Source organism: Spirosoma fluminis (genome assembly GCF_054778895.1).
Genome location: NZ_BAAGZD010000041.1, coordinates 286,932 through 517,617, shown reverse-complemented (window position 1 = coordinate 517,617; position 230,686 = coordinate 286,932). Strand labels below are relative to the sequence as shown.

Annotated in this window: 178 protein-coding genes and 1 pseudogene (1 of these 179 running past the window's edge); 58 read left to right on the top strand and 121 right to left on the bottom strand. The window is 51.9% G+C overall.

Features of this window, described 5'->3' with window-relative positions; genetic code table 11:
- On the bottom strand, positions 1 to 448 hold the 5' portion of the coding sequence (locus tag ACYVBJ_RS24050) for a Crp/Fnr family transcriptional regulator (protein ID WP_460984837.1). 143 nt of this gene lie to the left of the window's left edge; 448 of the gene's 591 nt are visible here — the first part of the coding sequence; it begins with the start codon at positions 446 to 448; its stop codon lies off the left edge, out of view.
- A 139-nt stretch (positions 449 to 587) separates the two neighbouring features.
- On the opposite strand from ACYVBJ_RS24050, the gene ACYVBJ_RS24045 reads away from it, so the two are divergent.
- Positions 588 to 1,472, top strand: a complete 885-nt coding sequence (locus ACYVBJ_RS24045) for an SDR family oxidoreductase (RefSeq protein WP_460984836.1) — start codon at positions 588 to 590, stop codon at positions 1,470 to 1,472.
- 164 nt (positions 1,473 to 1,636) lie between these two features.
- Here ACYVBJ_RS24045 and ACYVBJ_RS24040 read toward each other — a convergent pair whose 3' ends face one another.
- Entirely contained in the window at positions 1,637 to 1,975 is a 339-nt protein-coding gene (locus ACYVBJ_RS24040) for a winged helix-turn-helix transcriptional regulator (protein WP_460984835.1), read from the bottom strand.
- 125 nt (positions 1,976 to 2,100) lie between these two features.
- On the opposite strand from ACYVBJ_RS24040, the gene ACYVBJ_RS24035 reads away from it, so the two are divergent.
- The 3 genes from ACYVBJ_RS24035 to ACYVBJ_RS24025 all read left to right on the top strand — a co-directional run bounded on the left by ACYVBJ_RS24035 (position 2,101) and on the right by ACYVBJ_RS24025 (position 4,416).
- Entirely contained in the window at positions 2,101 to 2,517 is a 417-nt protein-coding gene (locus tag ACYVBJ_RS24035) for a DoxX family protein (protein WP_460984834.1), read from the top strand.
- A gap of 5 nt (positions 2,518 to 2,522) precedes the next feature.
- Complete coding sequence (locus tag ACYVBJ_RS24030) at positions 2,523 to 3,437, top strand: helix-turn-helix domain-containing protein (RefSeq protein WP_460984833.1); 915 nt, start codon at positions 2,523 to 2,525, stop codon at positions 3,435 to 3,437.
- 94 nt (positions 3,438 to 3,531) lie between these two features.
- The gene (locus tag ACYVBJ_RS24025) at positions 3,532 to 4,416 is read left to right on the top strand and encodes an NAD(P)H-binding protein (protein WP_460984832.1); all 885 of its coding nucleotides are present in this window, start codon (positions 3,532 to 3,534) and stop codon (positions 4,414 to 4,416) included.
- 70 nt (positions 4,417 to 4,486) lie between these two features.
- On the opposite strand, the gene ACYVBJ_RS24020 is transcribed toward ACYVBJ_RS24025, so the two are convergent.
- Positions 4,487 to 5,731 carry a hypothetical protein gene (locus tag ACYVBJ_RS24020; protein ID WP_460984831.1) on the bottom strand — a complete coding sequence of 415 codons (1,245 nt, stop codon included), beginning with the start codon at positions 5,729 to 5,731 and terminating at the stop codon, positions 4,487 to 4,489.
- Positions 5,732 to 6,301: 570 nt separating this feature from the next.
- On the opposite strand from ACYVBJ_RS24020, the gene ACYVBJ_RS24015 reads away from it, so the two are divergent.
- A complete protein-coding gene (locus ACYVBJ_RS24015) occupies positions 6,302 to 7,309 on the top strand; it encodes a glycoside hydrolase family 43 protein (RefSeq protein WP_460984830.1) in 1,008 nt (335 codons plus the stop codon).
- Positions 7,310 to 7,684: 375 nt separating this feature from the next.
- Here ACYVBJ_RS24015 and ACYVBJ_RS24010 read toward each other — a convergent pair whose 3' ends face one another.
- Positions 7,685 to 8,173, bottom strand: coding sequence for an SRPBCC family protein (locus ACYVBJ_RS24010; protein ID WP_460984829.1), 489 nt, complete (start codon positions 8,171 to 8,173; stop codon positions 7,685 to 7,687).
- Between the two features lie 2 nt (positions 8,174 to 8,175).
- On the bottom strand, positions 8,176 to 8,490 hold the full coding sequence (locus ACYVBJ_RS24005) for an ArsR/SmtB family transcription factor (protein ID WP_460985274.1): 315 nt from the start codon (positions 8,488 to 8,490) through the stop codon (positions 8,176 to 8,178).
- A gap of 415 nt (positions 8,491 to 8,905) precedes the next feature.
- Here ACYVBJ_RS24005 and ACYVBJ_RS24000 point away from each other — a divergent pair, with 415 nt between their 5' ends.
- Together ACYVBJ_RS24000 and ACYVBJ_RS23995 are read left to right on the top strand one after the other, a co-directional pair.
- Positions 8,906 to 9,229: a DUF6660 family protein gene (locus tag ACYVBJ_RS24000; protein ID WP_460984828.1), complete on the top strand. Its 324-nt coding sequence runs from the start codon at positions 8,906 to 8,908 to the stop codon at positions 9,227 to 9,229.
- Positions 9,230 to 9,312: 83 nt separating this feature from the next.
- Positions 9,313 to 11,481 (top strand): TonB-dependent receptor, encoded by a 2,169-nt coding sequence (locus ACYVBJ_RS23995; RefSeq protein ID WP_460984827.1) that lies wholly within the window; start codon positions 9,313 to 9,315, stop codon positions 11,479 to 11,481.
- Between the two features lie 1,377 nt (positions 11,482 to 12,858).
- Here the strand turns inward: ACYVBJ_RS23995 and ACYVBJ_RS23990 are convergent.
- A complete protein-coding gene (locus ACYVBJ_RS23990) occupies positions 12,859 to 13,143 on the bottom strand; it encodes a hypothetical protein (protein ID WP_460984826.1) in 285 nt (94 codons plus the stop codon).
- Positions 13,144 to 13,381: 238 nt separating this feature from the next.
- On the opposite strand from ACYVBJ_RS23990, the gene ACYVBJ_RS23985 reads away from it, so the two are divergent.
- The gene (locus tag ACYVBJ_RS23985; protein ID WP_460984825.1) at positions 13,382 to 15,871 is read left to right on the top strand and encodes a TonB-dependent receptor; all 2,490 of its coding nucleotides are present in this window, start codon (positions 13,382 to 13,384) and stop codon (positions 15,869 to 15,871) included.
- A gap of 19 nt (positions 15,872 to 15,890) precedes the next feature.
- On the opposite strand, the gene ACYVBJ_RS23980 is transcribed toward ACYVBJ_RS23985, so the two are convergent.
- From ACYVBJ_RS23980 to kdpB, 6 genes are all read right to left on the bottom strand, one after another.
- Positions 15,891 to 16,247 carry a FixH family protein gene (locus ACYVBJ_RS23980; RefSeq protein ID WP_460984824.1) on the bottom strand — a complete coding sequence of 119 codons (357 nt, stop codon included), beginning with the start codon at positions 16,245 to 16,247 and terminating at the stop codon, positions 15,891 to 15,893.
- A 98-nt stretch (positions 16,248 to 16,345) separates the two neighbouring features.
- Positions 16,346 to 18,100, bottom strand: coding sequence for a sensor histidine kinase (locus ACYVBJ_RS23975; RefSeq protein WP_460984823.1), 1,755 nt, complete (start codon positions 18,098 to 18,100; stop codon positions 16,346 to 16,348).
- An 85-nt stretch (positions 18,101 to 18,185) separates the two neighbouring features.
- Positions 18,186 to 19,328, bottom strand: a complete 1,143-nt coding sequence (locus tag ACYVBJ_RS23970; protein WP_460984822.1) for a sensor protein KdpD — start codon at positions 19,326 to 19,328, stop codon at positions 18,186 to 18,188.
- 13 nt (positions 19,329 to 19,341) lie between these two features.
- Positions 19,342 to 20,493 carry a porin gene (locus ACYVBJ_RS23965; protein ID WP_460984821.1) on the bottom strand — a complete coding sequence of 384 codons (1,152 nt, stop codon included), beginning with the start codon at positions 20,491 to 20,493 and terminating at the stop codon, positions 19,342 to 19,344.
- Positions 20,494 to 20,585: 92 nt separating this feature from the next.
- A complete protein-coding gene (locus tag ACYVBJ_RS23960; RefSeq protein WP_460984820.1) occupies positions 20,586 to 21,149 on the bottom strand; it encodes a K(+)-transporting ATPase subunit C in 564 nt (187 codons plus the stop codon).
- Between the two features lie 116 nt (positions 21,150 to 21,265).
- Positions 21,266 to 23,404, bottom strand: a complete 2,139-nt coding sequence (kdpB, locus tag ACYVBJ_RS23955; RefSeq protein WP_460984819.1) for a potassium-transporting ATPase subunit KdpB — start codon at positions 23,402 to 23,404, stop codon at positions 21,266 to 21,268.
- Positions 23,405 to 23,433: 29 nt separating this feature from the next.
- On the opposite strand from kdpB, the gene ACYVBJ_RS23950 reads away from it, so the two are divergent.
- Both ACYVBJ_RS23950 and ACYVBJ_RS23945 read left to right on the top strand, forming a co-directional pair.
- Entirely contained in the window at positions 23,434 to 23,706 is a 273-nt protein-coding gene (locus ACYVBJ_RS23950; protein WP_460984818.1) for a hypothetical protein, read from the top strand.
- Between the two features lie 21 nt (positions 23,707 to 23,727).
- Positions 23,728 to 24,093 (top strand): toxin-antitoxin system TumE family protein, encoded by a 366-nt coding sequence (locus tag ACYVBJ_RS23945; protein ID WP_460984817.1) that lies wholly within the window; start codon positions 23,728 to 23,730, stop codon positions 24,091 to 24,093.
- Here the strand turns inward: ACYVBJ_RS23945 and kdpA are convergent.
- Positions 24,080 to 25,795 (bottom strand): potassium-transporting ATPase subunit KdpA, encoded by a 1,716-nt coding sequence (kdpA, locus tag ACYVBJ_RS23940; protein ID WP_460984816.1) that lies wholly within the window; start codon positions 25,793 to 25,795, stop codon positions 24,080 to 24,082. The genes ACYVBJ_RS23945 and kdpA overlap by 14 nt on opposite strands.
- 12 nt (positions 25,796 to 25,807) lie before the next feature.
- Positions 25,808 to 25,888 (bottom strand): potassium-transporting ATPase subunit F, encoded by an 81-nt coding sequence (locus ACYVBJ_RS23935; protein ID WP_460985273.1) that lies wholly within the window; start codon positions 25,886 to 25,888, stop codon positions 25,808 to 25,810.
- Between the two features lie 410 nt (positions 25,889 to 26,298).
- Here ACYVBJ_RS23935 and ACYVBJ_RS23930 point away from each other — a divergent pair, with 410 nt between their 5' ends.
- Complete coding sequence (locus ACYVBJ_RS23930) at positions 26,299 to 26,463, top strand: KUP/HAK/KT family potassium transporter (RefSeq protein ID WP_460984815.1); 165 nt, start codon at positions 26,299 to 26,301, stop codon at positions 26,461 to 26,463.
- Complete coding sequence (locus ACYVBJ_RS23925; protein WP_460984814.1) at positions 26,453 to 26,752, top strand: hypothetical protein; 300 nt, start codon at positions 26,453 to 26,455, stop codon at positions 26,750 to 26,752. The genes ACYVBJ_RS23930 and ACYVBJ_RS23925 overlap by 11 nt, the downstream gene beginning before the upstream one ends.
- Positions 26,753 to 26,758: 6 nt before the next feature.
- Here the strand turns inward: ACYVBJ_RS23925 and ACYVBJ_RS23920 are convergent, their stop codons facing one another.
- The gene (locus tag ACYVBJ_RS23920; RefSeq protein ID WP_460984813.1) at positions 26,759 to 28,099 is read right to left on the bottom strand and encodes a sigma-54-dependent transcriptional regulator; all 1,341 of its coding nucleotides are present in this window, start codon (positions 28,097 to 28,099) and stop codon (positions 26,759 to 26,761) included.
- Between the two features lie 252 nt (positions 28,100 to 28,351).
- Between ACYVBJ_RS23920 and ACYVBJ_RS23915 the strand changes: the two genes are divergently transcribed.
- The 3 genes from ACYVBJ_RS23915 (at position 28,352) to ACYVBJ_RS23905 (ending at position 31,292) form a co-directional block, all read left to right on the top strand.
- A complete protein-coding gene (locus tag ACYVBJ_RS23915; RefSeq protein ID WP_460984812.1) occupies positions 28,352 to 29,986 on the top strand; it encodes an NADP-dependent glyceraldehyde-3-phosphate dehydrogenase in 1,635 nt (544 codons plus the stop codon).
- Between the two features lie 63 nt (positions 29,987 to 30,049).
- Positions 30,050 to 31,054 carry an ABC transporter ATP-binding protein gene (locus ACYVBJ_RS23910; protein WP_460984811.1) on the top strand — a complete coding sequence of 335 codons (1,005 nt, stop codon included), beginning with the start codon at positions 30,050 to 30,052 and terminating at the stop codon, positions 31,052 to 31,054.
- 58 nt (positions 31,055 to 31,112) lie between these two features.
- On the top strand, positions 31,113 to 31,292 hold the full coding sequence (locus tag ACYVBJ_RS23905) for a hypothetical protein (protein ID WP_460984810.1): 180 nt from the start codon (positions 31,113 to 31,115) through the stop codon (positions 31,290 to 31,292).
- Positions 31,293 to 31,387: 95 nt separating this feature from the next.
- On the opposite strand, the gene ACYVBJ_RS23900 is transcribed toward ACYVBJ_RS23905, so the two are convergent.
- The 7 genes from ACYVBJ_RS23900 to ACYVBJ_RS23870 form a co-directional block, all read right to left on the bottom strand.
- Positions 31,388 to 32,350: an AAA family ATPase gene (locus ACYVBJ_RS23900; RefSeq protein ID WP_460984809.1), complete on the bottom strand. Its 963-nt coding sequence runs from the start codon at positions 32,348 to 32,350 to the stop codon at positions 31,388 to 31,390.
- A gap of 126 nt (positions 32,351 to 32,476) precedes the next feature.
- Positions 32,477 to 33,862: a peptidylprolyl isomerase gene (locus ACYVBJ_RS23895; protein WP_460984808.1), complete on the bottom strand. Its 1,386-nt coding sequence runs from the start codon at positions 33,860 to 33,862 to the stop codon at positions 32,477 to 32,479.
- 112 nt (positions 33,863 to 33,974) lie between these two features.
- Positions 33,975 to 36,335, bottom strand: a complete 2,361-nt coding sequence (locus ACYVBJ_RS23890; RefSeq protein ID WP_460984807.1) for a peptidylprolyl isomerase — start codon at positions 36,333 to 36,335, stop codon at positions 33,975 to 33,977.
- Between the two features lie 133 nt (positions 36,336 to 36,468).
- Positions 36,469 to 37,161, bottom strand: coding sequence for a hypothetical protein (locus ACYVBJ_RS23885; protein WP_460984806.1), 693 nt, complete (start codon positions 37,159 to 37,161; stop codon positions 36,469 to 36,471).
- 6 nt (positions 37,162 to 37,167) lie between these two features.
- Positions 37,168 to 37,512: a n-acetylglutamate synthase gene (locus ACYVBJ_RS23880; RefSeq protein WP_460984805.1), complete on the bottom strand. Its 345-nt coding sequence runs from the start codon at positions 37,510 to 37,512 to the stop codon at positions 37,168 to 37,170.
- A gap of 199 nt (positions 37,513 to 37,711) precedes the next feature.
- Positions 37,712 to 38,773 carry an agmatine deiminase family protein gene (locus tag ACYVBJ_RS23875; protein WP_460984804.1) on the bottom strand — a complete coding sequence of 354 codons (1,062 nt, stop codon included), beginning with the start codon at positions 38,771 to 38,773 and terminating at the stop codon, positions 37,712 to 37,714.
- A gap of 76 nt (positions 38,774 to 38,849) precedes the next feature.
- Positions 38,850 to 39,539 carry an HAD family hydrolase gene (locus tag ACYVBJ_RS23870; RefSeq protein WP_460984803.1) on the bottom strand — a complete coding sequence of 230 codons (690 nt, stop codon included), beginning with the start codon at positions 39,537 to 39,539 and terminating at the stop codon, positions 38,850 to 38,852.
- A 113-nt stretch (positions 39,540 to 39,652) separates the two neighbouring features.
- Here ACYVBJ_RS23870 and ACYVBJ_RS23865 point away from each other — a divergent pair, with 113 nt between their 5' ends.
- Positions 39,653 to 40,189, top strand: coding sequence for a GAF domain-containing protein (locus ACYVBJ_RS23865; RefSeq protein WP_460984802.1), 537 nt, complete (start codon positions 39,653 to 39,655; stop codon positions 40,187 to 40,189).
- Here ACYVBJ_RS23865 and ACYVBJ_RS23860 read toward each other — a convergent pair.
- From ACYVBJ_RS23860 to ACYVBJ_RS23830, 7 genes are all read right to left on the bottom strand, one after another.
- The gene (locus ACYVBJ_RS23860) at positions 40,165 to 40,431 is read right to left on the bottom strand and encodes a hypothetical protein (RefSeq protein WP_460984801.1); all 267 of its coding nucleotides are present in this window, start codon (positions 40,429 to 40,431) and stop codon (positions 40,165 to 40,167) included. The two genes, ACYVBJ_RS23865 and ACYVBJ_RS23860, sit on opposite strands and share 25 nt — an antisense overlap.
- Before the next feature lie 43 nt (positions 40,432 to 40,474).
- On the bottom strand, positions 40,475 to 41,167 hold the full coding sequence (locus ACYVBJ_RS23855; protein WP_460984800.1) for a 3-keto-disaccharide hydrolase: 693 nt from the start codon (positions 41,165 to 41,167) through the stop codon (positions 40,475 to 40,477).
- 122 nt (positions 41,168 to 41,289) lie between these two features.
- Positions 41,290 to 41,667: a pirin-like C-terminal cupin domain-containing protein gene (locus ACYVBJ_RS23850; RefSeq protein WP_460985272.1), complete on the bottom strand. Its 378-nt coding sequence runs from the start codon at positions 41,665 to 41,667 to the stop codon at positions 41,290 to 41,292.
- Positions 41,607 to 41,807 (bottom strand): hypothetical protein, encoded by a 201-nt coding sequence (locus tag ACYVBJ_RS23845; protein ID WP_460984799.1) that lies wholly within the window; start codon positions 41,805 to 41,807, stop codon positions 41,607 to 41,609. The genes ACYVBJ_RS23850 and ACYVBJ_RS23845 overlap by 61 nt, the downstream gene beginning before the upstream one ends.
- Positions 41,776 to 42,207, bottom strand: a complete 432-nt coding sequence (locus ACYVBJ_RS23840) for a pirin family protein (RefSeq protein ID WP_460984798.1) — start codon at positions 42,205 to 42,207, stop codon at positions 41,776 to 41,778. Before ACYVBJ_RS23840 ends, ACYVBJ_RS23845 begins: the two co-directional genes overlap by 32 nt.
- Before the next feature lie 157 nt (positions 42,208 to 42,364).
- A complete protein-coding gene (locus tag ACYVBJ_RS23835; RefSeq protein WP_460984797.1) occupies positions 42,365 to 43,126 on the bottom strand; it encodes a LytR/AlgR family response regulator transcription factor in 762 nt (253 codons plus the stop codon).
- Positions 43,123 to 44,190, bottom strand: coding sequence for a sensor histidine kinase (locus ACYVBJ_RS23830; RefSeq protein ID WP_460984796.1), 1,068 nt, complete (start codon positions 44,188 to 44,190; stop codon positions 43,123 to 43,125). The genes ACYVBJ_RS23835 and ACYVBJ_RS23830 overlap by 4 nt, the downstream gene beginning before the upstream one ends.
- A gap of 253 nt (positions 44,191 to 44,443) precedes the next feature.
- On the opposite strand from ACYVBJ_RS23830, the gene ACYVBJ_RS23825 reads away from it, so the two are divergent.
- Positions 44,444 to 47,074 (top strand): TonB-dependent receptor, encoded by a 2,631-nt coding sequence (locus tag ACYVBJ_RS23825; RefSeq protein ID WP_460984795.1) that lies wholly within the window; start codon positions 44,444 to 44,446, stop codon positions 47,072 to 47,074.
- 132 nt (positions 47,075 to 47,206) lie between these two features.
- On the opposite strand, the gene mnmA is transcribed toward ACYVBJ_RS23825, so the two are convergent.
- From mnmA to ACYVBJ_RS23785, 8 genes are all read right to left on the bottom strand, one after another.
- The gene (gene mnmA / locus ACYVBJ_RS23820; protein WP_460984794.1) at positions 47,207 to 48,346 is read right to left on the bottom strand and encodes a tRNA 2-thiouridine(34) synthase MnmA; all 1,140 of its coding nucleotides are present in this window, start codon (positions 48,344 to 48,346) and stop codon (positions 47,207 to 47,209) included.
- Positions 48,347 to 48,553: 207 nt separating this feature from the next.
- Complete coding sequence (locus tag ACYVBJ_RS23815) at positions 48,554 to 49,432, bottom strand: MBL fold metallo-hydrolase (RefSeq protein ID WP_460984793.1); 879 nt, start codon at positions 49,430 to 49,432, stop codon at positions 48,554 to 48,556.
- Between the two features lie 191 nt (positions 49,433 to 49,623).
- Positions 49,624 to 51,642 (bottom strand): T9SS type A sorting domain-containing protein, encoded by a 2,019-nt coding sequence (locus ACYVBJ_RS23810; RefSeq protein ID WP_460984792.1) that lies wholly within the window; start codon positions 51,640 to 51,642, stop codon positions 49,624 to 49,626.
- 195 nt (positions 51,643 to 51,837) lie between these two features.
- A complete protein-coding gene (locus tag ACYVBJ_RS23805) occupies positions 51,838 to 55,158 on the bottom strand; it encodes a T9SS type A sorting domain-containing protein (RefSeq protein ID WP_460984791.1) in 3,321 nt (1,106 codons plus the stop codon).
- Positions 55,159 to 55,682: 524 nt separating this feature from the next.
- Positions 55,683 to 58,295: an ABC transporter permease gene (locus tag ACYVBJ_RS23800; protein ID WP_460984790.1), complete on the bottom strand. Its 2,613-nt coding sequence runs from the start codon at positions 58,293 to 58,295 to the stop codon at positions 55,683 to 55,685.
- Positions 58,295 to 60,967, bottom strand: coding sequence for an ABC transporter permease (locus ACYVBJ_RS23795; RefSeq protein WP_460984789.1), 2,673 nt, complete (start codon positions 60,965 to 60,967; stop codon positions 58,295 to 58,297). Before ACYVBJ_RS23795 ends, ACYVBJ_RS23800 begins: the two co-directional genes overlap by 1 nt.
- On the bottom strand, positions 60,967 to 63,651 hold the full coding sequence (locus tag ACYVBJ_RS23790) for an ABC transporter permease (RefSeq protein WP_460984788.1): 2,685 nt from the start codon (positions 63,649 to 63,651) through the stop codon (positions 60,967 to 60,969). Before ACYVBJ_RS23790 ends, ACYVBJ_RS23795 begins: the two co-directional genes overlap by 1 nt.
- An 11-nt stretch (positions 63,652 to 63,662) precedes the next feature.
- Entirely contained in the window at positions 63,663 to 64,001 is a 339-nt protein-coding gene (locus ACYVBJ_RS23785) for a PadR family transcriptional regulator (RefSeq protein WP_460984787.1), read from the bottom strand.
- A gap of 173 nt (positions 64,002 to 64,174) precedes the next feature.
- Here ACYVBJ_RS23785 and ACYVBJ_RS23780 point away from each other — a divergent pair, with 173 nt between their 5' ends.
- Both ACYVBJ_RS23780 and ACYVBJ_RS23775 read left to right on the top strand, forming a co-directional pair.
- A complete protein-coding gene (locus tag ACYVBJ_RS23780) occupies positions 64,175 to 64,972 on the top strand; it encodes a helix-turn-helix domain-containing protein (protein ID WP_460984786.1) in 798 nt (265 codons plus the stop codon).
- Between the two features lie 67 nt (positions 64,973 to 65,039).
- Positions 65,040 to 65,561 (top strand): dihydrofolate reductase family protein, encoded by a 522-nt coding sequence (locus ACYVBJ_RS23775; RefSeq protein ID WP_460984785.1) that lies wholly within the window; start codon positions 65,040 to 65,042, stop codon positions 65,559 to 65,561.
- Positions 65,562 to 65,785: 224 nt separating this feature from the next.
- Here ACYVBJ_RS23775 and ACYVBJ_RS23770 read toward each other — a convergent pair whose 3' ends face one another.
- Genes ACYVBJ_RS23770 through ACYVBJ_RS23760 form a run of 3 tightly spaced genes read right to left on the bottom strand, consistent with a single transcriptional unit; the run spans position 65,786 to position 67,667 of the window.
- Positions 65,786 to 66,706 (bottom strand): winged helix-turn-helix domain-containing protein, encoded by a 921-nt coding sequence (locus ACYVBJ_RS23770; RefSeq protein ID WP_460984784.1) that lies wholly within the window; start codon positions 66,704 to 66,706, stop codon positions 65,786 to 65,788.
- Positions 66,707 to 66,742: 36 nt separating this feature from the next.
- On the bottom strand, positions 66,743 to 67,228 hold the full coding sequence (locus ACYVBJ_RS23765) for a hypothetical protein (protein ID WP_460984783.1): 486 nt from the start codon (positions 67,226 to 67,228) through the stop codon (positions 66,743 to 66,745).
- A gap of 34 nt (positions 67,229 to 67,262) precedes the next feature.
- A complete protein-coding gene (locus ACYVBJ_RS23760; RefSeq protein WP_460984782.1) occupies positions 67,263 to 67,667 on the bottom strand; it encodes a hypothetical protein in 405 nt (134 codons plus the stop codon).
- Positions 67,668 to 67,951: 284 nt separating this feature from the next.
- On the opposite strand from ACYVBJ_RS23760, the gene ACYVBJ_RS23755 reads away from it, so the two are divergent.
- Positions 67,952 to 68,356: a hypothetical protein gene (locus ACYVBJ_RS23755; RefSeq protein ID WP_460984781.1), complete on the top strand. Its 405-nt coding sequence runs from the start codon at positions 67,952 to 67,954 to the stop codon at positions 68,354 to 68,356.
- Between the two features lie 37 nt (positions 68,357 to 68,393).
- Here the strand turns inward: ACYVBJ_RS23755 and ACYVBJ_RS23750 are convergent, their stop codons facing one another.
- The 10 genes from ACYVBJ_RS23750 to ACYVBJ_RS23705 all read right to left on the bottom strand — a co-directional run bounded on the left by ACYVBJ_RS23750 (position 68,394) and on the right by ACYVBJ_RS23705 (position 83,741).
- Positions 68,394 to 70,793 (bottom strand): FtsX-like permease family protein, encoded by a 2,400-nt coding sequence (locus ACYVBJ_RS23750; protein WP_460984780.1) that lies wholly within the window; start codon positions 70,791 to 70,793, stop codon positions 68,394 to 68,396.
- 179 nt (positions 70,794 to 70,972) lie between these two features.
- Positions 70,973 to 73,387 carry an ABC transporter permease gene (locus ACYVBJ_RS23745; RefSeq protein WP_460984779.1) on the bottom strand — a complete coding sequence of 805 codons (2,415 nt, stop codon included), beginning with the start codon at positions 73,385 to 73,387 and terminating at the stop codon, positions 70,973 to 70,975.
- A 97-nt stretch (positions 73,388 to 73,484) separates the two neighbouring features.
- The gene (locus ACYVBJ_RS23740; RefSeq protein WP_460984778.1) at positions 73,485 to 75,848 is read right to left on the bottom strand and encodes an ABC transporter permease; all 2,364 of its coding nucleotides are present in this window, start codon (positions 75,846 to 75,848) and stop codon (positions 73,485 to 73,487) included.
- A gap of 93 nt (positions 75,849 to 75,941) precedes the next feature.
- Positions 75,942 to 77,177, bottom strand: a complete 1,236-nt coding sequence (locus ACYVBJ_RS23735; protein WP_460984777.1) for an alkaline phosphatase family protein — start codon at positions 77,175 to 77,177, stop codon at positions 75,942 to 75,944.
- Positions 77,178 to 77,286: 109 nt separating this feature from the next.
- On the bottom strand, positions 77,287 to 78,546 hold the full coding sequence (locus ACYVBJ_RS23730) for an exo-beta-N-acetylmuramidase NamZ family protein (protein WP_460984776.1): 1,260 nt from the start codon (positions 78,544 to 78,546) through the stop codon (positions 77,287 to 77,289).
- A 160-nt stretch (positions 78,547 to 78,706) separates the two neighbouring features.
- Complete coding sequence (locus tag ACYVBJ_RS23725) at positions 78,707 to 78,913, bottom strand: hypothetical protein (protein ID WP_460984775.1); 207 nt, start codon at positions 78,911 to 78,913, stop codon at positions 78,707 to 78,709.
- Between the two features lie 200 nt (positions 78,914 to 79,113).
- Positions 79,114 to 81,777, bottom strand: a complete 2,664-nt coding sequence (locus ACYVBJ_RS23720; protein ID WP_460984774.1) for an ABC transporter permease — start codon at positions 81,775 to 81,777, stop codon at positions 79,114 to 79,116.
- Positions 81,778 to 81,789: 12 nt separating this feature from the next.
- Entirely contained in the window at positions 81,790 to 82,125 is a 336-nt protein-coding gene (locus tag ACYVBJ_RS23715) for a PadR family transcriptional regulator (protein ID WP_460975302.1), read from the bottom strand.
- Positions 82,126 to 82,343: 218 nt separating this feature from the next.
- Positions 82,344 to 83,003 carry a hypothetical protein gene (locus ACYVBJ_RS23710; protein WP_460984773.1) on the bottom strand — a complete coding sequence of 220 codons (660 nt, stop codon included), beginning with the start codon at positions 83,001 to 83,003 and terminating at the stop codon, positions 82,344 to 82,346.
- Positions 83,004 to 83,063: 60 nt separating this feature from the next.
- Entirely contained in the window at positions 83,064 to 83,741 is a 678-nt protein-coding gene (locus ACYVBJ_RS23705; RefSeq protein WP_460984772.1) for a hypothetical protein, read from the bottom strand.
- Between the two features lie 142 nt (positions 83,742 to 83,883).
- On the opposite strand from ACYVBJ_RS23705, the gene ACYVBJ_RS23700 reads away from it, so the two are divergent.
- Positions 83,884 to 85,191 carry a hypothetical protein gene (locus tag ACYVBJ_RS23700; RefSeq protein WP_460984771.1) on the top strand — a complete coding sequence of 436 codons (1,308 nt, stop codon included), beginning with the start codon at positions 83,884 to 83,886 and terminating at the stop codon, positions 85,189 to 85,191.
- Positions 85,192 to 85,222: 31 nt separating this feature from the next.
- On the opposite strand, the gene ACYVBJ_RS23695 is transcribed toward ACYVBJ_RS23700, so the two are convergent.
- From ACYVBJ_RS23695 to ACYVBJ_RS23680, 4 genes are read right to left on the bottom strand one after another with little or no spacing between them, the layout of a single operon-like run.
- Positions 85,223 to 87,850 carry an ABC transporter permease gene (locus ACYVBJ_RS23695; protein WP_460984770.1) on the bottom strand — a complete coding sequence of 876 codons (2,628 nt, stop codon included), beginning with the start codon at positions 87,848 to 87,850 and terminating at the stop codon, positions 85,223 to 85,225.
- A gap of 4 nt (positions 87,851 to 87,854) precedes the next feature.
- Positions 87,855 to 90,509, bottom strand: a complete 2,655-nt coding sequence (locus tag ACYVBJ_RS23690) for an ABC transporter permease (protein ID WP_460984769.1) — start codon at positions 90,507 to 90,509, stop codon at positions 87,855 to 87,857.
- Between the two features lie 4 nt (positions 90,510 to 90,513).
- Entirely contained in the window at positions 90,514 to 93,171 is a 2,658-nt protein-coding gene (locus ACYVBJ_RS23685; RefSeq protein ID WP_460984768.1) for an ABC transporter permease, read from the bottom strand.
- Entirely contained in the window at positions 93,168 to 93,494 is a 327-nt protein-coding gene (locus ACYVBJ_RS23680; RefSeq protein WP_460984767.1) for a PadR family transcriptional regulator, read from the bottom strand. Before ACYVBJ_RS23680 ends, ACYVBJ_RS23685 begins: the two co-directional genes overlap by 4 nt.
- A 231-nt stretch (positions 93,495 to 93,725) precedes the next feature.
- Between ACYVBJ_RS23680 and ACYVBJ_RS23675 the strand changes: the two genes are divergently transcribed.
- Complete coding sequence (locus ACYVBJ_RS23675) at positions 93,726 to 93,923, top strand: hypothetical protein (protein ID WP_460984766.1); 198 nt, start codon at positions 93,726 to 93,728, stop codon at positions 93,921 to 93,923.
- Between the two features lie 89 nt (positions 93,924 to 94,012).
- Here ACYVBJ_RS23675 and ACYVBJ_RS23670 read toward each other — a convergent pair whose 3' ends face one another.
- From ACYVBJ_RS23670 to ACYVBJ_RS23620, 11 genes are all read right to left on the bottom strand, one after another.
- Positions 94,013 to 96,622: an ABC transporter permease gene (locus tag ACYVBJ_RS23670; RefSeq protein WP_460984765.1), complete on the bottom strand. Its 2,610-nt coding sequence runs from the start codon at positions 96,620 to 96,622 to the stop codon at positions 94,013 to 94,015.
- Positions 96,623 to 96,642: 20 nt separating this feature from the next.
- Positions 96,643 to 99,294 (bottom strand): ABC transporter permease, encoded by a 2,652-nt coding sequence (locus tag ACYVBJ_RS23665; protein WP_460984764.1) that lies wholly within the window; start codon positions 99,292 to 99,294, stop codon positions 96,643 to 96,645.
- 12 nt (positions 99,295 to 99,306) lie between these two features.
- On the bottom strand, positions 99,307 to 99,642 hold the full coding sequence (locus tag ACYVBJ_RS23660; RefSeq protein ID WP_460984763.1) for a PadR family transcriptional regulator: 336 nt from the start codon (positions 99,640 to 99,642) through the stop codon (positions 99,307 to 99,309).
- A gap of 196 nt (positions 99,643 to 99,838) precedes the next feature.
- The gene (locus ACYVBJ_RS23655) at positions 99,839 to 101,602 is read right to left on the bottom strand and encodes an ABC transporter ATP-binding protein (RefSeq protein WP_460984762.1); all 1,764 of its coding nucleotides are present in this window, start codon (positions 101,600 to 101,602) and stop codon (positions 99,839 to 99,841) included.
- Complete coding sequence (locus ACYVBJ_RS23650; protein ID WP_460984761.1) at positions 101,586 to 103,340, bottom strand: ABC transporter ATP-binding protein; 1,755 nt, start codon at positions 103,338 to 103,340, stop codon at positions 101,586 to 101,588. Before ACYVBJ_RS23650 ends, ACYVBJ_RS23655 begins: the two co-directional genes overlap by 17 nt.
- 178 nt (positions 103,341 to 103,518) lie before the next feature.
- A complete protein-coding gene (locus ACYVBJ_RS23645; RefSeq protein ID WP_460984760.1) occupies positions 103,519 to 106,215 on the bottom strand; it encodes an ABC transporter permease in 2,697 nt (898 codons plus the stop codon).
- Between the two features lie 3 nt (positions 106,216 to 106,218).
- Positions 106,219 to 106,548 (bottom strand): PadR family transcriptional regulator, encoded by a 330-nt coding sequence (locus ACYVBJ_RS23640; RefSeq protein ID WP_460984759.1) that lies wholly within the window; start codon positions 106,546 to 106,548, stop codon positions 106,219 to 106,221.
- A gap of 301 nt (positions 106,549 to 106,849) precedes the next feature.
- Positions 106,850 to 109,483: an ABC transporter permease gene (locus ACYVBJ_RS23635; protein WP_460985271.1), complete on the bottom strand. Its 2,634-nt coding sequence runs from the start codon at positions 109,481 to 109,483 to the stop codon at positions 106,850 to 106,852.
- Between the two features lie 76 nt (positions 109,484 to 109,559).
- The gene (locus ACYVBJ_RS23630; protein WP_460984758.1) at positions 109,560 to 112,172 is read right to left on the bottom strand and encodes a permease prefix domain 2-containing transporter; all 2,613 of its coding nucleotides are present in this window, start codon (positions 112,170 to 112,172) and stop codon (positions 109,560 to 109,562) included.
- An 80-nt stretch (positions 112,173 to 112,252) separates the two neighbouring features.
- Positions 112,253 to 114,901 carry an ABC transporter permease gene (locus ACYVBJ_RS23625; RefSeq protein ID WP_460984757.1) on the bottom strand — a complete coding sequence of 883 codons (2,649 nt, stop codon included), beginning with the start codon at positions 114,899 to 114,901 and terminating at the stop codon, positions 112,253 to 112,255.
- Positions 114,898 to 115,236 (bottom strand): PadR family transcriptional regulator, encoded by a 339-nt coding sequence (locus ACYVBJ_RS23620; RefSeq protein WP_460975332.1) that lies wholly within the window; start codon positions 115,234 to 115,236, stop codon positions 114,898 to 114,900. The genes ACYVBJ_RS23625 and ACYVBJ_RS23620 overlap by 4 nt, the downstream gene beginning before the upstream one ends.
- A 200-nt stretch (positions 115,237 to 115,436) precedes the next feature.
- Here ACYVBJ_RS23620 and ACYVBJ_RS23615 point away from each other — a divergent pair, with 200 nt between their 5' ends.
- Positions 115,437 to 116,507 (top strand): PA0069 family radical SAM protein, encoded by a 1,071-nt coding sequence (locus ACYVBJ_RS23615; RefSeq protein WP_460984756.1) that lies wholly within the window; start codon positions 115,437 to 115,439, stop codon positions 116,505 to 116,507.
- 94 nt (positions 116,508 to 116,601) lie between these two features.
- Positions 116,602 to 117,456 carry a sugar phosphate isomerase/epimerase family protein gene (locus ACYVBJ_RS23610; RefSeq protein WP_460984755.1) on the top strand — a complete coding sequence of 285 codons (855 nt, stop codon included), beginning with the start codon at positions 116,602 to 116,604 and terminating at the stop codon, positions 117,454 to 117,456.
- A gap of 63 nt (positions 117,457 to 117,519) precedes the next feature.
- Here ACYVBJ_RS23610 and ACYVBJ_RS23605 read toward each other — a convergent pair whose 3' ends face one another.
- From ACYVBJ_RS23605 to ACYVBJ_RS23595, 3 genes are read right to left on the bottom strand one after another with little or no spacing between them, the layout of a single operon-like run.
- Positions 117,520 to 120,213, bottom strand: a complete 2,694-nt coding sequence (locus ACYVBJ_RS23605) for a permease prefix domain 2-containing transporter (protein WP_460984754.1) — start codon at positions 120,211 to 120,213, stop codon at positions 117,520 to 117,522.
- 12 nt (positions 120,214 to 120,225) lie between these two features.
- A complete protein-coding gene (locus ACYVBJ_RS23600; RefSeq protein WP_460985270.1) occupies positions 120,226 to 122,886 on the bottom strand; it encodes an ABC transporter permease in 2,661 nt (886 codons plus the stop codon).
- A complete protein-coding gene (locus ACYVBJ_RS23595; protein ID WP_460984753.1) occupies positions 122,883 to 123,221 on the bottom strand; it encodes a PadR family transcriptional regulator in 339 nt (112 codons plus the stop codon). The genes ACYVBJ_RS23600 and ACYVBJ_RS23595 overlap by 4 nt, the downstream gene beginning before the upstream one ends.
- Positions 123,222 to 123,435: 214 nt before the next feature.
- On the opposite strand from ACYVBJ_RS23595, the gene trpF reads away from it, so the two are divergent.
- The 4 genes from trpF (at position 123,436) to ACYVBJ_RS23575 (ending at position 128,701) form a co-directional block, all read left to right on the top strand.
- Entirely contained in the window at positions 123,436 to 124,056 is a 621-nt protein-coding gene (gene trpF, locus ACYVBJ_RS23590) for a phosphoribosylanthranilate isomerase (protein WP_460984752.1), read from the top strand.
- A gap of 174 nt (positions 124,057 to 124,230) precedes the next feature.
- Entirely contained in the window at positions 124,231 to 124,698 is a 468-nt protein-coding gene (locus ACYVBJ_RS23585) for a PspC domain-containing protein (protein ID WP_460984751.1), read from the top strand.
- A gap of 71 nt (positions 124,699 to 124,769) precedes the next feature.
- Positions 124,770 to 125,783: a LiaI-LiaF-like domain-containing protein gene (locus ACYVBJ_RS23580; protein WP_460984750.1), complete on the top strand. Its 1,014-nt coding sequence runs from the start codon at positions 124,770 to 124,772 to the stop codon at positions 125,781 to 125,783.
- A 101-nt stretch (positions 125,784 to 125,884) separates the two neighbouring features.
- On the top strand, positions 125,885 to 128,701 hold the full coding sequence (locus ACYVBJ_RS23575) for a M14 family metallopeptidase (RefSeq protein ID WP_460984749.1): 2,817 nt from the start codon (positions 125,885 to 125,887) through the stop codon (positions 128,699 to 128,701).
- 67 nt (positions 128,702 to 128,768) lie between these two features.
- Here the strand turns inward: ACYVBJ_RS23575 and ACYVBJ_RS23570 are convergent, their stop codons facing one another.
- From ACYVBJ_RS23570 to ACYVBJ_RS23525, 10 genes are all read right to left on the bottom strand, one after another.
- The gene (locus ACYVBJ_RS23570) at positions 128,769 to 129,203 is read right to left on the bottom strand and encodes a hypothetical protein (RefSeq protein ID WP_460984748.1); all 435 of its coding nucleotides are present in this window, start codon (positions 129,201 to 129,203) and stop codon (positions 128,769 to 128,771) included.
- 26 nt (positions 129,204 to 129,229) lie between these two features.
- Positions 129,230 to 129,694: a hypothetical protein gene (locus tag ACYVBJ_RS23565; protein ID WP_460984747.1), complete on the bottom strand. Its 465-nt coding sequence runs from the start codon at positions 129,692 to 129,694 to the stop codon at positions 129,230 to 129,232.
- A gap of 70 nt (positions 129,695 to 129,764) precedes the next feature.
- Positions 129,765 to 130,337, bottom strand: coding sequence for an RNA polymerase sigma factor (locus ACYVBJ_RS23560; RefSeq protein WP_460984746.1), 573 nt, complete (start codon positions 130,335 to 130,337; stop codon positions 129,765 to 129,767).
- Positions 130,338 to 130,435: 98 nt separating this feature from the next.
- Positions 130,436 to 131,389 (bottom strand): transketolase family protein, encoded by a 954-nt coding sequence (locus ACYVBJ_RS23555; RefSeq protein ID WP_460984745.1) that lies wholly within the window; start codon positions 131,387 to 131,389, stop codon positions 130,436 to 130,438.
- 203 nt (positions 131,390 to 131,592) lie between these two features.
- Positions 131,593 to 131,961 carry a hypothetical protein gene (locus tag ACYVBJ_RS23550; protein ID WP_460984744.1) on the bottom strand — a complete coding sequence of 123 codons (369 nt, stop codon included), beginning with the start codon at positions 131,959 to 131,961 and terminating at the stop codon, positions 131,593 to 131,595.
- Complete coding sequence (locus ACYVBJ_RS23545) at positions 131,955 to 132,941, bottom strand: AAA family ATPase (RefSeq protein ID WP_460984743.1); 987 nt, start codon at positions 132,939 to 132,941, stop codon at positions 131,955 to 131,957. The genes ACYVBJ_RS23550 and ACYVBJ_RS23545 overlap by 7 nt, the downstream gene beginning before the upstream one ends.
- Before the next feature lie 47 nt (positions 132,942 to 132,988).
- Positions 132,989 to 133,846 (bottom strand): transketolase, encoded by an 858-nt coding sequence (locus ACYVBJ_RS23540; RefSeq protein WP_460984742.1) that lies wholly within the window; start codon positions 133,844 to 133,846, stop codon positions 132,989 to 132,991.
- Positions 133,847 to 133,943: 97 nt separating this feature from the next.
- On the bottom strand, positions 133,944 to 134,393 hold the full coding sequence (bcp, locus tag ACYVBJ_RS23535; protein WP_460984741.1) for a thioredoxin-dependent thiol peroxidase: 450 nt from the start codon (positions 134,391 to 134,393) through the stop codon (positions 133,944 to 133,946).
- 54 nt (positions 134,394 to 134,447) lie between these two features.
- Entirely contained in the window at positions 134,448 to 136,433 is a 1,986-nt protein-coding gene (locus tag ACYVBJ_RS23530; RefSeq protein WP_460985269.1) for a M23 family metallopeptidase, read from the bottom strand.
- An 86-nt stretch (positions 136,434 to 136,519) separates the two neighbouring features.
- On the bottom strand, positions 136,520 to 137,131 hold the full coding sequence (locus ACYVBJ_RS23525) for a fumarylacetoacetate hydrolase family protein (protein WP_460984740.1): 612 nt from the start codon (positions 137,129 to 137,131) through the stop codon (positions 136,520 to 136,522).
- A 231-nt stretch (positions 137,132 to 137,362) separates the two neighbouring features.
- On the opposite strand from ACYVBJ_RS23525, the gene ACYVBJ_RS23520 reads away from it, so the two are divergent.
- Entirely contained in the window at positions 137,363 to 138,187 is an 825-nt protein-coding gene (locus ACYVBJ_RS23520; RefSeq protein ID WP_460984739.1) for a M48 family metallopeptidase, read from the top strand.
- A gap of 67 nt (positions 138,188 to 138,254) precedes the next feature.
- On the opposite strand, the gene sucC is transcribed toward ACYVBJ_RS23520, so the two are convergent.
- The gene (sucC, locus tag ACYVBJ_RS23515) at positions 138,255 to 139,475 is read right to left on the bottom strand and encodes an ADP-forming succinate--CoA ligase subunit beta (protein WP_460984738.1); all 1,221 of its coding nucleotides are present in this window, start codon (positions 139,473 to 139,475) and stop codon (positions 138,255 to 138,257) included.
- A gap of 152 nt (positions 139,476 to 139,627) precedes the next feature.
- Between sucC and ACYVBJ_RS23510 the strand changes: the two genes are divergently transcribed.
- Positions 139,628 to 140,287, top strand: a complete 660-nt coding sequence (locus ACYVBJ_RS23510; protein ID WP_460984737.1) for an ABC transporter ATP-binding protein — start codon at positions 139,628 to 139,630, stop codon at positions 140,285 to 140,287.
- A 757-nt stretch (positions 140,288 to 141,044) separates the two neighbouring features.
- Here the strand turns inward: ACYVBJ_RS23510 and groL are convergent.
- Both groL and ACYVBJ_RS23500 read right to left on the bottom strand, forming a co-directional pair.
- On the bottom strand, positions 141,045 to 142,685 hold the full coding sequence (gene groL / locus ACYVBJ_RS23505; protein ID WP_460984736.1) for a chaperonin GroEL: 1,641 nt from the start codon (positions 142,683 to 142,685) through the stop codon (positions 141,045 to 141,047).
- 61 nt (positions 142,686 to 142,746) lie between these two features.
- Positions 142,747 to 143,043 (bottom strand): co-chaperone GroES, encoded by a 297-nt coding sequence (locus ACYVBJ_RS23500; protein WP_460975352.1) that lies wholly within the window; start codon positions 143,041 to 143,043, stop codon positions 142,747 to 142,749.
- Between the two features lie 250 nt (positions 143,044 to 143,293).
- Here ACYVBJ_RS23500 and ACYVBJ_RS23495 point away from each other — a divergent pair, with 250 nt between their 5' ends.
- A complete protein-coding gene (locus ACYVBJ_RS23495) occupies positions 143,294 to 144,001 on the top strand; it encodes a hypothetical protein (protein ID WP_460984735.1) in 708 nt (235 codons plus the stop codon).
- A gap of 69 nt (positions 144,002 to 144,070) precedes the next feature.
- Here the strand turns inward: ACYVBJ_RS23495 and secG are convergent, their stop codons facing one another.
- The 6 genes from secG to tamL all read right to left on the bottom strand — a co-directional run bounded on the left by secG (position 144,071) and on the right by tamL (position 151,620).
- Positions 144,071 to 144,475, bottom strand: a complete 405-nt coding sequence (secG, locus tag ACYVBJ_RS23490) for a preprotein translocase subunit SecG (RefSeq protein ID WP_460984734.1) — start codon at positions 144,473 to 144,475, stop codon at positions 144,071 to 144,073.
- A gap of 54 nt (positions 144,476 to 144,529) precedes the next feature.
- Positions 144,530 to 145,360 (bottom strand): hypothetical protein, encoded by an 831-nt coding sequence (locus ACYVBJ_RS23485; RefSeq protein ID WP_460984733.1) that lies wholly within the window; start codon positions 145,358 to 145,360, stop codon positions 144,530 to 144,532.
- Between the two features lie 122 nt (positions 145,361 to 145,482).
- Positions 145,483 to 146,034 carry an LPS assembly lipoprotein LptE gene (lptE, locus tag ACYVBJ_RS23480; RefSeq protein ID WP_460984732.1) on the bottom strand — a complete coding sequence of 184 codons (552 nt, stop codon included), beginning with the start codon at positions 146,032 to 146,034 and terminating at the stop codon, positions 145,483 to 145,485.
- Entirely contained in the window at positions 146,015 to 147,364 is a 1,350-nt protein-coding gene (locus ACYVBJ_RS23475) for a sigma-54 interaction domain-containing protein (protein WP_460985268.1), read from the bottom strand. Before ACYVBJ_RS23475 ends, lptE begins: the two co-directional genes overlap by 20 nt.
- Before the next feature lie 67 nt (positions 147,365 to 147,431).
- Entirely contained in the window at positions 147,432 to 148,853 is a 1,422-nt protein-coding gene (gene miaB, locus ACYVBJ_RS23470) for a tRNA (N6-isopentenyl adenosine(37)-C2)-methylthiotransferase MiaB (RefSeq protein ID WP_460984731.1), read from the bottom strand.
- 163 nt (positions 148,854 to 149,016) lie between these two features.
- Entirely contained in the window at positions 149,017 to 151,620 is a 2,604-nt protein-coding gene (gene tamL / locus ACYVBJ_RS23465; protein WP_460984730.1) for a translocation and assembly module lipoprotein TamL, read from the bottom strand.
- Between the two features lie 76 nt (positions 151,621 to 151,696).
- Here tamL and ACYVBJ_RS23460 point away from each other — a divergent pair, with 76 nt between their 5' ends.
- Positions 151,697 to 152,449, top strand: coding sequence for a TrmH family RNA methyltransferase (locus ACYVBJ_RS23460; RefSeq protein ID WP_460984729.1), 753 nt, complete (start codon positions 151,697 to 151,699; stop codon positions 152,447 to 152,449).
- 55 nt (positions 152,450 to 152,504) lie between these two features.
- Here ACYVBJ_RS23460 and ACYVBJ_RS23455 read toward each other — a convergent pair whose 3' ends face one another.
- Together ACYVBJ_RS23455 and ACYVBJ_RS23450 are read right to left on the bottom strand one after the other, a co-directional pair.
- Positions 152,505 to 153,296 (bottom strand): queuosine precursor transporter, encoded by a 792-nt coding sequence (locus ACYVBJ_RS23455; RefSeq protein WP_460984728.1) that lies wholly within the window; start codon positions 153,294 to 153,296, stop codon positions 152,505 to 152,507.
- A 57-nt stretch (positions 153,297 to 153,353) separates the two neighbouring features.
- The gene (locus ACYVBJ_RS23450) at positions 153,354 to 154,763 is read right to left on the bottom strand and encodes a hypothetical protein (RefSeq protein WP_460984727.1); all 1,410 of its coding nucleotides are present in this window, start codon (positions 154,761 to 154,763) and stop codon (positions 153,354 to 153,356) included.
- Positions 154,764 to 155,021: 258 nt separating this feature from the next.
- Between ACYVBJ_RS23450 and rbfA the strand changes: the two genes are divergently transcribed.
- Together rbfA and ACYVBJ_RS23440 are read left to right on the top strand one after the other, a co-directional pair.
- The gene (gene rbfA, locus ACYVBJ_RS23445) at positions 155,022 to 155,402 is read left to right on the top strand and encodes a 30S ribosome-binding factor RbfA (RefSeq protein WP_460984726.1); all 381 of its coding nucleotides are present in this window, start codon (positions 155,022 to 155,024) and stop codon (positions 155,400 to 155,402) included.
- A 90-nt stretch (positions 155,403 to 155,492) separates the two neighbouring features.
- Positions 155,493 to 156,704 (top strand): ABC transporter permease, encoded by a 1,212-nt coding sequence (locus tag ACYVBJ_RS23440; RefSeq protein WP_460984725.1) that lies wholly within the window; start codon positions 155,493 to 155,495, stop codon positions 156,702 to 156,704.
- On the opposite strand, the gene ACYVBJ_RS23435 is transcribed toward ACYVBJ_RS23440, so the two are convergent.
- The 5 genes and pseudogenes from ACYVBJ_RS23435 to ACYVBJ_RS23415 form a co-directional block, all read right to left on the bottom strand.
- Positions 156,697 to 157,776, bottom strand: coding sequence for a GHMP family kinase ATP-binding protein (locus ACYVBJ_RS23435; RefSeq protein WP_460984724.1), 1,080 nt, complete (start codon positions 157,774 to 157,776; stop codon positions 156,697 to 156,699). The genes ACYVBJ_RS23440 and ACYVBJ_RS23435 overlap by 8 nt on opposite strands.
- A gap of 142 nt (positions 157,777 to 157,918) precedes the next feature.
- A pseudogene (locus tag ACYVBJ_RS23430) lies at positions 157,919 to 157,963 on the bottom strand (hypothetical protein); the annotation flags it as partial.
- A 353-nt stretch (positions 157,964 to 158,316) separates the two neighbouring features.
- The gene (locus ACYVBJ_RS23425) at positions 158,317 to 159,543 is read right to left on the bottom strand and encodes a sugar MFS transporter (RefSeq protein ID WP_460984723.1); all 1,227 of its coding nucleotides are present in this window, start codon (positions 159,541 to 159,543) and stop codon (positions 158,317 to 158,319) included.
- A gap of 113 nt (positions 159,544 to 159,656) precedes the next feature.
- Positions 159,657 to 161,030, bottom strand: a complete 1,374-nt coding sequence (locus ACYVBJ_RS23420; protein ID WP_460984722.1) for a Gfo/Idh/MocA family protein — start codon at positions 161,028 to 161,030, stop codon at positions 159,657 to 159,659.
- 34 nt (positions 161,031 to 161,064) lie between these two features.
- Positions 161,065 to 162,153 (bottom strand): MBL fold metallo-hydrolase, encoded by a 1,089-nt coding sequence (locus ACYVBJ_RS23415; RefSeq protein WP_460984721.1) that lies wholly within the window; start codon positions 162,151 to 162,153, stop codon positions 161,065 to 161,067.
- A 289-nt stretch (positions 162,154 to 162,442) separates the two neighbouring features.
- On the opposite strand from ACYVBJ_RS23415, the gene ACYVBJ_RS23410 reads away from it, so the two are divergent.
- The 3 genes from ACYVBJ_RS23410 to ACYVBJ_RS23400 all read left to right on the top strand — a co-directional run bounded on the left by ACYVBJ_RS23410 (position 162,443) and on the right by ACYVBJ_RS23400 (position 164,356).
- Positions 162,443 to 162,874, top strand: coding sequence for a 6-pyruvoyl trahydropterin synthase family protein (locus tag ACYVBJ_RS23410; RefSeq protein WP_460984720.1), 432 nt, complete (start codon positions 162,443 to 162,445; stop codon positions 162,872 to 162,874).
- Positions 162,837 to 163,580, top strand: coding sequence for a GTP cyclohydrolase I FolE (folE, locus tag ACYVBJ_RS23405; RefSeq protein WP_460984719.1), 744 nt, complete (start codon positions 162,837 to 162,839; stop codon positions 163,578 to 163,580). The genes ACYVBJ_RS23410 and folE overlap by 38 nt, the downstream gene beginning before the upstream one ends.
- A 74-nt stretch (positions 163,581 to 163,654) precedes the next feature.
- Positions 163,655 to 164,356, top strand: a complete 702-nt coding sequence (locus ACYVBJ_RS23400) for an SDR family NAD(P)-dependent oxidoreductase (RefSeq protein WP_460984718.1) — start codon at positions 163,655 to 163,657, stop codon at positions 164,354 to 164,356.
- A gap of 49 nt (positions 164,357 to 164,405) precedes the next feature.
- Here ACYVBJ_RS23400 and ACYVBJ_RS23395 read toward each other — a convergent pair whose 3' ends face one another.
- Both ACYVBJ_RS23395 and ACYVBJ_RS23390 read right to left on the bottom strand, forming a co-directional pair.
- Positions 164,406 to 166,007, bottom strand: a complete 1,602-nt coding sequence (locus ACYVBJ_RS23395) for an aldehyde dehydrogenase (NADP(+)) (RefSeq protein ID WP_460984717.1) — start codon at positions 166,005 to 166,007, stop codon at positions 164,406 to 164,408.
- 83 nt (positions 166,008 to 166,090) lie between these two features.
- Positions 166,091 to 167,014, bottom strand: a complete 924-nt coding sequence (locus ACYVBJ_RS23390; protein WP_460984716.1) for a sugar phosphate isomerase/epimerase family protein — start codon at positions 167,012 to 167,014, stop codon at positions 166,091 to 166,093.
- Between the two features lie 131 nt (positions 167,015 to 167,145).
- On the opposite strand from ACYVBJ_RS23390, the gene ACYVBJ_RS23385 reads away from it, so the two are divergent.
- The 6 genes from ACYVBJ_RS23385 to ACYVBJ_RS23360 all read left to right on the top strand — a co-directional run bounded on the left by ACYVBJ_RS23385 (position 167,146) and on the right by ACYVBJ_RS23360 (position 171,955).
- A complete protein-coding gene (locus tag ACYVBJ_RS23385; RefSeq protein WP_460984715.1) occupies positions 167,146 to 168,090 on the top strand; it encodes a threonine ammonia-lyase in 945 nt (314 codons plus the stop codon).
- Between the two features lie 120 nt (positions 168,091 to 168,210).
- Complete coding sequence (locus ACYVBJ_RS23380) at positions 168,211 to 168,729, top strand: DinB family protein (RefSeq protein ID WP_460984714.1); 519 nt, start codon at positions 168,211 to 168,213, stop codon at positions 168,727 to 168,729.
- Positions 168,730 to 168,964: 235 nt separating this feature from the next.
- Entirely contained in the window at positions 168,965 to 169,855 is an 891-nt protein-coding gene (locus ACYVBJ_RS23375; protein ID WP_460984713.1) for an SDR family NAD(P)-dependent oxidoreductase, read from the top strand.
- Between the two features lie 81 nt (positions 169,856 to 169,936).
- A complete protein-coding gene (locus ACYVBJ_RS23370) occupies positions 169,937 to 170,857 on the top strand; it encodes a helix-turn-helix domain-containing protein (protein ID WP_460985267.1) in 921 nt (306 codons plus the stop codon).
- A gap of 300 nt (positions 170,858 to 171,157) precedes the next feature.
- The gene (locus tag ACYVBJ_RS23365) at positions 171,158 to 171,565 is read left to right on the top strand and encodes a GNAT family N-acetyltransferase (RefSeq protein WP_460984712.1); all 408 of its coding nucleotides are present in this window, start codon (positions 171,158 to 171,160) and stop codon (positions 171,563 to 171,565) included.
- A 27-nt stretch (positions 171,566 to 171,592) separates the two neighbouring features.
- Complete coding sequence (locus tag ACYVBJ_RS23360) at positions 171,593 to 171,955, top strand: DUF3471 domain-containing protein (protein ID WP_460984711.1); 363 nt, start codon at positions 171,593 to 171,595, stop codon at positions 171,953 to 171,955.
- Between the two features lie 67 nt (positions 171,956 to 172,022).
- Here ACYVBJ_RS23360 and ACYVBJ_RS23355 read toward each other — a convergent pair whose 3' ends face one another.
- The gene (locus tag ACYVBJ_RS23355; protein ID WP_460984710.1) at positions 172,023 to 173,636 is read right to left on the bottom strand and encodes a hypothetical protein; all 1,614 of its coding nucleotides are present in this window, start codon (positions 173,634 to 173,636) and stop codon (positions 172,023 to 172,025) included.
- The gene (locus tag ACYVBJ_RS23350; RefSeq protein WP_460984709.1) at positions 173,626 to 174,234 is read right to left on the bottom strand and encodes an RNA polymerase sigma factor; all 609 of its coding nucleotides are present in this window, start codon (positions 174,232 to 174,234) and stop codon (positions 173,626 to 173,628) included. The genes ACYVBJ_RS23355 and ACYVBJ_RS23350 overlap by 11 nt, the downstream gene beginning before the upstream one ends.
- Before the next feature lie 173 nt (positions 174,235 to 174,407).
- On the opposite strand from ACYVBJ_RS23350, the gene ACYVBJ_RS23345 reads away from it, so the two are divergent.
- Entirely contained in the window at positions 174,408 to 175,133 is a 726-nt protein-coding gene (locus ACYVBJ_RS23345; RefSeq protein WP_460984708.1) for an SGNH/GDSL hydrolase family protein, read from the top strand.
- Positions 175,134 to 175,193: 60 nt separating this feature from the next.
- Positions 175,194 to 176,015 (top strand): PepSY-like domain-containing protein, encoded by an 822-nt coding sequence (locus ACYVBJ_RS23340; RefSeq protein WP_460984707.1) that lies wholly within the window; start codon positions 175,194 to 175,196, stop codon positions 176,013 to 176,015.
- A gap of 72 nt (positions 176,016 to 176,087) precedes the next feature.
- On the opposite strand, the gene ACYVBJ_RS23335 is transcribed toward ACYVBJ_RS23340, so the two are convergent.
- From ACYVBJ_RS23335 to ACYVBJ_RS23325, 3 genes are all read right to left on the bottom strand, one after another.
- A complete protein-coding gene (locus tag ACYVBJ_RS23335) occupies positions 176,088 to 179,219 on the bottom strand; it encodes an efflux RND transporter permease subunit (RefSeq protein ID WP_460984706.1) in 3,132 nt (1,043 codons plus the stop codon).
- A 112-nt stretch (positions 179,220 to 179,331) separates the two neighbouring features.
- Positions 179,332 to 180,480 carry an efflux RND transporter periplasmic adaptor subunit gene (locus ACYVBJ_RS23330; protein ID WP_460984705.1) on the bottom strand — a complete coding sequence of 383 codons (1,149 nt, stop codon included), beginning with the start codon at positions 180,478 to 180,480 and terminating at the stop codon, positions 179,332 to 179,334.
- Between the two features lie 331 nt (positions 180,481 to 180,811).
- The gene (locus ACYVBJ_RS23325) at positions 180,812 to 181,498 is read right to left on the bottom strand and encodes a TetR/AcrR family transcriptional regulator (RefSeq protein WP_460984704.1); all 687 of its coding nucleotides are present in this window, start codon (positions 181,496 to 181,498) and stop codon (positions 180,812 to 180,814) included.
- Positions 181,499 to 181,701: 203 nt separating this feature from the next.
- Between ACYVBJ_RS23325 and ACYVBJ_RS23320 the strand changes: the two genes are divergently transcribed.
- From ACYVBJ_RS23320 to ACYVBJ_RS23310, 3 genes are all read left to right on the top strand, one after another.
- Positions 181,702 to 182,694: an ATP-binding cassette domain-containing protein gene (locus tag ACYVBJ_RS23320; protein WP_460984703.1), complete on the top strand. Its 993-nt coding sequence runs from the start codon at positions 181,702 to 181,704 to the stop codon at positions 182,692 to 182,694.
- Between the two features lie 67 nt (positions 182,695 to 182,761).
- Positions 182,762 to 184,120 (top strand): HlyD family secretion protein, encoded by a 1,359-nt coding sequence (locus ACYVBJ_RS23315; RefSeq protein ID WP_460984702.1) that lies wholly within the window; start codon positions 182,762 to 182,764, stop codon positions 184,118 to 184,120.
- Positions 184,121 to 184,179: 59 nt separating this feature from the next.
- The gene (locus tag ACYVBJ_RS23310) at positions 184,180 to 185,604 is read left to right on the top strand and encodes a TolC family protein (RefSeq protein WP_460984701.1); all 1,425 of its coding nucleotides are present in this window, start codon (positions 184,180 to 184,182) and stop codon (positions 185,602 to 185,604) included.
- Here ACYVBJ_RS23310 and ACYVBJ_RS23305 read toward each other — a convergent pair whose 3' ends face one another.
- From ACYVBJ_RS23305 to ACYVBJ_RS23295, 3 genes are all read right to left on the bottom strand, one after another.
- Entirely contained in the window at positions 185,605 to 186,234 is a 630-nt protein-coding gene (locus tag ACYVBJ_RS23305) for an NUDIX hydrolase (protein ID WP_460984700.1), read from the bottom strand.
- Between the two features lie 241 nt (positions 186,235 to 186,475).
- Positions 186,476 to 188,065, bottom strand: a complete 1,590-nt coding sequence (locus tag ACYVBJ_RS23300) for an NAD(P)/FAD-dependent oxidoreductase (protein WP_460984699.1) — start codon at positions 188,063 to 188,065, stop codon at positions 186,476 to 186,478.
- Positions 188,066 to 188,267: 202 nt separating this feature from the next.
- Positions 188,268 to 189,521 carry a bZIP transcription factor gene (locus ACYVBJ_RS23295; RefSeq protein WP_460984698.1) on the bottom strand — a complete coding sequence of 418 codons (1,254 nt, stop codon included), beginning with the start codon at positions 189,519 to 189,521 and terminating at the stop codon, positions 188,268 to 188,270.
- Between the two features lie 320 nt (positions 189,522 to 189,841).
- Between ACYVBJ_RS23295 and ACYVBJ_RS23290 the strand changes: the two genes are divergently transcribed.
- From ACYVBJ_RS23290 to ACYVBJ_RS23280, 3 genes are read left to right on the top strand one after another with little or no spacing between them, the layout of a single operon-like run.
- Positions 189,842 to 190,372 carry a gluconate 2-dehydrogenase subunit 3 family protein gene (locus ACYVBJ_RS23290; protein WP_460984697.1) on the top strand — a complete coding sequence of 177 codons (531 nt, stop codon included), beginning with the start codon at positions 189,842 to 189,844 and terminating at the stop codon, positions 190,370 to 190,372.
- An 11-nt stretch (positions 190,373 to 190,383) separates the two neighbouring features.
- Entirely contained in the window at positions 190,384 to 192,090 is a 1,707-nt protein-coding gene (locus ACYVBJ_RS23285; RefSeq protein ID WP_460984696.1) for a GMC oxidoreductase, read from the top strand.
- 7 nt (positions 192,091 to 192,097) lie between these two features.
- The gene (locus ACYVBJ_RS23280) at positions 192,098 to 192,961 is read left to right on the top strand and encodes a sugar phosphate isomerase/epimerase family protein (protein WP_460984695.1); all 864 of its coding nucleotides are present in this window, start codon (positions 192,098 to 192,100) and stop codon (positions 192,959 to 192,961) included.
- A gap of 96 nt (positions 192,962 to 193,057) precedes the next feature.
- On the opposite strand, the gene ACYVBJ_RS23275 is transcribed toward ACYVBJ_RS23280, so the two are convergent.
- The 10 genes from ACYVBJ_RS23275 to ACYVBJ_RS23230 all read right to left on the bottom strand — a co-directional run bounded on the left by ACYVBJ_RS23275 (position 193,058) and on the right by ACYVBJ_RS23230 (position 214,070).
- Positions 193,058 to 195,337 (bottom strand): FAD-dependent oxidoreductase, encoded by a 2,280-nt coding sequence (locus ACYVBJ_RS23275; RefSeq protein ID WP_460984694.1) that lies wholly within the window; start codon positions 195,335 to 195,337, stop codon positions 193,058 to 193,060.
- Positions 195,312 to 198,206: a sugar-binding domain-containing protein gene (locus ACYVBJ_RS23270; protein WP_460984693.1), complete on the bottom strand. Its 2,895-nt coding sequence runs from the start codon at positions 198,204 to 198,206 to the stop codon at positions 195,312 to 195,314. The genes ACYVBJ_RS23275 and ACYVBJ_RS23270 overlap by 26 nt, the downstream gene beginning before the upstream one ends.
- A gap of 12 nt (positions 198,207 to 198,218) precedes the next feature.
- Positions 198,219 to 199,940 (bottom strand): sodium:solute symporter family protein, encoded by a 1,722-nt coding sequence (locus tag ACYVBJ_RS23265; protein ID WP_460984692.1) that lies wholly within the window; start codon positions 199,938 to 199,940, stop codon positions 198,219 to 198,221.
- Between the two features lie 3 nt (positions 199,941 to 199,943).
- Positions 199,944 to 202,805 carry a hypothetical protein gene (locus ACYVBJ_RS23260; RefSeq protein WP_460984691.1) on the bottom strand — a complete coding sequence of 954 codons (2,862 nt, stop codon included), beginning with the start codon at positions 202,803 to 202,805 and terminating at the stop codon, positions 199,944 to 199,946.
- A gap of 36 nt (positions 202,806 to 202,841) precedes the next feature.
- Entirely contained in the window at positions 202,842 to 205,409 is a 2,568-nt protein-coding gene (locus ACYVBJ_RS23255) for a glycerophosphoryl diester phosphodiesterase (RefSeq protein WP_460984690.1), read from the bottom strand.
- Positions 205,406 to 206,419: an FAD:protein FMN transferase gene (locus ACYVBJ_RS23250; protein WP_460984689.1), complete on the bottom strand. Its 1,014-nt coding sequence runs from the start codon at positions 206,417 to 206,419 to the stop codon at positions 205,406 to 205,408. Before ACYVBJ_RS23250 ends, ACYVBJ_RS23255 begins: the two co-directional genes overlap by 4 nt.
- Positions 206,394 to 208,196: an FAD-dependent oxidoreductase gene (locus ACYVBJ_RS23245; protein WP_460984688.1), complete on the bottom strand. Its 1,803-nt coding sequence runs from the start codon at positions 208,194 to 208,196 to the stop codon at positions 206,394 to 206,396. The genes ACYVBJ_RS23250 and ACYVBJ_RS23245 overlap by 26 nt, the downstream gene beginning before the upstream one ends.
- A gap of 1 nt (position 208,197) precedes the next feature.
- Complete coding sequence (locus tag ACYVBJ_RS23240; protein WP_460984687.1) at positions 208,198 to 209,316, bottom strand: hypothetical protein; 1,119 nt, start codon at positions 209,314 to 209,316, stop codon at positions 208,198 to 208,200.
- 108 nt (positions 209,317 to 209,424) lie between these two features.
- Entirely contained in the window at positions 209,425 to 210,900 is a 1,476-nt protein-coding gene (locus ACYVBJ_RS23235) for a RagB/SusD family nutrient uptake outer membrane protein (RefSeq protein ID WP_460984686.1), read from the bottom strand.
- A 107-nt stretch (positions 210,901 to 211,007) separates the two neighbouring features.
- A complete protein-coding gene (locus tag ACYVBJ_RS23230) occupies positions 211,008 to 214,070 on the bottom strand; it encodes a SusC/RagA family TonB-linked outer membrane protein (protein WP_460984685.1) in 3,063 nt (1,020 codons plus the stop codon).
- 274 nt (positions 214,071 to 214,344) lie between these two features.
- On the opposite strand from ACYVBJ_RS23230, the gene ACYVBJ_RS23225 reads away from it, so the two are divergent.
- Positions 214,345 to 215,364 (top strand): LacI family DNA-binding transcriptional regulator, encoded by a 1,020-nt coding sequence (locus ACYVBJ_RS23225; protein ID WP_460984684.1) that lies wholly within the window; start codon positions 214,345 to 214,347, stop codon positions 215,362 to 215,364.
- A 38-nt stretch (positions 215,365 to 215,402) separates the two neighbouring features.
- On the opposite strand, the gene ACYVBJ_RS23220 is transcribed toward ACYVBJ_RS23225, so the two are convergent.
- On the bottom strand, positions 215,403 to 216,176 hold the full coding sequence (locus ACYVBJ_RS23220) for an NUDIX hydrolase (RefSeq protein WP_460984683.1): 774 nt from the start codon (positions 216,174 to 216,176) through the stop codon (positions 215,403 to 215,405).
- Between the two features lie 456 nt (positions 216,177 to 216,632).
- Between ACYVBJ_RS23220 and ACYVBJ_RS23215 the strand changes: the two genes are divergently transcribed.
- The 3 genes from ACYVBJ_RS23215 (at position 216,633) to ACYVBJ_RS23205 (ending at position 219,754) form a co-directional block, all read left to right on the top strand.
- Positions 216,633 to 217,514: a formylglycine-generating enzyme family protein gene (locus ACYVBJ_RS23215; RefSeq protein WP_460985266.1), complete on the top strand. Its 882-nt coding sequence runs from the start codon at positions 216,633 to 216,635 to the stop codon at positions 217,512 to 217,514.
- Positions 217,515 to 217,576: 62 nt separating this feature from the next.
- Positions 217,577 to 219,262, top strand: a complete 1,686-nt coding sequence (locus ACYVBJ_RS23210; RefSeq protein WP_460984682.1) for a sulfatase family protein — start codon at positions 217,577 to 217,579, stop codon at positions 219,260 to 219,262.
- A gap of 294 nt (positions 219,263 to 219,556) precedes the next feature.
- Positions 219,557 to 219,754 carry a hypothetical protein gene (locus ACYVBJ_RS23205; protein WP_460984681.1) on the top strand — a complete coding sequence of 66 codons (198 nt, stop codon included), beginning with the start codon at positions 219,557 to 219,559 and terminating at the stop codon, positions 219,752 to 219,754.
- 86 nt (positions 219,755 to 219,840) lie between these two features.
- Here the strand turns inward: ACYVBJ_RS23205 and ACYVBJ_RS23200 are convergent, their stop codons facing one another.
- The 4 genes from ACYVBJ_RS23200 to ACYVBJ_RS23185 all read right to left on the bottom strand — a co-directional run bounded on the left by ACYVBJ_RS23200 (position 219,841) and on the right by ACYVBJ_RS23185 (position 222,021).
- Positions 219,841 to 220,104 (bottom strand): barstar family protein, encoded by a 264-nt coding sequence (locus ACYVBJ_RS23200; RefSeq protein ID WP_460984680.1) that lies wholly within the window; start codon positions 220,102 to 220,104, stop codon positions 219,841 to 219,843.
- A gap of 88 nt (positions 220,105 to 220,192) precedes the next feature.
- Positions 220,193 to 220,435: a hypothetical protein gene (locus ACYVBJ_RS23195; protein WP_460984679.1), complete on the bottom strand. Its 243-nt coding sequence runs from the start codon at positions 220,433 to 220,435 to the stop codon at positions 220,193 to 220,195.
- Between the two features lie 334 nt (positions 220,436 to 220,769).
- On the bottom strand, positions 220,770 to 221,534 hold the full coding sequence (locus ACYVBJ_RS23190; RefSeq protein WP_460984678.1) for an SDR family NAD(P)-dependent oxidoreductase: 765 nt from the start codon (positions 221,532 to 221,534) through the stop codon (positions 220,770 to 220,772).
- Positions 221,535 to 221,604: 70 nt separating this feature from the next.
- Positions 221,605 to 222,021, bottom strand: a complete 417-nt coding sequence (locus tag ACYVBJ_RS23185; protein WP_460984677.1) for a helix-turn-helix domain-containing protein — start codon at positions 222,019 to 222,021, stop codon at positions 221,605 to 221,607.
- 464 nt (positions 222,022 to 222,485) lie between these two features.
- Here ACYVBJ_RS23185 and fumC point away from each other — a divergent pair, with 464 nt between their 5' ends.
- The 3 genes from fumC to ACYVBJ_RS23170 all read left to right on the top strand — a co-directional run bounded on the left by fumC (position 222,486) and on the right by ACYVBJ_RS23170 (position 226,037).
- A complete protein-coding gene (fumC, locus tag ACYVBJ_RS23180; protein WP_460984676.1) occupies positions 222,486 to 223,886 on the top strand; it encodes a class II fumarate hydratase in 1,401 nt (466 codons plus the stop codon).
- Positions 223,887 to 223,961: 75 nt separating this feature from the next.
- Positions 223,962 to 224,882 (top strand): restriction endonuclease, encoded by a 921-nt coding sequence (locus tag ACYVBJ_RS23175; protein WP_460984675.1) that lies wholly within the window; start codon positions 223,962 to 223,964, stop codon positions 224,880 to 224,882.
- Between the two features lie 105 nt (positions 224,883 to 224,987).
- Positions 224,988 to 226,037, top strand: a complete 1,050-nt coding sequence (locus ACYVBJ_RS23170) for a TolB-like translocation protein (protein WP_460984674.1) — start codon at positions 224,988 to 224,990, stop codon at positions 226,035 to 226,037.
- A gap of 100 nt (positions 226,038 to 226,137) precedes the next feature.
- Here ACYVBJ_RS23170 and ACYVBJ_RS23165 read toward each other — a convergent pair whose 3' ends face one another.
- Together ACYVBJ_RS23165 and ACYVBJ_RS23160 are read right to left on the bottom strand one after the other, a co-directional pair.
- Positions 226,138 to 229,434: a S41 family peptidase gene (locus ACYVBJ_RS23165; protein ID WP_460984673.1), complete on the bottom strand. Its 3,297-nt coding sequence runs from the start codon at positions 229,432 to 229,434 to the stop codon at positions 226,138 to 226,140.
- 273 nt (positions 229,435 to 229,707) lie between these two features.
- Positions 229,708 to 230,250, bottom strand: a complete 543-nt coding sequence (locus tag ACYVBJ_RS23160) for an RNA polymerase sigma factor (RefSeq protein WP_460984672.1) — start codon at positions 230,248 to 230,250, stop codon at positions 229,708 to 229,710.
- Between the last annotated feature and the right edge of the window lie 436 nt (positions 230,251 to 230,686).

The following is a 230,686-nucleotide window of genomic DNA, read 5'->3' as shown; positions in this document are numbered from 1 at the left end:
CTGGCGTCGAACTGATGTTCAGCAGGATTCGCTTCTGAGCGTCGATGCTGCTGCGGGAAATCATCTGTTCGGCAAATGCATTGAGTTCCGGAATGGCGGCCCGTAAACCCTCAAAATCGTCGTGGTGCCACACCAGTACGTTACTCGGCTCCAGCGCATCGATGCAGAACCTAGACGGTGTCTGATGCGTGTAACTTTCCGGATCCGTGAGAAACCCTTCCTCGGTCGTAAACTTCATAACGTATTCGTGCCCATCTTCGGTAACGTGATACGTCCTCAGTAAGCCCCGGATTACAAATAGCTTATACTGGCACACCTCACCTGCCTCCAACAAACGTTGCTTACGGCGCACTTTCCGCTCCATAGTGACCGGTCGGATCAACTCAATCTGCTCCGCAGCCATCATTGGCAACTGCTGTTGGAGGTAACGTATAAAGTCTTCAAACATGGCCAAACGAAGGCTGCGAAGAACAGCTAGTGGTAAAGTTAGCGAAAAAGATCCGCCAAAAATTGCGTCAAATGACCTCGGTCAGCCGCACAGCTCCCCCCTAGCTTTGCAGGGCATTTTCACAAAACCAGATAAAATTATGCGTGTATTTGTCACAGGGGCCTCCGGGTTTGTCGGCTCCGCTGTTGTTCAGGAATTACTGGCGGCCGGGCATCAGGTAGTAGGACTCGCCCGTTCCGATGCGTCGGCGCAGGTGCTCATAAAGGCTGGTGCCGAGGTACTGCGGGGCAGTCTGGAAGACCTCGATAGCTTAAAACAAGGTGCCGCTGATGCCGACGGGGTTATCCATACGGCGTTTATCCACGATTTTTCTCAATATGAAGCCGCAAGTATCACCGATAAGGCCGCCATTGAAGCTATGGGCTCCGTACTGGCTGGTTCTGACCGTCCGCTTGTTGTGACGGCAGGCACGTCGGGGCTGAAATGCGCTGACGGGCTGATTACCGAAGACGGTCCAGCCCCGGTGGGACCACGGGTATCTGAATTAATCGGTCTTTCAATGGCCGGACTGGGCGTGCGGGCGTCGGTTATTCGACTTTCGCCCTCGGTGCACGATCGGGGTGACCACGGCTTTGTGCCTACGCTCATCAGCATTGCCCGCGACAAAGGCGTATCGGCCTACGTAGGCGATGGCAGCAACCGCTGGCCTGCCGTACACCGGCTCGATGCGGCCCGTCTGTTCCGGCTGGCGCTGGAGCAGGGCGTGGCCGGTGCCCGCTACCACGGGGTAGCCGACGAAGGCATCCCGGTTCGCCAGATCGCCGAAGTCATTGGCCAACACCTGAAGCTGCCGGTTGTGTCAGTAGCCCCCGATGAAGCGGCTAATCATTTCGGCTGGATGGGCCGCTTTATTGTCATCAACAGTCCGGCATCGAGCGCCAAAACAAGGCAGCAGCTGGGCTGGCAGCCCACGCACCCCGGCCTGATTGAGGATTTAGAAACTGGGCACTACTTCGAAAACTGATCTCACACCAATTTTCATTGCCACACGATCTGGATACCTGAAATCTCATTAAAAAGCGCATGTTTTTCCGGTTGTGGATGCCAATCATCTGCAGCCGGAGAATCGTTTATCCCGCAGGCATACATCAACGTTTTCACGGCTACATACCGCCAGGCTTTACCCGGTCACTTTCCGATGATTAGCTGGCGATGTGATAATCCCCAGTAATGGAGCTCGTTGATTACTTTCTCAAGTGACTTCCCGTGTGGTGTAATCGCGTACTCCACGGTAGGCGGAAAGGTGTCGTAAACCGCCCTTGTTATCAGTCGGTTCGCTTCCAGGCTTTTCAGTTCTTTGGATAGCGTTTTGTCAGTTATGCCATTGACCTCTTTGGCCAGTTGCTTAAAGCGTTTGGGACCTGAAGACAAGGCAAACAAAATCAGCAACTTCCATTTTCCCTCCACGGCCTCCAGCGCATCTTTAATGGAAAGAATCGTTTTCGGGCAACCTTCTCCTGTCAGCATATTTTCGTCTGTATCACGATTTCTCCATTACTATCTTCCTGGCTAGTACTTCCCAAAACGGATAGCGCTTTCTGCGAGAAAGCAACGCAGAATACTTTTGTTTCATTCATAAAAAATCCGCAAAAATGATTGATCAGCAACCGTATTCACGGACAATCCATAACATGCTATGGGTAGCACAGGTTAGTTTAGCGGCCAGTCTTGTTTGGGCAGCCGGCATGAAACTGGTTCAGCCCGTCGACAAATTATCGGCTATGTGGCCCTGGGTGGGTCAGGTTCCGGCGGCACTGGTTAAATTCACGGGACTGGTCGATCTATTGGGGGCGATTGGGTTGATACTCCCTTCTTTAGTACGTATCAAACCAAAGCTTACACCCATAGCGGCCATCGGCATCATTGTACTTATGCTCTGTGCCAGTATCTTCCATATTGGAAGAGGAGAAGCCTCCGGTATTGGGGTGAACATTGTTTTTGCCATTATTGCGGCTTTCGTAGCCTGGGGCAGACTCAGAAAAGTGCCGATAGCAGCAAAACAGACGTAGCAGCCATGAAAAGCAGCCAGCTTCAGCGGATCAACACCATAACAGAATACCACCAGCTGATGGGACTTCCCAAGCCGCAGCACCCCTTGATCAGCGTAGTACGTTTCGACGCACTTAAACGGCTGCCCGCTGAACATCCCAACAGCATTATGTATACGTTTTACTCCATAGTGCTTAAACGGAATTTTATGGGTAAGATGAAATACGGTCAGCAGGCGTATGACTTTGACCAGGGGGTCATGCTTTTTCTCGCGCCTGGGCAGGTATTTTCCATTGAGTCCGATGAAACCGTAGACCATTCGGGTTGGTTGCTGTTTGTTCACCCCGATTTTTTATGGAATACGCCGTTGGCCAAAGTCATCAGGCAGTACGCGTATTTCAGCTATTCAGTTAGCGAAGCTCTATACCTTTCGGAGCGAGAGGAAGCCATGGTTACAGGCATTATAGAAACCATTGAGCAGGAGTATCATTCAGCCATTGATGCGTTCAGCCCGCGCGTGATTATTGCTCAGCTTGAGTTACTACTGATCTACGCCGACCGGTTTTACAACCGTCAGTTCCTAACCCGCACCATTACGAACCACAAGATTCTCGATCGGCTGGAAGCGATTCTTGCCGATTATTTCAACAGCGATGCGTTGGTCGAGAATGGGTTGCCCACGGTTCAGTCCATTGCCGAAACGCTGAACGTATCGCCCAATTATTTAAGCAGCCTGCTTAAGGTGTCGACCGGCCAAAGCACGCAGCAGCATATTCATGACAAACTGATCGAAAAGGCAAAAGAAAAATTATCGACTACCGATTTATCGATCAGCGAGATTGCCTACGCATTAGGCTTCGAGCATTCGCAGTCGTTCAGCAAATTGTTCAAGAGCAAAACGGCCATTTCACCGGTCGACTTCCGTCGTTCGTTTACCTGATCGGCTGAGAAACGGCTACAACAATCGGAGATTCAGCTACAGGAATCGAGCCCGGCGTTTCGACTTTTGCCTGACAAACAAACGCCAAATCATTATGAAGGTTATAATAACTGGTTCGTTAGGCCATGTCGGCAGACCGCTGACAACGGACTTAGTCCAGAAAGGCCATGCCGTTACGGTAATCAGCAGCAATACAGAAAAGCAAAAAGACATTGAAGCACTGGGGGCTACGGCAGCCATCGGCACCCTGGAAGATATTGATTTTCTGACCACTACGTTTGCCAATGCTGAGGCCGTGTTTACAATGGTGCCTCCCAACTTTGCCGAGGCCGATCAGATCGCCTATTACCGCCGATTGAGCACGAACTACGTGCAGGCGATTACTCAATCGGGCGTCGGGCGAGTGGTTCATCTGAGCAGTTATGGCGCCCATTTATCCAAGGATACCGGGTTTATTCTGGGCGCTTATCATGCCGAATCGATTCTGAATGAGCTGTCCGACGTAGCCGTTACGTACCTACGGGCTGGCTATTTCTATTATAACCTGTTTCGCTTTATTCCCATGATTAAAGGAGCGGGCTTTATAGGGGCTAACTACGGTGGTGATGACCGGATCGCGCTGGTTTCGCCACTCGATATTGCCGCTGTCGCTGCCGAAGAGCTGGGCCGGCCTTCGACCGGAACAACAGTACGGTACGTCGCCAGCGATGAGCATACCGCTACCGAAATCGCCCAGATCGTAGGCGCTGCAATCGGTAAGCCGGATTTGACGTGGAGAGTTCTGACCGATGAGCAGATGAAAGACGGGATGGAAAAGAGCGGGATGCCCGCGCACGTGATTGCTAACTTTGTGGAGATGGGTGCCAGCCTGCACAGTGGCGCACTGCTGGGTGATTATGAACAGCACAAGCCCGAATTAGGTCATGTCAAGCTGGACGATTTTGCCCCAGATTTTGCCGCCCTGTTTCATAAAGCCTAAAAAATCCGTCCCCAACATCTGCATGTTGGGGACGGAAGCTAAATGTCAGCAACAACGTACTGGATTTCGATTACTTGAACCCGAAAACCACCGGGAAGAAGAAAGTGACCAGGATTGCCCATACACTATAAACGGGCAGAAAAGAGGCTATGCTTAGTTCAACGGCCTCGATTGTACTACGGCCGTTCATCGTCCTGATCAATCGGTACGTTACCAGCAGCAGGTTACTCAAAATAAGAATATTGCCTCCCAGAACCGCCAGTCTGTTCGGCGTAATCCCCCATTCCGAAATTCGAAACAGAATCGCCGAAAGCGCAATGCTGTTGACCAGTATAGTCACGATTGACAATCCGGCCAGCATGAACGTAACGAATCGGCTTCCTGAGTTTTTAGCCGTCCCGGCAATTGAAAACACGATAAGTGCCATCACGCCAATTAGCAGCAGATTAAACACAATCAGCGACTCCCGGTCATTATAAGGGTCTTTACCGGTATAGAGTATGGCGATCAGATAAATGACCAGGGTAACAAAGACCAGAGGTGTAAACACCTTGGCAACGACGGGTGAAACCTTCCCGACCAGTTGTGGATTTGCCTGAACCAGGTAAGTACCTACAATGGGAGCGGCCGCCAGGCCCCAAATGGCAACGTGTTTAAAGTAAAACTCACCGATTTTAAGGCCAATAAGTTCGAAAAGTCCTAACGTAATGACGGTCAGGCCGCCCCCGGCAATCAGTATGATGGTAGTCATAACAACCAGATCGCCGTTGTAGGTCAGAAAATTCAGTCGTCCCTGCAAATTTTTCAGATGGCCTCCCGAATACGTCAGGCCCAGAATAGACCATAAGAATAAGGGCAGGTGCCCGCAGGCCAGAATGAACGTATCACTTTTCGAGTTGTCAGGTAATGCATTTATATAGAACAGCGAGGCAATGAAGACTAGGGAGAAGGGAATGATTTTTCCCAGCGGCCAGGCATGTTTCCAGGCGAAATAAGCCGTCAGGAATGGGAACACGATGAACGCCAGGTTTCGGGGATAAAAGTACTCTGGGTTGATAGTGAAAAAGTCAGGAACCTGAGCAATCAGTCCCGCCAGGAGCGATGCCAGAAGCACAAAATTCATGTCTCCGCCCGAACCCCAGGAAATGTCATCGGCTTCAAAATTTAGTCGTTCATGCCAGATCTGGGCCGAAACCCGTTCCCGAATATCCGGATAGATCAGGTTAAATTCCCGTTTGAACGACATCTTGTTGCGCCGGTACAATTGTTCGAGCTGTACGGGGTTGTCCAGATTGCTTTTGATCTCCGTTTCCATACTGTGCATTGGTATTAAGTGTATAAAGAGTTGTCAATACGTTCAATGTTTTTCCTTCCTGGTTTCAGAAGGGGGCTAATTAGTCTAGGGCTGACTATCAATACGTTATAAGCGCAATCTTCGGCATTGTTAATATCGCTGCTGTAGCGGTGCGTCTAACATCACCCTGTAGTCTGTTGGCTAGTACGTAGCACCATAGACTGACATAGCCTGCAGCTTTATCTACAAAATCAAAAGTACTTTGTAAAACAAAGTAAGACAACAAAAATCACATAACCAACTTAATTTTACTAACTATCCAGACTTTTTTGAACGAAACCAACAGACAATGCCCTATCTCACTCCTAAAGTAACGTGAGTTATGTAAAAGGCTGACGCATAGCCCCGCCACGGCGTACACGCCAGCAATGCGCTCTTCGTAAGGCAACTTAGGAGCGACTGGTAATTCATGGTAGAGTGGACGCGTTCGTCTTTGCCACAACAGGTTGAGGTATAATCGCTGTCAGGCATCCTTTCAAAAGAAGCCCTGGCCCTTTGGGGCGCAAGACAAGCGTAACCCCATGACGATTTATGACCTATACCTGGTTGACATTGATAAGCTGCCTGCTGGCTTCGTTTACTTTGAAGGGGCAGGAAAGCAGAGTACGGGAGGTCCGAAAAAACGTTCCGCTGGATTCGATTGTTCTGAGTGATCCGTTTATTCTGGCAGATCGCCCAACCAATACGTACTACATGACCGGAACCGGGGGCCTGCTTTGGAAGAGCAAAGACCTCAGGCATTGGGATGGACCCTATAAAGTTACCCAGACCGACCCAAACTCCTGGATGGGCCCTAACCCAATGATCTGGGCGGCTGAAATCCACCCTTACAGGAACAAGTACTATTATTTCGCCACCTTCACCAACCGCGCCGTCAGGATTGATACCGTTCAGGGAAGGGCAATTGAACGACGAGCCTGTCACGTACTGGTCAGCGACAAACCCGATGGCCCGTACGTTCCCATGCAGGATTCTACGTATCTGCCTGCTAACATGCCCACGCTGGATGGAACCTTATGGGTCGACAAAAATGGCAAGCCGTACATGGTTTACTGCTACGAGTGGTTGCAGAACCTGAACGGCACCATCGAAAAGATCGAGTTGAAACCCGACCTAAGCGGCTCGATAGGCAAAGGCTCGGTGTTGTTCCGTGCCAGCGATTCGCCCTGGAGCCGCGAGAAAGACGAAACCGGTAACGATCGTCCGAATAAGGTCACCGATGGGCCGTATCTGTTCTACACCAAAACCGGGCGATTGGGTATGATCTGGACCAGTTGGATCTATGATGTGTATACGCAGGGCGTTGCGTATTCGAAAAGTGGTACATTGGATGGCCCCTGGCTACAGGAGAAAGATCCCATTTCGCCACTCAATTACGGGCATGGTATGTTATTTCATACCTTCGATGGCAAGCTGTTGATGTCCATTCACAGCCACAAAAGCGTAAACGGCCGTTACGTCCGCGTTCCCCATTTGTTCGAAGCCGATTTATCCGGCGATAAACTGGTGATCGGCAAACCGTACGCGCCAGCCAACTAATGTTGGGGATGAGAATGACATTAAGAACAGGGGAAACAAAGCAATAGCGATTTCACAAGATTGCTTTTCCGGGCACGACCTGTTACGTCGACTGAACGACTTCCGGCTGTTCGAGTCCGGTGCGTTCGGTTTATACAACTGCCTGCGTTGGGCCGCAAACCTGCCTGCGAGGGCGAGTATCCTGTCGCAGAAACAACCCCAGGCGGCACTTACCGGTTATTTATATTCGCAATCAACGGTTTACGGCTTAGCGATAGTGGGATGTCTGAAAGGTATCCGCTGAACAAATGTATTGCTGCCGATTTAACGACTAACATTGAATAGAGAACGTTCAGTCCCACTTCGCCAAGCCGATGTTAACTGGAATCTACTGCTTTACTTTTGTTGCGATAAAGTTGCCAATAACTCTTCCAGATTTTTCAATGTCATAGCCGTTCCTTCCTTGAAGCCCATTTCAAGCATCTTCTCTAAGCGAACAAGCGATTCATTATAAATACTGATACGTACGGTTGTCTTCCCGTTTTGTTCGCTGAACGTTAAATCCCAGTCAGAGCCAGGCAATTCCGGGTTTTCATCTTTGTCGGCAAACGCATTCAACAATTTGAAATTGGTTTTCGGGCTGATGGACGTGTATTTTTGAATTGACCAATGTTCTTGTCCTTCAGGGCTCACCATCGCATAAAACCGTCGGCCGCCAACCTCAAAATTCATAAATTTTGTTTTTGAGGTCCAGGGTTTGGGGGCCCACCATTGATCAAGAATTTCCGGCGTCGTGTACGCATCCCATACCAACGAAAGGTCGGCATTAAATTCTCTGGAGAAGGTTACTGTCTTTGTTGTTTTGTCAACGGTGAAATCGTTCATTTCTATTGTTTTTTGAGTGTTGATAATACGTCGTCAAGTTGATCGAAGCGAGTTTCCCAACTTTTCCTGAACTGGTTTACCCACTGATCAACCTCTTTTATTTTTTCAACTTCAAGTGAGTAGTAGATCTCTCTGCCTTGCTGTTCCTGTTTCACCAGTTCGCATTCGGTGAGTATACGCAGGTGTTTGGAAACAGCTTGTCGGGTTGTGTTGAAGTTCTCAGCAATGGCGTTGGGTGTCATTGCCTGCCAGGCAATCAGGGTGATAATTGCCCGCCTTGTGGGGTCGGCTATTGCCTGAAAAATATCTCGTCTCATATTGATAAAGTTTTGGAAACCGAATGGTTGCAAATATACGCGCAACCATTCGGTTTCCAAAACTTTTTGGAAAGAAAATCAATTGGAATCACAGTTCATCTATAGTGACATGTCTTCCCAGAAAGGATTTTCTGCCGTTCGCAAACTGGTACTCCTAGCCATTAAGTTCTAGAGCAACAAGACACACACTGCCAGCCGGACCGGGTTGCCCTTCCTCAATCTGGATGACATTAAGAATTTTCGAGTTTTAAAGAAAGAGGTGTAAAACTTGGCTCTTCTTCGGCCTGATCGTTGTCTGACTAACTCCGGCGCGAGTTATGCCACTTGTATAACTTGCCTATTTTATGCTCTTTTCCATGGTTAACGCCATTTTCCAATCATCACCAAACCATCAGATTTTTCTACCTTTGTGGCAATGAAGTGGCTAACAGTCATCCTGTCGGTTTGGGTCCTGATACTTTCGGCGGTGCCTTGCTGTGAAGTCTGGCATCAGGACGAGCGTACCAATCAAACCACCGTGCAGCCGGAAAAGGGTTGCCCGGATGATTGCTCAACTAAGCGTGATAGCCCTTGCTCACCCTTTTGTAGTTGTCAGACCTGCCCCGGTTTTACCGTGCCGATGCCGGTAGGTCTGCCGGTGGCGGCCAGTCGATTACTGCCCCTGCTTCGGGCTGAGTTCCGGCCCCTGTTGCCAGTGTCGGTGGCCTTACCAATCTGGCAACCACCCCAACTAGTATAGCCTGTTTCTTTTTGTCGCGTTGCTTTCCTGCCCGATTGGTGAGTGGCTACGCTATTCTGCTATACTAAATCAAATTTCCATTGATGAAATCTTTTTTAGGGCCGCTGCTGTGCGCGTGGCTCTCTTTTACTCTTGCCTGGGGGCAAACACCCTTTCAGGCTGTTATTACCGATGCCCAAACCAAACAGCCCCTTGCCGGGGCTTCGGTGGCGATAGCGGGTACATCGCTGGGAGCGGTGGCCGACTCTGTAGGGCGCATTATCTTACCGGCTGTGGCCGATGGTCGGCGGGTGCTGGTCTTCTCTTATGTGGGCTACCAGACCCGGCGCGATACGATAAACTTCCCCTTTTCGTCGGCTGACCCCCTGACCGTTCAACTCTCACCCGAAGGAGAAGAACTGGAAGAAGTTATCATTAGCTCAACCCGGAATAATCGTACCATCGACGATAATCCGACCCGGATTGAAGCCATTACGGGCGAAGAATTGGAAGAGAAAGCCAATATGCGACCCGGTGATATTCGGATGCAGCTAAACGAGAGTACGGGCATTCAGGTCCAGCAAACGTCGCCTGTTTCAGCAAACGCGAATATTCGGATTCAGGGGCTGGACGGTCGTTATACCCAAATTTTACAAGATGGTTTACCCCTGTACGCTGGATTCTCGGCGGGGTTGAGTATTCTACAGATTCCTCCGTTGAACCTACGCCAGATCGAAGTTATTAAAGGGTCTGCGTCAACGCTTTACGGTGGGGGAGCCATTGCCGGGCTGGTCAATCTGATAACCCGGCAACCAACCGGCGAACGACAGTTAAATTTTATGGCCAACGGCACCACAGCCGGGGGGCTTGACCTAAGCGGCTTCTACGCTCAGAAGGGGGACAAGGTAGGCGTAACAGTGTTTGCGGCCCGAAATAGCCAGGCGGCTTACGATCCGGGCAATACAGGGTTTGCGGCTCTGCCTCGTTACGAGCGGTACACGATTAACCCTAAATTATTTGTGTACGTCAACCCAACCGCTACGCTTAGCGTGGGCCTGAACGCCAACACAGAAAACCGGATTGGCGGGGCTATGGCGGTTCTCCGGGACGAATCAACCGGCTATTTTGAGCGTAACCGCTCCGAGCGGATTTCTTCTCAACTGCGGTATGATAAACGCTATGAACGGGATAACCTGACTATAAAAAACAGCGTCAACTACTTTAACCGGACGATTACCCAACCGGGCTATCAATTTGGTGGTCAACAGTGGGCCAGCTTTACCGAAGTAAGCTATAGCCTGAACCGAAAGGCTACCGAATGGATTGGGGGGCTGAACCTGTGGACAGACCATTTTACTGAAAACGGCGTACTGCCGTCGGCCCGTCGTAACTATCAGTACAGCACGGTAGGGGCGTTTGTACAAAACACCTGGCGAACATCTGATAAAGTACAGGTAGAAACAGGGTTACGACTTGACGGGCATAACCGCTTTGGTCTATTTGTACTGCCCCGGCTGTCGGTGCTGTTCAAACCAACCGACAAACTAACGTCCCGAATTGGGGGTGGGCTGGGTTACCAGGCCCCCACTATTTTTACGGAAGACGCCGAAAGCATAGGCTTTCGCAACGTGCGCCCGATTGACCCGGCTACGGCACAGGCTGAAACATCAGCGGGGGCAAACTGGGACGTGAATTATCGTACTGAACTGGCCGAAGGGCTTACCCTGTCGGTTAATCAGTTATTCTTTTACACCCGGCTTAACCGGGCATTAGTGTTACTGCCCGGCTCTGGAACGGCAAACAGTTACCAGTTTGTTAATGCAGATGGGCCGGTAGATAGTCGCGGTTTAGAAACAAACGTGCGGCTTGGGTATGAAGATTTTGCCCTTTACGCCGGGTACAGCCTGGTAGATACCAAACGACAGTACAACGGGTTAAACAGTCCTATCCCGCTAACGGCTAAACACCGGGTTAACCTGGTCGCGGTGTACGAATTGGAAGGCAAATTCCGGGTCGGTCTGGAAGCCTATTACATTGGGCGTAAACCGTTGACTGATGGGAACGTTTCGCGTTCTTACTGGCTTATGGGCGTGATGGCGGAACGGCGCTGGAAGGCGTTCAGCATCTTTATCAACTTTGAGAACATTCTAAATATCCGCCAAACCCGTTACGAGTCGGTGGTTTTGCCACCGTACTCAAATCCGACCTTTCGGGATGTGTGGGCGCCCCTGGAAGGGTTTGTAGGCAATGGCGGAATTAAATTAAATCTGTAACATGATAACTATAAGCGGGCAGAATCTATCGTAAACAGTCGGCTTCCTTAAGCTGGTTTACCGCCGTTTACAACCTTGTTGAAGGGCTGATTTCGACTTACTTCGGCGTAACAGATGATACGTTAGCCCTATTTGGTTTTGGGGCGGATAGCTTGTTGAAGTGGTTTCGGGGTTAGGCGCGTTGCAGATGGTAACCCGTATCACAAATCAGCCTGCCAGTACCCGCACTGAGCGGGAGCGTAGGGCCTTGCGGATTACGGGTATTTGCTTTTACATCCTGCCGGCAAGTCTGGCGCAATTCACTTGATGACGAATAGCCAAATCGGGCAGTTGCGGGGCCGCTCGTGCGGACGGGTTGTTTAGCACCAACAGACAGCGACGACTTTCCCACGAGGGGCTACTGGCAGCCAGGTAAAGATAAGCTCAAACGGCGGCCTTCGGTTTTCATGCGTTCTTCTGGGTTCGTTTGCGAGCGAACACGGTGGCGGTTGGGCTGCAAACTTTCCTATGGGACGTGCTTCCTGTCGCCCGGCAGGGTGACAGGGCGGAGCCGACAACAACGCAACTTCTGTTTTCATGAACAACATCCATCAAGTTGCGGGGTTTGTCACAATCAACTCTTGTAATTCCTTACCTGAATATTGTCTTGATTTCCTTTTCCCATTGATGCTAATGTGAAATTTGTACACTCCATCTTTATAGTGCCAAAAGTAAGAGTCAATCAGTCCGCTCACATTAGGTCTTTCAATTTCGGAGACAGGAGTATCAATTTCAAATTTAGGCTTGGAAGGTTTATCGATCTTACGTTTCAAAAAGTCAAATATTCCCATCTTTTGGGTCAAATTAAAAATGGTCTAATGAGCCTATTCAATTCAAACGTTTTCGATATCAGTCGAACTTTACTCGTCAGTTTGACCTACCCAACTGTGGTGTTTCCTTTGTCACAGATAACTTGGAAATAGAAGCCCGAAGCCTGCCTGCCGAGCCGTGACTCCTGTCGCAAGTAACTTGCCTTATAAACACATTCTGGCCGGTTCACCCAACATAGTATTGTGCGCGATTTTGCGGAACTATTAATTCGTAAATGCTTGACTATTAATTATTTTTAGTTCTGCGTTTGTTAAGCCGCCATCCGATGTCTTGCGCTGGTTTAGTACGAATTAATGGGAACCGTTTATGGCAGCCAAATCAAATGGCTAAACGGTGTTTAGTCATGCAGGACACGCGAGTTTAGACTCACTCGTTGTAGACAGCCCGGAGGAGATTTTTTGAATCGATCGTCTTAGTCAAACTATAGATTGAAATAAAAGTGCTTTTACAGGAAGTGCTGATGGTTTGATCCCGGTTCATCGCATCGCCAGCTGGTTGCGCGTCGGCTTAGGGCTGCTGGTTGGTGCTGTAGAGAATGTGTTCCCATTCGCCCTGTAAACGTTCGATGGGTTCTTTTATCGGCTGACCGTCGAAGGCTTCTGACGGTAAAATTATCCAGTTGGCTGCCCCCTGGGTCGTGTATCTGTACTGAATCTGGAGTAGCTGCCAGCCTTCATTGATCAGTGACGTAATGGCCTCAAAACCAGACTGAAGGTCTTCGACGGGGGTGCCATACATACATTCCTGGTATTTCGACTCGGGGTCAAGGCAGGAGAACTGGAGGACAATCATAAACCGGTTCAGTTAGTTACAGGAGAGGTAAGTAACGCACAAGTTGCTTGTTTACAAAGCGTTACGCTAAATAACGTACTGTGTGGTCGGGAAATTAATTATTCGGTAGAAACGGCTTCCGTATGCGTCGTACTAATGGGGTGATCGGATTTCTAACCGAAGAGCTACGCAGCCTCTGGCCGTGCGTTTTCCCTGATTTTCGCTTAAACTTGTCACCAGCTTTTTCTGCATGCCCATAATGGTTACGATTTTCGCTTCGTTACGGCCCCGTTTGACAATTCTGTTTTTTGCTGGGTTCCTTATCCTCTCTACGGTGGTTAGCGCCCAGATCAGCCAGACGCTGCGCGGACGGGTCGTTGACAAAGAGTCTAAATTTCCTCTGGTTGGCGCTACTGTGAAGGTTCCTGATGCCGCAAAAGGGACGCTGACCGATACGGCGGGCGTGTTTCGTCTGACGGGTATTCCGGTGGGGCGGCATGCGCTCAACGTAACGCTGGTCGGCTACAAAGCCGTATTGCTGAACGACATTGTTGTGGACGCGGGTCGGGAAAAAATTATAGACCTTGAACTCGAAGAAGACATTCAGCAACTCGCTGCGGTGTCGGTGCAGGCGCAACGTACCGGCGAAGCACGGAATGAGATGGCCGTAGTTTCAGCCCGTCAGTTTTCCGTCGATGAAACCAATCGGTACGCGGGCAGTCGGGGCGAGCCAGCCCGAATGGCGTCGAATTTTGCGGGCGTACAGGGTGCCGACGATTCCCGCAACGATATTGTGATTCGGGGCAATTCGCCCCAGGGGGTTCTGTGGCGGGTCGATGGCGTGAGTATTCCAAATCCGAATCACTTTGCCATTGCCGGTACGTCGGGCGGACCGGTCAGTATCATCAACAACCGCTACCTGGCCAACTCCGATTTCTTTACGGGGGCGTTTCCGGCTGAGTTCGGCAACACCGTTGCGGGCGTTTTTGATCTGAAGTTGCGGAACGGCAACAACGAGCGCCACGAAAAGATGCTGCAATTCGGCTTTCTGGGTACCGAAGCTATGGTCGAAGGGCCGCTCTCCAAACAGTCGAAATCATCGTACCTGGCTACGTATCGGTACGCCAATCTGGGGCTATTTAACAAACTGGGCATTGACATTGGTACGCAGGCCGTACCGACGTATCAGGATGGCTTCGTTCGCTTCAACTTTCCGCTGAAAAGCCGTAACGGCGAGCCGGGCGGTAATCTGTCGCTATGGGCATTTGGCGGAACCAGCACCGTGAATATCCTCATCAGCCAGCAGGAAGTTAAGGATCGAAACATATTTGGGCAGAACGACCGCGACCAGTATTACACCTCCCGCATGGGCGTGGCGGGCCTGACCTACGCAAAACCGTTGACCAAACAAACGTTCTGGCAGGCCACACTGGCCGTTTCGGGCAATGCTCAGGTCGCCAACCATGATTACCTGTTCATGCGGAAAGATGGCAGCAACAACCCGATTGTTCTGAACAACCGCTACGTAGTTGATTCGCTGCGGCCGGTGCTGGACTATCGGTTTTCGGAGATTAAGACTTCATTGTCCACGTTTGTTAACCACAAGATCAGCGGTCGGGCTACGATCAAAGCCGGACTTAATTTCGATGTGTATCATTACCGGGCGTTCGACAGCGTACGGACGTTTACGGACCTCCGTTCAACTCAGTTTACGCCCTGGCGCATGCGCTGGAACACCAGCGAAGTCTATGCGCTGGCTCAGCCCTACGTCAGCTACCGCAACCGCCTGACGGAAAATCTGACGCTGACGGCCGGGCTGAATGCGCTGTGGTTTACCCTGAACAGCAAGAGCGTATCGCCCCTTGAGCCGCGCCTTGGCCTAAGCTGGGACTTGCCCAATCGCCAGAAAATAAGCCTGGCTACGGGGCTGCACAGTCAGATCCAACCTATCTATACGTATTTCTATGGGGATGATTTGCGGGGCCAAAACCGCGTCGATCAGCAGGTGAACCGCAACATGGGGCTAACCAAAAGCTGGCATTACGTAGCGGGGTATCAGCGGCTGCTCAGAACGAACCTGCGGTTGCTGCTGGAAGCGTATTATCAGCGGTTGTTTAACGTACCGGTCGAGGGGCAGCGGTCGTCGTTTTCGATGCTGAACAGCGGAGCGGCTTTCGTCCGCATTTTTCCCGGATCGGTTACCAACACCGGAACCGGCCGGAATTATGGGCTGGAGTTAACCCTCGAAAAGTTTTTCAGCAATCACTACTATTTCCTGATTACCGGTTCGCTCTTCGATGCCAAGTACAAAGGTTCGGATGGGGTTCTGCGTAATACCGATTTTAACGGACGATACGCTTTTAACACCCTGGTGGCCCGTGAGTTTGTCTTTCGCCGGTCGTCGTTGAATCTGGGCGCGAAGTTCACCACTACGGGCGGGCGCTGGTATGGTCCGGTCGATGAACAGGCGTCGCGACTAAATCAGGAAATCATCTTCCAGAGTGAGGGACGTAACACGCTTCAGTTCGATGCCTATAAACGGTTTGACATCAAGATCGACTACAAAATTAATCGGGGTACGGCTGACCGGCGGGGGCTAACTCACACCATATCCGTCGATTTTGTGAATGTGTTGGGCGTGAAAAACATGCTGTCGCTGAGTTACGCTCCCCAGCCCGACGGCAGCTTTATCAAGCAGGAATATCAACTGGGCTTTTTGCCGGTCTTTTTGTACCGTGTCGACTTCTAGTCCGGTCTGAGTGTGCTTGTCAAACAAAAATGTCCTGCTCGTCGTGGTACTGCTGCTGCCCCGTCGACCAGTTGAGTCGTGCCCGCCAGTGACCTTTTGCCAGCCGGGCCGTTGACACAACGTAGCGTGACGTCTGGCCCGGCGTAATGGAGACGCGAATATCATCGAGCGAATCGGGGGTACGGGTAAAGGTTAATTCGGCCTTTAAGAACGTGGGCGGTAATACGAAGGCCACAGATTGGGTAGCAGGTTCGAACATCATGGCGTAACGAGGGATGATATAACCGGCGCCATTCAACACTGAATGACTTGACAAAAATGCTACGGGCGGGTCGGCAAAGCCATGACCATTGTTAGGCGGACGGGTGATCGACATCAGCGAACCGATTTTTGAACTCAACCGAAAAGCCGCCTGTGAAACCCCGTGGTCCGAAAACTGGCCGTGGCGCAGGGGAGAAGGTGGTTGGCGATACGTCAGGCGAAGGGGAGACGGAACGAGAAGGCTGCCCCGTCGGTGACGCTTGGGTCGAGGCCGATGGTGCCGTTCATACTTTGAATAAACTCGCTCGAAATAGCTAAGCCTAGTCCTGTGCCAGTCGTCTGTCCATTACGCCCCGGCGCTTTAAAGTACCGATCGAATACACGGTCCAAATGTTCCGGACGGATACCGGTTCCGTAATCCCGAACGCGAAACTCAACCATGTTGCGATCGGCCACAGTCGACACCGATACGTCGATACGACTGTCTTCGGGGCTATGTCGAACCGCGTTGGAGAGGAAGTTGATCAAGACCCAGGAGGCTTTGTCGGGGTCGGCTTTCACGGCGGGCAAATCCGCCGGTACAGATACCGCAAACTGAACATGCTTTTGCTCGGCCGCTGTCCGCAGGGCGTTTGTTGCCACCGCGACAATATCGGCGGGCGCTACGGACTGAAACTGCAACTGAATCTGTCCCGATTCGACTTGTGCCATGTTAAGAAGCTCGCCCGTAATGTTCAGGAGCCGGTCGGCATCGTTGCGGACATGGCTGACCAACTGCTTCTGCTCGTCGTTCAATCCACCGATTCGCTGATCGTCGAGCAGTTTCAGGCTCATCTTGATACCGGAGATTGGCGTTTTTAGCTCGTGGGAAACCGTCGCGATAAAGTTGGTTTTGGCGAGATCGCGTTCCTGATACGGCGTGATGTTTTTCAGGACAATCACGTACCCCGCCAGCTGCGATTCTTCCTCGCCGGTTCGGGTAACGTCTACGGTGTGAATCTGCTTGTTGAAGTAATTTTCTTTTCCCTTCCCCTCCGCGTCAACATCATATATTTTCAGCAGCCGCCCTTCTTTAGTTAAGGGTTCATCCGTCATTAGCTCCTGAATAAGGGTTCGCATCAGATCGTTGATAGACGCTACGTCAGGAGCATATTTACCCAACAGTTGCGCTTCGTTGAGGCCCAGTAATCGGCAGGCGACCGGATTGGCAAACAAGATTCGGCGTTTTTCGTCCAAACCGATGATGCCGTCACTCATGATCTGAATGAGGGTGTCAATCCGTTTTTTCTCAAACAGGACGCGCGCTAAGTTGCTGTGCTCATATTCATCCAGCTTTTGGGCCATGGAGTTAAATGAGCGGGCCAGCTCACCAAACTCGTCGCTGGACTGGAAATGCAGCCGTTCTTCAAAATTGCGGCTGGCTACCTGCTTAATGCCCCGCGTCAGCTCCCGCAGTGGATTGGCAATGTAGCCGGGAAAGTTGATGATGAATGAAAAAACAACCAGAAAACACAGGGTGCCGACAAACGCCAGCCAAACCAGGGCGTCGTTCGCAGTTTGTTCGGCGGTGCTGTTCTTGCGGAACATGGTCTGCCGATTTAAGGCATCGAGCTGTAACAGGTTGTTCTGGAGTCGGTTAATCGTCAACGAGTCAGAAGCGCCTGCTTTGAGCCGGTTAAAATCGCGTCGAACGGCCTGGGTTAGTTCTTCTTCACCGGCTTCTGTTACGTTACGTTCCTGTTTCCGAAGGTTTTGCTCAAAAACCTGAATGGCGCTCGGGTTCGTTTTGTAATCCAGTAATGCTTTCTGCATCTCACTGGTAAATTCCAGCGAGATGTAGTTGTCTTTCAGGATAGCGCGGGCGTCGCTGGAAAGCTGGTTGAGGTAGTACGCCCCTAATCCGCCCAACGCCAGAATGATGGCGAACATAAAGGCCAGACCCAGCGATATTTTGGCTTTAATGGTCATTTTATGAAGGACAAGAGGGAGGAGCGGGAAGAGGGAAATGGCTGTACCTGCATTCCGTGCTTCATGTTTCCGTTTCTTCTGCTTTTCATGATAAAATAATTAAATCTGTGTCAGATTGCGACAGCTTGTTCAGCATCTGGTTAAACAGATTCGTCCGCAAAATGATCCGGATCAGATTGATGTGCGGTTTGCCAATGCAAATGGTCGTGATCTTCCGTTCTTCGGCCGTTTCAACAATACAGCGCGGAATATTCGTTCCTTTCACCTGAATCACTTCAGCTCCCAGTTCGGTAGCGAGCTTTAAGTTATTGATTAAATGCCGCTGCACATCCAGCTTAATCCGGTCGGGGTCTTCAGCAGGTGTCTGAACGTACAGGACAAACCACCGCGACCGGTAATACGACGCCAGACGGCCCGTTTTGCGGATGATCATGCGGGCGGTCTGATGGTTGGTGCTGATGCAGGCCATGAACCGCTCCGGCTTAACCTGGATGGCGGGCGGCAGGGTCGTTTCGATTTTTCGCTCGACTTGCCCGGCCACTTCCTTGAGCGCCAGCTCGCGAAGTTGTAAGATTTTTTCGGGCTGGAAAAAGTTACGTAGCGCCGTTTCGATCTTCGTCCTGTCGTAAATCTTTCCTTCTTTAAGCCGGGTAATTAACTCATCCGCAGGTAAGTCGATGTTTACGACTTCATCGGCCATGTGCAGTACTTTGTCCGGTACGCGTTCTGTTACGTCAATGCCGGTGATCTGGTGCACTTCCTCGTACAGACTTTCAATATGCTGGATATTAACCGCACTGATGACGTTAATACCTGCGTCCAGAATCTCGATGACGTCCTGCCAGCGCTTTTCGTTTTTGGAACCGGGAATATTGGTATGCGCCAGTTCGTCGACAATGACGAGTTCGGGGTGCGCATTCAAAATGGTCTGCACGTCCATTTCCTCCAGTTCGCGCCCCCGATAGAACAGCTTGCGCCGGGCAATGATCGGCAGACCATCCACCAGCGCCAGGGTTTCGGCCCGGTTGTGTGGTTCAATGAAGCCAATCTGAACATCAATTCCGTTACGTAGTAAGGCATGCGCTTCCTGCAACATCCGGTATGATTTCCCAACCCCCGCACTCATGCCAATGTAAATTTTGAATTTTCCCCGGCGGGACTGTTGAATCAGCCGGAGGAACTGCTCAGCAGATTGATCGCGGTCGTTGTTCATTGCCTTCGCTGGCATTACTGGTCAATGACTAGAAATTAACGGCTAAACTGGTTGTCAGTGCCGTGTTCGTGGGGCTGCTACCCTTGTCAGTCTGGAAGATGGCGTCCTGGCTGCTGAACGTACGCGCTTCGATCCGAAACAACGCCTGCCGGGTAATTGCATAATCAACATTCACGGAGTAACCCCAGGTTTGAAAGCCATTGGGCTGGTCCGGCGTTCCAGTGGCGATAATAACCCCGCTATTGTCGTCATAGTACTCAACCCGTCCGGCTATCCGAATCTTATCGCTAGGACTGTAGCGCACAATGGCAACGGGCGTGTACCAGACGGAACGTCCGGTCCCGACTCGGCTCCCTCTTACGATCGGTTTCCGATCCGAACCGATGTCGAATCCTAGTGTCAGCCCTACTTTGCCTGGTTGAAGGATGGCATACAGGTTGTGATACATCCGGCTCTGTTTCAACGAATCGGGTCGATCGGACCCAAAGAAGGTGCTCCAGTTCAACGTCACCTTATTGGAAGGACGGTATTGTATCTGTGTACTGACCGACGGGCCAGAATAACCATCCAGCCGCCGGATACGCTGCCAGCCGTTGAGAACCGAGCCAAGCAGCGTCCATTTACCGTTCTGAGTGCTATACGTCAATTTAACTCCTGACAGATAGTAGGGTGAGTTTTCAGCAACCATACTCCGCGTCAGCGTCCAGTTGTCTTTGCCAATCGCGCTTTCAAAACCAATGTGCGATGAGAATATCCCTGCGTCCAGCCACAGGTCGCGGCTCATGCTCAGCTTCACTCCGGCGTTCGCTTCGAAGATATTCCGCACCAGTTCCTGCTCAGCCGCATAGTTGTACTGCGGATACGTACCGACCTGAACGGCCAGGTTCGCCCGCACGCGGTCATCTGTATAAGCTCCCTTCAGAACCGCTAAGTTTACGTTTACCTCGCGATTCCGCCGAAAATTGTACAGGAAATTTGGCCGCTCCTGGCCGGTTTTCGGGGTTGTAAGATCGTGCGAATAATAAGCTTCCACATAACCCGTAAACGTCAATCCGCTTTCTGGAGCTACCGTCGTTGCCGCCTGGGTTGGCGCCCAAGCGGTAGACGTATCTGTAACTTGAGCAAAAGCGTTGACTAACGGGACGACGACCAAGGCCGAAATCTTAAAAAAACAATTCATTTCACAAGCCGCCGTAGCGGTGATTTTGTTGTGTCTTGTGTCACAGAACTGGGTAGTGACCAGCCATCGCCCAGTTCTGTGCTACTACGTAGCTACTTTAGCGTATCTAAGGCGACGTTCAATTCCAGTACGTTTACGGTCGGGGGGCCAAAGAGGCCCAGCAACGGTCCTTTTGTGTGATTGTCGACGAGTTGATTCAGCCGATCAGCGCTAATGCCGCGTACTTTGGCAAGGCGGGCGATCTGAATTTTGGCCCCGGCCGGAGATAGGTCGGGATCAAGACCACTACCCGAAGCGGTTACCAGTTCAGCCGGAATGTCTTCCTGGCGAACCCCAGGATTATGCACCAGAAACGTATTGATACGTGCCTGGACGGTTTTCAGATAGTCAGGGTTGCTGGGTCCTTTGTTCGACCCCGCTGACCCCGCAGCATTGTAGTCGACGGCCGACGGACGGCTGCTGAAGTATCGATCTTCGGCGAAGGCCTGTCCAATGCGTTTATAACCAACGACTTTACCATGTACAGAGACGGTTTCGCCTTTGCCACCACCGGGGGCCAGAGTAGCAATACCGGCAACGACGAGTGGATAAATAACGGAAAGCAACACCAGCATGACAATCGTTAGTCGAATAGCCGGTCCAATGTGAGTTTTCATACTTGTAAAGAGTGAAAGAGCGAAAGGGTGAATGAGCGAAAGATTATTAGCAAGTGAATGGTCAGACGGAAATTTGTATCTGAATCACTCTTTCGCTTATTCACTCTTTCACTCATTTAGAAAAATATTCCTACGACTAAGTCAATGAGTTTGATGCCAATGAACGGCGCGACAATGCCGCCTACGCCGTAGATCAGTAAGTTCCGGCGTAGCAGTGCCGATGCACCGATTGGTTTGTATTCTACCCCACGTAACGCCAGCGGAATCAGCATCGGAATGATGATGGCATTGAATATGACCGCCGACATAATGGCTGATTCAGGACTGTGCAGGCGCATGAGGTTCAAGGCTTGCAGCGCCGGAATCGAGCTGATGAACAAGGCTGGGACAATGGCGAAATACTTCGCTACGTCGTTGGCAATGGAGAAGGTCGTCAGTGTACCCCGTGTGATCAACAACTGCTTACCAATCTCAACAACTTCAATCAGTTTGGTAGGGTCGTTGTCGAGGTCGACCATGTTACCGGCTTCTTTGGCCGCCTGCGTACCGCTGTTCATGGCTACGCCTACGTCGGCCTGTGCCAGCGCCGGGGCATCGTTTGTGCCATCGCCCATCATCGCCACCAGTTTACCGCCGGTTTGCTCATGACGGATGTAGTTCATTTTGTCCTCCGGCTTAGCCTCGGCAATGAAGTCGTCAACCCCCGCTTTCTCGGCAATGAATTTGGCGGTCAGGGGGTTGTCGCCCGTCACCATTACCGTTTTGACACCCATCCGACGCAGCCGCTGGAAACGCTCCTGAATGCCGGGTTTGATAATGTCCTGCAATTCGACAACGCCTTTCACGATCTCGTTTTCGGCGACAACCAGGGGTGTACCTCCATTAGCCGCAATTTCTTTTGCTTTCGCATCGGTCTCGGCCGGGAAAGGATTACCCGCCCGTTGAACGATTGTCCGGATGGAATCAACCGCTCCTTTGCGGATGCGGATGACCTCGGCTGCCTGTTCGCTGATGACGGGGCTGCTACCGAATTGCCCGTTTGTTTCCCGGCTCTGTGTGCCACGAATCGGCAAGTCAATACCACTAGATCGGGTTTCGGCAGTGAACTTTATCAGCGTTGCACCTTCGATTGACAGCGATCGCGTTACGTCAGTCCCCCAGTCTCCACTGCGGGCCAGCTCAACGATTGACTTCCCTTCCGGCGTTTCGTCGGCGAGCGAACTGAGCGCACTAGCCCGCACCATATCGGTCTGGCTCACGCCCGGTGCGGGGTAAAAGCTGGTTGCCTTCCGGTTGCCGATGGTAATCGTACCTGTTTTGTCGAGGAGGAGCGTATCAACATCCCCGGCGGTTTCGACCGCCCGCCCTGATTTGGCAATGACGTTGGCTCGCAGGGCCCGGTCCATGCCCGCGATGCCAATGGCCGACAGTAACCCACCGATTGTGGTTGGAATCAGACAGACAAACAGCGAAATCAGGGCCGCGATAGTAATCGGGGTATTCGCGTAATCAGCGAAGGGCTTCAGCGCTATACAGACGATGATGAAAATTAACGTAAAGCCCGCCAGCAGAATCGTCAGCGCAATTTCGTTCGGCGTTTTCTGACGGCTCGCTCCTTCGACCAGGGCAATCATTTTGTCCAGAAACGATTCGCCGGGTTGGGTTGTCACCAGCACTTTAATGCGGTCAGAAAGCACTTTTGTACCGCCTGTTACGGAGGAACGGTCACCACCCGCTTCGCGAATAACCGGGGCCGATTCACCCGTGATCGCCGACTCATCGATGGTTGCCAACCCTTCAACGATTTCGCCGTCAGAGGGGATGATGTCGCCGGTTTCGCAGAGGAACACATCGCCTTTTTTCAACCGTGAGGATGGGATGACTTCGACCTCATCCAACGTTAATTGACCGACAGGGCGAATGACCTTAGCCGGCGTTTCTTCCCGCGTTTTGCGCAGCGATTCGGCCTGGGCCTTGCCCCGTGCTTCGGCAATGGCCTCCGCGAAATTGGCGAAGAGAACCGTTGCCAGCAGAATAGCCGTAATAGCGATGTTGTATCCCAGCGTTCCCTGGGTTGTGTCGCCCGTAAGCGCGATGTAGATCGTTACCAGCAACATAATCAGCGTACCGATTTCGACGGTAAACATGACCGGGTTTTTGACCAGGACCGCTGGATTTAGTTTCGTAAACGACTCCCGTATGGCCGTTCCAACCAGGTCGCGCTGGAACAGGGTGGGGGATGATTGCTTTGCCATTTTTGTTAGTTTTGAAAAAAGATTGATGTATGACTGTCGAGCAAGCGTCTATCGAGCAGGTTTTTCATAAAGCGGGCTATTCATCGAGCACCGCCTATGCCATCAAAAAGATGCAGGAAGAATTATTGCGTGAACTCAAAATATGTAGTGAACGCATTGATGGTTTTGAGCATAAGTATGGCATGGCTTATGAAGAATTCTACCGTCGTTTTAGTGAACTTACTCAGTTTGGCTTGTTCGAGCGGGAAGATGACATTATGGACTGGCGGGCTGAACTTATCGTATTACGGGGGGGGGGCTAAACGCTTGGCGCAGTTAGTGAAATGAGTCAAGTCCTAGCCGCCTTTAGTTATAACATTACAGCCTCGACCTCGCTGGAGCCCATTGAGCGTCCTGATGTCACACAGATACATGGTCGGATCACGTTTTTAGATGAGTCGGTTCTGCACATTCGGGAAAACTACGTAGTTGACCCGGAATGGACGGATTACGCTTATCATTGGCAAACCGCCGACAATCGATTCATTCATCGCTGGGACAACGCACACCCCGTTTCTTTCGACACTTCGCCCCACCACCAGCATGTCGGTTCGGAGGAGAACGTTCAGCCTTCAGAACCGATGACATTAGAGAAGGTGCTAACCATCATTGCACACCGTATCGGCGAATCGCAACTTACTTCAGACTAAAATACTCCGCCAGTGGTCCAAGGGCTAGTGCCGGGAAGAATGATAAAGCGGTAATAATGAAGATGACCGCGAAAATCATCAACCCAAACGTCGGTGTATCTACCGGCAGCGTTCCCGAGGACTCCGGTACGTACTTCTTCCGCGCTAACAATCCGGCAATCGCCACCGGACCGATGATGGGTATGTAACGGCCCATAATCAGCACGATGCCTGTTGCGAAATTCCAGAAGAAGTTGTTGTCCGCGAGTCCTTCGAAGCCCGAGCCGTTGTTGGCGTTAGACGACGTGAACTCATACAGTATTTCCGAAAAGCCGTGGAAACCAGGGTTGTTCAGCCAGGCCGATGGTTTCACCGCCCACGACGCATCTCCATAGTTGATGAAAAGCCAGGCCGCCAGGGCGGTGCCGCCTTTTACCAGTAAGGCACTTAACAGCGCTACCAGCGAGGCAATCTTGATCTCCCGTGCCTCTACCTTACGCCCGAATAGCTCCGGCGTTCGTCCGACCATCAGACCTGCCACAAAGACAGCGATAATCAGAAAGTAATAGAAGTTGAGCAGCCCCGCGCCGACCCCGCCGTAAAAGGCGTTCACCATCATGCCCAGTAGTTCCATCGTACCCGACATAGCCATTGAAGAATCGTGCATGGAGTTGACCGAACCCGTTGAAATAATGGTGGTCATGATGTTCCAGTACGCCGATGCCAGCGGTCCGAAACGTACTTCTTTGCCTTCCATCGCCCCCGTTGGCTGGGCTACGCCCAGGTGTGCGATAGCCGGATTGCCACCCAGTTCGCTAACAAGGGTAGGAACTAACAGCGCTAGCATCCCGATGGTCATGACGCCATAAATGACCCAGGCAAAGCGTTTGCGATTGATGAAAAAGCCCAGGGCGAAAATCATTGCAATCGGGATGAGTGTCTGCGCAATCATCTCGACCATGTTCGTCAGGTAATCAGGGCTTTCGAGCGGGTGCGCTGAGTTCGTGCCAAACCAACCCCCGCCGTTCGTGCCGAGGTGTTTGATGGCAATGAAACCAGCAGCGGGTCCGCGCGAAACGCCAATCGTATCACCCTGCATCGTGACGACAGAATCTTTCCCGTCGAAGCTGGCGGGCGTTCCATTAAATACCAGAATGAGGGCAACGATCAACGAGCCCGGCAACAACAGCCGGGTGATGGACTTGACAAAAAAGACGTAGAAGTTGCCGACCGTCTCCACGGTTTTGGGCATGAACGACCGGAACAGCAGCACGGCTGCCGCAATACCCGTAGCTGCCGACACAAATTGCAGGAACATCAGCACACCAAGCTGCGTCAGGTACGTAGCGCCCGATTCGCCCGAATAGTGCTGTAGGTTACAGTTAATCAGAAAGCTGATCGCTGTGTTGAACGCCAGATCGGGCGTTTGCGACGGGTTGCCGTCCGGGTTCAGAGGCAGGCTTCCCTGGGTTACCAGCATCACGAACGCATACACCAGCCAGACCGCATTGATGGTCAGCAGGGCAGCCAGGTTCTGTTTCCAGGTCATCTCCTGGCTGGGATTGATCCCGCCCAGGCGATAAATAAACCGCTCCAGCGGTTTCAAAAAGTCGAACAATGATGGTTCGTCTTTGAATACATTAGCAAGATACTTGCCCAGCGGAATCGCCAGCAGGACCGTTAGTCCATACATCACAACTACGCCCATCCATTCAGTAAACATATGCGTTAGGAGTTAAAACTTTTCCGGTTTAATCAAGACGTACAGCATGTACGCGAAAACCAGCAGTGCAGCAATGAAAACGAGTATGATCATGTCGATAATGGATTAGATTTTCTCGAACCACTCGATGCAGCTATAGAAGAAAGCAAAGCACAGTAGTGCCGAGAGCAGTAAAAGCAGGAGAGTCCCCATTTTAGAGAATACGTTTGGTTTGTATTCACTACGTTGCCAACCCAGTGCCAAACCGTAAATTCTATTTTCTCTGAATGGTAATTTACTGATTATGAAGGCGTAGTGAATTGTTAAAACGAACGAGCGGTTTTGAGGGAGGTATAGTTTTCTCAAAATGAAAAGCGGATATTCTCAATTTGAGAATGGGGGAGCCCTAAAACACGGAATAGAGCATTGAAAAGCTGTTCACCTTTAAAGCCAGTATGGCAGCAACAGAATCAGCTCACAACTAGAACCTGGATCAGCTCACCGCTGGTGGTCTGTTAGACGCCGTGGGTATCGTTTTTGGTGATATGGGTACGTCGCCTTTGTATACGTATCGGGCCGTTATCGAAGATCATGTTGTCGACGAGACGCTCGCGCCTGGCGGGTCCTCGGTGATCTTCTGGATGATTCAGGGTTCGATCGGACTGAGTGGATGCGACTGTGCAGCTTAATCCCAACGCAGCTTTGTACATCGGCTGGCGCATAGTAAGCCAGGAACAGTACGGTTTTTTTGCCGGTATCGGCTCGTCGACTATCAATAGCACAGTTACCCGGGGGCTCGTTACCGACGAGTACAAAGGGGTGATTGCTGATGCTGGATTTGCTGTCATTTACGATGCCAACATCGTTAACGTTGGCCTGGCAGCTGGCCTGGATCACCTGTCTGATCGTAACCAAAACTCCTGGAACTACCATCGACGGCCCTGGTTTGGGGTTCTGTTCGGGATGAATCTGAATTAATCAAACTTATTTTTTCAGGCCATACTCATCCAGCTTTCGGTAGAGTGTCGCCAGAGAAATGCCCAGTACACGAGCCGCTTCCACTTTCTGATTACTGGTCAGTTGCAAAATACGCCCGATATGCTGCCGTTCCAACGTATCCAGCGTCAAATCATGGCTGCCAGTATATGCATTTCCGTCGCGGATGTCTACCGGTAGATCGCCCGGTTTCAAATAGGGGCCATCGGCCAGAATAACGGCTCGTTCGATGACGTTTTTCAGCTCCCGGATATTTCCCTTCCACGGGTGTTGCTGCAACTTCTGGATAAACTCCGGGCTGAGCTGCAGGTCGCGTTTGCCAATTTTGATTGCGTCGCGCCGGGCGAAAAATGTGGCCAGCTCCGGAATATCGTCACGGCGGTCGCGGAGGGCAGGAAGTTCAATCGAAAACACCGACAGTCGATAGTACAGATCCAGGCGAAAATGACCAGCATGGGCTTCCTGTTCCAGGCTTCGGTTGGTAGCGGCCACTACACGCACATCTACCTTGGTGGGTCTGGTATCGCCGACGCGCATAAACTCGTGCGTTTCGAGCACCCGCAAGAGTTTAGCCTGTAAGTCGAGGGGCATCTCCCCAATCTCATCCAGAAAAAGGGTACCTTTGTCGGCTTCCGAGAACAAGCCCTTCTGGTCGCGGCTGGCCCCGGTGAAGGCACCCGCCCGATGTCCAAACAGCTCGCTTTCCAGAATTTCTTTGCTCAGGGCACCGCAATTGATTGCAACAAATGGGCCTTTTCGGCGAAGACTGGCGTAGTGAATGGCCTGGGCAAACACCTCTTTGCCGGTGCCCGTTTCACCCGTTAGAAGTACGGTTGTATCGGTTATGGCTACTTTGCGGGCCAGATCGATAGCCTGTTGCACGGCCCGCGACCGACCGATGATGCTGTCGAACCCGTACCGCTTACTCACCTGTTGCTCTAACTGCCGGATGCGAAACTGCAATTCCGCCTTCTCGATGGCCCGACTCACCAGGGGTATAATCCTGTCGTTATCGTCGCCCTTCGTGATGTAATCAAAAGCCCCGTTTTTAATAGCGGCCACGCCATCGGCGATGGTGCCGTAAGCCGTCAGTACAATGACTTCGGTAGCAGGATAAGCCTGTTTAATCAGTGTGGTTAACTCAATGCCGTTTTTATCGGGAAGCTTTACGTCGCTGATGACAAGCTGTATTTCCTCGCGTTCGAGGGTTTTCAGACCACTTCGCGCATCGGCGGCTTCCAGAACAGTATAGCCTTCCAGACTGAGGATGCGTGCCAGGAGTTGACGAAGCCGGTCTTCGTCGTCAATTAAAAGGATGGTTGCCGCCAAAACACAATACGTTAGAACAGGTCAATTTGCTAACCCGAGCAAAAGTAAAACTTCGTGGCTAATCTGGATAGACATTAACCGATAACTCGTAAAATGCGGTATAGCCACGGTTGCCGACGGCCGGGGACTGCCGGTGAACTGAACGACACGGATAATATAGGCAGCTTGCTTAACTTTGGGCATCTCAACGTATGATCCCAGTTATTGATCATCAGCGAGGTAATTAGTTTCCAATGCAACCTTCTGTATAACATGACCACTACCCAATCACCTGAATTGGCGTCTCTTTTCCCCAAAGACGCTGCTCAAATCCCCGCCGATTATCAAATTGAGCCCATTCACCAACGCGAATACTTACTCAACGGAGCGATGCGCCCGTGGAATGGGCCTGTTTCCGAGGTTTATTCACCTATTTGCATTCCGGATGCCGACGGAACGTTAAAACGGCAACTCGTCGGAAGTTTTCCCGTTACTACGCCCAAGGAAGCGCTGGAAGCGCTTGATGCGGCCGTAGCCGCCTATGATAATGGTCGGGGTGAATGGCCGCAAATGTCGGTAGCTGGCCGAATCGAATGCATGGAAACGTTCGTCGGCAAAATGCTGGAGCAGCGGAAACTGGTCATCAACCTGATCATGTGGGAGATCGGTAAGAACCTGGCCGACGCCACCAAAGAGTTCGATCGCACGGTAAAATACATTTACGATACCATCGACACGCTCAAGAATATGGACCGCAATTCGTCGCGGTTTCGGATCGAAGAGGGAATCATTGGGCAGATCCGACGTTCACCGCTTGGCGTCGTGCTGGCGATGGGGCCGTTTAACTACCCACTCAACGAAACCTATACGACGTTGATTCCGGCTATCCTGATGGGCAACACGATCCTGTTCAAAACGCCTAAGCACGGTTCGTTGCTGCATTACCCGCTGCTCGAAGCCTTCCGGACCAGTTTCCCGAAGGGCGTAGTGAACTCGCTGTACGGCCGTGGTGCCGACGTAGTGCCGCCTGTGATGCAGTCGGGTAAGGTGAACGTACTGACGCTCATTGGCTCGAGTCGGGTGGCCGATCAGTTGCAACGTCAGCACCCCAAACTGAACCGCCTTCGGTCGGTGATGAGCCTGGATGCGAAGAATGCGGCTATCATTCTGCCCGATGCCGATCTGGATGTGGCCGTGAAGGAGTGTTTGCTCGGTTCTCTGTCATTCAATGGACAGCGGTGTACAGCCATCAAGATCATCTGGGCGCACCGCTCCGTTGTCGATGAATTTTTGAAGCGTTTCAGTCCCGAAGTAAGCAAACAGAAATTAGGCATGCCCTGGAACGACGGCGCGCAAATCACCCCACTGCCTGAGCCACATAAGACCGAATACCTGGCCGACATCATCGCGGATGCGAAAGCGGGGGGCGCGTCGATTGTCAACGACGGTGGGGGAGAAGTGACAGCTTCGTTGTTCAAACCGGCGGTTGTCTATCCGGTTAAAGAAGGCATGCGATTGTACCGCGAGGAGCAGTTCGGCCCGGTAATTCCGGTGGTGCCCTACGACGACGAGGAAGAGTTTATTGACTATCTGATTACGGACGATCACGGTATGCAGGCCAGTATTTTTGGTACTGATCCTAATGCCATCGCTCAACTTATCGATCCGTTGGTAAACCTGGTGAGTCGCGTTAACATTAATGCCCAGTGCCAGCGCGGCCCCGACACCTTTCCGTTTACAGGGCGTAAAGATTCGGCCGAAGGAACGTTGTCGGTGGAAGATGCGCTGCGCTCGTTCTCGATCCGTTCGGCGGTGGCTACCAAAGACACCGGAGCAAACAAGCAGATCCTGAACGACATTGTCGGACATCACAAATCCGAGTTCTTGAGTACGAATTTTATATTCTAATGCCGGGTTCAGTAGGTTGCCGGCCTATTGACAAACGAGCCAGCAACCTATTGCCAAAACTGAATGCTGACAGCCACCAAACTTTCAAAATCGTTTACTGAGCTTACTAACGATACCGTACAGGCCGTTCGGAACGTATCATTTACGCTCGAAACGGGCCAGGTTATGGCGCTGGTAGGAGCCAGTGGTTCGGGTAAGAGTACATTACTGAATGTATTAGCCGGATTAGCCGACGCTGATACGGGAGAGGTTCGGCTGAACAACGAGCGAGTGCCGGGACCGTCGGAGGTGTTAGTGCCCGGCCATGCGGGCATTCGGTTGGTGCACCAGGAGTATCAACTCATGCCGAACGTATCGGTACGCGACAACATCGCCTATGCCTTGCGTTACTTCGAGAAAAGCTACCGCGATTACCGGGTTGACCAGCTTCTCAAATTGTGCCGGTTAACCGAGGTACAGATGCGATTGCCCCGTAACGTATCGGGGGGCGAAAAGCAGCGAACGGCTATTGCCCGCGCCGTTGCTGACAAGCCGACTATACTACTGTTAGATGAGCCGTTTAGTCACCTCGATCTGCCAAACCGGCTCATCGTGCGTGACCTGCTGTTCGATCTGGTCCGTCATGATGATACGTCCTGCCTGTTTGTGACGCACGACGCCACCGATGCGTTGTCTATCGCCGATAAGCTGGGAATCCTGCGCGATGGCCGCTTGATTCAACTGGATGCGCCAACATCCGTATATCACCAGCCCCTAACGACCTATGCCGCCCAAATGACGGGTGTGGCCAATATTATCAAAGCCAAGTACCTGCCGCTATTGGGACTGCCTGAAGCCGACAAAGCGGATGCGTTGTTGTGCCTGCGGCCGGAGCAGATACGGCTCAATGAGGCCGGTAGCCCGGGTACGATACGTGCCGTTTATTTTAAAGGCAGCCACTACGAGCTTGAAGTCGAGCTGAGCCGTTACGTTTGCCTGCGTACGCTAACTACACGAACGGATTTACGAGTTGGTCGGCAGGTCGGTATCTCCGTTGACCCGGATGCGGTTTGGTGGCTCCAGCGCTAGCTTCCCGTAACCATTCCGGCGTAGCGCAGTTTTGATCTAAACAAGCTGACAAAACGGTATGGAATCGAACGAAGGAAAAGGCTACCACGGCAAAGAGGAATCGCAGGGGAACAACGGTTTTCTGGTTCACGAAGAAACCGAGAATGTGAAGCCAACGGGTGTAGACGATGAGTCGAACGGCATGACAAACGACGATTATCTCGGAAAGAGCAACAAAGAGAACCGGGATGAGGACTAGACAAGTCAAATAGAGCTAAATAAAAGACACAAGCTGTGAGCGTTGCGGTCCTGCATGCTCACAGCTTGTGTCTTTCTTCTATACTCTAAATTTGCCTACATCAATCGCTTGATGAGCTGTTCTACCGAGATGCCTTCCGCTTCGGCTTTGAAGTTACGCACCACGCGGTGACGAAGAATGGGTAAGGCTACAGCTCGCACATCTTCAATATCCGGCGAGTATTTGCCATTTAGCAAGGCATTGCACTTTGCCGCCAGAATCAGGGCCTGCGAAGCCCGTGGGCCCGCTCCCCACTCTAAATACTGATTCGCATCCGTGGCCGCCATTTCTGTATTCGGCCGGGTTTTGTGCACCAGCTTAACCGCGTATTCCACTACGTTGTCGACAACCGGTACGCGACGAACCAGATGCTGGAAATCGCGGATTTCTTCGCCGGTGATCACGCGCTGCACGTCATAACGCTGGTCCGACGTGGTGTTTTTCACAATGTCCAGTTCCGACTGATACGAAGGGTAGTCGAGGTAAATGTTGAACATGAAGCGGTCGAGCTGCGCTTCGGGGAGGGGGTACGTACCTTCCTGCTCGATGGGGTTCTGGGTGGCCAACACGAAGAACGGCCGACCTAAGCTGTATTTCTGACCGGCTATGGTAACCGCGTACTCCTGCATCGCTTCGAGCAGAGCCGACTGCGTTTTAGGGGGCGTCCGGTTAATCTCATCGGCGAGGATGATGTTGGCAAAAACGGGTCCTTTGATGAACTTGAAATTACGCTCCTGGTCAAGGGTTTCCGAACCCAGAATGTCGGAAGGCATCAAGTCCGGTGTAAACTGAATGCGATTGAAATCCAGGTCAAGCGCTCCGGCGATGGTCTGGATTAACAGCGTTTTTGCTAATCCTGGTACCCCGACCAGCAGACAGTGCCCCTGACAGAAGATCGCCGTCAGCAGCAGCCGCACGGTTTCGTCCTGACCAATGACAACTTTAGAGATTTCGGTTTTTAATTTCTGGTAGGAATTGGAAAGGGCTTCCGCAGCCGCGACATCGGATGAATAAGGCATTTGTTAACGGATAATTGAGTAAGGAAAAACAGAAACTGAATAATGAGGAAAGCCCCAGAACAAATGACCAGCAAATTAGCATTATTGCTGCTTTGCTGGTCATTTATTTCGGCAAACATTATTCAATCATTCATTGCCGCTACTTCCACCCAAACTGGCGGCACTTCCCTGCGTGGTACCAAAAATTCGGCACCCCTGAAATTCGGGATCAACGGTGATATACACATCCGCAACTGACTTCCGGAACCAACTGTCGATGGCCGTATTCTTTTTGTTAGTCAGCACGATATTCTGAAGTTTTTCAAAGTCTAATTTGAAGTCGGCGGTATGCGGAGCCACTTTGCTCTTGAAATACAGCAGCCGAACAGCACTCTTGCCATCTTCGGTCCGGTACGGAAGGGCCGCCGAAACGCTGCCCACTTTCATGGTATCCAGCATCTGGAAAAGAGCGTATTCCATAGAACCATCCATCGCCAAGCGGCTGCTGCCCGATTGGGGATCACGTAGCAGGCCACCTGCATCGGCGGTCGCTTTATCTTCCGAGAAGTCGTGAGCGGCTTTGTCAAACTTCAACGAGTCAATCTGGATCAGCGTACGCAGACTGTCCAGGTAACGAGTTGGGCCAGTCAGGTCTAACCGGTTGTAATCGGGACGTAACAGAATGTGCCGGGCGTGGTATTCGGCCCCCCGGGTTTCCAGCAGCTGAATCAGGTGCAGACCAAACTCCGATTCAACAATATCCGACAGTTCATTGGGCTTAAGTTTCAGGGCCGCGCCTTCGAAGGGGGCTACCATCATGCCCCGCTTGGCAAAGCCTAAGTCGCCCCCGTTTTGTGCGGAGCCAACGTCTTCCGAAGTTTCTTTGGCTAGTTTGGCAAAATCTTCACCGGCTTCAACGCGCTTTTTAATATCAATCAGTCGCTGACGCAATGCCTCTTTCTGTTCTTTCGTCGGTTTGGCAAAGCGAACGATCTGGCCGACTTCTACTTCGGCGGGCATATACGGCAAACTATCTTTGGGAATTGCATCGAAGAATTTACGAACCTCGCGGGGAGTCACCTTAACGTCCGTTGTGATTTTCTGCTGCATCTTCTGAACGATCTTCTGGTCTCTTACCTGCTGGCGTAATTCGCTTTTGAGCATCTCCAGGCTTTTGCCGTAGGCTTCGACAATGTTCTTCTCCGAGCCGAACTGCTGCGCCATGTACTGCATCCGCGAGTCAAGCTCACTGTCAACCAGTTTTTCTTCGACGACAACCGAGTCAATTTCGGCTTTGGCGAGCATCATCTTATTGATAACCAGGCTCTCCAGAAGCTGACACTTCTGCGGAGGAGTCTGGTTCTGGCCAACGTACGACTGGTAGGCTTCTTCCAGATCGGACCGTAATACGTAGTAATTGTCGACCTTGGCAATGATCTTGTTCAGGCTGATTCCCTGACCCTGCCCAAACACGGGAGCCGTCAGACACCAGCCAACCAATAGAACGAACGCACTGCTAATTACTTTTTTCATGTCTAAATATACGAACAGAACGTGTAGCGCCCTGACTTTTAAGGTTTTTTAAGTTTACAAACAACGCGCGCAGCTTTCCTGGCCCGTCGTGACCGGGACTCGGCTGGTAGGGTTATTTAGTGAGTTTACGAATCTCATCTTCGTTGACTTTTACCGGATATTTCTGCCGAAGCTGAGCGATCCACTGCCGTTCGAGCACCGACTGGTAGTCATTGATAACGGTTCCCCGGGCTTCGGCAAACGTTTTGGCCCGCGCTGGTTCAATGCGGTCGATGATGACCGAAATCGCTTTGTTATCGCGCTGCAGGGTCGTTGTCCCCACTTTCCATTGACTAATACTATCCAGATACGGGTTAGCGCCCTGGGCAAAGGCTCCTTCCAGAATGGTCACGGCGGGCGAATCGGAGGCCGACTGCGGTTTGCTGCTGAGCACTTTCGCTACGTCGGTTTTGGCCGTAGAAAAATACTGGAACGTTACCCGCCGATGCACTTTCGGGTCGGCTGCCGTAGTCAGGCCGGGCCGTGCACCCTGGTAATCTTTCTCCATGATGCGGCTCAGCGCAACGCCGTTCTGTTGCAGGTAATTTACCACGGCCCGGATGCGACTGGTCGACACTGAATCGGATTCGGACGGGTCGTGGGAGCCGGTCACTTCCACAATATACTCGGGATTACGGGTCATGGCGACCAGTACGTCGAACAAGGTTTCGCGCAGGGATGGCGTCAGCACCGTTTGATTTTTGTCGTAGGCCAGATCGGGTGCCGACCGGCGAAGCTGATACGGTGGCTTGCCGTTGAGCATATCGGTGGCCTGCTTCAACAGGGCCTCGTTTTGCGCAACAATAACTGTGGCTACGGCACGTTCCGGGAAACGGTACTTCTCTTTGTTCTGGTCGTAATACTGTAGCTGGCCCGTTGAGTCCGTCATGGAACGCTCCCAGACGTTGCGTTCCATCACCTGCGATAACAGCACCCCGTCGCGGATTTCGCTGAGCAGTGACCGAAACTCCGGTGACTTCTTGTCCAGATTAGCTTCTTCGGTCGCAATCAACTGGTCGCCGATAAACCGGTCGAGCAGTCGGCGCATGGCCGTAGCGGGCGAGCCCAGAGGGAGCGTTGCCTGAACGGCCGCGGCTGGTAAGGCTGGGTTGCGCTGCGGTTGCTGGCGCTGGCGAACATAAGCGAAAAACTCATTGGCCGTGTAAGGCTTGTCGGCGATCGTTACAATCGCTTTGTTTTGCAGACCCGGCTCCAATGGCTCAGTGTATTTCCATTGCCCACGTAGTAAACTGCTGTCGGCTTTGGTAAGAGCCGTAGTCACCACCGCTTTGTCTTCGTTCACTGAATACTCTTTCCGTAACCGCTGAACCGTGGCCTGCCGTAATACGTCGGCGCGGGTGTCGGTCGTCACCCGCTGGCGCAGAGCGGGAGCCAGTTCGGTATATGGTTCGAGACCTATCCGGCTGATGAGTTTGATGATGTGCCAGCCGTAGTTGGTACGTACCGGTTGTGAGTAATCGCCGGGATTCCTGAGGGCAAAGGCGGCTTCTTCAAAGGCGGGCACGTGCCGACCCGTCGTGAAAGTGGGTAATACGCCCCCGTTGTTGCGGGACGTAACGTCGTCGGATACTTCGCGGCAAACCGTCTCGAACGACTCACCTTTCTGCAGACGGGCATAAGCCGCATCGATGCGCCGTTGAGCCGCTGCCTGTCCGGCTTCATCGGCGCTTGGGCTCATCCGAACCAGAATGTGAGCGGCATTGATTCGACCCCGACTCGGCCGGCGGTCATTGACCTTGATCAGGTGGTAGCCAAAACGAGTACGAACCGGGGCCGAAATTCGTCCGGCAGGCGTAGCGTAAGCCGCATTTTCCAGGGGATAAATTGCCGAAAACGCCGTGATGTAGCCCAGGTCACCCCCTTTAGAAGCGGTAATCGCATCTTTCGACTGCTCGCGGGCCAGTTTGGCAAAGTCTTCCCCTGCCAGCGCCTGTTTATGAATCGCCTGAATGGTTTGGTACGCTGCCAGGGTATCGGCCGGGGCGGCATCTTCAACGACCGGAATCAGAATGTGGGCGATGTTAAGTTCTTCCTGCATCCGCTGATACGCTTCGGCCGCCAGGGATTCGACCAGCACTTTATCGGTCAGATACGACTGCGCCAGCTGCTTCCGATAGGTATTCATCTCTTCGCGGAAGGCCTCGGTCGTGTCTCGACCTTCGGTTTCGGCCGCGAGCACTTTCAGCTTCAGGTTGGTATACAGATCAAAGTAATCCTTTACGTCCGTCCGCTGAGCGGAGTCCGACGAAAGCTGGTTCTTCGTGAACGACTGAAAGAAATCGTCGGTAGAAAAGTCTTTGTTCCCCAGCGTCAGAATAACCGGTTGTGGGGGTGTTTGCTGAACGACGGGTGCGGTTGTTTTACAGGCTGTAACGAAAAAAGCCAGCAAAAGACCGCCGGTGAGGTGGCGCATAGCGTCGAAAAAATGTGATGTCAGGATATTAAACGAACAGATTTGAAGAGAAAAACATTCGCTCAAATCGGTATAGGATTGAGATAGCTGACGGTGCGAACCAGGTTTTACGTAGTAACGACAAAGTTGCCGGTTAGCGTACAGGGCGAATCGTTACAGTCTTCAGGGTAATGTCATAGTCAAGCCGGTACTCGAACGTATCGCGCAGATTTCGACCCGTAAATACGGCCGGAACGCGCACGAATCGCTGCTTTTTCTGCCGAAACTTGGCTTCTGCTATTTCCATACTGCTTTGGCCCAGTAAGTCATCATTGTCGAGTTGATCCACCAGCTTGAGACCAACGCCCGAAGCAGCTAAGCCGGCCGCTACGTATTTCAGCGGGGTTAGCACTTCGGTTGCCGTAATCAGAAACGCGGCTGGTCCACTCACCAGATTATGCACTTTCCGGACCTGCTCCAGCAACTGCTTCGCGCGGTTGTAATCGTCTACTTCAATCAATACGAGTGAGGCTACGATTTTGCCGTTACGGGGTAGTTCGAGCTGAATCGGCTGAGCCTGGCGTGGACCGGATGCCTGTAGATCAAGCAACTGGTTTTTCTGAACCGGCTCCACGCCCCAGCCCCCGTTCACTACGGCAACCGGTTTGTTAGCGGCATCGTAGCTGGTTAACGAATACGCCATCATCAGCTCGTCGCGTCGACTCACGGTTTCTTCCAGATTCACTGCTTTCAGGGATCGGGGAGCTAGCTCGGCAGTGAGCGCTGGCTGACGGGCGCAGCCCATGAACGCCAGCATCGTAATTAAGCAGAGTAAGCAGATTCGCATGATGAGTTAAACCAAAGCATGAACTTCTTCAACAATAGACTGACCCGATGAGCCGTCGCCACTGGTCCATTGCCAGCGCTCGTGCAGCCGAATCCGGCCGTCGGGTAAAAGTTCTGGCGTAGACTGACAGCGACCGGTCATCAATTCGCCCTGGGTATTGACGTGCTGATAGCGCATATCGAGGCTGTTGTCGGGCTGAACGGTAGCAATCAAAAATCCTTTCGCAATCGACCCTCCTTTGTAGTCAGCCCATACAACCTGGCCTTCCTGATGGTAGTGAAACAACGTATCGCCACTCACTTCGCCATTGGCGGTGTTCGTAACGGAGCGAAATAGCTTATTGTCGTACATAGTTCGTCTGAACCGCACGGGCGGCCCCGCCGGACTGAGAGGATTAGAAGGATTTACAGGACTTTGTTTTTGCAAGTGCACTGGGGCATAATTCTGTAAATCCTTCTACTCCAGGCAACGTCGGCAATTTTCTTAAATAAGTAACAAAATCCTGTACCTCCATTTAACCGGATAAATCCCGCGGGGTCGCCCAGGCGGTTCAGACAGTAGGCTCCTGCTGACTGAGGCAGTGGAAACTACCCAGGCCCCACACAATATCTGTCGAATCAATACCGACGATTTTGCGATCCGGAAAACACTGCCCGATTATGTCCAGCGCCGGTTGGTCCTTATCGCAGCGGAACGTAGGAACGATGACCGAGCCGTTGGTGATCAGGAAATTGGCGTATGAAGCGGGTAACCGCAGGCCATCGCTCACGACCGGATCGGGCATGGGCAACTCGACAATGTTGAGTTGTTTGCCGTTCAGCAGCCGCATCTGGCGCAGTTCGTGGTGAATCTCCTGCAAAAACGGATAATTATCGTCGTTCGGATCAGGCTCATAGGCGGCTAACACCGTGTCTTCGTTCACAAACCGGACCGTGTCATCGATGTGCCCGTCGGTATCGTCGCCAACGATGCCTTCTTCAACCCAGAGCACCTGCTGAACCCCGTAATAGTCGCACAGGTACCGCTCAATATCGGCCTGCGTCAGGTGACTGTTGCGGTTCTGGTTCAGTAGGCACGCCCGGCTGGTCAGCACGGTACCAGCCCCGTTGAATTCCACCGAGCCGCCTTCCATGATAATCCCCGGTGTTACGTAGTCCAGGCCCCGATAATGGGCAATCTCAACCGGAATGAGGTCGTCGCGATCGTACGGCGGATACTTACCTCCCCAGGCATTGTAGCCCCAGTTCACGATCATGCGTTGCTTTTTCTCGGGGTTTATCAAAAATGCCGGACCATGATCGCGGCACCAGGAATCGTTGGTGGGGTGAGACAGGAGTGTAATCCGGCTCATGTCGGCACCAGCCGCCAGCAGCCGTAGTTTGGCCGCCTGAATAACAATATTGTTATGGGCGTTGATACAGACCTCTTCGCTCTCAGAAATGGCTTTGATAAAGTCGATGTAAGCCGGAAACATAAGCTCCTGCCGCTCTTTTGTCCAGGACGCTTCGGTATGCGGCCAGCTCAGCCAGGTGGCTACGTGCGGATGCCATTCGGCCGGGAAAAAGAAGCCTTCCCGAGTTGGGGTCGGCGTAAGTTCAGATGATGTATTCAAGGATATGCTGTTGGTACGGGTACAAACTAGGCCGCAAAGGTACAAAATTAGCCTGGGTCAGTCAGTAGATTCGCAGTTAAACCGTTGTGGCTAAGCGGCTGATCGCATCTACGGTTAACCCTTCAAAATTGTCGATAACCAGGCTGGCACCGCTGTCTGCCAGTTCTTCACGGGTGTGGGTGGTTGCCAGCGCCACTACGTTCATCCCCGCCCTAAGCCCTGCCTCAATACCCGCAAAAGCGTCTTCAAAGACAACGCATCGGGCTGGCTCGAGGCTTAGACGTTCAGCGGCTTTCAGGTAGATTTCGGGATCGGGTTTGCCGCGCTCCACCATGCTGGCATCTACTACGGTGTCGAAGTACGGGCGCAGCTGAAGACCGTCGAGGGTAAACTGAACGTTGCTCATGGGTGCCGACGTACCGACCGCCAGTTTAACGCCCTGGGCTTTGAGGGCACTCAGAAAGCTCCGTAAACCCGGCGCGGGTTGCAGATGTAACCGGTATAACTCGCGGTAAATAGCCTCTTTTTCTTCGGTCAGAACAATGAGTTCGCCGTCGGCAATGGGCCGCTCAAATACGTACGTCATGGCATCCGCCGATACGTGTCCGTTGATGTGTTCGAGGTACTGGTCTTTGGTTAACGGGCGGTTGTAATGATGGGCAAATTGAAGCCAGGCGTTGACGTGAAAGTCGATGTTGTCGATCAGCACGCCGTCCATGTCGAAGAGGGCACCCCAGGAATGGGGTGCAAACGTAGCGTTGGGCATAGAACGAAGTTTTAGGCGCAAAGAAAGGGCATTGTACCCGGTTCGGTTCTGGCGGCTGACTAATTTATTCGTGGGCGGCCAGAACCGAACCGGCCAATCCGAGTTAAGCTTGAATGGCTACGTATCACTCGATTCCTGATCAGATCAATCTCTTGCTGGCGCAAAATCAGTCGCCCGAAGCAACCTTACAGCAACTCGTCCAAACCGTCGGTACAGCCCTGGCGGCTGATCGCTGTTTTCTTTACGTTCGGCAGCCGGATCAGCAGCACGGGCGGATTGCCTTTTGCTGGTGCAGGGACGACACCATTCCGAATGTTATCCAGCCCGACTGGCAACCGGATACCATTGATCTGCCCAACGAAGATCCGCTGTTCAGAGCGGCCAATACGATGCGTCCATCGGTCTACGTAGACGATGTTGAAACGGCGGGGCCGGACGTATTGAATCGTGATTTCGAGCACAAGACTTTTGGTCACCGTGCGCTGATCCACGCCCACATCCAGCAGGACGGCCAGTTGTGGGGAATACTCCAGCCGTGTATGTTTGGGAAGCCCAGACACTGGACAGGTGAAGAAAAAGCCCAGCTTGAGACTGCTTTGCCTTGTTTGCAACCGGTTATCGCTGATTACGTAGGGTCACTGGCTACGTAGCCGGGTAAGTCGGGCGTGGAGAGAACATCGCCTGCCAGCACGGCTGCTTCGTGCAACAGCTCCGTCGCGACCAGTTCGTCAGAAACCTCCTCAATCCGTTCGTCAAAGGTGTCAATATCGTCTTCCGTTGTTTCCGAAGTGGACTGCATACCGACCAGCAACCGACCCACGTAGAGCAGACTAAGCGAAAAACGTAACTCGGGTAAGATGCGGCTGTGGCGGGTTGAGGGTTCTGCATTCATATACGGTAGTAACAAAAGCACGGCCCGCTTGGGTTCGTCCCGGCTAGAGTTCCTTGATTTTCATGTTCCGGAAATAGATGGGTGCTCCGGCATGTTTGCCCTGCAAGCCAATGTACCCGCGCAGGGGGAGTTCGGCGGCTGGTTTATTCAGCCAGGCGGGTACTTCGGAGCCGTCGGGATTTTTCTTGGCATCCGTAAACTGGCTCAGATCAATGGTGTTGACCAGCTGGTTGTTCAGTACTACGTAAATCAGCTTACCCTGGCAGGTGATTGTGTAGCGGTTCCATTCGCCGGGCTTTTTCACGGCACTCTTCACGGCCGCCTGGTGGCCGAAGAAAGCACCGGAACGCCAGTTGGCGGGCGATTCGGCCCATTGCCTGGCAAAGTCGTCGGCAATCTGAATTTCCACGGAGTTGGGTATCCAGTTGGTGGTATCGCTGGCATGAACCACGACGCCACTGTTGGTGCCGTCGGCAGTCTTGAACTGCAAGTCGAGTATGAAGTCAGTATAAAGTTGCTTGGTCCAGATGGCTTTATCCGCCGTGGCCGTAAGCTCTCCTTCCTCCATCTTCCAGACGCCTTTCGGATAATTGGCATCCGATAAATCGGTTTCGAACAGGTATTTCCAGCCCGCTCCGACCGGATTGGGGTGGCCTTTGGGGGGCGTCTGCGCGAACGTTGAGCAGGCTAAGCTGAAGAGGGTTACAGTAATCGCCAGGGATAAGACTTTTGTCATGGCTTGTTAGGCAGGGGATGTATTGATTACAAAAAAACGGAAAGTTAGCCACAAGCCCGCAAACAGCTTCCATCTTTCATTTGGGCGTTACTTAACTACGTACTAAAATGGACTTGGGTTGCTTAGGATAAGGCTTGAGGTGGGGGTGAGCCCGCCGGTTTCGTCCGGTCCTGCGGTAACGGCACAAATTCTGCATTGTCGTTAGGGGGTAGAGGAATACGACCCGCTTCCCAGTCAGCTTTTGCCTGTTTGATCCGTTCTTTTTGAGAAGATACGAAGTTCCACCGCACCGGCGGCCCGGCAGATGAACCGTTCGCCCAGTGGCTCGCCCCCCAACAACAGGTTTCATTAGCGATGAGCACTGGATCGATGCCTGGTGTAAAGATCAGCAACTGACCTACCCCGAAGCGCTGTCCATTCACTTCCACGCTGCCTTTCGCTACGTAAGCGCCCCGCTCAGCATGATCTTGGGGTAAGCCGAAGCGAGTACCGGGTTGCAGAACGATATGGGCGTAGAACAGTGGTGAGTGTTAACCCCATTCTGCAACCCGAACGCCTGCCCGGCGATCAAGCGCATCCAGACACTCTTATCCGTGAAAACAGGGAGTTCATCCGGCTGGTAATTGTCGAAGGTTGGCACGTTTTCTTCGATAGCTTCGGGCAGGGCAACCCAGGTTTGGATCATTTCCAACGTACCACCGGCCAGCACGGCCGGGTCTTCGAAGCGTTCGGAGTGGGCAATGCCCCGACCGGGCCGTCATCCAGTTTACTTCGCCGGGCCGAATTACCTGCTGAACTCCCAGGCTGTCGCGGTGGGTAACCTGACCATCGAAGAGATAGCTGACGGTCGACAGGCCGATGTGGGGATGGGGTAATACGTCCAGGTTCGAGATCGGTGCCGGGTCAATACTGACTGGTCCGCCATGATCCATGAAAATAAAGGGGCCCAGCATCCGGCGCAGTCGATACGGAAGAATACGACGAACAGTAAAGCCATTGCCTAACGACGCAGGGCGAGCGTCAATGATCAGATCAAGCATGAGTACCGGGCAGAGGTTAGCGTGTGACGATGGGTTAATGGTACGCACTTTTCGGCAATCCGTCTAACGCGCTTTACGAGTATGACGCAAGTTGTAGCTTGCTGACTTAGGTCGTTGCTGCTACGTAACCTCTGTAAATCAAATCAACACAGTAGAGCTAAAACCACCGGCTCATGTACTGGCCGAAGGTGTCTTTGTATTGGTCACTCACTGGAATGACGGCCGAACCAATCTGAACCGAGTTGCGGGTGACGGCGCTGATTCGGTCGAGGGCGATGATAAACGAGCGATGCACGCGCATGAACTGGCGGGTAGGCAGTTTTTCTTCGAGTGCTTTCAGACTCGTCAGCGACAGGAGTGGCTTCACCGGGTCGCTCTGGCGGTATACCTTTACGTAGTCTTTTAGGCCTTCTATGTACAGAATGTCGCTAAAGTCGACCCGCACAAGCTGATATTCAACCTTTAGAAACAGGTAATCGTCACCGGCTTCGACCGGGGCGGCTGGCAAAACGGGGGCAGAAGCCGGAGTTTGTGCGCGTTGTCGCAGTTCGAAGTACTGACGGGCTTTACTGGCCGCCCGCAAAAACTCTTCGTAATTAAACGGTTTCAAGAGGTAGTCCAGCGCATCGACCCGGTAGCCGTCCAGGGCGTATTGATCGAAGGCGGTCGTGAAGATAATGCGGGTGGGGTGCCCGACGGTGCTCCGTTCCAGGACACGCGCCAGTTCCAGACCCGTCAGGTCGGGCATCTGAATATCGAGAAAGATTATATCGATGGGTTGTTGCAACAGGCCCTGAAGGGCTTCCACGGCGCTGCTGTACCGACCCGCCAGCTTGAGAAACGGGGTCTTTTCGATGAACGCGCAGACCAGACCGAGCGCCAGCGGTTCGTCATCTACGGCGATGCAGTTCAGCGTCATGCCAGGTCGAGGGTTAATTGAACGTGGTATTCACCCGCGGGGGTTTGTTCGTCAATGTGTAAGTTATACCGGTCGGGATACAGCAAATCGAGCCGCCGACGGGTATTCACCAGGCCAATGCCGTTACTGACGTCGAGCGACGGTTTTTTATCAACGAACCGGGTGTTCCGGACATCAATCTGAAGCTGCCGCTGCCGCTGCTGAATACCAATATAGATCGAGCTTGGATGCAAGGCACTGATGCCATGCTTGAACGCATTTTCGACAAAGGGCAGCAGAATCATGGGCGCGATGGGCATATCGTGGAGCGGAACCGGCGGCTCTACCGTTATGGTAACCTTATCAGTCAGGCGGAGTTGCATCAGCTGGATATAGTCGTTCACAAAATCCAGTTCCTTGCTGAGCATAGTCGTGCCCGTATGCGTGTCATATAGTACGTAACGCATCATGCGGGAGAGCCGGTGGATGGCTTGCCGGGCAGTTTCGCTGTCAATGAGCGTCAGCGCGTAGATGTTGTTCAGCGTATTAAAGAAAAAGTGCGGATTGATCTGCGCTTTCAGGTAAGATAATTCCGAGGTGGCTCTGGCCTGCTCCAGCGCCTGCCGCAATTCGGCATCGGCCTGCCATTTTTGTAGGACGGCTACGCTGGTACTAATTCCCAACACCAGGACAATCGTGAACAGGGTCGGTTGAATCCACCCGTAACGGCGGATGACGCCCCGCCCATCCGGATGAAAGGCGCGGAACATCAATTCGGGCAGATTGAACCAGTTCTCAAACGCGCCTAAAATTAGCAATATGCCAATAATGATGCCGGCCAGCGCAAGGACGTAACGACTTGTTTGCTGACGCAGCAACAGGCGCGGCACCATCCACCGGCTATTGAAATAAAAGGTACCGATCATCAAGGTTTGAAACAGGGCCTGCCTGACCCAGAACAAGCTGGGAAGCTTGATGCCCGAATTTATGGGTTGGTAGAAGAAGAAGGCAAAGCTTAGCAGGAGCCAGCCCAGCACATGAATCAGTACCGAAACGTATCGTCGGGAAAACAACGCAGCTGCCATAGTGGTCGGGAAAAGAGCTAATTTATAGAAAAGCCTCCGTCTGGTAGTGAGCAATCGCTTGCTGGCCCGATTTTGCCGACCGCTTCGCTGATTGAACCGACTAACGGATGAATCCGGTGGTTCGTCGGGTGGAAAGCCGATCCATCGACTCAGAACACCAATTGGCCGACGTTTGTAGCCGCCTTGTCTATTGTATTTTTTAAATATGCAGCGCAGAGGTTGTTTTGGTGTACAATTCGCAATTCACCCAATCATGTCGCATTTCTATCGGCTCCTGCTGCTCACTCTCTGTGGTCTTTCCCTTACGTATCAGCCCGCTTCGGCTCAGTTTGGCCCTCCGGGTGGTGGCCCTCCCAGCTTTGGCGGACAGGATAATCGACGTAACAAAGAGTTTACGGGCGTGGCCGACGATACGCCAAAAGGAAACGGTAAGGTGACCGGTGTGCTTGTTGATTCTACCTCCGGTAAACCCGTTGAGTTTGCGACCGTAGCCTTGATCAGCATGAAGACCAACAAGCCGATCGACGGGACGACCTCCGACGATAAAGGTAACTTTACGCTGAACAAACTGGCAGCAGGCGAATATCGGCTGCAATACTCGTTTATCGGCTACAAAAACCGCGATTCGAAACCGTTCACCATTGCCAAAGGTACCGAACTGAATATGGGTGCCGTGCCGATGCCTGCCGATGTGCGCACGCTGAGCGAAGTCGTGGTAACCGGCCAGGCGGCTCTGATTGAAGAAAAAGTAGACCGGCTCGTTTTCAACGCCGACAAAGACCTGACCGCTAAAGGGGGCGATGCCTCGGATGTGCTGAAGCGGGTGCCGATGCTGTCGGTCGATCTGGATGGCAACGTGAGCCTGCGCGGCAGCCAGAATATCCGGGTGCTGATCAACAACAAACCGTCGACGATTGTGGCGGCTAACGTAGCGGATGCCTTGAAGCAACTGCCCGCCGATATGATTAAATCGGTAGAGGTCATTACGTCTCCTTCGGCTAAATACGATGCCGAAGGCGCGGCTGGGATCATCAATATCATTACCAAGAAGAATACCCTGCACGGGTTGACGCTGAACGTCGATGCCGGAGTGGGCTTGCGGGCGTCAAATCTGGGGCTGAACGGTTCGTACCGACAAGGTAAACTTGGTCTTACGTTAGGAGGCTTTGGCCGTACCATGTATAACCGCCAGGCTTCGAGCCTGGAGCAGACCACACTGGTTGGAGCCCAGCCGCAACGGACCAGCCAGCAAGGTACCGCTTTCGATAAACCTCTGTTCGGTCAGTATACACTCGGTATTGATTACGATCTGGCGAAGAATCAATCGTTATCGGCCAACGTCCGGTTTGGTACCCGTAATTTCATTCAGGAGCAGAATCAGCTAACCAGTACGTTTGTTGGCGGCTCGCCCCTGAACGTAACCAACCGCGATGTAGACCGTAGAGATATCTCGAACTCAGTCGATATGAACCTGGATTACATCCGCACGTTCAAACCGCAGCAGGAGTGGACGATCTCGACGCAGTACAGCCGGACGGGGCTAACCAATAATTTCTTCGCTGACATCCTGAACAATGGCGGTAGCTTAACAGCCCGTCAGCAGAACATCAATAACAACACCAACCAGGAGTTCACGATTCAGAGCGATTACCAGACGCCGATCAAAAAGAACCAACTGCTGGAGTTTGGGGGTAAAGCGATCATGCGCACCGTCGATAGCCGCTATCGGTACCTGGTTGGTTCGGGCGAAAGCGAGTTACGCATTGACCCAACCAACCCGTCGGGGTCGCTGGCCTACGATCAGAACATTGGCGCAGGTTACGTTTCGTATACCTACATCACGCCCAGCAAATACACGTTCAAGGTGGGTACCCGGTATGAGTACACGAGTATCTCGGCGAAGCAGTCCATCAACGAAAGCGCCCGTACAGAACTCAATATTCCCAATTATAGCAATCTGGTGCCCAGCATCAACGTATCGAAAAGTTTAAAGGCGGGAACCACGCTGAAAGCGGCTTATAACCGTCGAATCCAGCGCCCTGGCTTACAGCAGTTGAATCCGAATCCGAATGCGGCTAATCCCCAGATGATTATGGTGGGAAACCCAACGCTGAAGCCTGAATTAACCGATAACGTTGAGTTAAGCCTAAGTACAACGATCAGGAAAACGTACCTGAACGCAGCCGTATTTGGCCGGTTGACCAACAATGCCATTACGCAGGTGCGTATCCCCTCCGATACGTTGCCCGGTGGCATCATTACTACGTTCCAGAACATCGGTGTGCAGCGGACTATGGGCGCAAACGTCTTTTTTAATACGAGCATTACGTCGAAATGGAGCGTTAACGGTGGTCTGGATGGGTATTACGTATACATGCAGGGAACCACGCCGGGCGTTGACGGCCGCACGCTCACGATCAGCAATACGGGCGTGAGCATCGGCGGGCGGCTGATGAGCCAACTGCAACTGGATAAAGGCTGGAGTGCGCAGGTGTTCAGCTTCTGGCGGGGACCGCAGCCGCAGTTGCAGGGAACGATGGGCAGCTTCTACATGTACTCGCTGGGCGTTCGGAAAGACCTGGCCAACAAGCGGGGCAGTATCGGGCTGGCTGCTGAGAACTTCATCACCAACGGGGTAACCATGCGCACAACGCTGAATTCGCCCTTGCTGTCGCAGGTGAGCGTAACGAATCTGTACAACTCGAACGTGAAAGTGACCTTCGCCTATCGTATTGGCAAAATGAGCTTCGACGCTCCTCGTCGCAAAGCCCGTTCGGTAAACAACGACGACGTGAAGGGAGACGGCGGAGATGGGGGCGGTGCCCAGCCGCAGCAGGCCGCACCAGCCGGAGGTGGCCAACCCGGAGGAGGTCGCCCCAGATAAGATTACCATTTCATGAACGTATAAAGGCGCTCACAGTAGGTTGTGAGCGCCTTTATTTTAAAGTGAGCCGCTGACCGAAGCTGGCGAATAGCCCACGTTAACACAAATTACAGACATGCCGGCTTAAAAGGCCTAGGCATGCGTGACGGCCAATTGGGCAGCCTTATCGCTTTGGCGGTAGCTCTTCATAATCCAGCCGCCCCCAATTACATCGTCGCCTTCGTAGAAGACAGCTGCCTGACCGGGAGCAATGGCCGACACGCCCTCGTGGAAGCAGACGTCGATGGTATCGTCCGTTTGTGAAATCGTTGCGGGCGTACCGTCGTGTTTATAGCGCACCTTTGTCAGCGTTTCGATCGGCTGGTCAATCGACGCGTATTTTTGCAGGTTCAGTTTGCTGACGATCATGCCATCGCGGTACAGATCTTTGTCGACACCCAGCACCACCTCGTTCGTTTCTTTCCGAATTTCGGTCACGAACATCGGCTGACCGAATGCCATGCCCAACCCTTTCCGCTGGCCGATAGTATAGAACGGATAACCCTGGTGCTTGCCCAGAATTTTGCCGGTTCCTTCCATCACAAAGTTGCCGCCCGCGACTTCGGCCTCCAGACCGGGCACACGTCGTTTCAGGAATCCCCGGTAGTCGTTGTCGGGTACGAAGCAGATTTCGTAGGATTCAGACTTGGTCACGAGTTCAATGAACCCCCGATCTTTGGCCATTTCGCGAATCTCGGATTTGCGTAGATGACCCAACGGCAGTTTTGTCCGGCTCAGGCTCTCCTGCGACACGCCCCACAATACGTACGACTGATCTTTCAGAGTATCGACACCTTTCGAGATCACGTACCGGTCGTTTTCGCTGCGGATATTGGCGTAGTGACCGGTGGCAATAAATTCGCAGTCGAGCCGGTCGGCCCGGCGGAGCAGCGCATCCCATTTGATGTGCGTATTGCAAAGCACACAGGGATTAGGCGTCCGTCCTTCAATGTATTCACCCGTAAAGTGGTCGATCACGTAATCGCCGAACTCGTTGCGGATGTCCAGGATATAGTGCGGAAAGCCGAGGCTGACGGCAATGTTACGGGCGTCGTTGATGCTGTCGAGGCTGCAGCAGCCGGTTTCTTTTTTGGTACCACCTGAAGAAGCGTAATCCCAGGTTTTCATGGTCATACCAATGACCTCGTAGCCTTCATCGTGCAGCATAACCGCTGCCAGCGAAGAGTCGATGCCGCCACTCATGGCGACCAGAATGCGTCCGTGTTTACTCATGGATCTGCGAGGGTTCAAAGCCCTCCGATTTTAATAGTTTCGGTAAAATTAATCGGTACAGAGCCAACAACCGAATAATCAGGTTTAGTTTCCGTTTCCAGACGATGGGCACGTAACCGGCTAGCCCGCTTAGTTCACTAGTTTTCGCAGAAGCACAACCAGCTTACGCCCTGCGTAGTTAGGAAACTGGCCGTATGAGAGAACGGCTCAGTTGATTGGATCACTACGAAGAATATCCCACTGCGTTTGGCCGGGCAGCAGGCGATACACCGGAATCCTGATCTGAAAGTGCCGACAAAATCGCTTGATGGCCGCGTCAATCTCCTCGGACGAATACCGCGAAGAAAAATGCCCCAGAATCAAGGTGTCTATGCGAAGATCGGCTACGGCCCGTAATACTGCTTCCAGTGTGCTATGGCGGTTGCGATTGGCATCTAACGTAGCGAATTCCTCGTCCGTCAGGAATGTGGCTTCGTGAATAAGAATCTGGGTATTGTCCCACAGCGCAAGCTGATCGGTGGGCGTATCGCCGGAATAAACCAACAGATTTGTTCGGACGTCTTCGGTCAGTGTTTCCCGTCCAGTGTCGTGCGCCAACTGAATAATCTGACCCTGGGACAGACCTAGTAAATCTTGTTTCAGTTTGTGCTTTACCTGATAAACCTGATAGCTCAGGCTTTTTGTCTCGTGCGGTTGAGCGCTGACGACGTGGTTGTTACGTATCGCCTGAACAAATAGATCTTTTTGAATCGTGACCCGTTCGTTGTGAACTAAACCCTGCCAGATGGTCTGGTTGACTCGGCTGTCGAACTGTTTGGAAAACACCTCCAGCGCACCAATCGAGCGGGTGTCGGCCGGAAAAAACAGTTTAGGGAAACCCTCCCGCGCATTCAGCTCGTTGAAGCGCAGCAAGCCTGTAATGTGGTCCCGATCGGCATGAGAGAGGAAGATGTGCTCAATCTTGCGGGACTTTTGCAGCAGATTAGCGGCTACGCCATCGCCGGCATCGAAGAGTAGCCTTACTTCTTCAATGAAGTACCAGGTAGAGAATAGGGCGGTCGAATAGCCCGTGATGGTTAGATTCATTTGCTCGCCAAATTCCCCACTAAGCGGAGAACCTACAACCTAACTCCAGAATGAGCCGGTAGTTTAGCGACTTCCCGAAAAGCAGAAAAGGCCTCTTCGTTCTAAGCCGATTAGTTATAGCCTCAGGTCGCTGCTATGCATAATCGGCTTAAAACGAGGAGGCCCGTCGAGTTACTGTGTGCTCAGGTTACTCAGGGCTTGATGACCTTCAGACTCTGTCGCTGAGCCGGGGTATTGGTCGTGGCTCCGCTGACCACCTGCAACAGATACAGGCCTGAACTTTGCCCCTGCATGTCCCAGTCAATACGTTGCTCAGAGTCGACTTGCGGCCATCGCTGCTGACGTACCGGTTTGCCGCTCAGATCAACCAGCTCTACCTGTAGCGGACGACCTTCAGCCCCACGTACTACGGCCCGTAGTCGGTCCTGCTGGATGGGGTTAGGAGCCAACTCGATACGTAACGGAACCTCTAACGAGGCTACTTCCCGAGCCCGGCAGTTGCCATCGACCGTTAACCGGTAGGGACCGTAAACTCTGACAGTGCCTGAGCGGTCGGCCACTTTGAGGAAGAAGTTGCCCTGGGTATTGGTCTGGGCGTTGATCAGGGTCAGACTCGACGTAGCGGTACCCCGGAAGAGCTGGGGTGTTTCCATGAGCTTGGGGGTAGTGAGGCTGTTCTTGTACCACTCGTACTTCACCGCATCACCCTCTACCACTACGTTGATCACAGCTGTGCCGCCCCGGCAGACGGTAGGGTTGTTGCCTCCTGAAACAGTAGTAGACGCCGTTGCGGTACAGCCATTAGCGGTTGTAATTGTTACCGAGTAGATACCAGGCGTAGTGACTCGGGCGGTATTGCTACTGCCCTGCCGGGTAGCTCCTGCACTAAAGTGATAAGAGTAGGTGGCGGGGGGGCTGGCCGAGGCCATCAGCAGCACGCTGGTGTTAGTAAACGACAGAGGTCCCGAGTTACTCAAGCTTACGTCCTGGGGAAAAGGGTTGACCGTCAGGTTGAAGGCAGTGGCCGTCAGGCTACTGTAGGCGTTAACCGCCACCAGACGGTAGGCTCCACTGGCCGAAGGATCGACGTTGGTCAAGGAGAGAATAGGCGAGGTTTGCCCGGCCAGGAGTGCGTCGTCTTTGTACCACTGGTAAGTCTTTACGTTGCCCGTGGTGCCCACGGTGGTTGTCAGGCTGGCACCGGCGCACACCGTTGAGCTGACCGGTTCGGGGGCAGTAAGGCTAATAGGTGGGCACCTGCTTTGCACTTCCTCTTTCGATGCGCAGCCAGACGCGTTGCCCTGAATTGTAATGGCCTGAGGTGGATTCGCTAAGGCGGCACATAGGGCAGCAATGGCGCAGTTCGTTAAACTTGAGTTATCAACGATTTTAATTTCTCCACCAATTGAGGCCAATCCACTCAAGTCTGCCAGGCTGGTCAGTACCGGATTGTCGCTGATCTCCAGGTCCCTCGACACTATAGTCAAATTATTCAGCCCTGCCAAGCTGGTTAATTCTCTATTACGTTCGATTAGTACATCACCACTGAGTACACAGGTGAGACTGTTCAGACCCGTCAGATTGGTCATTCTATCGTTGCTTATTAGTACTAAATTAGCTCCTATCGACCTAAGATTATCCAGCCCGCTTAGCGTAGTTAATACCGGATTAGACGTAATATATAAGCCACCTACCGTGCGGGAAAGGCCATTCAGCCCCTGTAGGCTGGTTAAGCTATAATTACTGGTGATATATGTATAATTTACCAGAGTCAGACTACTTAATCCGGTTAGATTGGTAAGCAATAAGTTACCATCAATTTCTATTTCACTTTGCACATCAGTCAGGCTGCTCAATCCGTTAAGGCTGGTCAGGCTTGAGTTGCCCGAAATCGATATGTCGGAAGCAAGCTTGAGTTGGTTCAACCCCTCCAGGTTGGCTAGCTTGGTGCCCTTAATCTCTAAGTTACCAACCTGGGTTAAGTTTCTTAATCCATTTAGATTGGTAATGTCTAATCCCGAGACGATTAAGTCACGGGATGTAGTTGTACACCCCGACTGAGCGAAGTCATCAACCTGTTGCTGCGAGCTCAATGTTATATCACTACACTGGGACCTGGCTGGGAAGGCCAGTACCAGTAGAGCGAACAAACTCAGCAGTTGAGTTAAGCTCTTTCGAATGTGAGCGAGTTGTAGAAGTTGCTTGTTCATAGTTAATCTTAGGGAGGAATGAATACTGAGCTTGTATCAGGGCTGCTAGAGCGAGAGAACTTTATTTTTCAGTAAATAAGCTTGCTGACGGAAACTGACTTGGTTGATTTGTCTGCCCCGTAGAGGAACACGAGCCAGTCTGTTGAGAAGCCTGACCTTTGATTGATCAGGCTCCTCAACAGACCACGGTACGTATCAGGGCTTAACAACCTTTATGCTTTGCCGCTGAGCCGGTACACCGTTACCCGCTTCACTGACGACCTGCAACAGATACACACCACTGGCCTGACTGCTCATGTCCCAGTCAATGCGGTGCTCAGAGTCGGCCTGGGGCCAGTGCTGCTGACGTACCGGTTTGCCGCTCAGATCAACCAGCTCTACCTGTAGCGGACGACCTTCACTACCACGTACCACCGCCCGCAGCCGCTCCTGCTGGATGGGGTTAGGAACCAACTCGATACGTAACGGAATCTCTACCGAGGCTACTTCCCGAGCCCGGCAGTTGCCGTCGACCGTTAACCGGTAAGGGCCGTAAACTTTGACAGTACCTGAGCGGTCAGTGACTTTGAGAAAGAAGTTGCCCTGGGTGTTGGTCTGGGCGTTGATTAAGGTTAAGCTGCTTGTCGCTGTACCGCGGAAGAGCTGGGGTGTCTCCATGAGCTTGGGGCTGGTCAGGCTGTTCTTGTACCATTCATATTTAACTGGGTCACCCTCGACGATTACGTTGATCACCGCTGTTCCGCCCCGGCAGACGGTGGGGTTGTTGCCTCCTGCTACGGTGGTAGAAGCTACCGCTGTACAGCCGTTGTCCTGACGGGTTACGGTCACCGAGTAAACACCAGCGGTAGTAACCTGAGCCATGTTGCTGCTGCCCTGTTGAGTAGCGCCTTGGCTGAAGGAATAGCTGTAAACGTTTCCGGGGCTGGCAGTGACAGTTAGCGTAACGGTGGTATTGGTGAACGACAAGGGACCAGTGTTGGTCAGGCTTGGATCAGGAGCAGTCGTGTTACTAGTAACAGTGGTGGATGCGCTAGCTGAACAGCCATTGTCGTTGGTCGCAGTAACCGAGTAAATCCCCCCAGTACTAACCCTGGCTATATTGCTCTCGTTTGGCGGAGTATCTCCTTCACTAAACACGAAGGTGAGGCCAGTGGTAGGACTAGGTGTCAGCGTAACGCTCGGCTTGGCGCAGGTCAGGGGACCATTGTTATATAAGTTGACCGTAGGTATAGCCTTAATTTCCACTAGCTGGCTGGTGGAACCGGTGCATCCGTTCTGAGTGAGGCTGTAGCGGACCGTATGACTACCCACGCTAAGGCTGACCGGGGTAAACTCAGTAGCGGATTGATTGTCAATGGTGAAAGTGCCCCCTGTGGGGTTACCCGCCAGTGGAATGGCCTGAGCGTTCTGGCAGTAGGCTGCATCCAGACCGGTGATGGTGGGCGTAGGCAGGGGGTTGATGACCACATTCTGCTGGCTGGTATTGGTGCAACCATTGACGGTGACCGAATATGTGATGGTTCCGCCGTTGGCTGCCTTGGCGGGAGTGAAGGTGTTGCCCGATAGGCCTGGTCCGGTGAAGAAGCCTCCTGGCGTGGTGGGTGAAAGGCTAACCGGGGCTGCATCAGCACAGTAGGGGCTGGCCAGCCCTGAGAAGCTAGCGTTGGGTAAGGCCTTAATTTCAACCGTCTGACTGGTGGAACTGGTGCATCCGTTCTGAGTGAGGCTATAGCGGACGGTATGGCTACCCACGGTGAGACTGGCTGGGGCAAACTCAGTGGTTGGCTGGTTATCAATCGTAAAGCTGCCCCCCTGAGGATCGCCCGCTAACGTAACGGCCTGGGCGTTTTTGCAATAAGCCGCATCCAGGCCGGGTAGCGTGGGTGTTGGAGGAACGGGATTGACTGTCACGTTCTGTTGGCTGCTGCTGGTGCAACCATTGACCATGACCAAATAAGTGATGATGCCGCCGTTACCTGCTTTGGCGGGGGTGAAGGTATTGTCTGATACGCCCAGTCCGGTGAAGGTGCCCCCCGGAGTGGTCGGCGTAAGAGTAACTGGGGCCGCATCAGCACAGTACGAACCCGCCAACCCCGAGTAACTCGCATCAGGTACGGCCTTAATTTCAACTATCTGACTAGCGGAGCCTGTGCAACCATTCTGAGTGAGGCTGTAGCGGACTGTATGACTACCCACGCTAAGGCTGACCGGGGTAAACTCAGTAGCGGGTTGATTGTCAATGGTGAAAGTGCCCCCTGTGGGGTTACCCGCCAGTGGAATGGCCTGAGCGTTCTGGCAGTAGGCTGCATCCAGACCAGTGATAGTGGGGGTGAGCGGAGTGGGATCTCTTTCGACGGTGGTTTGAACCACTGTGCCGGAACAGCCATTAGTCCCCGTAACAACGAGCGAGTACGTTCCCACCGCTGTCACACTGGCTGTGGGGCTGCTCCCAGTCTGGCTAAAGTTGTTGGGACCAGTAAAGGCATACGTATCTCCAGCCGAACCATCGGTGGCCGCAATGCTAACCACCGCTTTAGAACAACTCAGCGGGCCATCATTGCCCAGGGTAACGTTCGGCGGAGTCTTGTTTTCGGTCAGGGTAAGCGATAGTGGACAGTTTTCCGTTTCGTTTGCTGTTGCTGAGTTGAAGGGGTAAACGAAGTACTCTCCGGGCTTAGAGGCCGTAACTTTATTGTTAGTTGTCGGCCCCAAAGGAATGTCGGGGCCGACAAACAAAAAGTTTGTATAGTTGCTGCCAGCAGGTACATTATAGGTCAGAGTCGATGAGTTAGGGGTCGCACAGGTCAGTTGGTTGGAAGCGGTAAAGGCAGAGAAGTTAAGACCGCATGTCGAATAGCCAAAATCCCCGATGTAAAGCGTACCTCCCGATATTTCTACATCGACCTTTTCTATTTCATAGATTGGACTATCAACCTGGAAGCCAAAGTATTGGGGCTCCAGATAGGAAACCGTTTTTGTAAACTTTGCTTCACGTCTTTCGAGCCTGGTCCCTCCGCCACCTACCGGTACATAGATATAGCTATACGCCGTAACGGTTATATCATAAGTGCCTACTAAAGGCTTGGCATAAAGATAGAACGCCTTTGTACCCGAGGGTAAGGTTAGTACAGACGTTCCAGTCCGAAGATTGCCGTATGCCTTTCCCGAATATCCCTCACGCCAAGGAAAACCAGGCCCCACCCCGATAACCGTCAATGTGTTGCCATAGTAGTATTCTTCGGTGATGAAATTGTATTCTTTGCCAAACTCTAGCTTCTTGCCATCCCGCACGGGCACCACGCCCGTTAATGTCCCAAAGTCATTCGTGTTGTCGGTCACCTGGGTCATGAAGTAAGGACCTATTCTAAATGGAGGGGTGCCTGTGTCGGTAAAGTTGTTGAACGTGATCTGTGCCTGAACGATCAGGCTCGTGATGAGCATTGCTGCGGTCAACATGATGAGTCGGACAGCGACTCGCTGCTGTAATAGCCTGGATAAAGGATAAAATAAATTCATAACAGTATGGGTTTTACATTGATCGAAGCGAACTTCTTTGTTGGCATTGGGACTGAACACACACGAGTTGCCGCCAGAGCACCTGGCAGACAGTAAGGCCGATTAATGGTCTGGACGTAGCACCAGATCCGCTGCCCTTATCCAGGGTGGAGCCGTTAGTGAAGAATTTATTTGGGGAACGTAAAAAAGAAAACATAGGCTGACTGAAACGATGAATATTGAGCTGTAAAGTTCCGACTGCGCCCCCCACAAAGTCTATCACACATGTTCCAATTTTTGTACTATTGTTCCATTTTAGGTCAGCCAACTGCTTTTTTTAAGAAAAATCCGTTGACGACACGTTGAAGTAAAACTTTAAGGAAGGCCACTTTGGCTGGGAACTTAGCAGGCTGAAATAGGCCTCAACCGGACTGCGAAACCAGGGTAAACTGGTACGTTGGAGCCAACAAAAAAGCCCGGTCACTTCAGTGCCGGGCTTTTTCAAAATTACCAGGTGCCTGTTAGAAGAACAGGCTTAAAAAAGGTTAGTCGCTCCGTAAACTTCTGACCGGATTCATCAGCGCGGCTTTGAGACTCTGGAAGCTCACCGTCAGTAACGTAACGAGTAAGGCTGCCACGCCCGAAGCGATAAACACCCACTCAGCTATGTCGGTACGGTACTCGTATTGCTGAAGCCATGTATGAAGCGCGTAATAGGCTATGGGCGTAGCAATGGCAAACGCAATGACGACCAGCGTTATAAATTCCTTCGACAGTAAGGTCCAAACGTTCAGTACGGATGCGCCCAGCACTTTCCGCACACCAATCTCTTTGGTACGCTGCTCGGCCACGAACGAAGCGAGTCCAAACAGGCCGAGGCAGGAGATGAAAATGGCCAGAACTGCGAATGTAGTGGCCAGGTTGCCGATACGCTCTTCATCAGAAAACTTGCGGGCGTATTCGTCGTCGACAAAGTTGAATTCGAAGGGACTGCCGGGGTTATATGTCTTGAAAACCGGCTCGATTCTGGCCAGTGCGTCACGTACCGGCAGGCTGGGTTTAAGACGTAACGTAATAAAATTGCCCCATTTGTAATCAAGCACGAACAGGCAAGGCTGAATGGGCTGGTAGGGCGATTCCATAACCAGATCGTTTACCACGCCAATGACCGAATGCGGTTTCCCGCCCCACCGAACGATCTGGCCAATGGCCGACTGCCTGAAGCCCATTAGCCTGGCCGCCGTTTCGTTCAGAATCAAGGCGTTTGAATCGGTCGGGAACTGCCTCGAGAAATCACGTCCGGCCTTAATTGTCCAGCCCATCGTGTTGCCGTAGTCGTGACTAACCCCAACCGTCTGAATCAGGGCTGAGGAACCCGGGACCTTTCCGTTCCAGTCGAAGTCGGCGTTACCCGTCGGGGCTTCGGTGGACTGGGCGGACGAGTACGCCATATCATCGACGACACCCGTTCGTAACAAATCATTTCGAATAGCCTGGTACGATACCTGAAACAGCTCAGGCGTATTTTTCTGGACCGTAATCAGCCCGTTTCGGGCGTAGCCTACTGGCCGATTTTTGGCGTGTTGAATCTGCTGAAATACAATCACGGTGCCGATAATCAGCGTAATCGATACTGTAAACTGAACCACGACCAGTACCTGTCGGGGAACCGAGGCCCATCGCCCCACGCGATAGTTACCTTTCAACACCTTCACCGACTCGAAACCCGATAAATAGAAAGCAGGATAGCTACCGGCAATGAGTCCGGTCAGTAGGGTGAAAGCCAGCACCGATAACCAAAGCGTCGGGTTCGACCATGAAATCGAAATGGTTTTATCGGCGAGTTGGTTGAAAGCCGGAAGCGTGACCACCACCAGGCCAACCGTCAGCACAAAGGCGAGAAAAGCAACCAGCAGCGATTCGCTCAGGAACTGACCAATCAGCTGACTACGTACCGACCCGACCGCTTTGCGAATGCCGACTTCTTTGGCTCGCTTTTCGGAGCGGGCCGTACTCAGGTTCATGAAATTGATGCAGGCCAGCAGCAGCACAAAGCCGCCGATGATGCCGAACAGCCAGATGAACTGAATCCGGCCGCCAACCGACTGCCCATTCTGGAACTCGCCGTATAGGTGCCAGCGGGCCATTGGATGCAGTAGAATTTCGGACTTGCTTTTCGGCCGGTACGTATTCTCAATGTTTTTAATTCGGTCATTCAGCCTGTTGAGGTCAACCCGGTCGTTCAACTCCACGAACAGCTGCCAGTGCTGTAAATTCCACTGGGTTTCGGCTTCTTTCACCCAGCTCAGGTCGTTAACGACCTTGTTCCAGGACAGAAATAGCTTGGTGTCGTGGAAGGTCGTGTTCCGGGGCAGGTCGTTGAATACACCCGCTACGTTCACATAGGTGCGGTTGTCCAATTTCAGGGTCTTGCCAATTGGGTTGGTGTTGCCAAACAAGGCTTCGGCCAGCGACTGAGCGAGTAAGGCCGAAGATGGATCGTTAAGGGCATCCCGGCGTCCCTGTCGCATATCCAGCGTAAGCATTTCGGGCAGGTCGGGCTGAGCCCATACGCCCGGCTGCGCGATCTTTTTGTCGCCATTGGCCAGAATGTGCGTGAAGCTCGGAAACACCAGCGCCATCCGCTTGAAATCACTGCCGTATTGAGTACGTAAAGCGTTGGCGAGCGGAATCGCAACGGCTCCGCTGGTGTGAGTTTCGCCATTGAAGGTTTGCGTGTCCATCACCTGCGCCAGCCGGTCGTAGCGCTGATGATACGTATCAAACGAAAATTCGTCCCAGATCCATAAGCCAATGAGCAGGGCTACGGCCATGCCAACGGCCAGTCCGCCAACATTGATGAAGGAAGAGATCTTGTTCCGAAGCAGATTTCTACCGGCTATTTTCAGATAATTGCGAATCATGGAGGAACTCAGAAAAGAAGGGGATGCGTACGGTTGTGGTGTTGCAGACCTGGCCAGCGGCCGAAGTAATTTTAACGCGCTTAAACTGTAGCGCCAGTCGGCCCGGCGTTTGCCTGCCGTTCTCACCCAATAAGTGTACAGCTCCAGCAGGTCGCCCTGCACGTCTTCCCGCGTGTCGGGATGGCCGAACGCGTTGAGGAGACAGGTGGACCAGCGGGGTGGCTTCGTTTTCATTATTCAGATCGTAGTGACTTCACCGGATTCGTAAGGGCGGCTTTGATACTTTGATAGCTGATCGTTAGTAACGCTACGGCTGTTGTTAGTAGGCCGGCTAGCGCAAATACCCACCAGGCAATGTCAATTTTATAAGCAAAATCCTGCAGCCAGCGATGCATGGCGTACCACGCAATCGGAGAGGCAATCAGCATAGCTACGAGAACTGGTTTTAGAAAATCACTCGACAATAGCCCAATGATACTGGTAACGGATGCGCCCAGCACTTTGCGAACGCCAATCTCCTTGGTGCGTTGCTGCGCCGTGAACATCGCTAACCCAAACAGACCCAGGCATGCAATGAAAACGGTCAGGCTAGCGAAGATGCTGAACAACTGGCCGATACGTTGCTCAGACTGATACATTGTGTTGAACCGTTCGTTCAGGAATGAGTAAGCAAATGGATTGTTTGTTTGCGCTTTCCATTTCTGCTCTACCAAACGTAATAAGTCGGGTACATTCTTTGTGCTGATGCGCAGGGCCATTTGGTAGTTGTCGGCACCGTAAATCATGACCAGCGGTGCAATGTTCTGGTGCATCGACTCAAAATGAAAGTCTTTCACAACGCCAACGACAGTATACGTACGCCGACTTTCGAGACTGCCGTTGCCGACTGTCGAGATTCGGTGGCCAACGGGACTTTTCCAGCCAAACTGCCGGGCGGCTGCTTCGTTGATCAGGACCGCTGAACTGTCAGACGGAAAGGCTTTAGAGAAGTTTCGCCCCTGAGCCACACGAATGCCTAATGTGGGCAGGTAGCTCTCGTCAACGTAGTACGATTTGTTGCGGTACGTAACAGACTCGCCAGCCCCCTTGTCGATCTTGAATCCCTCGACTCCGTTGCTGGAGGCTCCGGCAGGCAGATACCCTGCCATCGAAACCTCCCGTACCTGCGATAGTTCCGCTAGTTCTGTTTTAAGCGTATTGGCCTTATCGCCAAGCGCGTAGGTGTCGTGCAGAATCAGCACCTGATCTTTATCATACCCCACTTTCTTGCTCTGAATGAAATGAAGTTGCTGGTATACGATCAGGGTACTGATGATCATGCCGATCGACACCACAAACTGAACCGTTACCAGCGTATTCCGTAACCAACCGCTCCGGGCACCGCCTTGAACGCGTGACGCTAAGGCAGAGCTACTGCCCTTCAAGACGCTTATGGGCTTGAAAGCGGATAGGAAAAAGGCCGGATAGCTGCCTGCCAGCAGACCAATCAGCAGGCAGGCCAGGCCAATGCCGGGCAGCATCCAGCCGCGAACGATCGTGCTTAAGCTAAACTGCTTGTCTGCTAGCTGGTTGAAGCCTGGCAAAACGGCTATGACAATACCCAGGGCAATCAGTAAGGCCAGGAATGTAATCAGGACCGACTCGCTCAGGAACTGACTGATCAACTGCTGCTGAACGGAGCCAAGCACCTTGCGAATGCCAACCTCCTTAGCCCGGCCTGCTGATCCGGCGGTTGACAGGTTCATGAAATTGATGCAGGCCAGCAGCAGAATAAACAGGGCGATGGCCGAAAATATATACACGTATTTAATGTCGCCATTGGGCTCAATTTCACCTTCCAGTTCAGACCGAAGATGAATAGCGGTAACCGGCTGGAACTGGAAGCCCAATCGGTCGCCTTTACGGGTAAATTCAGCCAGGCTTATACCTAATAGTTGCTGAAGCTCTGAGCCAATGTATTTATGGACTAAAGCAGGCATCTGCGCCTGAAGTTTATCAATCGAGTACCCAGGCCGTAGAATAACGTATGTCTGGACACCACTCGATAACCACGTATTCCGCAGCTGAACCGAACTGATTGACGCAAACATCGTATAATGAAAATGGGTATTCGAGGGCACATCCTGGCATACACCTGTCACCCGGAAAAGGCCACGGGTACCCAGAGTCAGGGTTTTTCCGACGGGATTTTGCGCACCGAAGTATTTCCTGGCGATGGTCTCCGTAATGACTATTGTATTCGGATCCGTGAGTACGGTACGTTTATCGCCCTTCAGGAGGGGGATCGAAAAGAAGTTGAAGAAGTTCGAGTCGGGAAAAATGACGTGTTCCTCCTTAAAGCGTTCGGTGCCATGCTTAACAATAAACGTTCCTTCTCCATAGAGCCGGACCGAGGCTTCAACGCCTGGGTAATCGTGAACCAGTGCCGGACCTGCCGGAACGCCAGAAAAAGCTGTTTTAAGTTCTTTGCCACCTAGCTGACCGAGCATGATCATGCGGTACATCCGGTCGGCTTTGGCATGGTACCGATCATAACTCAGTTCGTGTAATACGAATACGGTGATTAGTAAACAGGTCGCTAATCCCACTGCCAGCCCAACAATATTGATGGCCGAAAAGGCTTTTTTGCGCCACAGATTTCTGAAGGCGATTAAGATGTAGTTCCGTATCATATCGGGGCTCAGCAGAAAAGGTTGAGGGTATTCAGATACTTGTTTGGGTTTGGCCAATGGACGTAACAATTTCAGCACACTCAGGCCATAGCGCCAGTCGGCCCGGCGTTTACCGACGGTGCTAACCCAATAAGCGTACAGTTCCAGCAGGTCGCCTTGTAGTTCTTCACGCGTGTCGGGATGGCCGAACGCGTTGAGGAGTTGCTCGGCCCAGCGGGGTGGCTTCGTTTCCATTATTCGGACCGCAGTGATTTAACCGGGTTCATCAGGGCCGCTTTGATACTTTGATAGCTGACTGTCAAGAGAGCGATGAGTATCGCTGCCATGCCCGCCAGAGCGAACATCCACCATTCCATGTTGATTCGGTACGCGAAATCCTGGAGCCAACGGCTCATGGCATACCAGGCTATAGGTGAGGCAATAACAATCGCGATCAACACGGGCTTCAGGAAGTCGGCGGAGAGCAGGCCAATAAGGCTGGATACCGACGCACCCAGTACTTTCCGAACGCCAATTTCTTTGGTCCGTTGTTCCGCCATAAAGGTCGCCAGACCGAACAGACCCAGGCAGGCTACGAAGATGGTTAACCCGGCGAACAGGCCAAGAATACGACCTGTTTTTTGCTCAGCCTGATACGTAGCGTTGAAGTTCTGGTCCAGAAATGAGTACTCAAGTGGCGCTTCTGCCGCAAACCTGGCCCATTGTTTTTCAACGGATGCCAGTAACCCCATTACGTCCTTCGTTTGTACCCGCGCAATCACAAGGCCGGAATTTTGGCCCAGCGTCATCATTAAGGGGGCAATGCGTTCGTGCAACGACCGGAAATGAAAGTCTTTCACGATACCGATGACCCGGTAAGTGGCTTTGCGCCCTTCGTTGTCAGGTCGCGTGATGGTGTGACCAAGCGCCTTTGTCCCCCAGCCAAACGCTTTGGCGGCTGTTTCGTTCAGAATGATGCCTGTTGAGTCGGTGCCAAAATCTTTCGAAAAGTTACGTCCCGCGATCATCTTCATGCCCAGGGTAGGAATGTAATTTTCGTCAACCTGATACTGAAGCGCCTTTAAAAACTGGGACGTATTATCGTCGGGGTACACCATAAAATTGTTGTTGCCGGAAGGGCCAGCCGGCAGATAACCCGACACCGTTGCGTTCGCTACCCGAGCGTCGTGCAGGAGTTGATCCCGAAGAACGCTTTCGTTTTTACCCAACCGCCACGTTTCCTGTACCACCAGCACTTGATCTTTATCATACCCCAGTTTGGTGTTCTGGATGTAGCTCAGTTGCTGGTAAACAACGGTCGTGCCCACCATCAGGATAAACGAAATAGAGAACTGGACAACGACCAGCGTACTGCGTAAGCTTAGACCTCTACGGCCTCCGCCAGGCTTGCTCTGTAGCGCTGAACCAGCGCCTTTCAACACCGTAACGGGGGTAAACGACGAAAGGATAAAGGCTGGATAACTACCCGCCAGTATCCCCACAACAAAGCCGAGGAAGAGCAGACTCGGCAACAGCCAGGGAGCAGCCAGAAAGTTCAGGCTTAGTGCTTTTCCGGATAGGTCGTTAAACAGCGGCAGCGCTACGTATACTAAACCAATCGCCAGGCCAAGCGCGAGCATCGTGAGCAGCACCGATTCGGTCAGGAATTGATTGACCAGGGCACTCTTTACAGAACCCATCACCTTCCGGATACCTACCTCTTTCCTTCGTTTCGACGCGCCTGCCGTCGACAGGTTCATGAAGTTGATGCAGGCGATGAGCAGCATGAACAACGCAATAGCGCCGAACATATACACGTAACGAATGTCACCCGCGGGACTCAGATCATACGCAAAGTTTGAGTGCAAGTGAATATCGGTCAAGGGTTGTAAGAAAAAACCTACATCATTCCCTTTCTGCCGGAATTGAGCCAGGCTCATGCCGAATGACTGCTGTAGCTGCGGCCCCATGTACGTCTCGATTACGTGCGGCAGCTTGGCTTCGAGCTGCTTATAATTATAGCCTTCGGGAAGTACCAGATACGTAAAATATTCGGAGGTCATCCAGGAAGGCGTTTTCGCATCGGGGACACTCGCCATCGACGCGAAAAAATCGAAGTGGAAGTGCGAGTTTGCCGGAATCGGCTCAATCACGCCGGTTACCTTACAGGTTACTTCGCCGGTTTTGATCGTTAGTATTTTGCCGATGGGGTCATCATTCCCAAAGTATTTCTGCGCCACTGCCTGAGTAATCACTATCGTGTTGGGTTGACTCAATGCCGTTTTGGGGTCACCTTTCACGAAGGGCAACGTGAAGACTTCAAAGAAATTAGAGTCGGCGAAAACTACCGCGGTTTCTTTGAAAGTTTGATTCCCATACGCAATGATCGGAGCGCCGGCTTTTCTGAGCCGCGTGGCTTCCCGTACTTCCGGATAATTGGCTTTGAGCGTCTGAGCAACGGGTGGCATTACGTGTGCTTCGTGAATTTTACCGCCACTCATCGAGCCCTCGAAATAGACTCGTACAATACGGTCTGCCTTTTCGTTAAAGCGGTCGTAACTCAGCTCGTCAAGCACGAACAGGCTGATGAGGATACACGTAGCCAGCCCAATTGACAAGCCTGCAATATTGATGGCTGAGAAGGCCCGGTTTCGGTTGAGGTTTCGCCAGGCGATGGTTAAATAGTTGCGGATCATAGCGGGATGTAAAAAGAAGGGTTGCGTGTAGTGCGTGGATCGGTCAGGTTTGGCAAAGGGTTGTAATAACTTTACGGCATTCAGGCTATAACGCCAGTCGGCCCGGCGCTTGCCGACGGTGCTGACCCAATAGGCGTACAGCTCTAGCAGGTCGCCTTGTACGTCTTCCTGCGTGTCGGGGTGAGCCCACCAACTGAGGAACTTCTGGGCCCAACGGGGTGGGGTAGGATTCTGAGTGCTCATACGCCATCGGATTAGTTACCCATCAGTTGCAGTGTCTGCGGAGGCAGCGAACTCCACAACTCTTCGCGAACTTGTTTAACCTCCTGCAACGCCTTTCGGCCAGCCGCCGTCACCGTAAAAAAGCGCTTCCGGCGCCCACCCCGCTCGGCGGTGGCTCCACCCATGCGCGACGACAAAAAGCCTTTCTCTTCCAATCGTTGCAGGGTCGTGTGAACCGTGCTGAAGCCAACGGACCGCCCCGTTTTCTGCTCAATCTCCTGCGTTACGGTAACGCCGTAGGCTTCTTCGTCGAGGATAGCAACGGTCAGCATGACCACTTCTTCAAACTCTCCCAGAAAGACGCGTTTCATGGTATCAGTATTTATTCCGATAATGTCGATCAAATGCGGTGCCAATCACGAGAAACGCCTTTTAACGCTCAATAAGGGTTGTTTTAAGAAACGATGGATAGGTCGCCTGTCCGATTTTGGACATCAACTGTCCGTAAACCGGACGCAGAAAGCTAAATGTGTATCTTTGGATAATGCAAGTCAGATGCTACTATATTGCCCCGCTGCTGAGGCCTTTTGTCAGGGAAATTTGCACGGTAGAAAGTGATAAACCCGCCGTTACGTCTGATCTTATCCGGGTGCTGCCCGATACGTGCCTTGAGCTTTTCGTGAATATCGGCGAGCCACAATCCATCGCTTCGTCAGTCGGTAAGATCGCGCATGTCAGCCGGAGTTTCGTTACGTCCCGAATGAATCAGTTTATGGACGTTCGGACGTTCAGCAGCGTGTCTTACGTGTCGGTTTGTTTTTGGAGCGGTAGCGCTTATCCGTTCTTTCCCGTACCGATGCAGGCTGTTACCAATCAGGTGGTTGACTTACAGGATTTGTGGGGACGTAGTGCCGACGAGATGCAGCAGTCCGTTGATGAGGCACCAACCATGACGCAACGGGTGCAGTGTATTCAGCAGCATCTGATTCGGCAGTTGGCAAAAGCTAGCCAATATGAGATGGGTGTTGCCAGATGCATTGATCAGATCAGCCAGGTGCACGGTCAACTCTCGCTGGAAGAATTAGCCAATCGAATTGGCATCAGCAACCGCCAGTTGATCCGTCGATTTAACCAATGTGTTGGACTGGCACCCAAAGAATTTGCCCGAATCACGGCATTTAAACACGCCCTGGCGCAACTCAGAATTTCTCCTGGTTATAATCTGACTCAGATCGCCTATGCAAGCGGCTACTATGATCAGTCGCATTTCATCCACGCGTGCCGGGAGTATTCCGGCTTAAGCCCGCGTCAACTGCTCCAGGCGAACTACATCTTATGCTAATGTCTGATTTTTACAAGTACGCCGGTCTGTTCGTTCGCAACTTTGCCAAAACCAATCGAACAACTCTATGCGTAAGGTAATTTTAGGGCTGGCCGTCAGTCTGGATGGCTACATCGAAGGGCCCAACGGCGAATACGACTGGTGCTTCACCGATCAGGATTATGGTATGAGTGCCTTTCTGGAGCGTATCGATTCGATCTTTATCGGGCGAAAAAGCTATGAGTTGATGACCAATCCTGCCGAAGAAGCAAGTAATTATCAGTTTTCGGAATTCAAAAAATACGTTTTCTCAAATACGCTGACCGCAGTGGGCGAGGGGGCCGAGTTGATGCGTGGGGATCTGAAAGCGCAGGTCAACGCCCTTAAACATCAGCCTGGTAAAGACATCTGGCTGTTCGGTGGGGCTGATTTAACCAGTGCCTTCATGAATGCCGCACTGGTTGACGAAGTCTTTCTGGCTGTTCATCCGATCTTGCTGGGTGCGGGTAAACCTTTGTTTATCAATCTCAAGGACCGTGTCCACCTAACGCTTATCGACTCAAAAACGTACTCAACCGGCCTGGTCGCGCTCTATTATCAGCTAACGTGATACGTTCGGGTAATGCCGATTGCCAGATTCAGCACCGTTTGAGATACGTTTTGCGCTTAATTACCCCTCCCAACCTCCCCTCGAAGGGGAGGAGCAAAGCTGCCGGTTAAAACTCCTCCCCTACAAGGGGAGGCCGGGAGGGGTATGATACGGCAGGAGTACAATAGAGGTAACGTTTGGGAAAGGGAGCACAGGAAAAGTATCATTAAAACCGGTAAATGCCACTACTCAGGCTGACGAACCTCGAAACGATACCCTACGCCATGGACGGCGACGATACGTACGGCAGGGTCATCTTGGAGTAGTTTACGCAGACGGGAAACAAACACATCAACGCTACGTCCGACAATAATGCCTTCGTCTTCCCAAACTGATTTCAAGATGAAGTCACGTTCCAGAAGCTGGTTGAGGTGCCGGACGAACAGGTGAAGGAGCTTGGCTTCGCGATAGGTCAATTCGTGTCGGGCAGCACCCAGGGTGAGCGTTTGGTTGGCCAGGTCGAAGCTGGAATTGCCGAACCGAATCGGTTGGTGCTCCGGCTTACTGGGTGTTGGTGAATTAACTACGTGTACTTGTGGCGTTGGCGTGGTTCGGCGCCAGGCGGTAAACAAAAGGCCAGCCAGCAGGAAACCAAAGGCGAAGAGACCCCAGGTTGCAACGGGCTGGGTCGGCGCTTCTGTCTTAAGCAGGGTAAGCTGAACGGTATAGCAGGTACTTGTTTGTTGGCGACCGACACAGGGCACTGGCTCGTCTGTCGTTAGGTCGCGGAAGTTATAGCCCAACAGCAAGTTACCTTTCTGGCAGTCCAGTACCGCTACGTCATAATTGCCTTTGATCCCATGAAGCTTCAGCGATTGATCCAGCAAAACCGGTAGTCGGTTGTAAGTAAACGTGCGCCCTAGCTGAATGAGAAATGTGCCCGGCTTCGGTTGCTGAACGGGCGGAATCTGAGACGTCCTGTCGCCCGCTTCGGTAAGCAGGTGGTGAGCAGTACGTCGGAGCGCCAGGTTTACCTTTTCAGCTGAATAGGAATTTTCACCGATGGAAGGTGTGAGTTGAGCGAAAAGAGCAAAGAGAAAGCCAGCGACGAGAACAGCCATGAGCGCAACAAAGGGGCGAGGGATAGACGTAGCGGATGCGTTCATGGCTGTTCCTGATTTATCTCAAAGATACGCAATTGACTAACACCCGCGCCCGTTTGCGCTGAAGAGCCAGTTCATGGGTAACGGCCAGTTCGTTTTTACGTGAATGCTACGTTTCATCAGCGCATTCGATTGCCGGGAAGGCTCAATAATCAGTTCGTCGCCGGGAACAGCAAAGGCCAGCACTTGCGACACGTCGGCAGTATACACATCACGGGTCGGGTCCGACTGGCCATGATGGATAATTGAACCGGCTCGTCTGAGGTAAATACGAAACGGAATGCGTTCCGCTCCGTACGAAACGGGATCTCCCGCAACGACAACCAGCGTCCCTCGGCTTTGCATGGAAAAATTGCTCTCATCCAGCAGTTGACCGTTTAACAGCACTGAATTCCAGTAAAAGCCGGTAGTGTTCCTGGTAAAAGCGGCTGCTGTCAGTTCAACCGATGTCAGCAAGGGTTGCGCGACGCTCATGGCTATTGCCAGCAGGCAGAATAGCCGGACGGGTGTTATGAATTTAGTCATAGAATTAAGGAGATACTGGTTGATTATCAGTAGACTATTGTACGAACAGCTCATTATGCGGCAGAGCGTATTGATCGTCGAGGGTGAGCAGGACAATGTGATCCCCTTTTTTGCACTTCGCCAGGACCTTCTGTACGTCGACCTGCTTCACCTCTTTTTTCGAATACATAAGCAGTGTATGCGTTGTGTTGTCGCGGATGGCAACCCGGAACGGAATCTTGTCGAGCGCTTTCGCCTGCTTGGTCGACAGCTCGACGGTGTTTACGGTTAACTCCCCAGTGGCGGTAGATGAGACAACGCACGTACCGGCTGGCGTGTACTCGTTAACGATCATGCGGTTGCCCAAGAAGGCCGCCGAGCACTGTTTAAATAAATCCTGCCCGAAGGTAGTGCCGACAATAGAAGCACAAAGCAGGGTAAGCCAATAGGTTCGTTTCATATCTTACGTGTTTTGCGTGAGTAATGAAACAAATGTATTGACCGCCCTAAATCGACTGCGTTAAGGACTGTAAAAGGTTGTAAAGGAATTGTAAAACCTCTGTATCGTGCTGTTTTTAAATACTTTGGCAGTAGCTGACAACAGCCTTTTGCTTAGGAATTAGGCTCTGCTAATTGTTTTCTGCGATTATCTTTATCCTTTGATCTAACGTTAGATTATAAAACGGGAAAATTGATCTTTACTAGTTTCACCCGTATGAACTCGTCAAAAAAATGAAGTATTCGATGCGTGCTCTTTTAGTTATTGTGGGCTTAATCAGCTCCACAACGTTATTTGCCCAAGTCAAGGTAACTACGGAAATAAGTGGCGACGCCACTACTGGCAAGCAACTCATTCAGGCTACAGTGACCGGCGGATCTGGTCATTACAGTTACGCCTGGGGCCTCAATACGCCAGGTGCTGTTCCGTCAAACAATGCATCGGAAATTTTGCTGGTTCCTGCTCAAGATGCGGAATACATCGTCTTTGTTCGAGACAAGCAGACGGGAGCTAGTGCTTATTCGACTATAGCCGTGAAAGCACCCGTTGTCAGCGAAAAGCACCTGATCAGAATGCCTGGTGAAGATTATAAAACGAAGTTTCGATACATGGCCACAGGAGCGCTGCCGATTAATCCGGCTAAAAAGTAATTAGAATAGCTACAGCCTTAGCGGCATGTTGAATGGGTCATTCGCTTCGTAAGCTGTTGACCGGATTGGCTAAAGCCGCTTTTATGCTCTGGAGACTAACGGTGAGTAAGGCAACGCTTACGGCCAACAGCCCTGCCAGGGCAAACACCCACCACGCAATATTGATCCGATACGTAAAGTCCTGTAGCCAGCCATTCATCACGTACCAGGCGATGGGTGAAGCTATGACAATGGCGATCAGTACCAGTCTTAGGAAGTCTTTCGATAGTAGCGCCACTATGCTGGTAACGCTGGCACCTAACACTTTTCGAATACCGATCTCTTTCGTGCGCTGCACCATCACCTGCGAGACAAGTCCGTACAGTCCCAGGCAGCAGATCAGGATGGCTAGTCCCGTGAATACGTTAACCAGTCGGGTGATTAAGGTTTCGGTCTTATACAGTTGCGCGATATGCTCGTCCAGGAACTGGTATTCAAACACCTCGTTCGGATACAGTTGCTGCCAGGTCTGGCGAATGCGTTCGAGGGTTTGGGTTGGGTGCTGTCCCGAAATCCGAATGCCGGCGTGACGGTATCGCTCGGATCGGCTGGCAACCACACAAGGGCCGATTTCCTCACGTAACGATTTCAGATGGAAGTCGCGTACGACCCCCACAATGGGGAGCATAACGGGCGACAAATAATGTTGAAGCCGTTTGCCCAGGACTTGCTCCGGTTTTTGAAAGCCGAGTTTGTGCAGCATCGTCTCGTTGATCAGATACTCGCGGATCGTATCGCTTGGCACAATGTTACGACCAGCCAGCAGCGTCAACCCATAGGTCTTGACAAAATCAGCGTCGGCCAGCCGTTCGCGGCTGGGCCAGGGCTCCCAGTCGGGGCGGTTCTCGAATTTAACAGAGCCACCGTAGAGCCGGTCACTGGAGGGTGGTAGATGGCCCAGGCTAATAGCGTGGATGTCGGCGTATTGGGTTAACGTCTGTTTGAACGCGTCCTGCAACGGTTGGGTGTTGTCAGGTAGTGGCACCAGCACAACGTTGTTCGGGCGAAAGCCCAGATCGGCCTGTTGCATGTACCGAACTTGCCGGGCCACCACGAGTGTACCTACGATGAGCGCCTGACAAACGATGAACTGCGTAATGACCAGTACTCGCCGAACCGATAGCCCGCCAAACGACGACGTAGTCAGTTTGCCACGTAGAGCTAGGTCAGGCGAAAATCCGGATAGGACGGCTGCCGGATACCCACCCGCCAGCAGCACGACGCCGAAAAAAAGCAAAGCAATGAACACAAGCGTGAGCCCATCGAGCCGGAAGGTCAGATTGAGCTGCACCCAGTTGTTGAATAAGGGCAGGGATACGTAAGTCAGCAGCAGGGTCAGGCCAGTAGCCGCCAGCGTAACGAGGGCCGTTTCGAGCAGGAACTGACGACTCAGCTGGCTGCGTGAGCTGCCCAGTGTTTTCCGGATGCCGACTTCTTTGCTGCGTCGAAGCGCCTGTGCCGTGGCCAGGTTGATAAAGTTGATGCAGGCGGCCAGAATAAGCAACACGCCCACGATACCCAGCGACCACAGCAACGATGACCGAATCGTTCCGGCAGGATCACGCGCTACGTCGAAGTGCAGCTCGCGCATGGGCTGCACGTGAAACCGGAATACGTTGGCATTAGCCCCGTAGTGTTTTTTGGCCAGCGCGGGCATCGCCTGCTGTAGACTGGGTGCGGCTTCCTCACCCTGTAACGTAGCGTATAATCGGTTGCTGCTGTTCAGCCATCCCCAATCCGTTACGTTATAATCGGGGTCGAGTTGCCGCATGGTGGGCATGGACACAAACAGGCCGAGGTACGTGTCCGTTGTGGTGGGTGGTTCGGCGAGTACGCCCGTGACCGTAACGACGGCCTTGTTGTTCAGGGTTAGCGTTTGCCCGATCGGATCGGTGTCACCAAAGTATTTTCTGGCCCATGACTCGATCAGCACGACGCGGTTTGGCCCGCGAAGCGCCGTTTTAGCATCGCCCCGCAGCCACGTGTAGCTTAATACGTCGAACCACTCCGGCTCTACCAAACCCGTGCCTTTGTGTTCGAGGAACCGTATGGGCTGGCGTTTGTTCTGGCGCTTAACGCTCACCGTCATATCGCGGAACATGCTTAAAAAAGCTGCCTGCTCCACTTGTGGATACTGCGTGCGAAGTACCTGCGCCATCGGTAAGGGGCCCTCTGCATTGTACTCAACCGAACTGTCAGCGAGGTACAGGTCGGTATCGATTCGATAGATACGGTCGAATTTGGCGTGATGCCGATCCGTACTGAGGTGATGGCGTAGAAACAGGAAAATGAGCAACCCGCCCGCCATGCCAATCGACAGGCCGAATGTATTCAGCAAGGCATAGCTGCGTTGCGCTTTCAGGTTCCGCCAGGCGATTTTGACGTAATTAGATAGCATAGGAGGAGAGGGAGTAAGGGGAGTAAGGGGAGAAGGGGAGTAAGGGGAGGAGTGGGAGTAAGGGGACGAAGGGGAGTAAAGGGAGGAGAGGGAGTAAGGGGAGGAGTGGGATGAGGGGTAGTGGGAGCTGAGAAGATGAGACCGTTCCCTTTCGTCCCTTTACTCCCTCTCCTCCTTTTTTATTCCGTTCGAATACTCTTCACCGGGTTCAATAAAGCGGCTTTAAACACCTGTGCGCTAATAACTACGCTGGTGAGAATGGCTAACAGGCCACCTACTAGGACGAATGGTGACCAGGTAATTTGCGTGTGATAAGCGTAATCGGCTAACCAATTCGAGATCAGCCAGTAGGCGAGGGGCCAGGCCATCGCGTTGGCAATGACCATTACCCAGACGTATTCTTTCAGGAATAAACCGACGATGTCAGGCACCGAGGCCCCCAGTACTTTTCGGATGCCCACTTCTTTGGTCCGGCGGGCCACGCTTAAGGAAACCAGACCAATGACGCCCAATAGCACAATCAGCAGGGCTAAGCCGGTGGCGACGTAAGCCGCTTTCTCCAGTTGAAGCTCCGTACGGTACAGTTTTTCGAGCGTCTGGTCGATAAACGCGTAGTCGAATGGCGCATCGGGAAACAGTTCGTGCCATTTTTGTTCGATGCCCGCCATGGTTTGTTTGGTCGTGCCGGGCGCTAGCCGGAACGAGAAGAAGCGGTATATTGGTAACGCCTGTATCTGTCCGATAGCAATGGGCTGAATCGATTTGTGCATGGTGCCAACGTGGAAATCCTGCACCACACCCCGCACCCGGTAGGTAAGCGGAAAATTCTGGAAACGTATCAACTGCCCAACGGCGGCTTCGGCGGTTGTGTAACCAAGTGCTTTGACCGCCGATTCATTCAGGACAACGCTTGTTGAGTCATACCCGCCCTGGCCATAATGAAAGTATCGCCCCCCTTTTAAGGGAATCCCGTACGTTTCCGCGTAGTGTTCATCGGTGGTCATCAGGTCGACACTAACGGCCTGCGTTGAATCGCGGCCCTGCGGATACAGGTTAGCGCTGTTGCCCACATTGCCATTCGGTATCTCGTACGAAAGACTGGCCGAAGTGACACCCGGCAGGCGAGCGAACTGATCACGAGCGGCTTCCATGCGGATAACGCCTTCCTTCGACCAGTTACGGGGCAATGACGATACGGTCAGGACAGCTTCTTTCTTAAAGCCAAGATCGGTGTTGAAGAAGTACGCAACTTGCCGGGAAACAATAGTGGCTCCGACAAACACAAAGACGGCAATGGCGAACTGCACCGTAACCAGACTGCGCCGGAACAGGATGCCTTCGCGGGCCGACTTCTCTTTGCCTTTCAACGAATCGACGGACGAGTAGGCCGACAGATACAGCGCCGGATACCCACCCGCCAGTCCGCCGACGATCAGCACTAGTACAACCAACAGCCAACTGTGCTGCCAGGGTAAGTGCGTTAGCGTCGGAAGTGCTTTGCCAACGACATCATTGAACAGGGGACGAAACAGGACGTACAAACCCACTGAGAGCACCGTAGCAATGGCTGTCAGCACAAACGCTTCCATGAGAAACTGGACCGTGAGTTGCCGCCGGAGTCCACCCAGCGCTTTGCGAACACCGATCTCCCGCAAACGCGATGAGGAGTTACCCATTGCGATATTGACGAAATTAACGACTGCCATCAGGAGAATGAACAAGGCCACTGCCGTTAGGGTAATGATCAGTTTGCGGATCAGCCCGTTGTTGCTTTGCAGATAAAAATCAGTTAATGGCGTTACGTAGGCGGTCAGGTTTTTCTGGATTTCGGTCGGCGTATTCGTCGCAATTACGTGCGCCAGCGGCTTCTCCAGGTCTTTCGGCGTTACGCCCGGCTGCAACTCAACGTAGGTAACGATGTACTGATTAAGCCAGGTTTGCATACTGGCTTCTCCCCCGAAATAGCGTACACTGCTCACGGGCATGAACATTTCGTTTGATTCTGCCAGCAGGTGCGATACCGAATTGTCGGGTAGCGGCTGTAGTACGCCCGTAATCAAAAACTCCTGCTTCCCCGCGCCGGTCGTCTCCACCGTTAGCGACTGATTCAGGACATCGGTCCGACCAAAGTATTTAAGGGCTTTTTCAGCGGTGATGACAATGGAGTTCGGGTCAGCCAGGGCTGTGCGCGGATTACCCTGCAACAGCTTGAAATCATACATCGTCAGCAGGGTAGAATCGCCGATCTGGATGGATTCCCGGAAGTGATTGCTGCCCTTGGAGACCGTAGCGCTGATGCCGTAAAACCGGTAAAAATTTGCGACAAGGTTAGGATAAATGGCTTTGAGTGCCGGACCAAGTGGGGCCAGGGTTGTGATGTCCATGCCCATATTTTCCTGCTTCCAGCGGCTCTGGACGAGGCACTGTTGACCGGCGTTACGTAGCTGTCGATTAATTTGGAATTCACCCCAGACGTAGCTGCCGATCAGCAAGGTAAACGTAATGCCGACGGCTAAACCGATGATGTTAAGGATCGAGTAAAACTTGCGCCGGAGCAGATTCCGCCAGGCAATTTTGAGATAGGATCGAAGCATAAGAAGGGGAATAAAAGGAGGAGAGGGGTAAGGAGGAGAGGGTGAGAAGAGGAAATAGAGAGATTTTATTACTTTACTCTCTTTCTTCTTACTCCCTCTACTCCGTTTTTAAACTTTTTGCCGGATTCATCAGGGCCGATTTGATGCTTTGAAAACTGACTGTCAACAGCGCGATGCCGATGGCCAGTAAACTTGCCCAGACAAACGCCCGCCAATCGATGTCAATCCTATAGGCGAAGCGTTGCAGCCACCGACTCATGACGTACCAGGTAGGCGGGATGGCGGCCACAATGGCGATGAGCACCAGTTTTATAAAGTCTTTGGAAAGCAGGCTTACCAGTTGAGCCACCGAAGCGCCCAGCACTTTCCGGATTCCGATTTCCTTGATACGTTGCTCAGCGGAGAAGGCAACCAGACCGAACAGGCCAAGACAAGCAATAAGAATGGTTAAGAAAGAAAACCAGCTGAGCAGGGTCGTGCCTTTCTTCTCCTGCTCGTATTGCTTATCGAAACTCGTGTCCAGAAACGAAGCTTCAAACGGATAATCCGGAATAAGGGCTGTCCAGGCCGACCGAACCAGTGCTACGTCCGAAGGCTTCAGCCGAACCAGTACATTGAACGGATTGTCGGTTTGATAATACAAAAGGAGGGGCTCGATCTGGTTATGAAGCGATGCGAAATGATAGTCGCTCACAACACCGATCACCCGCTGGTTCAGTGAATCATGCGCGGCCGTCTTTACAATCTTGCCAACGGCCTGATCCATCGGCCAGCCCATCCAGTGGACAAAACGTTCGTTGACAATAACGGCGTGTTTTTTGTCACCGGGCCGATTGGGATTGAACGTACGGCCGGCTCTGAGCTTGATTTGCAGCAGGTTCAGATAGTCTTCGTCGATGTGGGCGGAAAAGACCAGCTGCTCGGTTCGCTGGCCCCCCGTTTCTTTGATGACACTCGCTTTAGCTTCGTTTGTGATGGGGTTTAATCCCAGCGATACGGCGTCGATGCGGCTGTTTTGCGCTAGTGTCGCTTTCAGCACCGCCATCTTTTTGCGGATCGTTTCGTCGGCCGGGACGTTCACAACCAAAACCTGCTCCTTCGTGAACCCCGGATCTTTACTGCGGAGGTAATGCGTTTGCTGTCGGACCACCAGCGTGCTGCCGATCAGCATTACCGACATGGCGAATTGCAGGACAACCAGCGATTTCCGGGCCAACTGACGCCCTGCCCCCTGCGATTGCCCTCTCAACAGGCTCACCGGCTGAGCTGACGACAGAAATAGGGCTGGGTACAGTCCAGTCAAGGCACTCACTACGATCAGCAGGCATACGCCACCGGCTATGAGCGACCAGTCAGGCAGGCCCACGGGAATGGCCGTGAGCTGCTCAACTAAAGGCCGAACGCTGAGCATTACGCCCAGCGATACAATCAGGCTGAAGCCCATGACCAACAACGCTTCGCCCAGAAACTGGCCCAGTAACTGCCGTCTGGCGGCTCCTGCTACTTTCCGAATGCCGATCTCTTTCTGGCGTTTAGTGGCCTGAACCACGTACAGATTCATGTAGTTGATACAGGCTACGAGCAGAATAAATACGGCTACGACGGCGGAAATGGCCAGATACCCTCGATTACCTTTAGGCGTATCGTCAAACAGACCGTCGACGAAGTGTAGCTCGGTCAGCGGTTGCAGCTGATGATCAATCCTGATGTCGTTGCCCAGTCCTAGTGCTTTAATGCGGGGTGCTACCTGAATCCGGTCGAATTGCGTCAGCTTTTTACGAAAGCTTTCGGCGGGCGTTTGATCGGCGAGAACTACGTACGTAAAACAGGACGTATCGAACACCTCTTCGGCGCTGGCTGGCGTATCCTGCCAGGACAGTAAAATGGTAAACGTTAAGTCTGTGTTTGCAGGAAAATCTTCTAATACGCCGGTGATTGTATACGGTTGCTTGTTCAACTGCAGGACTTTTCCAGTCGGATCGGCCGCACCAAAGTATTTTTTCGCTACTTGCCGGGTCACTACCGCGCTGTTGGGCCGATCTAAAGCGGTTTTGCTGCCGGAGAGCAAGCGGTACGAAAACACCTCAAACAGACTTTTGTCGACCTGGTACACATCGCCTTCATTAATCAGTTGACTGCCATGACGGATCGTTGCCACAGGAACCGACTTGAACCGAACCATCTTCAATACGTCCGGGTAGGTTTGCTGCAGGCGGGGACCCAAGTCAGCACTTGATACGGCGAGACCATCATCCGAGCCGGTCATTTTGAATCGGGTGATCACGCGGTAGATCGAATCGGCCCGCTCGTGAAACCGGTCGAAGGTAAGTTCGTTCCAGACGTACAGGCTGATCAGCCAGCAGGCGGCCATGCTGATCGATAGTCCCGCGATGTTAATAGCGGTATAAAGCCGGTTCTTAACCAGAGTGCGCCAGGCAATTTTGAGGTAGTTCGTAAGCATAAAGTCCGTACCTGATTCGGAGGCCAAGGTACGGACATTGCTTACAGACAGGCTGTTAAAAAACGTTAAGCCTTGTAAACGGCTTAAGTCGTTCTATTTTAACACCACCCACGTATTGACGGAGTTGGCTGGACCTTCGAGCCAGATTTTATAAAAGGACGATGGCCTGTCGGCGATTGATACGCTGAATTGCTGCTGGCTAAGGGGCGCTTTGCCAACCAGTTGATACGTGTCTTTCCCGCCCGTTTCAAATTGATTAGTCGTGGATAGCCAGACATTGACCGTACCGGACGAAGCCAACGCTTTCCAGCTAACTTGCAGCGCATTGTTGCTGAGAGTAGCCTGTGGGCCTGCCAGTGAAACAGGACCGATAAGTGGCACGCCATCCACTTCCTGCGCTACGTCTTTGGGCATCCGGATGCGCATGAAGCGGGCAATGGTAGGCATCAGGTCCACAATGCCCGGCTCAACCTGCTGGCCGTACGCGTTGAGTCCAGGCTGGTTCGAGACCACCCAGGTAGTACGTTCGCGATCCGACTGCCCACCGTGGTTGAGTCCCGTTTTGGCATCGCGGCCGTGGTCGGTGGTAATGACGAGCAGCCAATCTTCCGCAACCTGTTGCTGACGCTGCTGTAGTACGCGGCTCAGCCGACCAATCTGCGCGTCCATTTTCTCAACGGCAGTGTGCATTTGTGGGCTGTCGCCGTACTTGTGCCCGATGTCGTCGGTGTACTCGAGATACACCCACGACAGATCGGGTGCCTGTTTGCTTAAGCAGGCAACGGCCTCGTCGATGACCCGGTTATCAATTCGGTTCATGAACGACCGTTCCTTATCGTGCCGAAAATTAACCGTGTCCAGTTCGTAGCCGTCGGCATAGTAATCGATTTTTAGCTTGTTGGTCTGCGCCAGACCATCACCAACGAGTTTTGTCCGATTGTCGAGCCAACTGCTGAACACGGCTGTTTTCTTATTCGGAAACTGATTCTTAAGCAGGCGAAAAAGGGTAGGGTAGTGGTAGTTGGGTGCTTTGATCGCGTTGTCCCAGACATTGTGTTTGTTAACCCAGGTACCCGTCAGCAGGCTGTTGTAACCCACCGCCGATATGGTTGGCGTTTGGGAATACGTTCCTTTCTGACCACCTACGTACGCCCGTTTATAGAAGCCAACCTTAGCCAGGCTATCCAGATGGGGCGTTGGCACCTTTTCGACCACATCCGCCGGAATACCGTCGACAATAACAAAGACAGCTTTAGGCGTCCGGTTTTGAGCCAGCAGCGGTAGCTGAATAACAGCCGTCAGTAAGGCGAGGGCAAAGCGAGGGTTCACGATAGTAGGCAAGTGAATGAAGACGTCTGGCCGCAAAAGTAACGGATCGCGCTCACCTTGTTGAAACGGATGCGTTAAGCATTCGTTTCAACAAGGTGTACTGTTCAGACTACGGATACAGCAAATACTTTTTTCGCATTGTCTTATAGGCTGACAAACCCGGCTCCCAGCTTTGGCGAATCTCTTTTTCAGATTTTCCCGCAATGATCTGCTTTTTGAGGTTTTCGGTGCCCGCCAGCTTGTCGAAGTTATTAATCTCCTTGCTCTGGCTCATATCGAAGAACCGCGCTTTATCAGGGTAGGCTTTGTACAGTTCCATGAGCCATTGCAGGTTGAGCTGCCGGGTTTTGCGCAGGATACTGGTGTCGTACTTCCGCAGGTCAAGTCCATAGCAATCTGTGTCCTGATGCAGGGGCGCTTCTTTCATGCCTTTGATGCTGATGGGCCGGAATGAGAAGGCGTATTTACCTTTCAGAGCCGGTGCTCCCAACACGGTAAACGGCATATACGTACCGCGACCCTGGCTGATAATCGTACCTTCGAACAGGCAGACGCTGGGATACAGCAGGATAGATTGGGGCGTGTTCAGATTCGGCGAAGGGGGCACGGGTAATACGTAGGGCGTATCGTGGGTATAGTTCGCTACTTTAATGATTTTCAGTTTACAGGAATTCTTGGGTATGTCCCAGCCCTCGCCGTTGATCATCTGCGCAAATTCGCCGATGGTCATGCCGTGCGTAATCGGAATTCTGTGCATGCCAATCCCCGAATGCAGATGATCTTCCAGGATGGGACCGTCGACAATGAAGCCGTTTGGATTAGGCCGGTCCAGAATCAGGAGCTCTTTCTTATTCTCGGCGCAGGCTTCCATAATGTGGTTCAGCGTGTTGATATAGGTATAAAACCGCGCGCCTACGTCCTGAATGTCGAAAATCAGCAGGTCAATCTTGTCGAGCTGTTCTTTTGTTGGCTTACGGTTTTTGCCGTAGAGCGAAATAATGGGAATACCGGTTTTCGCGTCTACTTCATCGGCCACTTTGGCTCCATTGCTGGCGTTGCCGCGAAAACCGTGTTCAGGTCCAAACACCATCACAATGTTCACGCCCAGGCTTTGCAGGCTGTCTACGCTGGGTTTGTTGCCAATGATGGAAGTGGGATTGACAACCATCCCAATGCGTTTTCCTTTCAGATAAGGCAGGTAAGCTGACACCTGATCAGCTCCCGTCATGAGTTTGGTGGCGGTAACCGGTCGCCCAGTGTGGCTGCCCGTTGAGGACGGAACGGGAGTTAGTGGCGAAACATCCAAACGGTTGGTAAGGCTGAAAGCGCCCAGGATGAATGGGAGAACAACAAGAGAAAACGATTTCATATAGACTAATTCAGCAGTAAGATGGCAAGTTGCCCAGAAAAGCGATTGCGTGCAACAGGTAACGTAAAGCACGAACCAATTCAACTTAGGCAACGGTAATGAATTCAAGGCATACCCGCTTAAGCGGGTATGCCTTGAATTCATAGTCTGCAACGTACTGCTAATGGCCTGCTACTTGCTGGGTAGCCGTGCTGACCAGGCGTAGCCGTAGTAAACGTAACTGACGATTCAGGTCGCGGATTTTTTCCTGGTACTGTTGATACGCTGACGGATTGTACTGTTTCAATCCACTGCGCGGACCGTACCATTTAACCAGGGCATTTCGGCGACCACGTAACTGGTCATACAGTTGAGCGTACTCGTTCATGATTCTAGTAGGTGTTGTTTATGTTCAAGCCAACAGGCCGCCCGCCCCGACATTTCCAAATAAGAACTTGCCGACAGCAAATGGCAGGTTGGGCTTCTGCCATAAAAGATGCTATACATCGAAGAAGGGTTGCAGCGGGTTCCGCCAGAATATCATTTTCTGTTCCAACAGATCTAGACAAATAGCGATGGCTGGCCCGGCTACTCGCTTTGTAAGCTCTTCACCGGATTCATTCGGGCTGCTTTTATACTCTGGTAGCTCACGGTCAGAAAAGCGATCGTAATCGCCAGCAGGCCAGCGAGTCCAAATAGCCACCACGATAGCGCCTGGTGATAGGCAAACGTACGCAGCCACTGGCTCAGCGCCCACCACGCCAGCGGTACGGCCAGCACGAGCGCTACAAACACAAGTAGCAAAAAATCTTTGGAGAGTAGCCCGACAATGCTGGTAATGCTGGCACCCAGTACCTTGCGCACGCCAATCTCCTTAGTCCGCTGCTCGGCGGTGAATGCGGCCAGCCCGAACAATCCCAGACAAGAAATAAGAATGGCCAGCACACCGAAGTAGTTGATTAATGTGCTTACCTGCTGTTCGCTACGATATAACTTTTCGTACTCCTCGTCCAGGAAATGGTAATTAAACGGATAGTCGGGCGTGAACTCTTTCGAGATCCTGGCCAGATCGGCGAGGGCCTGCTGCGTCTGACCGGCACGCGTTTTAACAAGCAAATAACTTGTATTCAAATAATTGAAGCAAAGAAGTAAGGGTTTGATTGGCTCATGAAGTGATTGTAAATGGAAATCTTTCATTACGCCAACGATCCGCCCTTTTCCCATCCAGAACTGCACTTCTTTACCAACTGGATTCTGCATGCCCGGCCGGTCCGCCGGTGCGGTGGATTCGCTCATTAGTCTGGCCGTGGCTTCATTGATGATATAATTCGCGGAGTCGGCGGGGCTATCGGCTCTGAAATCGCGGCCGTCAGCCAGTTTAATGTTCATGGTTTTTGTAAAGTTACTGCCTACGAACATGGCCTGCACACTCGTTGACAGGTTCGGGTCTTTGCCTGGCCAGGTCAGGTCGCCCGACGAAGACTGAATGTTTACCGGTAAGGAGCCTGCTGTCGTTGCCGACGCGATTGATGGAAGCCGCATTATTTCCTGCTGGAGGGCGTCAAATTTTTTAGTCTCGCTGATGCCTTCAATAGGCCAGTACAGCACGTTTTCTCGGTCGAGGCCCAAACTCTTGTCGCGCAGGTACTGCATCTGACGACCGACGGCCAGCATACCCACAATCAGGAAAATAGACATTGAAAACTGGAATACAACCAGCGTGCGCCGAAACAGAGCGGGGCCCATACCGGTTTGTAGTCGGAACGCCGAACCGCCACCTTTCAGAATCTTGATCGGTTGCAGAGACGACAGGAACAAGGCCGGATAACTGCCCGATATAAAGCCCGTAACCAGCACTAGTCCCGACAAAAGCAGCCAAAGGGTAGGCTCGGCCAGATTGAGGGCTAATTGTTTCTCGAATACCGTATTGAAGGTGGGCAGGACAAGCCATACTAAGCCTACCGCCAGGACAACCGCCATGAGACTGGTGAGTATGGCTTCGCTCATGAACTGACCAATGAGCGACGAGCGGAGCGCCCCCACCACTTTGCGAACGCCTACCTCGCGTGCCCGGGTTGCGGAACGGGCGGTGGACAGGTTCATGAAATTGATGCAGGCAATTAACAGAATAAACAGGGCAACAAGGGCAAAAACACGAACATATTCGATACGCCCACCTTCCGGCCGACCGTTCTTGTACTCACCGTACAGGTGCAGATCGGTGATAGCCTGCAAAGTTGGCCGACCGCTGTCAAAATTCTTCCCGGCCCGGCGTGGGTAAATGTCCTTCATCGCGGCTTCGGCCTGCCCCAGCGTTACGTGTGGCTTCAGTCGTACAAAGGTCTGGAAAGATACATTGCCCCATGTTTTCATCCAATCCTGTTCCTGGACTTTCCAATTAACCAACCAATCGAACTGTAAGGACGAGTTAGACGGCAGGTCTTCAATTACAGCACCGACTACGTAAAATTTATCACTGTTGAGTTGCAGTATTTTTCCTACGGCCTGGCCGTTCGGGAAAAACTTCCCGGCCACCTTCTGCGTAATAACAATTTGGTTAGTTTGCGCCAGAGCGGCTTTCGGATTGCCTTGCACGGTGGGCAAATCAAATACGCCAAAGAAGTCGCTGGTCGCGTAATGGCCTTTCTCCTTGGCCGCTTTATCACCGACCTTGATCAGGTATTCTGGCCCGTAGTTGATTTTCGTGACGGCGGCTACCTCCGGTACGTCCTGCGCGATAGCCTCCTGTAAAGGGCCGGGTGTCGCCCAGTTTGTAACAATATCGCCTGTAGTTGGATTGGCAAAATTAACGCGTACATAACCGATGTTTTCGGCGTTGGGCAGGAAACGGTTGTAACTCAGTTCGTCTTGCACCCACAGGCCAATCAGCAATGCGCAGGCCATACCCAACGCCAGGCCGGATACGTTGATGAATGAGTAAACCTTGTTTTTAGACAAGCTTCGAAAAGCAATTTTAAGATAGTTGCGTAGCATATCAGTACGAGCAGGTTTTGAATAGTGGTCTGGTTGCCTTTTGTAAAAGAATGGGGTGAGATAATGCAGCACAGCCCAGGCATATTCGCGCCGGGCGCGGGCCAGACCTACTTGCTTGATCCGTTTGGAAAAGACCTCCTGCAAGTCACCTTGCAGGTCTTCCAGCAGATGCGGAGCTACGAACCATCCGAGCAGGCGGTCAGCCCAGCGCGGTGGCCGGCGATCCGGTCCGATGTTTCGGGGAGTTTCATGAGCCATAGTCTCGGTCCATCAACCAATGAGTTGCAGCTTGCCTTGTGGAATTGCCTGCCACAGTCGTTGGCGCATCTCCTGAATCTCCAGCAGAGCCCGGCTGCCCAAGGCCGTTACGGTGAAAAAGCGTTTGCGTCGCCCACCCCGTTCGGCTGTCGCACCACCCATCTGCGACGATAGATAGCCTTTTTCTTCCAACCGATAGAGCGTAGCGTGTACGGCGCTGATCGTAATGTTACGGCCCGTTTGCTCCTGTAGCTGCTCCCAAATAATGACACCGTAAGCGTCTTCCGTGCAGGCTGCCACCACCAGTAATACCACTTCTTCAAACTCGCCGAGAAAGGTTCGCTTCATGTGCCGCGTGTCCAGAGTGATTAGTTGTAATTATGCAAATCAAATGAGATGCCAAAAGCAGAAAAGTGCATCAGCACTCAAAGAAGGGCTATCCGAGTGGTACCGATGATGGGAACACTGTCCAGAAACGGACAAAATCTGTTCGCTTCTGGACAGCGTTCCATGATAGGGAGGTTTGGATGAGTTAATAGATTTGCATTGTATGTTTTCTCGTTGGCTCAGCGGTTTGGGGCTGGATTGATCCTGAGTCCGGAAAAATCACCGCTTAGCCCATCGGCCCACAAGCCGATCAACCCATCCGATCGTTGATTGAGTAACTCGACAGTCAGCGAGGGGGTAGAGTCATGGTTGATAAAAACGCTGACGGTAGTATCCGTGATCTTTAGCGTACAATGAAACCAGTCGTCGGCTCGTGGTACGGGATGGACCGTACGCTCGTACTTCAGGGGCAAATCTTTCCGGAGTTGCGGCCAGCCATGATCGGGCATACTCATGTACTGAACCGACCAGTTTCGCCGGAGCGTATCGGGATGCCGGAAATTAAACGGACGGAAATATACCACATCGTACGTGAGTGTATCAACTCCGTGAAAGGCAATGCCCAGGAAACTTTGCAGAAACACATCCTTGCCGCGTAGATCAACCTCAATCGTTCCCTGCTTAAAATTAACTCCTTTTAACCACACAATTCCTTTGGCCGATACGCCCGGATGTGCCTTGTCGTTCAGCACCTGTATTTCGTTGGCGGGCGTGGTGATGAGTTGCTTCTCCCGGAGCATAAGGGGGAGGTTATAAGCGGTCTGAGCCGTTGCCGTTAAGAGGCTACTGAAGAACAGAAGTGTAAAAATCAGCACTATACTACGTTGTTGGAAGTGCATGTTTATTCGATAAAAAAAGTTGTTTCAAGGTTTCATAAGGATCTACTTACAGTCGATCGGTTAAGGAGTCGGCGTGATGGTAAGATTAGCAAAATCACCCCCGGAGCCGTTGCCGACCCAAAGGCCAAGCTGCCCGCTGCCCGTCTGGACAAGTCGCTCGATCACCAGCGCCGGAGTAGTGTTTTGATTGACGTAAACCCGCATATTGGGCGACTTAATTTCTACTCGCACGTGGAACCAGCCGTTGGGATCAGGAGGGGAAGTCAGAGCGGCTTCGTACTTGTCTGGAAAATCAGTGCGAAGCTTCTGCCAGGTGTACGTGGGGTGGGCTATGTACTGCACGGCGTGGACGCGCCGGATGGGATCGGTGCTGCGAAAGTTGAAGGGGCGGAAATAAATGGCTTCGTAGGTTTTGTCGTCCTGCCCATGAAAGGCGATCCCCACGAAGCTTTGCTGGAGGACATCTTTACCCCGAACATCGAACTCGAGAGTTCCGTTTGCCAACTGAGCGTCGGGTATCCAGACTACGCCTTCGCCGGACCGTTCATTGATTCGGATACCTTTCCGGCTACCTTCCGTTAGGGCCGTTGCCGTGCGGTTAACGGCGGCTTTGGGGTTGTTGGCCAGAAGGGTCAGGTCAGGCGAAACAGGAGTAGGCGTTTGGGCTAAACTATGGCCGTTTATCAACAGGCTAAGCAGTGTATACAGTAGGATTGGCACGTTCTGGGTTTGTTTCATTACTTACGTGATCGATTGAGAGAGACAGATCTGAAGAGTAAACGACCGTAAACGTAGCCGTTGCTTTCAATGACTCCCAATCAATCGTGTTCAAGTGTTGTGCAAGTTGTGCCAAATCGATAAGTAGCTACTAAACAGGAATATGGTCGTAAAGATGAATACGGATAGTCTGGCTCGTTGCCGCCATCAGATCGAGCAGGTCAGCGGTCTGGGCGCAGCCGAAGGATGGTCGACCGCCGACTTTGAGCGATTGAGTGACGCCATTCTGGCCAGGACCGGCGCTTGCCTGAGTGTAACGACGCTAAAGCGAGTGTGGGGTAAAGTCCGCTACGATTCCTCACCCACAACAACGACCCTAAACGTACTGGTGCAGTATCTGGGCTATCCAAACTGGCACGACTTTCAGCAGCAGAGTGATCAGCCCAAACCCGTAGCGACTAGTTCTTCGCCACCAGGCACTGATTTCCCATCAACTCGCACCGGATCGCGTCGGCTATGGAGCCGGGTTGTTCTGGCTGTGATTGGAATTGGACTGGCCGGACTATTGGCTTTAATACTGGCATCGCCTAAACACGAGCCACTGTCACCCGAGGATTTTTCGTTCCGTAGCCGTCCGGTCACGCAGGGAATTCCAAACTCCGTAGTGTTCGATTATGACGCGACCGCTTCACCCACTGATTCCGTGTTTATCCAGCAGTCCTGGGACCCAACCCGGCGTCGGCTTGTGTCGCGCACCGGCCATCAGCATACATCGATTTACTACCATCCGGGCTACTTCCGGGCTAAACTGGTGGTGGGCAAACAGATTGTTCGGGAACACGATCTGCTCATCCGCTCAAATGGCTGGCACATTGCCGTGTTGCAGGAGCCGGTGCCTGTCTATTTTAGGGCTAGTGATCTAATCCAACAAGGAAAACTTAGCTTACCTGCGTCGCGTATCGAAGCCAATCACATAGCCATGCAGCCCCGGCCGCCCGTCGTGCGGTATCGATATATCCGGGAGCTGCCGGGATTGCGTTCCGATAACTTTATCATGGAAACCCGGCTTCGTCATGATTACCGGTCTGGAGCCGCAGCCTGTCAGCAGACGCGCCTGATGATCCATGGCAAAGGAGTAATGTTTTTTATACCGCTGTCGGCCAATGGGTGTATCTCGGATCTGTCGCTGGGTTTAGCGGGCCATCAGGTAGACGGACGCAATACGGATCTGTCGGCCTTTGGCGTTGACTTTTCGGATTGGGTGGACCTGCGTTGCGAGGTAATCAACAAACAGGCGCGCATCTGGGTAAACGGGCGGCTGGCCTACCAGGCAACCCTTCCGTCGGCTCCGGTCGATCTGGTTGGTATTACGTATGATTTTACGGGAACGGGTTCGGTTGCGTATTGCCGATTCCGCCGACCGGATGGCTCAGTGGTGTTTGCTGATGCATTTGATCGAGCCATCCAGTAAGACAGCGGATTGCAACCCAGCCTTGTATATTTTATTCAGACCGCAGGCTCCTGACCGGATTTGTCAAAGCCGCTTTGATGGCCTGAAAGCTTACCGTCAGTAACGTAATGACCAACGCACCAGCACCCGCCAGGGCAAAAATCCACCACGACAATTCGGTACGGTATTGGTAGTTCTGGAGCCAGCCCGATAGGACGTAATAAGACAGGGGGGCCGCCAGACAAAACGCCACCAGAATCAACAGCACAAATTCTTTCGAGAGTAATCCCCACACGTTGAACACCGACGCGCCGAGCACCTTGCGAATCCCGATTTCCTTAGTGCGTTGCTCCGCTATAAACGACGCTAAGCCAAACAGACCCAGGCAACTAATCAGAATGGCCAGGATAGCAAATCCACCCGCCAAGCGGCCGATACGTTCTTCTGTACCGAATTTTTGGGCATACTTGTCATCCACGAATTTGTAGTCGAAGGGCGAATCGGGGCTATACGTTTTGAAAATTTGTTCTACCCTGGCCAGAGCCTCATGAGCTGATAATTGCGGAGCTAAACGTATATTTATAGTATTGACATTGGCATATTCGACGGCGAAAAAAGACGGATTAACCGGTTTGAACGGATCTTCTTTTACCATGTCTTTAATAACGCCAATCACCTTGTATTCGCGGCTTGTCGAACCCCGTCGAACGAGTTCGCCAATTGGGTTTTTGAATCCCATCAGCCTGACAGCTGCTTCATTTAAAATAACCGAAGCCGTGTCCGTGGAATAGGCTCTGGAAAAATCCCGCCCTTCCTTGATCTGCCAGTCGACCGTTTTGCCGTAGTCGTGCGTTACGTAATTTGTCATGACCAGTGGTTTACTGCCCGCCTTTTTACCTTTCCACGAAATATCGGTTGTGCCACCAGCCTGTTCGGTTATTGAATTCGAGGATTCCGACATACCGGCTACGGCTCCTGTACTGAGCAGGTCATTTCGTAGGGCGTCATAGTGCCCGTAGAGTTCAGGGGCATTCATTCCGATTTCGATCAATCCACTGCGGCTGTAGCCCACCGGTCGGTCTTTGGCGTATTCGATCTGCCGAAACACGATGATGGTGCCGATGATGAGCGTGACCGAAACCGTAAACTGAAAACCAACCAGCAGCCGCCGGGGAATCGTGGCCGAGCGATTCGTGCGGATAGCACCTTTGAGTACTTTAATGGGCTGGAACGCAGACAAATACAACGCCGGATAACTCCCGGCAATTAAACCCGTCAGCAGACTGAACCCCAGTCCAGCCAGCCAGAACAAGGGGTTAGCCCACAAAATGATCATTTTCTTGTCAGCTACCTGATTGAAGAAGGGAATCGTAAGCTGTACGAACAGAATGGACAGCACGAAGGCTAGTAGGGCCATCAGCAGCGATTCGCTCAGGAACTGCGCAATCAGTTGGCTTTGAAACGAGCCAATCGCCTTCCGAATCCCAACTTCCTTGGCCCGTTTTTCGGAGCGGGCTGTACTCAGGTTCATGAAATTGATGCAGGCCAGCAGTAATACAATGACGCCAATGCTACCGAACAGCCATACAAACGTAATGAGCCCGCCTGTATTGACACCATCTTTAAAATCGGCGTACAGGTGCCATTTGCTCATCGGGTGCAGAAAGAACTCGGGTTTATAACCAGGCGGATTGTCCCGCTTCATCCGGATATCCCTGATCTTCGCCGATACCTGGTCGAAATCGGCACCGGGTTTGAGCTGGACAAAGATCTGGTACGAGTTTGAGTCCCATTCATTCTGGTCGAGTCTGGCGTTTTTATCGTTAGCCGCAAAGAATTTCCAGGGGACCAGAAATGTTACGTCATTAAATGTGCTATTGGCCGGGAAGTCTTCATAAACGCCTGCAACCTTTACTGTCTGCCGGTTGTCCAGTTTTATCAGCTTATTGAGCGGATTTTCGGAGCCAAACATCGTGCTGGCGAGCGATTTCGATAGTAGGATAGAATTAATATCATTGGGGCCGAAGCGGGTACCTGACACTACGTTCAGCGACAGCATATCGATGAAGTCAGGTTCAACGTAATTGCCCAGTTTTAACAGTTTCCGATCTCCGGTCGCTAGTATTGCGTTACGGGTTACGGCTATTCCAACAGATTCGAAATCAGGGTATTTGCTGCGTAGTTCCTGCGCCAGCGGAATCGGCATTGCATCGTAGGAGGCTTTTTCTACGTCGAACTTGACAAACTGCCAGAGTTTGGCCAGCCGGTCATAATTTTTGAACTGCTTGTTGAATGACAACTCGTCATAAATCCAGAGACCAATGAGCATCGCGACGGCCATACCTGAAGCCAGCCCAAACATATTAATGAAGGAGTACACCCGGTTCTTGGCCAGGTTGCGGAAGGCAATAGTTAAATAATTGCGAATCATGTCTGTATTTGTTGGATTAGGGTATTGCACGTAAGCCGGACCGTTTGGTTGTCGTTTAATAAACTGGGGCCGCATCAGGCTCAGCACATCCCGAGCGTACCGCCACCGCGCCCGGCGCAGGCCCTCCTCCCGCACTCGCTGCTGAAACAGCTCATCCAGATCGCCTTCCAGTTCATCAAGAAGATGCGGAGCGCAGAACCAGCGCAGCAGGCGTTGGGCTAAGGACGGAGGGGTAGGCGCTGAGCTCATGTGATTACTCGCTACGTAACGATTTTACTGGATCCACTAAAGCCGCTTTAATGGCCTGGTAACTGACGGTGAGCAGCACAATCAGAAGGGCGAAGGACAAGGTTAATGTAAATACGCCGATGCCGATATTTATGCGGTACGTATAGCCTTGTAGCCATTTCTGCATAGCATACCAGCCAATCGGTGCTCCTATGATAAAAGCTACTACGGTTAGATAGATAAACTCTTTGGTCAGGAGCTGCACAATACTGGTTACGGAAGCTCCTAAGGTTTTCCGAATGCCAATTTCTTTCGTCCGTTGTTGGGCGGTGTAGGCAGCCAGGCCAAATAAGCCTAAACAGGCGATAAAGATGGTCAGCCCGGAAAAAAGACTGGTCAGCGTACCAACACGTTGTTCGTCAGCGAACTTGGCTTTGTACGACTCGTCGGCAAACGTATAGTCAAATGGATAGGCTGGATTATACTTCTTAAAGATTGCTTCGGTAATCTCCAGGTTTCTGGCCAGCGAGTTAGCCGGATTCAACCGAATGCTCGTCCAGCCGAGGCCAATCGAACTACCTGGGCCCGTAACAACCACGGGATTCACAGGATCGTAAGGTGAGGCAAATACAAAGTCCTTTACCACACCAACTATATGCCAGTCGCGATCATGAAAGTGAATACGTGTTCCGATCGGGAGTTCCAACTGCATGGTTCTAACGGCCGTTTCGTTCAGTATGACAGTGGTAGAATCTGTTGGATACCGACGAACGTCAATTTCCCGACCTGACAGCAACGAGGTACCTGTTGTCTTCAGGAAGTTTGCATCGGTTCCGAACCGGTCAAACTCGATATCTTTATCGGCTTTGGTGCTGCCGGGCCACGAAAGGCCCCACTGGCGAGAATTGATATCGGTAAGAGGGCCCATTGATCGGCTAACCGAAACCGCGGCTCCGCTGCGGACCAGATCCTGCTGTAACGCGTCGTAGTGCGAGGATATGTCGCCGTGTAGAAAGGTGAACAACAGGTTGTTTTGATTGTATCCACTTTCCCGATTTTGACCGTACCGAATTTGTTGCTGAATAACCAGCGTAGCTATAATGAGGACAATGGCAAACGTAAACTGAAGAACGACCAGTCCTTTTCGGGGCGAAAACGTAGCCGCAACGGGCTGGAACGTTCCTTTCAGCACACGTATTGGCTGGAAGTTCGCGAGATAAAAGGCCGGGTAACTTCCTGCCAGCAAACCCGTAAACAATACGAACCCAAGCGCCGTGAGCCAGAAGCCAAATGAGCTAAACGGTAACGAAAGCTGTTTACCCGTTACGGTATTAAACATGGGCATACAAAACGCAATGAGCAACAAGGCCACGAGGCCAGCCAAAAAAGTGAGCAGCACCGATTCACTGATGAACTGAAAAATTAGGGACTGCTTCTGGGCTCCGGCTACTTTTCGGATGCCAACTTCCTTCGCTCGTTTTTCACTACGAGCCGTGCTCAAATTGATGAAGTTGACAGCAGCAATGAGCAGAATGAACGCGGCTATGAGTCCAAACAAACGAACGGTAACAATTTTGCCGTCGACCAGGTACCCGTTTTCCTGCTCCGAATACAGATGCCATTTACTGGCTGGGTGAAGGAAAATCTGCCGGTTCGACACATCATCCAGAACGCCTTTAAGACGCTGAGCCGTAACGTGCCTGATTTTGTTGTCGGCGACCACCGGGTCTACCTTATCCTTCAGCAGAACGAACGTATACTCATTGTTCGAAGCCCAGTCGTCGGAACCCCAGCCTAATGACACGAAATAGGTGTAGGGGAGCAGGTAGGCTACATTACTGAATCGCGAGTTGTTGGGCAGGTCATCCAGAACACCAGTTACCGAAAAGCTATTCTTATGGTCAACCTGAATGGTTTTACCCAACGCCTGAACCGTTCCAAACAGTTTTTCGGCCAGCGATTTAGTAATAACAATGCCAGCGGGCTCAGAGAGAGACATCCGGGCATTGCCCGCAATGAATGGTAAATCGAATAAATTCAGGAAGGCAGGATCCGTAAACGCGCCGTCGATACTCAGGTTTTTGTCATTGGCGGTTAAAATAAACGCAGTCGGCCGATACCGGGCCGCATCTTCGACATCGGCGTAGTCTTGCTTCAGTACCGGCGCTAAAGGGCGTGGGGTCGTTTCCCAGGCTTGTGTGGTACCACTAAACTTATCGCGGTTGTATACCTGAAAGAGCCGATCGGTTTTGTTGTAGAATCGGTCGTATGTCAATTCACTTTGTACCCACAGGATGATCAACGCGGAAGCGGCCATGCCTACCGTCAGGCCGGCAATGTTGATAAACGCATAACTTTTAGCGCGGGCCAGGTTGCGAAAAGCGATAGTAAGGTAGCTACGAATCATGTCTGTATTTGTTGGATTAGGGTATTGCACGTAAGCCGGACCGTTTGGTTGTCGTTTAATAAACTGGGGCCGCATCAGGCTCAGCACATCCCGAGCGTACCGCCACCGCGCCCGGCGCAGGCCCTCCTCCCGCACTCGCTGCTGAAACAGCTCATCCAGATCGCCCTCCAGCTCATCAAGAAGATGCGGAGCGCAGAACCAGCGCAGCAGGCGTTGGGCTAAGCGAGGTCCGTCGTAATGGGGCAAGCCGGGGTGTTGGGGGGTGGAGGGCATACGCTTATTCACTACGTAACGATTTTATCGGGTTCATTAGGGCGGCCCGGACGCTTTGGTAACTCACAGTCAGCAACGTAATGAGCAACGCTCCAGCTCCCGAAGCGGCAAAAATCCACCACGACAATTCGGTTCGGTAGCTGTATTTCTGGAGCCAGTTACTTAAGAAATAAGAAGCAATCGGCGTAGCGATGCCAAAGGCGATCAGAACCAGTATCACAAAATCCTTCGACAGTAGCACCCAAAGATTAGTGACTGAAGCGCCCAATACTTTACGAACGCCAATCTCTTTGGTACGTTGCTCGGCTGTGAAAGAAGCTAGGCCGAATAATCCAAGGCACGAAATAAAAATGGCTAGTCCAGCGAAGATGCCAGCTAGTGAACCAATACGTTCTTCATCGGCAAACTTGGTAGCATACTCTTCGTCAATAAAATTGTAGTCGAAGCCAGCCGAAGGCACCACCTTCTTAAATACCGCTTCAATTTTCGGCAAAGCGTCGGCAACTGATACGTTTGGTTTAATCTTGATATTAATCCAGTTGATAGGGCCACGCAGGAAAAAGACGGTTGGATATACCGGCTCAAAAGGCGACCCCATCACCATGTCTTTAATCACACCTATAATCTTGAACGGCTTTCCATCGCGCCGGATGGTTTGACCCACTGGGGGTCCGCCAACGCGGTTTTTCAAGCCCATAAACCGAACGGCTGCTTCATTGACGACATAGGCGGCTGAATCCGAGGCAAACTCCCGCGAAAAGTCGCGCCCGGCAACGAACTGCCAGCCGACCGTTTTGCCGTATTCAGGCGATACCGTTAAGGTGCCAAAGTCTGTCTGCACAGACGGGTCTTTACCCGGCCAGTCAAACCCAATATTATTTGACCACAACTCCGTGGCTCGGCTGGCCGATTGCGCCGTTTCGTAGACGACACCGGTATTCATAAGCTCTTGCCTAAGTACATCGAACTTAGTATGCAGATCACTTGAACTCATAAACACATCAATTAATCCTTCGCGGGTGTAGCCGACAGGACGGTTTTTAGCGTGCTGAATATGGCGGTAAACGATAATAGTGCCGATGATGAGCGTTATAGATACGGCAAATTGAGCTACTACCAGCACTTTACGGAAAACAGTTGCGCCACTTACCCGAAACGTCGGACCGTGTCCCTTAAGCACTTTGATAGGTTGAAAACCAGATAAGTACAAAGCGGGATAACTACCGGCTAATAAACCTGTGATCAGAATAAAAGCTGAACTGAACAGCCAGAAGAAAGGATTGGCCCACAGGATCGTCATCTCTTTATCAGCCAGACTGTTAAACCACTTGATTGAAACTGTTACCAAACCAATGGCTATAACAAAAGCTAGTAGGACAACCAGGAACGACTCGCTGAAAAACTGACCAATTAACTGACCGCGCCCAGAACCGATGGCTTTACGAATACCCACCTCTTTAGCGCGTTTTTCGGAGCGGGCCGTGCTCAAGTTCATAAAATTAACGCAGGCTAGGAACAGCACAAAGGCACCGATGAGGCCAAACAGCCATACATACTGAATCAGACCACCAGTGTTATTCCCTTGTTTGTCGAATCCAGTGTGCAGATGCCACTTATTCATGGGATGCAGAAAGACCTGAAAGTTAAAAGCAAGCTGACCAGCATTGCCAGCTAGATTTTTAAGATGGATATCTTTAATTTTGGCCGAAACCTGATCAGCATCCACATTTGGCTGAAGTTCAGCGTACACATTAATGAAATTGTTCACCCAGCCCTGGTCTTTTATGTACGGGTTCGCTGACACGTATAAGTTCCAGGGAGCGAAGAACTTCACCTCATGAAACTCCGAGTTATGGGGTAGGTCCTCGTAAATGCCGGTAATCTTGGCATCCATGGCGTTGTTGATCTTTACCACTTTGTTCATCGGATCGGCGTTACCGAAGAGTGCCTGGGCTGCTGAAGCCGAAAGTAACACCGATCCCGGATCCCGCAGGCCCGCCCGGGTCCCTTTGAGCATGTGCAGCGTGAGCATATCGGGTGCTTCAGAATCGATAAATTCACCGGTTAGCGAAAGCTTATCATTGCCCACGGCCACAGTATGATCCTGAATCCACCATGCTCTCAGCACCCGTTTGAAATCGTTGGGGTAATTGGTCATTAACTCTGTCGCCAACGGGTAGGGTAAATTACTTCCCGTCCATGTTTCGCCATTGACGGTACCATGTTGTGCCACTTGTACGATGCGGTCGTAGTTTTGGTGGTATTTGTCAAATGATAATTCGTCCCAAATCCAGAGGCCAATCAACATTGCTACGGCCATACCAACCGCCAGCCCAGAAATATTGATGAAGGAGTAGCCTTTGTTACGTTGTAGATTGCGAAAAGCAACCTTGAGATAATTCTGAATCATGTCTGTAAGTCTTGGGTTTGGATACTCCCGGTACGCCGGACCGTTTGGTTTACGCTTCACAATCCAGGGCCGTAGCAGGCTCAGCACATCCCGAGCGTACCGCCACCGCGCCCGGCGCAGGCCCTTCTCCCGCACTCGCTGCTGAAACAGCTCATCCAGATCGCCCTCCAGCTCATCAAGAAGATGCGGAGCGCAGAACCAACGTAGTAGACGCTGGGCTAAGCGGGGCGGGGATGCAGTTGACTTGCTCATGACCAGGCAGTTCGGGGAATGGCGTCCCACATCTGATTGCGCAGTTGCCGTACCTCCTCCAACGCCCGCTTGCCTGCCCCTGTAACGGAATACAGCCGCTTGCGCCGACCACCCCGTTCGGCGGATATGCCGCCCATTTCTGAGTTGACGAGCCCTTTTTCCTGAAGTCGGTTCAGGGCCGAATGCACCGCCCCCAGATTGACGGCGCGATTCATTTGCTGCTCAATCTCATTCACAATAGCGGCTCCGTAGGCATCACCCGACCGAATGGCGACAGCCAGCAAAACCACTTCTTCAAACTCGCCCAGGTACGTTCCTTTCATACCGAAAATTAGTTGTGTAAATGTATAACAAATGCCTTGCCAGTATGCAAAAAGGCCCCTCCTGCGCAGGAGGGGCCTTTTTTTGTAAAAAAATCTGGAGCCCTTGTCCAGAAACGGACAGTTTTGTACGTCTTTGGACAACGTTTAAGCCGTGGCCGGTTCAGCGAAACCTGTAGAGACGGTTAAGTCTTTCCAATGAGCCAGATTATCCTGTAGGGCTTTGATCTTTACTTGAGCGATATCATACGCGTCCTGGCCCAGAAACAGGTGAAGGGGCGGGTTGGGCTCGGCCGAAATCCGGATCAGAGCCGCAGCGGCCTTCGCTGGATCGCCGGGTTGGTTGCCTCTGATTTGTTGCTGATGGGCCGCTTCCGAATCTCCACCTTTCTCAATTCACAAACACGCTCTTATCAATCGGGCCCGATATGAACTACTTCATGCGGGGATTTTTAAATAATCCGTACAAGAAAATAGAACCGAATAAACAGGAGATTGTGGCGTACCAGCCGATTACTACGCTATTCGCTTCGCAGGCTTTTGACCGGGTTCATCAGGGCCGCTTTAAGGCTTTGAAAGCTCACGGTCAGCAATGCAATGAACAGGGCCGCTAAACCGGCCGGAACGAACATCCACCACTCAATAGCAACCCTATACGCAAAATCCTGTAGCCACTGGCTCATTGTGTACCAGGCTATCGGTACGGCAACAATGATGGCAATAATCACTAACTTGATGAAGTCGACGGCCAGCAGCCGGAGTATACCCGTTACGCTGGCCCCTAACACCTTCCGAACGCCGATTTCGCGGGTACGTACCTGCGCGGTGAATGTAGCTAAACCAAATAAGCCCAGGCACGAAATCAGAATGGCAATCGACGCAAACAGGTTGAACAGGGTGCCCGTTTGTTGCTCCGACTTATAGAGGTTATCGAACAGATCATCCAGAAAAAAGTATTCGAACGGATAATCGGCGTTGTATTGCTTCCAGGAGCGTTCGGCTGCCGCCAGTACAGGCTCAGCTTCTTTGCCTGTCGTTTTGATATAGATTGCATTGAGTTGCTCTGGAGCATAATAAAAGATAGCTGGTTCTATTTTCTGACGCATGGAGGCAAAATGAAAGTCTTTCACAACCCCGATGATCGTGCCCCTGCGGTTCCAGAGCCGGAATCGTTTCCCGATCGGATTTTTGAGACGGGCCGCTTTAACGGCCGTCTCGTTGAGGATGAAGTGAACTGAATCCGAAACCGCCCCCGTGAAGTTGGCTCCTTCCTGCAGGTTCATTTTGAAGAAGGGCACAAAGTCTTTGTCGATCGCAACCGGACGCATAAACATGGTTTCACCCTTCTCTTTACCATCCCATTCATTATTGCCGGTTTGGTTCCCAAGCTGAATTATGTTTGAACTGGCTCGGGTTACGCCAGTCACACCGGGCTGATTCAGCAGATCGGCTTTTACCGCGTCGTAGTGCTTATTCAGATCCCGCATGAAATAGGCGAACACATGCGTCTTGTCGTAACCCAGTGATTTCGACCGGATATACTCAAGTTGCTTACTGATGATAAACGTACCAACAATCAGAATTACCGACACCGAAAACTGCGTAACCACCAGTACCTTGCGGAACGTAACATCACTCATGCGCGCCGATACGTTGCCTTTCAGCGCCTTTAGCGGATCAAAAGAAGACAGCAGTAAGGCCGGGTAAACGCTCGACGCAACCAGCGTTCCGAAAATAATCAGACCAATGAGCTGCCATAAGCGATAGTCTGACAGGTCAAGAACCAACTGCCTGCCGGAAATCTGGTTGTAAACGGGTAAAAGGAAATAAATCAAGCTAAGCGCCAGCCCGGTTGCTACGGCGAAAAGCAGGGCGGTCTCCACCAAAAACTGTAAAAACAGCTGCTGGCGGGCCGCACCCACAATTTTGCGCATGCTTACTTCTTTAGAACGTAACATGGCGCGGGCAGTGGACAGGTTAACGTAATTGATGCACGCAATAGCCAGAATGAGCAGGGCGATGAGTCCGAACATCCGGACCGTTTCAATACCACCGTTGGTGCCGTCAGCTCTGTACAGGTGCGTATCAGACAGGGGTTGTATTACGTAGTTCAGGTCCGTATCATCGGGTTTGTGGCTGAGGTGAATGGTCCGCAATTTATCCGCAAGCGCCTGTGTAGATGTGCCGGGTTGAAGTAATAAATACGTTTCGTAATTAAACTCGCTGAAGTCCTGCGCAACGGTTTTACCATCGTTCCTGCCTCCGTAGATGTCTTTAAAACGTAGTGACATAGGCAACAGTATGTCGGCCGTAATGCTCGAATTTTTGGGGAAGTCGTGGATGATACCGCTGACCTTGAAGGACGTCCTATCATCGACCGACAGGATTTTACCTATGGGGTTATTATCGCCAAAATAGCGTTTGGCGGTCGTTTCGGTGAGCACAATCGAGTGATTGTCGGGAAACGGATTGGCCGGGTTTCCCTGGATCAGCCTAAAGTCAAAAACTGAGAATAATGCTGGGTCGGTGAACCTGGTGTGGTCTTCTTTGAACACCTTATCGGCATACTTAAACAAGGTATACGTGTCATTATAGCTCATCCGAACGGCGTCTTTTACTTCCGGGAGCTGCTTTTTGGCGTAGTCCGTTATGGGCGCTACGGTCACCGTCCAGAGTTGCCGACTACTGCCGGTGCCCCCCCAGTTTTCGAGCCGGTAGATAGACGAAGCCTGCTGATGAAACCGGTCGAAGCTCAGTTCATGCTGCACCCAGAGTAGAAGCAGAATACCAACGGCCAGGCCGACGGTCAGGCCGGTCATGTTGATCAGCGAGTAAAAGCGGTTTTTCAGCAAATTGCGCCAGGCGGTTTTAAAATAATTACGTAGCATATCAGTAAGAAGGGGGTTAGGATAATCAGGTTGTTCGCGTTTCATTATGGAAGGCCGCATATAGGCGAATACTTCTCGCCAGTACGTAGCCCGGGCCTTGGGTGCGCCCAGCCGCTGCACCCGCAGGGCGTAGCGCTCGTGGAGGTCGCCCAGCACTTCCTCCCGCAGATGGGGAGCCACCAGCCAGTTGAGTAGTTTGTCGGGCCACCTGGGTGGTTGAGTAGGTGATGTGCGCTTGTTCATGCGACTGATGAATTAGGCCGCTATTCCGTCCGTAAGCTTTTTACCGGATTCATTACGGCTGCCTTAATGCTTTGGTAGCTGACCGTCAGTAACGTAATGAGCAGAGCACCCACGCCAGAGGCTGCAAAAATCCACCAGGACAGTTCCGTTCGATAGGTATACTCCTGTAGCCATTTGCCCAGGTAGTAGTAAGCAATAGGCGAAGCAAGGAAGCAGGAAATAACAACCAGCACCACGAAATCTTTCGACAGCAAACTCCACAGGTTCAGAACCGAAGCGCCCAGCACTTTCCGAACGCCGATTTCTTTAGTGCGTTGCTCGGCCGTGAACGAAGCCAGACCGAATAGCCCCAGACAGGAGATGAGGACAGCGAGCAGGGCAAAACCACCCGCCAACCTGCCGAAACGCTCTTCCGACGCGAATTTTTTTCCGAACTCTTCGTTCGCAAACTTATACTCGAATGGGGCCGACGGAACATGCTTTTTGAACGTAGCTTCGATAACGGCCATCGACTCGCTGGCGCTTCGGCCAGGATTGAGTTTGAGGGCTATCCAGTTGACATTCTCATAATCCAGGAAGTAGATGGCCTGCTTCACGGGTTCGTAGGGCGATTCGGCCAGCACGTCTTTGATCACACCGATAATCGTGAAATAGCCAGGTTTATCGGGAGCATCGACCCTTCCCCATTTGACGACGGTGCCAATCGGATTCTTAATGCCCATGAATTTAACCGCCGATTCATTGATGATCACGGCCAACGAATCGGTAGTGAATTTCCTTGAAAAATCACGGCCTTCTTTAAACTGCCAGCCTACGGTTTTGCCAAAATCATGCGTTACCCAGACGGTCGAGAAGTCATCATCGAGCGACGGGTCTTTCCCTGGCCAGCTAAAACCACTGTTGTTGGACCAAACACCGGTCATCGGACTGGATGATTCGGCCATTTCCTGGATGACCCCCTCATTCTTTAGCTCTGTTTTTAGTACGTCATATTTGCCGTAAAAGGCGGGTGACATCATCTGAATCATGACAAGCCCGTTAGTATCGTAGCCAATCGGACGATTTTTGGTGTGTTGAATTTGTCGGTACACGATACTGGTGCCAATAATCAACGTAATGGAAACCGTAAACTGAACCACGACCAGCACCTTACGCGGCACGGCTGCCCAGCGTCCTACATTGAAGGTGCCTTTTAAGACCTTAATCGGTTGAAAGGACGAAAGATAAAAGGCTGGATAACTACCCGCCAGCAGTCCGGTAACCAACATAAATCCAAGGCTGCTTAGCCAGAATAATGGCTTGGTCCAAGGGAATGTAATGTGTTTGTCGGCTATTTCATTAAACCAGGGTAAAAGGGCCAGAATGAGCAACGTAGCACCGATAAACGCAAAAACAACGACCAGAAACGACTCGCTGAAAAACTGGTTGATCAGCTGGGCCCGTACTGACCCGACGGCTTTGCGAATACCCACCTCTTTAGCGCGTTTTTCGGAGCGGGCCGTCGAGAGATTCATAAAATTGATGCAGGCCAGGAGCAGGACAAACACGCCCACAATGGCAAACAACCGAACGTACTGAATGTAGCCGCCTGTTTTGATGCCTTCTTCCCAGTTGCCACGCAAGCGCCAGTCGCTCATCGGGTGCAGAAACATCTCCGATTTGAATTTTTTGTCGTCGGCCGGTACGTTGTTTAATTTGGCGTTTTTGATTCGGTTACTCACCGTTTCCATGTCCGTATTATCGGCGAGCTGAATAAACAGCTGAAACGAGTTATTGGCCCACAGGTTCTGATCACGGGCCTGTTTTACCCAGGGCTGCGTGGCTACGTATAATTCCCAGGGAGCTATGAACGTAAGATCGCGAAACTCGGTATTAAACGGCAGGTCTTTGTAAACGCCCGTCACCCGAACATCCGCTTTGCCTTCGACATTAATAAGTTTTCCCATCGGATCAGCCCCGCCAAAGAGCGACTCCGCCGTTGAGGCCGACAGCAAAATAGTATTGGTTTCTTTCAAGCCATTACGACTGCCTTTGAGCATGTGCAGCGACAGGATTTCCGGCATTTCGGCACCCATATAATTGCCTGAACGCGTAAGCTTAGTATCGCCGTAGGAGAGGATGCGGTCGCCCAGCCAGGCCGACATCGCGAGGTGTGTAAAATTACTGCCGTACTTATTTCGCAGTTCAGCTTCCAACGGAGCCGGAACGTCCTTTTGAGTGCCAATGTGTCCGTTAAATGTTTGATGTTGCATAACCTGAGCAATGCGATCGTAATGCTCATAGTGGGTGTTGTACGATAGCTCGTCGTAAATCCACAGACCAATCAACATAGCCACGGCCATACCGACTGCCAAACCGCCAATGTTAATAGCCGAATAGCCTTTATGCCTGGCCAGGTTGCGGAGAGCGATTTTGAGATAGTTACGTAGCATATCTGTGTTTGATGGGTTGGGATACTCGTTCGGATTGCGTTCAATAAATTGCGGGCGCAGATAGGCCAGCACCTCGCGCCAGTACATTCTGCGCGCTTTAGATTCGCCCAGCCGTTGTACCCGCAGGGCGTAGCGCTCGTGGAGGTCGCCCAGCACCTCCTCCCGCAGGTGCGGAGCCACCAACTTATTGAGCAGCTTGTCGGGCCACTTAGGGGGTAACTTCCATTGGTCAGGTTCCATACGACGGCTAGGTTAACTCCACTTAAGTATAGTTTGCGGGGCGATACGTTCCCAGAACCGGCTGCGTACCGAATGGACCTCACTCAGGACGCGGCCACCCAGCGCCGTAATGGTAAACAGGCGTTTGCGCCGACCACCCCGTTCGGCCGTAGCTTCGCCCAGTTCAGAGCGGAGGTAGCCTTTCGTTTCCAGCCGTTGCAGAGCCGCGTGAACCGCCCCGGTGCTGACGGTCTGTCCCGTTTCCCGTTCGAGCTCTTCGGCAATACCCACCGAATAGGCTTTCGGAGCGAGCACGGTCACAGCCAACAAAACGACCTCTTCAAACTCACCCAAGTCACTACGTCGCATCAGCTAAAGGAGGGAGTTAATCTGTTACGTTCTATTTCCTCTATTTCTGTATGTCAAATGCCTTGCCAAAGACTGAAACAGCCCATTTCAGTCTAGAATGGGCTGTTTTTATACTATCCGTACGTATACCTTGTCCAGAAACGGACAGATTTCGTACGCGGACGGACAGAAGGAATTTACTGGACAGCGGGGACCCTTAGCTGGTTCGTTTGTCGTGCATGAGCATATCGACGGCATCGGTAAGCGATCCGGCACGGGTAACCTGCCCGGCGTTGATGAAGAAGATGTCGTCGGCGGTTTCGATGGTATTGAGCCGATGCGCAATGATAATTCGTGTGGTTGATTCGGGCAGGTTCCGTAAGATTTCGTCGAGCAACTGCTCTGTAATGGTATCGATGTTTGCGGTGGCCTCGTCCAGGATTAGTAAGTCCGGATTCCGTAGCACGGCCCGCATAAACGCGATCAACTGCCGTTGCCCCAGGCTGATGGTGTCGCCAACCGTTTGTACGTTCGTGTCTAAGCCTTGATCGAACCGCTCGACGAGCTTTTCCAGATTCGCTTCCTGGATCACCGCAGCCAGTTGTTCGTTGGTGTACGACTGATACGTGTCGTTGCCGTACAGAATGTTCTCCCGAACCGTACCCGTAAATAGAAAGGGCTCCTGCAAAATAAAGCCGATTTTCCGTGAGCGCTCGGCAGCACTATACCCGCGAATGTCCGTTCCATCGAGCAGCACCGTTCCGCTGGTGGGGTCGTATAGACGGGCAATCAGCGACGCAGTTGTCGTTTTTCCTCCTCCTGTCGGGCCGACCAGGGCGTAGGTTTTGCCTCGTTCGAGGTCGAACGTAATGTTGTGCAGCACTTCACTACCGTTGGGATAGCTGAACGATACGTTACGAAACGACAGCAGGGATGAGCTGGAAACGGTTAACGGATTGGCAACGGATTGCAGGTTGGTCTGTAAAGCCAGCAGGTGCGAAATCCGGTCCCAACCCGCCAGCGCCACCTGGAAATTGGCCCACAACGTGGACAGTTGGCGAAGTGGATTGTAAAAATTGGTGATGTATGCCAGAAAGCTAATCAGCAGACCAATGGAGAAGCGGTTCGTGGTGATCAGGTAGATGCCGAACGTAAGCACAACCAACTGGCCGATGTTAGCGGCCAGACCAATAACGGGCAAAAAGACGTTGTTGGCCAGCCCGGCCCCGATGGCTGTCCGGTAGTTCTGCTGATTGACTTCCTCGAACCGTTTCCGGAAATAATCCCGTCGATTGAAAGCAATGATGACCTTGAAATTGGTTAAACTCTCCTGAATGTCGGCGCTCAGATCACCGCCACTTTTCAGGTTTGCGGCATTTGTTCGCTTCACCCAGGCCGAAGTCATTTTTGTGAACAACCAGATCAGAATGGCTGGTGACAGAGCGGCTGCGCCTAACGGAAGGTTAATGAACAGCAGGAACAGACCCGCTCCGGTCATAATGAAAATACTGCCTACAAACTGCATCAGCGATTGAGAGAAAAACTGATTGAGTTTATCGGTGTCGTTGTTGATGCGCGAGATCAGGTCACCGGCTTTGTTCTGGTTAAAGAACGCGACTGGTAATTCCAGCAGTTTATTGAATACGGCGTTTCGCAGCTTAAACAAGGTGCGTTGACCGACGCTACCCATCAGGCGGGTTTGCAGGTAGTTGGTTGTGAACGCAACCGTGTAAATGACCAACAGCATACCTGCGTTCGTCAGAATGCCATCGAACTGTCTGGTCCGGACGTACCGGTCGATGGTCTGACCGATAATCATGGGCCCTACCAGCGTCAGCCCCGAGTTGATCAGAATGGCAATACCGGCCAGAATCAGTCGTTGCCGCTCATCGCGGATAAGTGCCAGTAATTTTCGGAGTGCTTTGGCCGTCGCATTTTTTTCTTCTTTCTGGCCCACAAACTGATTAAGATCGTAGTTCATACTGGCTCGTGCTCCGTTGGGATTGGTAAATCTGAATGTATTCGGGGCTGGTCATTATCAGTTCTGGATGAGTGCCCTGGGCAATTACTTCGCCTTCCATAAGCAGGATGATCTGCTCATAATCTTCGACCGCGGCAATCTTCTGGGTCACCGAAATGAGCGTTAGGCCGGGGTAATTCCGTTGCACATTTGCCAGGATTTTCTGCTCCGTTTTCGGGTCGACCCGCGCCGTAAAATCGTCCAGTAAGAGCACTCTGGGATTCAGGGCCAGCGCACGGGCCAGCATGATCCGCTGTTTTTGCCCCCCTGACAGGCTGCTTCCACGCTCAGAAATGACCGTTTGCAGCTTCTCAGGCATCGACTTTACCAGATCGCTCAGTTCGGAGGTGTCGATCGCCCGTTCCATCAATTCCTCCGTTACGTTCTCATTGAAGGCAATGTTTTCGCGAAGCGTCAGATTGAAGATGATACTATCCTGAAACACAAATCCAACCTGCTGATGGAATACGTCTTCGTCGTAGTTTTCGACAGGTTGCCCGTCAAAATAGATACTGCCCGCTGTTGGTTTGGTTAGTCCGGTCAGCAGAAACAAAAGCTGGCTTTTCCCGGCGGCCGTTGGACCCACGATAGCTGTTCGCGTACCGGCTTTTACTGTAAACGAAACGTCCTTCAACGCTGGCTTCTCACCGTAATACACGGATACGTTCCGAAGTTCCACGTCGCCTTGCAGTCGGGTGGCTACGGTGCCGGTTTTAGCGGGTTCGGCCGCCTGCAGCACCGCCCGCACCCGCGCATACGAGGCCGATGCCTGGGCGATTACGTTGCTCATGAAGCCGATCACAATAATCGGAAAAATCAGCATTGCCAGATAGCTGTTGAAGGCCGAGAAATCCCCCAGCGACATAGTGCCCGTTATCACAAAATGGCCGCCCATCACCAGAATCGCCAGAGTTGCCATGTTGGCCGTAAAACTGATAACCGGAATCAGCGTCGCAAACAACCGCAGTATGGCAAGGCCCAGGTCTTTGGCATTGGTGTTGGCCGCCACAAACTTGTTGTATTCCAACTGCTGCGAATTAAGCACCCGAATCAGGGCCGCCCCGAGGATGCTTTCGTTGATGACTTTGTTGAGCCAGTCGATTACCTCGCGGCTTTTGATGAATAGTACCCGCACTCGTTTCAATACGTAAAAAAACGTACCGCCAATGATCGGCACGATAGCCAGAACGGTCAGCGCGAGTTTCCAGTTGATGCTGATGAGCAGAATACTGGCTCCGATAATGATGCACAACGAGGATGCAATGGACACGATCGCCTGGGAAACGAACAGTTTGACCGAGTCAATATCTGAGGTCAGGTTGGTGAGCAGCTTCGACGGGTTGGCCTGCTGGATATAGCTAAAACTCTGGCGGGAAATGGTATCCGCCAGTTGGGTGCGCAGGTCTTTTGCTACCCGCTCGGACACAAAGGTCTGCACAATGCTTTGGCCGTACGTAAAAACAAAAATCAGCAGCGACGCGATCATAAACTCAACGACCATCGTCCGAAAGGCAAAATGGCCAGCCGTATAGGCATCGATGCCCTGCGAAATAAGCATCGGCAGTACCAGATTGACTCCGTTGCTGACCAGCGCCAAAAGTATCAGGACACCAACCTGTCGGGAATAAGGTTTGAGTAGGTTCAGCAACGAAGGAGAAGACGTTCGGGGGGCGTGTTTTTTAGGAGCAGCGTTGGCCATACGAGTGTCCCGAGTGGGAAGCTGGGTATAGATGAAGGCGTTCCCAAAGATAAATAACGACCAATGGCTATCTACGTTAAAATCGTATTAATGGCTATACTAACCTCAAATTTAGAGTAGACACAACTCGAAAAGCACTGTGTTCTGCGCAGTGCTTTTCGAGTTGTATAGACTATGTTTACTCGGCCTTCAAGCTTCTGACGGGGTTCATCAAGGCAGCTTTAATGCTTTGAAAACTGACGGTCAACAACGCAATGCCAATGGCCAATATGCCCGACACAAGAAATACCCACCATTCAATCCCTCTCTTGTATTCATAGCCCTGCATCCACTGCGACATCGCATACCAGGCGAGGGGAGAGGCAATAAGAATAGCCAGCAGCACCAGCTTGAGGAAATCGCGGGAGAGTAGCGCGACGATGCTGGGCACTGACGCACCCAGGACCTTACGTACACCAATTTCTTTGGTACGTTGCTCGGCCGTAAACGTGGCCAGGCCAAACAGACCCAGGCACGAAATAAATATGGCCAGAAACGCAAAGTAGTTCGCCAGCGTACCGACAACCGTTTCGCTATGGTACAGCTTCTGAAACTCGTCGTCGGAGAATTTATACGAGAATGGGAATTTCGGATTCAACTCGCGGCATACCGTTTCCAGGCTCGCCAGCGCTTGCCTGGTTTGTCCGGGTTGAGTCCGCACGATGATGTTCTGATTCGTCAGGTCCGGGCTTAATTTGACAATCATCGGTTCAATAGCAATGTGCAGCGAGTGCTGATGAAAATCGTCAAGAACGCCGATGATGGTGCCTGGCTTACCCCAGAGCGTAAGTGGTTTACCGATCGGGTCCTCGTAGCCAATTCGGCGGGCGGCTGTTTGGTTGATCAGATAACTTACCGAATCCATACCGTATGCTGGCGAGAAATCGCGGCCTTTCAGGTTAATCTTCAGCGTTTTTGTGAAGTCATAATCGACGGTGGAAAACTGGAATTCGATATTCAGGCTCGGATCTTTACCCGGCCATTTTACATTCCCGGTGCTGCCAAAGGCGTTGGTAGGCGTACCATTCATGTACGTTATGTTCTGAATACCGGGCATTTCCTGAAGCTCCTGTTTGAAGGTCGTGTATTTGCTGGACAGTTCACCTTCGGCCGGTACGTAAATCAGGTTCTCGCGGTCAAAACCGAGGTTTTTGGTCTGGATGTAGCTGATCTGCCGGTAAACAACGATGGTGCCGACAATGAGCACGAGCGACAACACAAACTGAAACACGACCAGACTCTGGCGAAACAGCCGCGCGCCAGCGCCAAACTGAATCGTACCCTTTAAAACACGTATTGGATTTAGCGAGGATAGAAACAGCGCCGGATAGCTGCCGGCAATCAGTCCGGTAAGGAGCGTCATGCCAACCAGCGTAGCCCAGAACGAAGCATCGGTAACCCGGAACGTAATGTTCTTCTCGGTAAGGCTATTAAATACTGGCAATAACAGCCAGACCAGCACCAGCGAGATCACCAGTGCGAGCAATGTTAATAGCAACGCTTCGCCGATAAACTGACCAACCAGCAGGCTCCTGGCTGCTCCAATAACCTTCCGAACGCCCACTTCGCGGGCGCGCTTCACCGAACGGGCCGTCGCTAAGTTCATAAAGTTGATGCAGGCAATTAACAGAATAACTACAGCTACGATGCCGAACAGCCGAACGTAGTCAATGCGGCCGCCATCCTGGTAGCCGTTTTTAAAGTTGGAATACAGGTAAGCCTCCTGAAACGGCTGAAGAAAGAGCTGGATGTCGAACGTGCCGGTTTTGAGCCCAGGGTTATATTTTTTCAGGAACGACTGCATCTTCGCTTCCAGTCGGGCGGGATCGGCGGGTTGACCCGTGCGGTCGGTATGCAGCATGATACGTGTGCTGGAAGCGTTAGTCCCCCAGTCTTTCAGCCACTCGTTCCGGTTCAGTAAATCCTGCCAGCTAAGCAGGTAATCGTACCGGTCTGAGCTATTCTCGGGGAGGTCGCTGAAGACCGCCGTAACCAGGTAGTCGCTTTTGTTATCGAGCCGGATGCTTCTTCCTATGGCGGCCTGGGAGCTGCCAAAATAGTTTTGCGCCAGCTTGTTCGATATAGCAATGTTTGCAGGAGCACTCAGTGCGGTTTCGGCAGCACCGGCCAATAGTGGAATGCTGTACATCTTGAACCAGTCAGCTCCTACCGATCGGCCTTTTTCTTTGTTGATGCGGTCGCCAACGGTAAATGTATGCTGATCTTCCCAGGAAAGTCCGGCCGCATATTTGATTTCGGGAAAGGCTTTTTTCAGCTCGTCAGCCAGCAAACCGGGTGTACTGGGGCCAGCCTCAACTTTCCCGTCATAATATTGGCGTTCCATGACATTATACAACTGCGGACCGTGTGCGTGGTAGGCATCTACCCTGAACTCGTCCTGTATCCACAGGAAAATGAGCAAACTACAGGCCATGCCTAAGGCTAACCCTAAGATGTTGATGGCCGAAAAGGTCTTGTTATGAATGACATTGCGCCAGGCGATTTTTAGATAATTGCGAATCATGGTAGGATTGAAAAATAGGATAGTTCGGTGTTCCTGCTGAGAGTAGGGGTTGAATTGAGTAACCGTTGAGGGTTGCTTGTGATGAATGGCTCGTCGTTTCAGAAAATAGGGCCGACAGAACTTGACCACTTCCAGTACGTAGAGCTGCCGGGCTTTGGCCGCACCAACTTCGGCGACTTGTTGTTCGAATTGCTCGTGCAGATCGCCAAGCAGTTCTTCCAGTAGATCGGCGGGCAGTACGCGCTTCAGAAGTCGGTCGGCGAAGCGGGGCGGTCCGACGTTTCGGGGGGTAGGTGTGGGGTGCTTTGCCATGACTCAGGACCAGGAAGGGTTGTTAGGAATAGCGTTCCACAACTCGTTACGTACCTCCCGCATCTCGCCCAGCGTTCGCTTGCCAGCCGCCGTAATGGTGAAGAAGCGTTTGCGCCGACCACCCCGTTCGGCCGTAGCCCCACCCAGTTCGGAGTGAACAAAGCCTTTCTCTTCTAATCGATAGAGGGCAATGTGCACCCCGCTCAGACTAATGGTTCGTTCGGTACGTTGCTTGAGTTCGGCGGCAATGGTTACGCCGTAAGCCTGCCCTTCCAGAACGGCAACGGTCAGCAGAACCAGTTCTTCAAACTCACCTAAGTAAGGTCTGCCCATGAGGTCAATGTCAGCTTTAAGTATTTACTTATTATTTGCTAAACAAATGCCTTGCCAGAGTAAGCAATGGGCTTTCCTACGCATTTGAGGCCGTTTTATAGTTTATAGCGTAGTCGTGTTCTGTCCGTTAATGGACAAAGAATCGTACGACTGCGGACAGGAAAGATGAGCGGACGTAATTCCTGAATTCAGGGGTGATTGGAAAAGAACAAGTAACATTTAAGAACAAAACGCGTAAACGCCAACAAAGCACCGCATACATCACGGTGCTTTGTTGGCGTTTACGCGTCGGCTTTGTAAATTATTCGTTTCGCAGACTTTTCACCGGGTTCATCAGAGCAGCCCGAATGCTTTGGAAACTGATGGTCAGCAACGTAATGAGCAATGCGCCCGCGCCCGTTGCGGCAAATGTCCACCACGAGATGGTCGCGCGATACTGATACTGTTGCAGCCAGTCGTTCATGAAGTACCAGGCAATGGGCGAGGCAATCAATAGTGAAATGAGTACGAGCCCAACGAAGTCTTTAGAGAGTAATTGCCACAGACTGAACACCGACGCGCCCAGCACTTTGCGTACCCCAATCTCCTTGGTCCGTTGCTCCGCCATAAACGAAGCAAGTCCAAACAAACCCAGGCAAGAGATGAAAATGGCCAGTACGGCGAAGACAGTAGACAATTGGCCGATACGTTCTTCGGCGCGGAACTTCTGGTCGTATTCATCGCTGCTAAACTTATACTCAAATGGACTGCCAGGATTATATTTTTTTAAGATAGGCTCAATCCGAGCCAGAGCCTCCCGGGCACTCATCTGTGGGTTGAGTTTAATATGGATGAAATAAGCCCAGTCTTCCTTTAATAAAAATATAGTTGGTTGAGTTGGTTTGAACGGTGACCCCATTACCACGTCCTTGATCACGCCAATGATTGTGTAGTTCTTGCCGTTCCACTTGATGTATTCGCCAACGGGCTCTGTCATACCGATAAACTTAGCCGCACTTTCGTTGATGACAATCCCTAGCGAATCGGTTGAAAAGCTGCGGGAAAAATCACGACCTCGTTTAAATTGCCATCCGACCGTTTTGCCGTACTCCTGAGTGATGCCAATCGTGCCAAAATCGCCTAGCTGATTCGGATCTTTGCCTTTCCAGTCGAAGCTGGCGTCACTACTCCACACTTCTGTAGATGGACAGGATGACTCGGCCATGTTGACTACGGCACCAGTCTGGAGCAAATCTGTGCGAATTGCGTCGTAATGTTTATACAGATCGGAGGTGTTCATCATGACAGATAACAACCCCGTTCTGTCGAAACCTACGGGCCGATTTTTCGCGTGTTGAATCTGCTGAAAAACGATGATGGTACCAATAATAAGTGATACGGATACGGTAAATTGGGTAACCACTAACACCTTACGTGGCACGGATGCAAAGCGTCCGATTTGGAAGGTGCCTTTGAGTACCCTCATGGGCTGGAAACCAGATAAGTACAGCGCCGGATAGCTACCGGCCAGCAAGCCTGTAAAGAGAGTGAAGCTTAAGCAAAAGATCCAAAACAGCGGATTGCTCCATAGGATAATCGTTTTCTTGTCGGCAAGCTCGTTGAATAACGGTAGTAAAAGCTGTACCAGCAGTAGTGCTACACCGAGTGCGATTACAACAACCAATAGCGATTCGCTCAAAAACTGGCTGATTAACTGGCTACGTACTGATCCAACCGCTTTTCGAATGCCAACCTCTTTAGCACGCTTCTCAGAGCGGGCGGTGCTAAGGTTCATAAAATTAATGCAGGCTAACAGCAACACGAACAAGCCAATGATGCTGAACAGCCACACGAACTGAATTCTCCCCCGAATCAGTACACCGTTTTCCCATTCGGAGTAGAGATGCCACTGACTCATCGGGTGTAAAAACGCCTTAGGGTCAAATCGGGCTTCTTCTTTAGCGTGTGTGGCTTTGATCCGTTCGATCTTGGCCGAAACCTGATCGAAGCTGGTGTGGGGGGCAATCTGGACTAGTAGAAGAAAGGAATTGTTCCCCCAATTTGTCTCCGACCGTTTTACCCAGGCTTCGTCCTCAACGAACAATTTCCAGGGAAGGAGAAAGGATACTTCCCGAAACTCAGTGCTGTAAGGCAAATCCTCATAGACGCCAGTTACCTTAAGATAGCGCTTGTTGCCGACCTTAACAAGTTTGTTGAGGGGATCAGCATCACCAAACAGTGCTTTCGCTACTGATTCAGAAAGTAGAATAGACGTGGGGTTATCAAGTCCATTCCGGGTGCCGCTGAGCATCTTCAGCGAAAACATGTCTGGAAAGCTAGGCTCTACATAGTTACCCCGCTTTATAAATTTGTTCATACCATAAGCCAGAATTCTTTCTTCGGTCCAGGACGATAAGGCGATATGACTGAAATAGCTACCGTACTCGTTCTGCAAAACCGCCCGCATGGGTAGAGGTGTTGCTGGAGTTGTACTGGTCGATCCGTTCCAGGTTTGATGCTGCATTACCCGTGCAATGCGGTCGTAGTTGGCGTGGTACTTGTTGTAAGACAGCTCATCCCAAACCCACAAGCCAATCAGCATCGCTACAGCCATCCCCACGCCCAAACCTGTGATGTTAATGGCCGAATAGCCTTTGTTGCGGGACAGGTTTCGGAAGGCAATCGTTAAATAGTTTCGGATCATGTCCATGTTGGTAGGGTTAGGATATTCACTTTTTCTGCGTTTGATCACATAAGGCTTCACAAATCCCAGCACATCCCACCAGTAGCGCCACTTGGCGCGTCGTGCACCCACCCGCTCAAGCTGGTAAGCAAACTCTTCATGCAAATCACCTTGCAGGGTTTCCAGCAGATGCGGAGCCACGAACCATTCTAATAGACGGTCGGCGAGGGACGGAGGGGTTAGGCGGTCAGGCGATCCGGCGTTGGTTTTCAGGGTGTTGGGCGTGGTACATAGGGCAGGGGCAGGACTTGGTTGTACCCTTCGCCCTCTGCCCCTAACCCTAAGCGAATTACTCGCTACGTAGTGACTTGGCTGGATCCATTAGGGCGGCTCTGATGCTTTGGAAAAAGACCGTTAACAGGGCGACTAAGGTTGCCAGGGCACCGGCTAAGGCAAACATCCACCATTCGATGGTGATCTTGTACGCAAAGTTTTGCAGCCACTGGTCCATAGCGTACCAGGCAATGGGTGAGGCAATAAGTGTGGCGAGCAGAACCAACTTCAGAAAGTCTTTTGACAGCAGCGTTACCAGACTGGATACCGATGCTCCCAACACTTTGCGGATACCAATCTCTTTAGTCCTGACCTCCACCGAAAACGTCATCAAGCCCAGCAAACCAAGGCAGGCAACCAATAGCGTCAGGCCGGTAAAGCCATTGAACAGACGCATCAACCGTTCTTCTTTTTCGTACAGGCGGTTATACGCTTCGTCCAGGAAGTAATAATCGAACGGAACAGACGGCTGGGTTTGATTGTACAACTGACGAAGGTGATCCAGCGCCTGCATTACGTCCGTCTGAGCGCCCAGACGAACGAGCAGAAAGCCCCCCTTGGCCAAGGCTTTGCGGCTGGTGTCACTAATGACGGTCAGCAACATGGGCGACACCAACCCGCGGAGACTATGCACATGAAAGTCGGCCACAACTCCATCCGTGGGTTGATCTTTGAAAGGAGCAGGCTGTTGTATTGGATTGCCCTTAATGCCCGCTTCGTTCATCACCGTTTGGTTATACAACTGAAGTTCCTTTGTTACGGGCCTGTCCTGCCAGCCAACAGGCGGATAAATCATCCGCACACCCATCATCGCAAAAAACGACTTGTCGACCGTCATGGCGTTCACCATCAATTGCTTTTGCGTTTTGGCTGTTTTCATGAACCAGGTCATAATCCGGTTTGTAAACAGCGCGGTGTTTGAGTACGCTACGTTGTCGGGACCGGCCCATTGCCGAACCGCATCCCGAAAAGCGGGAAACTGCCGCGTCATGTCGCTATCAATGGTGATGCTCACTACCTGTGACCGGTTGATGCCCAGATTCTGCGTTTGCAGCAGACGCATCTGCATGAACAGTACCAGGCTGCAAATCAACAGGGCAACGGAAGCGGTAAACTGAAGAGTTGTGAAAAATCGACGAACCCCAACCCCGCTTCGTGCTGAACCGATGGCGCCTTTCAGCACTTCGTTGGGCTTGAATCTGGACAGTAATAGGGCCGGATAGCCACCCGCCAAAAAGGCGCAGGTCAGCCACAAACCGACCAGCAGTCCCCAGTAGGTTCTCTGGTGCAGTACGCGGTTGTCCATGCGTAAGTCCAGCGCCTGGTTGGCCCACGGGAACAGCACCTGTAACACCACCAGCGATAAGCCAAAAGCTATTGTCGTCGTCAGAAACGATTCTATAAAAAACCGCCCGATCAGTTCGCTGCGCTGACTGCCAACCGCTTTTCGAATGCCAACCTCCCGGGATCGTTGGGTAGCGCGGGCGGTCGTGAGGCTAACGTAGTTGATAATCGCCAGGGCAAGAATCAACAGGGCAATGGTGAGCAGAATGTAAAGCGACTGTCGGGTATCTTTCGGCCCACTGCGGCTGTCGAGATGCAGGTCTGGAAGCGCTTCCAGGAAAAAACGGGCTGTCATATCGACAAAATGGATGCCCCCTTTCACCTGCTCCAGCTTCTTCTCTACCGAAGCGATGTTCGTTCCCGGCCGGAGAACTAGAAAGGTTTGCAGAAACCCGGCCGATTCATAGATGTTCTTGGCCGTAGGTCCCAGCGTAGGCATGGAACTCAGCGAAATCAATCCGTTGACCTGAATAACAGAGTGTGTTGGGTAGTCGTCGAGAACGCCGGAAACGGTCAACGGGTACTGTTTATCATACAGTAGCGTTTGCCCTAGCGGATTTCGGTCGCCATAGTATTTTTGGGCCAGTTGCCGGGTCAGAACAATCCGTCCGGGTTCGCCCAGTGCCGTTTTCGGATCACCGTATACCAGCCGAAAGCCAAGCGATGACAGGGCGGGTGTATCCGTAAATCCGATATTGCTTTCTTTAAACCGATGCTGCGGGTCGGACTGAAGCACGGGATCGCCAACGCCATCCGAAAAACGGATAACGGCTTCCACGTCTGGAATCTGCCGTTTGGCTTCACGCCCAAAGGATTCGTGCAGGCCGGTCATAGTCACGTCGTCTCCCCCATACCGGGCGACAGACGTAACCCGGTACGTCCGGTCGGCAAACGGCTGAAAGCGGTCGTAGTGAAATTCGTGCCAGACGTAAAGCGTAATCAGCGTACTAACGGCCAGGCCAACAGTTAACCCAACGATGTTCAGGCCACTGAGGAGTTGATTTTTCCAGAGTTGTCGGAAAGCAATGGTGATATAATTGCGGATCATGTCGGGGTTAGTTGGGTTTAGATTCTCGGTTCTCTCTCGCTTAATCACATAGGGCCTGACAAAGCCCAGCACATCCCGCCAGTAGCGCCACTGGGCGCGTCGAACACCCACGCGCTCAACCTGATAAGCAAACTCCTCGTGGAGGTCGCCTTGCAGGGTTTCGAGCCGATGCGGAGCCACAAACCATTCCAGTAGGCGGTCGGCTAAACGGGGCGGGGTAGGGGGCTGGGGCTTCATGGGGTTAGGGGGCGAAGGGCTGGAGGCAATAGGCGGAGCTTGGTACTACCCTTCTCTCCATGCCCCTAGCCCCGAGCCAGTTACTCACTACGTAATGACTTTATCGGATTTACTAAGGCCGCTTTGATACTTTGGAAGCTCACTGTCAGTAGCGCAATACCGATAGCTAACGCACCGGCCAGCGCGAATACCCACCATTCGATGTCGATGTGGTACGCGAAGTTTTGCAGCCACTGATTCATGGCATACCAGGCAAGGGGGCTGGCTACCAGAATGGCAATGCCTACCGGTTTCAGAAAATCACTGGAAAGTAGGCTTACAATACTGCCTACTGATGCGCCCAGCACTTTGCGCACTCCAATCTCCTTAGTGCGCTGCTGGGCCGAAAAAGAAGCTAGCCCAAACAAACCCAGACAGGCAATAAAAATGGCTAAACCCGCGAAAATGCTTAAAATCGTTTGCTGACGCAGGTCAGTCTGGTACATCTGGTCAAACTGCTGGTCTAAAAAATGGTACTCTAATGGATACGATGGTCGCGTTTTCGCGTACAACTGCCGAATGGTCTCGACCGTAGCCGCCGGATTCCCAGGTCTTAGTCTAACCAAGGCAGCTCGTCGGTCGTCGGTATTGGGGCTAATCACCAAGGGTTCGATGGCTTCTTTTAGGGACAGGAAATTGAAATCTTCGACTACCCCAATGATGGTGCGATTTGTCCTGTCGACTATAGTGTTTTTCACCCACTTGCCGATAGCTTCGTTCGGAGTCCAGCCTAGTCTTGCAGCCGCCGTTCGATTAACCAGTACAGCCTGGGTCGTATCGGTGGGGTACTGGGCCGAAAAGTCCCGGCCCGCAATCAGCTTCAACCCCATGGTTTTTACGTAGTCGAAGTCGGCAAACTCAGTTCGGGCTTTCCAGCGGTTGGGATGCGCTTCCACGTCAAACATAAGCCCGTCGAAAAAACCACCCGGCTCGCCCGACATCATCGAAACGGCCTCTATCCGGCTCTGGGCAAGCAGTTCCTGTTTATGGCTCAGAAAGAAGTTGTAGATGTCATTGTTATCAATGGGGATCACTAACGTCTGCTCTTTATTGTACCCAAGCTGTTTGTTTTTGAGATAGCTCATCTGTTGCGTACCGATGGCTGTTCCGAGCATGAGTAAGATCGAAATGCTGAACTGCACGACCACCAGTACCTGCCGTAACGAAATACCATCTTTCCCTAACTGTAGTCTACCTTTCAGGGCCTGGATGGGCGAGAAGGCCGCCAAGATAAATGCCGGATAACTGCCCGACAGGAAACCCGCTATCAGGATAATCCCGATTAAAAACAGCCCGATGGGCAGCGTATAAACGGCAAGGTTCAATGGATAACCGAGCAGTTGTTCATACATAGGGAAAACTAATGCCAGCAGACCTATAGACAGTAGACAGGAAAGAGCTGTCAGCAGCAGCGACTCGCCAATAAACTGCCAGACCAGATGGCCTTTAATTGCGCCCAAAACTTTCCGAACGCCAATTTCTTTCGACCGCTCCACCGCCCGAACCGTCGACAGGTTCATGAAATTGATGCAGGCCACCAGCAAGATCAGGACTGCAATGGATAAAAAGATGTAAACCACCCGTTTATCGCCATGTCTGGCACCGTCGAAGGCCGCCTGTTGAAAGTAAATATCCCGTAACGGCGTGAGCGATAGCGTAAAGTGAAAGCCTGATTGCTTCATGATCGACCCCATGTGTTTCTCCATAAAGCGCGGAAAATTTCGCTCAACCTGTTCTTCGCTGACGGATGGGGCAAGCTGCACATAGGTGTAAATGCCGTTATTAATCCAGCGGGTCATCCAGAGCCGGTCTTTGTAGTTCTCCAGGGGGATCACCAGGTCAAAGTTCAGGTGAGAATTGGCCGGTACGTCCTGCGCAATACCGGTGACTTTTACGGGTAAATTGTTGTCAACCTTAACGATTTTACCCATCGCGTTGTCGACGCTGCCGAAGTACTTTCTGGCTGTCGACTCGGTCAGCACGACACTCGCCGGTTCACGCAATACCGTAGCGGGATCGCCTTTAAGCAAGGGGAAAGAAAAGAACGTAAAAAAGTTGGGGTCAACATCAACGATTTTTCGCTCGTGAAATGATTTGTCCTGGTAAGTTACCAGCGCATCGGTTGGGTTAACTCGCACCGCTTGGGTAATCTGCTCTTTAAAGTCGGTCAGCAGCGCGGGTGCATAGGGCCCTGACAAATAGGAGACGGCTATTTCTTTGCCCTCATTCGGTATACCACGCATGACGCGGTAGATGGTTTTTCCTTGTTTGTGGAAATCGTCTACGCTGAACTCATTCATGATGAAGAGGAAGATCAGCAGACAGACCGTGATGCCCGTAGATAAACCCAGCAGGTTAATAATTGAAAAAGACTTGTTTCGGGCCAGATTACGAAAGGCGATTTTGAGATAATTCTGTAGCATGTCTGAATAGGTTGGAGTTGAGTACTGATCGAACTGGCGGTGCGGCATTCCGACCATCGATTTACGTTTCATTACGTACGGTCTGGCAAAGCCCAGCACATCCCGCCAGTAGCGCCACTTGGCCCGTCGAACACCCACCCGCTCGACCTGATAAGTAAACTCCTCGTGGAGGTCGCCTTGCAGGGTTTCCAGCAAGTGAGGAGCCACAAACCATTCCAGCAGGCGGTTGGCTAAGCGGGGTGGGTGGGGAATAGGCCTGGAGTTCATAGATTGATGGCGAGTTTGGGCGTAGACGGTACGTCATTCCACAACTGCGCCCGCATTTCTTTGATGTCCTGTAATGTCCGATACCCGTAGGCAGTCACGGTGAACAGCAACTTCCGGCGGCCACCGCGCTCGGGCGTTGGATCGCCCATACGGGAGGCAACCATGCCTTTTTCCTGCAACCGGTGCAGTGCGGCATGGACCTGATTGAGCCGAACGGATCGGTCCGTTTCCTCATTGAGCTTATGCGTGATACCAACGCCGTATGCTTCGCCATCCATCCCGGCGACCATCAGCAGCACAATCTCTTCAAACTCGCCTAAGTAGGTTCGTTTCATAGTCGTGTATTAAATCTAGTTTTGCTGAGCAAATAGACTGCCAGGAATCAAAATCGTTCGTTACGAAACAGAATGCGGGATTTCGACAAAATCAAGTGCTGCCAGATGTCCGGTAGCGGACAACGTAATGTACGCTTCAGGACAGCTGATTAAGCGCTGAATTGCCTGAAGAACTCCCAATTTCTGCGTATATTGAGGAGATGAAGAACGGCAAAGAGGAATACAAAAAAGGGCGTGGGGCACAGTTCAATACGACGAATCGTTTCCAGGACCAACGCCTGGACGCGACCAGTGCCAATGACATTCCGGATGACGATTTTCCGCAGCCAGTTCTGAAAACCCAGTACTTCGAAGAACAGGCTAAGCAGATTATCAGTACGTCAACTAGTCCGGACATTCCCTTTTCGGCGTCCGTAAATCCGTATCAGGGCTGCGAGCATGGCTGTATTTATTGCTACGCCCGGAACACGCATGAGTACTGGGGCTACTCGGCTGGATTAGATTTCGAATCCAAAATAGTAGTCAAACAAAACGCTCCGGCCCTGCTCGAACGCCAGTTTTTATCCAGGAATTGGCAGCCCAAGCCGATTCATTTTTCCGGCAATACCGACTGCTATCAGCCCGCCGAACGAACGTATCAGCTAACGCGTCAAATGCTGGCGCTTTGTCTGCAATACCGCAATCCCGTCAGCATCATTACCAAAAATGCGATGATCCTGCGCGACAGGGATCTGTTACGTCAGTTGGCGGAACTAAATCTGGTGCACGTCTTTATATCGCTCACGACGTTGAACGAAGCCTTGCGGCTACAAATGGAACCACGTACCGTTACCGCCGAGCAACGTCTGCGGGTGATTCAGGCGCTTGGGGAAGCGGGTGTGCCGGTCGGCGTTATGACGGCTCCCATTATTCCGGGATTGAATGACCAGGAGATTCCAGCTATGATTAAAGCGGCCGCTGAACGCGGTGCCCGCCGGGCAGGCTATACGGTGGTTCGACTCAACGGCGCTGTCGGTCCGTTGTTCGAAGATTGGGTCCGTCAGAATTTTCCGGATCGAGCCGATAAGGTGCTACGTCAGGTAGCCGATTGTCACGGAGGAAGCATCGGCGATTCGCGCTTTGGTACCCGAATGTCGGGAGAAGGGCAGGTTGCCGACTACATTCGGCAACTACACCGGATGGCCTGCCACAACTATTTGTCGGGGCGTTCGTTACCGGCACTGGACACGTCAAAATTTCGGCGAGGTAATCAACTGAATCTGTTCGGGTAGCGCAGATCCGCTCGGGATTTGATAGTTGTTCGGAGCAACATGGGTAAAGAGCATATTGTCATTTCTTTATTTGATGAACAGCCTCCTTACTCTTATGAACTACTTACCCAAATTTTGGCTCTGGGGAGCACTTCTTGCCTTGCCTGTTTGTTCGTTGCTGGCTCAGAACCGGCCAGAAGACAAAGCCGGGTGGAAACTGGGCGCACAGGCCTATTCGTTTCGACTGTTTTCGTTCGCCGATGCCTTACGGAAAATTGATAGCTGTGGCCTGAAATACGTGGAAGCTTTCCCCGGTCAGCCGATTGGTGGGGGCGTAAAAGGATCGATGGATTTTATGATGGATGCCGCTAGCCGTCAGGCCGTTAAGAAACTTGTCAAAGACCGGGGGCTGACCCTTGTTGCTTATGGGGTAATCAGCCCGAAGTCGCAGGAGGAGTGGAACGCCTTGTTTGACTTTGCTAAAGACATGGGCATTCGCAGCATCAACTCAGAGCCCGCTCCCGACCAGATGGCGTATGTGCGCAAACTGGCCGATCAATACAAAATCAACGTAGCGTTGCATAATCACCCGAAACCATCGCGGTACTGGCATCCCGATACGGTCTTGGCGGCCATTGGCGGAAGTAAATACGTGGGCGCCTGCGCCGACATTGGTCACTGGGTACGTTCGGGACTTGACCCGGTCGAGTGCCTGAAGAAGCTGAATGGCCACGTGCTGGGGATGCACTTCAAGGACGTAAAGAAAGATACGCCTGAAAGCAAACACCATGACGTTGTCTGGGGAACGGGCGACAGTAAAATCGAAGCTGTACTTGGAGAGTTAAAACGGCAGCAATTCAAAGGGCCTATCTCCGCCGAGTACGAATACCACTGGGAAAACAACGGCCCTGAAATTGCCGAAAGCGTAAAGAACTTTCGGGAGATATACAGCCGGGTGAAGGCGCAGTAGCGGTTTATGTTTAGTAATGAGTGGCTAACACTACGTCAGCCACTCAGAGTCAAGCCCTCTTTATTACTCCGTCCGCAGGCTCTCGGTGGGATTCATCAGAGCCGCCTTCACACTCTGGAAACTGATGGTGACCAGGGCAACCAGCGTTGCCAGGATGCCCGCCAGAGCAAATACCCACCAGTCCAGATCAACCTTGTAGGCAAAGCTGTTTAACCACTGGGTAGTCGCGTACCAGGCAATGGGCGTGGCAATGACAATGGCCAGCAACACAAGCTTCAGGAAGTTAGCCGATAACAACGTAATGATGCTGGCGACCGATGCTCCAAGTACTTTCCGGATACCGATTTCTTTGGTCCGCTGCTCGGCGGTGAACATCGCCAAACCAAACAGGCCCATGCAGGAAATCAGGATAGCAATGGCTGTGGCCGTATTGACGAGCTGAGCCGTTTTCTGCTCTTTTTCGTAGAGTTTGGCAATCGACTCATCCAGAAACGAATACTCAAATTTAGCATCGGGATACACTTCGTTCCAGGTTTTCTCGAGGTTGGCCAGGATGCCTTTCATATCGCTCAACTGCCTGCCCGTGGTAGCTAACTTAACCCCAATGTTCTGCGATTGCATGGGAAGGTATCCTATAAAGACGGGGCTGATCCGTTCATGGAACGACTGTTCGTGGAAGTCGGCAACAACGCCAACGATGGGGTACTGTTTGCCTTGAAAGTCGATAAGCTGGTTTAGGGCCTCTGCCGGTTTTTTAAAACCCAGGGCCTTCAGGTACGTTTCGTTAATGACCAGTTCACGTAACGAATCGCTTTGTCGGTAGTTGCGGCCGGCCAGTAACCGAAGCTGATAGAGCGGAATGTAATTCGCGTCGCCTGCTTTGGCCGATACGTCCAGTTCAACCTCTTTTTTGCCGTGGTATTTCAGCTTGGTTACCATGTAGCTGTCACCCATCGGCGGAAACCATTCCCGCGTAACGCGCGCTACGTCCGATTGCTGGCTGAGCTTCTGGGCCAGAATATCGCTCTTGCCTAATCGACCCGTTTGCAACGAAACGATAGCGTCGGTCGAAAAGCCCAGGTCTTTATTGCGCATAAAGCTAAGCTGGCGACCTACGAACAGGGTTCCGATGGTAAAGACCATGGAAACCGTAAATTGAAAAATGATCAGGCTTTTCCGCAGGTAACCTTTCCGATTTCCGACTAAAGCCGTTTGTCCTTTAAGCGTAGTCGCAGGCTGATAAGACGACAGAATCCAGGAAGGATACACGCCCGAAAGCAGGGCTGTAATACAGGCGATGGCGAGCAAAAACAACCAGACCTGCGGATTGGATACAGTAAGGCTTACACCTTGGGGAATAATTGATGCGAAGGCCGACAGAACCGGCTGGGTAAGTAACAACGAAATCAGAGCGGCTAAAGTCGTCAGAATGAATGTTTCGCTCATGAACTGAGCAACCAGGCTGCTGCGGTTACTGCCCAGCACTTTCCGAATCCCTACTTCCTGCGCCCGCCGGATTGATTGCGCGGTGGTCAGGTTGATAAAGTTGATGGCCGCAATCAACAGAATGAACAGGGCGACACCCATCAGCCCATACAGCGTCGGCAGGTGTGCTTTTCGGGAGTAGTTGTCGGTATAGTCGGCGTTGAAATGCAAATCAGACAGGGGTTGCAGAGCCGGTACAAATTTGAAATCTCCTTTAAAATGCTGTTTGGAAAACTGCATAAATGAAGGGGTTAACTGAGCGGTTGTCATGCCTTTTGGCAGTTTTACGAATGCCTGTGAAGACGACCAGTTGTCGTTCCATTCGTCGAGATTTATATTGCCCTTCATCTGGGCACTGGCCCTGATGGTTGCGAACGAAATGAAGTCTGTGAACATGAAATCAGTCGGCTGCTCCCAGTCCTTCACAATGCCCGCGACACTAACCCGGACAGAGTCCCAATAAATAACCTCCCTGCCCAGCATCTGGTCGAGAGGCAAATTGCCGAAGTACGTACGGGCCTTACGTTCCGACAGAACCAGTTTGAACGGCTCATTCAACGCCACGTCCGCGTTACCCGCCAGCCACTGGTACTTGAAAATGTCGAAATACTGGGGCTCGGTCACCACAATTTCACTGTGGCTTTTACTCTCAAATCGTTTGGGCTTTTCTTTTCCGGTCGGAATAAGCACGTGGGACGCGGTGTTGTGAAACGCAGCCACTGTTTCCAGCCCCGGAATCTCTTCGCGGATAGCTTTTGGAACGGCGTTTGGCGTGAAGCCCACCGGATGCTTTTCATTCGGAGTCCCATATTGAGCCTCTCCAACCAGCCGATAAATGCGATCTCCCTCCGGATAAAACGTATTGAAGCTCAATTCATGGCTGGTAATGAGATAGATCACCAGACAGGCCGTTACGCCCAGCGTAAGCCCGGATAAGTTGATAAGCGCGCTGGTTTTATGCTTCTTCAGCGTACGGAAAGCAGTTTTTAGATAATTGCGGATCATGGCAGGACTGAATAGAGAAGGGGATGAATACTCAGGAGGTTGACGCTTCAGGGCAAAGGGTCGGATAAAACTCAGCACCTCCCGGACGTACTGCCGTCGGGCGCTACGTTCGCCGAACAGGGCAGCGTTCCGCCAGAAGCGCTCGTGCAGATCGCCCTGCACTTCTTCCAGCAAATGCGGAGCACAGAACCATGCCAGCAGCCGATCGGCCCAACGCGGTTCCACTCCGGTGTACCGGACGTTTCGGGGTTGTTCTGATTTATGCATGGGTCAACCGGATCATTCTGACTTCAAGGTTTTTACCGGATTGATCAAAGCGGCTTTCAGCGATTGCCATCCAACCGTCAGAAACGCAATGGAGATGGCAATTAATGAAGTCAACACAAACACGTCAGCACTCAAACTTATTCGGTACGGATAGTTTTTAAGCCACTCCTGCATGGCATAGCCAGCCGCTGGAAAAGCAAAGAGGAAGGATAGTGCAACCAGTTTTAGGAAATCAGTAGAAAGCAGTTGGACGATTGTGGAAACGGATGCGCCCAAGACTTTGCGAATACCGATCTCTTTGGTACGTCGTTCGGCCGAAAGTGTCGCTAAGCCGAAGAGGCCAATGCACGAAATAAAAATAGTCAGTATAGCGCCGAAGAGCATCATTTGCTTCCATTTAGCCTCCGACTCGTATCGTTTTAGATTTTCCTGGTCTAAAAACTTGTATGCGTACGCATCAAGAGGAAACAGCTTTTTAAAGACTTTTTCGACGTATTGCAGACTTCCTGTTTCAGTGTTTGGCTTTATTTTGATGAACGCTTTGCCGTACTCATTACTGGACCGCATGGTAAACAACTGCGGTTTGATCTCCTCGCTCAGGGACTCGAAATGATGGTCTTTGACCACACCGATGACGGTATATTTCTTGTCGGTTTCGTTCAGCCAGAAATCCACCACCTGTCCAATCGGATTTTTCCACCCGGCTTTTTTAACAAACGTTTCATTGACCACCACCGACTGCGTGGAATCGGAAGGGAAGTTGGGCGAGAAGTTGCGCCCTTTCAGCATGGGAATTTTGAAGAGCGGCAGATACACATCGTCGACGGTTTCAATGGAAAAGCTTAACTGTGTTTCACCGTTGATTTTAGCGACCGTTCCCCAGTGGCCTCTATTTTTAGGCGCTACGTCGAGAATGTTACCATTTTTTACTAATTCCTCTTTGAATAATTTGGCTTCACTACGTTTCAGATTTGCTTTGTCGATGATAATTAAATTCTTGTCATCATAGCCCAGGTTCTTCGTTGTCAGGTAATTGAATTGCGAATAGATCGTCAGTGACGCAATAATCAGGAACGACGCGAGCGCAAACTGTAAGACAACCAGCGACTTTTGCAGGTAATTTTTACCCGACAGCTTGAACCGGCTGTACAGCGTCTGAACCGGATTGTAGCCGGATAGAACAAGCGCCGGGTAAAACCCAGCCAACAAACCGGTCGTAATAAAAAGGAGAACGTACCCCGTAATCAGTCGGGCATCGAACAGATAGGAAAGCGAGAGGTTTTTAGTAGACAGTTGGTTGAACGTAGGAAGCACTATCTCGACCAGTACGATAGCGAAGGCAAAGGCTGCTGAACACAAAATGAACGATTCGCCCAGAAACTGAATAATGAGTTGGGTTCTGGCACCACCCACCACTTTTCGGATCCCGATTTCCTTTGCTCGCTTGAGTGAGCGGGCTATCGTTAAATTCACAAAATTGATGCAGGCAATCAGCAGAATAAACAAGGCAATTCCCAACAAAATATAGGAATAGGTAGGACTGCTCTCGTCAACGAGGCCGTTGCTCGCTGGTAATTCTTTACTGAGGTGCATGTCCGTAAATGGCTGAAGCCCATATTGAGTTTTGACGTTGACGTTAAACTTCTTCGCAATGGATTTGATGGCATCCTGAGCGTCTGCTAAATAGACTTGGTTCATTTTTGCCTCAACAGCGTTGATGTTGGCTTTCGGATTGACAACGACGAACGTATTGAGAAATACGCTGAACCAGTTCTCCGTATTGGCCCATTGTTTGGCCTCCACCGTAAATGGCATCAGTACGTCAAATTTGATGGACGAATTTTGTGGGCTATTCCTGGCAACGCCGGTTACAGAGTAGGGAACAAATTTGTCTTCTTCTTTAAAGAACATGGTTTTGCCCAGGACGTTGGTGGTGCCAAAGTGTTGTTCCGCCAGCTTTTCCGTAATCACAACCGAGTTTGGTGATTGAAGTGCCGTTTTAGGATTTCCGTAGCGTAACGGGAACGTAAAAACTGAAAAGAAACTGGAATCGGTCTGGAAGACTAGCTGGCTTTTTACCTCGTTCCCCTGTCTCAAGTCCCGCTGATTTTCCTGGTAGCGAACGAACGAGGTGATTTCGGGAACGCCCGCCTGAAATTTTGGGCCGGGGAAAATTCCTGTATACGGCTGCGGGTGATCGACGGCACCGGCTGGCGTGAGATCCTCACTGTAGATCCGGTAAATGTTGGGGTTGTTGGCGTGAAATTGGTCGTAACTGACCTCATCTTTGGTATACAGCATGATCAGCATGGCCGCGGCCAGCCCAATACTCAACCCAATGACATTAATCAACGAATAGACTCTGTTGTGGGCTAATGTGCGTAGAGTGATTTTAAAATAGTTCTGTAGCATAGTCGTACTGAGTAAGGGAACGGGCGAATAAGCACTGTCTGTCGGTTTCCGTTTGATGGCAAAGGGTTTAAAAAAGCTGAGCACCTCCCGGACGTACTGCCGTCGGGCGCTACGTTCGCCGAACAGGATAGCGTTCCGCCAGAAGCGCTCGTGTAGATCGCCCTGCACTTCTTCCAGCAAATGCGGAGCGCAGAACCATGCCAGCAGGCGGTCGGCCCATCGGGGCGGTTCTGGTGTTTCTCGTTGGCTCCATTTGCTCATATACTGATGGCAGGCAACGTATTGGGTAGAATCGATTTCCATAACTGTTCCCGAATTGCCCGAATGTCGTGGAGTGTCCGACTGCCCAGCGCCGTAACCGTAAACAGCCGCTTCCGGCGGCCACCCCGTTCGGCTGTCGCATCGCCCATCTGGGAGGTAAGCATGCCTTTCTCTTCGAGCCGGTGGAGGGCCGCATGAACGGCGCTGATACTCACCGACCGGCCCGTTTGTCGGTCCAGTTCATCAGTAATGGCAACGCCATAAGCACTTTCGTGCAAAACGGCTACGGTCAGTAAAACGACTTCTTCAAATTCGCCTAAGTACGTTCGTCTCATACCAGATTTTATCTTCAACTTTAGTAGAACAAATGCCTTGCCAAGCTGAAAACTGCCCCTGTAGACGCTTAAATTGGGATAGGGACGTAGTGCAGGCGTCCGAAATCGTACACTCGCTGTCCGAAGCTGAACAATCCAAACGGGATAGGGTACTACAAGGCACGACTTCGTATTTTTGCGGTTTACTGACCAATATTGCTAACCGACATTACGCATGGCCCTCAAGACTTTAGTGAAAATATCGAATGTGACCAACCTGAGCGATGCACGCTACTGTGCCGGCATGGGTGTTGATATGCTCGGTTTCTCCATGGATAGCGACTCGCCGGAGTACGTTGAGCCGAAGAAATTTCACGAGATAAAGTCGTGGGTTGCGGGTGTGCAGATTGTCGGCGAAACTGCGAGTGCGGACCCCGAAACGATTGAGCAACTCCTTACTACGTATCAGCCTGATCTGTTGCAGGTCGACGAAGCCGCCCTGCTCCCGTACCTGGCTACGTACGACAAACCACTTATCCTGCGTGTCGATCTGTCGCAGCTAAACCTCGACCAGCTTGATACGCTATTCCAGGCCGGTTCGTCGGGCGCTGAATACGTACTGCTCGAAAGTAAAGGAGCGCTCCACTTTGACGCCGATCTGAAAACCGCTCTTCAACGGCTAGCCAATCGCTATCCAATCCTGCTGGGAACGGGCATTTCGGTAGATAACATTCACGAGCTGTTGTCTGATCTCTCGGTGCGAGGTATTGCGCTGAGCGGGGGCGACGAGGAACGGCCCGGTAATAAAGAGTTCGGTGATTTGATGGACATTCTGGAAGCCATCGAAGAAGACTAAGCCTGACCTGAATGCCCGGAAAAGCTATTTTTATTGCGCTTTAACCTACTACTATGTATTACCTACTATCATTGAAAACATACATCCATCAATAGCCGCGTCCATTCTTCCAATTCTCCTTCCGCCGGTCATTACAACCTGCTACGTTTACATCGGTTTTAGACACAAAAAGCCATGAACAAACGATTAGAGCGCATCACCGACGAAGCAATGATCGGGGGCGTCGCGGCCGGACTGGCCCACTATTTTGGATGGAACCGCACCATTGTGCGCCTGCTGTTTCTGATTGGTATTCCGCTGCCGGGCTTTCCAGCTTTCCTGATTTACATTATCTTGTGGATCGCTATGCCCAAGCAACCGGCCGGTGCATCCGTCAATCAATTAACCGTTTATGCTAATCCTGTTTTCTCCATGAATCCCTACAATCCTAATCAACCCGCATCGCCCGACCGCAGCATTATCGGGGGCGCTGTTCTGATCATTCTTGGTGTCTTGTTTTTACTGGATCGCTATTTCGATATTGACTTCGGTGATTTGTGGCCGTTCTTCCTGATTGCGACCGGCTTATGGCTCATCTTCCGCGACCGGATCAGGACGCCCTACGATTCCAATAATACTAACAAACCGGATAACTCATTATAAACCAGCCGTATCCAGGATAGGCAGTAGCCGGAGCTATTCTCTGTCCTGGATACGGAAAAATGGATACTGTCATGAAACGACGAAATAACGGACTGTTCTGGGGGATCTTCCTGCTTACGTTTGGCGTATTATTCCTGGCGCGACGGGCCGGATGGCTGGATGCCGATTGGCACTCGCTCGTCAACTTATGGCCGGTGCTGCTTATTCTGGCCGGTATCAACCTGATTCTGGAACGGCGTGGCAATCCGGCGGCTTTCGTCACCACGGTCATGCTGGCGGTGGCAGTACCCACCACCTTGTTTGGCTTCTTTGCGCGTGATCGCCATAATGAACACGGGATGCACTGGAATCATGACGATGATGACGACAATGCCGATGAAGGCGACGACAATAACGAAGACGACTACCGGGCCGAACGGGAACGCCGGGATACCGAACGGAATGAGGTGCATACTAATACGTTCAGGGAGTCGATGGATGCTGACACACGGGAAGCCGTGTTGAAGCTGGCGGGGGGAGCCGGGCGATTCGTTGTCAGTGACCCAACTACGGAACTGATCAAAGCCGATACCAGGCAAACGGTTGGTAATTATTCGATGACCGTCGACCGCGATCCGACCACGCGCATCCCAACTATTGAACTGAAACCTTCGGAGGAGAATCAAAAATTTGAGCTGAAAGACGGCAATTTCGAGAACCGAGTGGATATCCACCTCAACGACAAGCCGCTCTGGACCATGGACGTAGCGCTGGGTGCCGGCCAGGGCGACCTGGACTTAAGTTCATACGCCGTAAAAAGCCTGAAACTTGCCGCCGGAGCCGCTGACCTTGATCTTAAGTTAGGCGCAAAAGCTGACCAGGCGGACGTGAAGCTTGACGTTGGAGCCGCTTCGGTAACGGTACGTGTGCCCAAAGAAGTTGGCTGCCGCATCAAAAAAGACGGTGCCCTGAACATCGAGCGGCTGGATGATTTTACGGACGTTGGCGGGGGAGAATACCTGAGCCCTGGCTACGACGCGGCTAAGAAGAAAATGATTATTCGCTTTGACGGGGGTATTTCCAGCTTTAAAGTAGTGCGGTATTAAATTCGGCAAACAGGCGGATAGTTAGGGTTTTAACGGCTGGGTCTGACGTATTATCGTTAAATTCAACCGTTAAAACACAACCTGACAAAATAAACCGCCTGATGCGTAAAGTCTTACACTCATTCACTGTACTGTTGCTGCTTGGCATAACGCTCACCCAGGCGCAAACGATCTCCTCACCCAAAGAACACTTTGGCTTTTCGATTGGCGACAATTATCAGCTTGCCACCTACACACAAACGGAGGCTTATTTCAAAAAACTGGCAACCTCCGATCGAACGAAGCTCGTTGACATTGGCCCTACCGAAGAAGGTCGTCGGCAGTTTATGCTGATTGTCTCGTCGCCCGCCAACATCAAAAAACTAAGCCGCTACCAGGAAATTTCCCAAAAAATGGCCCGCGCCGAGAACCTGACCGATGAGCAGGCGCGCGCCCTGGCCGACGAAGGCAAAGCCATTGTCTGGATTGATGGCGGACTGCACGCTACCGAAACCGTTGGCACCCATCAACTCATCGAAACCGCCTGGCAGTTAGTAAGCCGAAAAGACCCCGAAACACTACGTATTCTCGATCAGGTTGTAATTCTGCTCACCCACGCCAACCCCGATGGGCAGGAGATCGTAACCAACTGGTACATGCGCAACGAAAAGCCCGAAAAACGGTCGCTCGAAAACTTACCCCGCCTGTACGAAAAATACGCGGGACACGACAACAACCGCGATTTCTTCATCATGAACCTGAAGGAATCGCAGAATATTGGCCGTCAGCTGTTCGTCGAGTGGATTCCGCAGATCATGTACAACCACCACCAGCGCGGCCCGGCGGGGTCGGTGCTGGCCGGGCCGCCATACCGCGATCCGTTCAACTATGTGTTCGATCCCCTGATGATCACCGGTATCGACGCCTTGGGCGCGGCCATGTATAACCGACTGAATGCCGAAAACAAACCCGGCTTTACCCGACTGAATGGGGCCAGCTTCTCGACTTGGTACAATGGTGGCTTGCGGACGACAACGCATTTCCACAACATGATTGGGCTGCTCACCGAAATCATTGGCGGCCCCACGCCGGAAGAAGTCCCTTTAGTCCCACAACGGCTGATTCCCAACGGTGCTACGCCGAATCCGGTTACACCCCAGAAATGGACGTTCAAGCAGTCGATTGACTATTCGCTTTCATTAAACTATGCGGTACTGGACTATGCCGCTCGTCATCATGATGAGCTGTTGTTCAACATCTACCGGATGGGTAAAAACTCCATTGAGCGGGGGAGTAAAGACCACTGGACATTGTCACCCAAGCGGGTAGATGCCATTAACCAGGCTTATAGAAACGATCAGAAAAAGACGGGTACAACCGAAGCCGGGAACACGGCTGCCAGCGATCCAATGGGCTGGTCGAACCGGAACAGTGGGATGCCGGTCAGGTATTTTGACTCCGTAATGCGGGCTCCGGTCCTGCGCGACCCGCGCGGCTACATCGTTCCCGCCGATCAGGCCGATTTCCCGACGGCCGTTACGTTCATCAACGCTCTAATTAAGACTGGACTAGCTGTTCATAAAGCCACTGCCGACTTTACCGTAGCTGGCAAAAAATATCCGGCTGGGTCGTATGTAGTAAAAACCAGCCAGGCGTTCCGGCCGCACTTGCTCGATATGTTTGAGCCGCAGGATCACCCCAACGATTTTCAGTATCCCGGTGGTCCGCCAATTCGTCCCTACGACGCGGCTGGCTGGACGCTGGCGTATCAGATGGGCGTACGGTTCGATCGTTTACTGGACGACTTTGACGGGCCGTTCCAACGGATTCCCTATGGTGAACTGCAATCGCCGAAAGGAAGTGTTAAGGCAAACTCGTCGGTGGCTGGGTACGTCCTAACCCCCCGATCGAACTACTCGTTTACGGTTGCCAATGACCTCATGAAAGCAGGTGTCGATGTGTATCGGGTAACTTCGGGTGGAAAAGGCAGCGTAGAGGCCGGCTCGTTTTTCGTACCGGCTGGTGGCAAGGTTAAGTCAATTCTTGAAAAATCGGCGGGCGATACCGGACTCGACATTACGGGCGTTGCGCAACGCCCCGCTGCCATGACGCGGATTGCGCCGTTACGTATCGGTTTATGGGATACCTACGGTGGCTCAATGCCATCGGGCTGGGTTCGTTGGTTGATGGAGCAGTATCATTTCTCGGCGCAGGTGATCTATCCACAAGACATTGATGCGGGTGACCTTCGTAAGAAATATGACGTCATCGTGTTCGTAACGCGGGCTATTCCGCCAGTGGGTAGCCAGGAGAATAATGAACGTGGCTTTGGTGGCCGGGAACCTAAAGCTGACGAAACGCCAGCCGAGTATCGTCCATGGCTTGGTAGGATTACGGCCGACAAATCGATTCCGCAACTCAGGCAGTTCATGGAATCGGGCGGTTCCGTAGTTACGATTGGATCGAGTACAAACCTGGCATATCATCTTGGATTACCGGTTAAAAACGCGTTAGTTGAGATGACCAATTCGGGACAGGCGCGTCCGCTGGCTAATGAAAAGTATTACGTTCCGGGCAGTATTTTGCGCCTGAGCGTCGACTCAACCAGTCAGGCCGCCTGGGGAATGTCCGCGCAGAGTGATGTGTATTTCGAGGCTAGCCCTGTGTTTAAACTGGCCCCCGACGCCATTGCTACGGGGCGCGTAAAACCATTGGCCTGGTTTTCCAGCGATAAACCGTTACGTAGTGGCTGGGCCTGGGGGCAATCCTATTTGCAGGATGGCGTAGCGGCTTTTGTCGCCCCAGTAGGCGCAGGTAAGCTGTACGCTTTTGGGCCTGAAATTACGTTCCGGGCTCAATCGCACGGTACGTTCAAATTCTTATTCAATCAGCTCTACACAAACTCGACCGCGCGGATGCTGGCAACCGAATCAGAGTAAATTTGCAGTACACATAAAAAAGGTCGGCTCATTAAGGGCCGACCTTTTTTATGCATTTTTCGGTACGTTAGTTACTTTGGTTGTTGAGCCGATTCATCAATACCCGATTAAAGTCCCGTTCGGTTTTATACAGCTCATTTAGCTGGGCTGGCGTAATCACTTTCAGGAACCGACCCATATATTCCTCGTCTAAATCCGCCAGTTTCTGTTTTGTTGCGTTAATCTCGCGCAAACCATCTACCAGCTGGTTATTGTTCAGGTTGTTCCGTGAGGGTTCGTTGCCTAACTGACGAATGCGCCGATTTAGCTCATGCTTTTTGCCATTATACTCGTTATAAACCGCCCAGAACTGCGGAGCCTGGTCCGTGGTCAGGTTGAGCCGGTTGGTGATCATGGCAATCTTCGCTGATTCTATCTTCTGGCGTCCACTGGGGTCTTGTGCAATGCTCACATGAGCGAGTAACACAAACCCAATAAGCCAACTAATCCATGCCTTTCTCATCGTGGTAAAGTTAACCATTCGTAAAATCAGGAGCCAAGGGTTTCAGTTTCTGGTAGACCTTGCTCGTCAATAAATTGCTGAATGTCGGCGGGCTGAACATTTAAATAGTCAATTGCCGTTGTATCGCTGCCGAAGGTCGAACGAATCTGCTGGCTATCGGCCAGTTCGTAGGGGTCAACCCCCTGTTCATCCAGATAAGCCGCAATCACCTCGTTACTCACACCGCTCAACGCTTCGCTACCCAGCGACTCCTGCCGTTTAGGTAAGGTTTGCCAGATCAATACGGCAATCAGGCTTGCTCCAGCCATAGAGACTGCCGTACGCTGCCATGACCAGCTGATGGTAAACGCTGGTTTTGGCTTACGGGTTACACGGGTTTGTACCCGCGATGGTAAAGCATCGAAATAACCATCGGGCACCGAAAACGGCTGCTGCCGTAGCGGATGCTCGGGGGGAAGTTCATCAAGCCGAAAGACGTTTTTCTCGTTCATCGTATGCGTGTGTACAAGTCACACAATTTAGTTGCTGTTTCTGAATTGGACAGCCCGGAAGGGGTGAGGTTTAATCGTCCGTGCCAGAATTGTTGAGATAATCTTCAATTTTTTTAACGGCAAGGTGATACGACGCTTTTAGCGCTCCCACGGATGTACCGGTAATCGCTGAAATTTCTTCGTACTTCATATCGTCGAAATATTTCATGTTGAATACCAGTCGCTGTTTATCAGGCAGTTTTAGCAGCGCTTTCTGGAGTTTTAGCTGCACCTCTTCACCACTCGGGTCATTGCCCGACGTAACGTAGTCAGCGTTACTTTCCAGCTTCTCCATCAACTCACCTTCCACGTCGCCAATGGGCAGAAAAAAGCGTCGGCGCTTTTTGTTGAGGAAGTTCAGGCATTCGTTGGTGGCAATGCGGTATATCCACGTATATAACTGACTATCACCCCGAAACTGTTCCAGACTATTCCAGACTTTTATGAACGTTTCCTGCACCAAATCATCGGCATCATCGTGGTCGATGACCATCTTGCGGATATGCCAATAAATTTTCTGCTGATACTGTCGCACCAGCAGATTAAAGGCATAGTTCCGGCTTGATGGATCGCGATATTTAGCGAGGAGTTCTGCGTCAGTCATTCTTTATTCAGTAGTTGGAAGTGAGGAGCCAGAAGTGAGAATTTAGCTGGATCACCGAACAAAACATTCTCACTTCTGGCTCCTCACTCCTCACTACTTTATTTTCTAGCCATTACTTTTTTCACCTGCTCAACAATTTTGTCGGCGGTGAGGCCGTATTTTTTCATCAGTTCGTCGGGCGTAGCACTTTCGCCGAAGGTGTCGTTAACACCAACGTATTCGATCGGAGCAGGGTAGTTGCGAGCCAGTACCTGCGCTATGCTGTCGCCCAGGCCACCATTGATCATGTGCTCTTCGGCCGATACCGCGCAACCCGTCTTTTTCACCGATGCCAGAATCGCTTCTTCATCTAACGGTTTGATGGTGTGAATATTGATAATATCGGCTTCAATACCTTCCGCCGACAGGATTTCACCGGCTTTGATGGCTTCCCAAACCAGGTGACCTGTGCAGAAAATAGATACGGCATCGCCTTCGTTTACGTGCCACGCTTTACCAATCTCAAACTTCTGATCTGCTGGTGTAAACACAGGAATTACCGGGCGGCCAAAACGCAGATAAACGGGGCCTTCGTGATTGGCAATAGCGATGGTCGCGGCCTTGGTCTGGTTGTAATCACACGGATTAATAACCGTCATGTTCGGCAGCATTTTCATCATGCCCAGATCTTCCAGAATCTGGTGCGTCGCGCCATCTTCGCCCAATGTTAACCCCGCGTGTGAAGCACAGATTTTAACGTTCTTATTCGAGTAAGCAACCGACTGACGAATCTGGTCGTATACGCGGCCCGTCGCGAAGTTGGCAAACGTAGTGGCAAACGGAATTTTACCGCCGATGGTCAAACCTGCCGACACGCCGATCATGTTTGCTTCGGCGATACCACACTGAACGAACCGGTCGGGATTGTCTTTTATAAAGGCATCCAGTTTGAGCGAACCTGCCAGGTCAGCGGTCAGCGCAACAACATTCGGGTGCGTTTTGCCCAGTTCAGCAATACCAGCGCCAAAGCCTGAACGGGTGTCTTTCTTGTCGGTGTATTCGTATTTTTTCATAGTCAGTTCGCCAAAGCGAGGGTTTGCAGTTTAGTTAAAAAATAACGCGCCGAAGGGCAATTAGGGTGTTGAGCGGCCTGTTCGATCCTAAAGCCGTATTTGATCATACGTCTGGCCAGAATGGGCTTTGTACCAACACCCCGTCCTGTTTTACTCAAAAATAAATGACGAATCGTTTCAAACGGCTCGGCTTCATTTTCAGGTTACTCAAAGTGTACAGACTCGCCCAGCAGTTGGCTAAGTGTGGGAGAGTCAGCCAAAAACCAGGCTTCAGCTTCTTGTATGGCGACAACTATATGTTGATTGTGATATTCGCCAATACGTTGCCTTGTGGTGCTAACCGAAGCGTCTTTGTCAAGGTCCGTCAGTATAAAGATGACATCGGCACCACCTTGCTGAATAGCACTGCGCTTTTCGACAATGTTATGCGGTAGCAAGTTGCCATTTCCGTCGGCATCTGCAATTGGAAACACGCAGTTTACTTGTGACGTGTTCAACAAATCTTGAAAAGCGTCTGACTTCACAATTTTAACTTCCGTATCACCTTCGCAAATAAAACCGACGTTTACCATGCTAGCCCTCTATTTAACGCGTTTGTCAGCCAGGCTTCATCAACCCGCATGCCATGAAAATCTTCTTTTTTAAATTGTTTGACGGTTGTCGCTCCCTGCTTTTTTTCGACAACTACAAACTCTTCCGGCCTAACGCGCGAAGCCATTGACTGCGAATGTGTGTTGAGCCAAATGTAATGCCCTCGCTCTTCACACATAATTCTGAAGAAGTCAACTACTTCACCAGCAACCTGCGGATGAAGACCGTTTTCTGGCTCTTCAATGCAGAGAAATTGTGGTTTGTCATCGCTTTGGTAGACAGCTGTAAGCAGAGCCAAAATGTTGTACGTACCGTCCGAGATTAAGTCTTTAGTAAAAGGCTTTTCAGAAGCTAGCTCGTACCATAGCAATGTTTCATCACCACTGAATGGATTTGCTATGACTTCTACGCTTTTAAATTCAGGAACAAACAATTCAAGCCATTCGAAGACTTCATTCTTAAGTACATTATTTGATAGCACTCGCTTGAGTACTTTCTCAAGATTGTTGGCAGACAGCGATAGTTGATAATCGTCTGTGTAATTAAGTTTTTGCTTGCCATTTTGACCAACAAACAATCGAGAGAAATTAGCGAGCAACTGCTGAATTGCCTTAGGAGCATCTTCTTCTCCCCAGCGAGTCCCAGTAATTGTATATTCTTGTTGATTATTTAGGTTAGGGCGCTGTACGAGTTGAATTCTGGATGAATCACCTAAATAGAATTCAATCCGAATTTTATCTGATTTGCTACGTCTATTAATGAAAACGTCTTTGCCTCCAAATAAACTCTCAACAGTTCCTCGATTTGTTTTTGCAGATAAATTGAAAAACTCTAAAGCCTCGAAAATATTCGACTTGCCGGAGCCGTTGGGGCCGACAAAGACCGTGAACGGATTAGGCTCAATGAGCTCAATCCGTTCAATAGACTTGAAATTTTCGATGACTAAGCGTTTGATCTTCATCTGTTAATGGTGACAATGTAAAGTGTTACGTTGTCATAGATCATTAATTAATAATCTGTTACGCCAACCGATAATGGCAGACCGTTAAGGGCTTGTTGCAATTGCTCAGCATTCGGAGCGGTACCGTGCCATTTGTAATTACCGACCATGTAGTCGACGCCAAAGCCCATTTCGGTGTGCATCAAAATCAGCGTAGGTACGTCGGGGTTTTCCTGGGCTTTTTTCAGCGTCCGAATCACTTCGGCCATGTCGTTGCCTTCCATGGTCTCAACAAACCAGCCGAAGGCGCGGTATTTCTCGCCCAGGTCGCGGTTGCTGTTTACGTTATCCGTAGTCCCGTCGATCTGCGCATGGTTGAGGTCAATAATGGCGGTTAGGTTCCCTAACTTTTTGTTGGGCGCGAACTGAGCCGCTTCCCAAATCTGACCTTCCTGCTGCTCGCCATCGCCCATTAATACGTATACATGCTTATCATCGCCGTTGAGCTTCTTAGCATAAGCAGCCCCGCAGGCAACCGATAAACCCTGGCCCAGCGAACCCGATGCGATACGTACGCCCGGCAGGTGCTCGGCCGTGGTGGGGTGCCCTTGCAGGCGGCTGTTGAGTTTACGGAACGTAGCTAACTCTTCGAGCGGGAAATAACCGGCGCGCGCCAGTACTGAATACCAGACGGGCGAAATGTGGCCGTTCGACAGAAAGAAAAGATCTTCGTCATGTCCGTCCATCTCAAAAATGGGATTGCCATTTTCGTCTTGCTTCCGGCGCATGATGTCAAAATAAAGCGCAACGAAGAAATCGGTGCAGCCCAAAGAACCTCCGGGGTGACCTGAGTTAACGGCCGCAACCATGCGGAGAATGTCGCGCCGAACGGCGGTGGCAATACCTTCGAGTTTTTCTAGTTCCATAGTTTTTAGGAGTCAGAGGCCAGGAGTTAGGCGTAAGAAGGAATCCGCTAAACGACCCGTTCATTCTTACTTCGCGCGCCCTACCTCTTTCATATACTTATTTTAAAATTTGTTCTGCGTGTTTCTTGGTATCCACTTTACCGATAATGTCGGTAATTACCCCGTTTTCATCAATTAAAAATGTGGTTCGAACTGTACCCATGTACTTGCGGCCATACATCGCTTTTTCCTGCCATACGCCATAAGCTTCTACAAGCTGCTTGTCTGTATCCGCAATGAGCGCAAACGGTAGATCGTGTTTCTTGATAAACTTCTGGTGTGAGGTTTGGTTATCGATGCTTACGCCGAGCACTTCGTAACCGGCGGCCCTGAGTTCGGCGTAATTATCCCGTAAGCTACACGCCTGAGCTGTGCAGCCTGACGTATCGTCTTTGGGGTAAAAATACAGCAAGACCTTTTTGCCCCGATAATCAGACAGGCTGATGGGATGGCCATGCTGATCGGTGCTGCTAACGTCAGGGGCTGCATCGCCAATGGATAGACTCATAGAGTTAATCGGTTAAGGGTATTCAGGTTTCAGGTAAACGTTAAGGCGCTCTCGTTATCTTCTTTTCCGGCGTTTGGGACTGGTCTTTCGCACAACGGGCCGTGGTTCAGCAATGGTTGTTGTATCTGAGCCAATATTGCCTGACCGGTCTTTCACCTGTACAATCACTTCGTCCCCGGCTTCAAACGGTTGCTCAGGGTCAAGCTTATCCGACCAGAGCAGCGCACGCTTATAATCATATTGCATCAATACCCACTCGCCGTTGACCAAAGCCCGGAACTGCGCAATCCCCGACAGATCGTCACGAATGCGGGCTGAGATACCGGCGGGTGTCGCCGACAGAATCTCAACGGTCGGCGGGTTGACATCCGTTAGCAACTGAAACCTGCCCAGCGATCGTGTCTTGAACTCAATCTGCCCTTTGTTCCAGGTGCCACCCAGAAAACTCTCGCGTCCACCACTCGTCCAGTACGCTTTTGTTCGCATCGTATCGATTGCAATCGGATAGTTGGGTTTATACTGCACCGTCAGGTAATCGTTAATCGGAATTGTCGGCTGATTGATTTCCAAACCGCCCCCAGGCACCGGCCGCATGGCCAGATGTAACGTATCGAACAGCGTTCTGGGGCCAAATTCAAGCCGTGTGTTCCCGTCTACAAACACTTCGCTCCGGCCCGGTACGATGCGTTTCTTGAAATTTGTACGGACCACACCGCGCCCGAACTGTACCGAATCCGGCAATGTCTGGCGCAAATCTATGAGATAAACCGCTTGGTTGTTACGTACGTAGCTAATCGGTTGCTCAACAAACGTTCGGCCTGAGTACAGTTTGGCCATGGGTGGGTTCGTTAGCGAGACATTCCGAACCGTTAGCTTCAGGACGTTTTCATCGGTCGTGATGGTCGCCGTAGGTAGAGCTTTAACGGATTCCTCAGGGGCTTCATCGACATACTGATCATTGGCCGCTATCGAATCGCTACGTAACCCGTCGGCTTGCGGCAGCTCGGGCAGGATCGTAAAGGTGAGCCGGGCCGCGTGATCATACGCATCGAAGAGAGTCAGGGTAACTTCATGTGGTTTGCCATCGAGCAACGGCAGTCGCCCCCGGTAGGCTGCGTTACTCGGCAGCTTGTACAGATTTAATACGTTCCCATCGGCAATATACGCCCGGTGGTAACGCTGGCCGGTCGTCTGCTCCACTTCGTAGTTTTCGTGGACGTTCATGAAGCGGGTCAGCTCGTTGGGAAAGCTGTTCATATTGTAGGCGAACACTTCCCGACCATCGAGCCGGATTTCCAGACAGCTGATGCCGTTTCGATACGGTGACCCGCTGGTTTTGTCGTAACCGAGCACCTCCAGACCGATCAGACCTGAGGCTGTAATGGGTTGCGTAATGACATATGAGCCATCGGCCCGCCTGACCGGAACGTAACTTGCTCGCTGGTACTCGCCGTTGACGCGCGATGTGGGGGTCATCGTCTTTAAAGCAATTCGCTCGAAATACGGCGGTACGTCATCCTGAAGTTCGGAAAAGCCGTATAAGAGCGGATTGATGAGGTTGTCGTTGGCATCGCGCACTTCAAAATGCAGGTGCGGACCACCCGAACCGCCGGTATTACCCGAAGCCGCCACTACGTCTCCTTTTTTTACCGGAAACTGATTCGGGGCCGGACGAAGATCTATCTCAAACGTTTTCTTCTCGTACTGCTGCTCACGAAGGTAGGTGCCGAGGGTGTCTTTGAGGGCTTTGAGGTGACCATAAACGGTTGTCAGACCGTTGGGGTGTTTAATAAAAATAACATTCCCGTAGCCGCCGGTAAAAACAGCGATGCGTGATACGTATCCATCAGCAGCCGCATGGACATCAAGCCCTTCGCGCCCACCGGTCCGGATGTCCAGACCCGCGTGAAAATGGTTCGCGCGCAGATCGCCCAGTCCACCCGACAGCGAATTGGTAGCGCCCGGCATAATGGGAAACATGAAATAGCCAACGTTCGGTTGAATCAGCAGGTTAGCCGACGCTTTAGGCAGATTGGGCATGGTCTGGCCCACGGCTACGCTGAGACCAAACAATACGCCAAGCGCCTGATAAATCAGAAGCCGTTTCACAGGCAGAAAAGAAACCTTCATTTTACGTCAAACGTGAGCATCGGCTGATCTTCAATATAAGCTGTCAGGCGGTCGCCGATCTGTACAGGGCCAACCCCTTTCGGCGTGCCCGTAAAGAGAATGTCGCCCTGCTGCAGCAGGAAGTATCTGGATACAAATGAGATCAGATAATCAATTTTGAAGAGCATCAGACTGGTGTTGCCCTGCTGGCGGGTCTCACCGTTTACGTCGAGCCGGAAGTTCAGATTTTGCAGGTCCGGGAAGTCCGTCTTAGGTACGAAACCTGAAACAGGAGCCGAGCCATTAAACCCTTTGGCCAGCTCCCAGGGCAGACCTTTTGCTTTCAACCTACTCTGAACATCACGGGCCGTAAAGTCAATCCCGACCCCGATCTCGTCGTAATATTTATGCGCGAATTTTTCGTCGATATTTTTGCCAACCCGATTGATCTTCACCAGAATTTCAACTTCGTGGTGCACATCGGTCGAAAAGCTTGGGTAAAAAAACGGCTCGTTTCTCAGTGGAATGGCCGTTTCAGGTTTCATGAAAATAACCGGATCGTCGGGCTGTTCGTTGTTAAGCTCTTTTATGTGTTCGACGTAATTGCGGCCAACGCAGATAAGTTTCATGCGGTAAAAGTTAGTAGGTGTCAGCAGCGTCTCATCTGGTCTATCTATAGCGCAAATGACGTAACGACTATATTGAGTGAGAATAGACTGACCTTTTAAACTATTCGAAAGGCCACAAATCTAATCACTAAAGAGGGGCTGACCGCGCCCGTTCGGAAATAATCTGAACAAATCAGACCTCTTAGGGGTCATATATCGTCAGAAGAAACCATTCAACAAAAACACAAAAAGATGAGAAAGGCATTATATGGTATGCTGGTACTAGTCGGTTTAGTGACCGCCTGCGCTCGGGTGCCGCTAACGGGCCGCCGGCAATTGCTGCTTGTGCCCAATGATCAGATGCTGGCCCTGAGTAGTCAGCAGTACAAGCAGTTTATTGATACCAGTCGAGTTGTGCGCACGGGTGACGCCGAAATGGTTCGGCGCGTAGGAACCCGCATTCGCCAGGCTGTTGAACAATACCTGAACTCGAACAACCTCAGTAGTCGGTTAGAAGGGTTTAACTGGGAATATAATCTGGTGCAAAGCCCGGAGGTTAACGCCTGGTGTATGCCTGGTGGTAAGATCGTAGTGTACTCGGGCATATTGCCTTATACACAGAACGAAGCGGGGCTGGCTACCGTAATGGGCCACGAAGTTTCGCACGCGATTGCCGAACACGGGAACGAGCGCATGAGCGAAAGTTTGGTGGCCAATGGCTTAATGCAGGTAGGGCAGGCGTATTTAGGATCAAGGGCACAGCAAAGTTCAACGACTAGAGCCTTGTTGATGCAGGCGGTTGGTGCTGGTCTTCCCGCTGCTTACCAGGTTGGACGTGCCCTGCCTCATAGCCGGAGTCAGGAGTCAGAAGCGGATCACCTGGGGCTGATTTTCATGGCAATGGCTGGGTACAATCCGCAGGAAGCAATTGATTTCTGGTCGCGCATGGCTAAAGCCAGCGCTGGAAAGGCACCCGCTGAGTTTTTATCGGATCACCCCTCTGACCAACGCCGTATCAGCGACTTGCAGAAATTACTTCCCGATGCGATGAAGTATTACAACCGCCGGAATAGTTAATGCGACAGCAAGCGTAAACGCAAAAAGCCGGGGCACATACCCCGGCTTTTGTATTGTAGGAAACGCGTTACGCGACTTCTTTCAGCACTTGTTCTACTTTCTCGGCGGCTTCTTTCAGTAACACGGCTGAATATACTTTCAGCCCCGATTCGTCGATGATGCGGGCACCTTCTTCGGCGTTTGTGCCCTGCAGACGAACGATGATCGGTATGTTGATGTCGCCAATGGCTTTGTAGGCTTCAACGACACCTGTAGCGACGCGGTCGCAACGCACAATACCACCAAAAATGTTGATCAGGATGGCTTTTACGTTTGGATCTTTCAGGATGATCCGGAAGCCCGCTTCAACCGTTTTGGCGTTCGCTCCGCCCCCAACATCGAGGAAGTTGGCTGGCTCGCCACCCGACAGTTTGATAATGTCCATAGTCGCCATCGCCAGACCCGCACCGTTTACCATACAGCCTACGTTGCCGTCAAGCTTTACGTAGTTGAGGTCATTGGCACTGGCTTCCACTTCGAGAGGGTCTTCTTCCGAAATATCACGCAGGTTGGCTAAATCCGGGTGACGATACAAGGCGTTATCATCCAGGTTCACTTTAGCATCGACCGCCAGGATTTTGTTGTCCGAGGTTTTTAAAACTGGATTGATTTCGAACATGGAAGCATCCGTGTCAACGTATGCTTTATACAGCGATGTAACGAATTTCACCATTTCTTTGAAGGCTTCCCCTTCAAGTCCCAGGCCGAATGCTACTTTACGAGCCTGGAAAGGCTGCAAGCCGACCGCTGGGTCGATCCATTCTTTTATGATTTTTTCGGGCGTTTTTTCGGCCACTTCTTCAATGTCCATACCGCCTTCGGTGCTGGCCATGATGACGTTACAAGCCTTCGTACGATCGAGCAGGATACTGATGTACATTTCTTTCGGCTCCGATGCGCCGGGGTAGAACACGTCCTGAGCAACCAGCACCTTATTTACCTTTTTGCCTTCGGGGCCGGTTTGGTGGGTCACGAGTACGTTACCAATCAGATTTTTAGCGATGTCACGTACATCGTCGACAGATTTGGCCAGGGCGACACCCCGCTGCTCAGAGCCGACAATTTTTCCTTTACCCCGTCCGCCCGCATGGATCTGCGATTTGACGACGACAAACTTTGAACCGGACTGCGCCATGATCTGCTTGGCAGCTTCGACGGCTTTTTCGGGCGATTCGGCAACAATGCCTTCCTGAATCCGTACGCCGTATTTTTTCAGAATTTCTTTACCCTGATACTCGTGTATATTCATGACAACTGCAACAAGGAGAGTTGGAAATCGTATTTTTGGCGGCAAATTAGTACGAAATGATGAATGATGAACGATAAATAACAAACTGATGTCGGTTGTGCCATCGTTCGTAGTCTTTATCGTTTATCGTTTATCACTCACCAATCTCAGAAATGCCCCTGCTGCAAACTACAGATCTGCATCGAAACTACGGTGAACTGCCGGTTCTTAAAGGAATAAATTTAACCATTGAATCAGGCGAAGTAGTATCAATTGTCGGTGCATCGGGTGCTGGTAAAACCACGCTGCTCCAAATTCTGGGCACGCTTGATCGGCCCGATTCGGGCGAACTGCACATTACCGGGCAGAACGTTTTTACGTTAAACGACCGGCAGTTAGCTCGTTTCCGGAATGAGCGTATCGGCTTTGTTTTTCAGTTCAATAACTTACTCCCCGAATTCACAGCGCTCGAGAATGTTTGTCTGCCCGGATTTATCGCCGGTAAGGACGAAAAGGCCGTTCGGGAACGGGCCCAATCACTGCTTTCTATGCTTGGCCTGCGTGACCGCATGAGCCACTTGCCTTCCCAAATGTCGGGTGGTGAGCAGCAACGGACAGCCGTTGCCCGAGCCTTAATCAATGAACCGGCTATCGTATTTGCTGATGAACCCAGTGGTAACCTGGATTCGCGTAACGCCGAGGAACTCCACCAGTTGTTTTTTCGACTTCGAAGCGAACTCGGTCAAACGTTTATTATTGTAACGCACAATGAAGCCTTAGCTGCCCTGGCCGACCGAATTGTCACAATTAGGGACGGTTTGCTCTTTACTTAGTTTTGCCCAAAATTAATGACAGTAATCTAGTATATATGTAGGGACTTGAGAGGTGCTTGAGTAAGTATATCTACTTAAAAATATTGCAAAGCTATCCTTCAAATAAATGTTTAATGTGTTGATAAACAGGACTGTAAAGAATTTACAAAAAATTATTTTAGGAAAAAGAATCAATCTTTATTATTTTTGTTTTATAATTGTGTCGAAAAGAAAAGTTTTTCATAACGTTGAGTAAATCAGAAAGCCAAGAGAGTATCTCGCTTGGCTTTTTTGTTTTCCATACTTTCTGCTAAGCGCAGCCCTAAGAGGGCTTTTTTTATGCCCATTGCTGCTGGTGGCATTCGTTACGACATAGCCCCGCGAACTAGCCAGTACGTCTGCTCAACAGCCAGTTCAGCGACATTGTAAAGCCAACCCGTACGTCCTTAGTCTACATAAGGTGCGGTGTGCTGCCATCCAGGAGCTGGGACACATTAGCGAACCAAACATCTCTCTGTTTCTTCCGGCTTTAGAATGAATATACCGGACAGTCTAAAAGTAAGCCTGCCGGTCTTGCCGCCTATATTAGAGGGGATGCTTACTTCTTCGTGTCACGCTCAAACCGACAGTCAGCAATGCGCTGGCAGAACTCATAAAAGGCTTCATTAGAAAGAGCGTATTTCATGCTGCGATTGCTTCTATCGAAGTGAATTTCTGTAAACGCAAAAAGCGCCCCCATTCTTTCGAACAGGGGCGCTTTGTATAGGATAAGCGATGATTACATCATGCCGCCCATGCCGCCACCGCCGTGCATACCAGCGCCAGCACCAGCCGGAGTTTCCTCTGGTTCGTCAGCGATTACGCACTCGGTCGTCAGCAGTAAGCCAGCGATCGATGCTGCATTCTCAAGAGCAAGACGGGTTACTTTTTTCGGGTCAATGATACCAGCTGCGAACAGATCTTCGAACGTATCGTTCTTCGCGTTGTAGCCGAAACCACCCTGGCCATCTTTCACCTTGTTCACAACAACCGAACCTTCGCCACCGGCGTTGGCTACGATCGTGCGTAGTGGTGATTCGAGCGCCTGACGGATGATGTTGATACCGGTTTTCTCGTCTTCGTTGATCGAGTTAACGCCGTCAAGAGCTGGGATAGCGCGGATCAGGGCGATACCACCACCGGTTACGATACCTTCTTCAACGGCAGCGCGGGTTGCGTGCAGCGCATCGTCAACACGGTCTTTCTTTTCTTTCATTTCTACTTCGGTAGCAGCACCGATGTAGAGGATAGCCACACCACCCGACAGTTTGGCCAGACGCTCCTGCAATTTCTCGCGGTCGTAATCTGACGTCGTGTTCTCGATCTGAGCTTTGATCTGGTTAACGCGACCGGTGATGTCTTCTTTCTGACCAACACCGTTAACGATGGTCGTGTTGTCTTTATCGATCAGGATTTTCTCGCACTGACCCAGATAGTCGATCGATGCGTTTTCCAGTTTGAAGCCGCGCTCTTCGCTGATCACCTGACCACCGGTCAAGATGGCGATATCTTCCAGCATCGCTTTCCGGCGATCACCAAAGCCCGGAGCCTTCACGGCGGCAACTTTCAGCGCACCCCGAATTTTGTTTACAACCAGCGTAGCCAAAGCTTCACCGTCAACATCTTCAGCGATGATCAGCAGCGGACGGCCGGTTTGGGCAACCTGCTCCAGAACTGGAAGCAGTTCTTTCATCGACGAAACTTTCTTTTCCGAGATCAGGATGAACGGACGATCCAGTTCAGCTTCCATTTTCTCGGTATTCGTTACGAAATAAGGAGAGAGGTAACCCCGGTCAAACTGCATACCTTCAACGGTTTTTACTTCCGTTTCGGTACCGCGCGCTTCTTCTACCGTGATAACGCCTTCTTTGCCCACTTTCTTCATGGCTTCGGCAATCATGGTACCGATTTCTTCGTCGTGGTTAGCCGAGATAGTAGCTACCTGCGCGATTTTACCAAAATCGTCACCAACCGTTTGTGCCTGTTCCGACAAATTAGCCGTTACAGCCAGAACGGCTTTATCAATACCCCGTTTCAGGTCCATTGGGTTTGCACCAGCCGCTACGTTCTTCGCGCCGATCGAGTAGATCGCCTGCGCCAGAACGGTTGCAGTTGTGGTACCGTCACCAGCTGAATCAGCCGTTTTCGACGCTACCTCTTTCACCAACTGAGCACCCATGTTTTCCATGGCGTCCTTCAGTTCAATTTCTTTAGCGACCGTCACACCATCTTTGGTGATAGCTGGCGAGCCGAATTTTTTGTCAAGAATTACGTTCCGACCTTTAGGACCCAGGGTTACTTTTACGGCATCTGCCAGGGTATCGACACCCTTCTTGATACGCTCACGCGCTTCGGTATCGAAGAAAATTTTCTTAGCCATTGTACTTTTAATCGTTTTGGATTACAAAAAACGTTTGCTTACGTAGTGTGAGCAATGAAAATTAGATAATCGCGAAGATGTCAGATTCGCGCATGATGAGATACTCTTTGCCATCAACGGTGATTTCCGTACCAGCATATTTGCCATAGAGTACTGTATCGCCAACCTGTACGGTTAGCGGCTCATCTTTCTTGCCTGCACCAACGGCCACGACCGTACCGCGCTGGGGTTTTTCTTTTGCCGTGTCAGGGATGATGATCCCGAACGAGGTTTTTTCTTCGGCCGGAGCTGCTTCTACCAGCACCCGGTCAGCCAGCGGTTTCACGTTCACTTTAACGCTTTCCGTTTCTGCTACCATGATAATGAGTTGATTAAGGTTACTATTTATTTGTGTACTAAAATTACACGACACATTCGGCTTGCCAATTACTGTGCCAATCCGGAAAACTGTCAAAATTTCAGGATACGTACTGACAGTCTGCCACTCCGTGTTTTGTTAGAGTTTATTCGGGAGAATGCATAGTTTCACTGAATAACATTTGGCAACTCCGCTTAAATTGATTAGTTTAAGACTATCAAACGCTGACAGAGCGCTGTTTTTAGAGTCTATGAAAAAATTGCAGTCTGATTGGTTTACGCAAAATTGGCTTGATGCCGAATACCAGAGATATGTCGTGATGGCATACTTGCAGGCCGTCCGGCAAAATTTTGATCATGACAAACTTTGCCCTGATTTGCCCGAACTTCGTACCCACTACGACGCTGGCGTTCGTTTTTCGAGGGGCAAAGGTACGTTAAATGCCGCGTTTCCCAAGCGGATAAGTGGTGTAACCGGACCGCCCCCACGTATTGAGTATAAATCCGAGGTAACAGACGATGAATTCATGGCAGAAGTTGACGAAATTATGAACTTCGCATTACCCCGATTCCAGGCTATGCTTACGGAGGGGCAGCAACGCTGGGCGGATATTGCCGGATCGCTGACGCTGGCACCGATCGGCCTTATGCCGTTGCGACCGAAAGAAGGATACCTGCTGCTACACGCTACCAGTCATAATGAAACGCAGGTTTATTATTTCTGCCTGACACTATATTCGGAGCAGGAGCCAGGCGGCCGTGTGGTGAAGCTGCGGTACGTGGAAGCCATCCAGAAAGGAGTAGCCAATACGTTCGAAAACATGAAGCTCGATCTGATCCGGCGGTACCGTCACCTGCCTAATCCGGCAACGTTTATGCTCGAAAGCCAACAGACGTATCCTGTGCAGGAAACATTGTTGCCAATCGCTCAGCAGTTATTGGCGCAGGCCGTGTCCTAAGTTCTGATACAAACGCAAAAAGCCGACTTTATAGTCGGCTTTTTGCGTTTGCTGAAAAACGTATCGTGCTTACTTCTGGGGCGTCAAGGCCGATGTAGAAGCGCCCGGTGTTTGAGCACCCGGAGCGGCCTGACTTGGCGCTGCGCCGGTAGCGGCACTTGGTGCCGGAGTTGGAGCCGCTGCGCCTGGCAGCGTTTGGGTTTGTGCCCGGTCGACGTTAACGCTGTTGATACCAGCGGTCGTGTTACGATCGACCATAATGTAAGACGCCAGCGACAGAACCATAACGCCAATACCGAGGCCCCAGGTAATCTGCTCAAGTAAATCCGTTGTTTTCTTAACCCCCATCAGCTGGTTCGAACCGAGGCCGCCGAATTCGCCAGCTAATCCTCCGCCTTTTGAGTTTTGAATGAGCACAATCAGAATCAATAAGACGGTGAGAATGCAAATGAGGACAATAATTGCCGTTATCATGTAAAGAGTTTCTAAATGTTCGGTTAATGTCTGTCAGGTTTGGAGATTGACAAACTACTGCTTAGGTATACCCTGACCTTTCTCCAATTCACTGATTTTTGCCGCAAAGTACGCGTTTTTCTCTGGATTTTTAACTATCAGCTTCTCGTATATTTCGCGGGCTTTATCGAATTTGCCTTGTTTCTCTAATATCTTGGCAAAGCTCTCCGTTACGAAACCGCTGCCAACCGGCTTTGCGCGTTTCGTTAAGTCTTCCTGGTCAACGGGTTCGCCAAGTTTGTTACGTACCGGAGAGATACGGGGTTCTTTCTTAATAAAGTTATCAATCAGGTCCAGTTGGCGCTGGCGTTCCAGGTCGGTTGCCGATAACGTAGGCGGAGCAGGAACCGCTTCGGCAATCTGCACCAGTTCATTCTGGAGGTTGGTTTCGGCCAGCGTCATGTCCTCCGGAGTCGGTACGGTTGTCGTTGAGTCTGGCTCCGACCGCTCGGGTAGCCGCAGCAGGGCTAATTTGGGAAAACTCGTGCTTAATCCAGCTTTCGATTTAAAAAAGGCGTAGCTCTCCTGCTGGTAATCTTCCGGAATCGGTACGTGTTTAGCTGATAGCTCATTCAACCTGGTGAGCAGATTCTCCGACCACTGAAATTCGTTGTCGATCAGCTTACGTAACGCGTTGCGGCTCAAGGCATGTGCTGCCGCCTGTCGTATATACGTAACCGTCTGACTCCGATGGTGCACAGAAGCCGCTTTTGCCGTTAGCGTATAAAGCGGCTGACAGTAGGGATACTGCGCCAGACTTTCCTGCAACTGAATAAAATCAGTTGCCGTAAGATCGTCCGGATGGGTTACCCAGTAGGAAAAGGTTTCTTTATCGAGGGCCAGCACGGAGGGAAGGTATTGCTTTACGGGTTATGTACTCTAAATCGGAAACGCGGATGCGTTTGCTCAGCAACCATGCGAAAGTACGTCTTTGCGCGGTAATTCGCATAGCGGACGAGGTAAATCTTTTACCAGTCAGCCGCCGTTTTGTTGAAAATGTCAAGCACGATCTGATCCAGGATTTTGGGCACCAGTCGGCTCTCGTTCTGGCTCAGCGTTTGATTCTGCGGGAAGTCCTGGTAGAAAGAAAACGACTGCTCAAAATTTTTGCTTTCGTCCTTATTGTTATAAAAGCGAGCCAGTACGGTGATTTGTAGTCGGTTCACACCGGCCTGATCCTGGGCCGTTGGCGCTACGGCCAGCAGGTCGTAACCCGTGATGTTGCCTTCCAGCACCATGTCGCCATTGGCGGGTAAGACTTTCAGGTTGGTGTATCGCTGGTAGTATTCTTTTAGCTTTTCGTTGAACGTAAGGGGCAGGTTTGCCGGGCCGCCCGCCGTTGCCAAAACAAAATTGTTTACCGTTACCGATTTTATATCCGGCGATAACGTAGTACCAGTGAATGAATACACGCCACAGGAGGAAATAAATACCGCAGCGTTGATACTAAGGAACACGAATACCAGCAGGCGGCTCCATCGAACGCCTTTACCGGTTAACTCACTCTTCGTCAATTTCATACTGTTTAATCTTCCGATATAACGTTCGCTCCGAGATGCCAAGTGCCTGTGCTGCGTATTTCCGTTTGTTATTATTCCGTCGGAGCGCTTTCAGGATCATTTCTTTTTCCTGCCGTTCGAGCGAAAGCGAATCATCTTCTTCGGTTTCGTGGGTAACGTCTTCGACCGTTACGTCGTTGATGTCGCCGTCTACGTCGTCGAAGATTTGAACGGGCGGGTGACTGTTATACGTTTCGGAAGGTGGAGTATCGGAGCGGGGCGCTCCGTTAACGGCCGGAAGGTAGCGGCTCATACTGCCATCAGTACCACCTTCGCCATCCGATGGAATCGAGTCGAACAGATCGCGGTGATTATGTAAAATCTGACGCCCGTCCAGTTCATTACCCAGTACGTCCCTGACCAGTTTCTTCAGCTCGTTTACGTCCCGGCGCATATCGAACAGGACTTTGTACAGCAGTTCACGCTCTGAAAAGTTGTCGGTGTTCGCACCACCAGCCGCGTGCGGGAATAAGGCTAAGGCTCGGTTGGGATGCTGAGACTGGGGTAGGTATTTACCTAATATGTCGGCTTCGAGGGGTTTGTTCTGCTCCGACTCCAGAATGGACACCTGCTCCGCAATGTTTTTCAGTTGCCGGATGTTGCCGGGAAACGGGTAGTTGATAAGTAGCTGGTTTGCCCCTTCGGTCAGCTGCAACGGCTTGATCCGGTAGCGCTCGGCAAAATCAGTCGTAAACTTCCGGAATAGCAGCTCGATGTCCGTACCGCGTTCACGCAGGGGTGGAACATAGATTGGTACGGTGTTCAGCCGGTAATACAAATCCTCCCGAAACTTACCTTTTTCGACCGCATCCAGCAGGTTGACATTGGTGGCCGCAACCACGCGCACGTCGGTTTTCTGCGTTTTCGATGAGCCGACGCGAATGAATTCGCCGTTCTCCAGAACGCGTAGCAAACGAGCCTGAGTGCCGAGGGGCATCTCGCCGATTTCATCTAAGAAAATCGTACCGCCATTGGTCGTTTCAAAGTAACCTTTGCGCGAGTCAACAGCCCCGGTAAATGAGCCTTTTTCGTGACCAAATAATTCTGAATCAATCGTTCCTTCGGGAATGGCCCCGCAGTTGATGGCGATGAACTGGCCGTGTTTGCGGGCACTTAAGCTGTGAATAATTTTAGAAAACGATTCTTTACCGCTGCCGCTTTCGCCCGTAATCAGCACCGTTAAATCGGTCGCCGAGACCTGCATGGCTACGTTGATGGCGTAGTTGAGGGCAGGGGCGTTACCGATTATACCGAAGCGCTGTTTAACGGATTGTATTTCCTGATTGTTCATTAAGTCATTGGTCATTGGACGCTGGTCATCAGTGATAGCTACTATCCCTATCACTGATGACCAACAACTATATTATTTCACCGCGCAGGGTAGCTGATGTACATTCTGTAACCAGCACGTTTACGTACTGACCTTTCTGGTGATTCCCTTTAGGGAACACAACCATCTTGTTCTGGTCGTTGCGCCCGCACAGGAAGTCCGCCGAACGTTTCGATTCGCCTTCAATTAATACGCCCTGCACCTGGCCGATATGGCGCTGGTTGCGCTCTGCCGAGTGGGATAACTGCTTAGCTATAATTTCGTTAAGCCTCCGTTTTTTTACCTCCTCCGGAATGTCATCGGCGTATTTTTTTGCCGCTAATGTACCGGGCCGTTCAGAATACGCAAACATGTACGCATAATCATACCGGACGTAGTCCATCAGCGAAAGCGATTCCTGGTGCTCTTCTTCAGTTTCGGTGCAAAAGCCCGAAATCATATCCGTGGAAATACCGCAGTCTTCACCCAGAATCTCACGGATGCGGTCAATTTTGCCGATGTACCAATCCCGGTCGTAAGTCCGGTTCATCAGTTTCAGGACCCGACTGTTTCCGCTTTGAGCGGGCAGGTGGATGTAGTTGCAGATGTTACCGTAACGGGCCATCGTGTGCAGTACCTCGTCGGTAATATCTTTCGGATGCGACGTAGAGAAGCGAACGCGAAGATCGGGGTGAATCTGGGCTACCATCTCGAGCAGATCAGCGAAGGTTGTTGCCTGCGCATCTTCTTTGTCCGGCCACTTGTACGAGTCGACGTTCTGACCAAGCAAGGTCACTTCACGATACCCTCGGTCAAACAGATCCTGGGCTTCGCGGACAATGCTGTGCGGGTCGCGGCTACGTTCGCGGCCCCGCGTGAAGGGCACCACACAGAATGAGCACATGTTGTCGCAGCCGCGCATGATCGAAACAAAGGCCGTTACGCCGTTTGAGTTTAAACGGATCGGCGAAATGTCGGCGTAGGTTTCTTCCCGCGACAGAAATACGTTCACAGCTTTCTGACCAGATTCGGCTTCCTCAACCAGTTTCGGAATGTCGCGGTAAGCGTCAGGGCCTGCGACAATATCAACGACTTTTTCTTCTTCCAGTAATTTCGTTTTCAGGCGTTCAGCCATGCAGCCGAGCATGCCAACGAGCAACTCCGGCTTTTGCCGTTTTAAGGCGTTGAGGTGCTTTAGCCGGTGACGAACCTTCTGCTCGGCATTGTCGCGAATGGCGCAGGTATTCAGAAAAATCAGGTCGGCTTCATCAGCCGAGGACGTAGTGGCAAAGCCTGCATTCCGCATTACGGCTGCCACAATCTCGCTGTCGGCAAAGTTCATCTGGCAACCGTAACTCTCGATATACAGCCGCTTCTTACCTACCGCTACCTCGTCTTCGGAGGTACGCGGCAGTTCAATGGCTTCTTTATCTTCAGGTTGTAATATGCTTAATTCGGGGATGAGCGTCATAACAGTCAATCAGTTGAATGCCTGGCAGCTTACACAAATCTTGATCATCAATAACTTGCCAAACGATTTACAAATTTAGGAATAAAGCCTAAATAAGCTGTCATTTTGGCAGATAAAGCCCGTTAAATTCTGTTAAGATCGCAAGGGGTGCCTTGCTGTTTCGTTAAAAGGGGTATCCAATACCGAAGTTGATAATCAACGGGTTAGGGCCGCTGGAGAGCTGGCGAAGAGAGAATTTGGGCAGAATGAATCGTTGGTCGACGAGTCGGTTTTCTCCATCGATATAACGCCGGGCCGGGTCCCAGACCTTAATGCCACCGTCGAGTCGGATAATGAAGAACGAAAAGTCAAGGCGCAACCCCACGCCCGTGCCTACGGCAATCTGCGGAACAAACGAATCAAATTTAAAAGCCGCTCCCGGACGGTCCGCATTATCCCGAAGTGTCCATACGTTCCCCGCGTCGATAAACAACGCGCCGTTCACATCGGCCACCAGATGAAACAAACGCCCACGCAGTTCTGCCGAGGCTTCGATCAGTAGGTCGCCGGGTTTTTCAAACGTATACAGAAACTGGCCGTTTTCGTTCGTTTCGGGCTGGTTGGGAGTTGCGGCCGATGTCTGTGGTAACTGCGATCCCGGTCCTAACCGCCGGGGTAACCAGGCCCGAATGCTGTTGCTTCCGCCCGCGAAGAAAAGCTTTTCATAAGGAGCTGTACGGTTGAAGCCGTAACCAAATACGGCACCCGTATTAAGCCGAAATGCCAACGTAGTATGCGCACGAATAGGGACGTAATGACGGAAATCAACGTTCAGGCGCAGGTATTTATAATACTGTAGACCCCGGGTCGAATCTAACGTATTAAAAAACTTCTGGAGGGTGGCATCCGGGAAAAAATTGAGCGTTGTCCCCCCGGATTCGACTACGGTGCGTAAGAAATTAGCGCGTCGGTTTTGCCCGATGATATTAGTATTATAGGTATAGGCAAAGCTGATTCCTGAGGCAAACGAACGACGAAAGCTAAGGCCGACCGTGTTGCCCTGCCTCGTTAACGTAGCAAGATTTTCCTGGAACAAATCGCTGATCTCTTTGTTCGTACCCGCTGCGGCATTAATTAAGTTGATGTCGGCAATGAAAAAACTAAACTGTTTCGTGAGCGATGGCTGCCAGTTGTAAGCCATCGTTGCCCGGAGCAGGGAGCGCCGGAAGTCGGGCCGGAACGTATTGTTAAAACTTAAACTGATCTGCGTTCGGGGATTATACGGGTTGAATGAAAACCGGAAGCGCCCCGGAAATAAAATCTGCGGAAACGTCAGCGAACTGCTTACGCCAAGCTCCTGGGATGAATAAACAGTTTTATTCGTTGTTGTATTCGTCAGGAAGCCGGTCTGCGCTTCTAACCCATACCGTACTGATGTTTCGAAGGTCTCGAGGCCTCCGAAAAAATTTCGAACCCGAAAAATCAGGCTGCCGAACCCGCCCGGATAGCCCTGTCCCTGATAAAGCAGGCCTGTAACGCCCCCTTCGGCGGTTGCTTCGTACCGGTCTAAGGGCGTCGCCGTAATCAGCGTCTTCAACTGTCGGTTCGTCGTATCTGTAAAATTGACATTCACGAATTTGAACTGATTCAGCAGGAATAGCTGCCGTTGCGTATCGCGATAGTGGGACTGGTTGTATAACTCGCCGGGACGTAACAGGATCTTGCCATCCAGCAAACGAGCCGATATGTTTCGGCCTCCGAGCAGATACAACACACCGTTCCGGCTAACCGTATCCAGGCCGAAGGAGGCTGCAACCGGCTGCGTTTCGTCCGGGCTGATCCGTACCTGAATATCGCCGATCCGGTAAATCGGGTGGGCCGCCAGTCCCGGTGGATTAATAATTTGAATAAATACGTTCGCGCTGCGACGTAAGGTATCCGTAGAAATATACTGATCAGCGCCACGCCGGATGGTGTCGACATCGGTGGCTCGTATATATTGACGCGAAAAGGCGTAATACCCCTGGTCGCGGAGCAAGGATTCGATTCTGACTTTTTCGGCCGACAGGTTCTCAAAATCGAAGCGATCGCCCGAACGAAGCACCGACTTCGGCAGCGATTGCCGGACAATCGAGTCGACACGCGGGTCAGTAATTTCGTATGTAATGTTCCGCAGGTAATAGCCCGCGTTTTCGTTGATAACGTAGTTGACCCGAATTTGCCGTTTTCGTAGCGTATCGAGCCTATACCGGGTTCGGGCGTTAAAAAAACCTTTGTCGAACAGATACTTCTGCATCTTCGCGGCATTCGTCTGGGCGTCTTTCTCGGCGAAGTACGACGGGGGTTCGCCCAGGTTACGCATGACCCAGTTGCCTTCTTCGGCCCGTTGGCGCAAGCGTTTAAGTTCGCGGCCGTATCGGCGGTTCAATTGTTTAAGTACCTGCGGCTGCTCGGCAAACTGCTGACTTTGCTGCTCAAATTCGTTAGTTTTGGCCTCTAACTCGCGGATGGCGGCCTCCCGGTTGTAGCGACGCTGACCTAACTGATAAAACCAGAGGGGGGGCGTAATGGGCAAACCCAGCACCCGCCGATTCGGCTTTTGCGGAATCAGACTTTCGAGTTCCTCGTCGGTGATGGTCCGATTGCCCCGAACTTGCTGCGACGTAAGAATATACTCGTTCGTCCGAAGATTCTTCGTTGTGACACAACCCGATACAACAAGCAGATATACAATAACATACGCGTTCCGAATGATAGCGTCTGGTGAACAGGCTAACCACCTGTTCATATTCTGGCAGGCGTAACTGACACTTCGACGTAGTAAACGTCGGAGCGGAACCATCCGTAAATCGCAACTCCACTTCATGCTCTCCAAAAATCAAATCAAATACATTCAGTCGCTGCACCAGAAAAAATATCGTCAGCAACACCGCACGTTCCTGGTCGAAGGGGCCAAGAGCGTACAGGAGGTACTGCAATCCGACTTTGAGGTCGAGTTGCTTGTTGCGACTGAAGCGTTTTACAAAGAAAACGCGAAGCTGACAGACCGCCAACCAATGCCCGTTGAAATCGCGTCGGTAACCGAACTCGAACGTATCGGTACCCTCGAAAGCAACAACGCAGCCCTGGCTGTGGTCAGAACGAAAGAAAATCGTCCACTATTGGCCGAAGCTGGTGAAATTGCCCTGATTTTAGACGATATCCGGGACCCTGGTAACCTGGGTACCATTTTGCGGATCGCCGACTGGTACGGCATCCGCAAAATTCTGTGTTCGGAAACGACGGCTGACGTGTATAATCCCAAAGTGATTTCGGCCAGTAAGGGATCGTTTACCCGGGTTGCCTGGTGGTATGGCGATATTGTTCAGTTGCTGACGGCGGGGGTTAACCAACCCGTGTATGGTGCGTTTCTGGATGGGGACGATGTGCATACGCTGCCGTTCAAACCGGCTGGGTATCTGGTGATGGGAAATGAGTCGAACGGTATTCGGGCGGAGGTTGCTGCCTGCGTAACGCAGCGGGTGACGATTCCGCGCTATGGCGAGGCCGAGTCGTTGAATGTAGGCATTGCAACCGCCGTTCTGCTGGATAACTGGCGCAGAAGCAGTTCACTGTGACGAAAGCCCCTCTCCGCAACGAAGAAGGGCTTTTCCGTACTGTCAATGAATTGATCTACATAAAGCTGCTCATGGCCGATTCGTTGGCCAGTTCTTCGGCGTGTTCTTTGCCTAAATACCGGTCAATGAAATAGTGGGCTACGTAGAGCAGGGGCGTAAGCAGAACGGCCGTGGTAGCTTTATACAGATAGTTGATAATTCCGACGGCGATCACCTGGGCCAGTGACCAGTTGCCAAACACGTAAAAGGCAATCCCCAACACCACAAACGAGTCGACCAATTGCGAAATAAGAGTCGACCCCGTTGCCCGGAGCCAGATTTTTTGGCTGCCGGTAATCTTGCGCAGGTACTGAAACACGGACGCATCCAGAATCTGCCCGATCAGGAACGCCGTCAACGAACCGATGATGATACCCAGCCCCTGCCGGAAAATCATCTGAAAAGCGTTGTCGATGTTGACCGAGTTGCCCGCGGCATCTTTAGCATTTACGTCCAGCCAGAATTGCGCGGGCGGCAACGTAGTAACGGCATAAATAATCAGGAAGCTATAGCCAACAAACCCGGCGGTCAGGAACGAAATACGCCGAACGCCCGCCTTGCCAAAATATTCGTTGATGATATCGGACGTAACGAACACAAATGGCCAGATGACCGCCCCCGCTGTCAGGTTGAAATCGAGCACGAAATCGCCGAGTAAGTGAATTTGAGCTGGATTTGTGCCAAGCAATGCTTCGCCCGAAAAGATTTTAACGCCAATGATTTCGGCAACCAGCGCGTTAGTCAGAAACACGGCGCTCAGAAAGATGTAAAGATTCGTACGCTTGTTTGTAAACGAATAGGAGGGCATGGGGGAGGTAAGATTTACGATTTCTTCCAAAATAAATCATAAATCCGAAATCGTCGATCACTTTCGTTTGTATACCCCTGCGGTTGGCATTTTTTCGTACTGAGCCGCCAGGGCAGGTGCCCGCTGAAACAGTTTTTCTACTACGTCCTCGTGGTCGATAATGTAGTCGGGCGGGTCCTGCCGGAAATGGTCAAACACGTTGATAACCGCTTCGTAATTGTCTAGATTCTTTAAATCATACTTGGCCAGGTCCCAGTTCAGATAGGGCGTAGCGGGCTGGTTATGGCGGTAGGCACTGATGTCTTCGCCAATGACGAGTACGTGCTGATTCTGGATGTTGGCGGGCAGGGGGGAAGGGCGCACCTGCAAACTACTCAGGCGACCCAGTTCGGCTCCTGGAATAAGCCCGAGCGCTCCCTGGTAAAACAAAAGCAGCATCAACCCGAAGGCAATCGTGAAACTTATCTCCCGCATCCAGGCTTTCCGGATATTTTCAAAATAATACACGGCGAAATAGGCCATGGGCGGCACAAAACTTAAAAACGACATCGGGGCCAGGAATGGCATCAGACCAATGCTCAGAAACGCAATAACGAACCAGATCATCATGATTTGCTGAACGCGCTGCTGAAAATTTACGTACCGGCTCGTGGCGTTAAACAGGCTCAGAAAACCCAGAATGCCGAGACCGATGGGAATCAGCAATGAAGCAAACAAGGATTGGAAATCAGACAAAGAGTACTGCCGTACGCGAAAGACCGACGAGAGCAGATTCCGGTTAAAATCGTCCAGACTATCGCTGAGGTAATAAAAAAAGACGGTGGCCGCAACCGGAAACAGAAAGCCAAACAGCGACAGCGAGTGCTGCCGGAACGTAGCCCCCGTGAAGAACAGGAGCGACAGGGTAGCCCAAAGTATGAACAAGGCCGAAGGCAGGTAGAACAGGGCGGCAATGCCAATGTAAAAGCCCACTTCAAACACTTCGTCGGTAGCACCCCGTCGTTCCATTTGCCGGATCAGCGTGCCGAAGGCCAGCAGCAGAAAGCTCGTCGACATTAACACCGGAGATAAGGTCAGGCAATCGAACGAAAGATGCAGAAACAGCATGTAAATCAGCCCCGGCCAAAACGAACGATCGGGATAAACATCGCGGTTATTGGTTACGTAGTTGAAATACACAATCTGGAGAACAGATACCAGCGTGGCGGCTCCGTGCAGCGCGATGGGCGAACGGCCGAACAACGCGTCGATTCCCCAGTACACCACGGCCGAAAGCGGGCTGATGCTGTCCCAGAGGTCACGGTATAATAAATCGCCCTGATTCAATTGCTCACCCACCAGCATCCAGTTCAATTCGGGAACAAGCAGCGGGAACGGATGCAGCAGCAGCGGAAGCCGAATTAAGAAGAGCAGTCCTAACAGGCTAACGTATTGATACGGAAAGTAGGAGCGAAAGAAACTTAACAAAGCGGTAATCAGTCAGTTAGTCAATACATGAGCTGGCGCTGGAACGGCCGGATCAGCCACCCGTCCGGCTGCGCCGTAACGTACTGCCCTGCGAAATTACAGTCAATTTCGGCAGAACGGAAAAACCTGCGGATATTTGCAAAAAGGTAGCGAGGTAAGCAGTTGATGGGTTGATGACGGATCAACCGTTCGGGCGCTCCGGTGAACGTAAACTATTCAACCGCTCAACCGTTCAGCATACTACCTAGCTATAGTATTATGGAATCGAAACGACAGCAGAAAGTAGCCCGGCAATTGCAGAAAGATTTAAGCGAGATTTTTCAGCGGGAAGTACCGCACCTCTTCAACGGCGCGTTCATCACCGTTACCAGTGTGCGGGTTTCGCCGGATTTGAGTGTCGCTCGTGTCTACTTGAGCTTCCTGGCGACGAAGAATAAAGAGATGCTGTTGGAAAGCATTCAGGAGAAAGGAAAAACCATCCGCCAGCACCTGGGTGAGCGCGTTCGTCACCAACTGCGCATTGTGCCCGAGCTTAATTTCTTTATGGACGATACGGCCGAATACGCCGACAAAATGGATAAACTCTTCGCCGGTTTAGAAATCCCGCCCGCTCCGGAAGATGAAGGCGAAACTGAATGAGCGAATGAGTGAATGAGCGAATCAAATAGCCTGTAAGTGTGCAGTTCGCTTATTCACTCTTTCGCCCTTTCACTCTTTCACAATTAATGCATGAATCTGCCCGTCTGGATTGCCCGCCGGTACTTTTTCTCGAAGAAGAAACGAAGCTTTATAAGCTTACTGTCTATTATGTCGATGCTGGGCGTCGGCGTCGGCACCATGGCTCTGATCGTGGTGCTGTCGGTGTTTAACGGTATGCGCGAGCTAAACCGGCAGATGTTTAAAACCTTCGAAGCCGACATGACCATTTCGCCGAAGCAGGGGAAGCGGTTTTTGGCTAATACGGCACTCCTGAACCGCCTGCGTCAGACACAGGGCGTTGAGTTGCTGACCACCGTGGCTCAGGATAACGCACTGGCTCATTACGCCGACGGACAGACCGTAGTGCAGGTGAAAGGCGTAGATGAGAGCTATCTGCAACGCCAGCAGCTTGATTCGGCCTTGCTGGAAGGTAAGCTGCTGTTACGTCAGCATGACATAAATTATGCGGTTGTAGCCGAAGGGGTACGTAACGATCTGAGCATTTCGCCCGTCGATATTCTGACGCCCCTCGAACTGTTATATCCCCAACGGGGCCAATCGCTCAGCGTACTGAATCCGGAAGCGTTAAGCCGCGAGCGACTGACGGTGTCAGGCGTGTTTTTTATTCCGGAAGCGAAGTACGACAACTTTGTGTTAACGCCCATTCACGTAGCCCGCTCCCTGTTCGGTTACCAGCCCGACGAGGTGACGAGCCTCGAAATTCAGCTGCAACCCGGTACCGACGAAAATCAGGCCAGGACAGCGCTGCAGAACGTAGTGGGGGAGCAGTTGCTGGTGCAAAGCCGGGATGACCTCAACACCGAGCTTTACCGCACGATTCGGATTGAAAAGTTACTGGTTGCCGTAACCTTATCGTTTATCATTCTGGCGGCTTCCATCAATATTTTCTTTTCATTATCGATGCTGGTTGTCGAAAAGAAAGAAGATATCAAGGTGCTCTTCGCGATGGGAGCCACTGCCAGTCTGGTACGTCGCATTTTCCTGACCGAAGGCGCCATCATTGGCCTGACCGGTGCATTTACCGGATTAGTCTTGGGTGTTGCTATTTGCTTAGCTCAGGAGCAGTATGGGTTTGTTGGAATCGGCACGACCAGTTCGATCATCGACGCTTATCCGGTGCGCCTGGACCTAGCTGACATTGTCTTAACGGGCATTCTGGTGGTTGGCATTACGTTCGCTACGTCCTGGTTTCCGGCCCAGCGAGCAGCTAACGTTACGTAGTCTGAGTGCTAACGCTGCCCGTGTCGACGGAAATTACGTACGCCCTACCGCCTTCTCGTTCGATAGCCTCAGCAACAGCTTCAGAATTCGTAGGCGCATACGCAAACATGCAGCCGCCCCCGCCTGATCCGTTGATTTTTCCACCCAGCGCCCCTGCCCTCATCGCTGCGTCGAGCATCCGGTCGATTTTAGGCGTAGAAATCCGCTGCGCATCCTGTAAGTTGCTTTGATGATCGATTAAGAGCTGGCCAAACCGGACGTGGTCCAGCACGGGCGCCTGCATAACTGACAGTGCTTCCCGAAGAATATCCCGATTAGCCAGGTTGCCCTTTAGCAGAATGTATTCGTCTTTTGTCAGAATATCCTTGAACTCAGCAGCTTCGGTGCCTTCTGATTCGGTCAAGGAAAACGAGGGGTTAACACTGTTAAGCCGGGCAATAATCGCCAGCATACCAAACTTCACCCGCTTCAGAATTCCAATCGTGTCCTTAGGCTCCAGTGAGTCGCCCAGCACGAACGTACCTACCTGAGGGGTTAATTTAAGGAGCTTGATTGCCGGCTGCGACTCCAGGTAAATAACCTGACCAACGGCCGTAGCATAATGATCCATCATGCCCCCCGGCTCGCCAAATTCAAGCACTTCCGCCATGTAGGCAAGTTCGGCCAGTTGTTCCGGCGAGAGCTGACGCGGTTCGTCGGCCAGTTGCGTCAGGACGTTGAGCCAGGTCACCAGCAAGGCCGAGGAACTCGACGTACCCGAGTTAATGGGAATGTTGCCGTGTACCTCACCCCGAATACCGTTCGAGAACGTAAAGCCTTCCCGCAGCAGCACATTTACGGCCGACCGGAAATAATCCCGATCCTGAGGATAGCCCAGTGGTGTACCGTCGAAGGGAATGTCGACCGAACTATTTATGTCGGGCAGGTTCAGTCGAAAACCGGGCTGTTTGGTCGGTTCGGCCTGAACCTGAATACGACGCGAAATGGCGGCTGCAATAACGGGTAACCCCAGGTAATCCTGATGTTCACCAAACAGGCAGATCCGGCCGGGAGTGGAAGCGGTTATAAGCAATGTTAAAACGATAAAACTTCTATTTGATGTTTTTCTGACGCGCTTCCTCAACAATAAATTCTAACTGCTCAGCAGTCGTATTGTCGATCCACTCCTTTCCGCATTGGTCATAGATCATAGCTGGGACATCATGGCGTACAACCACTAAGCCTTCGCCTAAATCGGCGCTGAACGTCGTATAACCCACTTCTTTATGACCTCCACAAATAGGACAGGCTTCAAGGTCTTGTCATTGCTTTCTGGTGTTAAAATCAGGCTCAGATACTTCAGGCGAAGGTTCATAGACCGTAATACTATAAACCTTATCAGTTGGTTCGTCATAAGACGCAACCAACTGATAAGGGCGTTAATCTATTGTGGAAAACAGCAAAGCGCTCGCAAAAGGGTTATCGTCCGGATAATCTCTAATCACTTCACCAACTCTTAAAACCTGAAAACTTCCTGTTGACGTATCTGACGTTCAACCATGCGCTGCAGGGTGTGTTTTCGCCATACTATACGTTCATTAACAACTGTAAGCCTTCAATACGTCAACCGACCTTACCACTTCGTCTTTTTATAGCCGATTGTTGCGTAATAGAGAATATAGCCAAAGAGAGGCAGGAGAAGCCCATAAGCGGCTTTAGGACTTACTGTATCCGTCAGATAGCCGTGCAGTAAGGGCAATACAGCACCACCAGCAATGGCCATAATAAGTAGTGCCGAGCCTAATTTGGTAAAGCTGCCTAAGTGGTTAAGCGCCAGCGGCCAGATAGCAGGCCACGCAGGGGCAATGGCAAAGCCCAACAATGCAATACACAGCACTGACGTAAAACCTTCTGTTACCAATGCACCGACCGTCAGAGCCACCGCCAGAAGCATACCGTACCGTAGGGCGTTCTGCTGAGAAATGAAACGAGGAATGGCAATGATGCTTAATACGTAACCCGCCAGCAATCCATACAGTGTGTACTCGGTGAAGTGCTTGGCTTCGTCGTTGCCAAAACCAATGGCTTTACCATAGTTGATGATCGTATCGCCCGAAATTACTTCGGCACCTACGTAACAGAAAAGAGCAATTACGCCCAGTACCAGGTTTGGGAACTGCCAGATACTTGTATGCTGAGAAGTTGTCTCTACAATGGCGTCGTCCTGTTCTTCAGATACTTCGGGAAGATTAGAAAAGCGGATAAGCCCGGCCAGCACCACTAAAATACCCGTCAGAACCAGATAAGGGCTAACCACTTTCTGCAAACTTTCGGCCCCGATCGCTACGCTCGTTCCCGTTAGCAACAGGCCACCGAAAATGCGCTGGCTGATAATACCCGCCAGTTTGTTGGCAATACCCAGAAAACTAATACGTTGGGCGGCACTCTCGCGCGGACCCAGAATCGTAGCGTATGGATTCGAAGCCGTTTGGAGCACCGTTAAGCCAATTCCGATCAGGAACAGACCCACCAGAAACAAGGGATACGACACCGCATTGGCCGCTGGAACGAAGATCAGCGTTCCCACAGCCATGACCAGCAAGCCTAACGACATGCCATTTTTGAAACCCGTGCGCTTCAGCACCGCCGACGACGGAATGGCCATCAGCGTATACGAGATGAAGAAGGCAAAGGCTACCAGGTTTGATCCGACCGTGCTGAGGTTAAACGCCTGCTTGAAAAAGGCGATCAGGACGCTGTTTACCCACGTAACAAAGCCAAAAACAAAGAAAAGGGCGCCAATGATGAGCAGTGGACCCGTGTAGTTTTTGGGTGGGGTCTGGGTCGCAGTAGGGGTCATACAGGAAGAACGAATGAACGATGAATACTGGGTCTACAAATAGCTGTGGGCAATGGAATCGCCAAACTACGCTTTTCTGCTTTTATTATCCATCGTTCATTCTACATAATTCATTAAAACGTATCGGCCAGAGCAAAAATGGGCTTGTTGGTCTTCCACTTGCCACGGGTGAAGTCCGGAATTTCGACGGATTTGCTGTTGCCCGCAATACTTTCTTCCGACAGCGGACTGATGGCGCTCCAGACGGCTGCGTCATATACATCGATCGGGGGTGGTGTTTTGGTTTTCACCGATTCAATGAATGCGCGCATCACAAAAAAGTCGATGCCGCCATGCCCTGCTTTTTCGGCCGCCTGAGCGTGGCGTTTCCAGAGCGGATGATCGTATTTGTCCTGGTAAGCAGCAAACGGCTCCCAGGTGTGCGCTTTGGGCGTAACACCCTCCAGGTAGATCATGTCGTTGTCATCCATCCAGATGCCATTTGTTCCCTGAGCCCTAAAACCAAGCGAGTAGGGGCGGGGGGAGTTTGTATCGTGAATAATGACGATGTTTTCGCCATTGGCGCACTGGATAACCGTTGTCACTACGTCGCCGAGTTTGAAGTTGACCTTCGCGTTGGGGTGATTAGGTCCTCCTTTGTCCACTACGTATTTGTGCAGCCCCCGGCTTTTGGTAGCTGTGCTGGTCAGGTGTACGAACCGGTTGCCGCGGTTAATGTCGAGCCAGTGCGCTACCGGTCCAAGACCATGCGTGGGGTATAAATCGCCGTTCCGTTCGACTGAATGCTGGGTACGCCAGCGTGCTTCAGCGTAACCCTTCGCGCCGAATTCGGCCCCGCCACCCGCGTAATGCTTGCCGTCGTTGAACTTAATATCGCGGAGGTCGTGCTGATAGCCGCAGTGGGCGTAGGTCATTTCGCCGAATAAGCCCTGCCGAATCATATTCAGCACCGCCAGCACATCCCGTCGGTAGCAGACATTTTCCAGAATCATGCAGGGGCTGCCGGTTTTTTCGAACGTATTGACCAGATCCCACGACTCCTTTAACGTAACGGTGGCCGAGACTTCAACGCCCGCGTATTTACCTGCTTTCATGGTCGCTACAGCCATTGGGGTGTGCCATTCCCAGGGCGTTGCGATCACAACCCCGTCGAGGTCATCCCGCTTCAGCATCTGCAAAAAAGCTTCGTCCCCTTTGGTGTACGCTTCGGGCAGGGGAAGGCCTTTCTTTCTGAAGAGCTCATTGGCTCGGGCAATGCTGTCGGCATCAATGTCGCAGATAGCTGGCACCACCACATCATCGCGGTACAGTGCCTGCTCCACATGGCTGCGCCCGCGTGAGCCAACCCCAATGAAGCCTAACCTGACTTTTGGATCAGCGGGCTTCGATCGGACGCGATCGGCCGCGGTTATGATGGACGGAAAAACAGAAGCGCTGGCACCCGTAAGGGCGGCTGTACGAATGAATTGGCGTCGGGTAGTGCTCATGGAAACGGAATATTGACTGGTTAAAGAAACAACTTTATTCAGATAACCACCACCTTTTCTTAGGATACACAGCTCCAAGCACCACGGGCTCGCCGATCTGGGGCGTTGTTACGTCCAGCCCTCGCGTAGCGGCTGCCTGTGTGAGTAGCCGAATCGGTTCGTTCCAGGCATGATACGCCAGGGCAAATTTGGCCCAGTGAACAGGAAGCAGTGTTTTGGCGCGTAAATCCTGGGCGGCTGTCGCTACCTCGTCCGGAAACATGTGGATGTTGGGCCAGTCTTTCCCGTATTGACCGCACTCCAGAATGGCCAGATCAAAGGGGCCGTATTTCGTGCCGATTTCTTTAAAATGATCGCCGTAGCCAGAGTCCCCGCCCAGGAAAAGCGTATAGCCGTGCAGGCTAAGGACAAACGAGGTCCATAGCGTTTTTCCGCGCGTCAGACTCCGACCCGAAAAGTGCCGGGCTGGCGCAGCGGTCAGCTCAATATCGTCGGCCACTTTATGCGGTTCCCACCAGTCAAATTCTACAATCTTATCGGCCGGAAATCCCCAGCGTTCCAGATGGGCACCCACGCCTAAAGCCGTGTACACCTTTTTTATTCTGGGCATAAGCCGGACTACCGTTTTGTAATCCAGGTGGTCGTAGTGGTCGTGGGAAATAACCAGCAGATCAATGTTGGGCATATCATCCGCGCTGTACACATCAGAGCCGGGAAAGGACTTGCCAAAGTACGACACCGGGGATGCGTTGCCACTGAACACGGGATCGACCAGAACAGTGATGCCTTTCGACCTGATCAGATAGGATGAATGACCAAACCACACAATCGTAGGTTTATCGTCAGCGATGGCTTTCAAATTGGTCTGAATGGAAGGAAGCGGCTTGGCCGGGCTATTGTCTTTCGGTTTATTGAAGTAATCAACGAGCATGGTGCGGTATGACGCATCTTCCCGCATGACGGCTGTGGGGGCCAGGTTCTGAAACGTTCCATCCCGAAAGTTGGGGGAGTGCTGAATGCGCTCAAGTCGGCTCGCCGTTGGATCACTGCCGAACGGAGGTTGCCGTATAAACAGGAAAACGGCTCCTGCCAGAACAAGTAATATGCTGAGAATTGTGATCATGGTGGTTCGTAAGCGGTTCATGGTGCGACAACGGCCAGTACCTAAATGAGGTTCCGTTTGAATTCGGCCTACGGAACAATCGTTTAAAACTGAATGTTATTCAAGCAAGCCGGGTCTGATTTGTTTAATTTTATTGAATAAACGTTGAACAAAAATTTTAAGCATCCGGTTAAGGATAGCGTATTTGCACACTAATGAGCGTCCTGGCTACACGCTCTGCCGTCTGCCTGTGTTGTACACAAACTTTGTAACGACAGGTTGATCGAACCCTATTTCGATTCTATCTTATATGAATAGTTCCCGGGCAGATGCCCCACGGGTTGCTGTGTTTCGCAAGGAACACTTCAACGCGGCTCATCGTCTCAATAATCCGAACTGGTCGGACGAGAAAAACACGCGTGTTTACGGCAAGTGCAACAACCCGAATTATCATGGGCATAATTACGAACTGATCGTGCAGGTGACGGGTCCCATTGACGCCGAAACGGGCTACGTCATCGACATGAAATACCTAGGTGATCTGATCAAAGAACACGTAACGGAGCGGTTTGATCACAAAAATCTCAATCTGGACACGGAGGAGTTCGCTGATCTGAACCCTTCGGCCGAAAACATTGCCATCGTTATTTACACTATTTTACGCAACCAGCTAAGCGAGGGCTTAGACCTTAAAATCAGATTGTATGAAACTGAACGGAACTTCGTCGAATACCCCGCTTAACGGAAGCCACATTAATGGTCATGCATTGAACGGTCACGCTGCCGACGAACTAATTGACGAGATGGGCGATGCGCACGGTGCCTCTTCGATAGATACGCCGATGCGTCCCGACGCGTTCGATCTCGACGATGACCTTAAAATCGACCTGATCGAAGAACACTTTCGGGAAATCATGAGCGTACTTGGCCTTGACCTGACCGACGACAGCCTGAAAGGCTCTCCCCGGCGCGTGGCGAAGATGTTCGTAAAAGAGGTTTTCAGTGGGCTCAATCCGGCCAATAAACCAGCCGCTACGCTGTTCGACAACAAGTTTCGGTATAACGAAATGCTGGTCGAGAAAGATATTACCGTGCAGACGTACTGTGAGCACCACTTTGTACCCATTATCGGTAAAGCACACGTAGCGTATATTTCCAGCGGAAAAGTGATCGGCCTGTCGAAGCTGAACCGTATCGTTGAGTATTTCAGCAAGCGGCCCCAGGTGCAGGAACGGCTGACGGTGCAGATTGCGGACGAGTTGAAGAAAGTACTTGACACCGAAGACGTGGCCGTTATCATCGACGCCAAACACCTGTGCGTATCGACGCGGGGTGTACACGATGTAAACAGTTCAACCATTACGTCGGCCTATGGCGGCAAGTTTGAACAGGATGCTACCCGGCAGGAACTGCTGCGCTACATCGCCCAATCGAACGTAACAATCTAAGTTATTCGGCGGTTAGGTTGTTTATTAGTTTGTTTAAGTTTTCATCAACAAACTAATAAACAACCTAACTGATCATGCAGGATAAAAACATTCTTATTGTGGGTGCCAGCTCGGGTATCGGTCATGCGCTGGCGCAGCAGCTTCAAACGCAGGGCGCTACGCTCTTCACTGCCGGTCGTCGGCAACCCGAGGGCATCCAGTCGACCCACATGGTTTGGGATGTCGCCCAGACGCCCGCTGCCGACGCGCTCAACCAACTTCCCGATACTCTCCACGGATTAGTCTATTGCCCGGGCACGATTAACCTTAAGCCTTTTCAGCGGCTCACGATCGAGGATTACCGCCTTGATTTAGAAATCAATGTGCTGGGGGCCGTAGCGGCTATTCACGCAGCGTATCCGGCCATTAAAAAGTCAAAAGCAGGTAGTATTGTGCTGTTCAGCACCGTAGCGGCCAAATTAGGCATGGGCCTGCACTCTTCCGTATCCGTCGCCAAATCAGCCGTTGAAGGATTGGCTAAATCGCTGGCGGCTGAATTTGCTCCGTATAACGTCCGTGTGAATGCAGTTGCGCCTTCACTGACCGATACGCCTTTAGCCCAGTTTCTGTTAGCTGACGACGCCAAGCGCGAAGCGGGCAATAAACGCCATCCGCTCAATCGATACGGCACTCCAGAGGACATTGCCAGCATGGCGGCTTATCTCCTGTCCGATCAGGCGAGCTGGATCACCGGTCAGGTGATTGGCGTTGATGGAGGCATGGGAAATTTGAAATAAAAAAGGACGAGCCTAAGTAGCTCGTCCTTTTTTATAGTTCACTACGTCATCAGACAGGCTCTTTTGTCGTTTTTCCGTCTACGTTACGCCAGATGTCCAGCGGATTGGCATTTTGCAGCGCCAGTGGTAACAGCGAATCGGGGAAGCTCTGATACGTAACGGGCCGCACAAAGCGAAGAATAGCACCGGTACCAACCGAGGTCGTACGGCTGTCGGTGGTAGCCGGGAATGGCCCCCCGTGGGTCATGGCTTCGCAAACTTCAACGCCGGTCGGGAAACCGCCGAACAAGACGCGGCCGGCTTTCGTTTGCAGCAGTTCTATCCAGTCGAACTCCGATTGTTGCAGTTCGGCTTCGGTGGCGTACAGCGTTGCCGTCAACTGACCTTCCAACGACTCCAGACAGTCGGCTAATTCGTTTTCGGTCTGGCAAAGCACGACCAACGAGCTGGGCCCGAAGATCTCCTGACTTAATTCGGTATTGCTCAGAAATAGAGGGGCGGTTGTGGTTAAAACAGTGGCCCGTCCTTCCGTGCGGTCAGTTTCTGCCTCTGTTTCGCCTTCGGCCAGCACGTGAACACCGGGCAGTACCCGAATGTGCTGAACCGCTTTGGTATACGCCTGATGGATGCCCGAATTCAGCATGGTGGCGGGTGCTGTCGCCTGAATCTTGGCCGCAACCGTGTCGAGAAAGTCGTTAGTTTGGGCCGAATCCAGCAAAAATACCAGACCGGGGTTCGTGCAGAACTGGCCAACGCCGAGCGTTACTGATGCGGCTAGGCCTTCGGCTACTTTGTTACAATTCTCCTGAATAGCCCCTGGCATAATGACCACCGGGTTTACAGCGCTCATCTCCGCATAAACCGGGATCGGTTCTTCGCGTTCCTGGGCAATTTTCAACAAGGCCAGTCCACCCCGACGGGAGCCCGTGAACCCTACGGCTTTAACTGCCGGATGAGCGACCAGGCTTTGGGCAACCTCATTGTCGGCGTGAAGCAGCGAGAACACACCATCGGGCATTCCGGTTTTTTGAGCGGCCGTAGTAATGGCCTGACCAACTAACGACGACGTACCAGGATGCGAAGGATGTGCTTTAAAGAGGACCGGACAACCGGCAGCCAGAGCCGAAGCCGTGTCGCCACCCGCCACTGAGAACGCCAGCGGAAAGTTGCTGGCCCCGAACACCACAACCGGCCCAAGTGGTACGCGCATCTGGCGCAGATCCGGACGGGGCATCGGCTGACGATCGGGCAGGGCCGGGTTAATGCGGGCATCCACCCAGGAGCCTTCGCGCAACAGGCTCGCAAATAACCGGAGCTGGCCGGTTGTGCGGCCCCGCTCTCCCGAAATACGGCCCGTGGGAAGGCCGCTCTCCAGCACGGCCCATTCGATGAGTTGATCGCCCAGCGCTTCGATTTCGGCCGCAACGGCGTCCAGAAAATCGGCACGCTGGCCCGGGTGAAGTTTAGCATAAGCAGAGAAAGCAGCGGCTGCTTTTTCAACCGCCTGATTCGCCTGCTCGGCCGATACGTTGGTGAAGGTGTCGGTCAGTTGCTCATTGCGAGCCGGGGCGTAACTGTAAAACGAGTCGCCCTCGCCCAGGACGGCTTCGTTGCCAACGAAACTGACGTTGAGTTGATATTCAGTGGTCATTTACTGGTCTTTATAGTGATTGGTAGTCATTCATGGTCATTCGTAACAAAAGCGAAATAGCCATGGATGATTATCAACAACGGTTAAACAATTGCGCCTACGCGTTCGAGCAGCGCTTTGGTTTTGCGAATACCCTCATATTCATCAAGTTTGCTGCCTTCGTATTCGATGCCGGCAATACCTTTAAAACCGCTTTCTTTTACAATTTTCAGAATGCGATTATAGTCCGTTTCGATGCAGTTACCTTTTTCGTCAAAATCGTACGTTTTGGCCGAAACGCCCTTCGCAAACGGCATCAGCTCCTGGGTACCCTGATAGCGGTCGTACTGCTCATCGCAGCCGCTGGCACTGCGCTTGATGCAGAAGTTACCGAAATCGGGTAATGTACCGACGTTTTTCATGTTTACCTGCTTCATTACGCCCGATAGCCATTGTCCGTTCGATGAGGTACCGCCGTGGTTTTCAACGATAATGTTGATGTTCATCGGCTTAGCAAACTCCCCTAATTTCCCCAGTCCTTCAACGGCCGCTTTCTGTACGTCTTCGGGCGAACCCTGTCCGTAGGCGTTCACCCGAATGGTTTTGCAACCTAAGTACTTGGCACATTCCACCCATTTCTTGTGGTTCTCAACCGCCTGGTTACGTTTAATTGCATCCAGTTCCGCCATGCCGCCTTCGCCATCGATCATGATCAGGTGATTGGTGACCCCATTGTCTTTGCAGCGGGTTAACAAGTCGTTGAGGTACGTTTTATCCTGAGCTTTGTCTTTAAAGAACTGGTTTACGTACTCAACAATACTGATATCAAATTCCTTCTTCGCGATGGCCGGAAAATCGAGGTTCGTAATTTTTTTAGCGAACAGCGATTTGTGCAGCGACCATTCTGCCAGGGAAATATCAAAAAACATTTTCTTTTTCGAGATGTCAGCAAACGCATTTGGTAAGAGAGTCATTCCGGCTAGGGCTCCGGTGGCCTGTTTGATAAACGTACGACGGTTGGTGGTCATGACGAAAATAGGCTTGGGGTTTATGATTTATTATCTGATGTTTGTAAGGGGCCGCCAGAGCGGCCCGCGAGTTAGAGTCAGCTGCGAAACTACAAACTTCAAACCTCAAACCACAAACAATATACTCATCCATGATCTCTCTCGCCACGATTCGCGATGCCCACGAACGGATTCGGCCTCATATTCACCGTACGGCCGTTCTGACGAATCAAACGATCAACCAGCTAGCCGGAGCCGACATTTATTTCAAGTGCGAAAACTTCCAGAAAGTAGGGGCATTTAAAGCGCGGGGCGGGCTGAATGCCGTGCTACAGGTCGCCCAGAACAAGGAAGGGCAGGCTATAACCACGCACTCGTCGGGCAATCACGCGCAGGCGGTAGCTTTTGCCGCTCGCCAGGTGGGTTTACCGGCGTATATTGTTATGCCCCGCACGGCTCCGCAGGTGAAAAAAGAGGCTGTGCTGGGCTACGGGGCCGAGGTGATCGAGTGCGAACCAACGCTCGAAGCCCGCGAAGCCGGGGTACAGGACGTAATAGAACGTACCGGAGCCGTGCTCGTCCATCCCTTCGACGATGATCGGGTGATAGCTGGTCAGGCGACAGCCGCTAAGGAACTCATCGAAGATTTTGGTCAGAACCCGTTCGACGTACTACTGGCTCCGGTTGGCGGGGGCGGTCTGCTCAGTGGTACGGCTTTGGTTACGCATTATTTATCCCTAACAACGCGCGTTGTCGCCGGGGAACCCGAGGGCGCAGCCGATGCAGTACGTTCCTTTCAGAGCGGTCGGGTGGAGAAAGCACCCTACGTTAAAACGATTGCCGATGGGCTGATGACGACGCTCAGCGAACGAACACTGGCGATCATTCGGGAACACGTATCGGATATTATTACGGTATCGGATGAAGAGATCATAGCGGCTATGCGGCTGGTGTGGGAGCGGATGAAAATAGTCATCGAACCGTCGTGTGCTGTTCCATTGGCCGCTGTGCTGAAGCAACCTGATCAGTTTGCCGGGCAGAAAATCGGGATCATCCTGACGGGCGGCAATGTAGATCTGGGCAAACTGCCGTTTTGAATGGCCTACGTCCGCTGAGAATTTTCAATGCGGCTGGGTTCACTACTGACATACCGCTGTCACTCCCCAGGCTTTTCTTTGTATTGTCAATTAATTGACAACTTCAACCACTAGCAGATCATGGAAAACACAGCGCAACGTAGCCAAACGACGGATCAGATCGTCATCTCTCCCGAGCAACTTCTCGCCCATTGGCAGGGACACCGGGCACTCACCCGCCGGTTGATCGAAGTTTATCCCGAGGAGCACTTCTTTACGTATTCCCTGGGTGGCATGCGGCCTTGTTCGGCGCTGATCGATGAAATCCTGCAGATGGCCGATCAGAGTATGCAGGGCGTTATTTCGGGCGAGTGGCCTTCGTTTGACGATGGTGCGGAGGCACAAGCCAAAGCCACGACAAAGGAGGAAGTACTCGCGCAGTGGGATCGGGTGACCGAGAAGATCAACGCCCATTGGCCGCAGATTCCCCCCGCTCGCTTCCAGGAGGTCGACAAGGCCTTCGATCTGTATGAAGGCCCGATCTACTGGTTTCTGTTCTACCTGATCGATAATGAGATTCACCACCGGGGTCAGGCGTATGTTTATCTGCGCAGTCTGGGTGTAGAACCGCCTGCGTTCTGGGATCGCCCTCAGGTATAGTCCGCAATGTGTAAGCCCTTTTACAAAAGCCGTTGCCGATTTTATATCGGCAACGGCTTTTGTGTATCGTGCCGGAGGCTATCAATCTCTGTTAGGTGTTCTTCCAGAATTAGGGTTTATAAGAAAAACAGTCCCATAATTTCTGATTACCCGTTTCGACTACAAATGCCCCCGGTTAGCCTACAAATGGCAGTTCTCACCTAGTGACCTTTGCCGTATCATTAACCAATGAATCATGATACAACAAAACGAAACGGCAGTTGCCAGCTATGCGCAGGAATCTGGAACAGCTCCTAAAGTGTGGTTTATTACGGGGGCTTCCCGGGGCTTTGGACGCGTTTGGGCACAGGCCGCCCTTGAGCGGGGCGACAAAGTGGTTGCTACGGCCCGCAAGCTGTCCAGCCTGGCCGAGTTGAATGAAAAATTCGGCGAAAACGTGCTAACCCTGGAGCTTGACGTGACCAATCCTGAGCAGATTACGACCGTCGTTAAACAAGCACACGCTCATTTCGGCAGGCTTGACATCGTGCTCAACAACGCCGGTTATTCACTAGTTGGCACTATTGAAGAAGCCAGCCCGACGGACATTCGAGCGCTCTACGAAACGAATGTGTTAGGCCCGGTTGCCGTCATTCAGGCAGCCCTGCCGCTGCTCCGAAAGCAGGGAAGTGGTCACATTGTTGGCGTATCCAGCAATCTGGGCCAGATTACCTTGCCCGTAATCGGTTACTACTGTTCGTCAAAATGGGCGTTCGAAGCCATTCACGAAAGCCTGGCGGCCGAGGTTAAACCTTTTGGTATCAACGTAACCCTTATTGAACCGGGAGCCTATGCCACTGAATTCGGCAGTCAGGAATCCCTGAAATTTGTTGAAGGCCTGGACATCTACGCTGATTATAAGAACAATTTCTTCCAGAGTTTGATATCCCAGGAACGCGGTGATCCGGCTGCAACTCCAGGGGCACTTTTCCAACTGGTCGATGCCAAAAATCCCCCGTTACGCTTCTTTCTGGGTAGCCATAATTTACCTGCGGTACGTGCCGCCTTTACGGAGCGACTGGCCACCTGGGAAGCCTGGGAAGCCGTTTCCAACTCGGCTCAGGGGCAGTCTCGCTCCGGAACCTAGAAACCGCAAAAATTGCTTACCAACGTATTGATGATAACCGATAACCGCCCCGGTTATCGGTTATCCTTTTCGGACTACGTAATGAAAAAAGAAGAGAACAGCCCTTATAAAATTGAATCACTCACGGAGGCACACCGAGCCTTTGGTTTGCCTCAACCCCGACATCCGTTGGTTAGTCTGATCAATGGTCCTCATTCGCAGGTAGAAGATCTCAGACTTCCTCCCTACCATGTGCTGGGTTTCTATAAAATATCGTATAAACCAAAACTGAGTGGTAAATTAAAGTACGGCCAGCATTATTATGATTTTGATGAAGGAGGGCTGCTGTTCGCTGCGCCGGGGCAACTTATCGGTAACCACGACAATGAAGCCACTGCGTGTTCGGCTTATACGTTATTGATTCATCCCGACTTCCTTTTAGGGTATCCCCTGGCCAGATCCATCAAACAGTATGGCTTCTTCTCGTATGCTACTCATGAAGCCCTGCATCTGTCGGAGGACGAGAAGCGGACCATTCTCGATATCTTTACGATGATCGACCACGAACTGAACAGCCGAATTGACGACTCCAGTCAAGATGTGATTATAGCCCAGATCGAGTTGCTGCTCAACTACGCCAATCGGTATTACAAACGGCAGTTCATCACGCGAAAAGCCGTCAACAGTGATCTGTTACAAAAGCTGGAAGAGGTCGTAGAGGCTTATTTTGCCGACCAACGCTCGGTAAACCAGGGGGTACCGACGGTTCATTACCTGGCCGAACAGGTGAACCTGTCGCCGAGTTATTTGAGTGACATGCTACGGTCATTGATCGGTCAGAACGCGCAACAGTATGTTCATGCTAAACTCATCGACAAAGCGAAAGAAATCTTATCCACGACTAACTTATCCGTCAGTGAAGTCGCTTATGCCTTGGGTTTCGAACACTCACAATCGTTTAGTAAACTCTTTAAAACGAAAACGCATCTATCGCCCCTGGCTTTCCGAAGGTCGTTTAACTAATGAGGTCTGATTCAGCCCCCACTGCTGATAACCACTGCGATATGATTTTTCAGCGCCAACGCTGGGCCAGGTAGTTGGCCAATGTTACCTGACGGGCTGGTCAATACGGTGTTAGGAGGGCTATTTTTTATAAGCACAAAATTCCGCAGTATGTCAAAAACAGACGTAGCGTAAACTCCTTTTGCTGTAGTTATAACTACAACAATAAAGCGGTAAGCAGCCTGGTCGCAATGCTTAACAACGGGTTATCTAATTCTATAAACTCTTAGTTTTACCGTTTGCCGAATCAAACGTGCCCACATGATTACGATTCAATCCATTTCGCCCGAACAAACGTATCCGCTTCGCCATGCGGTGCTGTGGCCCGGTAAGCCGCTGGAGTACGTTAAAGTTGACAATGATGCCGAAGGCCAGCATTTCGGCGCGTTCCAGAACGAAGAATTAGTGGCGGTGATTTCGCTCTTCGTCGACGGTCAGACGGCGCGTTTTCGGAAATTTGCTGCCCGTCCGGATTGCCAGCGACAAGGTATCGGCACGATGCTGTTAACTCGGGTGATTGCGGAAGCACGACAGGCAGGCGCAATCCAGCTTTGGTGTGATGCCCGGCTCGACGCGGCCGACTTCTACCGGCGATTTGGTATGGAAGCCGTTAGCGAAGTGTTTTATAAAGGACTGATTCCGTATGCCAGATTTTCGCTTACCTTGTAAACCGATTGAATCTAAGTTCTTTAAACCATGAAAATGTATCGAAACCTATTCCTGATCATCGGTCTGCTGTTTGCTGCAACGACTACAAAGGCGCAAACGACCGGCGCAGCTGCTGATTCTACCAAGGCCTACACGGGTGCGTATACCTTCGCCAGCGGTAGCCCAATTCAAAAGTTTACCGTAACCAGCGAGAAAGGCGATTTATACGGCGAGGCTGATAGCTACGGAAAGAACAAACTGCTGAAACAGGCTAAAGCAGATACGTATCAGTCAACCAGTTCGTACGGCTCCGTTATTACGTTTAGGCGGGATGCGACGACAAAGGCCATAACCGGTTTAACGATGGCTGTGCAGGGCAACGAGCTATCGGCAAAAAAAGATAACCCATAAAGATCAGGTTTCAAAAATGCAGGTGCAACGGCCAGAAGATGATTCATCTTCTGGCCGTTGTCAACTTTTAGAACTGGTAGAACACTCGGGCCCGTAAACCAATACCACTCTCTTGCTGTGAATTTGGAGCGTTGGGCTGCTGTAACCGCATCGTAGCAATCGGCCCGGCCTGAGCCGCCCAGTGGCCTCCGTGCCATTCCAGGCTGGTAGCGAGATTTATGTTATTGAGCACGTCTACGGGCCAGCGGTTCTGGAAATTGGCTGTATCATAACCACGGAGTGGCATCATCCGGTAGTAAAACGTCACATTTTCTGTATTGGACAGATTCAGGTACGTACCAACTGAGGGCAGTAACGTAAACGAGCGACTAATCGGAATCCGGTAGCCCAGGCTGACCGGGATCTGGATACGTATCATTCGCGTATCGATGTTCAGAATATCGCTTCTTGGGTCGATACCCCGTGCGATCTGCCGACGGAAATCCCGGTGCGTACGCACGTTAAAATCCTCGTCGGTGAGGAATGTTCCCATCAGGTACGTACCCTGGCTCATCCCCGCACTCAGGGTAAAATGGTCGCCCACCGCCAGTTCGGCGAGTCCGCCTACGCTCCACATGTGTGCCGTTACATCTGCACCAGGGCCCAGCCGAAGTTTGAACGCCAGCTGCTCAACCGGCTTGCTGACTGTAGGTTGCGTAGCGGGTACAGATGCGCGCGTCGGCCGAAGGCGCCTGGCCCGATTACTTAGCGCCGTACTCCAGTCCATAGATTGCAACACCAACGGCCGACTGGCGGCTAACTCAACAGGAGCTGTCGGAGCAGACGCAGCGACTTCGATCGGTGAATTGGTAGACGGAGCCCCGGAAGAGATCGCCTTATTAGTTTCATCCGGTGTATTGGCTGATAGTGGCGTTTGCGGGCTGGTATCCGTAATGCGTTCCGGAGAACGGTCCTGACCTGCCTCCATTCGGTTCGCTTCCCGGTTCGGGGTTGTCGATTGGTTCTTACGGGTGCGTCTATTCAAAGAATTTGGCGTAGAAAGTTTGTCATTCAGGTCAAGGTTTTGGTCAGGAAAAGGGGTGTTGTAGGCTACCTCATTGTCGACTTCAGCCGGTTTAGGCGTAGTTACCGTATAGCGCTCACGGGAGACTTTTTCACGCTGTACAGGCAAAGTCGGCTCGGCAGCCTCCTGCCGGATAGGCATGGGAACGTAACGGGTGATGTAAACGGTATCGCGATCCGAACGAACTGTTTGCTCCAACTGATTCTCACGAGATGGCGTGACGGGTGCGGCTTTAGAATGTAGCCCATCGGTTGATAGCTCCTGCTGTTCAGAGCGCTCTGCCGGTCTGTTGCCAATGTTTGCCGGGGTAGGGGCAGGTGCCGTCGACGTCTGCTGGTTGGCCTGGGCAATGGTTTCGCGAAGCTGCGTAATCTCCCTACGCTGCCAGACACTGAGCGTGATCAGGGCAACGGTGCTAATCGCAGCTGCTGCCATTAGCCAGGGCTGGGCCGTCCAGCTGTGGGCAATGGGAGAAGGGCCATTCCCAGCCGGACTTGGCTGAGGGGGACTGGCCTGCTGCAGAGTTGCCTGCATACGCAACCAGTCGTTCTCGGAAAATTCCGGCCGAATGCTCTCCAGTTTTCGCCGGATGATATCGGTAAATCGGTCAGTTTTCATAGTATCGGATGGGTGTCGCAGGAAGAGGTTTCTGGTGGAATGGATACGCCTGTTTGATGAGTTGCTGCAATTTCTGGCGGGCACGAGCGTAGTTGGAGCGAACGGTGGCTTCGTTATGACTCAGTAAGCCCGCTATCTCGTGGAGACTGTAACCATCCACAACGTGCATCATAAACACCGTTCGGTACGTTGGGCTAAGCTGCTGTACCAACGCCAGGATCTCCTCGGCCGCAATCTGATCAACAATATCGTCGTCAAATGCGACCTGCTCGCCCGATTCCAGCGAACTGTGCTGCTCATGCCGGTGATTCTTCCGATAATGGCTGATAGCGGTGTTCACCAGGATGGTTCGAAGCCAGGCTTTAAACGGCAACGCTTCGTCGTAGCTATCCAGGTGCTGAAAGGCTTTTAGAAACCCTTCGTTCAGGACGTCTTCGGCTTCCTCAACGTTTGATGTGTAGCGCAAACAAATACTTTTCGCGTACCCGAAAAACTGCTTGAATAGCGTACGTTGTGCTCGCGGATCGTTAGCACGACAGGCCCGAATGACACTAATGAGGTCATTTTCGGCGAACGGAGACGATTTTCGGAAAAACAAAGTTCGGTCGGATTAACGTAAACACCCGTGATGGTAAAAAACAATACGCCTTCCGGCTACACAACGTTGCACGGTTCCGTTTGGTTGATTAAAATTTAGAACGCCCTGCCACGTTTTTCTGCGGCCCTTCGTAAAGGCCAGAAAACAATCACTCGTTTTCGGTTCGTTGTCTGATGAATGTGTTGGTAATTGGCGATGGGCACACGTATGGATATGGGCTATCGTCGGGGCAGCTGAGTTATGTAGGGCACTTCAGTCGCCAAATGAGCCGCCCCGGACGGGCGATGTCGGTTGAGGCCTACGCGCACTTAACGCCGGCGCAGGTGCTGGCCACGTTAGATCGGCTGCCGCTAAATCAATACGACCTCATCGTATTGCAGTTGGAGTATTGGATGGGGCAGCCTTCAATGCGGTACCTACCCTTACCCAGGCTCGGCCAAAACGCTACGTCTCCGAAACAGCATTGGGCAGGTCGAGCCATGCAGCGCTTGCGGGAATGGACAACCATCGGCATACAGGCGTTAACCCGGCCCCGCTCCAGGTCTCTTTTCGTATCAACTTTGCTCAAAACGTTACGTCCGTACCGGCATCACGTACTCCTGCTGACTCCACTGCCGCATCGTGACCCCGTTCAGGCGTGGTTACGCAGGCGGTGCCGGTCGCTGCTACTCCGAAAGGCGGGTGATCAGTTATTCAGCGTGTTCGATTCGAGTTCGGTGCTGCTGCCCCACGACGAATATTTTCTGCCGGATGATGCTACGCACCTCAACGCCGTCAGTCACGAGCTGCTGGGGCGGGCGCTGTTCGACTTCTACCAATCGGCCCCGACTATTGTCACGATTCAGGCGGTCAGGCGAAATGGCGATGACCAATGGTCGACCCGGAACGACAGCCTTTGAAGGGCTCACGCTTTACCACAACACTTTCTTAACTCTTACTCTTGTTTCGCTACGTTTTTTATGAAAAAACAATGGATGTTTATCGCGCTCGTTGCCGCGCTGGCAGCGGGCTGCAATCAGGCTGGTACCAACGTAACACCAGACGATCAGACAACCGCATCGGCTGCCCGCGCAACTGCCGTGGATGGCTTCGGGAAAGGTACCGTGATTACGCAGGACAAACTACCGCAGGCCGTGCTGAATTACCTGAGCACGACCTACGCGGGCTATGCCTTCGTGCAGGGCGTTCAGGGCACCGACCGGGCGGGTGCTACGTTCTATGCCGTTGTCATTGAGCAGGGGGGAGTACGGTATCACCTTCACTTCGACGCGAACGGTACGTTGCTGCCGGGACGGGGCCACAAAGGCGGACCGGGACCGCGCGAAGCCAACGAGACGACGATTGCCCAGGATAAGCTCCCGCAGACTATTCTAGATTATCTGAACACGACTTACGCAGGTTATGCTTTCGCAGGGGCGGAACAAGGGGCCGATTCGTCGGGTGTGGTGCTGTATTACGAGGTGGAAATTACGCAGAACAGCAAAACCATCCGGTTGAACTTCGATGCAACGGGTAAGCTCCTGGAGCGACCAAAAGGTCGGCCGGGCGGACCGGGTAAGCCGCCAATGGCTACGAGTGTTACGCAGGATAAGCTTTCGCAGGCAACGCTGGACTATCTGAACACGAACTACGCCGGGTACACATTCGTACGGGCTGAACAGGCCACGACCCGCGATGGCGCTACGCTGTATGCGGTGGCGATTACGCAGACTGGTACTACGTACTTCCTGTTGTTCGACGCCGACGGAAAGTTTATAAGCACGCGTAAACATCGTAAATAACCAGGCTCTAAGAAACGAAAGGCACGAACCAAATTGGTTCGTGCCTTTCGTTTCTTAGAGCCTGGTTCAGGTTTATACCCGTACTTCCATTTCTTCGGGCCGGGTCGTATCGCCGGTTTGGCGTCCTTCCGGTTGTGGCAGCGGCCGTTTTTCGGCATCTTTCCGACGCGTCATATAGGTGTAAATAACGGGCACTACGTATAAGGTCAGCACCAGCGAGAAGAGCAGCCCCCCTACAATAACGATACCGAGTGGAACACGGCTCTTCGACGCCGACCCTATGGCCAACGCTAACGGCAGAGCACCGAATGCGGCCACAAGTGTAGTCATCAGGATTGGGCGCAGACGAAGGGCGGCTGACTCAACAGCAGCCTCGAACTTATTTTTACCCGTTAGCCGTTGCTCATTGGCAAATTCGACAATCAGGATTCCGTTCTTCGTTACGAGGCCAACCAGCATGATGATACCAATCTGGCTGAAAATATTTAATGTTTGATTAAACATCCAGAGTGAGAAGACAGCACCCGCCAGCGCCAATGGCACCGTCATCATGATAATCAACGGATCAACGAATGAATCGAACTGAGCCGCCAGGACCAGATAAACAAGAATCAGCGCTAAGCCAAACGCGAACAATGTATTCGAAGAGCTTTCGGCGTAGTCGCGTGACGGCCCCGACAATGCCGTCTGGAAGGTATCGTCGAGTGTACGGGCGGCAATGGCCTGCATGGCTGTTACCCCGTCGCCGACCGTTTTGCCGGGTGCTAAACCCGCCGATACAGTCGCCGACTTAAACCGGTTGTAGTGGTATACCTGCGGGGGGCTGCTGACTTCAGCAAACCGCACGAGGTTATCCAACTGAATTAATTCACCCTGATTCGTGCGGACGTAAAACGAAGCCAGATCGACGGGTTCGTCGCGGTCTCCACGGGCAACCTGACCAATAACCTGATACTGTTTACCATTCATCAGGAAGTAAGCCAGACGACGGTTGCTAAGTGCCAACTGCAGAGTTTGGGCCACATCCTGAACCGAAACGCCGAGACTCGTCGCTTTTTCGCGGTCGATACTGATGTTCAGTTCAGGCTTATTGAATTTTAAGTCAACGTCACTATTTTGAAAAGTCGGATCTTTCTGCACTTCTTCCAGGAACTTGGGCAGCTTTTCCCGCAGCTTCTCGAAGTTCAGGTTCTGGATAACGAACTGAACGGGTAGACCACCACCCCGACCCACCTGAATGGTTTGGTCCTGCGTAGCAAACATGCGGGCTTCGCTGAACTTCTTCAGGTTCTTGTTAACATAGTCCACGATGTCTTGTTGTGAGCGCTGCCGTTCAGAGGGGTCACTCATGTTAATGATGACAAACGATGAGTTTACGGCGCCAGCCCCCGAAAAACCAGGTGCCACCACACTAAATGCCAGCCTGGTCTCCGGAATAGAATCAAGCACAAACTGCATTACCCGATCCGTTAGGGAGGCCTGGGCCTCGTAGCTGGTACCTTCCGGCGATGTAATGGCAATCCGTGTTCGGCTACGGTCTTCGAGTGGAGCTAACTCAGATTTCAATAATGACCCCAGCCCAAAAATTAAGGCAAGACAGATCGCAATCATACCAAAGGCCCATCTCTTCTTACGCATGAAGCTGTTGAGTGAATCACGGTAGGTTTTGTCAAGCCACTGGAAAAACGGTTCTGTCTTCTTGTAAAACCAGGAGTCTTTCCCGTGGTTCTTACTCGTCAGCTTCACGCTTAGAACTGGAGTCAGGGTCAGCGATACGAAGGCTGAGATCAATACCGCACCTGCCACGACAATACCAAACTCGCGGAACAGGCGCCCTACGAAGCCTTGCAAGAAAATGATTGGTAAGAATACAATAGCCAGCGTGATCGATGTGGCCAGTACAGCAAAGAAAATCTCGTTTGATCCTTCCCGGGCTGCTTGCTTAGTTTCCATACCATCCTCAATCTTCTTGAAAATGTTCTCCGTTACCACAATACCGTCATCCACCACCAGACCGGTTGCCAGCACGATACCCAGCAAGGTTAGGACGTTAATGCTAAAGTCAGCAACGTACATGATGAAGAACGCACCGATCAGTGATACCGGAATATCGATCAATGGGCGGAAAGCAATCAGCCAGTCACGGAAGAAGAAGTAGATAACCAGTACAACCAGTATAAACGAAATAATAAGCGTTTCCCCTACTTCTTCAATAGCACGGCGGATAAACGTACTGCGGTCAATCCCGATGCTAACGATAATATCTTCGGGGAGGTCTTTCTTGAGTTGATCGAATCGTTTGTAGAACTCATCGGCGATGCTGACATAGTTAGCACCAGGTTGAGGAATCAATACCAGAATAACACCAACAGCACCGTTCTGCTTAGAAATGGTTTCTTCATTCTCGGCACCAAGTGTAGCGTAGCCTATATCCTTTAAACGGATGATCTGATCGTTCGTTTGACGCAGAATGAGGTTGTTAAAATCCTCTTCTGTGGTTAATCGACCAACCGCTTTTACAGTTAGCTCGGTGTTATTGCCGTATACCTTACCGCCTGGTAGCTCGACGTTCTGAGCCGTTAGGGCGTTCTGGATGTCCTGTGTCGTTAGTTGATAAGCCGAAAGCTTGATCGGGTCAATCCAAAGGCGCATCGCCTGGCGCTTCAGGCCATAGATGTTAACCTGGCTAACGCCCGGAATCGTTTGCAGCCGTTCTTGTAACACGTTTTCAGCGTAGTCCGATAGCTGGCTCGGATTACGCGTCGTGCTCTGAACGGTCATGAAGATAATAGGGTCCGAGTTGGCGTCGGCCTTTGTAACTACCGGGGGAGCATCAATATCCTGAGGAAGCTGACGCTGAGCCTGCGCTACTTTATCGCGCACGTCATTAGCGGCTCGTTCCAGATCTGCATCGAGGTTGAACTCAACCGTGATCGTACTCGCCCCCAAAGCACTGTTGGATGAGATCGTCCGAATCCCCTCGATGCTGTTGAGCGATTTCTCGATGGGTTCGGTAATCTGCGATTCAATGATGTCGGGGTTGGCACCAGTATAGTTGGTTCGAACGGTGATAACCGGCGGGTCGATGGCCGGGTATTCGCGGACGCCAAGAAAGGTGAAGCCGATGACACCAAACAAGACAATAACGATGGACATCACCATCGCAAAGACTGGTCGGTTAAGGCTTAATTCGGGTAAACTCATAAACGTGTTGAGTTAACAGGTTTCATTGTTAAAAAAGCCAGTCAGGTCTTTCGTGGCTAACCGGCATTTTCAGGTATAAACCAAAAAGGGACGCGTCAGTAACGAAAAATGATTACCTCGTCGCCACTTTCGATTCATCACCCGGCAGTTGTACTACCCGCCCTACTTTAACGGGCGAATCGGGTTTCAGGAACAATAGCCCGGTTGTGGCAACGGTATCTCCCGCCTGGATGCCCGACAGAATCTGAATCGTTCCCGCCGTGCGCAGCCCCGTTGTTACGTCGCGGAACTGAGCTTTGCCTCCTTTAATCACAACAACCTGGTTTGTGCGCGTTTGCGGAATAACCGCCTGAGTGGGTACAACCAGACTTTGCTGGTTCTGAATGGCCAGCGTAACCCGCGCAAACGTACCCGGGCGGAACTGAGCCGAAGCGTTGTTGACTCTGGCCCGAATCCGGAGATTGCGGGTCTGCTGATCGACACCCGGTTCAATTGCGTACACCACTGCCTGACTTGGTTGCTTGGTTCCATCCACCAGAAAGGAAATGGTTGCGCCGGTTCGTACCGCCTGGCCATATTTTTCCGGAATCGAGAAGTCAAGTTTTAGGGAGGATACCTGTTGTAGTCGGGCAATCAGCGTATTAGGGGAAACCACAGCGCCCGAACTGACATTACGTAAACCAATTACGCCCGAAAAGGGTGCCCGAATTTCGGTACGTTGAAGGTTTGCTTTTACCAGTTCGATATCGGCCAGCGACGAACGAAGGTTCGTAGTGACAATGTCGTATTCCTGCTGGCTGATCCCACCCCTGGCAAGCAGTTGCTTATTCCGTTCTTCCGTCCGGCGGGCGTTGTCGGCCTGAGCCTGGAGTTTCAGCAGCTGAGCGCGTAGGTCGGCATCGAAAAGCTTTACCAGTAACGCGCCCTTGGTCACCGGCTGCCCTTCCTGAATGTTTAGCTGGGTAATGCGGGCCGATATTTCCGGATAAATGTCGACCTGCTCGTTAGGCAGGAGGGAACCGCTGGACACAACATCTTCCTGCAATCGCTTCGTGATCACGACAAAGCCATTTACGTTGGTGGGACCGCCCCCGCCCGGGCCACCAGGACCGCCTTTGCCGCCTGGTCCTCCGCCTTTACCGCCACCCCCTCCGCCGGGGGCACCGGATGTGGCTCCGGGTGCCGGATGTAGTACTTTATTGTACACAATTATCCCGCCGAGGACAACAACGACGAGAACGATAGCAATCCATCTTTTCACAGGGTAGTAATTAGCAATAAAACTTAAATTTTAACGTCGGACTCATCGGGTTTGTTACGAACTACAAAACTATGAGCCCAAACGGTTATATCAATCCACAAATGCTCGATCATTGATCGATTTTACGCGGGGACTAAACGACTTTGTCGACTGGCGAGTTCAGTCATCCCACGCAGTAAGTGGCTGGAAAGCAGGCTCAACAAGTCCGGGTTGCCAATGAATGAACGTATTCGCCCGCATCCATATACAGTACCAAACTAGTTGAATCGATTTGTCTACTCAAAATCCGTAAAGCTGGTCCAGTTACTGAATCTGTCAAACAGGTTTCGACTTAGTCAGAAATGGGGCTGTTTAAGCTGGAAAACAGGACGTGACGCAGAAAGTTGAGCAGTTGATGTTCGTCTTTACTGATCTCAAAGTCGGTGAGGGTCGGCAGGTTCTGCATAAAAAATGTCTGGTAGTGAGCGGTTTCGATAAGTGAGCTCGCTCTCGATCGAGCAAACGGGTAGTCGGGTCGATAATCCAGAATTAGCGCAGCGATACGTCCGCACAGATCTTTGTAGGGCTTAAACAACTGCTGGCGATTATCTTCCGTTACGTGGTGTGTCAGGTATACTTTACTCGACTCCCGGATCACAACCCGGTGCAGCGCCCGTACATCAATCTCGTCTGTAGAGGAGATATCCAAGTCTTTTAATACGATGAGTCGTAACAGCCGCTCCAGCTTTTCGCCTGGATCAGTCAGGTTGTTCGTTTGAAAAACTAGCTGATATTCGAGCCATTGCCAATACCAGGCGACCAGATAAATGAGCAAACGATGCTTATTCTCAAAATATCGATATATACTGGCTTCCTTGGTGCTGAGTCGATCGGCTAGTTTTTTGAAGGTGGCTTCTTCAAACCCAATTTCATCGTACAGCAAAATTCCCTGTCGCACAATCCGCCGACCCAGTTCTGACCCGTCGGGATTACGTAAAAACAGCCGCTCGTTCATGCGGACCTGCACTGAATACTCCATCTATAAACTTGTTCTTCCGTTCAACCAAAAGTTTTTACAACTAGGAACATACTTACGTTAATAAAAGTTGTGTTTATAAAAAAGATAGTAATACTATCAGCTCCGCTCTTTTTACTACCAGATACATTTTTTATAAAAAAATTTGGGAGTAACTGGAGAGGAAACGGGCAGATTACTGTTTGTGAGATTAAAAATGGATTAAAATGGCCACAGCAAATGCAGTAGAGCCGCCACCATCGCCGATGCAGCGGTTGATTCGGCTCCTGACCAACGAGAAAAAAGACATTGGGTATATTTATCTGTATGCGTTGGTAACGGGCGTAATCAGTTTGTCGCTGCCACTGGGTATTCAGGCAGTGTTTACACTTGTATCGGGAGGGCTTGTATTCAGCTCAGTGTATGTACTGATTTCGCTCGTGATCATCGGCGTGCTGGGAACGGGTTTATTGATGGTTGGCCAGATGGCACTGGTTGAGGTGTTGCAGCAGCGGATTTTTGCCAAAGCGGCCTTTGAGTTTACGTACCGGCTGCCACGTATTCAGCCCGACGCCTTGGCAGGTTATTATCCCCCCGAGTTAATGAACCGCTTTTTCGACGTATTAACGATTCAGAAGGGATTGCCAAAGCTATTGATTGACCTGACGGCCGCAACGGTACAGATCGTTTTTGGATTAATCCTGCTGTCGGCTTATCACCCCATCTTTGTTGGATTCGGTTTGGTCACCGCGCTGATCGTAGTGTTAATCTGCTGGGTGTACGGAGCACGGGGAGTCAAGACCAGCCTGAACGAATCGAAGTATAAATACAAGGTGGTTGCCTGGCTCGAAGATATAGCCCGCGATTTACCAATCCACCGCTATCAGCAATCCAGCAATTTAGAATCCATTGACAAAATGGACGACCTGGTGGCTAACTACGTTGAGCATCGCAATGAGCATTTCAAGGTGTTGAAGCGATTCTTTTACAGTGCCGTAGCCTTCAAAACTATTGTTACGGGGGGCTTGTTGATTCTGGGGACGGCCCTGGTAGTCGGTCGGGAAATGTCGCTGGGACAGTTTGTTGCGGCAGAACTTGTTATCGTCTTGATTACCAACTCGGTCGATAAGCTTATCTCGGGTATTGATACTGTATTTGACCTGCTGACCGCCGTAGAAAAAATTGGTACAATCACCGATATGCCCCTGGAGACTACCTAGCAGAGAGTACGTACAGACAGCCTGATCGGCTGGTTCAGCCGAAAACTGTATTCTTCAAGCACATTTTATGTTAAACATATCGAATCAACGGATAAACGAAGAGCTGTTTAACCGCTACCCCTTAAAAACGCTCCGCAAATTACCTCAATCGGACGGGGGCCAGAAACTGGGCCGCTGGATGCTCTTCTTTCTGATCGTTGGCCTGATTGCCATGTTCATGCCGTGGCAGCAGAATATCAACGGCGAAGGAACGCTGACGGCCTTAACCCCGCAGGATCGTCCACAAACCATTCAGAACGCCATTCCCGGTCGGATCGAACGCTGGGCGGTTCGCGACGGTGACTACGTGAAACGGGGCGATACACTCATGATCATTTCGGACATAAAAGACGAATATTTTGATCCGAATCTGCCCCAACGCCTGGGTGAGCAGCTGACAGCCAAGCAAGGCAGTCAAGAGGCTACCGAGGCTAAAATTCAGGCGCTCGATGGCCAGATTGCCGCGTTGCAGGCGGGACTGAAAGTAAAGCTGGCGGCTGCGCGCAACAAAGTACAGCAAAGTGAATTTAAGATTACCGCTGATGAAGCGGATCTGGTGGCTGTCCGTAAAAACTATCAGATTGCCCTCGACCGGCTCGAACGCTACGAAAAGGGGTATAAAAACGGCTTGTTTTCGCTAACTGATCTGGAAGCCAGACGGCTGAAAGTGCAGGAGGACAACGCCAAAGTGATTTCGCAGGAAAATAAACTGAATGTGTCGCGGCAGGAACTGGTGAACGCCCGGCTTGATCTGAACACCATTCAGGCTGATTTTCAGGAGAAACTGGCGAAAGCGCAGTCGGATCGGAGTTCGGCGGTTTCGTACCTGGCCGATGCCAATGGTGAAGTGTCCAAGCTGCGCAACAAAATCAGCAGCGTGGCCGTCCGTCAGGGGCTTTACGTCGTGCGCGCTCCGCAGGATGGTTATGTAATTCGTCCGTCGAAAGCGGGGATTGGTGAAACAATCAAAGAGGGAGAGCCAATCGCGACGCTTCAACCGTCGAATCCGCAGTTGGCCGTAGAGTTGTACGTGCGGGCGATGGACGTACCCCTGATTCAGCGGGACCGAATCGTTCGCTTGCAGTTCGATGGCTGGCCAGCCATTCAGTTTTCGGGCTGGCCCACGGTATCGGTTGGTACGTTTGGCGGAAAGGTGGCGGTTATCGATGCAGTAAGCAGCGTTGGCGGTAAGTATCGGATCCTGGTACGTCCTTTTCAGCAAAAAGGCGACCAGCCCTGGCCGACGCAACTGCGGGTAGGGTCGGGGGTTCATGGCTGGGTGATGCTCGACGATGTACCCGTCTGGTACGAGCTCTGGCGGCTACTGAATGGTTTCCCACCAAGTTTGCAGGAGGAGCCTAAAGCCGAGAAAGGAGAAGCTAAATGAGGGGGCGCGTTGGTATACGCTGGTGGCTTGGCCTTAGCGGACTGCTGCCAGGGCTGGTGATGACTGCTGCTGAGGCCGGGTGGACGCCCGCAGCAACGAGCCCGCCGGTGGTCGTGTCGGGGCAGCAACAGCCCGACACAACGGCCTTTCCCGCCCCGGTTTTTTTCGACATAATCCGACAGCATCATCCGATTGTAAAACAGGCGGCTCTCTATAACGAAGAAGCTCGTCAGGTACTGGTTCAGGCGCGGGGGGCCTTTGATCCGAAGCTGGTGTCGTACTACGATCGGAAGGAGTTTGGGCAGGATCTGTATTACAATCACTGGCAGAACAAGCTAGCCGTTCCGTTGTGGGTGGCGGGTATTGATCTCAACGTATCGTATGATCGGAACGAGGGGAAATATATAAATCCGGAAGAGCGCACGCCTGCTTCGGGACTGACCGGAATTGGCCTGAGTGTGCCCGTTGGGCAGGCCTTGTTTATTGATGCGCGCCGGAATGCTGTCCGGCAGGCGCGACTGGCGCAGGATATGGCTAAAGCCGATCAGCTTAAACTGGTGAACAAAACTCTGTTCGATGCCGCCAAAACGTACTGGGACTGGTATCTGGCCTATCAGCAGCGCCGGTGGGTAACTGAAGGTTTTGAACTGGCGGAGCGTCGATTTCAGGCGTTACGTGAGCGGGCGCTGATTGGCGATGCCGCCGGTATTGATACTACGGAAGCGCTCATCACCGTGCAGGATCGGCTCGTGCAGCGTCAGCAGGCGGAGATTGACGAACAGAACGCCCGACTTCGTGTCAATAATTTTCTGTGGGATGCAGGCGGCCGGCCGGTTGAACTGCCCGCGCAGGCCATGCCTGAGGAGCCGTCTCTTACACCTCTGACTGAGAGTACGTTGCAGATGCTGGCCAATCAGGCGGCTCGTCAGCACCCGGAGTTACTGAAACTGGACACGAAGCTCGGCCAACTCGCCCTTGAAGAGCGCTTCAGAAAGGCCATGATCCAGCCTCAGGTCTCACTGACGGCCAGCTTACTTAGCCAGACCCCAACTGTTGACCTACCGTACGACTGGTCGAGCTATTACGCCTTCCGACCCCAAAATCACAAAATAGGCGTGGACTTTGTTTTTCCGTTATTCCTGCGAAAAGAACGGGGCAAACTGCGCGAAGTGCAGATTAAAAACCAGCAGACCGAACTGGAGCGCCAGCAAACCGGCCGTGACATCAGTACTACGGTCCAGGCGGCTTACAACCAGCTTCAGACCCTTGCCCGTCAGGTCGCTTTGCAGCAGCAAACGATTCAGAATCAGGGGCGCCTGCTACAGGCCGAACAGCAAAAGTTCGAACTTGGCGAAAGCTCGTTGTTTCTGGTCAACGCCCGCGAAACAAAGCTGATCGACCTGCGGCTGAAAGGAGAGGAGCTAAAAACCAAGTACCAGAAAGCCGTAGCGGAGCTGTACTTTGTAGCGGGTACGACGCAATAATTATGAGTCCATCACCATCAGCAACTCGCTGATCATCATGGCCGTAGCTCCCCATACGCGATATCCCTGAATCTGGTAGTACGGCGCATCGACCAGTACTCCGCGCACTTCGATCTGGCTGTCGCCCACGATGGTTTCGTCGAGCAGCGTATCGAGGGGAACCTCAACCACGGCTTCGACTTCGCGCGGGTCAGGGTAAAAATCGGGTCGGTAAGGCAGCATTCCCACTACCGGCTGAACGTAGAAGTTACTGGGTGGAATAAACAGTTCAGTCAGTAACCCCAGCACTTTTACGTCGGTCACCCGAATGCCTACTTCTTCCTGAGCCTCGCGCAGGGCAGTGCGGGTCAGGTTTTCGTCGATACGTTCCATGCGCCCTCCCGGAAAGGCCATTTGTCCGGCATGAACGCCATCGTACTGCGGCCGCAAAATCAGGGGCAGCAGAATCGAGTCCTGATAGGGATAAAAACAGATCAGCACTGCACTCCGTCGCGTTCGTTCGTTGGGCTTGATACCGAGTCGGTAACGAGCTGCCGACGCCATTTTCGCGTGAGCTGTCTCACCCGGCAGGGGCTTCTGCAACCGCTGACGGAGTTGTTCCGTGAACGAATGGAATGTGGTGTCAATCATAATCTGGTCTCCTGTTTTCAGCGTATCGGCATGGATGTCAACGTACTGGTCATCAACCTAACTGTAAAACCTTATTTATACAACGTAACGAGTTGCCCTGTGCAACGTCCCTGTTAACGCTACTGGTAATACTCAATATAATGTATCAGCGCATGACCAATGAACGAATAGTCAACCGAGCCTGCCCAAAGGAAAGAAACAGCCCGGCGAACAAAAGAGTAACCCGAAAAAATGCGTCATTCTAATGCGACTTATACAACTTAACTAACTGCTCGGCGCAGCGTTCTCCGTCCATTGCAGCCGAAACGATTCCACCCGCGTAACCCGCTCCTTCGCCACACGGAAACAGCCGCTGGAGTGTTACGTGTTCGCAAGTATCGCGGTCTCGCGGGATACGTACCGGTGACGAGGTGCGGCTTTCAACACCGATGATCTGGCCGTCGTTGCTCAGATAACCACGCACCTTACGACCAAAATCGCGCAGGCCCTGACGGAGCGGCTGCGTAATATGATCCGGCAGTACATCCGCCATATCGACCGAAGCCAAACCCGGCTGGTATGAGGTGGGCAGCAGGTCATTCGACACGCGCCCATCAACGAAATCGGCCACCCGCTGCGCCGGTGCCGTTTGCGACGGGCGCGTCTCCGATCCGCCCCCCATCCGACAGGCCCAGCGCTCCAGGTCCTGCTGTAAGGCCAGGCCAGCCAGCGGGCCTTCCTCAGCATACGGTTTCAGATCGGTATCGGTAATGGCTACGACCAGGCCCGAATTGGCATATTTTGAATCCCGTCGGGAAGGCGACATACCGTTAACGACCAACTCACCTGGTGCCGTTGCGGCCGGAACAATAAATCCACCCGGACACATACAAAACGAAAAAACGCCCCGTTCTACCCCGTTAAAACGAGTTTGTGTAACTAAACTGTACGAAGCCGCCGGCAGATAATCGCCCCGGTCGGGCCGGTGATACTGGAACTGATCGATCAACGACTGCTGATGCTCAATGCGTACGCCCATGGCAAACGGCTTGGATTCAATCAGGATATTGCGATCGTGCAGCAGATAAAAAATATCGCGTGCCGAGTGTCCCGTTGCCAGAATCACCCCAAGTCCGGTCAGGGCTTCGCCGGTGGCGGTTACCACGCCTTTTAGCGCGTTGTTCTCAATCAGCAGGTCGGTTACCTTGGTATCGAACCGAACTTCTCCCCCCGCCCTGAGTATCGTCTCGCGGAGGTCTGCCACTACGTTGGGTAGTTTGTTGGTGCCGATATGCGGGTGCGCGTCGACCAAAATCTCATCCGTAGCGCCGTGGGCAAAGAAAATTTCGAGAATACGACGCACGTCACCCCGCTTGGTTGAACGGGTATAGAGCTTCCCATCAGAGTAGGTTCCCGCGCCCCCCTCACCAAAACAATAGTTCGACTCGGGGTTAACGATATGCTCCTTGTTAATAGCCGCCAGGTCGCGCCGACGGGCACGAACGTCGCTTCCCCGCTCCAGAACAATGGGCTTAATCCCCAGTTCAATCAGGCGCAGAGCCGCAAACAGCCCCGCTGGTCCGGCCCCGACAACAATGGCCTGCGGAGCCCGGCTGACATCGGTTTGCGGCTTCTGATATTGGATAAGTGGGGGGGGCACCTGACCGACGAATACTTCGGCATCGACGTGAACCCGGATCTGTCGCCCGCGGGCATCAATAGACTGTCGACGTTTTCGCACAACGGCCGACGTATCGTCAGCGAGACGGAGCGAACGCAATGCCTGTTCCCGGAACAATGAATCGTCGAAGGCGAGTTCGGGCGTAAGCGTGAGTGAAAGTTGATGAATCATAGCTTGCTGGGCCGGTATTTATCCGGCAGTGCAGGCAAAGTTATAAACAAAACGCCTGCTGTTTTTTCAACAAGCAGGCGCTGGAATGGGTTCGTAGCGAATTTGCTCTGATTAATTTATTGGCAAGTCCAGGAATATAGACCGAATCTGGTAAGAGATACACCTCGCCGGTCAAGCCAGTAGATATACGTAATATCACTAATTACTTACGCTGTTTCGTTGATTGTTTCAGCAGCTTGGTCAGTATCGCCTTTATTTCTTTGATCTCTTGTTGTTGCTGCTGGTTTATAGCCTGCTGCTGCTGATTCGTTTTCTCAAGCTGAATGCTGTATAAGGTCAACTCTTCTACCTTTTCCAGCAGCTTCGCATTCATTCGGGCAACGTCCATGCCTTCCCGAACCACCTCATCTGCCGATAAAACGCCTGGCAGGTGCTGATGTTGCTTAATGAACTGCTCAACGGTTGCCAGCGAGGGCAGCCGATACGTCGGCGAGAACACCTTATCGGCCCAGTCATCCGTGCTTTTGATCGCCACCTTAACTTTTTCGGTTAAAATACCGTCGGCTACGTACAATCGGTACCCCGCGGGAGTGGTATTGATACCCTCCCCGACGATTACTCCACCGCTGTTGGTGTTCTGAAGGTTGCCGTTGACTACCTGCCAGGACCCCTCGACGTCTGCGGCTAGCCGACCCGATCCATTGATACTGCCCAGCACTACGTCACCCTGCGCATTGACCGTCAGGAATTTAGTCTGATTGATCAGCGAAGCCGGGGAGGACCCGGTTAAATTGGTAAAGCGCAGGCCACTGTTATTGGGGATTCCCTGCGTAATCTCCAGCTTGTTCCGGGGGGCCGAATTACCGATGCCTACGTTCGCGTTATTACCTAAAATGACACTATTACTGGCTGTTACAAGGGCGTTGGCTCCAATAGCAGTTACGTTACCCAACGTCGCCCCGGCCGGAACACCCGAGTTATGCCCGATAAACGTATTGGCGCTGCCGTCCAGATTTTCCCGACCGGCAAACCCGCCGATGTGCACATTGGAGCTTCCCTGTCTGTTTCTGGCCCCAGATGCAGAGCCGATGAATACGTTAAAGTTTCCTTCAGTGTTGGATAAACCGGCTCCGTTACCGATAAAGTTATTATTCGATCCCACAGAATTAGCTTCTCCTGAAGAGTTACCAATGAACGTATTATAGTTTCCGAATGAGTTGCTAAATCCGGCTAGTTGGCCTAAAAAGAGGTTCGCTGTGCCACCCGTGTTACTGAATCCTGTGCTGCTGCCGACAAAGACGTTCGATGAACCGGTGGTGTTTTGCAGACCAGCCCCGTTGCCCGCAAATACATTATTGCCGATCAGCGATAGGTTGTTTTGCGCCCGGATACTCTGCATGGGCAGCAGGATTAACCCAACTATAACCGTTTTGATACAGGTAGGTATTTTGTGCATGTAGCAGCAGTGTTAAGAGAATAAAAGCGTATAAGAGTAGTAACTACACACCTTTTCGGAAGGTCGGTATAGTACCTGTAATATTACGCAACGGGTGCATTAATTATTAGACGCGAGGGCTGAACTTAGTAAATATTGTGTGCACCGAATGCCGTAGTTTGTGACCCCTGTTGATACCGACAATGGGACGTATTCGTTTTGGCTTTAAGGGAGCGCGTCTGCTCGACCAATTCTTAAATAATTCGGTCTGGATTAGTAGCCCGACGGGCTGGGGCTCTTTTTAAAAGGACGTACCAATACCGACCTCGCAGTCGAGACGAATGGAAAGACGAGTTGCACTTAAACAGATGGCCCTGGCAACGGGTGGGCTGCTTGCCTTACCAAACTGGGTAAATGCCTGGACGAAGACCTCTGTTCAGGCAAGCCAGCGCATGCTGGGGATGAATCAGATAACCATTCTGACCGAAGTTGTGGATACGCTGATTCCCGCGTCCGACAGCCTGGGTGCAAAAGCCCTGGGTGTTGCGGATTTCGTGCAGAAAATGATGGCTGACTGTTACGAAGCACCCGTTCAGGAAACGTTCAAAAGAGGTCTGGATGCCATTGATACAGTTGCTAAAGAACGTTTCGTTCAGCCTTTTTTGACCTGCGATACCACGCAGCGGCTGGCCGTGCTGCAAGCGATGGAAACGGCATCCGAAAGCGACCGGAAAAGCTTTTATGCCCTGCTTAAAAACCTGACCATTCAGGGGTTCACTACGTCGGAATACGTAATGACCAAGTTTTACAACTATACCATGATACCCGGCCATTTCTCTGGCTGTGTACCCGCTCCAATTGCCACCAAATAACCTGAACCGACATGGCGAATTTCACGATTGATGCCGCTAAGAGCATGACGTACGATGCGATCGTAATCGGGTCGGGCATAAGTGGGGGCTGGGCCGCTAAAGAACTAACCGGAAAAGGACTCAAAACGCTGGTGCTCGAACGCGGCCGCGACGTGAAGCACGTGGTCGATTACCCAACGGCAAATCTGAATCCCTGGGAGTTTGAGCACCGCGGTCAGGTTCCGCTGGCGATACGGGCGCAATACGGCAACATTCGCTCGTTTATGCGCGAAGAAACGCTGCACTGGGCCATCAAACCCGATGAGCAGCCCTTTGTGGAGGAAAAACCATTTGCCTGGACCCGCGGCTACCACGTCGGCGGAAAATCGCTGTTGTGGGCCCGCCAGACTCAGCGTCTGAGCGACTTTGACTTCGAAGGCCCGGTTCGGGATGGCTATGCCGTCGACTGGCCGATTCGTTACGCCGATATAGCTCCCTGGTATAGTTACGTGGAAAAATTCGCCGGTATTTCCGGAAATAAGGACGGGCTGCCGCACCTGCCCGACGGGGAGTTCCTGCCGCCGATTGAACTGAACTGCGTTGAGTCGCATCTACAGGGCGTTATTGCGCAAAACTACAAAGACCGTCAGCTGATTCAGGGGCGCTGCGCGCACATTACCAAACCGCAGCCGATTCATACGGCGCAGGGGCGGGCGCAGTGTCAGCACCGGTCGCTATGCGTTCGGGGCTGCCCGTTCGGCGGGTATTTCAGCAGCAATGCGTCGACGTTACCGTGGGCCGAAAAAACCGGTAATATGACCCTGCGACCGCATTCGGTGGTGCATTCCATCATCTACGATGAGAAGAAGGGCCGGGCGTCGGGCGTTCGGGTGGTCGATGCCAATACCAAGCAGATGATGGAGTTCTACGCCAGAATCATCTTCGTGAATGGATCCGCGCTGAACAGTAACCTCATCCTGCTCAACTCGATTTCCAGTCGTTTTCCCAACGGCTTAGGCAACGACAGTGGTTTGCTGGGTAAGTTTATCGCCTGGCACAATTACCGGGGCCGCATTTCGGCGCAGTACGATGGGTTTCCGGATAGGACTACTGATGGAAAGAACCCCAGCAATGGCTACATTCCCCGGTTCCGGAACGTGCACAAGCAGGAAACCGATTTCCTGCGGGGCTATGCGGTTGGTGTTGGCGGGGGACGTAGTACGATTCAGAACCGGGACGGTATGGGCCTCGCCCTGAAGGAACAACTGCTGAATCCGAAACTCGGTCCCTGGAACGTCAGCGGCTGGATGATGGGCGAAACGGTACCCATGGAGAAGAACCACGTCCGTCTTGATCCCAATCAGAAAGATAAATACGGCATTCCCCAGCTCATTACGTCTGCCGACTGGACCGAAAACGACGATAAAATGGTGAAGGATTACATCGAGCAGATGACCGAGATGTTCACGCTGGCTGGTTTCCGGGATATTAAAGCGATGGATTCACATGCCGCTCCGGGTTCCGACATTCACGAAATGGGTGGCGTTCGGATGGGTAAAGACCCGAAAACGTCGCTGCTGAATAAATGGAATCAACTGCACGCCGTGAAGAACGTGTTCGTGACTGATGGAGCCTGCATGACCTCGACCGCCACGCAGAATCCGTCGCTGACATATATGGCCTTTACGGCACGGGCGGCCGATTATGCCGTGAGTGAACTGAAAAAGAAAAACCTGTAAACTGTCTATGATACGTACATTCAAGAGTGCCCTGTTTGGGGTTGCCGCACTCGGGCTTGGCCTGACCACCGTTTCTGCCCAATCCAGTAAAGCTGTGTATACATTTCCGCTGGGTATCGAATCGTATACGTACCGAAACAGCTTCCCGAAAGATGTGACGGCTACGTTAGACCTCATCAAATCGCTGGGATTCACCGAGATGGAAGGGGGCGCACCCAAGGGGCTGACTGAAGAGGAGTTCAAAAAAATGCTCGATCAGCGCGGCATTAAACTGGTGGCCACCGGCTCGGGCTACGAACAGATTGTGAAAGATCCGGAGTCGGTCGTTAAAAAGGCGAAAGCGCTGGGCGCTTCCTACGTAATGGTCGCCTGGATTCCTCATCAGAAGAGCAATTTCACCCTTGAAAATGCGCAGAAGGCCGTTGAGGATTTTAACCGGGTGGGTAAGGTTCTGGCCGACAACGGGCTGACGTTCTGTTACCACAACCACGGCTATGAGTTTCAGCCGTATCAGGATGGGACGTTGTTCGATTACATCGTGAAAAACACCGACCCGAAATACGTCTCGTTTGAAATGGACATCATGTGGGCGCAGCATGGTGGAGCAGACCCGGTTAAACTGCTGAATAAATACGGTAGCCGCTGGAAATTGATGCACCTCAAAGACCTCAGAAAAGGAGTCAAAGGTGATCTAAGTGGCGGAACTCCGCCCGAGAATGATGTGGTGCTGGGTGACGGGCAGATCGATATGCCAGCGGTGCTTAAAACGGCCAGGAAGGTTGGTGTTAAGCACTATTTTATTGAAGATGAAAGTAATAAAGAGGATGTGCAGGTGCCCCAAAGCATTGCCTATCTCAAGAATCTGAAGTAACCCGGTCAACGTGGGTTATGGATGAAAAGCGAAACGTTCTGCTTTTTATCCATAACCCACGTCATTTTAGGGATAACCTGCACTAAGCTGGCACCTTTACGGATAACAACGCACTTCCAGCAGGGCCACCGGAACATGGCCAGATTGCGGCTTGAGGTGAATGGTTAACTGGCTGGTTTCGACCGCTTCGCCGAACCGAATCGTGTTCCGCGCCTGATGATTATGTATAGTTTCGTGAATCCGCTCCTGATGATCGTTGCAGAGCACGTAGTGTTGTACACAAAACGGCGAAACCGTTTCGGGATTGAGCATAATCACCGTTTCGAGCGGGTGATCGAAGTCGGTATCGAAAAATAACTCGACACGGCTGATCCGTTGCTTCACCGACCAGCGTACCGTTAAGGTAGGGTTGGTGTCAGTTAAAGCCGCTACCCAGGCATTGGGCTGATTGGTCGGTCGCTGCAAACCGTTCGTTATGTTGCTGGCACCGAAGACCGAAATTCCGCCGTCAATCGTGAGTGCTATGTTGTGCCCGTTAGGTCGGCGCGATGGGCACCAGAACTCAAATGCATCTACGCCAATATCTACCGTCGGTTCCTGCTTCCCGTAATTCGATACGGCCGGATTGGTTTTGTTAAACACCGACAACACACCCGTTACGCGCAACTGGCTGTACTGTAACTGAATGTGTTCGTTCTTGAGGAACATGACAAACACGTACTGCGGCTCATCAAGCGTTACGTCGAACGCCAGCCGGACTTCCTGCTTTCCTTTTTGAACCGGAATCGTCAGCGTTTGTAGCGTTACGTCGGGCGTGTGGTTTTTCGTTTGGCTGCTCCGACGAAGCTCGACGGTCAGTGACGTATCAGCCGCCGACGTAACGAACGCAGTCATCTGCGGCACTCGGCCTTTTGGCAACGGCAGCATCTGCGCGGCTGAATCGGCCAACGGTTCCAGCGGCCCATCTGGCGGTAATTGGGTCAGCACAAACTCGCTGGAAGACGATACCGCAGCGCTTCGGGCTAAATCATCCGCTTCGGCCAACGTAAGGCCAGGAATGTGCTGGCCCGTTTTCAGCAGTTCGTTTTGTAAAGATGCCATCCGTAGCGGTTCCAGCAAATCGCGCGGACGCAGCCCCTCACGGGCACATATAGCCGCTGCCATACCAGCCGCCTGCCCGACGTGCGCGCCCGTGGCCATCACCCGCGACGAGCCAAACGCTACGTGCGAAGCCGAGATGATACGTCCGGTCAGAAACAGATTGTCGATGTTCCGGGAATACAAACAGCGGTACGGAATGGGGTAGATGCCTTTGCTGTGCCACTGATTGCAGCCCGGTTTTTCGCTGAAAACGCCATCGGCCGGGTGCAGATCGATGCTCCAGCCACCAAACGCCACCGCGTCGGCGTGTTCGCGCTGTTCAACTATGTCCTGCTGAACAAGCATATAATCGCCCTCGAACCGCCGACTTTCGCGCTTGCCCGGGATCGTGCCCACCCATTCGAGGGTTAAGTTTTCGGCTTCGGGAAACTGCCCCGAATTTTTGATATGATTCCAGACGCCGTACACGACTTTCCAGAGTTCCCATTTGATGGTTTCGGTATCGTGAACGGTGTCGAGCCGACCGCCGTATTCAATCCACCACAACTGGCAGCCGTATTCCTGAGCGTTGAAGCGACGGTACCGCGGAATTTTCGTGATGTCGTCCAGCGCGTAGGCCGGGGGCGTAAACTTCACCGGACGACCCACGTCTTTCGAGTAGAAATAGAGCGAGTGCCCCAGTAATTCACCATATTCGGCCGTTGGTGCAAACTTCTCCCCGAACTCCTCCGACGATTCGGCACCCATCCGGAAAGCAGCCCCGGCCTGAAAACCAACGATGCCGTCGCCCGACGCGTCGCAGAATAGCGGTGCTGCCAGGTCGTACAGCGTACTGTTTTGCGAACAAAAGGCATGCAGGCTGCTGATGGTTTCGGCATTGGACTTCTCCACCTCAAACACCGCCGTATTGAGCAGCAGCGTAATGTTGGGTTCCAGCACTACTTTTTCCAGCAGAATCGTATCCAAAATCAGCGGGTTGCCTTCGGGGTTGCGGTACCAGTTTTCGACCAGCAGTTCGTCAATTACGCCCCCTTCACGAGCCCAGCGGTTGTTGTTGCCCATGTGCGACGTAGCGCCGAGCACCCACAGGCGAACTTCGCTTGAGGCATTGCCACCCAGAACGGGCCGATCCTGTACCAGCACCACGCGAGCGCCCGCCCGAGCGGCTGTGATGGCACTGCAAACGCCGGATAGACCTCCGCCAACCACAATCAGATCAGCGGAAAGAGAAATGGTTTTGAGGGCGCGTTTATCGGTTGCGTTGGACTTTATCATTGGGTTGATCGGATATGCTTGGAGAAAATGTTGATTGGCCCGCCTGATTTGTCGCAGCAAGGCGGTATTGATACGTCTTTTTTTGGTCTAATCCGGTGAGGATAAATCGACCGGTTTGGGCGGCAGCGATGGGTTGCTGGGCCCATGTGGGGCTACCTTCGGGGCGATAGTCCAGTACGTAGCCAGTGGCTTTCGGAATGGGTTCGAAGCAGATCATCACATCGCGGCCCGACCGGACAATGCCCTGCAAAACCGGAGCCGCTGGCCGCTGACCGCCATCGGGCGTAACGCTGCGTTCTTCCGACCAGTCGGAGTTGCTCCAGCTGTCGGTAACGCGCTGGAAGCGAAATGAATAGGGCTGTCCGTTTGTTAAATTTGGCACATACAGTGTACCGGGCGTTGTGGCCTGAACAAGGCGGGCGCTGGCGTAATTTCCGGGTTGGGTAGTCACCTGAACGCGGTACATGTAATCCACTTCGGGGCTGGCGTAGCCGAGGTAAAATCCGCCGTCGGCCGGCTCTACGTGCTGAATAATCGGTGGGGCAAACTGCAACGTATCGACTTTTACCGACCGCGTTTCGGCCGACTGCGTTTCGCCCGCGTTGTTCAGGCTAACGAGCGCGACCTGATACGTTTTGCCCAGCACCAACTTCGGAATGTCGATATAATCGTTGAGCGTAGCGGGCGTTTCCTGATCGGGTTTGGTTTCGCCGTAGCGGGCTTTATACTGCGTAGCAGTGGGGCTTTTCTCGAAATGAATCCGGATCACTCCTCCACCATTCGTGCCATTGTAATATGAACGTCCGCCGTTTACGTACGTGACTTTTGGCGCTGCTGGCTTTTGCAGAAACAACGTAGTGTCGGCCTGCACATCGCCCGTGGGCGTTATCAACTCAACAGTCAGCGAAAAGGCGTTGTCAGGTTGCCAATTGACGGCATAGGTTTTGGCCGCGTCGCCGGGGCGGATGTCGGGGAGATGGATCAAACCACCCTGACCGATTTTACCCGCTGCGTCGGTACGTTTCCAGAGCAGCCGATAATTATGAAGCGGATACGCGGGTAGATCGAGAATCCCGCGTGGTGTCAGCGTAACCGTGGCCGACGTAGCACTCGCGTTGACGTCCAGCTTTCGGACTGGATTGTACTCGTTACGTATTGCAAAATATGCCTGTTTCTTACGCCGGTACACATCCACGACACCCCACGGACGATTGCCAGACCCTTCTTTCGTGCCATTGAATCGACTCCGATAATCGTTGAACGTCCACAATGACCCGCCAATCAGATACGGCAGGTTCCGTATCGAATCGACTAGTAGCCGGGCGTTGAAATTCGCGTCCAGGTTTTCGGCCAGTTGCGTAATGCCATATTCAGTATAGAAAAGCGTTTTATCGGGATGTTTTTCGTGTTGCTGGCGCGTAGTCGGGCCTAAATTCTGACCGTAGCGGTTTAGGAGCCCGATATCGCCGAAATCAACAACATCGGGCGAGTACTGCCCCGTGTGGCTCACGACCGACACAAACCGGGTGCTATCTACGGTTCGGGCGTACGGAATGGCCTCTTTAGCGTACGGAACGGCTTTCGGAAAGTAGCCGTTTTCGTTGCCCACGCTCCAGCCAATCACGCTTGGGTGGTTGTATTGGTTCGTTATGAGCCGGGTAAGCCAATCGCGCGAGGTCGTACTGGCTGGGTCGGCAAATCGATCGAATCCCCAGAGGGGAATCTCGGAAATAACCAGCATGCCGCGTTCATCGAGGTAATCCATCACCTCGTCGGGCAGGCACAGGTGCGAGAGCCGGGTCAGGGTACAGCCTACGCCTTTCAGCAAATCGATATCTTCCTTTATCCGCCAGGTTGGCAGCGTATTGCCGGTTGTGCGGTCGTCGGGAACCAGATTGAAGCCCATTGGGCGAATGACTTCACCGTTAAGCTTCAGCGTATACGCTTTATTGTCGACCTCAATTTTACGCAGCCCGAAGCGATTAGTTTGTTTCTCGCCCGCGCCGGCGGACCGGTTGGAAAGTGTTACGTTCGACGTATACAAAAACGGGTCATCAAAATGCCACAGGTGCGTTTCTTTGGGTGAAATCGTAGTTCGTACCAAGGCCGAAGCGGTTCCACTGGCTGGTACGCTCACGTTGAACGGCAACGATCTCGTAAAACTGTTAGGCGCAGTCAATTGCACCATTCCCGTTACGTTTGCAGCCTGCGGTCCGTGATTTTGAAGAAAAACCCGAACCGCTACGGTCGCCGATTTCTGACGGTCGGGATGCCGCGCCGTTGGCGTTGCGGCCAGATTGACCGATGGCGTAATGTGCTGCCGAACAATTCTGACGGGATTGGAAACGACCAACGAAACCGGCCGACGAATACCGCCCCAGTTCCAGATGGCTCCGCGCGTGAGTGAGTTATCCGCACAAACGACCAGTGTATTCAGTGCGTTAGGGTTCAGCAGTTTCGTTACGTCGAACTCAAACGGCAAGAACCCGCTGTGGTTTTCGCCCAGCTTCTGTCCGTTGAGCCAGACTGTACAATCGTGATAGACCGCTTCAAACAACAGCCGCACTACCGTGTTGGCGTTGTGGGCGGGTGTAGCGAACGTGCGACGATACCAGCCTTTGCCGACGTAGTGCGCGTATTCATTTCGTAAATCCCAGTTGCCTGGAACCGGCAGGGAATCCCAGCTCGTTACGTTGGCTTCAGGCCGGAACCAGGCCTGCTTTTCCCCTACATCGTTCGGGTCTATTTGAAAAGCCCAGTTACCGTTGAGCGATGTATTTTGCGCGAGAACCGGCACTTTTATTGCCAATATGAAAAAGGCAATAGTCAGTAACGTAGTGACTCTACTATGGTAATTTAAAAACTGCATTCTATCAATTGCTTATTTTGATCCAATGTTCACAGGTTCAGGCACGTCGATTGATTCTCTACGTTGGCTGGCCCGCCACGGAATCAGCGCGGCCAACAGGATGACAACCCCGATGATCGACGTAACACTGCCGCCAACGTCGGCCAGTACGCCCAGGCCAAACAGCATCAGCGCCGTAAAGACCAGCGACCCCGCGATGACTTTCAGGCCGAATTGATTTTGCGCGACGATCGCTCGTTTCTCCTCTTCGGAAGTAGCATCCGATACGTCATCACGTTTGCGTTGGCGAGCGGCTACGTACTGCAAATGCTCATCGGCGACCTGACCTTTCGAGCGAGCGTAGAGTTCGTAGATCATGAGTAGGGCCAGCGTCAGCCCAACGCCAATAACGGTTTCGGCACCACGCGACAGTTTGAAGTCGAGCAGAATGGGGGATAACACTTTGAAGAACAGATTCACGGCCAGCCCGATGCTTGTGATTCCGAGTGTAGCGCGGCTGGTAAGTCGTTTAGAGAACAAGGCCCAGAGGGGAGGAGCCAGCAGCGGTCCGCCTGTGATGGACGAAATGCTCAGAACTACTTCGACAATACCGCCTGCTTTCGGCACCAGCAGGGCAATCCCAATCATTCCCAGCCCAAAAAACCATGATGACCCGCGCGCTACGCGAATCAGTTGCCGATCAGACGCTTTCGGGTTCATCAGTCCTTTATAAATATCGTTCGTAAACACCGCCGAAACTACGTTCAGCGCCGTATTTGCACTGGCTGAGGTCGAAAAATACATACCCGTCAGCATGAGGCCCAGCAAACCCGGTGGCAGCACTAACTGGCAGATTTTCAGGTACGCATTTTCGGTGTCGAGTCCGGTTAATGAGGGATCAATGACGCGGTAAATCATGGGCGGCATCATCCAGATTACCGGGCTGATCAAATAAAGCCCCGCGAACAGGAAGGCCACTTTTCGGGCCGATTTGGGACCATCGACACTCGTGTAGCGCTGCACGAATGTCCAGTTGCCGCCGATGTAGGCGATGTGATACACGACAAAGGCCAGCACGAACCCAATCGTGTATTCGCCGTTGAGCGGGCTGAAAAAATCGGTGGGTACGTTCTGCAAAAAGCCATCGAAGCCACCCACCTTGTCGAGCGAGAGGGGAAGCAGAATGAATACAGCGGCCGACAGCACCACAAATTGCAAAATATCGGTTACCATCACAGCCCACAAACCACCAACGGCCGTGTACGCAATCATGAAAATGCCCAGCCCGATGGTCGTCGGAATGAGGGGTAGATTCAAGGAAGAACTGACCAGCTTGGCTACGGGATAAAGCACCGAGCCTTTAATGAAAATGCTGACCAGCGTGAAAATAAAAATATATGCTTTTTGTACTGTCAGGCCGAGTCGTTCGCGGATGAATTCGGCGGCCGTCAGCGCGCCCGTGGCTTTCCAGCGGGGCGCCAGATACAGCCCCGTGACCAGGGCGCCGATGCACATGGTCCACTGAATGGTAATGGCCACCCAGCCGTATTTGTAGGCAATACTGCCCCAGGCAACAAACGTACCGGCGGAGAAAAAGCTCATGAACAGCGAGAGGCCCCCAATGAACCAAGGAACGGCTTCACCACCCGCAAAAAACGATTTCAGGTTGCGGCCCGTTCGGGCAAACAGCATCCCGATCCCCAGCACAAACGCCGAGAAAATAACGATAACGGTGGTATCAATGGTCGTATTCATGCGTTAGTTACGTAGCGTTAGTGGGGCGAGCGTTACGGTTTTTCCGTCCAGGCCTATTCCTTCCAACTGATACTCCAGCGTTTGGTTAGGATCGTTCAGATGGATACTGAATTCATAGGGATAGCGGGTATCCTCACTGGTTTTCCAGGCCTCGTTGCCAAGCCGATAGCGCAGCGTTACTTGCTTCAGCGTTTTTTCGGTGGCATCCGTAAAGATATACGCATCGGAAAACTGCGGTACCAGATTGAACAGTATGCCCGTTACGGTGCCCAGCGTCGTGGTGGTTTCCTTCCGGTGAAACCCCTGCTGCGCAGACGCGCGCGTTTGTGGGTCTAGAGCGGCCTGTTTCTGCAAGGGTACGTCTACCGTCAAGCCATGAATTTTTATAGCGATCAACCCCTGCGAAGAGACGTTTGCTGATAGTTTTCCGTCGGTCATGGTACCCGCTGTAGACGTACCATCGGCCTGATAAACAGTAGTTTTATACGTTTGCCCTTTGTTCCACGGAATCAGATCGGGTTGCAAACGCAGCGTCGACGTAATGGGCTGGTTGGCCGTGTTCATCAGCACGACATATAAGTCGGTTGCACCAACGCCAAGGACATGGTTCAGGGCAATCTCATCGACCTGCAAGGCATGGGCGGGCAACCAGAGCTTTACGTCTTTATTGCCAAATACCTCGCCCGCTTTGTGCCCATAGACTTTGCTGCTCAGGTACGCGTAACCGGGCGCGTAGGCTGATGGGAAACTGACCTGCCCTTTCGATAACCGGTACGCGTCGCTGACCAGAAAATCCATTACCAGCGCAATGTGCGGCCAGATGTGATTGAAAAAGATGAAGTTGAATTTGATGTCCCAGAAGTCGTGCAGGGGGTAATCGGGTGACTGGTATACGTTGGTATTCAGCGTCGTAAAGTAATAGCCGGGGAAGTTTGCGTAGCGCCCAACCACGGCGTTATAAGCTGCATCGCGAAATAACGTATCGTTCGCCAGGTGCGCCAGTCGAAGCAAATCAGCGGCATGGTGCGCTAACATAATGGGGCCGTTGCCAACATACGTATGCGGCTGTTCGGGCGAGAGGCCCACCAGCGACGTGCGCCAGGCGTCGATTTTCTGTTCGGGAGCCTGAATTGTCGCGTCGAAACCCGGCAGAAAGTCGAGACTGTTGATCTTGTAGCGTTTATGCGCCTGTCCGGTCACGATGCCCCCCCGGTTGACGGTAATTGCCGAGTCAGGAGCCATCGGATTCGACCGTAGCCAGAGCAGCATCTGACGCGCACCGATGACCGACGCTTCCAGATAACGGGGTTCTTTTGTCTCTTCGTAGAGTTCCAGCAGATCCATCCAGCGGGGCGTGAAATCGGTGTAAAATAAAGCTTCGGAATCGTTCAGACCCGCGTTGGTCTGGAAGTTGGTCGGGTAGTTGCCCAGTTCCTGTATAATGGCCGCATCCGCTTTCTGGCGGGCTTTTTTGAGGTCGGCGGGATTCTGTGCCATTCGGTAACGCGCCAGAAAATCCTGCCACGAATCGCCACCCGTGGCAGTGTTCAGGTTCAGTTTGCGGGCGGTGCCGAAAATGCGTTCGGTTTCGAGCCGGAACGCCGAAGTTCGGCCACCCGTCATGTCGTGCAAGCCGGATAATTCACCGATTTCGACGCACGGGCCTTTCAGAAAATGCGACGGACTTTGCAGGCGTATCGTGTCGGAAATGGCGTACAGGTATTTCTCCCGCGACATGACGTATTCCATCATCGGCAGGGCCCGACGCCGGTAGATTTCCATACTTCCCGTACTCAAGGCGACGCCCAGCGCGTGCAGCGCCGATACGTTCTTTACCGAACCCACTACGTCCTGCACGTAATCGGAGCCTTTCAGCTCGTCCACCCAACCGCCATACGGCCCCATCGCGTAATCAATCATGTTCTGGAGCGTCTGATTGAGCGAAACGGTGGCGTTCTGCCGTTCTTTTTTGTAGCGAAAAATGTCGCGCAGCACAAACTGCGTGCCCGCGTACCAATCGCCCGGATGCAGTACGTAGCGAAGCTTGAACGAATACGCTTTCCCGGGCGTCATCTTCGAGTCCTCGCCCCCCAGAATTGGCGCGAACAGCATCGGGCGGGCTTTTCCGGCTTCGTCACGTAACACCAGGCCAAAGCGCGAATTTTTGGTAAAGGCGTAGCGGTACGGAATTTCGGACGGGTCGGGCGCTACGCCTTCGGTGAGGCCGTTGGTGTTGACGAATGTAGCCGCCGTAAGCGCAAAGGCTTCGGGAGCCAGGTACGATCTGGCCGGGAACCTCCGCCACGACCAGACCATCGGCTGGTACAGGAACTGGACCGCGGCCGTATCGGTAGCTGTTAACCCCGTGAACCCGAGTGAGTAATACGCTTCCTTTTTCGGGCTGAACTGCATCTCGATCACCGGAGCTTCGTGGCCGGGCGGCAACATAACCCGTAACGCGAGTGTGCCCTGTGGCGTCTTGGCAAACGAAAATAGTAATTCGTTAGGGTCCCTCTGCCGAACGTTTACCGCCTGATGATACGTAGCCGGAGCGGCCCTGAACGCATCGCGCTCAATATCGTTCTGCGAGCGCTTCCAACCCGCAGTGGGGTAGCGTGTCTTTTCGGCGGCTGTGTGTTGCAGATTGGGATTTTGCGGGGTGCTTTGCAGCAGCAGTTCCGGGCGGATCTGCCGACGTAGATTGCCTTTTATGATCGTCAGCGTCGATTTTGCCGTCAGTCGGGCAGGTACCGAAATCTGATATGTATCGTTCCGAATGGTCAGCGTTCGCTGCGACCAGGCCGGTAGGCAGATCGTCAGCAACCAACTACTGAGCAGGACAAGAATCAGATTTCTCAGGTGCATATTTAGTTAGAGTTAATATTGTTACGTTGAGTGCCGCTACTGCCATTCGTACGACCAGACCGCTATGCCAAACGGAGCCAACTGAACGGCTGCTTTGGCCGCATCCAGCGAACGATTATCCGGTAGCGATTTCAGCGTTCCTTTGCCCGAACGCAGCACCTCTGGTTTTAACTGAATCGTGGCCGTCGTTGCCTGCGCCCGGTTGTTGAGCAATACCACAAACAGTTGGTTTTTATCGGGCGATTGCGCCAGAACGTATTCTACATTCGGGTTGTCGGGCAACACGACGCCTTCCCGGATTAGTAAATTGGCTACCTGCCCGTAGATGCGGCCCGGTGCGAAACCGTAGGTTTGATGCGGGCCGACTTTGGGCGTAACAAATCCGCGCGGGAACGTAGCCTTTCCGCCGGAGCGCAGCTCGACTTCGGCCAGCAGATAGTCCATAAGCCAGCCAATTTGCCACCACGCATGATGCGGATACGGCCCGGCACCCTTGTTCATGGTGTTCCAGTAGTAGGATGCGACGCTGGTTTGCGGATCAACGAACGCATGGCGACCCACGGCAGCGGCCCGCGCCATATCGGCAAAAATAGACTCCCTGGTCAGGGCATACAGGCGAATGAACATGCCCGCATGACTCGCCAGTTGAATCGGCCCGTGCCGGTTTGCCGAGCCGAAAATACCGCCATGTTCAAAACTCAGTCCGGTCTGGCTAATCTCCCAATCTTCGCGGGCGACACCATTCACGGTTTTTGGCTGGTGGCTGGCAATGGGGTGCGTGTAAATCGACGTCGTATACACTTTAGCGGCTGTAATGGCGGCTTCTTTGTAGCGGGCGTCTTTCGTCAGATCGTATAAATCCAGGTAAGCCTGCGCTGTCTGGCCGGTGGCGAAGTCGGGCGCGTAGCGGGCATCGCCACAGACGCCGAGGTAACTGCCGGTTTCGATGGCATTTTTCAGCATCCAGTCGGCCCCTTTTCGGGCAGCTGCGAGGTAGTTCGGATCGTTCAGCAGGCGATAGGCAACGATCATCCCGTAGAACGTAGGGCGAACGTCCTGAATGTCCTTGAAAATCTCCGCGTTGCTGGTATGGTCGTAGGCAACGGCCCAGCTACCATCGGGTTTTTGCCAGCTCAATAACCGTTCCGCGCCAAGTTTTAGCCGCTGTTTCAGTTCGGCATTATTCGGCTCGAAGAGCAACATATTACCCACGTCGAGCAGGGTGTAATACGTAACGCCGATGGGCTCCATTACGTCGCCCCACTCCTCGACAAACTTTTTAGATTTGGCCAGGTAATACTGCCCCCGAACAGCCCCTTCGAAAAATCCCGGTGTCGTTTGCTGTTGTACCAGTTTGAAATTTAAGGCGTAGGGCAACACGTTCTGGGTCAGCAGCGGGTCGTTCGTCGACGCAGCGAGCATCCACATGGCACCGTAGTCCGAGTTTTTCATGGCGTCCTTATTGGAGCCGACGACCCCGCCCAGATAGGACTGCGCCCCAATTTTCCGGCCTTCAAATTCCTCTACGTTCCACAGCGACGTTTTCGGGTCGGTGAGGTAATGGTGCATTTTTTCGACCCGGTCGGTCAGCGATTGCTTATTCTGCCGGATCGCCAGCGATTCTTTAAACCGGTAGATATCATACACCGCATGATTCAGCGCCTGGAACCAGTCGCCATTCGTGAGGCTGTAGCGGAACGTATAGCTGACGGTTTCCCCGGCTTTCAAGGCCGATTTCGGTTCGCCCAGAACCGGGAAATACAAGGTAGGCGATAGTTGGGCTTTGCGGTTCATGTGCGACAGCCCAAGCTCCCAGTCGGTTTGGGTGATTTTATCAGATTTCCACGGGTCACGGGCCAGACCGGGTTCGGGAATTACCGACAGAGTCAGGCCGTTGCGGGTGCTTACCATCGGCGACAACGTACTGGCGCTCCGTTCGCGGTAAATGGCGGGAAGGGTTGGGATTCCGTGCCCGTAGGCGTAGGCAAGTGCGAAATTGGTCTGGAACGTAGTTCCCTGAAAATAACCTGGTACCGTTGCCCAACTCAGCTGCGATTCGGCGATCGTGGCGATGGAGGGCGTGGCCAGCGAAAAATAGCCTTGTTTCTTGGCCGTGAGCTGTTGGCTAACGACTACGTCCGTCGGGAATGTCGGGTCCAGCGACCAGGTTGTGCTGATGGTGGCCATGTCGGTTTCCTGCCGGAACGCTACATTGTTTTTACCGGTAGTCTGAACCGTTGCCGGAAAAAAATGAATGGCTTTTCCGGCTTTATTGAGCGCAACCGGATTGGTGCATTCATTCCATTGTTCGCGCTGGTAATGGTATTTGGGCCCCGGAAACGGCTGTCCGGTGATGTCGTTGAAGGTCGTGTCGGGCGTGGTAGACGGCTTATCGGCCGAATACAGCAGCGTATGTTCGCCCGAGGGCGTTCCCAGCGTTTGCCAGTTAGTGCCCTGCTTCACCTGAACTTGTTTTACGGCAAAGCCCTGCGCCGTTTTTGCCCAGACGAGCTTTACGTGGTCGTTCGCAAGCTGAGGGGTTTGTCCGAGGCAAATGCCTGGGCTGATGAGTAAACCAATAAAAAGAAACGTGTTGTTTTTCATAAGTTCTTTACGCCTTCGGTTGCGAACGACTGGAGTTTTCCATCGGCGTCAGTATACAGCAGGTACGCATCTAACTCGGTATGGTGTGCGAGAAATTGCTTTGTTTTTTCGAGTCCCATCACCATGAATGCCGTGTCGTAGCCGTCAGCCGTGATGGCATCCGGGGCAAAAACGGTCACGCTCAGTAACTCGCTTTGCTCCATCAGGCCCGTTTTGGGATTGATGATGTGGCTGAACGTCTGCCCATTCGCTACGTAGTGATTTCGGTAATTTCCCGCCGTTGTCACGGCCCGGCCTTCGGTCGGACCCGTCAGTTTTATCGTCACGTAAAGCTGCTCTGGCCGTAGCGGATTCGTAATGCCCACCGTCCAGGATTGCCCCCCGCCTTTTTGTCCTTTCGTCCGAATCTCTCCTCCGATCTCAACCATGTAGTGCTGAATACCTTTTGACTCCAGCAGTTCGGCAATCACATCGACCGAATACCCCTGCGCAATGCCATTCAGATCAATCCTGACGTTCGGTTTTGTTTTCTTTACGCCTGTCGAATCAAACGTAATGTTTTGGAAACCAATCAGCCGGGTTAATGAGTCGATAGTGCTCAACTCAGGTTCACCTACCCGCTTTGCGCCGAAACCGTAGGCCTCCACCAGGGGCAGCACCGTCGGGTCGAAGGCTCCGTCTGTGTTCTGAAACACCTCCGCCGACTTTTTCAATACCGGAAAAAAATAAGGTGACCGAAACCGGTGTTCCATACGCTGGTTGAACTGCGAAATCTCCGAATCGGCCCGATAGAGCGATAAACAGTTGTCGATCTGAGCCAGTACCGAATCCACCTCCGCTTTGACGTTCCGTTGCCGGGCGTCGCGATACTTGATACGATACGTTGTTCCCTGCGCTTCTCCCGACAGACTAATCAAGGGCGTTTCGGCCGTTTCCATTCCGGCTGACAGGAACAGAAATGGCAGGAAGATCAGGAGCAACAGATTACGGTTTCGCGGTAGCGGGTTCATCTTTGATAATTCCCATCAGTTCGGGCAGGTGCGACTCGTACACGCCCCGTGGCGACGTATTGTTTTTCTTCGCTACGTAAGCGGCAAAACCCACCACTTCGCCCATCATGCCGCAGGTTCGCATCACACGGGTGCTGCCGAACGCTACGTGCGTGGTGCTGATGTTACGTCCCGCCATGAATAGGTTCGAGATGTTTTTCGAATACAGACAGCGGTACGGGATCGTGTACGGTGCTACTTTAATGTGTTTCGTGCCCGCAAAAAACTCCTGCCCTTCAAAGTATTTGCTGTTTTTGGCGTCGGGAAAATGCAGGTCGATGGTCCAGGTGGCGGTAGCGGTTCCGTCGGGATATTGCTTGCCTTCCTGAATGTCCATCTGGTTCAGAATATGGTCGCCGATGATCCGGCGCGATTCGCGTTTGCCGCCGATGTAGGCCACCCAGGCCAGTTCGCGCCTGGCGTATTTATCTTTCTTATTGTTTTTCAGGTACGACCAGTTACCAAAAATGGCCCGCAGGTTATGGTCGCGAATTTTTTCGGCGTCGGTAATGGTGTTGAAATTGCCGAAACCCGTTTCCCACTGCCAATCTGCCTTGGGTTCGTCGATGTGGTACTCCTCCGAAAATGGAATAGCCCAGGTCGTTTCGGGAAATGACGATACGGTGTCGCGCTCCAGCGAAGCCCACAAATTTGACGTACCCAGCGTAAACTGATCGGCTTTTTCGGCCGCCAGCGACTCGCCTGTTTCGGCTTTACTTTCGCGCCCAAAGCGGTATTCAGCCCCGGCCAGATGGCCCAATGTCCCATCGCCGGTGCAGTCGGAGAAGTAAGTACCTTCAAAACGGGTTTCTTTATTAGTTATGATGTCGCGCCCAACGACGGCCACGATTTTGTCGGCCGCTTTTTCGACTTTGTAGACGTGCGTATTGAGAAACAACGTAATGTTCCGTTCGGCTTTAACGATGTTCGTCTTGCGGGCATCGCCGTATTCTTTGGCGTCGGGGTTGCCGTTGCCAGGATCGCCGTTGTCCATTTCGCGCACGATACGTCCGAGTTTCGGGTAATGGTTTTTGTCGGTATCGCCCATCAGATGCACGCGGATTTCGGAGCTGTTGTTGCCCCCGAGCACCGGACGGTCCTGAATCAGCGCCACTTTCAGACCCATACGAGCACCCGAAATGGCGGCACACGTACCGGCAATACCTCCACCAACCACGACCAGATCGTACTGACCCGCTTCGGCTGTCTTTCCGGTCAGGTTCAGCGCTTTGTTGCGGAATGCGTTGAGGTCTTCGAGTTTGTTGGGGGGCGTAAATTTAGGCGCGTTCGTGAACAGAATCGCGTCGCAGCGGCCATTGAAACCCGTCAGGTCGTGCAGCGCGAGCGTCATCTGTTCAGTCGTTACGTTGATTTCTCCGCCGTTGTACCATTTCCACTCGTCGGAGCCACTTTCGCCGAAGATCATCGGTAACGGCTGGTTGTCGAGCCTGACCTGAAACTTACCCGGCCCTTTCGGAAACGGAGCCCAGTCTTTGGTGCGTACCCAAATCTGATACTTCCCTTTCTTCGGGAATAGTACAGCCGTCGTCGCGTCCTTGACGGGGCGGCCCATGCCGTGCGCCATGACGTACGACGAGCCTTGTACGACAAACGACTGCTGGTCGATCACCCAGCCGCCTTTGTTCTCGAAGGATTCTGTTTCGACGAAAACGTGGTCCTGTGCTGATAGAGTGAGGCTCATCAGCAGGCCAGACAGTACGTTGAATAAGGTTTTCATATTACTTATTGATTTGGGTAGCGTTACGTTCAAACGTTTTTAGCTGCGCCATAACGTCCGGGTTTTCGGGTTTCTGCCGGGTCAGCAACTGGTATAGTGCCGGGCCCAGCTCCGAACTGGAACTGTTGAGGTGACGGGCCAGCTGCACCTGGGCTTTATCGGGTAACTTCGGCTGTTGGGCCAGCAGGTTTAGCAGCAAAGCCGACTGTTCCTGATTGGATTTGGGCAGTTGCAGCGCAAGCGCTTCGGTCAGCGCCGGGCGAAACGGGATCGTCGTCAGCTTTTTCAGAATCGCCATCTGAAACGGATAGCTGGCTTTTTGGTACGTATCCCACAGCCACAGCTGTCGGGCATCGGTCTGAAAAAAAGTGGCTGATAATTTTTGCAGGGCGTAGCGAGCCGTGAACAGGTTCTTTCCCTGAACAATTTTCAGAATGTCGGGCACGAAGCTGGGAAAAATCTCACCATCGGGGCTAATCGCCCGGTCTATGGCCCAGTACTGGTAATCGTGGTTGGTGCTGCCCAGAAACTGATGCAGCAACGTATCGTTCTGGTACGTTTCGGTGATCCGCCGAATCTCATTCACGACGTAGCCATGGGCAATGTGCCAGAGGGTGTAACAGGTGTACACCGCTCCATCGATCACCTCATTTTTTACGGTTTTCAGCGTAGCACCCGCCTTCGCGTCGACCGAATCGGCCAGGTTTTCGGTGCCATTTCCAACCAGATCTTCCATCGTTACGTCTTTCAGCAGCGAGCTATTGTTCCGTAAAATCGCCTGCATTTTTTCGTAGTCTTCCGGTTTGAATTCCTTATGGTCCATTTTTGTGAGCACCTTACCCGGCGGAAAATCATAGCGCAGGTAATTGCCCAATAGATCCCAGTAGAAATTAATGTACACCGGCTTACACTCGCCCGTCAGACAAACGGGCGTGAAAATGTTCCGAAAGAAATACGCTGGCTCTCCGGCTTCGTTCAAGGCCAGTTTAAGGGTATACGACGTGGTGTCATTCTCGCGAATGTGGAACTCCCGGACGCGCACCGGATCATCGGCAAACGCCAGTGACCAGCCCGAAAAGCCGAGGAGGAAACAGCCAGCAAGCAGGAGCCAAGTGCGCATGGTAGAGGGGGAAAGAGTGAATGAGTGAAAGAGCGAACGGGTGAAAAAATGAGCAAATGATTGGTAGATGTAGTCACTCACTCTTTCGCTCATTCACCCGTTCACTCTTTATTTCCAGTCCGGGTTTTGTTCCAGTTTCAGGTTGGCGTTCAGCTCGTCCTGCGGAATGGGGAAATATTTGTTTTTGGCCGTTACCGGGCGCGACGGGTACACGCTGTTCACCGCTTTCGGAATGACGGTCAGGTATTTGCCCGTGCGGGTCAGGTCGTACCACCGGTCACCTTCGGCGAAGAACTCCCAGGCGCGTTCCTGAATCACAGCGTCGATAAATGCCTCTTTGCTCAGTCCGGTCTGTAAATCAGGCAGTCCGGCGCGTTTGCGTACTACGTTGATGTAGCTGTAAGCGGCAGGCGATGCTCCATTTAGCCGGGCTTCGGCTTCCGCAGCAATCAGATACACGTCGGCCAGCCGCAGAATGGGGATGTTGGATATATTCCCCTGCGTTGAGTTCGGGTCCTGATATTTCTTGATAAGTACCCCATCAGGTGTGATGGGTGTAATGTTCCGCTGTGGAACAAGTTTACCGCTGCGATCGAGGTAGGTCGTATCGAGCAGCTGACGCCGTTTGTCGGTCGCATCAAACGATTTGAAAAAGGACATATAAGCGAACATCGACCCAAAGCTCGTGCGGGCGTATTCAACACCGGCGCTACCCGGGGGGCCGCATAGACCGACCAGCTGGTGACTGCGGCCGGGGGAAATCGGATCAACTTCGTACGCCCACATATTTTCGATACGGGCCGCATCTTCCTGATCGTATTTGTAGACGTTACGTACATCGGGCATCAACGAATATTTGCCCGACGTAATCACCGCCTGCGCTTTTTCGAGGGCTTTGGCCCATTCTTCGTTGTACAAAGCCGCTTTGGCATACAGCGCATTCACCACTTCTTTCGACGGGCGACCTTTGTCGACGGCTGGGTACGAGGGCAATCCGGCCGCAAAGGCCTGATCCAGATCGGCGTAAATTTGCTTGTAGACGTCAGCTTTAGGACTTTTTCCTACCACGGCGTCAGCTTCCGAGTAGCTGGGCGTCGTTTTGATGGCGACATCACCGAAATTTTTGACCAACGCCCAGTAGTAAAAAGCCCGTAGGAAATAGGCTTCACCCAAAATTTGCTTCTTCCGGGTTTCGTCCATGTTAGCGGCTGGTACTTTGGCAATAATCCAGTTCGTTTTTTCGATACCGTCGTAACTCGATGCCCAGATTTGCTGGGGCGATTCGTTCGTACGTCCGTTGCTTTTCTGAACGGTATAATTGACATCGTACGAGAAGAGCGTCAGCGTGTTGCGTCCCACTACGCCCCGTGGGTACGTCTGATCGTCGCTGAAATCGGGGACTAGCGTCATGGCGGGGCCACTGTACAGATCGGCTACGGGATCGTAGGCCGCAATCAGGCCCTTTTCGGCATCGGCCGCCGTCTTGTAGAACGCTTCGGTATAGATAGACGAGTAAATGGTTTCGTCCAGTTCGCAGCCGGTCAGGCAGAGCGCAGCGAGTATAGGAATGAGAGTCTTTTTCATTTTAAAGAGCGAGAGCGTGAACGAACGGAAGCGTGTAGGGTGATAGCGAAACGTCTGTTGGGACGCCAGCCCGGTCATTCACGCTTTCGCTCGTTTACTCATTAAACTTAAAGTGTGATCTGCAAGCCGCCGAGGAACGACTTTGCCTGTGGGTAAACCAGGTTATCGATGCCAATCTGCGTGTTCGAACCGGCGTAGGTATTTACCTCGGGGTCGAAGCCGCTGTAGCTGGTCAGCGTGAAGAGGTTGTTGGCGCTCACATACACCCGAATGTTCTGGATGCCTTTAATGCGGGCCGGGCCGACGTTCGGAAGCGTATAGCCCAGCGTTACGTTCTTGCAGCGCAGATACGAACCGTCTTCTACGACGTAGTTGCTCACGGGCATACGGCTGCCCTGTGCCGGAGCGGGAAATTCCGTGCTTGGGTTGGTGGGTGTCCAGCGATTTACAACCCCCTGCAGCATATTCCGTTGCCCCAGTGGTTGGCTAAACGAAAGGCGGCTGGCATTGTAAATATCATTCCCCTGCGAACCAGACAGGAACGCACTGAAATCGAAATTTTTAAACGACAGATTCGTCGAGAAGCCGTAGATGAAGTTCGGGTTTGGGTTGCCCGTAATGATCTGATCGGCCGCCGAGATGATCCCATCGCCGTTCAGGTCTTTTACTTTCTGGCTGCCTAACGTACCCCCATAGCCCGGCAGAATAGCTTCACCGGTCTGGTTCACCCCGTCGAATACGTAGGTTTTGAACAGCCCCAGCGGACTGCCGACCTGCAGAACGGTGTAGGTTGTTACGAACCGTTCCTGCGTGGTGCCGCCATCCAGATCGAGCACTTTATTGCGGTTGAACGTAGCGTTGGCCGATACATTCCATTTCAGCGGTCCGTCCAGAATCCGCGCATTGGTAGCCAGCTCCAGTCCTTTATTTTCGAGGGCGGCAAAGTTACCCGTAATGGTACTGTAGCCCGAGCTTAACGGCAGCGTTTTTACGTAGAGCAAATCCCGGGTTGTCTTTTTATAGACATCCACAATAAAGCTGACGCGGTTGTTGAGGATGCCCAGGTCCAGACCGATATTGGTTTGTGCCGAACGTTCCCAGCGCAGGTCGGGATTCGCAATGCCCGATGGATTAATGCCAATCTGGTAGGTGTGGTTGATGTTGTAATCGCTGCCCGGATTTGGCGCCGAAACCGTGGCCAGTGACTGATAGGGGTCGATACCAGCCGCGTTTCCGGTGATACCATAGCTGGCGCGTAATTTCAGATCAGAAATCCAGTTGACCGATTTTATAAACGGCTCTTCGATGATCCGCCAGCCAGCCGACACCGCGGGGAATACCCCATATTTGTGATTAGCCCCAAACCGGCTCGATCCGTCGATACGCGCCGTCAGGTCAAGGAAATACCGGTCTTTAAATCCGTAATTGATACGTCCCAGATACGAATCGAGCCGTTGGGTAGTGCGGTTGCTGCTAACGGTCCGGTTCAGGGCCAGTTGCACCGCTTCGTTCTTCGTAGCGTCGTTCGGGAAACCCGTAGCATTAATCTGGTTCTGGTTGTAATTCTCTGACTGAGAAGCGAATACGCCCGTAACTTTCAGCGAGTGATCTTTGGCAAACGTCGTGTTGTAGGTCAGAATGCTCTCGTGGAGTAGCGCCAGGTTGTTGGTATTCGTTTTAGAGCCGGAGCCTGAATTGTCGTTCAAATCCGACTTGTTGACGATCGAACGGGGCGAATACGTATCGCGAAGGGTACCCTGCATATCGATGTTGAACGAAGCCCGGTACGTCAGCCCTTTCAGGATCATAACATCCCCGTAGATATTTGCCAGCGTCCGGCGAATGGCAGTCTGGTTCAGAATCGCCGTGTAATTCAGCGGGTTGATTACCTCCCGATACTGCCCGTTTGCCTGCTCGCCAAAGGGGAAAATACTGCCGTCTTCGCGGTAAGGTTTTAGGGTTGGCGGGGCACCAATGGCCGCCCCCAGCACGGTTCCGGTCACTACGCCCGCATCGCCGATATTTTGGTTACCCGTCGTAACGCCCGAGTTGATAGCATAACTTCCTAAAATACTGGTACCAACTTTTACGCGGTCGCTAATGCGGTGATCGACGTTCAGCCGGAATGAGTACCGTTTGAAGTTCGAGTTGATGATGATCCCGTCCTGATTGAAATAGTTGGCCGAGAGTGCCATCTGGGTTTTCTCCGAACCCCCATTGATTGATAACTGGTGACTCTGAATGGCCGCCTGCCGGAAAATGATATTCTGCCAGTCGGTGCCTTCGCCCAGCGACGATGGATTTGCGTAGTAGTTGTTCTTGAAGGTTTCGTTTTCGACCTGGGCAAATTCGGCGGCATTGAGCACGTCCAGCTTTTTGGCTACGTTCTGCACGCCATAATAACTATCCAACGTAACGCGGGTAGCGCCCGTTTTGCCGCGTTTGGTCGTGATGAGCACGACGCCGTTAGCCGCCCGTGAGCCATAAATGGCCGAAGCGGAGGCATCTTTCAGGATTTCGACCGATTCAATGTCGTTCGGGTTGATGGTCGAGAGCGGGCTGACGCTGTTGATTTCACCGCTGTTGTTCGAGCCGTTCGAGATCTGAATCCCATCCACGACGTAGAGCGGTTCTGAGTTGCCGTTGATGGAGTTTGTTCCCCGAATCCGGACGCTGATGCTGCCGCCGGGTGCGCCCGTATTCTGGCTCACCTGTACGCCCGATACGCGGGCCTGTAACCCCTGCGCTACGTTGGCAACGGGCGTTTGAACCAGCTCGGTCGATTTTACCGAGGCAATAGCGCCGGTTGTTTCAATTTTTCGCTGCGTACCGTACCCAACCACCACCACTTCACCCAGCGAACGGTCGTCGGACTGCAGCGTTACATCAATGTTGCTCTGGTTGCCAACCGTTACGTCCTGCGATACGTACCCGATAAACGAAAACGTAATCACGGCATTAGCGGACATATTAGGCAGCGAATAACGGCCTTCGGTGTTTGTCGTTGTGCCGCGCTGCGTATTTTTCAACACCACACTCACGCCCGGCAAAGGCGCCCCGTCCGAGCCGATTACGCGTCCGCTCACTGTGCTTGCCTGTGCCCACACATCTGTTCCTGCCGCGAGGAAAAACAGCTGTATAAGCACGAGAATCTGTACGATTTTTTTCATAAAAGGAATAGGGGAAAAGTGCAATTTTATTGGTTGGTTTACATAAAGCCCAGTTAAAGCAACTCTTCTAGCTTATTTGGTGCTTTTACGAGGGATATTCGGGCAATACGATCTAGTATGTCTGAAAGTAGTGGTAATACCAGCTTTTGGCAAGATTTTTTGTAATTATTCTTTTGGAAACGTTTCCAGAGAAAACTGGAAACGTTTCCAGTTTTTTGTAACCTTTTCAAAGTATTTTTGCGATGCTGTTGCCTTTTACAGGAAAAATACAAAAATGAAAGCGCATCAGACGACGATCATTGATCTGGCCAGGCAACTGAATTTATCGAATGCTACGGTGTCGAGGGCTCTGACCGGACACCCGCATGTTAATGCTGAAACCCGACGGAGGGTGCTTGAACTGGCCGAACAGCTCAATTACCAGCGCAATCAGGTAGCGATTTCTTTACTGACCAGTCAGACGCGCACCATTGGCATTATGGTGCCTGAATTTATTTCGTATTTCTTCCCCAAAGTGATTATCGGCGCGCAGGAAGCCCTGGCTGAAGCGGGGTATAACGTAGTGATTTGCCACTCGAATGAGTCCTACGAAACCGAGGTTACGAACGCGCGCGCGTTGCTGGCCAGCCGGGTCGATGGACTGATTGTATCGCACACCAAGGAAACCCGCAACTTCGATCACTTTCGCCAGTTTCAGCGGCAGGGGATTCCGGTTGTTTTTTTCAACCGGGTGTGCGAAGACATGGACGTACCGAAAGTCGTGGTCGACGATTATGCCGGCGCCTTTGAAGCAGTTGAGCATTTGATTCAGACAGGACGTCGGCGGATTGCGCACCTGGCCGGCCCCAATACGCTGCCCAACAGCCGAACGCGGTTGAACGGCTATAAAGATGCGTTGCAGAAACACGGCTTACCGGCGGAGCCTGACCTGATTATATCGTATGACCTCACGCTTGAAAAAGCCAACATTTACGTCAATCATCTGCTGAACCTGCCCCAGCCGCCCGATGCGCTGTTCGCCATCAACGACCCGACGGCTATTGAAGCCCTGACCGTGATTAAAGGTCGTGGCTTACGAGTGCCCGACGATGTGGCGATTGTCGGTTTCAGCAATGATCCGCTGGCCGCGCTGATCGAACCGGGATTGACAACCGTAGCGCAGCCCGTGCACGAAATTGGGCAGCAAGCCGCCCGGCTGCTGGTTGAACAGCTCGCGGATCGTGAGGTGGACGTAGCGCCGAAAACGATTGTATTGCCCAGCCATCTGGTGATACGAGGTTCTACACAGAAGTGAGCGGGTTTTCTGGAGTAAGAAACCAGGGTGATCTTGGCTTAAAAATCTTTTTCCAGACCGTTCTGCAAAGCTTTAAAATACGTTTCCTCGTTAAAGGAGTATAAGAAAGGTGCCTTGTGAGCCGCTCCCGAATAGTGTTTTTCTTTCCGTTCTAATATGCCGTAGGACAGTATTTTCCGATTAAAATTACTTCGGTCCAGCTTACGGCCCAGAATGGCTTCGTAAATCGTTTGCAGGCTCTTCAGCGGAAACTCCTTTGGCAGCAGATTATACCCGATCGGCTGATAGTTAAGCTGCAAACGCAGGGCCTGTAAGGCTTTGGCAATAATGGATTCGTGGTCAAACAGCATAGTAGGTAGCTTACCCACGTCCTGCCAGGCACAGGTAAGGGAGCTTTCGTCCGGTTGGGGCACTACCCGGGCCGAGTCAACCAGCGCGTAGTAGCCAACGGTGATAAAGCGTTGCATGAACCAGCTGTCCGCTGTTAATTCGATCCCTATTGTCTGGAGTACGTCTTTCAGATGCTGCTTGCGGTTCCGCTTGGCACTGCCGAAAACCTGAAACTGTTGCAGGAACACATCCTTCAGGCCCGTACGCTCGCAAAGGATACGAGCGGCTGCCTCGTCCAGGTCTTCGTCTTTGCCAACAAACCAACCGGGCAGCATCCACTGCTGGTTGGTTTTAGCCTGTAGCAGTAACACCCGCAGTTCATTTTGATGAAAGCCAAAAATGACGTTATCGATTGATACAGCCGGCAGAAAATAATCGTGACCATTCAACAAAGCCTGGCTGGGCAGCAACCCGTTTGACATAAAGTGAATCTTTTTTTGGTAGCTAGAGCGATTCTATCGTACATTGGGTCAAATTTACTCAATATAGGTCGGTTTGACTCAATAAAGACGCAGGTTAAAGATAAGGTATTTGCCCTTTGCACGGCAGCTAAAAACAGTAATTCTGCGGTCGGATACGTTCCCAACCAGGCATGTACGACTCCAGGTCTGCAATTCGTAAACGTAAGTAATAGTATGTTCGATCACCTTCTTGATGGGTTCGTCTGGAAGACTGGAATTGGCCAGGCCGCTCGTTGTCTTCTGACTAGCAGCGTCTTGGGTTGCTGGGGTTGCCAGTCGGTCAACCAGGCCGAATCTTCCAGCGCTACCATAACAAACTGCGGACACCAGGGGTCAGTACGTCCAAGACCAGCCGTGTTGGAAACTGGTCAACGTAACGTTACGGACACGGCGGCTCAAAAACTGGGTAAGACTGGCATGGTGTGGATTCCGGGTGGCACCTTTCCGATGGGTACTGATGCATTTGAGGACGCCAGCCCCGTACACCCGGTAACGTTGAAAGGCTTCTGGATGGATCAGCACGAAGTCACCAATGCGCAGTTCGCCCAATTCGTCGCCGAAACCGGCTACGTAACGGTTGCCGAACGCCCGCTTAATCCGCAGGATTATCCAGGTGTCTCCCCCGTTCAACTGGTGCCGGGGTCAGCCGTGTTTACCCCACCCGCTCAACCGGTGTCGCTCAACAATCCATTGCAGTGGTGGGAATATGTAGGGGGCGCTAACTGGCGGCATCCTAAAGGACCCAACAGCACTATACTGGGACATGAAGATGATCCCGTTGTTCAGGTCAGTTATGAGGATGCTACCGCGTACGCTACCTGGACCGGCAAACGACTGCCTACCGAAGCCGAATGGGAATGGGCCGCCTTGGGTGGCAAAAGGTCACCTGTCTATTACTGGGGTAATCAACTGACGCCGGGTGGTAAATGGCGGGCTAATATTTATCAAGGTTCCTTTCCCCAAAAGAACACGCTGGAGGATGGTTATGCGGAAGCAGCCCCGGTCAAAACCTTTCCGGCCAATGCGTATGGGCTGTATGATATGGAAGGTAATGTCTGGGAGTGGTGCCAGGATTATTACCGACCCGATTATTACCAGCACTCCCCTAAGAATAATCCCCAGGGGCCTTCAGACAGCTATGATTCCCAGGAACCTACTGCAATAAAGCGGGTTCAGCGCGGAGGGTCGTTCCTGTGTAGTGATCAGTACTGTAACCGGTATAAAGCCGGTAGCCGGGGCAAAGGCGAAGTGAGCAGCGCCAGCAACAACCTCGGATTTCGGTGTGTAACAACCCGCTAACGCAGACAAACCCGCTCACAAACTCATATTGAACGCGTAATATCTAGTTTAACCGTAAAACCATGACTCGACCGTTTATCTACCGATCCTTTGCCGTCGCCCTGGCCCTGGGAGGGGTACTGCTGGCCCTGCCTAGCTATGTGGGCATTGAAGAGGACAAAACCTCCCCAAAACAGTCTCCGCCCGCCCGGCCCAATGTGATCTTTATTATCTCCGACGATCATACCTCGCAGGCCATCAGCGCCTACGGCAGCCGGCTGGCCAGGACCCCCAACATCGACCGTATCGCCCGCGAAGGAGCCATCCTCTACAATAACGTGATCTCCAACTCGATCTGCGGACCTAGCCGGGCGACGTTGTTAACCGGTAAATACAGTCACACTAACGGCTATAAACTCAATGAGAAAGTTTTCGATATCAATCAGCCGGTCTTTCCCGAAGAACTTCAAAAAAACGGCTATCAGACAGCCTGGGTAGGTAAAATGCACCTGGGCAGTCTGCCGCATGGGTTCGACTACCTCAATATTCTGCCCGGTCACGGCAGCTACTACAACTCAGATTTTGTCAATTCACAGAATGAGACCAAACGCTATCCGGGATACGTAACGGACGTAGTAACCCAGCTCTCAACCGAGTGGCTCGAGAAGCGTACGCCCGACAAGCCGTTCTTTCTGGTGGTGGGGCATAAGGCCACCCACCGCGAGTGGATGCCTGCCATTGAAGACCTGGGGGCCTACGACAACAGGACCTTCCCGATCCCGCCGACCTTTTACGATAACTACGAAGGTCGACTGGCGGCCCAAAAGCAGGATATGAGCATTGACAAAACGATGCGCTTAAAGGAAGACCTTAAGATCAATTTGGTCTATGACCTGGACGAAGCCAACGTTGCCAAAGAAAAAGCGGAGTTGAACGCAGCCTATTTCGGAAACCAGCCAATTACCCCGGAGCGGGATAAGCAACTGGAAAACCTAGTCCGGAACGGCTCTTACAAGCGACTCTCCCCCGAGCAGAAAAAAGCTTTCTCTGCTTACTATAACCGGATCAGCCACGAATTTGAGCAGAAGAAACTGACCGGCAAAGCCCTGGTCGAGTGGAAATACCAGCGCTACATGCGGGATTATCTGGCAACCGCCAATTCGCTGGACCGCAACATCGGCAAATTGCTGGACTACCTCGATAAAACCGGCTTGGCTAAAAACACAGTCGTCGTTTACACCTCCGATCAGGGCTTCTACCTGGGTGAACACGGCTGGTTCGATAAGCGGTGGATCTACGAAGAATCGCTCAAGACGCCGTTTGTGATTCGCTATCCGGGGGTGATTAAGCCCGGCACCCAGGTACGTAATGTGGTATCGAACGTCGATTGGGCCCCCACGCTGCTGAACATTACGGGTACCAGTATTCCGAAGGAGTTTCAGGGGAAATCGTTTCTGTCCGTACTGACTAGCCCCAAAGCCAACTGGCAGGATCAGGCTTATTATCATTACTATGAGTATCCGGAACCACACCACGTAGCGCCCCATTTCGGGCTGCGGACCGAACGCTACACGATCGCGCGGTTCTACGGTCCGGATAACTTCTGGGAGTTATACGATATTCAGAAAGACCCCCACAACCTGAAGAACCTGTATGGGCAGAAGGGCTACGAAAAAATAACGGCTAGTCTGAAGGCACGGCTCAAAGCAGATATCATCAAGAATAAGGATGACGAAGCCTTGAAGCTTTTTGAAAACAGTCCAAAATAGACCATAACGACATAATATGAAAAGGCGTTGGACTACTCAAGCTGGGTAATCCGACGCCTTTTTTAATAAATAGGAGAGAAGAGATAATAACTTTTACTTCCTGCATCGAACAAATGCGCGCTCAGCATCTTCATTAAGCAGTTGGTAGGATATTATTTTGTTATACTCATAATACAACTAAAATAGTTAGTTGCTATTTTTGTCCGTCAGTTCATGGCTGTCCTGCGTTGGCTTTGCTAGTAACAAGGCAACGGGGTATTGGCTTTGATTTTCTCCTTTACGAATTGAACTAGTATGGCTGCCCACAAGAAGCAAGTAATCCGGATCGTTTTTGATGTGCTCGATGAAGCTAAACACAACCTATGGCTCAACGGAGAGCTATCCGTTACGGCTGCGGACCCAGATGAAGCGATTGATTGGGTGTTTACCCAAATGCAACGTCAATTTAACCGAACGGATATTCGGCTCTCACGCGTACGAATTTGTGCTTAACGATGCGAATAGGGCAGCTTGGAATAGCTGCCTTTGCGTTGTAGTATAATTTAAACTGACCGCTGGCTTCTGTCCTAACCAGAATGTCAGGCAAGCGCCATGGATTTAGGAGCCATTTCCTGGTTATAGTCCTGGATCACCTGTCGTAAAATCTGCATGTCGCGCGGACAGTACTGGGCAAATTCATCCCAGTGGGTCAGCGTCAATTGGTGGGGCATTTCAACAACGGCCACGATGCAATCCCAGAAGGCATCCCAGCTTACACCATACCAGTCGGGAAACTGGAGTTCACGTTTGAAAAACTGGTGAAGGGCCGTTTTAGTAGTAATACCTGTTAAATCGAGTACCATAAATAAGGTCCGGGGGAAGCAACCTACAGGAACGCCCTACAGCGCATCTTTAGTTGTAGGGCTCAGAAATGTACTATACAGGTTCTCATTACTGAACCATAATCTGGAAGCCAGCTCCCTTGAGTACCTGAACCAGGGGTAAAGGAGCTACACCAAACATGTGTTTTTCCAACCGTAGGATACTGTGATGCTGACCACCCTGCTCTTCAACCGATTCGCGGTAGTCAAGAGCCTGGGACAAGCAGTCAAAGCAAACTAATTCCTGGCGATGGGTAAACGACTGACTTCTGTCAATCCGGGCGGATAGCGTTGTTTTGAGGGCTGAAACCATAACGGTCTGAATGAGGAATATTAGAATAGTACACTAAATTACTATTGGAAATTGTCATGACAAAATATTTTTCAAAGATAAGTAGCTGGAAAACAACGATTAATACAAAAATTATAGAATTTATGGGTTTATTCTTATTATTCGATAAGTATAAATACGCCTACAACACAGTCCCGAAAAAACTATTCGTTTCAGCCTGCCTATACCGTGTGATATTAAGTTCTTTATAGCCAGGGACTGAGTGATGCGTAATAGATAATACGTTTCAATAAAAAGGGCCTTCCACAACGGAAGGCCCTTTTTATTGAATAGAATCAGTAAGCACATACGGGCGCTACAAAAACATACCGCCCGAGACCTCGATCCGCTGGGCATTGATCCAACGGGCCTCCTCGCTGCACAGGAACGCAACTACCCCGCCAATGTCGTTGGGCAGGCCGACCCGGCCCAAGGCGGTAATCGATGCAATGTGACTGTTCATTTCCGCGTTGTCGCGTACCCGTCCTCCACCGAAGTCGGTTTCGATGGCCCCGGGCGCTACTACGTTCGCTGCAATACCGCGTTCGCCCAACTCTTTGGCCAGGTACCGGGTGAGCACTTCTATGCCGCCTTTCATGCTGGCATAGGCCGAAGAACCCGGATTGGAGAAACGGGCCAGACCCGACGAGATATTAATGATACGTCCGCCATCATTGAGCAGAGGAAGGGCTTTCTGCGTCAGGAAAAACACACCCTTCAAATGAATAGTCATCATTTCGTCGAACTGCTCTTCGGTGGTCGTCGCAAAGGGCGCGTACAAGCCCGTGCCTGCATTGTTGATCAGAAAATCGAAGCGGTCAGTATTGAAGGAGTCGCGCAGTGCCGTGCTGACCTGCTCATAAAATGCGTCGAAACCTTGCATACGGCTGCTGTCGAGCTGTAAGGCAACGGCATTTTGACCGAGGGTCTTGATCTCTGTTACTACAGCCTCGGCCTCTTCCTGTTTGCTGTTATACGTCAGCAAGACGTTGATGCCTTTTCTGGCCAGACTCAAGGCCATGTTTTTGCCTAACCCCCGGCTACCACCGGTCACTAACGCTATTTTGTTTTCAGTTGCCATCGTTTGCTGGATTTAATAATGGCACAAAGTTGGGCTGCGCAGCCGGGCGGGCTATGGTGACAGTTTCAGATTAAATGGTGAGTAGTTCAGTTTTTTCCCAGTTAGCCTGCCACTGCTGTTCCCGATATTGCCTGGGGGTTACGCCCTGGAATCGTTTGAAGAACTTCGTAAAGTTCGACGGATCGTAGGTGAGGGTAGCCGCAATTTCGGCAATGGGTTGCTGGGTAACCCGCAGCAGCGTCCGGGCAACGTCCAGAATTTTCTCTTCAAAAAAGAAGCAGGGAGCCTTTCCGGTAGTCAGTTTGATGGTGTTGCTGAGGTGCGTCGGGTGAATGTTCATCTCCCCGGCAATATCCCGAATTTCATACATTTCCGTTACGCGTCCGGCCACCAGGTCGGCCAGGTGACGATCAATGATGGCGAGAAAGTCGGCCGTAATTTCGTGCTGCCGGGCGGCTATTTTCTGAGGCAGTTTATATGTTGTCATGGCGGTGGCCAGGTTCTGTAAGGCTGGTACTGCCTACTCTAACCGTTTGCGCACGTTTTTTGATTCTTTTCTCTAAAAAAGGAACCCTATAAAACTGCGTTCAGAACATGATAACACCGCCGACGCCCTGACTCCGAATGAATTAAATGGCTCGGCTTACATCCACCCAGATTGGGAATGTAGCTATTAAGCCAGTCATTGCAGGCTTTGGCAGACGGAACTACTTCTACCCCTTTTTGGTAAAGGATTTCCGCGGTAATTTCTTTTGGAGACTCCATTTGCAAACCCTCATGATGCGCGTAAAACTGTTGAATCGTATGGGAAAACACAAGCCCCGTTCTACCTTTGCGGCTCAATCAAAGCGTGGAAGAGCGAATGAGAGAAAGAGTGTATTACTCGTGCATCCAGCGTTCGCTCCGCTTCGGCGGTCTGATTTCACTCATTTATTCTTTCGCTCATTAACTATGGAATACCGCATCGAGAAAGACACGATGGGCCAGGTACAGGTGCCGGCCAACGTTTATTGGGGCGCACAAACCCAGCGTTCCATCGAGAACTTTAAAATTGCTCAGGACATCAATAAAATGCCCCGCGAGATCATCCGGGCGTTTGCGTACCTCAAAAAAGCAGCCGCATTAACGAACCTCGACGCGGGCGTTTTGCCGCAGGAAAAAAGCGATTTGATCGGGCAGGCCTGCGATGAAATTCTGCAGGGTAAGCTCGACGATCAGTTTCCGCTGGTCGTCTGGCAAACGGGTTCAGGTACGCAGTCGAACATGAACGTGAACGAGGTAATTGCCTACCGCGCCCACGTGCTGCACGGCGGACAGCTAACCGACGAGAAGAAATTTCTGCACCCGAACGACGACGTAAATAAGTCGCAGTCGAGCAACGATACGTTCCCGACGGCCATGCATATTGCGGCCTATAAAATTCTGCTGGACGTAACGATTCCGGGTATTACGAAGCTGCGCGATACGTTGGCCGCCAAGTCGAAGCAGTTTATGAATGTCGTCAAGATCGGCCGGACGCACTTCATGGATGCTACGCCGTTGACGGTCGGGCAGGAGTTTTCGGGTTACGTATCGCAGCTCGATCACGGCCTGCGGGCGATCAACAACTCACTGGCGCACCTGAGCGAGCTGGCACTCGGTGGCACGGCCGTCGGAACCGGCATCAACACCCCCCCGAACTATTCGGAGAACGTAGCGAAGCACATTGCCAACGTAACGGGTTTGCCGTTCATTACGGCTGAAAACAAGTTTGAGGCTCTGGCCGCGCACGATGCCATTGTCGAAGCGCACGGCGCCCTGAAAACCGTTGCCGCCAGCCTGATGAAGATCGGGAACGACATCCGGATGCTGTCGAGTGGTCCGCGGGCGGGAATCGGTGAACTGTATATTCCCGACAACGAACCCGGTTCATCCATCATGCCGGGTAAAGTGAACCCGACGCAGTGCGAAGCCATGACGATGGTAGCCGCGCAGGTAATGGGTAACGACGTAGCGATCAACATCGGAGGTATGAATGGTCACTTCGAGCTGAACGTGTTCAAGCCGGTCATGATCTACAACTTCCTGCATTCGGCCCGCCTGATTGGCGATGTCTGCGTGTCGTTCAACGACAAGTGCGCAGAAGGCATCGAACCGATCGAAGCGAACATCAAAAAGCACGTCGATTCGTCGCTGATGCTGGTAACGGCTCTGAACACCAAGATCGGCTACTACAAAGCCGCCGAAATCGCCCAAACCGCTCATAAAAACGGCTCGACGCTCAAAGAAACCGCTCTTCAACTCGGGTACCTAACCGAAGAAGAGTTCAACGAGTGGGTGAAGCCGGAAGATATGGTTGGGGAGATTAAATAAAATAGCAGTACAACTCTTGATCATTTATAATAATTTGGTGTCGGGCGAAGAAGCTCGACACCTTTTTTATTAACCATGCCTATCCCTGATTATCAAAGTGCAATGCTGCCATTACTTAAATTAGTAGCAGACGGTCAAGAACATAAATTCAATGAATTAGTCGAAGCACTAAGCGATCAATTCAAGCTCACTGAAGAAGAACGAAATGAGCTTTTACCGAGTGGACAAACCTTTTTGTTTGGAAATAGAATCGGTTGGGCAAGAACGTACCTGAAAAAAGCAGGTTTACTTGATTCGCCAAGACGAGCTGTAATTGTGATCACAACTCGTGGTAAACAGGTGCTCAAACAAAAACCTACAGAAATTGATGTTAAGTTTTTGAAGCAGTTTCCCGAGTTTGTTGAATTTCAAACCCCTAAGAAAGGGGAGAGTATGGTTGAACCACCATCAATAATAACCGACGAAAGCTCCCAACAGACACCCGAGGAAACGCTGGAAAGTTCGTATCAGCGTATCCGTAAAACACTTGCTCAAGATTTACTGAACAAAGTAATATCCTTACCTCCCGCTTTTTTTGAACGGCTTGTTGTCGAACTATTAGTGAAAATGGGGTATGGAGGTTCCATTATAGATGCGGGTAAAGCGATTGGAAAAAGTGGAGATGAAGGTATTGACGGAACCATTAAAGAAGATAAACTTGGGCTGGATATTATTTACATTCAAGCTAAGCGATGGGGAACCGGTAACGTAGTCGGCCGACCAGAGTTGCACAAGTTTGTGGGTGCGTTGGCTGGACAAGGCGCTAAAAAAGGCGTGTTCATTACGACGTCTAATTTCACGAAAGAAGCATTGGATTATGTACCACGTAATGAAACCAAAATTGCCTTAATCGACGGGGAGCAACTGGCTCAACTCATGATTGATTATAACCTGGGCGTTACACTTCAGCAGACGTATGAAATCAAACGTATGGACAATGATTATTTTGGCGAGTAAACTTGGTGAACTGTAAAGCCGGAACGTTATATTTCCGGCTTTTTTACAACGGTTATCCATAAATTAGGGTCGTTGATTCAAATCCATTCCTGAACTTCTTATTGTATGAAACGTCTGGTACCTATGGCCTGCCTGCTGACACTTTTGGCTGGTTGTGAAAAGGATGAGCAGCGCTCTTATCCCCCCGTACTTTCGGAAACGCCGATCAATCTGGGCGCTATCAACTCGGTTGATGACGATTACAATTCAAATCTGAGCGTAGTCGGTGGGGTGATGGCGTTGACCTTCTCCTCAAAACGGGGTGGGCGATCCGATTTTAACTTCGTACAGGAGTCATTCAATTACACGTTTGATCTGAAAAGGGGAACGTTTTCATTTGATAATCAACCGTACGGAGGGCTGGACGTTGTACAGGAGCAAACCCCGGTCTACTGGGCGACGGACATTGCCAATTCGACGGGTAATGAATTGGGACCTTATATCCGCTCGTACGATCACGATTTGTTGAGTGATGGCAATCGCCGACACTACGGCGAATACCTGATGCTGTTTGCCTCTGACCGAACGGGCGATCTGAATATATACCTAACGCATAACTACAAACCTACCCCAACCACTACGTCGACAAACAGCAATACACTGGATGGAAAGACCTTCGGCAAACCGGTCCCCGTACCCTTTCTAAACTCGTCGGCCGACGACGGCTATCCGACATTCGACAAAAGCTATAGTGCTATTTACTTCACTTCAAACCGGGGCGGTACGTTCGATGTATACAAAGCGGTGCTGCCTGACGTTGCCCGTACGGAACTGCACAGCCGCCTGCCATCGCTGGCGAACGTAACGGTCGAGCGCGTAGCGGAATTATCATCGATGGCCGACGACAAATGCCCGTTTATTGATGAAAATACACTGGTGTTCACGTCGAACCGACCCGGCGGATACGGAGGTTATGACTTGTACTACAGCAAATGGGACGGAAGCCGATGGTCTGATCCGGTCAACTTCGGCCCAACCATCAATACGTCGTACAACGAGTATCGGCCAATCCTGAACAGCAACTTAGCCTTTACGAATCAGCTGATGATTTTTTCTTCAAATCGACCCGGTGGTAAAGGAGGGTTCGACTTATACATGGTTGGCGTACCGAGATAGCGATTCTGCTTTGCTAACAAAAATGAGAGAACCAACGGCCGATCAACTGGCGTCATAGAACAAGGCCCGCAGAAAATGAAATCTGCGGGCCTTGTTCTTTTTATTCCTTTTCTGTCAGCACTCGGTTGGGCTTTGTCTGGTCGATCTGTTTGAGCAGCTCCCTGACGGCCGTATCCAGTTGTACATTCTGATCGGTATAGCTTTCGCCGATGGGCCGCGAAACCGGAACATCAACCGGACGCGGGGCCAATTCCATGTTCTTGCCGTTATTATCGGTGATCTTGATAAACGGCAGGCGGATCGTTGATCCGTCGATCAACTGGGCTGCCGACGTATAAATGATCCAGCCGGCCGTGGGTTCGCCCACCACTTTACCAAGTTTCAGTGCGCGGTAGCCTTCCGTAAAATCTTCCGCATCGGACAGCGAATGCTGATTGGTAACCAGAATCGTGGGCGTTTCCAGCGCCCGCTGACCCAACTGCGTACGGGCTGGAGCCGAGGGCAGACCACGGGGCGTCATGGTCATGTATCCTTTGCGGGCAAACACATCGAGGGCATACGCGTTCACGAATCCGCCGTTGTTGTTCCGTACGTCAACCACGACACCCTCGCGGGCGTGGTTTTCAGCGTCAAGGTCAACATACAACTGAGCTAACGACTCCGCCGACATATCGAACATGTGTACGTATCCCAGGCGACCAGCACTGGCTTTCGCTACGTAATCACGCTGTTGCTGGACCCATTGTTTATAGAGTAAACCCTTTTCGGTAGCCAGATTTACGGGCCGAATGATGACTTCGCGGGGAGCTGCAGTAGCCGATGTTGCTACGGAGAGCGTTACGCGTCGGCTGATCTTATTTTCGAGCAGTTGATCCAGGTTCGTCTGGGCATCGACCGTTGCTCCATCGACCGCCAGCAGGTAATCGCCCGGTTTGATAGTTCCCGTCAGAGCTGCCGGACTCAGCGCAATGACTTCGGTGATACGTAGTTTGCCGGAGCGCTCGTATTCAGCCCGGTCGAAACGCAGGCCAATACGTCCTGTTGTGGTCTGAACCGCGCTCGGCAGACCCGAAACACCCGAGTGCGACGCATTGAGTTCGCCCACCATCAGGCTGAGCAGACGACGTAGCTCATCGGGCGTACGGGCGCTGGATGCCAATGGTTCGTATTCCGCTTTTACGGCGTTCCAGTCGGCACCATGAAACTCAGGGTCGTAGAACCCTTTGTTCTGCACATCCCACGCCTGACGAAATACCTGCACTTTTTCGGTCGAAAAGTCAACGTCCAACTCAGCCGTAATAGCCAATGGTTTTGAATCGCGCCGGTCGAGGCTGATGGTCTGAATACGTCCCTGTTCTAAATAGTACACCTCTTTGCCATCGGGCGAGAACTGAGCCCCGCTTTTTGAGCCGAAGGTAGAGGTGAGCTGCCGGGCAACGGGCTGGTCGCGGGCCAGCTCATCGAGCGAGTAGGTGTACAGGTTCTGCTGACCGGCCACGGTTGCCACGAGCAGTAAGGTTTTACCATCTTTGCTGATGGTGTGCGCGTCTACGTCGACCCCCACGGGCAACAAACTCAGTCGCTGCCGAATACCCTCGAACACGATACGTAACGACTGTTTACCCGCCGGTTTCCGGGTCGTATCGGCCGAAGCCGTCAGGGCGGTTGTATCGCGGGTAGCCGACTTTTTGGGCGCAGGGGTTGGCGTTGTGGAGGTTATCGTCTTCGGGACTTCCTCATTGAACAAATCGCGAAACTGATCTTCGCGGAACTTCGGCGTACGGGGCACGAGGTCAATGCGGGCGATCTGCGCCAGTTCGGTACGTTGCGCGGTCTCGAACAGAATGTATTTTCCGTCGGGACTCCAGTTGATGTCTCCCCCGAACGTATTGGCGACAAAACTAATGGCTTTGCTGTCGCCACCCTGCGCCGGAACGACCGATACGTTGCGAAATGTCTTGGCCCCGTAGCTGGCGAAAGCGATCCATTTGCTGTCCGGCGACCAGACAACTGAACTCCCATTGGCAAAAGGTGGACGCCCTAAGTAGCCTTTATACAGCACGCGCTCTTTTTTGGTAGCCAGATCGAGCACGCGCAGTTCCTGCGCATTGCGCACAAACGCCAGGGATTTGCCATCCGGCGAAGTAACGGGTGAGCCATCATCCGTGTTTTCGTTGGTCAGGCGCGTTTCGGTACGTGTCGAAAAGTCGTATTGGAACAGGTGACTTACGCCATCCCGATCTGATGCATACACCAGACCACGACTGTTCGGCAACCAGGTTGGCTGGGATTCAACGGCGGGGCTGTTGCTAATTCGGACCGCGTCGCCCCCATCTTTAGCCGAAGCCGCAAAGACTTCGCCATGCGCGACAAAAGCCACTTTCTTCCCGTCGGGCGATAACGCTAACTCCCTAAACTGCGATGTGAGTCTTAACCGATCCACGGCCGGGCTAGCCGATGCGCCCCTGAGCCGGATTGCCAGCGGAACCGCCTGTTTGCTGGCGAGGTCGAGTTTCCAGATCTGGAAATCTCGTTCAAATACAAGGGTACGGCTATCGTAGCTGATCATCGGCCACAGAACGCGGCCATTTTTAAACGTGGTCAGAGCTGTTGGCTTCCCGCCGAGCGGATGAACATATAGATTTTGAACACCGTTGCGGTCGGAAACGTAATACAACGATTTGCCGTCAGCGCTCCACATGGGCCACAGTTCCCGGGCTCCTGATTCCGTGAAGCGGTGATAGGTCGGATTCTGGCCTTTTTTATCGATATCACGAAGCAACCAGATTTCGCTTTCGTCCAGGTGGCTGCGGCCTTTGCGCCACCATTGGCTGGAAGCAATTCCGCGCGCCGAGAAGGCCAGCGTCGTGCCATCGGGGGAGGGAGTGCCGTAAAACTCATTCGCGTACCGATCGGCTGTTACGGGCATCGGCGTGCCACCCGTGATCCGCACGCGATAGATGTCGTTCATCCCGGCAATGTCGCGGCTGGTGGCCTGAACGTATACCATCCGGCTATCGCGCGACCAGGCTGTCAGCACTTCGTTGCCATCGTCGTAGGTTAAGCGCTTTACCTCCCCTGTTTCCAGCGTCAGCAGATAGACATCGCCGTTTCCGGTACGCGAGGACGTAAAGGCCAGGTATTTTCCGTCCGGTGAATACAAGGGACGGGATTCGTTATCAGGGTGCGATATAAGCAGACGAGCTTCACCACCCGTTGCGGAGACGGTCCAGATGTCGCCACCGGAGACGAACGCGATTTCGGTGCCGTCGGGTGACAGGCTCGGTTCGGCGAAGGCAAAACGGGTTGTTGAGGAAGGCGATTGCGCCGGGACAGCGGCTGGTGTGAGTGTACAGAGGAAGGCGGTAAACCAGAGCAGTTTCGGAAAACAAGGCATCAGTAAGCGTTTTTAGGATTGGCCAGCCCCTAATTTATCAGTTTTACGCTTACTCAAAGTTACTTCTTACGTACAAAATCAGGGGAATAACGTTTTTCTGTTTGCTCAAAATCAGCCTGCTCCAGGCTATTGAACCGAAAATTCCAGGCTGCCTGTGACCAAGAAATGCACAGGCGATTTGCCAGGGTAAGCGTGTAGCCAGACAGCTAAAGCCAGCGATCACCAATAAGAGGAATCGTCGGTGCCCTGGGTAGCAATAAAACAGAAGCTAAATCAGTAGCGGGGGTAGCGGTTATAGATTTTATCCCGGGTTCGTTTCAGTCGCATCTTCACGGCACTTTCGCTGATACCGTACTGCATCGCAATCTGCCCGACGCTCAGTTCTTCTTCATATTTTAGCCGAAGCAGTATCTTCTCATCGGGTGCCAGTTGATCAACTACTTCTTTTAATAGTCCCAGGGCTTCCTCGATGGTGCTATTTTCGTTTGCGTCGGCTAGGTCGTGACCATCGTTAGATTCCATAGCTTCCGTGGCTGAGCGTTTCGACCAGCGCAACTGATCCATGCAGTAGTTATGGGAGATGGAATACAGCCAGGTTGAAAAGCTTGATCGGCCCTGAAAGGATTCCAGCTTGGCAAACACTTTCAGAAAAATGTCGTGGGTGAAATCCTGAGCCTGCTCACTGTCGCGGGTTAAAGAAAGGCAGCGATGGTAGACTTTCGTTACGTAACGACTATAAAGTTCTTCGAAACAATCGGTGGGATTAAGGGGAAGATGTTTGCGGATAAACTCTTCATCGGTTAGGACCTTCTTCATAGACACTTAGCAACTATTGATGAATATTAACTCAAGTTGTGAAGATATTGACGCCAGATACCGAGCGCAGAAACGACTAATTGAACAAAATGGTGTTTATGGGAAGCACGTAGTATATACGGGCTAAATCAGGCCGCAACTTAGCGGGGGCTTTAAACAAACACTATCTCATTTATACCAAACTATATAACAACTTTCCCAAAATCCCTCTTTTTATCTTCTTACTCGATCAGTAAGCTAGTAAATGACAGACAGGTGATATAAAAAAGCCTTTACTCAACAAAATGTTTTGATTTATTTACTTATGCTGTTGTATCTATCTGAAAAATAGGCTATTTGATGAGGATGTGACCTTTATTGGTAAATACTGGATGGAAATAAATAACTTGTTGCTCAATAAATCGGTTTTGCGTTAGTAGTCGTACATTCAGTTACT

What these genes read in the sequence shown, in the direction of transcription:
- ACYVBJ_RS23625 (WP_460984757.1), bottom strand. Translation starts at nt 114,901, where the DNA reads ATGAACTCCAGGCCTATTCCCCACCCACCCCGCTTAGCCAACCGCCTG.
- miaB (WP_460984731.1), bottom strand. Translation starts at nt 148,853, where the DNA reads ATGACGCTCATCCCCGAATTAAGCATATTACAACCTGAAGATAAAGAA.
- ACYVBJ_RS23290 (WP_460984697.1), top strand. Translation starts at nt 189,842, where the DNA reads ATGGAAAGACGAGTTGCACTTAAACAGATGGCCCTGGCAACGGGTGGG.
- ACYVBJ_RS23640 (WP_460984759.1), bottom strand. Translation starts at nt 106,548, where the DNA reads ATGGGCAGACCTTACTTAGGTGAGTTTGAAGAACTGGTTCTGCTGACC.
- ACYVBJ_RS23755 (WP_460984781.1), top strand. Translation starts at nt 67,952, where the DNA reads ATGCGTGCTCTTTTAGTTATTGTGGGCTTAATCAGCTCCACAACGTTA.
- ACYVBJ_RS23585 (WP_460984751.1), top strand. Translation starts at nt 124,231, where the DNA reads ATGAACAAACGATTAGAGCGCATCACCGACGAAGCAATGATCGGGGGC.
- mnmA (WP_460984794.1), bottom strand. Translation starts at nt 48,346, where the DNA reads ATGAGTAAACACGGACGCATTCTGGTCGCCATGAGTGGCGGCATCGAC.
- ACYVBJ_RS23825 (WP_460984795.1), top strand. Translation starts at nt 44,444, where the DNA reads ATGTCGCATTTCTATCGGCTCCTGCTGCTCACTCTCTGTGGTCTTTCC.
- ACYVBJ_RS23705 (WP_460984772.1), bottom strand. Translation starts at nt 83,741, where the DNA reads ATGAAACAAACCCAGAACGTGCCAATCCTACTGTATACACTGCTTAGC.
- ACYVBJ_RS23855 (WP_460984800.1), bottom strand. Translation starts at nt 41,167, where the DNA reads ATGACAAAAGTCTTATCCCTGGCGATTACTGTAACCCTCTTCAGCTTA.
- ACYVBJ_RS23780 (WP_460984786.1), top strand. Translation starts at nt 64,175, where the DNA reads ATGCAAGTCAGATGCTACTATATTGCCCCGCTGCTGAGGCCTTTTGTC.
- ACYVBJ_RS23900 (WP_460984809.1), bottom strand. Translation starts at nt 32,350, where the DNA reads ATGCCTTATTCATCCGATGTCGCGGCTGCGGAAGCCCTTTCCAATTCC.
- ACYVBJ_RS23245 (WP_460984688.1), bottom strand. Translation starts at nt 208,196, where the DNA reads ATGAAAACCTTATTCAACGTACTGTCTGGCCTGCTGATGAGCCTCACT.
- ACYVBJ_RS23425 (WP_460984723.1), bottom strand. Translation starts at nt 159,543, where the DNA reads ATGACCCCTACTGCGACCCAGACCCCACCCAAAAACTACACGGGTCCA.
- ACYVBJ_RS23745 (WP_460984779.1), bottom strand. Translation starts at nt 73,387, where the DNA reads ATGCTTCGATCCTATCTCAAAATTGCCTGGCGGAATCTGCTCCGGCGC.
- ACYVBJ_RS23345 (WP_460984708.1), top strand. Translation starts at nt 174,408, where the DNA reads ATGAATGTGTTGGTAATTGGCGATGGGCACACGTATGGATATGGGCTA.
- ACYVBJ_RS23475 (WP_460985268.1), bottom strand. Translation starts at nt 147,364, where the DNA reads ATGAACAATCAGGAAATACAATCCGTTAAACAGCGCTTCGGTATAATC.
- ACYVBJ_RS23265 (WP_460984692.1), bottom strand. Translation starts at nt 199,940, where the DNA reads ATGAATACGACCATTGATACCACCGTTATCGTTATTTTCTCGGCGTTT.
- ACYVBJ_RS23610 (WP_460984755.1), top strand. Translation starts at nt 116,602, where the DNA reads ATGAACTACTTACCCAAATTTTGGCTCTGGGGAGCACTTCTTGCCTTG.
- ACYVBJ_RS23340 (WP_460984707.1), top strand. Translation starts at nt 175,194, where the DNA reads ATGAAAAAACAATGGATGTTTATCGCGCTCGTTGCCGCGCTGGCAGCG.
- ACYVBJ_RS23395 (WP_460984717.1), bottom strand. Translation starts at nt 166,007, where the DNA reads ATGACCACTGAATATCAACTCAACGTCAGTTTCGTTGGCAACGAAGCC.
- ACYVBJ_RS23860 (WP_460984801.1), bottom strand. Translation starts at nt 40,431, where the DNA reads ATGAATGCAGAACCCTCAACCCGCCACAGCCGCATCTTACCCGAGTTA.
- ACYVBJ_RS23935 (WP_460985273.1), bottom strand. Translation starts at nt 25,888, where the DNA reads ATGATCATACTCGTTTTCATTGCTGCACTGCTGGTTTTCGCGTACATG.
- ACYVBJ_RS23840 (WP_460984798.1), bottom strand. Translation starts at nt 42,207, where the DNA reads ATGCTTGATCTGATCATTGACGCTCGCCCTGCGTCGTTAGGCAATGGC.
- ACYVBJ_RS23565 (WP_460984747.1), bottom strand. Translation starts at nt 129,694, where the DNA reads ATGAACGAGAAAAACGTCTTTCGGCTTGATGAACTTCCCCCCGAGCAT.
- ACYVBJ_RS23175 (WP_460984675.1), top strand. Translation starts at nt 223,962, where the DNA reads ATGCCTATCCCTGATTATCAAAGTGCAATGCTGCCATTACTTAAATTA.
- ACYVBJ_RS23320 (WP_460984703.1), top strand. Translation starts at nt 181,702, where the DNA reads ATGGCCACAGCAAATGCAGTAGAGCCGCCACCATCGCCGATGCAGCGG.
- ACYVBJ_RS23260 (WP_460984691.1), bottom strand. Translation starts at nt 202,805, where the DNA reads ATGCACCTGAGAAATCTGATTCTTGTCCTGCTCAGTAGTTGGTTGCTG.
- ACYVBJ_RS23725 (WP_460984775.1), bottom strand. Translation starts at nt 78,913, where the DNA reads ATGAACGAGTACGCTCAACTGTATGACCAGTTACGTGGTCGCCGAAAT.
- ACYVBJ_RS23720 (WP_460984774.1), bottom strand. Translation starts at nt 81,777, where the DNA reads ATGGCTCATGAAACTCCCCGAAACATCGGACCGGATCGCCGGCCACCG.
- ACYVBJ_RS23810 (WP_460984792.1), bottom strand. Translation starts at nt 51,642, where the DNA reads ATGAACAAGCAACTTCTACAACTCGCTCACATTCGAAAGAGCTTAACT.
- ACYVBJ_RS23160 (WP_460984672.1), bottom strand. Translation starts at nt 230,250, where the DNA reads ATGAAGAAGGTCCTAACCGATGAAGAGTTTATCCGCAAACATCTTCCC.
- ACYVBJ_RS24040 (WP_460984835.1), bottom strand. Translation starts at nt 1,975, where the DNA reads ATGCTGACAGGAGAAGGTTGCCCGAAAACGATTCTTTCCATTAAAGAT.
- ACYVBJ_RS23240 (WP_460984687.1), bottom strand. Translation starts at nt 209,316, where the DNA reads ATGCGCACTTGGCTCCTGCTTGCTGGCTGTTTCCTCCTCGGCTTTTCG.
- ACYVBJ_RS23685 (WP_460984768.1), bottom strand. Translation starts at nt 93,171, where the DNA reads ATGAGCAAGTCAACTGCATCCCCGCCCCGCTTAGCCCAGCGTCTACTA.
- ACYVBJ_RS23600 (WP_460985270.1), bottom strand. Translation starts at nt 122,886, where the DNA reads ATGAGCAAATGGAGCCAACGAGAAACACCAGAACCGCCCCGATGGGCC.
- ACYVBJ_RS23415 (WP_460984721.1), bottom strand. Translation starts at nt 162,153, where the DNA reads ATGATCACAATTCTCAGCATATTACTTGTTCTGGCAGGAGCCGTTTTC.
- ACYVBJ_RS23775 (WP_460984785.1), top strand. Translation starts at nt 65,040, where the DNA reads ATGCGTAAGGTAATTTTAGGGCTGGCCGTCAGTCTGGATGGCTACATC.
- ACYVBJ_RS23665 (WP_460984764.1), bottom strand. Translation starts at nt 99,294, where the DNA reads ATGGAACCTGACCAATGGAAGTTACCCCCTAAGTGGCCCGACAAGCTG.
- ACYVBJ_RS23890 (WP_460984807.1), bottom strand. Translation starts at nt 36,335, where the DNA reads ATGCGCCACCTCACCGGCGGTCTTTTGCTGGCTTTTTTCGTTACAGCC.
- ACYVBJ_RS23310 (WP_460984701.1), top strand. Translation starts at nt 184,180, where the DNA reads ATGACTGCTGCTGAGGCCGGGTGGACGCCCGCAGCAACGAGCCCGCCG.
- ACYVBJ_RS23945 (WP_460984817.1), top strand. Translation starts at nt 23,728, where the DNA reads ATGAGTCAAGTCCTAGCCGCCTTTAGTTATAACATTACAGCCTCGACC.
- ACYVBJ_RS23205 (WP_460984681.1), top strand. Translation starts at nt 219,557, where the DNA reads ATGGCTGCCCACAAGAAGCAAGTAATCCGGATCGTTTTTGATGTGCTC.
- ACYVBJ_RS23455 (WP_460984728.1), bottom strand. Translation starts at nt 153,296, where the DNA reads ATGCCCTCCTATTCGTTTACAAACAAGCGTACGAATCTTTACATCTTT.
- ACYVBJ_RS23975 (WP_460984823.1), bottom strand. Translation starts at nt 18,100, where the DNA reads ATGACCATTAAAGCCAAAATATCGCTGGGTCTGGCCTTTATGTTCGCC.
- ACYVBJ_RS23620 (WP_460975332.1), bottom strand. Translation starts at nt 115,236, where the DNA reads ATGAAACGAACCTACTTAGGCGAGTTTGAAGAGATTGTGCTGCTGATG.
- ACYVBJ_RS23985 (WP_460984825.1), top strand. Translation starts at nt 13,382, where the DNA reads ATGGTTACGATTTTCGCTTCGTTACGGCCCCGTTTGACAATTCTGTTT.
- ACYVBJ_RS23500 (WP_460975352.1), bottom strand. Translation starts at nt 143,043, where the DNA reads ATGGTAGCAGAAACGGAAAGCGTTAAAGTGAACGTGAAACCGCTGGCT.
- ACYVBJ_RS23275 (WP_460984694.1), bottom strand. Translation starts at nt 195,337, where the DNA reads ATGATAAAGTCCAACGCAACCGATAAACGCGCCCTCAAAACCATTTCT.
- ACYVBJ_RS23375 (WP_460984713.1), top strand. Translation starts at nt 168,965, where the DNA reads ATGATACAACAAAACGAAACGGCAGTTGCCAGCTATGCGCAGGAATCT.
- ACYVBJ_RS23915 (WP_460984812.1), top strand. Translation starts at nt 28,352, where the DNA reads ATGACCACTACCCAATCACCTGAATTGGCGTCTCTTTTCCCCAAAGAC.
- ACYVBJ_RS23165 (WP_460984673.1), bottom strand. Translation starts at nt 229,434, where the DNA reads ATGCCTTGTTTTCCGAAACTGCTCTGGTTTACCGCCTTCCTCTGTACA.
- ACYVBJ_RS23630 (WP_460984758.1), bottom strand. Translation starts at nt 112,172, where the DNA reads ATGAAGCCCCAGCCCCCTACCCCGCCCCGTTTAGCCGACCGCCTACTG.
- ACYVBJ_RS24030 (WP_460984833.1), top strand. Translation starts at nt 2,523, where the DNA reads ATGAAAAGCAGCCAGCTTCAGCGGATCAACACCATAACAGAATACCAC.
- ACYVBJ_RS23280 (WP_460984695.1), top strand. Translation starts at nt 192,098, where the DNA reads ATGATACGTACATTCAAGAGTGCCCTGTTTGGGGTTGCCGCACTCGGG.
- ACYVBJ_RS23215 (WP_460985266.1), top strand. Translation starts at nt 216,633, where the DNA reads ATGGTGTGGATTCCGGGTGGCACCTTTCCGATGGGTACTGATGCATTT.
- bcp (WP_460984741.1), bottom strand. Translation starts at nt 134,393, where the DNA reads ATGAGTCTATCCATTGGCGATGCAGCCCCTGACGTTAGCAGCACCGAT.
- ACYVBJ_RS23370 (WP_460985267.1), top strand. Translation starts at nt 169,937, where the DNA reads ATGAAAAAAGAAGAGAACAGCCCTTATAAAATTGAATCACTCACGGAG.
- ACYVBJ_RS23495 (WP_460984735.1), top strand. Translation starts at nt 143,294, where the DNA reads ATGAAAAAATTGCAGTCTGATTGGTTTACGCAAAATTGGCTTGATGCC.
- ACYVBJ_RS23220 (WP_460984683.1), bottom strand. Translation starts at nt 216,176, where the DNA reads ATGTCAAACGGGTTGCTGCCCAGCCAGGCTTTGTTGAATGGTCACGAT.
- ACYVBJ_RS23700 (WP_460984771.1), top strand. Translation starts at nt 83,884, where the DNA reads ATGGTCGTAAAGATGAATACGGATAGTCTGGCTCGTTGCCGCCATCAG.
- ACYVBJ_RS23550 (WP_460984744.1), bottom strand. Translation starts at nt 131,961, where the DNA reads ATGGTAAACGTCGGTTTTATTTGCGAAGGTGATACGGAAGTTAAAATT.
- ACYVBJ_RS23540 (WP_460984742.1), bottom strand. Translation starts at nt 133,846, where the DNA reads ATGGAACTAGAAAAACTCGAAGGTATTGCCACCGCCGTTCGGCGCGAC.
- ACYVBJ_RS23835 (WP_460984797.1), bottom strand. Translation starts at nt 43,126, where the DNA reads ATGACGCTGAACTGCATCGCCGTAGATGACGAACCGCTGGCGCTCGGT.
- ACYVBJ_RS23170 (WP_460984674.1), top strand. Translation starts at nt 224,988, where the DNA reads ATGAAACGTCTGGTACCTATGGCCTGCCTGCTGACACTTTTGGCTGGT.
- ACYVBJ_RS23575 (WP_460984749.1), top strand. Translation starts at nt 125,885, where the DNA reads ATGCGTAAAGTCTTACACTCATTCACTGTACTGTTGCTGCTTGGCATA.
- ACYVBJ_RS23990 (WP_460984826.1), bottom strand. Translation starts at nt 13,143, where the DNA reads ATGATTGTCCTCCAGTTCTCCTGCCTTGACCCCGAGTCGAAATACCAG.
- ACYVBJ_RS23355 (WP_460984710.1), bottom strand. Translation starts at nt 173,636, where the DNA reads ATGAAAACTGACCGATTTACCGATATCATCCGGCGAAAACTGGAGAGC.
- trpF (WP_460984752.1), top strand. Translation starts at nt 123,436, where the DNA reads ATGGCCCTCAAGACTTTAGTGAAAATATCGAATGTGACCAACCTGAGC.
- ACYVBJ_RS23530 (WP_460985269.1), bottom strand. Translation starts at nt 136,433, where the DNA reads ATGCCCAATCTGCCTAAAGCGTCGGCTAACCTGCTGATTCAACCGAAC.
- ACYVBJ_RS24035 (WP_460984834.1), top strand. Translation starts at nt 2,101, where the DNA reads ATGATTGATCAGCAACCGTATTCACGGACAATCCATAACATGCTATGG.
- kdpA (WP_460984816.1), bottom strand. Translation starts at nt 25,795, where the DNA reads ATGTTTACTGAATGGATGGGCGTAGTTGTGATGTATGGACTAACGGTC.
- ACYVBJ_RS23650 (WP_460984761.1), bottom strand. Translation starts at nt 103,340, where the DNA reads ATGGCCAACGCTGCTCCTAAAAAACACGCCCCCCGAACGTCTTCTCCT.
- ACYVBJ_RS23420 (WP_460984722.1), bottom strand. Translation starts at nt 161,030, where the DNA reads ATGAGCACTACCCGACGCCAATTCATTCGTACAGCCGCCCTTACGGGT.
- kdpB (WP_460984819.1), bottom strand. Translation starts at nt 23,404, where the DNA reads ATGGCAAAGCAATCATCCCCCACCCTGTTCCAGCGCGACCTGGTTGGA.
- ACYVBJ_RS23255 (WP_460984690.1), bottom strand. Translation starts at nt 205,409, where the DNA reads ATGAAAAACAACACGTTTCTTTTTATTGGTTTACTCATCAGCCCAGGC.
- ACYVBJ_RS23525 (WP_460984740.1), bottom strand. Translation starts at nt 137,131, where the DNA reads ATGAAACTTATCTGCGTTGGCCGCAATTACGTCGAACACATAAAAGAG.
- ACYVBJ_RS23225 (WP_460984684.1), top strand. Translation starts at nt 214,345, where the DNA reads ATGAAAGCGCATCAGACGACGATCATTGATCTGGCCAGGCAACTGAAT.
- ACYVBJ_RS23200 (WP_460984680.1), bottom strand. Translation starts at nt 220,104, where the DNA reads ATGGTACTCGATTTAACAGGTATTACTACTAAAACGGCCCTTCACCAG.
- ACYVBJ_RS23800 (WP_460984790.1), bottom strand. Translation starts at nt 58,295, where the DNA reads ATGAAAACGAAGCCACCCCGCTGGTCCACCTGTCTCCTCAACGCGTTC.
- ACYVBJ_RS23770 (WP_460984784.1), bottom strand. Translation starts at nt 66,706, where the DNA reads ATGAACGCATCCGCTACGTCTATCCCTCGCCCCTTTGTTGCGCTCATG.
- ACYVBJ_RS23815 (WP_460984793.1), bottom strand. Translation starts at nt 49,432, where the DNA reads ATGAATCTAACCATCACGGGCTATTCGACCGCCCTATTCTCTACCTGG.
- ACYVBJ_RS23950 (WP_460984818.1), top strand. Translation starts at nt 23,434, where the DNA reads ATGACTGTCGAGCAAGCGTCTATCGAGCAGGTTTTTCATAAAGCGGGC.
- ACYVBJ_RS23885 (WP_460984806.1), bottom strand. Translation starts at nt 37,161, where the DNA reads ATGCGAATCTGCTTACTCTGCTTAATTACGATGCTGGCGTTCATGGGC.
- ACYVBJ_RS23390 (WP_460984716.1), bottom strand. Translation starts at nt 167,014, where the DNA reads ATGACCACCAACCGTCGTACGTTTATCAAACAGGCCACCGGAGCCCTA.
- ACYVBJ_RS23615 (WP_460984756.1), top strand. Translation starts at nt 115,437, where the DNA reads ATGAAGAACGGCAAAGAGGAATACAAAAAAGGGCGTGGGGCACAGTTC.
- ACYVBJ_RS23510 (WP_460984737.1), top strand. Translation starts at nt 139,628, where the DNA reads ATGCCCCTGCTGCAAACTACAGATCTGCATCGAAACTACGGTGAACTG.
- ACYVBJ_RS23295 (WP_460984698.1), bottom strand. Translation starts at nt 189,521, where the DNA reads ATGCACAAAATACCTACCTGTATCAAAACGGTTATAGTTGGGTTAATC.
- ACYVBJ_RS23580 (WP_460984750.1), top strand. Translation starts at nt 124,770, where the DNA reads ATGAAACGACGAAATAACGGACTGTTCTGGGGGATCTTCCTGCTTACG.
- tamL (WP_460984730.1), bottom strand. Translation starts at nt 151,620, where the DNA reads ATGAACAGGTGGTTAGCCTGTTCACCAGACGCTATCATTCGGAACGCG.
- ACYVBJ_RS23230 (WP_460984685.1), bottom strand. Translation starts at nt 214,070, where the DNA reads ATGAAAAAAATCGTACAGATTCTCGTGCTTATACAGCTGTTTTTCCTC.
- groL (WP_460984736.1), bottom strand. Translation starts at nt 142,685, where the DNA reads ATGGCTAAGAAAATTTTCTTCGATACCGAAGCGCGTGAGCGTATCAAG.
- folE (WP_460984719.1), top strand. Translation starts at nt 162,837, where the DNA reads ATGAAACTGAACGGAACTTCGTCGAATACCCCGCTTAACGGAAGCCAC.
- ACYVBJ_RS23785 (WP_460984787.1), bottom strand. Translation starts at nt 64,001, where the DNA reads ATGAAACGCGTCTTTCTGGGAGAGTTTGAAGAAGTGGTCATGCTGACC.
- ACYVBJ_RS23195 (WP_460984679.1), bottom strand. Translation starts at nt 220,435, where the DNA reads ATGGTTTCAGCCCTCAAAACAACGCTATCCGCCCGGATTGACAGAAGT.
- ACYVBJ_RS23695 (WP_460984770.1), bottom strand. Translation starts at nt 87,850, where the DNA reads ATGAGCTCAGCGCCTACCCCTCCGTCCTTAGCCCAACGCCTGCTGCGC.
- ACYVBJ_RS23545 (WP_460984743.1), bottom strand. Translation starts at nt 132,941, where the DNA reads ATGAAGATCAAACGCTTAGTCATCGAAAATTTCAAGTCTATTGAACGG.
- ACYVBJ_RS23440 (WP_460984725.1), top strand. Translation starts at nt 155,493, where the DNA reads ATGAATCTGCCCGTCTGGATTGCCCGCCGGTACTTTTTCTCGAAGAAG.
- ACYVBJ_RS23365 (WP_460984712.1), top strand. Translation starts at nt 171,158, where the DNA reads ATGATTACGATTCAATCCATTTCGCCCGAACAAACGTATCCGCTTCGC.
- ACYVBJ_RS23740 (WP_460984778.1), bottom strand. Translation starts at nt 75,848, where the DNA reads ATGCTTACGAACTACCTCAAAATTGCCTGGCGCACTCTGGTTAAGAAC.
- ACYVBJ_RS23670 (WP_460984765.1), bottom strand. Translation starts at nt 96,622, where the DNA reads ATGAACAAGCGCACATCACCTACTCAACCACCCAGGTGGCCCGACAAA.
- ACYVBJ_RS23380 (WP_460984714.1), top strand. Translation starts at nt 168,211, where the DNA reads ATGGAAAACACAGCGCAACGTAGCCAAACGACGGATCAGATCGTCATC.
- sucC (WP_460984738.1), bottom strand. Translation starts at nt 139,475, where the DNA reads ATGAATATACACGAGTATCAGGGTAAAGAAATTCTGAAAAAATACGGC.
- ACYVBJ_RS24000 (WP_460984828.1), top strand. Translation starts at nt 8,906, where the DNA reads ATGAAGTGGCTAACAGTCATCCTGTCGGTTTGGGTCCTGATACTTTCG.
- ACYVBJ_RS23760 (WP_460984782.1), bottom strand. Translation starts at nt 67,667, where the DNA reads ATGAAACGAACCTATTGGCTTACCCTGCTTTGTGCTTCTATTGTCGGC.
- ACYVBJ_RS23895 (WP_460984808.1), bottom strand. Translation starts at nt 33,862, where the DNA reads ATGAAAAAAGTAATTAGCAGTGCGTTCGTTCTATTGGTTGGCTGGTGT.
- ACYVBJ_RS23870 (WP_460984803.1), bottom strand. Translation starts at nt 39,539, where the DNA reads ATGCCCAACGCTACGTTTGCACCCCATTCCTGGGGTGCCCTCTTCGAC.
- ACYVBJ_RS23235 (WP_460984686.1), bottom strand. Translation starts at nt 210,900, where the DNA reads ATGAAAAAGACTCTCATTCCTATACTCGCTGCGCTCTGCCTGACCGGC.
- ACYVBJ_RS24025 (WP_460984832.1), top strand. Translation starts at nt 3,532, where the DNA reads ATGAAGGTTATAATAACTGGTTCGTTAGGCCATGTCGGCAGACCGCTG.
- ACYVBJ_RS23795 (WP_460984789.1), bottom strand. Translation starts at nt 60,967, where the DNA reads ATGGAAACGAAGCCACCCCGCTGGGCCGAGCAACTCCTCAACGCGTTC.
- ACYVBJ_RS23300 (WP_460984699.1), bottom strand. Translation starts at nt 188,065, where the DNA reads ATGATTCATCAACTTTCACTCACGCTTACGCCCGAACTCGCCTTCGAC.
- ACYVBJ_RS24045 (WP_460984836.1), top strand. Translation starts at nt 588, where the DNA reads ATGCGTGTATTTGTCACAGGGGCCTCCGGGTTTGTCGGCTCCGCTGTT.
- ACYVBJ_RS23995 (WP_460984827.1), top strand. Translation starts at nt 9,313, where the DNA reads ATGAAATCTTTTTTAGGGCCGCTGCTGTGCGCGTGGCTCTCTTTTACT.
- ACYVBJ_RS23715 (WP_460975302.1), bottom strand. Translation starts at nt 82,125, where the DNA reads ATGAAGCGAACCTTTCTCGGCGAGTTTGAAGAAGTGGTATTACTGGTG.
- ACYVBJ_RS23325 (WP_460984704.1), bottom strand. Translation starts at nt 181,498, where the DNA reads ATGGAGTATTCAGTGCAGGTCCGCATGAACGAGCGGCTGTTTTTACGT.
- ACYVBJ_RS23305 (WP_460984700.1), bottom strand. Translation starts at nt 186,234, where the DNA reads ATGATTGACACCACATTCCATTCGTTCACGGAACAACTCCGTCAGCGG.
- ACYVBJ_RS23965 (WP_460984821.1), bottom strand. Translation starts at nt 20,493, where the DNA reads ATGAATTGTTTTTTTAAGATTTCGGCCTTGGTCGTCGTCCCGTTAGTC.
- ACYVBJ_RS23385 (WP_460984715.1), top strand. Translation starts at nt 167,146, where the DNA reads ATGATCTCTCTCGCCACGATTCGCGATGCCCACGAACGGATTCGGCCT.
- ACYVBJ_RS23360 (WP_460984711.1), top strand. Translation starts at nt 171,593, where the DNA reads ATGAAAATGTATCGAAACCTATTCCTGATCATCGGTCTGCTGTTTGCT.
- ACYVBJ_RS23765 (WP_460984783.1), bottom strand. Translation starts at nt 67,228, where the DNA reads ATGACTAAATTCATAACACCCGTCCGGCTATTCTGCCTGCTGGCAATA.
- ACYVBJ_RS23595 (WP_460984753.1), bottom strand. Translation starts at nt 123,221, where the DNA reads ATGAGACGAACGTACTTAGGCGAATTTGAAGAAGTCGTTTTACTGACC.
- ACYVBJ_RS23570 (WP_460984748.1), bottom strand. Translation starts at nt 129,203, where the DNA reads ATGAGAAAGGCATGGATTAGTTGGCTTATTGGGTTTGTGTTACTCGCT.
- ACYVBJ_RS23880 (WP_460984805.1), bottom strand. Translation starts at nt 37,512, where the DNA reads ATGTACGACAATAAGCTATTTCGCTCCGTTACGAACACCGCCAATGGC.
- ACYVBJ_RS23750 (WP_460984780.1), bottom strand. Translation starts at nt 70,793, where the DNA reads ATGCTATCTAATTACGTCAAAATCGCCTGGCGGAACCTGAAAGCGCAA.
- ACYVBJ_RS23710 (WP_460984773.1), bottom strand. Translation starts at nt 83,003, where the DNA reads ATGCACTTCCAACAACGTAGTATAGTGCTGATTTTTACACTTCTGTTC.
- ACYVBJ_RS23190 (WP_460984678.1), bottom strand. Translation starts at nt 221,534, where the DNA reads ATGGCAACTGAAAACAAAATAGCGTTAGTGACCGGTGGTAGCCGGGGG.
- ACYVBJ_RS23605 (WP_460984754.1), bottom strand. Translation starts at nt 120,213, where the DNA reads ATGCATAAATCAGAACAACCCCGAAACGTCCGGTACACCGGAGTGGAA.
- ACYVBJ_RS23805 (WP_460984791.1), bottom strand. Translation starts at nt 55,158, where the DNA reads ATGAATTTATTTTATCCTTTATCCAGGCTATTACAGCAGCGAGTCGCT.
- ACYVBJ_RS23655 (WP_460984762.1), bottom strand. Translation starts at nt 101,602, where the DNA reads ATGAACTACGATCTTAATCAGTTTGTGGGCCAGAAAGAAGAAAAAAAT.
- ACYVBJ_RS23660 (WP_460984763.1), bottom strand. Translation starts at nt 99,642, where the DNA reads ATGCGACGTAGTGACTTGGGTGAGTTTGAAGAGGTCGTTTTGTTGGCT.
- fumC (WP_460984676.1), top strand. Translation starts at nt 222,486, where the DNA reads ATGGAATACCGCATCGAGAAAGACACGATGGGCCAGGTACAGGTGCCG.
- ACYVBJ_RS23645 (WP_460984760.1), bottom strand. Translation starts at nt 106,215, where the DNA reads ATGGCAAAGCACCCCACACCTACCCCCCGAAACGTCGGACCGCCCCGC.
- ACYVBJ_RS23250 (WP_460984689.1), bottom strand. Translation starts at nt 206,419, where the DNA reads ATGAACCCGCTACCGCGAAACCGTAATCTGTTGCTCCTGATCTTCCTG.
- ACYVBJ_RS23210 (WP_460984682.1), top strand. Translation starts at nt 217,577, where the DNA reads ATGACTCGACCGTTTATCTACCGATCCTTTGCCGTCGCCCTGGCCCTG.
- secG (WP_460984734.1), bottom strand. Translation starts at nt 144,475, where the DNA reads ATGATAACGGCAATTATTGTCCTCATTTGCATTCTCACCGTCTTATTG.
- ACYVBJ_RS23830 (WP_460984796.1), bottom strand. Translation starts at nt 44,190, where the DNA reads ATGGCAGCTGCGTTGTTTTCCCGACGATACGTTTCGGTACTGATTCAT.
- ACYVBJ_RS24020 (WP_460984831.1), bottom strand. Translation starts at nt 5,731, where the DNA reads ATGGAAACGGAGATCAAAAGCAATCTGGACAACCCCGTACAGCTCGAA.
- lptE (WP_460984732.1), bottom strand. Translation starts at nt 146,034, where the DNA reads ATGAAATTGACGAAGAGTGAGTTAACCGGTAAAGGCGTTCGATGGAGC.
- rbfA (WP_460984726.1), top strand. Translation starts at nt 155,022, where the DNA reads ATGGAATCGAAACGACAGCAGAAAGTAGCCCGGCAATTGCAGAAAGAT.
- ACYVBJ_RS23680 (WP_460984767.1), bottom strand. Translation starts at nt 93,494, where the DNA reads ATGAAAGGAACGTACCTGGGCGAGTTTGAAGAAGTGGTTTTGCTGGCT.
- ACYVBJ_RS23910 (WP_460984811.1), top strand. Translation starts at nt 30,050, where the DNA reads ATGCTGACAGCCACCAAACTTTCAAAATCGTTTACTGAGCTTACTAAC.
- ACYVBJ_RS23905 (WP_460984810.1), top strand. Translation starts at nt 31,113, where the DNA reads ATGGAATCGAACGAAGGAAAAGGCTACCACGGCAAAGAGGAATCGCAG.
- ACYVBJ_RS23790 (WP_460984788.1), bottom strand. Translation starts at nt 63,651, where the DNA reads ATGAGCACTCAGAATCCTACCCCACCCCGTTGGGCCCAGAAGTTCCTC.
- ACYVBJ_RS23555 (WP_460984745.1), bottom strand. Translation starts at nt 131,389, where the DNA reads ATGAAAAAATACGAATACACCGACAAGAAAGACACCCGTTCAGGCTTT.
- ACYVBJ_RS23270 (WP_460984693.1), bottom strand. Translation starts at nt 198,206, where the DNA reads ATGCAGTTTTTAAATTACCATAGTAGAGTCACTACGTTACTGACTATT.
- ACYVBJ_RS23185 (WP_460984677.1), bottom strand. Translation starts at nt 222,021, where the DNA reads ATGACAACATATAAACTGCCTCAGAAAATAGCCGCCCGGCAGCACGAA.
- ACYVBJ_RS23960 (WP_460984820.1), bottom strand. Translation starts at nt 21,149, where the DNA reads ATGAAAACTCACATTGGACCGGCTATTCGACTAACGATTGTCATGCTG.
- ACYVBJ_RS23865 (WP_460984802.1), top strand. Translation starts at nt 39,653, where the DNA reads ATGGCTACGTATCACTCGATTCCTGATCAGATCAATCTCTTGCTGGCG.
- ACYVBJ_RS24015 (WP_460984830.1), top strand. Translation starts at nt 6,302, where the DNA reads ATGACCTATACCTGGTTGACATTGATAAGCTGCCTGCTGGCTTCGTTT.
- ACYVBJ_RS23560 (WP_460984746.1), bottom strand. Translation starts at nt 130,337, where the DNA reads ATGACTGACGCAGAACTCCTCGCTAAATATCGCGATCCATCAAGCCGG.
- ACYVBJ_RS23970 (WP_460984822.1), bottom strand. Translation starts at nt 19,328, where the DNA reads ATGCCAGCGAAGGCAATGAACAACGACCGCGATCAATCTGCTGAGCAG.
- ACYVBJ_RS24005 (WP_460985274.1), bottom strand. Translation starts at nt 8,490, where the DNA reads ATGAGACGAGATATTTTTCAGGCAATAGCCGACCCCACAAGGCGGGCA.
- ACYVBJ_RS23980 (WP_460984824.1), bottom strand. Translation starts at nt 16,247, where the DNA reads ATGTCGATCACCCGTCCGCCTAACAATGGTCATGGCTTTGCCGACCCG.
- ACYVBJ_RS24010 (WP_460984829.1), bottom strand. Translation starts at nt 8,173, where the DNA reads ATGAACGATTTCACCGTTGACAAAACAACAAAGACAGTAACCTTCTCC.
- ACYVBJ_RS23335 (WP_460984706.1), bottom strand. Translation starts at nt 179,219, where the DNA reads ATGAGTTTACCCGAATTAAGCCTTAACCGACCAGTCTTTGCGATGGTG.
- ACYVBJ_RS23460 (WP_460984729.1), top strand. Translation starts at nt 151,697, where the DNA reads ATGCTCTCCAAAAATCAAATCAAATACATTCAGTCGCTGCACCAGAAA.
- ACYVBJ_RS23690 (WP_460984769.1), bottom strand. Translation starts at nt 90,509, where the DNA reads ATGCCCTCCACCCCCCAACACCCCGGCTTGCCCCATTACGACGGACCT.
- ACYVBJ_RS23520 (WP_460984739.1), top strand. Translation starts at nt 137,363, where the DNA reads ATGAGAAAGGCATTATATGGTATGCTGGTACTAGTCGGTTTAGTGACC.
- ACYVBJ_RS23410 (WP_460984720.1), top strand. Translation starts at nt 162,443, where the DNA reads ATGAATAGTTCCCGGGCAGATGCCCCACGGGTTGCTGTGTTTCGCAAG.
- ACYVBJ_RS23285 (WP_460984696.1), top strand. Translation starts at nt 190,384, where the DNA reads ATGGCGAATTTCACGATTGATGCCGCTAAGAGCATGACGTACGATGCG.
- ACYVBJ_RS23400 (WP_460984718.1), top strand. Translation starts at nt 163,655, where the DNA reads ATGCAGGATAAAAACATTCTTATTGTGGGTGCCAGCTCGGGTATCGGT.
- ACYVBJ_RS23730 (WP_460984776.1), bottom strand. Translation starts at nt 78,546, where the DNA reads ATGAAATCGTTTTCTCTTGTTGTTCTCCCATTCATCCTGGGCGCTTTC.
- ACYVBJ_RS23315 (WP_460984702.1), top strand. Translation starts at nt 182,762, where the DNA reads ATGTTAAACATATCGAATCAACGGATAAACGAAGAGCTGTTTAACCGC.